Raw genomic sequence first — 230,686 nt, 5'->3', positions numbered from 1 at the left:
CTCTTTCTTATGCCTACATGATAGCTCATAAAATATATTTTTAGCACAAACTAATCACTTATGAGATTCATAATTAAGTTTATCATTAGCTCTTTTTGTTTAGGATCGCTTTCAGCAATAAGTAACGCCATTGAGATCATAGTATTAACCCCAACATTTTTTGTGCCAATTTTGGCTTTAGTAAGATAAATTAAAAAAAGTAGGCATCCTATTCGTTTATTGCCATCGTTAAACGGATGATCTTTTATTATGAAATATAATAAATGAGCTGCTTTCTCTTCTGCAGAATTATATAAAGATTTACCATCAAAAGTTTGGTCAATATTACCTAAAATTGCTTTTAAGCTACTACCTCTTTCAGCTCCAAATAAGTTACTTATCTCTGAATCCATTTGTTTGCTTAATTCTTGCTTTAACTTCATAATTGCTTCTAAAGATTCTTGATAGGTCAATAATTCATTACTTTCTGATTGTAATTTGATTGGTGGATTTAGCTTGTCTTCGTCATATTTAATTAATATATCCCAAGTTTTAGAATAATTTTTAATAAGATTAATTAACTCTTGTCCTGTACTATTTACTAAATTCTGATTTATTAAAGTATTTGTTAGAAGTTCTACCGTTTGATGTAGTTGATTTAATCTTTTTTGAGTGATTTTATCATGATTAATATTATAGCCTTTAATCAGATATTCTTTAAGCAAGTTAGTAGCCCATTTTCTAAAAGCTATACCTCTCTTAGAATTTACCCGATACCCTACTGATATTATCATGTCTAAATTATAATATTTGGTATTATATATTTTATCATCTAAAGCAGTATGTGCAAAATTTGCACATACTGTATTATCTAATTCTCTATCACTGAGAATTTTATTAATATGCTTTGTGATAACTGTTCTATCTCTATCAAAAAGTTTAGCTAATTGGTTTTGGGTTAACCAAACTGTATCATTATATAATTGTACATCAACATTAACTTCCCCATTCTCGTCTTGGTAAATTACTAACTGACTTTCTGCTGCTTTATTTATACTCATACTAGGTTCTGTAAACATTTCTCATTAATTTAATTTTAGTTCTTTGCAGCTAGCAGTTATAAGATTTTTTTGAAGTAATTACAACCTTTACTTTAATTTTTTTAAAAAATATGAATCATAAGTAGAAACATTTATAGAACTTGAGCATTCCTTACGATTGTAAGCCATTCTGCTTCATCAATAATTTTAATTCCTAGCTCTTTTGCTTTTTTGAGCTTACTACCTGCATCCTCTCCGGCTATTACTAAATCGGTATTAGAAGAAACACTAGCTGCAACTTTTGCTCCAAGTTTCTCGGCAGTTGCTTTTGCTTCAGCTCGTGACAAAGTTGGCATGCTGCCAGTAAATACTACTATTTTACCTGTTAAGCTACTTTGCTCTCTAGTCTCTTTATAATCTTCAATATTTAATACTTCACTTAAATTTTTGATAAGCTCAATATTTTCCTTAACATCAAAAAAATCAATGATATCTACTAACATTTTGTCGCCGATACCGTCAAGATTGTTTAATTTTTGATAAATTTCAGGATCGTTTTCCTTTAGTAATTCCATTTGAGCTATAAAATTTTCATAGCTACCAAATTCTCTAGCGAGTAACTTAGCGTTCTGCTCACCTATATGCCTTATACCTAAGGCATATATAAACCTAGGCAAACTAACATTTTTTGATTTTTCAATATTGTTAAAAAGATTTTCTACGGATTTTTTACCCCACCCGTCCATATTTTCAAGCTTAGTTAAGCTAGCTTCGTTTTTTTCTTTTAAAAAGAATATGTCATAAGGGTTACTAATTAAACCTTTATCGATTAAAAACTCGACTTGTTTACGCCCAAGCCCTTCAATATCCATAGCGTTTTTTGATACGAAATGACGTATACGCTCATAATTCTGAGCAGGGCAGTTAAGACCATTATCGCAACGTATTATAATATCTTCAGGAACATAATGTAATTTAGAATTGCAAGAAGGGCAAAATAAAGGAGGATCGAATATTGTGGCATCAGCAGAACGTTTAGCAAGATCAACTCCGGTAATTTGTGGGATTACATCACCTGCACGTTGCAAAAATACATAATCGCCAACCCGTACGTCTTTTCGTGCTATCTCTTGATAGTTATGTAATGTTGCTCTGCTAACTATAACTCCACCGATTTCTATAGGCTCCAGCTCTGCTACTGGTGTTAATGTGCCGGTTCTGCCTACTTGTACTGTAATAGAAAGCAGTTTAGTTTGCCCTATTATAGCGGGGAATTTGTGAGCGGTAGCAAACCTTGGGGATCTAGCAATAAAGCCCATCCTATCTTGTAAGGCGAAGTCATTTAGCTTATATACTACTCCATCAATTTCATAAGGTAAATTTTCTCTGTTAGTTTTTAAATATTCGTAAAAGCTGAATATCTCTTCTTCGGAGTTTGCAAGTTTACCTATTTCATTAACGTTAAAACCAAGCTCTTTAAATTTTGCAAGTAGCTGATCTTGAGAGTTTGCTAGCTCCTCTTTTGCAGAACCTATAGCATAAACAAAATATTTCAGTGGTCTTTTTGCAGTAACGGAAGGATCAAGCTGACGAAGCGAGCCGGCAGCCGCATTACGAGGATTAGCAAATTTATCTTTGCCTTGCTGTTCTTGCTCTTGGTTTAAACTTGTAAAGTCGTTTTTTTCAATGTAAATTTCCCCCCGTACTTCTAAAAGTTCTGGAGCATTATTAATTTTGTGAGGAAAATCTTTTATTGTTTTGATATTTGCCGTTATATCCTCACCTATATAGCCATCGCCTCTTGTTGCACCTGTTATAAGAATGCCGTTTTTATAGGTAGCAGCAAATGATAAACCATCTATTTTAGGCTCGCAAAAGATAGGAGAGAATTGATTAAGGCGTAAAAAGCTTTTAATACGGTCTAAAAAATCTTTCACATCCTCTTCATCAAATACATTACTAAGCGATAGCATCGGTACTTGATGTGTGACTTTAGCAAATTTATTTTCGATTTTAGCACCTACTTTTTTGCTAGGGCTATTTTCTAGTATGAGATGAGGAAATTTTTGCTCTAACTTTAGATTAGTGTTAAATAGCTGGTCATACTCGGCATCTGAAACTAGTGGCTTATCTTCTATATAATAAGCATGGTTATATTCTGCTATTTTATCAGCTAGCTCTTGTAATAATTTTTTTGCTTCTTCTTCAGATATTAAATCGATGTTTTGATATTTTTTGTTCATTGATTAGCTTATACTTCAAACGATCTTATAGGTATGATTCGAAAAGCCTACTCAGTGTCATCTAGTTGCTTGACCAGCGTTATTGCATGACGCCTCAATCGTCATTGCGAACGAACGAAGTGAGTGTGGCAATCCAGAAAAATAATAAAAAAATGCTAATTTATAGCATTTTTTAATTGGATTGCTTCGTCAATTACTTCGTAATTTCCTTAGCTCAGACGGAAAAATAGAGCCATGCAACAACGCCGATCCTATAGATCAATTATATCACCTGTTATTTTAGCTTTACCTTTCATTATGCCTATTATAGAGTTTTTAGATTTTTCTAAAGGTTCTAATTTTGCAATCGGTATATTTTTTTTTGTAATAATTACGGATTGATGAGTTTTGTGTAGATCTTCAATTATTTCTAAGCAATGTGATTGAAAATCGTCAATAGCCACTTTGTTAACGCCAGTTTAGGATAAGGAGGTCTGAGGATAAGCAAGTAGTGTTAGAAATTTTTTAGATTTATTGAAATTAAAAGCATTTACGCAAGAAAGTATATGAACTAAGAAATTAATAGGGGAGCGATGTCTTGAATGTTCAAGGTTCATGCTGTTTTTTAGTACATTAAATACTGATTCAATTATTGATCTGCTTTTTAAGAGTATTTTATCTTCTATATCTAATAAATGATTTTTCATATCCTTGCGAATCCCAGTAAATAACCGTAGCCCACGACTAAATAATTTAGCGGACATTTCCTTAGAAATATAAGCCTTGTCTCCAAATAATTTACCCCATAATCCTTTGGTAATTGAGTCTACAGCAGATAAATCACTAGCATTACCCTTTGTTATTTTAATTGCCATAATCTGACCTTTATTATTAATTACAATATGTAATTTAAATCCCATAAACCATCCGTAACTACTCATACCTATTTTAGCAATGCCACTAAACACTTTATTATTATTTGTACGTTTTGCATGACATATCGATAATTTGGTTGAATCAACAAAATATATACCAGTCTCATCTCCTGTAAATAATTGTAACATTATAGTTAAAGGTAATACTAATCTTGGCCACAACTGGATTATCCGACTGTAACTAGGAAGACTAAAATATCCTCTATATTTACATGATAGATGATATAAATAATAATTCTTAAAATCTTTGCATGGAGATATATAAAAATATAATACTATAGTTATATAGTTCTGAAAGCCTTAAACTCCCTGATCTCCTACGCTTCCTAACGCTGGGTATTAATTTGCTTTCTTCCCATTCTTCGTAAACTTTACAATAATTATCTATTATACAAAATAGAGTTATGATACATCTTTTCATTGTTGAGTGCATATTTTTTTGATTCAAAATCTATGTAACTCAACACTCCTCTCTTGTAAATACCCTGCTTTATTATCTTTATTCCTTACACTCTTATCCTAAACTGGCGTTATTAGTACCAGCTGGAGCAGCAAAATTAATTTCTGCAAGCGGGTTATCTGCACTACCCAAATTTGTACCAGCTACAAGATTTGTATTGTCAGCAACTACAGGTCTAAATATTATTGTACCTTGACCGCTAGCATTTGTAGTTTTGGTTATTAAATAGTTATTGTGAGCGAATAATGCTATTCCGTTATTTCCAAAAATTAAGTTACCAATAGCAGCATTACCAGCATTAAAATCAGTTGCAGATGAACCAATATTGAACTGTCCAAGTCTTACAGATGTTGAATAATTACCGATATCACCCTTAATAACTAAACCTTGTCCACCTTGCTAAACCACTCGCATCTATAGAACCTTGCTGATCATTAGTTACAGCTATATTACTATTAATTTCTATATCAGCTGCACTAGTTAGAGTCAATTGTTCATTAGCTCTAAAAGTTATAGCACTGCCATTAGCTAATAATTGAATATTATTACCGCCAAATGTTAAGTTATTATTATTTAAATCAATAGCTTTAAGATTCGTAATATTACCATTAAGAGTTACACCTTTTGCATTAAGGGTAATAGTACCATTAACACCTCCACTACTAATAAAAGTAACATCTGAAGTAAAGCCATCAGTTTCAATTGAAATATTAGAATTTGTATTGGAAAAATTTATATTTAATAAACCAGCATAATTACCAACTTCACCAGCAACAGCAAAATTTCCAGCAGCAACACCATTAGGTCCTAAAATAAGATTAGAGGCTTTCATTCATCATCATGATAGTTAATTGCTTACTACCTACAACCCCTGCAACTCCAACAGTATTACCAGCAGTAGCAGTTCCTATTTGTAAAATGGGATTAATACCATTATTATTGATAGTTACAGTATTATTAACATTACCTATTATCGTGTTGCCTGTTGCACTATATAAAAGGGAATCACCGTTCCCAACAGCAACAGCAGGAAGCCAATCTGTTCCAGTACCAAAACTTGCTGTTGGAACATTAACAGTTTTTTGAACACCAGCACCCATAGCGGAACTTGAGGTAGCCGCAATAAAAGCTGCAGTAGAAATTGTTTTTATCAACCTTTTTGAGATTAATCTTTTTAGAAAATTTGGTTTTTGAGCCATGATTTTTTCCCATTTCTTAAGTTAAAATTTAGTATTTGGAATTAAACAAAAAAGTATATTTTCTAACGCAGAAAAAACTAAAGCTTGTTAAGAAACTCCACTAAACTACCTGATTAACTATATTATAGGTAATAATCAATTACAAAGAAGCGTTATATTTTATTAATAAAGTTTTAACTAATGTAATATTTTTATCACGAAATTTAACTTAATAAATTATTAAACTTTATTGTTGTTAATAAAGCCTTCAGGGATAAAATTTATGATATTTTTTGTGGTTTTGGAGATGGGAAAAAGTTATTGCGAGAAAAATGATACTGATATATACCGCTAATAAATGCTATGCATTTTACTGGATTGCTTCGTCAGTTACTACATAACTTTCTCGCAATGACAATTCCTTTTTTAAAACTGTCCGATACTATTGATTGCCATATGGTAGACGAAGTTTAATTTGGAAAAGAGCAAGGAGTTCACAAGACGAGGAGCGAAGCATATACTTAATACGTGGCTACCTGCGTACTTGTAGAACGACGTAGCCAATTTTTCAAATTAAACGAGTATACATTTATTCTTGGCTAAATATTAATAACTTAGCCCCACTTTCCCATTTCAGCATTTCATCATATCTAGTATGCCAAACACGCATAATTTCTTTTTCATATTCTATAATTTGCTCTTCTAAACCTTTAAAGCTTTCTACCATTTGTCTAGCTCTATATAATATTGTATCATTAGCAATATCAAAAACTTTCTTCAAATGCTTATCTTGTTCTGCTTTATAATTTAGATGGGCTGCTCTACCAAGTTCGGCATCTCTATCCATTTCTTCGCTTCTTATTTGTATTTCAAATTTACGTTTAGAATATTGAAGCTGCATTATACTATGAATAGATTGATAACCATTATTTTTCGGTCTACAAATATAATCTTTGGTATGCAATAATGATAGATGCGGGGAATCCTTTATTATATCTAGAGTATTATAGCATTGATCCTTAGACTTAACAATAATTCTACATGCAATTAAATCTTTCAATTCATGAACCGCTACCTCTTTTCTTTTCATTTTTTTAAGAACAGAGTAAGGTTCTTTAAGACGCATAAATATCTTGTTCTCTATGTCGGCTTTATGCAAGTCCTCTTTAATTATATTAATTATATCGTAAATCAAGCACTTTTCTCCCACTTACTAAATAAATATACAAAAGAATTTCTTAACTTCAATTATTAGTAAATAGCTTATAATGCTTTCAAACTAAAGTTATAAGGCTATCATACCTAAATATTAAGAAAACTAATAAAATTAATTCTTTAACTAAATATTAAAAACAAGTTTTTTCAATATATTGTTTAATTAAATTTAACTTATAGATATTTTAGACACACTATCTAGTACTTCAATCATATTTTCTAACTTACCAGTACATTCTAAAACTATATCTACTCCTGCTTCTAAAGCTTTTTTAGCAATATCTTTCATGTCGCCATTTAATGCTTTCATTTCTATTGCATCGGAAATAATAAGACCTTTATAGCCGATTTTATTTCTAATATATTTAATAACTTTTGGTGATAATGTAGCAGGATTATCAGGGTCAATGCACTCATAAACTATATGTGCTGTCATAGCAAGCTTCACTTGATCAAAAGAGCTAAGTTCTTTAAACACCTTAAAGTCAGTTTTTTCTAGCTTTTCTAAACTATTACTTACTTTCGGCAATTCTTTATGGCTATCAGCTTTAGCTCTACCATGCCCCGGCAAATGTTTTATACAACCTTGCACCTTTTCTTGCTGCAAACCTTCCAAAGCTGCTATACATAAAGGCACAACTATTTCAGGTTCTACACCGAAACTTCTATTACCTATAACATCATGTGCTCCTTTATGGCTTATATCGCCTACCGGTGCAAAATCTAAATTAATACCAAGTGCTTTAAGTTCTTTACCTATATTACTGTAATTTTGTTTACATTTTTCTATTGCAATTTCTAATCCTTGATCTTTTGCTAAATCACCAAAACCTTTAGCAGGAGGTGCATTATAGAAAGTTGGTTTTGTAAGCCTTTGTACTCTACCACCCTCTTGATCTATAGCAATAATAGAATTTTCCCCTAATATTTCTTTTATATCAGTGATAAGCTGAGCAAGGGCTTCTTTATTTTGCTTTCCTTTTTCATCTGCTTTGATATTTCGTGCAAATAAAGCTATCCCTAGCGGACTATGCTCATGTAACAATGCTTTTTCTCTATCAGTTAATTTAGTATCTGATATGCCTATAATTACAGGTTTTACAGCTTTCTCTAAAGTCATAGTTGCTTAGAATATAATATTAAATTTGTAATACTATACACACGATCTAAAATCATTGGCAAGGATTTTTTTTATTTGGAGGGATAAATTATTGAAATTAATAAGCAGTATATCTATTTTATCATTAATATTAACATTTGGAAAGGAACTAGAAATATTTTGATCAATATTTAAATGATTTTGAAATAATTCAAAATCATTCGCAGTGTAATATTTTCTATTTTTTATTTTGTAATTAGATAAGCCTAGAATTTTTTTTTCTAAATACCTTAACTGGTATAAAGCAATGTTTAAAAGCTTGGTTATTTCGCTAGCTGAATAATATTTTTTAGTCATTTTCATTAATCAAAGCTTTTAACTTAGCAGAGGGGACAAAACGTAATATATTTTTCGGCTCTATAGTGATTTGAGATTTTGTATGAAAATTTATTCCGGGACGAGAATTTTTATGCTTAACTTCAAAGCTACCGAAGTTTTTTAAAGTTAATTTTTGTTTTTTTGCGATATCTAAAATATTAGTAAAAACTGCATTAATTATCTCTTCGCATAAGCTTTTTGAAAAGCCTAATTCAGCGTTTAGCATAAAAGCAATTTTTTCTTTAGTAATAGTCATAGCATACGAATCAATTATATGAGTGTAATTAACTTATAGCATGCTTAACTTATTAAAGTCAAATATATGTAATTAGCCGGTTTTTATGCCATTCCTGCGTAGAGATTATTTCTCGCTGTCACCCCGTGGTTTGCTAACTGAGTCCGGCATTGTTGCGTGGATCGAGAGTCGTCATTGCGAGGAAATTATGAAGTAATTGACGAAGCAATCCAGTAAAAAATGCTAACTTATAGCATTTTTATTATTTTTCCTGGATTGCCACGCTCCTTGCAGTCGCGTAGCTCAGACGATTTGGTATCCACGCAACAATGCCTCCCGTGGCTTGGGAACTAGGTCCAACTAGAAATACATTACTTATGATTTTGCTTTTTCTTCGTTGTGTTCGTTAATATTTTTATTTAACGCATCTAATTTATCAATAATAGCTTGACGCATTTGTTCTTGTTGTTTAGTACCAGCTTTTTTATATTCTTCGATTTTTTCATTAGCATCATCTAAAGCTTTTTGTAGCTCTTTACCTTTTTCATCTTTTATTTCTGCAATAGCTTGTGACATTTGATTATAAGTATCACTTAAAGTTTGATTAAACTTTTCACTACCATTTTTTGCTAAATCTTTTAAATTTTCTTTTAGCTCTTCTAATTTTTGAGCAATTGTTTTTGTTTGTTCCTGAGCTACTTCTTGTGCTTGTATTTCACTTTTTGTAGCATCATCAGCAAAAGCATTAGGGGTTACTAATAATGTAGCAGCAGTTGCAAATGTTACTAAAATTTTTTTCATGATATTCTCCGATCATTAATGTTATTGTTTATATTATATCATTCAAATTTCTTACTATTTTTTTAAAAATAGTTAATAAAAATTAAACCTAGATATTTTGTATTTACATAATAAATAATCCGATAAAAAAAGCAATATGATAAAAAATAATTTTAAAAACGCATATTTTAATATAAGATGATTAACTAAGTTAAGTCCTCTGAACTTAATAATTAAACATGGAAATTTTATGACATTAGAAATAGGGAAAAAAGCTCATGATTTCTCTTTACATATAGGGAAAGAGAAAGTAATTAAATTATCTGATTTAAAAGGCAAATTTGTGGTGCTATATTTTTACCCAAAAGATGACACACCAGGATGTACTTTAGAAGCACAAGATTTCAATAAGTTAAAACCAGAATTCGATAAGCTTAACGCAGTAATTATTGGAGTTTCAAAAGATAAATTCGACTCTCATGATAAGTTTAAAGAAAAATATTGCTTAGAATTCGATTTAGCTTCAGATGCAAATTCAAATTTATGCGAACAATATGGGGTATGGGTAGAAAAATCCATGTTTGGTAAAAAATATATGGGTATAGATAGAGCAACTTTCTTACTTGATAAAGAAAGTGGGGTTAGACATATTTGGTGTTCTGTCAATGCTAAAGGACATGCTCAGGAAGTATTAGACAAACTGAAATCATTGCAATAAACTAAGGTTAGTTAGCTAGACCCCGTGAATAAATCACGGGGTGACATTATAATTAATTTCACCTACTTATATTATCTCTGCGGTTCGTCTAAATGATTTTTTTCATAATTTTCATGCCGCATTTGTGCTTCAATACATAATGTAGCTATTGGTCGTGCTTCTAACCTTTTTATACCTATCGGATCGCCTGTTTCTTCACAATAACCATATTCACCCTCTTCAATACGCTTTAATGCTTGCTCTATTTTTTCGCATAACTTACGATATCTGTCTCTAGTACGAAGTTCGAAAGCAGTTTCTGTTTCAGTAGTAACACGATCATTAGGGTCTGATTCATTCCAATTTTCTTCTTTTAGATGATTTAAAGTTTCTTGAGATTCACTTAGTAAAGAATTTTTCCACTTTAAAAGTTTTTGCCTAAAATATTCTAAGTGATTTTTACACATATATTCTTCGTCTTTAGACGGCTTATATTCTTCAGGCAATGTAGTAATTTTAAACATATTCATAATCTCAATATTATCTATTTAGTACCTATACTTATAAGGTTTTAAATTAATATAATATATAACTTAAAATTAACGCAAGAAGATTGTTAATATTAAATAACATTTTATTTTTTGATTGGATGTGCGGTAACATATGCCGTTTCTAAATGCTTTATACTTGTTTTTGTATAGCTTTGTGTAGTTGATAAACTTTTATGTCCTAACAGCTCTTGAATAGAGCGTAAATCTGCCCCATTTTCTAGTAAATGCGAGGCAAAACTATGCCTAAATGAATGAGCACTTAAATGCTCAGGTAAACCATAAAACCGTTTCAACTTAATTAACTCCCGGTTAAATACAGGAGGTTGCAATTTCTTACCTTGCTTCCCTCTAAATATTGGTTCATCATCTTTCAATTCATATGGTAATTTTTCTAAATATTCTGTGATCAAATTTCTAGCAATAGCAAGCCAAGGAATTACTCTCTCTTTACCTCCTTTACCCATTATTTTTATAAATTCTAAATTTTGTAAATGAAGCTTTGTAATCGATAACGCTTCAGATATTCGTAAACCTGAAGCATATATAAGAACAAGTAATGCTTTATTTCTAATTTCTATCCACTGACTATTTCCATATTCTTCAATATGATCAAGTGATATATTTACCTCTTCTTCAGATAAGGCTTTTGGCAGTAGTTTACTTTTTTTGGGAGATTTAATAGAAAAAACCACATGATTATGTAATTCAGCCGTCTTTTCTAAAAATTTATAAAAATTCTTTATGGCAGATAAACCACGGGCAATTGATGAAGTAACAAAATTATCACATTTTCTTTTAGCAAGCCAACTTCGCATCAATCTTATATCTGCTGCCCTAATATAATCCATTGTGACGATATCCGAATTATAATAATTCATGAACTCAAGAAAATGTTTAAGATCATTATTATAGGAAATCATGGTATGATTAGAGTAATTTTTTTGCAAGCTGAGGTATTTTTGCCACTTAATTATTAATTCTTGTGTTTGTGTATCTAACATTTATAAAGCTTAATTAATTTTAATATTAACTTACCATCTAACAATTATTGACTCGTAATTTTATAAATGTTAGCATGGACTAATGGGTTAAGGGTTCTTAACAAACCCACAAAACACACAGTCACTTATATTTTACAAAGTTTAATTTATTTTTAGGAGAAAAATAATGTTAAATAATACACAATTTTTAGATTTTATGAAATCTTATATGAATCCTGAACTTTATATGAGTTCTTTAAAAAATATGCCTAATATAGATTTTTCATCTACCACCGGAACAATGCAAAGAGCTTTAAATATTTTAGTAACAACAAATCAAATAGCTACTGAAAGCATGCAAAATTTGCTTAAGAAAAACTCCGAAATGATACATTAATACCATTTTGAATTCTACTAAAGAAGCAATGGGTACTAATGATTTTAAGCAAGCTAGCGATTGTCACCAAAAATGTTTTAAATCTATTTATGAAACATCTATGAATAATGCTAAAGAGATTGCAAATATTGCCTATGAATCTTCAGCAAAAATATTAGAAGCAGTAAACAAAAATATTTCTGAAAATGTTCATCAAGCTTCTTCTAATATGCAGAATATGGCACAGCAAGCACAAAAAAACGTATTTAATAAAAAGCCTGCTTAGATTTTAAGCTACATGTCATTCCCGCGTAGACGGGAAAGCTTTATTGCGTGGATCAGTTTTTCCAGTTGTCATCCCGCGACTTTGATCGCGGGATCCAGTTAAAAATACTAATAAAATTAGTATTTTTTATTATTTTTTGGATGCCGTGGTCAAGCCACGGCATGACATCGAAAGTGCTTTTCGATCCACGCAACAATGTTATGCAGAATGACATAAAAACCATATAACAATCCTATCCATTCCTCGCTTTCCTACTGAGCCAGTTTTGTAGATAAGAATCTGCAAGCTCAGCATCTTCTATAACGATTACATTTTCTGCATTACGTTTATCAGCAGCAGCAGTAAAATTAAATGAACCGGTTATTACTTTCTTTTTATCGATAATTATAACTTTATTATGAGCAATACCCGGAACTTTATCTATACCTACCTCAATTTTTGCTCGTTGTAATTCGTGTAACTTAGAAAATTTTTGCTTTAAATTACTACGATCCAGTAAGATTTTCACTTGTACACCACGTGCTTGAGCATTAATTAAAGCGGCAGTAATCAATGAATCGCTCATGCCATATGCATGCATATAAATTGACTCTCTAGCTGTATCAATTTGATCTGCTATAAATTTAATGCAACCTGATGGGGGAGTAAAACATGTACTAACTTTACTTCTAGAAAGCTGCGAAATATTGTAATGCTTTATTTTTGGAGGCGGTGTATGCGATATTTTGAACTGATTTATTAGATCAGTTCCATAATCTGAATATCCTAAAACACCTATTGATTTGCCTAAAATAAAGGCAATAAATATTTCCGTAAATTTTTTATTTTTTCTCTTCACAAACTTTTTTATTTTTTAACGTAACTTCCTGGTGCTTCTTCAATTGCTATTAAATTTTTATAATCCAAAGATTTTACTAGTTCAGTATTATTTTTAATAAGCCAATCAAGCCAGCATTCCCACCATGAGCCTTTATATTCTGTAGCTTTCAAAAGCCATTCTCTACTATTTAAACTTAAATCATCATTAAGTCTATAATTATATTTAGTAGTTTTTGGAGGATTAACCACCCCTGCTACATGCCCTGAATCAGTTAAGCAAAAAATCTTATCACCATTTATCAATTTCATTCCATCATATATTGAACGCCAAGGTGCGATATGATCCTCCTTAGCTGCCACAAAGAAAGAATTACAATCAACTTTACCAAGATCTATCTTAGTTCCTAATATTTCTAAAGTATTAGGCTCTTTTAGTAAATTATTATAATAGGTATTTTGTAAATATTCTTGATACATTCTTGCCGGTAAATTTGTAGAATCAGCATTCCAATATAACAAATCAAAAGGCATAGGATTTTTGCCAAGTAAATAATTATTTACAAAAAATGTCCAAATTAAATCGTTAGCTCTTAGTAAACTAAAGGTATTTGATAAATATTTTCCATCAAAATATCCTTTCAAATCCATATCCTCTTTAATATACTTCATCGTATTTTCATTAAAAAATACTCCAAGCTCACCAGGACTAGTATAATCAAGCAAGGTGGTAAAGAACGTAGCACTATTAGTGCAATCTAGTTTTTTTACTTTTAAATATGCAAGAATAATGGCAAGAAACGTTCCGCCCATGCAATATCCAACGAAGTCAATTTTTTTAAAGCCAAGCTTTCTAATATATTCAATAGGTGCTAAAATCTCATATTGTAAATAATCATCAAAGCCTTTTTCTGCTAAAGACGAATCCGGATTAACCCATGAAATAAGGAAAACTTGAAAATTATTTTCCACTAAAAAAGATATTAATGAATTATGCGAGGATAAATCGAGAATATAATATTTATTTATGCAAGGGGGAATAATTAGTATCGGTATCTTATGTACTTTTTCTTTCGGCTCATAGCATATTAGCTGCATCAAATCATTTTGAAATATAACTTTTCCTTTTGTTGTTGCAATATTCTCACCAAGCTTAAAAGCTGATTTATCAGTAGTTCTAATATTTAATATATCACCTGAATTTTTTATATCTCTTAGGAAATTTTCAAGCCCTTGTACTAAATTCTGCCCCCACTTTCCAAAGTTTCACGTAAAACTTTTGGATTACAAAAAGCAAAATTTGATGGCGAAAAAGCATCAATAAAGTGCCTAGTTAAAAAATCTAAATGTTGCTTAAGGTCATCTGATAATTCATATTGATCGATATTTTTCTTAAGCCATTCAGCGGATAATAGATAATATTGTTTAACAAAATCAAAATAAGCATTCTCTTCCCATAAAGAATCTTTAAATCTTTTATCACGATTATCTGGGGAAAATATAGCTTTCGCCGGACTACCAACAAATTTCGCAAAGGCATTCGTAGTAAGCTCTCTTAGCTTTTCAATATACTGGGTATTAATACTACAAAATTTTTCAGGATTTGCCCAAAATTGTTCTACCATTAAGGTGGCGATAATTCTATTCTTATCACTATTAATTAAATTTTGTGGTATTATACTACCCTTGCCCTGCATTAAATGCATGATCAATTCTTGATATTTATCAGCTATTTCTTTAAAATTATTGATAATCGTTTCATGTGGTATGTTGTACATATTTTAGTTCCGGTGATGTTACTACGTCATTGCGAGGAGAAACTGTAAGTTTCGACAAAGCAATCTCAGGAATCTTATAACTCTATTTCATGAGATTGCCACGCTCCTTGCAGTCGCTCGCAATGACATCTATATCTCTAGACTATCCCATATACTATTTATCTTGTCGATAACTTCCTGATCCATTTCGATTTTTTTACCCCATTTTCTGTTTGTCTCAGGGTATATTTTATCTGTTGCATCTATTCCCATTTTGCTGCCAAGCCCTGACTCTGGGGATGCAAAATCTAAATAATCTATTGGGGAGTTTTCTATGAAAGTTGTATCACGCTTTGGATCAACTCTTGTTGAGATTGCCCAAATTACTTCCTGCCAGTTACGAATATCGATATCATCATCGACCACGATAATAAATTTGCTATACATAAATTGCCGTAAATAAGACCAAACACCAAGCATTATTCTTTTAGCATGACCAGGATAAGACTTTTTAATTGATACTACCGCAACCCTATATGAACAACCTTCAGGTGGCAACCAAAAATCAACAATTTCCGGAAATTGTTGTTGAATAAGAGGGATAAAAATCTCATTTAATGCTTCACCGAGTATTGATGGCTCATCTGGGGGTTTGCCTGTATAAGTACTCAAATATACAGGATTTTTTTTCATCGTTATTGCTGTTACAGTAAATACTGGGAATTCTTCAACATCATTGTAATATCCGGTATGGTCGCCAAAAGGACCTTCGGGTAAATACTCATCTAGACTAACATACCCCTCAAGCACTATTTCGCTATGTGCTGGAACTTTTAAATCAATGGTTTTACACTTTACCAATTCTACTTTTTCATTACCAAGCAACCCAGCAAAATTATATTCCGAAATATTTTCCGGTATCGGCATTACTGATGCCATAGTTATTGCCGGATTTGCCCCAATAACTATAGCAGCTGGGAAAGGTTCTCTTTTTGCTCCTTTCCAACGTTTATGATGCTCTGCACCACCTCGCAACTTAAGCCAACGCATCAATAATTTATTTTCCGAAATAACCTGCATTCTATATATACCGAGATTATAATTATCAACCTTTTCATCGGTTGGTCCTTTAGTTACAACTATAGACCAAGTAATTAAAGGTGAAACATCAAGAGACCAACATTTTTGGATTGGTAATATATTAAGATCAGGCTTGTCGATAATAATCTCATGGCAAGCGGCTTTTGAAACAGTTTTAGGCGACATAGCAAAGATACGCTTTGCTAGCGGTAACCTCGATAATGTTTCTTTAAAAGATGATGGTGGTTGCGGTTGTTTAAGAAATGCGAGTAAAACTCCAAGCTCTCTTAATTCCTGAATATTCTGAAGCTTAAGCCCCATGCAAATACGATTGATACTAGCATAAAGATTAGTTAGAACAGGTATTGTAGATTTACTGCCGTCAGATTTTATAACATTCTCAAATAGCAAAGCAGGACCATTTTGCTCCAATGCTCTTCTGCTGATTTCAGTAATTTCTAGATCGGTTTTAACTTCAACAGAAATACGCTTTAATTCACCGTTTTTTTCTAACAATTTCAAAAACTCGGGTAAATCTCTAAAGCTCATATTATTTATTAGATTTTGTGTTATTTAGCTCGTATGTAATCCTCACCGTACGTGTGCATCGGCATCATCCCGTGGTGGCATTGTTGCGTGGATCGGTTTTTCCGTCATTGCGAGGAAATTGTGAAGTAATTGACGAAGCAATCCAGCTAAAAAATACTAATATTATTAGTATTTTTTATTATTTTTTCTGGATTGCCACGCTCATTTCATTCGCGTAGCTCAGACGATTTGGTATCCACGCAATAAGGTCTCCCGTGGTTTGGGAACTAGATCCAGCATAAAGCGAGATAAATCGAGCTTTTTGTATTTTTTATTACTGGATCCCGTGGACGAGCCACGGGATGACACCGATCACGTTTTTCGATCCACGCGGGCAATGCCGTCACAGGGCGACACAACTCATTTATATAGTCTTCACTTTCATATCATTTTGCTTGATCGTATAGTTAATCAATTCATCAATGATAGAATTTTTAATAGTGTGTACTATATTTTTTTCTGAATTAGTTCTAATATTTTTAGCCACCTGCTCATCTATATTTGTAGATTTAATATGGGCAAAATATAGCTCATCGCCTACTTGAAATACAGGAGTATTAGAACCTATTTTAGTGTTAAAAATGGATAATAATATTTCAGGGGTTAACATCTGATCATTTTCCATTTCTGATCTTATATAAGTTTTGTTACGTATTTTAGCATTTGATGTGTTATCTTCTGTATCAAAATTATCTTCTTTTGCTAAATCTTTCATAATTTTTATATTAAGATCAGCAAGATATTGCTTTATCCAAGTGCTATTTATCTGTTCTTTAATACTATCAAATTCAGGTATTTTTGCTGGATTTATAGATTTTAATTCAACAAGTACTAAATAGCTTTTATCTTCTGCCTCAATCGGATAAGATAATTCCCTCTCGCTAAGCTCAAAAATACTATCGGCATTTTCGGCAATTATTTTGTCTTCGATCAAATCGGCATAACTTATATTATTAATATTGTTAATAGGCAGCTCATATTTTTCTGCGATTTCAACTAAGCTAGAAACGGCTGCGACATCATCTTCTAAGTTTTTAGCAAGCTCCATATTTAGGATATCAATTTTTTGAGATTCTATTTGTTCATATAATTGTTTTTGTACATCCTCAAAACTTTGTTCTCCAAATTCCTCTTTATTCTCATTATAAAATTCTAATAATTCTTCTTTAGTAACTTGGATTTTCTTTTGTAAGTTTTCAGTAGTAACTTTTATATATGAAAAGCTACGCTTCTCAGGTATTTCAAATGAAGATTTGTTATTCTGGTAAAAATCTTTTAATTCCTGATCAGAGGGAACTGGAATTTGTAAATCTTTTGGCTTGTTTTGTAGATTCATTTGCACTAATTCTACTTCTCTTTTTTCAGCCATATAATTTACTATATTATCAGTCATAGCTTTTGGAACATAGAAGCTATCTAAAAAAGTACCAGCAAAAATATTTTTTAAGGCTTTTTCTTTAAAATTTACTAAATATTTTTCTTCATCTGTATAAGAATTTCTAAAATAAGTTTTAAAGAGCTTTATATCGAAAATTCCTTGATCATTTTTAAAAACCGGTGATTCTTTTACTAAATTTTTTACAGTATCATCGCTTATATCAAAATCATAATAGCTAACTAGATAATCTAAGATATTCTCAAAAATAAGCCTTTTTAAGATTCTATTATCTATATTTAATTGTGCTATTTCTTCTTCCGTTAGGCTTACTCCTACTTGTTTAGATATAGCGTTAATTTCTAAAGATTTTGCCCGCAGAAAATCTTCTTGCGATATGTTTTTCGCATGAGAAAAAGTTACGATATTGCCACCACCTCTTCCATGTAATACATCTTTAATGCCAAAGCCAACAAAGGCAAAAACGATCATTGCGAATAAAACCCGCATTATAAAACTATCGGCAGTTTTTCTAATATTATTTAACATAATTTTTTATTTAAGATTCTTAATGTCATCTTGTACATTATAAAGCAAAAAAACCTACATAGTCAAACTATATAGGTTTTTTGTTACATATGTGTCATGCCGTATGGATCAATTTTCCCGTCATTGTGAGGAAATTACGAAGTAACTTGTACGTACGCAATCTTAGGATGCTTGACAAGATTGCCACGTCGATACTTTGTATCTCCTCGCAATGACGGGGAAACTGATGCACACGAACAAGCCACCACGGGATGACAAAGGAAAACTTATATACGCAAATAATACTTTTTCACAATAACGACTCTTGAGTCGCACAACAATATTTTTAGTAAGGAATAATCGAGAAATAAGGATGGTGACCCCTACGGGACTCGAACCCGTGTTCCCACCGTGAAAGGGTGGTGTCCTAACCGCTAGACGAAGGGGCCTTTAAGAAATATTATTATAATTTGTCATCCCCGCAAGGCGTTGCCTTGGTGTATTAGCCCTATCTTTGTCATCCCATGAGCTTGTAGCGGAATCCAGTTAAAAATACTAATTTTAGTATTTTTCATTATTTTTTCTGGATCCCGCAATCAAGCCGCGGGATGACAGAGGAAAAACCGATCCACTTAAGCAAGCCTTACGGAGTAACAGATAATATAACAATGCACTTTAATTACAATAACTTCAAAGGTTTTATACAATATCTTTTTAAGTATTGCAAGCAAAATTATAGATTTACTTTAAGTTTAATACTACCTTGATGGCTATGATAACGTTTATTCAAATAATAGTTATAATCCAACGAAATAATCGTATTCTTAACACTTCCTATAATACCCCCTCCTAAATTATAGGCTGTTTTTGCTTGTTTCGGTATTATATGATTTTGCGTAAATTTATTACCTTGTATTTGAATAGTTCTATTTACTCTCTGAGTTTTTTCATTGAAATTATGCTCTATGGAACTATGCAGCGTAAGCCCTAAATTATTATTTTTTAAAGGTATTTTCGTTTTAGCACCGATAATTCCTGATAATATATTATTTTCTTTCGTTGCAAGAGCTATTTCTTGAATACTAATACCTGTTTCATTATATACACCATCTCGTGATTTTCCGTATCTTAAACCGATATTTGGCGTAATGACTATATTATTTGTAGCCAGATAATTATAATTAAGTAAAGCTTCTGCGTTATAGCTATGGTTACGATGTTTTACATTACTCTTAAATTTAGTATTATTAAATAAATAAGTAGTTTTATTTTTAATAAAGTTCTTAGAAGCAGCAACTAAACCTTGCAATACAAAATTTTTCGGTAATTCTTTTTGCCCATAGATAGAAACTATATGACTTTTAATAATTTCTTTATCATTATTATTGTTATTTTTAAACTTAAATACTGAATGAACGTTACTATAAGCAATACCTATAATATTATTATCGATCTCAACGTCAAAACCAACAGTACCACCTTTATTAATACCTCTATAGCCATTAATATTATTAACTCTACCTTGGTTATTAACACCGTACATAGTACGCATCCATAGACCTCTTTTAACTGGTGACTCTTCATCACCAGCTGCTATAGCAGCATTATTATCTTCATTAATTTTAACTACTGCAATAGAATCAAGTCTAGTAAAAATAGAATCTTTCGTCACTTTCTGAACAGTTTGAATTTGTTGATTAGTAGTAGGAGCAATTGCTGCAACACTCTTTTTTACTTCTTCTACTGCTTGCGGAAGAGGGATAGTTGTAATTGCATCAATCTTTTTAAGCGGTTTACTATATTCTAAATCTTCTTCTATACCTGAATCATAATCATCATCACTATCTATTAATTTTAAAAAGCTATCTTCATCCTTTTCGCCACTCTTTAACCTTAAGAAACTACGTTTATCATCACCATCTTTTAATTTTAAAGAATCATTTTCATTTTCTCTACCATCGCTTAATGCTAAAAGACCATGCTCATCATCACTACCATCACTTAGCCCTAAGAATCTATCTTCTTCCTCTTTACCATCACTTACTCCTAACAAGTTATATTCACTTTTTCCGCCATCACTTGATTCTGATGAGCTAGGTTTATCCTCTCTACCATTACTTACTCCCAAGGAGCTATGTTCATTAGTTGATAATAATAGTTGATCCGAAGCATCTTCAGTTTTTGTACCAATATTTGCGTTAGGTTGATCGTTTAAGCCTTTCGCTGCAGTTAGTGTTTCAAGTTCTGAATTTATATCTGCAGTTATTTTTTCAAAGCCTTCTAGGACTTCTTTAAATTCTGCATCTCTATCTTCTCTATCTATCTTAGACTCATTGTTTAAGCCTTCAGCTTCAACTAATTTTTCAAATTCTACGCTTAAGTCTTCTTTACTACCAACTAGATCACTAATGCTATGAACTGAAGCATATTTCTTTAACGGTGTTGCACTATATCCTTTAGCCTTTATTTCTACATCACTATCTGATGAATTACTAGAGCTAGGAGTTGAACCTAAATCCTCTATATCTTGTTGTAACTGTGATTCTTGTTTTGATAAATTTAGAGCTTCCTGGGCTAAATCCTGAAGTGATTGTGAATTTTCAGGGTCTAATCTTTTTCGGCGTAATTCATGATATTGTGCTTCAACATTACTTTTTTTGGTGGATACTTTTTGAAGCTCTTCATCCAGCTCATCATGTTTTCGTAGTGAGGTAAATTTCTCTTCAAGTGCTAAATATTCTAAATTAGATGATGCTGGACTTTGTATACCATTACTTTTTCTACTATCTTCTTTGTAATTTTCAAATGCTTCTTCAACTAATTTTATATCATTATTATATTGTTTTAATAATGCCTCAGCTGCTTCTATTTGCCTGTTTTCATCACCATTTAAATCTTTTCTTTCTTTATTTTCTTTATATATAATAAATTGCTCCCATACTGCTTTAGCTTCGTCTTTTTTCTTATTTAAATCTTTAAGTAATCTATCAAACAATACTGGACGCTTATTACTATTAGCACTATTAATTCTATGTAATGAGTACTCAATATTTTGATGTCCTAAAAGAGCTAAATTATTTTTTGGAACAATATGCGTATCTTCTTTATTAGCTGCAATAAATCCTACATTCGTCTTTATCTTATCTTGGTATCCATTTATCCTGCTTTCAATTTGTTTTGCTTCAGCAAGTTTTTCCTCAATTCGCCTATTATAGCTTATTTCATTTTGTGGCTTGTTAACTAGCTTTAATCTTAATATATTTAATTCTTGAATTATATTTTCTAAGTTTTTTTGCTCTTTTTTTATACTTGCTAAACTTGTATCAATTAATTTTTGCTGAGAAGAACTAGGTGTTTTTTGTAGGTTTTTTATTAGTCCTCCTACTTCCATATATGTTTCAACCAATGGCAACATACGTACGTTTAAATCCGCTTGAGTAAACGTAGGATGTTGTTTTGACTGATCTTCTTTTTGAGGCTGCACATTTACAACTGGATCTGGAAATACTTCTATATAGTCCTGTACTGAGGGCGGGTTTGGTTTTAAATATCCTCCTGAATCATAATTGCTATTATCTACAATCCTTTGCACTCTAGGTGTTACAGGAATGCTTACATTATTAGTGTTATTTTTATTTCGAGCAGGTAGTTGCGGTGGAAAAGTAATTTGTCCTATTTCAGTTTTTATTTCTCCAGAAATCCTTTCTACTTTCTCATAATATTTCTTTATATCATTATGATTTGGCTTTTCCTTAGCCAGTTCTCCTATTATTTTTAGTTTTAAGTCTTCTTGCTTTTCTTGTTTTTTTTCTATTTTTAATAATTTCTTTTCTGCTACAGTTTTATCTTCGTACGATTCTATTCGTCCTATCCCTTCTCTTGTAGTCTCTAAAGATTCTGGATTTTGATTTAATATTTTTTTTATTTTTTCTAATTGGTTTAAATCATCTTGAACCTGCTGTTCACTCTCTTGGTTATTTAATAATACTCTTTTCTTTTCTATCTCCGCTCCTAATGCAACCATTAATAGATTTTTTTGTATCCGTGCCTCTCCTATATTATTTTTTTTCTTTGCTGCTGCGTATGCTTTAGCTGCCTGTTTTTTTCGTACTTCTTGTGCTTTTTTTTGTGCTTCTTTATCAACTTTAATTCTTTCATTATTATCTTGCTCTATCTGTGCTTGATATTCTGCACTTTTTCTTTTTACTTCATCCGTAGTTGCTTTATTTTTATCAGCTACACCCTGCCTAGCAGCCTTAGTTCTTTGTAATTGTTCTTGAGATTTTGTAAGCTTTGTTGGCTCTTCCGCTGATGTATTATCATCTTTTTTACCTTTACCAAAAAGACGAGAAAATACTCCACGTTTTTTAGGCGTGCTAGCCTGTGCAGGCTTAAAATCACTTTGTGAGTTTGGCTCTTGTTGTACCGGTGAGCTATTTTTATAAAAATCTTCTATATCTTGGCTTGAATCATTACTTTTAAGGCTTTCTCTTCCTTTTTTTGTTGAAGGTCTACGTTTTACACTACTAGCTCTATTTAATGCTTTCTTATACTCCATTATATCTTGGTAAGTATCTTTGCTACTTGCTACTCCTTCAAAAGGTACTGCAATTATTGCTGCTGCTGATATAGAAGCAAGTAAAGAATATTTTAAAAGTCTTAGTTTTTTTACGGAATTATTTGTGGTTATTTTACTCATATTTTGAATACCTAAAATTTAGTTATGCTTACCAAAGTCGCATATAATAGTAATGTGGTTAAAAATCAATAATATAGTTAATTTATTTTAATAATTTGATCTTGCTATTGAAAAAGGATCGCTGGGCGGGTATAATGTGTTTTTAACTTATAATTGAAAATGCTAGATTATTTAAAAGCAATTTTTGAAGCCGAATATAACCATCTTAATTTATGGTATTTCGTTAGTTTCATCTGCGGAATTATAGTTTATTTTTCTTTAAATTTTGATTTTTCATTTTCAACTATTGGGATTATTTTACTTGTACTTTTAATATTATCTACTAGCAAAAGATATAGCATCATCATCAAGTTTATTTATGGTATTATTATTGCATTTGCAATTGGTTTATTAGTCGCAAAATACCGCACGGCAAGTGTGCATGGTCAAACCATTCATAAGCCTATAATTACTCTAGTTGGCGGCAAAATAGAATCTATCAAACCAACCATCATCGGAGGACAAGTAGTATTAAGCGAAATAAAAATCGAGGAAATTAATCGTGATTTACAAAAGGTAAAAATTAGTATACCGAAAAAATATTTACAGGAAATTCGTGTAAATGACTATATAACTTTACTTGCTAAGCTTTATAAACCTCAAAATAGTATATTACCTGGTGGCTATGATTTCGGGTTTTATGCATATCTTGCTGATATAGGAGCAAATGGCTATGCGATGTCAGAACCTAAAATTTTAGCACGCAATGAAACTACTATTGATAGCTTTATTTATAAAATACGTATTTTCATTTATAATAATTTAATAAATAAGCTTGGTAGTGATAAAGGAAATTTTGCAGCTGCGATATTACTTGGTGAGACGAAAGGCTTAAACAGGCAAATCATGCAAGATATGCGACAAAGCGGTATATCACACGTATTATGCGTTTCAGGGCTACATTTGTCGCTAGTGGTAATGATTATTTTCATTACTACAAGGTTTTTGCTGAATATATCAAATTATTTGGCATATAATTACAATATAAAATTGATTTCTGCTTACTGTGCATTAATCGGCAGCTTTGGATATTTAGAGCTAAGCGGGATGCAAATCGCAGCAACCAGAGCTTTTATTACGGCAGCGATTTTTATTTATGGGATTATTATAGGAAGAGCTGGTTTTCCTATTCGTTCTCTTGCTATTGCTGCATTTATAATATTATCGCTAAATCCCGAATATATTTTTCATCCGAGTTTTCAGCTATCTTTTATTGCAGTATTATCACTTGTGGCAGGTTATGAGTTTTATCTTAAAAATTCGTGGTTACTTGGAGAGAAAAAAGGCATTTTTGGAGCAATAAAATTTTATACCATATCAAATATTTACTCTAGTTTTTTAGCAAGCATCATTACTGCCCCCGTAGTAATAAATCAGTTTTTTATATTCTCTACTTACTCAGTACCGACAAATCTTATTGCCGTGCCTATAATGTCTTTTTTTCTGATGCCTCTTGCTCTATTGTCCTTGCCTTTTACTATGATTGGGTTTGATAGTTATATTTTGGAGATTATAGGGTTTTTTATTGAAATAATAATTAAATCAGCCCACTATTTAATAATTTACCTGGCTCAGTTTGGTATTTCGGCTATATCACAAATTTTAGTATTTTACTCTTTTTATTTGGATTTTTCTGGATTTGTATATGGAAAACTACATGGCGACTATTTGGACTAGTAATTATGGTAATATCCTTTATATTTATGCTTTATTCGCCAAAACCTGAATTAATATTTGATGCAAGTAATATGGCAATTGGTATTAAGAATAAGCAAGGTAAGCTTGAAATTTATGCCGATAAGATGGCAAAATTTAATAGGATTTATTGGGCTAATTGGTTTGGACAAGAAGATAGTATATTATTGCCACTACAAGATAATCTTTTCATAACTAATTATGGGCAAAGAATTATCTTTAATAAAAATAACTATTGCAACGAAGCCGAAATTCATATCAATCTTAATCATAGAGCAAAATGCACGGGAAATCTGATGACTATTAATAGAGATTTTTTAAGCAAAAGTCCGGTTATACTTATATTTTGCAATTCTAAAAAATGTAGAATAAAATCTAGTCATGCAAACTATTAATAAAACATTAAACATTCCTTCAAAAGGATATGAAAAAATCTTGAATCTTCTTAATAAAAAAGGAGAAGCAAGATTAATTGGCGGCTCAGTTCGTGATGCTTTACTTGATAAAGAGAGCTATGATATTGATATAGCAACGAACTTACTACCAAATGAAGTAACAAGCATTTTATCCCAAGCTAAGATAAAAACTATCCCAACCGGCTTAAAATTTGGCACAATTACAGCTATTTTAGAAAAGGAACAGTTCCAAATCACCACTCTTCGGAAAGATATTGAATGTAACGGCAGACACGCTAAAGTAGTATTCACAAATGATTTTGCTGAAGATGCAGAAAGAAGAGACTTCACTATTAATGCTTTAAGCTATTGCCCTTTTAAAGGTAAAATATATGATTATTTCAATGGATTTGAAGATTTAAAGCAGCAAAAAGTAGTATTTATAAGAGCTGCTCACCAAAGAATTAAAGAAGATTATTTACGTATTTTACGATTCTTTCGTTTTTCTAGCTATTATGCAAATAGGCTTGATCCAGAAGGATTTAAAGCATGCGATGAACTAAAAAGCGGCTTAATGAGTTTATCACGAGAACGCATAAAAAGTGAATTTGATAGAATTATAGTTTCTAGTAATAGCCCTGAAGTTTTAAAAGCCATGTTTGAAATAAGGATTTTGGCATTGATATTTTCCATCCAAAATTATGAAATAAAAATTGCAGAGCAAGCCAAAAGCTTTAATCTAGAATTAAGTACTAGATATGCATTATTATTATATTATCAAAAAGATTTAAACCTAAAAAATTTTCTAGATTGGAAATTCTCAAAACATGAAACTATCCAGATATTATCTATATTAGATTTTATTCATAAAAATATAATCACTGAATTTGATATAAAAAAAATCTGGCTGGAGCATAAAAACTATAAAGAATATTTATTAGCAGCAAGTATATTAGGGAAAATAGATTATTCACAAATAACAAAATTTATAAATATATATGATTCATTAGAACGACCTAAATTCCCAATAAATGGTCATGATTTACTAAATATAAATATAGAACAAAAAGACATAGGCGAAAAACTAAATTACTTAAAAAAGATTTGGATAGATCAAGATTTTAAGTTAAGTAAGTCGGAGTTATTGGATATGATAACGTCATTCCCGCGTAGGCGGGAATCCAGTCATTAATTAGGAATCAAAACTATGAAATATAAAAATTTCTTTTTTCTGGATTCCCGCCTACGCGGGAATGACATCAGATCCATTCCACAACGCTGGACAAGCCGCGGGATGACAATAATCCTTCTCTCTTTCATATTCTTCAGCTTTACTAGCTACGCTAAACCTAAAATAGTAACGAGCATTACTCCAATTGCAAGTATAGCTGCAATGCTTGTTAAAGATAAAGCGGAGATAGAGAGTTTAGCCATAAGTAACGGCTGCCCGCATCATTATAATTTAAAACCAAGTGATCTAGCGAAAGTCAAAAACGCCAATATCGCTATTTATATAGATAAAGAATTTGATGGGTTTGCTGAGAAGTTAATTAATAATCATGCTAACACCATTATAAAAATCAGCGATATTAAAGATTTAAACATCATAAAAGGTAATTGGCATATTTGGCTTGATCTTGATAACGTAAAAGTTTTACTACAGGAATTTACTAAAATATTTAGTGAAAAATTTCCTGAATTACAACAAGATATTAATAATAATCTTGAGCTAGCAATGAAAGAATTACAAGATTTGCAAGAAGCTAAAAATAACGAGTTTGCTAATATAAAGGATGTGATTTTATTAAGCGACAGTAGCGAGTATTTTTTTGTTGATACAAATATCCGTACGACAAAATTATATAGCGACAGTCAAAAAAGCTTAAGATATTTCAGTAAATTAGACTCTTTAATTAAAGAGTCTAATAATAAATGTCTTGTTTTAAGTACTGAGCAAAATCCAAACTTATATAACAAATTAAATGTTAAAACAGTAATACTAAATAGTGAAAACTGGGATATCAAAAATATTGATTCCGAAAGCTACCGGAACCAATATCTACAGATGATTAACCAAGTTAGAGGGTGTTTGTAAATATTAAATGCGTAATATCTAAAAACAGAAAAACTAAATTTCTTGAATTTTTAATTAATTAGTGCTAAATTGAAACTGCTGAATTCAATTAGGCAATATTTAAAATGTATCAACGTTTTATACAAGGAGTTTTAGAAAAATTTTCTAAATTTTACCCAGTTTTAGGTATTACTGGACCAAGACAATCAGGGAAAACTACTCTTGCAAAAATATTATTTCCTCTGATAAAATATTAAAATAATCGTTATTACGAAAATTAATATAATCCTAATAAATATAGTACCAAATTCCTAAGATTGCCGCGTCAATGCTACGCATCTAACAAACTATATCATTTCAAATACTGCTTTAGATACCTACCGGTATGGCTTTCAGAGCAAGCAGCAATATCGGCAGGGGTGCCATGTACCACTATCTTACCACCTTTATCACCACCCTCAGGACCAACATCAATAATATAATCAGCTGTTTTTATAACATCTAGATTATGCTCGATAACTAAAACAGTATTACCCATATCAACAAGTTTATGCAGTACTTTTAACAATTTATTGATATCGTCAATATGCAGCCCTGTAGTCGGCTCATCTAGTATGTAAAGAGTTTTACCGGTTGAACGCCTTGATAGCTCTTTAGCAAGTTTAACACGCTGTGCCTCCCCTCCTGAAAGAGTAGTTGCCGATTGACCGATTTTAATGTAACCAAGCCCCACTTCATTTAAGGTAATAAGTTTTTCATAGATTAATGGGATTTTTTCAAAGAATTGCATCGCATCTTCTACCGTCATCATTAATATATCAGCAATAGATTTACCTTTATATTTTATCTCTAAAGTTTCTCTATTATATCTATGACCGTTACAAATGTCGCATTTTACATATACATCAGGCAAGAAGTGCATCTCTATCTTAATTAGCCCATCACCTTGACATGCCTCACATCTACCACCCTTAACGTTAAATGAAAACCTACCAACCTTATAACCTCTGGCTTTTGACTCAGGCAGTTCTACAAACCAGTCTCTAATATGAGTAAACGCACCGGTATAAGTTGCAGGGTTAGAACGCGGAGTTCTGCCGATTGGCGACTGATTAATATCGATAATTTTGTCTATATATTCAAGCCCTTTTAATTTTTGATATTTTCCTGGAAATACTTTTGCTGTAGGCTCTAGGTGCTTTAAAGCAGCCTTATATAGAGTATGGATCATCAAACTTGATTTTCCGCTTCCTGATACCCCTGTTATAGCAGTAAATGTACCAAGCGGAATTTTTATATCGACATTATCCAAATTATTAGAAACAGCTCCAATAAGCTCTATTGCTCTATTATCATGTCCTGTTCGTGTTTGTGTTGGCACTTTAATTGTTTGACGACCGCTTAAATATCTTCCTGTAATACTTTCTTCAAAATTCTTTATTTCTTCGGCATTACCCTCAGCAATAACCCGACCACCATGAATACCAGCACCAGGTCCTATATCGATAATATGATCAGCCTCATACATTGTTTCTTCGTCATGCTCAACCACTAAAACAGTATTACCAAGATCTCTTAGCCTTTTTAGCGTTTCAATTAATCTAGTATTATCACGTTGATGCAAGCCAATAGATGGCTCGTCAAGTACGTATAAAACACCGCTTAAGCCCGATCCTATTTGCGAAGCAAGACGAATACGCTGACTTTCACCTCCTGATAAAGTACCAGACTCTCTTGACAATGTTAGGTAATCAAGCCCGACATTCATCAAAAATTTTAGTCTTTCATTAATTTCTTTAAGGATACGTTCAGCGATAAATAATTGTTTTTTATTTAATTTTTGTTCTAGGTGAGCAAACCATTGTTGCAGTGTTGCAATACTCATATCTGCTACTTCACCTATATGAATATTTACTATTTTAACACATAAAGCTTCATCTTTTAGCCTATAGCCATTACAAGCCGTACATTTATGTTCTGACTTAAATTTAGCTAACTCTTCCTTGATTAAAACCGATTCTATAGTGCGATCTTTTTCTTGCAAACTCGGTATTATTCCAGCGAATGGCTGATGAATTACTTGTGTTTTAGAACCATCATGAAACTCAAATCTTATCGCTTCTTCTCCAGAACCTTCAAATAAAATTGTTTTAATATTATCAGATAAAGCTGAAAAAGGTGAGTCTATAGAAAATCTATAATGCTCAGCAAGTGCTTTTAATGTCTCTAGGATAAATTTTGAGGACGTACTGCCCCACGGCACTATTGCACCATCTTTAATAGATATTCTGTGATCTGGTACGATTAAATCACGATCGAAGAAAAACTCTTTACCAATTCCCTCACATTTAGGACATGCACCAAAAGGACTATTAAAGGAAAATATTCTTGGTTCAATTTCTGTAAGCTGAAATCCTGACACTGGACAAGAATATTTTTCAGAAAAAGTTATACGCTGATTTTTTTCGTATTCAGTATTAGCTACAGTTGGTAATTCTACGATTTCTAGGTAGGTAATACCATCAGCAAGATTTAATGAACTCTCTAAACTATCAGCTAGCCTATTGCCTAAATTCTCATCTAAAACTATCCTATCAACAATTACTTCAATATTATGTTTTTTATTTTTATCAAGCTTCGGCAAATCATCTATTTCACAAGTTTCCCCATTAACAATTAACTTCTGGAATCCTTGCTTTTTCAGATTCATAATCTCACGTTTGAATTCCCCTTTATGCCCTCTAACAATCGGAGCTAGTAAATATATCTTCGTTCCCGTAGGTAATTCGTTTATTATATCTACCATTTCAGAAACAGTTTGACTATGTATAGGCAGACCCGTTGCCGGAGAATAAGGAATCCCAACCCTTGCATATAATAACCTGAGATAATCGTAAATCTCGGTTATAGTTCCAACTGTAGAACGTGGATTCTTAGAAGTAGTTTTCTGATCAATCGCAATAGCTGGCGATAATCCAGAAATAGACTCGACATTCGGTTTATTTTGCAAATGCAAAAATTGTCTTGCATATGAAGATAAGCTCTCAACATATCTTCTTTGACCCTCTGCATAAATCGTATCAAACGCTAAGGAAGATTTACCCGAACCGCTAAGACCAGTTATAACGACAAATTTATTCCTTGGAATATCAACATTTATATTCTTTAGATTGTGCTCTTTAGCACCACGTACCTTGATATATTCTTGGTTCATATCACTCTTACTGAAAAATTTTAGGATATTTTAAAAAACCTGTAGTATTATAGGCTCTTTTATTTTATTATTGCAATAATAATATTTTTAAAATAGGTAATCTATGGCAGGTAGCTTAAATAAAGTGACATTAATAGGCAATTTAGGACGTGATCCTGAAATTAGAACTACGGGGGAAGGAAAGGAAATAGCGAATCTTTCTTTAGCCACCACCGACATTTGGAAAGACCGTGTTACCGGTGAAAAAAAAGAAAAGACCGAATGGCATAGAGTAGTGATATTTAACGAAGGGTTAGTATCTGTTGTAAAAAATTACGTTAAAAAAGGTAGTAAATTATATATTGAAGGCTCGTTACAAACTCGTAAATGGAATGATAGTTCAGGTGTGGAAAAATATACTACAGAAATCGTATTGCAAAATTTTAATTCACAATTAATATTGTTGGATAGCAAAAATTCTACTAGTTCTAGTCTTCAAGATTCAGGTCATAGTGAATATAAGCATTCCAAGCCTTCTTTTGATCATAGCGACTTAGATGACGAAATACCGTTCTAATTATCGTAACGTCATTGCGAGGAGTGGCAAAGCCTACGGTGTCATACCGTGGCTTGGGAACTAGATCCAGTAAAAATACTAATAATATTAGTATTTTTTGTTATTTTTTCTGGATTGCCACGCTCCTTTTATTCGCTCGCAATGACGAGGAAAATAACCATTAAATACATTATGAAAAATTTTATTTGGATAATATTTTTAGTTTCTGTTCTACTTTCCGGTTGTTCTACTACCCATGATGTGGCAAGTAGAGTGAAACATTCGCAAGACATAGCTAAACAAAATAATTTTCAGCAACAACTTGTAAAAGGTGGTGATTTTACTCTTACAACTTATCAGCGTGTTACTGATCGTAATCAGCCTTTTGTATTTTACATTGAAGGGGATGGACATCTTGCAGATGGAGGCGTTAATTCTGACAACCCTACCCCTGTTAATCCAATGTTGTTAAGACTTGCTACAATCGATAAGCGACCAAATATTGTTTATATAGCAAGACCTTGTCAATATACTCCTTTAGAGATGAACGCAAAATGTGTTAATGATTATTGGTTAGATAAAAGAATGAACTATGAAGTAGTAAATTCAATTAATGATGTTATAAATACTATTAATAACGGGCAGAAATTCAGCTTAGTCGGCTTTTCAGGTGGCGGCGGGCTTACAATATTAATCGCTAGCCAAAATAGTAATGTGAAAGATATTATAACGATTGCCGGTAATTTAGATACTGAGAAATTTGACAAGCATCATAATTATCGTGGTTATCTAACTAAATCATTAAATCCAATAAATTACGCAAAGCAAATTAGCCACATTCCTCAATTGCATCTCTCCGGAGCAGATGACAAAAGAGTTCCAACTTTTATTACAGAACTTTATATAAAAGCTAGCTCATCTAACTGTGTTAAGTATAAGGTCTTCCCTAACATTACCCATACAAAAGGCTGGGATACAGTTTGGAATAATATATTAAATATTCCACTAAACTGTAATTAATACAATTTTGTGAGATTGCCCACGTGGCTTAATTGTACCTCTGTCACCCCGTGATTTATTCACGGGGTCCAGTTAAAAATATCAATATTATTGATATTTTTAGTTATTTTACTGGATCCCGTGGACAAGCCACGGGATGACACCGAGGACGACTTTCGACCCACGCAACAATGCATACGCAGGAATGACATCGGAGCTATGCAGCAACCTAGGTATAACCGACTAGATGACACCGATGGTGCTTTTCGGTCCACGCAGTCAATGCCATAACACCACTATTTTTGCTTATAGACAGTCACCCGCATCTGGTGTATTGCCTTAAAGCCTAAATAAACTGCGATACGTTCTAGTATAATTTCTTGGTAAAAAGATATTTCTAAAGCTGTTGCATGATCTTCTGCTTGTATAAATAGCGTATTAATCTTTTGCTTTTTATTAGTATCAGCAATTATTTTTAAAGGTAATACCTTATCGCTAAATTTAAATCCGACTATTTTATTCCAATTAAACATAATTTCAGGAAGCAAAGGATGCTGCCTTGCAAATATATGCCTAACTATTTTATGAATATCATCTTTAATTAGCTTCATCTTAATAGACTTTGGACAGTTAAAGTAATTACTCCTAAAGCAAGCATTACAGATATTATAGGTGAGTATAACGATAGTACTGATAACATCATCAAAAATACATTACAAATCGCTATAATCGATACTACCCGTTTATGGGATTTGCCTTTTTTGACAGCTTTTTGGAAAAAATGCTTTAAATGAGGCTGCCAAATTTTTTCTTTATTTACTAATCTAATTAATATAGTCAGTACCGCATCAGTTAAGTAATACAAGCTAGCGATAAAACAAGCTATAAATAGGTTAATATTTGTAGTAGCAAGCATTAACAAACAAAGACCCAGTAAAAAACCAAGGCTAATGCTACCCACATCTCCTAAGAATATTTTTGCCGGCTGCCAATTAAATATTAAAAATCCAATAGAACAACCAAGTATAACAATATTCATACTAAATATAAAATATGGATTAGCAAGTACCTGAAATTGTAGTAAACATAATATAAGTATAGTACTTGATAGATGAATAGACTCTATACAACTCATGCCATCTATACCATCCATAAAATTATATATATTAATGAAGCCGCTTAAAGCTACAATTAGTATAATGAAAATAAGATATATTGGGATAGGAATATTAGCAGCAAAATCTAGAGGAATTAAAAGAGAAATAGCAAAAGCAGAACAAATTAAATGAGTTATCAAACGGATAAGTACCCGCACAGGTTTTAAATCATCTAAAAAAGAGACTGTCGCAATTACAAATAATGGCGGTAATATTTTTGCCGAGTTAGTAAGCAAACCGCTTGTTATATATTCAAAACTGCTTAAAGCAATCATTACAACAATTACGATAGCAAGACCACCACCACGTGGGGTAATCTTATTATGAGAACGACGCTGACTAGGTATATCAACTAAACCAATTGTCTTAAAATATTTGGTCAATATATATGTTAATATAGTAGTTGCTATAAAAGAAAAAATAAATAATACAATATAGCTATTTATATTCATAGTAACATGTTAGATTTAAAGCTAAAATATTTATTATTACTGATAATTACATGATCATGCACTACAATATTTATTGTTTTACACATATCTACTATTATATTTTATTATATTTGTCATATCAATATCGGCTTTTGAAGGATCAGGGCTACCACTTGGATGATTATGAACAAGTATAATATTACTCGCCTCATTAAACAACGCTCTTTTAATTATCTCTCGTGGGTATACAGCAGCCTGATCAATAGTTCCTTGGCTTAAAACTTCATCAGCAATCAAAATATTTTTTTTGTTCAAAAATAATACCCGAAATTGTTCAAGCCGCATATTACCCATATTAACTTTTAAATAATCAATCAAAGAACCCTATGAAGCAATAATATTTTTATTTATTATCTTTTGTTTTAATGCTCTATTTATTAATTCACGTACTATAGCAAAATTGATATATAAATTCTCATTAGTACCACTAATACTAAGCAATCTTTCTTTATCAATATTGATTAAATCAGTAATACTATTAAAACTTTCCAGTAATTTTTTTGCTAGAGGCTTTACATCTTTACGAGGAATAGAAGAAAATAACATCAGCTCTAAGAGTTCATAATCGGAAAAATTTGCCGCTCCTGAAGTCACAAATCGCTCTTTTACCCTTTTACGATGACCTATATAATGAGGGGTTGCCTCTTCTTTTATAGCTATATCGGGAACTATCTCAGGTTCGCTGTCAAAGAATTCCATTAGCTTATAGTTTAACATATGGAGGATGATCTAATTTTTTAGGGGATAATGTAAATATTTCAAAGCCGTCTTTAGTAACGCCTATAGTATGCTCAAATTGTGCTGATAAAGACTTGTCACGTGTGGTAACTGTCCAACCATCAAGGCTACTTAATATAGTATCATATCCGCCGGCATTTACCATTGGTTCAACAGTAAAAAACATACCTTCTTCTAGAACAAGCCCTGTTCCGCTGCGACCATAATTTAATATTGATGGCTCATCATGAAACACGCGACCGATCCCATGACCAGTATAATCACGCACCACAGAATAATTATGCTTCTCAGCATAGCTTTGAATAGCATGACCTATATCACCGAGCCTTGCTCCTGGCTTTACTACCTCAATCCCTTTCATCATTGCGTCATAAGTTACTTGAATAAGGCGTTTCGGCTTTATTGCTACATTGCCAACATAATACATACGGCTAGTGTCACCATACCAACCATCTAAAATTACTGTAACATCAATATTTATGATATCACCATTCCGTAATGGCTTATCGTTTGGAATGCCGTGACAAACTACGTGATTTATCGAGGTGCAAATAGATTTTGGAAAACCTTTATAATTTAAAGGTGCAGGAATGGCATTATTCGAAATAATAAAATTATGACAAAGATCGTTTAAACTATTTGTAGTAACGCCCGGCTTTACATGCGGTTCTATAAAATCAAGTGTTTCAGCAGCTAACCTGCCAGCTGCACGCATTTTCTCAAAATCTTTCTCGGAATGAATTTTTATGGTCATGTTATACTATGTGTTCTCTATAGAACTATATTATAACATAGTTTTTTAAAAGGTGTAAATTCTATTTACCTTATATTCTCTAGGTGGGCTTTTAAGAATTCAGGAGCAAAATCTGCTCCGTTAGACCAAGCAATAGTCTGCAATTCTTCGTCAAGGGTTACTCTAGCAAATAAATTTTTGTCCTTAAGAGGTTCAAATACTGAACCAACCAAATGCTTATATAAGTTTATATTTCCTCTAGTACCATCATCAAAAGACAATTGTAAATAATAATCATCAATATATTTTACAGATATTACATGTAACATTTTTTTACTTCAATGGATATCATCGTCATTCCCGCTTAGGCTTTTTTAAATCATAAAAATAATACATGTCCTTTTATAGAGTTTAAGTATAACATTTTTCCGCAAGGTGTAAATTTTCTTGTTTAATTTACTTCAAAATAGTATGTTATAGTAAATTTTTATCAATAACTAATGCTATACTACGTAAACAAATTTCTTTCAAATAGTAAAGTACAAGCTGTTATTTTAGGAATAATCGGTCTTGCTACTATTCTTGTGCTTATATCATATAAGCTTGATGACCCGTCTTTTAATTCGGCAACAACTGGATATACTAATAATTTATTAGGGCTTTTTGGTTCTTATTTATCTGATTTTTTATATCAATTTTTTGGGGTAGCAGCTTTTATAATACCGCTTTCTTGTTTTATTTGGGGGAAGAATTGCTGGCAACAGAAATATCGCAAATCCTTTATCCGTATATCGGTAATGCTACTTGCTCTTTTCAGCACCGCAGCTTTACTATCTAATTTTGATTTAGAATTCGTACCCTCTAATGGTGGTGGAGCAGCCGGTATAATTATTTTTCATTTTCTTAAACAATTCACAAATCAGCTTCATTTATTATTAGTATTTTTTACATTTATTATATTTGTTGTTTTATTTGAAATTAAATTTACTTCTTTAAGCAGCTTTATCATTAAATTAGGTAAATTCTTAGCATATAAAATACAAACTTTTTTCTATAATCTATTTTCACAATTAACTTTGCCAAAATTATTTTCCGGTAAAGCAAATAATAAAATAAAGATTACCCCTTCTTATACAAAACCGGTAAGCGAAAAAATAAGATTTACAGAAGAGCCAAAGCATATTATGGCTAAACCAGCACCTGTAAATCCAATAAAATTCTTTAATAAACCTGCTGCTCCTAAAATATCTCAAAATGACGCAGCAGCACTGCCGCCAATTTCGCTACTACGTAACCCTGAAAATCATCATATAAAAGGTGCTTCATCGTCAGAATTAAAGCAAAAAGCCGAAGAATTGCTAACTGTGCTAAATGATTTTGGTGTGAAAGGACAAATAATTAATATAAGCCAAGGTCCGGTAGTAACTTTATATGAGTTTGAACCGGCAGCAGGCACTAAAACCTCAAGAGTAGTAGGGTTATCTGATGATATAGCCCGCTCGCTCTCAGCCCTATCAACAAGGATTGCAGTAGTACCTGGTAAAAATGTGCTTGGTATTGAGCTACCTAATAAGCAGCGAGAATTCTTTTGCTTAAAAGAGCTTATAGAAACACCAGAATACCAAGATACATCTACTTTATTGCCTTTAGTCTTAGGTAAAGATTTAGCGGGCAAACCGCTTATTGCAGACCTTGCCAAAATGCCGCACTTACTTGTTGCAGGGACAACCGGTTCAGGTAAATCGGTGGGAATTAACGCTATGATCGTTTCGCTGTTATATCGCTATACCCCTGAAGAGTGCCGCTTTATCATGATTGACCCGAAAATGCTTGAGCTATCAGCTTATGACGGAATACCGCATTTATTAACGCCCGTGGTAACTGAACCGGCTAAAGCAGTGGTGGCACTGAAATGGGCAGTTAAAGAAATGGAAAACCGCTATAGAATGATGAGCAATATCGGTGTTAAGAATATTGCCGGCTATAATACTAAGATTCAGGAAGCAGTTAAAGAGGGAAGAATAATTGAGAAGTCAATTCAAACAGGCTTTGATCCTGAAACCGGCAGACCCATCTATGAAACCGTGGCAATGAATATGGAAAAGCTGCCGTTCATAGTGGTGATTGTTGATGAGATGGCTGATTTAATGCTGGTTGCCGGTAAAGATATCGAGATGTTGATACAGCGTTTAGCTCAAATGGCAAGAGCTGCCGGCATCCATATTATTATGGCAACCCAAAGACCATCTGTTGACGTTATTACTGGTGTGATCAAGGCTAACTTCCCAAGCCGTATCAGCTTTAAGGTTACCTCTAAAATCGACAGCCGTACAATCTTAGGCGAACAGGGTTCAGAGCAGTTACTTGGTATGGGTGACATGCTATTTATGGGTAATACCTCTAAAATTACTAGGGTACATGGACCTTTTGTTAACGAATCTGAGATCGAGCAAATTACGGAATATTTAAAAGAAACAGGCACACCAGAATATATATCTGCTGTAACAGAGCAGCCTGATGAAGATGATACTAGTATTGATATCGGTGATGGTACATCAGACGAAGTACTTTATAAAAAAGCTGTGCAGATAGTACGTGATGAACGTAAATCTTCTATTAGCTATATTCAAAGATCGCTTAGAATCGGTTATAACAAAGCTGCCAATTTAGTTGAGAAAATGGAAAAAGAAGGAATAGTCTCCGTACCAAATCATACGGGTAAAAGAGAGATATTATTACCGGAGAGGTAGAGTTTGGAATGTGTCTCCTATGCGGGAAGGCATTGCCTGTATGGATCATTCTTCCCCCTGTCATCCCGTGATTTATGAACTAGAGCCAGTTAAAAATACTAATGAAATTAGTATTTTTTATTATTTTCTGGATGCCGTGGTCAAGCCACGGCATGACACCGAAAGTACTTTTCGATCCACGCAACAATGCCACGCGGGAATGACATATAAAAATTATAGAATCAACAATTTAAAACAAAATCAATGAAATTACTAACTGCTAAGACTTACTTAATATTTCAAACAATCACTAGAATAGCTTTGTGCATATATGCATTGTTCTATAAACAAGTTTCGCTTATAGAATTGCCATTACTGTTCATTTTCGGATTAGTTAACGATCTTATTTCTACAGTTTATTTCTTGCCTATAATGTTAGTGTTAATATTGCTAGGCAATTTAGCATTATCAAGATTTAGGCTAGTCTACACGCCGCTTTGTTACTTATTTTACTGCGGTTTTATTGCCTCACTAATCTTTATTACAGCAGCTGAACTTACTTTTTGGGATGAGTTTGGTACTCGCTTTAATTTTATTGCCGTTGATTATCTAGTATATACTCATGAAATTATCGGCACAGTTAAAGAATCTATGCCCTATATAGAGATCATTAGCGGAATTCTGATAGTTAGTGCTATTACTACCTATATCTTACGAAAAGCTGTTATTGATGCAGCATATAATATAAATAGAAAATGTTGTTTAGCTACAGCAATTATTCTAGCTGCAATTAGTTTTATTGCATTTAAATTTTATAGCCCTGAAAAGCTAAATTTCCACTCTAATAAATATGCAGAAGAGCTTGCTAAAAACGGTCCTTATGAGATTTTCTCGGCTTATCTTAATAACAGCTTAAACTATAATAGCTTTTATCCCACTATAGATGATAAGCAGGCTTTAAGCATAGTACGTGATAGCTTACAAAATAATAGTGATAAATTTGTAGATAATGAATCTATCGAGCGTATTATTATCTCTAAAAATTCGAATAAGCAAAAATATAATGTAATCTTTATTACAGTAGAAAGCTTAAGTGCCAAATTCATGCAAAGCTTTGGTAATAGCGATAATATTACGCCTTACTTGGATGAATTAACAAATAAAGCTATGTTCTTCACTAATATTTATGCTACTGGTACAAGGACAGTGCGGGGACTTGAAGCTATAACTTTATCAATTCCTCCAACTCCAGGCTCGTCAATAGTGCGTAGACCTGATAACCAGAATTTATTTAATATCGGCACTGTGTTTAGAAATCAAGGATATAATACTAACTTTATATTTGGTGGTTATAGCTATTTTGATAATTTACGTAATTATTTCGGCGGTAATCACTATAATATAATAGACCGAGGTAACTTAACAGCTTCAGAGATAAGCTTTGCAAATGTATGGGGAGTAGCAGACGAGGATATTCTAAACAAGGCAATAGAGCAAGCTGATATAGATTATAAAAATGGTAAGTCATTTTTCTCGTTAATTATGACTACCTCAAACCACCGACCTTATACTTTCCCTGAGAATAGGATTGATCTACCATCAGGTGGTGGACGTAATGCAGCAGTTAAATATACCGATTATGCGATAAATAAGTTCTTAGAAACTGCTAAAACTAAAGAATGGTTTAACGATACTATCTTTGTTATTACTGCCGATCATTGTGCTTCAAGTGCCGGTAAAACGGAGCTACCTGTAGAGAAGTATCATATACCACTAATTATCTATGCACCACAAATATTAAAGCCGAAAAAAATAGATAATCTAGCAAGTCAAATAGATATAGCCCCAACAATTTTCGGCTTGCTAGGCTTTGAATATAAAAGCAAATTATGGGGACAGGATATAATAAATAATCCAGCAAATAGAGCTTTTATAAGCACTTATCAGTTACTAGGCTTTTTAAAAGATGATAAGCTAGTAATTTTAAGCCCTAAACTACACCCAAAAACCTATATATTATTAGGAGAAGAAAAAGAAGAAATCCCGAGTTCTATTAGCCTTACCGAGGAAGCAATTAGCTTTTACCAAACCGCATACGATTTTTACGTACAAGGTAAATTAGTTGAATAAAAGATAGTGGTATTAAGTTATAATTATTTTTAAGAAAATTTAAGTCCGATTATAGATACTATTAAGGTAGTAACAAAAAATAAGCGTAATATAGATACCGGTTCATTGAAAACAAGTATACCTAATATAACTGTACCTGCCGCACCTATGCCTGTCCATACGGCATATGCAGTACCCATTGGGATCTTACCCAAGGTTTTAGCAAGACAGGTAAAGCTTAAAGCTCCAAAAAAAATAAAGGCAACTGTAGGTTTTAGTTTTGTCAAACCATCTGAATATCTTAATGAAATAACAAATGCTATTTCAAATAATCCTGCTAGAATAAGAAGTAACCAATACATAAGATAATTCTATAAAAAAATTAATATATACAATAATGCTACCCACCAGAGGTTTTACTAATTAAATCATAACTTGTCTTAATATTACTAAAACCATACTAAAAAATAAATAAAATATTGAAAATTTTAATATTTTTTACTGTCTTCTATGATATTTAAGCTTAAGCACACAAGATTATATTGAGAAGATTTTTATTCTACTTATCAACATCATTTAGCCTTAGTACAATAACGTTTTTCATTGACATTATCATTAATATATTTTAATAATTACGCCCGAAATATATTAATTAATGAAAATAACTATGACTACAGCCTACTACAGACACAAATATTGCCCAGATACTAGCTATTTAAGACCAAAGCATATGCCTATTTCAAAAACTCCTATAAGAAAGTTTTTTGAATCTTTAATACCCCCCAAAATTATAGATTCTGAAAAATGGACAGATTTGCATTTAGCAGTAGGATATAAAAATATAGAGTTAGTACAGAGTGTATGTAACAAGCAAAATATTAATATTAAAGATGCCAAAGGTAGAACTGCTTTAGAACTAGCAATACTTGGCGGTAATTTAGATGTGGTACATTTTCTAGTTCAAAATGGCGGACAAATTGCTCCTAACATGCATGGTTGGTCTGCTATTCATTTAGCCATCAAAGTTGGTAATTTAGATACAGTAAAATATTTATACGAGAATACTAAATTTAATAAGTTTGATAAATATGGTTTAACCTTACAAGATTGGGCAGAAAAAATTGGTAATGAGCAGATACAAAGATTTTTCTTTGATATAAATCATAATAACAAAACGCCATTAGAGCTTGCTGTAGAATCTAAAAATATCTCATCAATTAAGACATTAATTAGCAAAGGAGCTAAATTTGACATTAAAAGTGAGCTTGGATATCAAATTTTCAATCTCGCTATTGATTCTAAAAGTGTAAGCCTTATTGAGTACTTAACTAATAAATTCTTAAACTTAAACTCTAAACAAACACTACTAGAGAAAATAGTTCAAATCCACGATAAGAAGATAAATATTACAAAGTTAGCTAAAACTTTAATTGAGAAGTCAGATTGTACTAAAATTGATAATACAATTGGGCAGAAGCTTTTAATTAAAGCCACCTATGCTAATGATCTAGATTTAGTAAAAGCATTACACGATAAAGGAGTTAAGCTTGGGACTAAAGACTTGCTTGGACGCACCTCTTTACATCATGCAATTAAAGCGGGAGCGGGGAAAGATTTAATAGAGTTCTTAATTGATAATGCTGATATTGATATTAATGCTTGTGATAAATCAGGCTCTACTCTTATGCATTGGGCTGTAAATAGTCACCATATACCTGCTATAAAATTACTACAAACCAAAAAAGCTGATTATTTTACACCCGATTATTTAGAACAAACTCCTTTAAAGCTAGCCGAATATTATGGACATGATGATGTAATAGAGTTGCTTGCAGAAAATAGTTCAGCAGGATATTACGTTTAGAATAAGTAAAGGATAAGATCTGAAAAATCTTATCCTTTATCTATTTGAGGTTAGTTTTTTAGAAGTTTAGTTTAAGTCTTAAAGTACCACTTTGTGCATGGTATTTTTTAGCAAAGTTAAGACCATAATGTACTCCATACTCCATATTACCTTTCTTAACTACTACACCTGCTCCTAGATCATATAACATTTTAGTAGCCTTAGGTGTTTGTACTGGTAATGGCTCGTTAATACCATTAAGCTCTGCAACGATTGCTGGTGTTTTAGCACTAAAGTCGTAATTAATAAACGCATGGGCTTGTGGTCTAATTATGAAATCATCCTTATAGAATGTCGTCTTAATTTCAGCACCAAGTATACCCTCAACCTTATTATATTGACGCTTCTTAATAGTTAAGTTTTGGAAAGTAGTCCCCTGCTCTTGATATCCGGAATCTTTAATTCTAGTGAATCTTAGACCTGCCATTGGTGCAAGAGAACTATCTTTCCATAAGTAGTTATAACCTCCTACTACTTGAGCACTATAAGAAGTTGAGTTGTATTTACCATACGCATTCTCAGTACCATCTTGTCATTGCTAAAGTAAAGGGGACCACTAAATTGCACGAAAAAGGGACCAGAGAATTTGGTGTAACCTAATAAGGTTATAATGTGCAATATTCACTAGATAATTAATTAAAATAAATATCTAGTGATACAATGATAAGAATAAATATGTACACAACAATTATCACCCTTTATAAGCAAGGCAACAGTCAAAGAAATATTGCCAAACTAACAAGGATAGACCGTAAAACAGTAAGAAAAATAATAAATCGTTACGTAGAGTCTGGTACAGAATATCCTGCACCCTATGAACGATCTTCAGCACTGGATTCTTGGCACGAACAAATAATTGAGTTATTAGAAAAGAATCTAAGTTACATAAGAATTTTTGAAGAGTTAAAAATTCAAGGTTATACAAAAAGTTATGGTTCGCTAACCCGTTATATCAAAAAATATAAGATTCAGAATAACAGTTGCATTCGTTTTCATACTTTAGCAGGAGAGGAAGCACAAGTAGATTTTGGTGACATAGGCTTACAGTATAATGCCCAAGGGCGTAGAGTTAAAGCATATGTGTTTAATATGCGTTTAAGCTATAGTCGCCTTGATTATTATGAAGTAGTGTTTGATCAAAGTTGTAAAACATGGATACAATGTCATATCAATGCATTTAATTATTTTGCTGGTAGTCCAAAAGTAGTTAACCACCCTGCATTGCAAATGCAGGGCTTAAGATTATGGCATCAATGCCTTAGCTATAGCTAGTTTTCAACTTGAAAGTTTCCAAACTTATCATCTCTCGATTCATGTTTATCAATATAATCCTTGATCATTTGGTCAGTCACATTGCCTGTGGTTCTGACAAAATATCCAACAGCCCATAAGTGTTTACCCCAATACTGTTTCCGTAATTCTGGAAATTCCTGCTGAATCTTCCTTGAACTCTTTCCTTTTAGATACTGTACCACCTTACTAATACTTTGATAAGGTGGCACAGATACATAGATATGTACGTGATTTGAAGCTATCTTCCCTCTTAATATCTCTACTCCATTATCCTTACATATCTCTTGGGTTAGGTCCTTGACTCTCCTACCAATATCACCAACCAATATATTATATCGATATTTAGTCACCCATACTATATGATAAGTGCAATCGTAAACTGTGTGGCTTATCTTCTTGTAATACTGCATCTCTACATTCTATATGTTAAAACGACGCACTGCAAGTGCGGGGTTTTTCTCCCAAATTTGGGACAATAAAACTTGATAATCTTAAAGCTGGGGTGGTAGATAGCAATTTCTATGAGCCTGTATATCAGAAGGAATACAAACGTTTAGCTGATCATTATGGGATTTTACTTTCTCCTTGTCGTATATATCAACCTCAAGAAAAAGGCAAAGTAGAATCAGGCATAAAGTATGTCAAAAATAATTTTTTTGCTGGACGTAAATTTCATAGATATGAAGAATTAATACACGATCTTGCAAACTGGTTAAATAAAGCAAATAACCGAATACATGGTACTACTAAAAAAATTCCTCAGGAACTATTTGAGCAAGAAGAAAGTAATAATTTAATGCCCTTACCATTAGAAACGTTTGATTTATCATCGTGGCATAATCGAAAAGTAGCAAAAGATTGTCATATCACCATAGATAATAATTATTATTCCGTACCAGCAAAATATATATACAGTGAAGTATTGGTACAATTATCACCAAACCTTGTTCAAATATTTTCTATACAAAATGATTTAATAGCAAGGCACGTTAGAGTAGATGGCAAAGGAATATTTACCACTAATCCGTCTCATTATGCCAAATATAAACGTCTATGCCCAGGTTTTATAGAATATAGCGAACATTATCAACAACAAATGCAGCAGATAGGCAATAATTGCAGTTTATTATTAGAGTTATTACAACAAACACGAGTAAATGATTGGCAACGTTGTGCCAGAGGTATTATTTCTTTACGTAAGGTTTACAATGATGAGTTAATAGATAAAGCCTGTCATAGAGCATTACATTACGGTATAAGTTCTTACTCTAAAATTAAGAATATCTTAAATAGTAATGCAGTAAACTTACCATTGCCAGAGTTTGGAGGTCAGAATGCAGAACTTGCTTAATGACCTACGTAGTTTTAGATTATCAGGTATAGTCAATAGCTTAAATGAAAGGATTATTTATGCTCAAAATAATAAACTAGGATTTAAAGAATTTCTCTCACTATTATGTGAAGATGAAAAATCTCACCGTAAGTATAATAATTACCGTCGTCGTAAAAATGCTGCTAAATTACCGGTAACTAAAAATTTAGAAGACTTTGATTTTCAGTTCCAACCAAGTATTGATACCAAAGTAATAAGTGATTTATCTACTTGTGATTATATTAATACTAAGGGCAATGTCATATTCATAGGTAATTCTGGAACTGGCAAAACTCATCTTGCTATTGGATTAGCATTAAAAGCTTTAACACGAGAATACTCTGTATATTTTACTACGGTATCGGATATGCTTTATAATTTACATATTGCAAGAGCAGATAATAGCTATCACAAAAAAGTTAAATTACTCTTATCATTTGACTTATTAATTCTTGATGAGTTAGGTTTTAAGCAATTACCAAAACATTCAGTAGATGATTTTTTTAATATTATTGCTAAACGATATGAAAATAAATCTACCATTATCACCACAAACAAGGATTTTGAAAGATGGAATGAAATATTTGCTGATGAGTTATTAACTCATGCAATTATTGATCGAGTAGTACATCATGCACATATACTAAACATCACAGGTAAAAGTTATCGTATTAATAACTATAAATCTGGAGGTAATATGACATAAAAAATTTTAAATAAAGTGGTCCCTTTTTCACGTAATTTAGTGGTCCCTTTTTATTTGACAATGACATTATGAAGCATATTCATGAACGTGATTTATTGAAAAGGTGGGAAGAAGTAGCTGATCTTTTGCCTAAATTCGCTAAAGTTGATATCGGTATTGATCATATAGAACTAATTTTATGCTACACTTTGACCAGAATTAAACAAGGTGATATAATAGAAGTAGAAAAACTACTTAAATCAAAATTAAATCCTAAAAAAAGAGGAAACGTTATGAAAAGTATAGCTCACCATTGGATGCAACAAGGAAAGGAAGAAGCAAGAGAAGAAGCAAAAGCGGAAGCAGTAAAGCTAGTTAATATTAAAATGCAAGAAGAAAAAATTACTATGGCAAAGAAAATGCTAAAAGAAGGCATACCATTAGATGCTGTTATAAAAATTATAGAATTATCTAAAGCAGATTTAGAAAGATAAAATCACTATATATTTAAGTATTTTGATAAATACTAAGAATCTCAAAATCTTGCCCTCTTAAAAAGAACTTTTCTGGCAACGTAATTTTTGCTACAAAATTTTTTACTGATTTGCTTGATAAATATATTGTAGCTGTGGTATTACTCTGCTCGTCGTTATTTATACATGCTGATAGTAGAGTAATTATTTGTTCTAATTCTTCGTCATTTTTAGGGTAGAGCTGTAAATCAAATTGCTGATTGCCAGTTGCATTTTCAATTGATGAAAAGCTTTTAGCAGTGATTTTAATACCGCCCTCATCTTTAATGATATCGCAATTAACAACTACTAGACTTTTGACGTCAAGTAGATGTACGTAATCTTTTAAAACTTCTTCGCTAAAAATACTTAACTCAAATATATTTTCAGGATCAGAAAGCACTAGGGTAACAAATCTACCTCTTGCTGACATACGAGAATCTTTCTTTTGTATTACACCAGCAATCATTACTCTATTACGGCCATCAGGCAAATTATTATGTAAGTCAGCCGAGCTTAAGATATTTAAGCGATTGAATATTTCTTTGTATTCTGTTAGCGGGTGATTTGAAATAAATAACCCCATAGCCTCAAATTCATAAAAAGTTAAAGTATTCTTATCAGCGTAATCACTTGAGACTAGGATTTCTTTACTTAAGCTGGAAACTTTAATTAAACTAAATTGATTAGATGCCTGCTCTTCATGGTAAGAAACCGAATATGCAAGAAGCTTAGAAATGCTTGAAAATAATTGCAATCTATTATCATGTAATTCATCAAAACAGCCAGCTTTAATTAGATTTTCAAGTAATTTACTGTTGATAGCTTTTGGTGGTAATCTCTCAATAAAATCAACGATCGATTTAAAAGCACCTCTTGCATTTCTTTCATCTGTTACTAGCTTACCAAAATTCGGCGTGACTCCTTTTATAGCTCCAAGTGCGAAGATTATAGAACTATCAATGTCATACCGCGGCTTGACCGCGGTATCTTTTAATTGGTCTCCATGGATACCGCGGTCAAGCCGCGGTATGACAGACTTTACACTAAAATACCCACCTGAAATATTAATATTCGGTGCAATGATTTTTATATTATTATCTTTTGCTTCTTGCAGGAATAAATTAATTTTATCGTGATTATTTAGTTCAAGATTTAAGCACGCAACTACGAATTCTGCTGGATAATTAGCTTTAAGATATGCTGTTTGATATGAGATAACCCCGTAAGCTGCGGCATGTGCCTTGTTAAAACCATAACCAGCAAATTTAGCAACAGTTGCGAAAATCGATTTAGCTTGAGCCTCAGAAATATTATTAGCTATTGCACCTTTAACAAAAATTTCTTCTTGTTGTTCCATCTCAGCTTTAATTTTCTTACCCATGGCTCTACGAAGCAAATCAGCAGCTCCTAGCGTATAACCAGCTAAAACTTGAGCAATTCTTTGGACTTGTTCTTGATATATCACTACTCCATAAGTTTCCTCTAAGATAGGCTTTAACAACTCATGCAAATAATCAGGCTGCTGTAATTTATGCTTACAAGCTATATAGGTTGGAATATTTTCCATAGGTCCAGGGCGATATAACGCACCAAGAGCTATTAAGTCATGTATGGAATCAGGTTTAAGGCGTCTAAGGGCATCTTTCATCCCAACACTTTCAAACTGGAATACGCCGACTCCTTTACCTTTACATAACATTTGATAAGTTTTTTCATCATCAAATGTCATATCGTTAAAATCTATTTCTATATTTTGCTCTTTTAACAATTTCTTACAATCGGTAATAACAGTTAAAGTTTGCAGCCCAAGAAAGTCGAACTTAATTAAACCAGCAAGCTCGCAATATTTCATGGAGTAGCCGACTACCAACATATCGGAGTTAGCATCTTTATAGACAGGTACTATATCAACTAAATCAGTACCAGCTATTATGATTCCTGCTGCATGTGTTGAGGAGTGGCGATGCAGCCCTTCAAGAATTAATGATGTATCAAGTACTAGCTTAATTAATTCTAGCTCACCCTCTAAATTATATAATCCGTTACCTTTAGCAGCATTGGCAAGCTCTGGCACTTCTCGTATTGCCTGTTCAAGCGTAACGGGGTTTATTGCACTAAACGGTACTAATTCAGTTAGATAATCTGCAAATTTATATGGCAGGCTTAGTACTCGTGCAACATCCTTAATTACAGCCTTTGCCTGCATTTTACCGAAAGTTATAATTTGTCCTACTCTATTATTACCATATTTAGAACGTACATAATTAATAACTTCTTCTCGTCTTTCCTGACAAAAATCAATATCAAAGTCAGGCATTGAAATACGATCTGGATTCAAAAATCTTTCAAATAATAGACCAAATTTAATAGGGTCAAGATCAGTAATAAGCAAGCTCCAAGCAACAACTGATCCTGCTCCTGAGCCTCTGCCTGGTCCTACTAAAATACCTTGATTTTTACTCCATTTTATAAAGTCAGATACGATCAAAAAATAACCAGCGAAATTCATACTGCATATAATATTTAGCTCATAGTCAAGACGAGCAAAATACTCAGTTTTAATATTTTCTTGATTTTCTATGGAAATATGTTCAGATTTGAATTTTGTATCAAGTCTTGCAAGTAATCCATCTTTTGCTTCTTTTCTAATTAAATCAGTTTCACTAATATCTTTAGTAGCAAAATTAGGAAGCATTGGAGGATTTGTATGGGCAGCAAAATAACAACGCTGGGTTAAATTTACTGTATTTTCGATAGCACTAGGTAGATCGGCAAAAAGCTCGATCATTTCTTTTGCTGATTTAAAATAACAATTCTCACTAACTGTTTTACGATCAGGATATTCTTTAGTAACACCGGCAGAAATACATAATAATACATCATGTGCATCATGCATGCTTTTTTTGCTGAATAGTACTTTATTGGTAGCAACAAGCGGAATATTTAATTTTGATGCTATTTTAATATAATTATCTTCAATAAGCTGCTCTTCCGGTAGATCGTGTCGCATGATTTCAAAGTAAAAACGATCTCCAAAAATTTCTTGCAAGTTTCGTACAAACATTTCAGCTTGTTCTTCTTTATTAGCAAGCAAGCATTTCCCTATAATACCCTCAGTATAACAACATAATGCTATTAATCCCTCTTGATATTCTTTTAAATCCTCAAAAGTAATATGGTTGCATATTTTACGATCATTTGTAGTAAAGGTGATACTGGATAGTTTAAGCAAATTTTTATAGCCAGTTTCATCTTTAGCTATCAATAATATTTCTGCAAAAACGTTTGCTTCATATTGTATATTTAAAATAACCCCGTGAATAGGCTGCAAACCTTTCTTTATTGCATATAAAGCAAACTCTAGCGATCCAAATAAATTCTCTTTATCTGTTAAGCAAATAGCAGGCATTTTATAAGAAGAGGCAAGCTCTACTATTTTTTCAGTAGTTAATGCACTTGCTAAGAAAGAATAGGAACTTTGAGTTCTTAAATGTATAAATTCAGTTTGCATTTTTAATTAGTGTTAAAGTGTATAAATCGTCATTGCGAGCGAGTGAAATGAGCGTGGCAATCTCATGAAATAATACGGGATAACAACTCCTGAGATTGCCGCGTCGTCTACGACTCCTCGCAATGACGTTGTTGGGGCTAAATCTTACTTCCTACTGTATAATATTTAAAGCCGATGCTCTTCATTTTATCAGCTTTTAAGATATTCCGTAGATCAATTATTATAGGTGTTTTTACCAAACTATAAATTTTCTGCCAATCAAGTGCTTGAAATTCATTCCACTCAGTGGTAATAACTATAGCATCAGCAGAATCACAAGCTTTGATTGCGGAATCTAGATATAACAAATTTTCATTTTGAAAAGTTTTTTGGGAATTTTCAAGACCCATAGGATCGAATGCCTTAACGTATGCACCTTTATCTAATAAATTTTTAATGATCTCAATTGCAGGACTTGCTCTAACATCGTCGGTACCTGCTTTGTAGGTTAAGCCTAAAACTGCTATATTTTTACTTTTCAAATTTTCATCTAATAAAGTAGCTATCTTATCTACCATAAGACTCGGACGTTCTTTATTACTTCTAATCACTGCTTCAAGAATTTTAGAATCTATGTGATTATTCTTAATGATACTATTTAATGCCAAGATATCTTTTGGAAAACATGAGCCTCCAAAGCCAGGTCCAGCATTTAGAAAGGCTGTTCCAATTCTTTTATCAAGCCCCATTCCTTTAGGTAAATTTTTAATATCAGCACCAATTTTCTCGCATAAATTAGCCATCTCATTAACAAAAGCAATTTTAGTAGCCAAAAAACTATTTGAGCCATATTTAATAAGTTCTGATGTAACTAAATCAGTTACTACTAATTCTGCTCCATTATCCGTTAAAGGCAAATAAATCTTTCGTAATATATCCTCTGATTCTTTATTATTTACACCAATCACGATACGATCAGGATATAAAAAATCTTCTACAGCATTCCCTTCACGTAAAAATTCTGGATTTGATGCAACATTAAATGAGAAGCCTTTTGCTTTTAAATAATTAATGATATTATTACAACTATTTGGTGGTACAGTTGATTTGATAACTATTAAACAATCTTTGTTTATATGTAGAGAAACTTTATCTATTGCCTCATAAACATAACTTAAATCGGCTTCGCCTGATTCTTTAGAGGGTGTACCGACTGTTATAAATACTGCTTCGGTATTTTTAAGTTCATCACTATAAAAGCTAGTAAACTTTAACCTTTCATGTTCCAAAGCTTGCGTAAAATATTTATCAAGTTTAGCTTCATAAATTGGTAATATTTTCTTATTTAACTTAGAGATTTTGGCTTCATCATTATCAAGACAAGTAACATTATGACCTAAATAGCTCATCATAACACCGGAAACTAATCCCACATAGCCGCTACCAATAAATGTAATATTCATAATTTTTGATGATTTTTTCTAGATTATACTTTATATTTAACAAATATTACAAGTCTAAAACTTGCGTTATCTTTTAATCGATTTATAAACTCGAATGAATTTTCTCAAAAAAGCTTTTATTAGTATTTTTACAACTTTTGCTGCATTGTTTCTAATTGCATATTTAATTTTTTATAGTGCAAATCATGGACATATGAATAAGCCTTTAAAAAGAGTAATTGAATTTTATTTAAGTAAAAATGATATCAAAGCTGTAATAGATGACTTAAATTTTAAAGAAAATCACTTAATAATTAATAAAATTTCTTTATATCTTATAGATAATGCTGAAGGGGAAATTAATGACCTTGATATTACTTTAAATTTCAAAAATCTATTTTCTAATTCATTAATAGAAGCATATTTTAATGTAGCTCAATTTTCGGTAATATCAAATAATAAGGAAGAAATTATAAATACTCAAATAAATGGTGATTACTCCTTAAATATATTCCAAAGAAATATTTTAACTAATATAAACCTAACTTCAATAAAAAGTGATATTTTAACAGATGAAAAAGGGGCAGGGCTGCCGCTTGGAAAAGCTGTATGTGTTTATAAAACTAGCAATACAAAAAATAACCCTAAAATAGCTGATTGTAAGCTGAATTTTGGGAACAAAGCTTCTTTATCTTTAAACAGTAAAATAACTGATAAAAACATAGATGCAAATGCCAATATAGTAAATATTCCTCTGATAATTTACCAAACAGTAGAAAAAATTATTCCTAACAATCCTGTGATATCGTATTTGCGGGAGCATATAAAACAAGGTCACATTCAAAACGGCGAATTGAGCATTAAACTAGATAGAAAATTTTTAAAAGAAAATATTTTAGAAGACGATAATTTAAAAGTAAATTTGCATATATCAAATTTTGAATATAAATATCATAAGGATTTACCTGCTTTAACTAAAGTTGATACTAATGTAGTTATTTCAGGGGCAGAGGTAAAATTTTTGATTAACGAGGCTTATAGTGGTAATAGCGTTCTATCTAATGGTATTATGACTTTTAAATGGGAAGGACCTCTTAAGTCACAATTTGTTTTTAATGCTACTGCTAAAGGTGAAATTAGTGATTTAGTTGATTTTATCCCAAATGACGCATATCAAAATATTAAAAATGAAGATATTGATTTGAAAGGAATTAAAGGAAATGCCAATTCAATAATAGAGATAATAATTCCTATCAATTCTGAAATCGATAATAGCTATAATGTTACCTCAACATTAACTGATATAAATTTTAATACTTTAAGTAATAATATATTATTACAACATGGTGAGGCAAAAGGTGTTTTTAAAGACAATCAATTAAATATTACTGGTAAGGGTAAAATCAATAATTATGTAAGTAATTTTACTTACGACCACGATATGGTAGATGAAAATAATAATTGCCTGCTTAAAATAAAAAGTAATATTACAGCAAATAATAAAAGTTTTGGCATATTAAAATTAATGTCAGGTAGTGCTGTTTTAGATTTTGAATATAAGAAACAAAATAACAATGCAACTATTGATCTTAATTCTAACCTTGATAATTTAGAGTTTTATATAGATAAAGTAGCTATCCACAAACAGTTGCGTAAAAAAGCTAATTTAAATATCCATACTAAATTAAGTGATAAGGGTTCAGATAAGAATATCGAATTTAATCTATCAGGGGATGATAGTTTAAAAATTAGTGGTAATATCTTAGCTAAGAAAGATACTTATAATATATCTTTGCTCTCCATCAATCATAAAAATACAAGATTAAGCGGAAAAATAACTATAGATAGTCATAATCTAAATACTGAAATTTATGGAAGCGTATTAGATCTTTCAAACTCTAATATGATGGAGTTTTTACAAAAAGATGGTGATTCCACACGTAATGTAATATTAAAAACTAACATATATAAAATTTTATTAAAGGATAATGTAATTTTAGATAACTTTGATTTAGCAATTAAATGTGATAAAGTACGCTGCTTCTCTGGTTTTCTAAATAGCAATATTTCTAATAATGGAAAAGTGAGGATGTCTCTTACTGCACAAGAAAGCTATGAACAATGGTTAATTGAGTCAGATAATGCCGGTGCATTACTTAAAGGGCTCGGGATGTATAGTTCTATGCAAGACGGTTATGCTAAAATTAACCTGAATACTAGAAGATATAAAGTTAAAAAAGGCGATATAATACCAATATTAGATGGTAAATTCTATATAACACGTTTTGCCTTAACCGATACTCCTTTTTTAACAAGATTAGTTTCTTTTGTTTCAATACCTGGTCTTCTTAGCTCGATAACCAATAATAAGAATATTTCATTTGAAGATATGAACGGTAATTTTAGTTATCAAGGAAACGTAATTACATTATCCGGTGCAGAAGCACACGGACCATTTTTTGACTTTACTATGAAAGGTAATATTGATACCAACCAAAAATTAATTCAAATTAAAGGTAACGTTATCCCATCATTTTTCTTCATTAGTAGTATTGTAACTAAAATACCGGTAGTAGGTAAGATATTTTCTAAGGTCGCACCTTATTCTTTAAAAATACAATATAAATAATATGTTTTTGATAAAGAAAATAAGTACAGATAAAATATATTTACTTGGGATTCTGCTCTTAGGTCTAATTTCCGGTTTCACGTTTAATTTAATTTTTTTTACCGTTCCGTACCAATTATCCGAAGCAAGATATACAACCGATATAATAGGTTTAATATCGCTTGCTGCTTTTCCTTATTGTTTAAAGGTTGTATGGTCTCCCTTTATTGATAAATATTCTATTCCTTTTTTATGTTCTAAATTTGGAGCAAGGCGTGGCTGGGCAATAGCATCACAGCTATGCCTAATTTTAGCGATGACCGGATTTTTAAGCTTTAGCCCTTGTGATAATATATATATTACAGCCACTATATTATTTATTATCTCTTTTTGTGCAGCTACTCAGGATATTGTACTTGACGCATACCGCATTGAAAGACCTACTTCAAAAAAAGAACTTTCTTTAGCATTTACCTTCGGTAGCATTGGATTCCGACTTGGTATGTTACTCGGTAGCGTCGGTGCTTTATATATATCGGTTATTTTTGATTGGAGTACTGTTTATAAATTGGCTATTTGTATTACTCTTCTTGGACCTATGATTGTTTTATGCATTAAAGAACCAAAGCCGAAACAACAATCTCATAGAACGAAAGATTTAATAAATCTGAAACAATATTTTGAAGTTATTAAAAGCAGTATTATATCCTTGAAGAACGAACAACGGCATTTATTGTTAATCATGCTGTTTGTTTTTTTATATAAAGCCGCTGATTCTATACCTATGGCTATGAGTTCACCTTTGTTATTAGATTTAACTTTTACTACTCATGAAATAGCTTTTATTTACAAGGCTTACGGATTGCTTATCATGATAGTAGGAGGAGCATTAGGCGGAATTTTATCAACAAAAATCGGTATATTACGCAGCGTTTTAATAGGCGGCATTATTCAATTACTTTCACCTCTTATGTTCATGATCCTTGCTATTGTCGGATATAACGTAAAGATATTTATAATAACTATTACTACGCAAAATTTTTGCATTGGTTTTGCTGGAACTATTATCTCTATATATTTTGCAAATCTCTGTAATAGTGAATTTATTGCTACCCAATATTCTATTATAGCATCTTTTAGCTCGGTTAGTCGTATTGTTTTAGCTGCTCTTGGTGGCATTTGTGCAAAATATCTTCCTTGGTCTTTATTCTTTTTTTGTAATACGTTATTTAGTATGTTATTTATACTGGTCTTCTTTAAAGTGTATGGTAAGAAAATGTAGAGTATCGCCAATAGCAAATTACTTAGGTAATTCGCTATTTGCGTAGAGTAAGGATAAATTTATCCCTATTCCTAATAATTAAATGTTTTCTACTTCCTGACCTAACATATTCACATTTGATTCTTGTGAGTTGTTTACAGTATAATCTATATCAAAAAAACTAATTTTATTAAATATAGCGTGCTTTATTTCGGGCGGTAAAATATATAAATCACCATATCCTTCTTTCCCTATTCCTGCTATTTTTAAAAAATTTTCATTTTTATACTCATTTATTTTTTTTAAATTCGGTATTTCTTTATTGTTATAATTCCAAAACTCTTCAAGCGTACTTTGATCATATTTTTCGTATAATTTTAAATATTTATTTAACTCTACAGCATTTTTATCTTCACTAAATAATTTTAATTGTTCCCATAAACTTTCTAATTTTGCTTTATTGTTTTTGGTTATTATATTAATTTCCTTTTCTAAATCATTATCAATAGAATTTCTAAATTTAAAATTAGTTATGAATTGGTTTTGTTTAATAGCTTCTAACAAATCTTTTTTCATTTCTGGAGTCCTTGGAAACCAATGCACGCTAGTTGTACTATATAAGGTACCAGTAATATCATAAACTGCCCCTTTTTTTAAAACCGCTATCAATGCTTTTACACCTTCAGAGTCTAAATGACTAACATCAAGACTATGTATATTGTTTTCTTCAGAGTTTGCTATTATTTCTAAAACTTTATTTATAATTTTTTGATTTACTCCCTCACCCCATCCTCCTACTAACACTTGGTTTAAGCTTTTATTTAAAGTAAATAATTCTTCTAATTTTTTTTCTAATGTTTGATTATCATTTACTTTCTCATCTAAATTAAAAGGAATGTTACCTAAATCCAAAATTTTTGCAGTAGTATTTTTTGAAATATCTTCTAATAATGAGCCTAATTCATTAAGAGTTTTATATTTGTTGGATATATCTATTTCAATTTTATTGTTTGACATATTATTCCCCTATTGTAATTTTGAAATAATATTATATTGATAATTTATTAATAAATTTACTTTTTAAAGTTAAAAAATTAATTATATTTACTAATTTAGGGCAAGTTTAGTACGCTAGGGTGTGTTAAGAAAAATAGCAATTCTTGAAAAAGAAAAAAAGAAGTATATTATATAGTTATGAAATTATATTCTTTTCAAGAACATTTATCAGAGCTTAAAGTAAGATTATCTAGAATATTTATTATTTTTATAGTTGCATTTGCTATTTGTTATTATTTTAGTGATAATATTTATAGTTTCTTATTAGAACCGCTTGCTAAACTAAGTAAGGATAATTTACGAAATATAATCTATACTGGACTTACTGAGGCATTTTTTACTTATATTAAGCTTGCAGCTTTTGCAGCTTTCGCTATTATTATACCAGTAATTGCTTTAGAATGTTACTTATTCGTTAGTCCGGGATTATATCGCCATGAAAAAAAAATTATTGCGTTTATTCTTTTTATATCGCCTATTTTATTCTGGTGTGGTAGTATTTTCGTTTTTTATTTCGTAATGCCAAAAGCTTGGAATTTTTTCCTTAGTTTTGAAAAGCGTGATTTAATAGTACCGATAGTTTTAGAAGCTAGGATTAGTGAATATTTAAATCTAGTTATTCATCTAATTATAGCTTTTGGTGTTGCCTTTCAACTTCCAGTTGTTTTAATAATATTAAATATATTAAAAATAATTACAATAGAAACACTTAAGCAAAAAAGACGTTTTGCGATAGTTATTAACTTTATTATTGCAGGAATATTAACTCCTCCAGATATATTAAGCCAGTTTGCTCTTGCAATACCGCTGCTTTTATTATATGAAATTTCAATAATAATATGTAATTATATAGAAAAAACCGAGGTCATAAATGCTAAATATTAAATGGATTAGAGAAAATCAAGAATTATTCGATGATAAGCTTAGGCAGAGATTTATTGAACCTATGGCAAAAAGAATCGAAGAGCTTGATGGAAAAAAAAGAAAAATCACTAATCTAATTCAAGAATTTCAGCACGCACGTAAAGTAAAGTCAAAAATTTTAGGTAACATAAATCCTAAAAGCGGCGAGGAATTTGAAGGATTACAAAGAGATGTCAAGGACATCAATGAAAAGCTAGAAGAACTCGAACAAGATTTAAATAATAATAATGAGCTAAATGAGCTATTAAATACTCTTCCTAATATTCCTGATGAAGAAGTGCCATATGGTATTGATGAAAGTATGAATAAATTAATTCGTACTCATGGAGAAGTAGATCTTAATGCTCAAAATAAAAAACAACATTTTGAGCTTGGTGTAAAGCTAGATCTAATGGATTTTGAGCAAACGGCAAAAATTTCAGGTGCTAGATTCGTAACATTAAAAGGTGATTTAGCAAAATTAGAGCGTGCTTTAGCCAATTTCATGCTTGATATTCATACTGGAGAGTTTGATTTCCTTGAAGTGTCGCCTCCAGTGCTAGTTCGAGATAATGCTATGTATAATGCGGGTCAGTTACCTAAATTTGCCGATGAATCTTTTGCAACCACAAACGGCTATAGGTTAATTCCAACTGCAGAAGTATCGTTAGTAAATATGGTTGCCGATACTATTATTCCTCGTGAAAAATTACCTATGAGACTTGTTGCTTATACACCATGTTTTAGGTCAGAAGCAGGTAGCAGTGGTAGAGATACTAGAGGGATGATTAGATTGCATCAATTTAGTAAAGTAGAGCTTGTATCTATTACAACACCTGAAGAGTCAAAAAACGAGCATGAATACATGACTAACGCTTCAGAAACTATCCTACAGAAACTAGGATTACCTTATCGCACTATGCTACTTTGTACAGGCGATATGGGATTTGCATCACAAAAAACTTATGATATAGAAGTTTGGCTTCCTGGACAAAAGCAGTATCGTGAAATTGCTAGCTGTTCTAATTGTGGTGATTTTCAAGCACGTAGAATGAAAGCACGATATAAGGAATTTGGTAGTCATGATACTACTTTAGTTCATACCTTAAACGCTTCTGGATTACCAATTGGTAGAACTATGGTTGCAATTTTAGAAAATTATCAAAATGAAGACGGTTCAATAACCGTACCGGATGTTCTGGTAAATTACATGGGAGGGTTACAAAAAATCACTGCATATTAAAGAATAATCATTTATTAAACGTAAATAATTAGGTAAAGTTTTGTAATAATGTTTATTACATGATAAAGTTTTGCAGTAAGTGTTTGCGATTATAGCTTGGTGTTATACTGTGACTGGATCGTTACATGGCTCGTTTTTCCCGTCATAAGCTACGCGACTAAAAGGAGCGTGGCGATCTCATGAAACAGCATATGATTTCTGAGATTGCTTCGTCGGAACTTTCAGTTTCTTCTCGCAATGATGGCTCTCAACCCATGCAACAAAGCCTTCAAGGGATGACAACAAATTAATTTAAATTAAGGTTATTTGTGTTTAGTGGTTTACGAAAGTTTGATAAGGATATATATAATTATAATGCTCCGAATTTTATACCTATAGCATGTCACTATAATGAGCATACTTTGCTTACCAAGGATGGTAAGTTACTACAAATTATTAAAGTCTATGGTATCAGTTCGGAAAAAATTAGTGATAAAATACAAAATTTACGTGAAATAATTAGAGCTTCTGTAAAAAAGCATACAAATAGTTATGATTTTGCTTTTTGGATGCATACAATAAGAGAAAGACAAAATTTAGACGATCCTACTCCGTATAAAAAATTATTACCTGCTAACATCCATGCATTATGGCAGAGAAAAAATCACTGGAATGATAAATTTGTTAATACTTTATATATTTCCATAGTACATGATTCTGCCAAGATTAAAATTAAAAATTTTGGCTCCTTGATAAATTCTTTATCAACTAAATTAATTGTAGACTTTGAAAATAAATATTTAGAATCTGCTGTTCAGAAGCTAGAAAGTCTTGCTAATAATATTTTGAATGACTTAAATGAATTTGATGCAGAAAAGCTTGGTATAACATTTGAAAATGAAAACACATTTTCTGCACCTTTATTTTTATATAACCGAATAGCTAATATTAACGATAGTGATTGTTTAGTACCTATAATAGATTTATCAAGTGCAATAGGTAGAAGTACTTATACGATTAGCGGCGATAAAATGATAGTCACGAATCAGGAGCAAAATAAAAAATTTATTTCCTTGTTATCTATCAAAGAATATCAAGAATCTCCTTCTGAAGCTCTTGACAAGTTCTTACAGCTGCCGCTTGAATTAATAATAACCGAGATATTTTACTTTGTTGATAAAAAAGTAGTGACTGCTGCTTTAAAGGGGCAGGATTATATTTTAAAAATTACTAATGATAATAACTTAATTGAGCATAAAGGGATTAATAAACTTAATGATAATAAATCTTCTTTTGAGTTTTGTAATCAACAGATTTCAATTGCTGTTATAGAAGAAGATGAAGATAAACTTACTGCTTCTGTTGCAAAAGCTGCAAGAGAGCTTTTTAAACTTGGTATTGTTCATGTAAAAGAAGACCTTAATATAGAACAAACATTTTGGGCACAATTACCGGCTAATTTTGCTTTCATACGAAGAATGTCGCCTTTATTGTCAGATCATATAGCATCTCTGGCTGCTCTGCACAACTCACCTTTAGGTAGCCAATATACTTCTTGGGGACGAGCATTAACACTACTTAGAACAGAAAGAGGTACTCCTTATTTCATGAATTTTCATGATAAAACTGGTAGGGGTAATACTTGTATTTTTGGTACAGAAAAAACTGGTAAAACAGTATTATTAAATTTTCTGGTGTCGGAATCAACTAAGTATGATCCAACAATAATTTATATCTCTAATAGCAATGATTCTAAGATTTTTATCGAAGCATTAGAGGGTACATGGTTAGAGGTTGATAAACAAATTATCAATCCATTTTTAGTAGATGATACAGAAAAATCGCAAGCTTTCATTTTAGAATTTTTAAAAATGTTAAGTGGTCATTATATTTCACCGCTTAATGAAGTAGAGCTAACTTTTTTAGAAAAACTCAGAGGTAAAATTTTGTCAATTGATAAGGAAAAGCGAATTTTTTCTGACATCTTAAAATGGGAAGATTTTAAAGAAGAGGGTGGCAGTACAATATTAGATAAATTAAAAGGTTTTACAGAGGGACAATTATATAGCGGTTTATTTGACAAATCAGTTTTTAATATTAATGAAAGCAATATTGTCGGTCTTAATTTATATAAGCTTTCAGATGAACCTTTTGCTAAGCAATTTTATCCAAGTGAAAGAAAATATTTAGAACAATTTAATAATAACTTAAAAAAACATCAAAGTGTTTGTGCTAGTGTAGTTTATGCACTTACTTACCATTTAAGCTTAGTAGGTCCTAAACCTAAAATATTTGCTGCAGATAGTTTTGATAAACTCTATAAACCTGAAATTTATAGTGATAATATAAGCTTAATTTTTAATAATTTATCTGAAAATAATGGTGTCTTTATAGGTAATTTTAATTTTATTTACCTTAAGGCATATCCGAAATATACTTTAAAAGCATGGCTTGAAATAATTAATACTAAAATTATTTTACCGTCTGATGTAAAAATCGAAGATCTAGATGAGATTTTAGGTTTAACAGACTCAGAAATACGTAAGTTATCGCAATTAATACTTACTAGTAGAATGTTTTTAATTAATAAAGATAATGAATCTATAGCTTTAGAATTAAGTATAGCAGCATTAGTCGGGGTCGTGCGTATTTTATCGAGTAAAAAGGAAGAAATGGCTATCTATAAAGAAGTGCTAGAAAAATACCAAGGACCACCAGATAATTGGATTAATTATCTATACGATGCATTAAACGTAGACTAGTCTACTCGATGAACTTCAAAAATTGGCTACGTCGTTCTATAAGTACTCCGGTACTCACGTATTAAGTATACGTTCCGTTCCTCGTCTTATGAACTTCTTGCTCTTTTTGAAGTTGATCTTCGTATACCAACTTTTCTAATAAGAATTCTTACTAGAAGTATATACGACTATTTAACAACTATTTTATAACAATTACCCAAAGTGTTGAAAAAATATTTATTATTTTTTTTATTTCTATTTTGCTCAATTAATACACATGCCAGTATTTGGGGTGATATAGGTGGTTGTATTACTGATCCTTGTAATTGTGGACAAAGTGAAAGAACAGAAACTTGGAATAAAGGTCCAAATGAAATAACAAAGACATTTAAAACAGGTGCAAATTGTCCTCCTTGGAATAAAAGTGATGGTCGTGGTACTGATAATTGTTTATTACAATTTGATTATCCTGGTAGATTTGTACCTTTTGTATTAAATAGATGTGCTCAAGCGTCACCAGACAGTACCTATTTTACTCCTAAAATAACTATTAGAATTCAAAGTTGTAATGCTGCTGCTTGTTGGTCTCAGAACGCTAATTTAAATTGGGATGGACAATGCGTATTATGGCCAACCGGTTATGGCTTACCGCTAACTAGAGTTTGTGCCAGAATTGCAGTGCCTGCAATGGCACCTCCTCCTGGAATAAATTCTGATCCTTCCCCTGCTGATCCTGGATATACTGCAGGATTTCATCTTAATAAAGTTGGTTTTACCGATAGTGACGATACTATAGTTGGGGTAGACGGACAAATACTTACTATTTCTTCCCCTAAGCTTTGTGCATATAGTGATCCAGGTCTTGTAAATCTTGTTTCAGATTCAGGAGCACATACTGACCTTGTGGACTGGAATCCTAATAGTCAACCCCTACATAAAACTACTAAGTTGAGTCCAATTGCCCAAGTATTAAAATTTTTAGTTACTACACTCGGTGGGGCAAATATACCGAGTTTACTTTCTAAACTTCTTGGTATGATAAGTCAAGATTCAGAAATAATAAAAGTACTACAAACTGTACTTAACGCTATAGGTGACCTATTTAATTTCTTCCCTAATAAGGTAATAATACCAATCATTGAAACTTTTGGGTCTTTAAACGGTTCTGTAGATGATTTTTCTTTCGGTTGTGTACAATTACCTTTAGGTCCTTACCCGCCGCCATTTTGTAAAAGTTTAAACGAGCTTAGCGTTCCTGCGGTCGTTAATAATGTATGTAGTGTTAAAAACCCTGATGGAACTTTTAATCAATCTTCCGTTGTCTTGCCTTGCGTAGTGTCAAATGTTAGAAATAATATTATTAATAATACAGTACGTGTTAGTTTTAATAATCTTATACCGATTTGTACCGGTACCAATCCTGATCTTAATACTTGTGTAGAAATAAAAGGGGTATTTACTTCAGCAAGTAGTGCTCACGTAGCCACTGCTTATACAGATTTTATTAAACCTTGTAGTAGTTCTTCAAATGGTGCTCCTTGCATTAATACAAATATAAAATTACCTTGCGATGTCACTGCTAATGGTTGTAATCAAGGTTTTAGAATAGTATATTCGCAGGTTATGGGTAGCCTTGAAACTCCTAGTGATTATTTTATAAGCGATATACCTGATTGTGGTACTGCAGAAGCAAATAACTCAACTTCTTGTCAAAAAATATGGGGAGCTAATATAGGTCAGTTTGTTGATGTAAGCGTACAATTTCCTTTAGAGCAAAAGCAAGATAAAGATAGTTTAATGCCAATACAGCAAAGCTTTACTTTAAATGATAGTAACAATAAACCTCGAAGCCTTTATGCTTCTATTAGTAATACTAAAACAGATACACAAGATCCAGCAGATATCTGTGTATTTGAATCGAGTAGTTTAGCAGGATGTGTGCCTAGAGTAAGTGATTCATATAGTTTAGCTACTTATGAATGTGAAAAACAATATTCGGGAATTATCTGCCCAAGCAATAGCTATTATACTCCACAATTTGTTGCTTCTATGCAAGTAATAGATGATAAGAGTAATATTATAGATCAAACTAGCACACTTGTAACCCCATTATCATATGCAGCACCTGACCCTAATAACCCTAATGCTACAGAAAGTATAGTAACGCTTGCTGGTTATAATTATAGTTCCTCTGTTGCATTTATCCCTAAAGATCCGCTAAAATATCCGGATGATAAATATATTGCTATGCCATTTTCAGGTCCTAATGCATTAAACCAAATAACAATTCACGGCGTATATAAAGATAATATACCGCCTTATGACAATAATGGTAATCCGAACCCAAATGCAGTCTATTTAAAATATTTGGAATATATAAATGGTAAATATGTACAAGGTGGAACGCATACCTGCTTAATGCCTAAGAATTTCCAGCATTGTAGTCCTGTACCACCACCACCATCAACAACACCTGGTAATCCTAATAATAATCAACAAATAAATTGTGTGCTTGCTAAATTAGATCAGTCAAATACTGTAGATTGTAGCGTATTTAAAAGTGAAGTTGCCAATTATGCAAATCTTAGTTTATGTGCAAGTACAAGCGGTTGTTCTCAAGTAAAAACTTTATCAGGTGCAGGAAAAGGTATTACCATTTATAGTTGTGCTAATAATACTAATTGTTATACTAATAATGATAATCCTAATACTCCTGTGTGCGTCTTAACTACAGACTATTTAAATAGGTTAGAACCTAAATCTAATTTAGGCTCTATATTAGATGCTACTCAATATTATAAAGTTACATTTTATCCTAGTGATGATCCTGCAAAACCTAATCAACCAACATATGATGTTAAGGTTTCAGATGTAAGAGATAAAACTTGGCGAGAGTTAAATCTATGTTCGCCTATTTTAGCTCCTGTTTGTTCCGCAATTACGTCTCCTCAAGCTGCTGATGGTAATGCGTTATGGGATGAAACAGATATAGGAGAGTTAAGAGTTGGTAGATGTCCACCTAATTGGGTAGAAATAGATCCATCTTTAGATCCATATCCAAATCTGGAACCAAAAGGAACAAGCCTTAAGCGTTATTGTTTATCAAATTTTGATAAAAAAACTATTGAATTTGAGCCTTTAGGACAAAATATTGGCTGTAGAGAATCAAAAGGTTTACCAGTAGTAATCGGTGATAATAATTTTCCGCCTTCAACAATAAGACCTACTACCCCTTATGATCCTAATACTAAGACGGGTGATTTTTACTTAAATGTACCGCCTATACAAAGTTCATGGAATCCGAATGATATGGCTTTCAATCCGAATGATGGGTCAAAAATAGATGCAACTAATGAGCCAGATCAGACTAAATTATTTACTATAACTTTTAAAGTAACTTTAGATGCAATTATGTCAGATATTGACTATTTTAGAATAGAAAACTTATGGTATGATGATTGCACGCTTGTATATGTTAATGATACAAAAGTTCTTAGTGCACCTATATCATCTGTTGATTCCTTAGATAATAAAAACCAATGTAACAATGGTAATGATCAGGGTAAAGCACTACAGGCTAGTAATTTACCTATTGATATCAAGTCTTATTTAAAACAAGGAGAAAATACTATAAAATTCCAGTTAAGAGTTATGGGTGGTGGTGGATTATATTTCCATATGCAATATAGAATGTTGAGATAAGTTATGAGTTGGGTTATTTTTTACACCATAATTTTTGCTTTACTAGCTCTTGATTTAGGAATTATTCATAGAAAGAACGAAGTAATGAGTTTTAAACAAAGCTTACTCTTTAGCCTTTTCTATTTTACAATATCCTGCTTATTTGGCATTTATATTTATTATAATATGGGAGCAGATAGCACACGTGAATATTATACTTGTTTTCTAATTGAAAAGGCTATGTCGCTTGATAATATCTTTGTTATCTCAATTATCTTCCAATTTTTTAAGATTCCGCAAAAATATCAACATCGTGTTTTATTCTTTGGCATAATTGGCGTAATAGCTTTTAGGGCTGTAATGATTTATGGCGGGATTATGCTTATAAATAAATTCGCCTGGTTATTATATATTTTTGCCGTGATACTTATTGTTACGGGCGTAAAAACTTTTTATGTATCTCATAAAACCTTTGATATACAAAATTCTTATCTTTATAAGTCAATAATAAAATATCTAAATGTTACGTCTAACTTGGAGGGGGATAAATTCTTTGTTACACGTAATAAAAAACTATATATTACTCCTCTTTTTATCTCTTTGGTATTAATAGAGGCAATAGATTTAGTCTTTGCCATAGACAGTATACCCGCTATATTTGCTATTACTAATGATGCCTATATTATTTATACCTCAAATATTTTTGCTATTTTAGGGCTTAGAGCTTTATTCTTCTGTCTTGCAGAAATTGTTGAACGATTCAGCTATATCAAATACTCCTTAGCATTAATTTTAATATTTATTGGAATTAAAATATTTATTCATCATTATATAGCCATTCCGGCTTATATTTCTTTAACTGTTACTATTACTTTATTGCTATTGGGCATATTTGCTTCTGTAATTAGAAAAAATATAGTTGACCGCCAATAGGCTAAAGATATAATATCCTTAAAAATTTTTCCAAGATAAATATAATGATCAAATTACTACAATTATTTACTGTTGCTTTATCCATTTTTATTACTAATGCTGTTTTTGCCGAAGAAAATATAAACGAGCAAACCGGCTTTTATATAGGAGGAGAAGGCGGCGTAGTTGAACCTGTTATTAGTAAATTTCGCCATAAACATTCTAATACCGAAATTATTTTAAAAAGGGCAGGTATGTATAGCGGAAAAATAGGTTATACGATTTATCCGCAAATATCTGTTGAATTCTCGGCAACTTATCAACCTAAATATCGTCTGCATTACGTATTACCACCACAAAATTTAAGCAATGGTTTAACTATACCTAAAACTCCTGGGAATACTAAAGTATTTTCGAACATATATATGTTAAATCTTATTTATGACTTAGAAGAGATGAATGGTATTACTCCTTTCATAATAATAGGTGGTGGTATAGCTCAGGTAAAAGTTAAGCCTACCTCTTCAAAATGGGATGTTATAAATAGCGATTATTTTAAAGTAAGAAAAACACATAAAAATTGTGTTGCTTGGCAAGCAGGACTCGGAGTTTCAAAATCTCTTTCTTCAAATTTTAGTGTAGATCTAACTGCAAAATTACAAACAGTATATCGGGTGAGAATTAATTATGACACACTTGATATGAAAACAGGACAATTTTTACCCGCAAAACCTATTAAAAAAACTATAGGTGTTGGAGAATTTGGTATAGGATTTACTTATAGATTGCCATTTTAAAGATTCTGTGAAATATTTATATGGTAGCTTTGTCATTGTGAGGAGGTATTGTCGGCGTATATGGATAAATGATTTATGCAACAAAGCTTCGCTCCTCGTAATGACGCTAATTATCGCAACTGTACTAATTAATCTAACTTATAAGGAAAAAATATGTCTTCAAAAGCTAGTAATTCTTCAAATCTTCCTAATGGTCACGATAAAACAACGAAAGAAAAACATAATACGCAACCTGTTATTAATGGGGCAATAAAGCATAATACTTATGACGAAGTGCCGTATGAAAGCTATCCATACTCCTTTACTAATCCTTTTCATTTAAGCACTCTTGCGACTCTTTTCGGTGTAGATGCCCCTAATGTGGAAACCGCAAAAATATTAGAATTAGGTTGTGCTGCTGGTGGTAATTTAATTCCTCATGCTGTTCTTTATCCAAAAGCTCATTTTGTTGGTATTGATTTATCTAAAGTACAAATTGACGAAGCAAATAAAACTGTAAAAGAACTCGGACTGAAAAATATAGAATTTCATCATTGTTCTATCCTTGATATTAATGATTCTTTAAATAAGTTTGATTATATAATTTGTCATGGTGTAATGTCTTGGGTATCAAAAAACGTTAGAGATAAAATTTTTGATGTATGTAATAAAAACCTAAGCAAAAACGGTATAGCATATATCAGTTATAATACTCTACCTGGCTGGAATATGGTTCGTACAGTTAGAGATATGATGCTTTATCATTCTAATTCATTTGCAAATGTACGTGATAAAATAGCTCAATCTAGATTATTATTAGATTTTGTTAAAGATAGCTTAGAGAATTCAAAAACACCTTATGCTGAAGTATTAAAAACCGAAGCTGGATTATTATCGAAACAAACAGATCATTATTTACGTCATGATCATTTAGAAGAAGAAAATGCTCAGTTTTACTTCCATGAATTTATGGATGAAGCTAGAAAGCATAATTTACAATATTTAGCTGATTGTAACCTTTCTACTATGTATTTAGGTAATATGCCACAAAAAGTGGTAGAGCAGTTAAAAGTCGTAAATGATATAGTTAGAACTGAACAATATATGGATTTCATTACAAATCGTCGTTTTAGAGCTACTTTATTATGTCATAGTGATGTAAAAATCAACAGAAATATTAATAACGAAGACATAATGAAATTTAATATGATCTTCAATGTCGTTCCTGAAAAATCGCTTAAAGAAGTTGATCTTAATAATGCTTCTGAAAGCTTAGCATTCTTTTTGAACGGCAATAAAGATAGTAATTTAACAACTGCTTCACCCTACATGAAAGCTATTTTATATACTTTTAGTGAGCATCTTAATAACCCTCTAAGTTTTGAGAAAATAACCGAGGAAGCTAATAAAAAGCTACATGGTACTAAATTAAATGAAATAAAAGCTGAGCTTTTGGAAAACGCAATGAAGTTAGTATTACAAGGTTACATTAATATCACTACTCAGAAACATAGAGAGACACCTGAGCTTGATAAGCCTAAAACTACGAAGCTTGTGATACATCAAGCAAGCCATACTCCTTATATGTGGGTTACAAATTTAAAACATGAGCCAGTAGGGGTTAATTTCTTTGAAAAACTTGCTATTAGATATATGGATGGTAAGCATGATAAGAAAGCTATTATTGACGCAGTGATGGGTCATGTAGTAAAAGGTGAAATAAATTTAAGCAAAGACGGACAAAAGATAGAAGATCAAGAAGTAATACGTAAACAACTCGAGGTCTTATTTATGCCAATGATTGACAAGTTTGCCGCTAACGCTTTATTGGTTTAATATACAACCCGTCATTGCGAGGAGCGTAGAGAGCGACGAAGCAATCTCAGGAGTCTTTACGAGATTGCCTCCGTCATCTGCCATGCATATCTCCTCTCAATGACGAGGAAACACAATATAATAACTCATGCCTATATTTTTTTATTTATTTACAATATTAATCATAATTAGCAGTCTATGCGTTGTTTTGAGCAAAAATTCCGTATACTCAGTATTATGGTTAATTTTTGCCTTTATTAACGGCTCTGGACTTATGATATTGCTTGGTGCAGAATTTTTAGCAATGATGCTAATAGTCATATATGTCGGAGCAGTAGCAGTATTATTTTTATTTGTGATAATGATGCTGGATATGCATTTTAATAAGGCTATAATGCAGCTAAAGGAAAAGCCTATCTTAAGCATTTTTGTATCTTTGATTATGTTTGCTGATTTAGTAGTAATTATTTTACTTGGTACTAAAAATATTCATTTTAGTTCTGATTTATCGTTTGCCATAGCAAGTGATGTATCAAATACTAAAGCAATAGGAAAAATATTATATACTGATTTTATGATACCTTTCCAAATTGCGGGACTTATTTTATTTGTTGCTATGATTGGTTGTATTACGTTAACTCTTAGAAAACGTGACGGAGTAAAGCGGCAAAATATCGCAAAACAACTTTCACATAATAAAGAAAATGCTATATTAATGACAAAACCTTTTATAAACAAAGGAATTGAGAATATCAAATATGAATGAATATATAGGGCTTAACCACTATTTAATTTTGAGCAGTTTAGTTTTTACTATAGGGATGCTTGGATTATTTATGCATCGCAAAAATATTATCAATATATTAATGTCAATTGAACTAATGCTGCTTGCAGTTAATATAAATTTTGTTGCTTTCTCGGTATATATGCAAGAATTATCGGGGCAGATTTTCAGCATCATAATTCTAACTATAGCTGCTGCTGAAACTTCTATTGGTCTTGCAATATTACTAATATATTTCCGTAATAAAGGCTCGATTGAAGTCACAGATATCAATCAGATGAGGGGATAAAGATGTATCAAAGCATTGCTATAATGATTATTGTATTACCTCTTGCTTCCGCTTTAATAAACGGATTATTTGTAAGAAGAATAGATAAAAAACTAGCGTCTATAGTTGCCACATCGTTTTTATCTTTATCAGCATTATTTGCATTAATAATATTTTATCACACAGGGTTAAACGGGCATATAATCCATATAAAATTATTGTCATGGATTGAAATTAGCCAATTTAAGGTAGATTGGTCGATCTATATAGACCAGCTAACAAGCATAATGTTTATAGCTGTTACATGGGTATCTAGCGTTGTGCATATTTATTCTCTTGGTTATATGGCGGAAGATAAGGGAATAGTACGCTTCTTATCGTTCCTATCGCTGTTTACTTTCTTTATGCTAATGCTAGTATCGGCGGATAATTTCTTACAATTATTTTTTGGTTGGGAGGGAGTTGGCGTCTGCTCGTATTTACTAATTGGTTTTTGGTACTCAAAAGAATCGGCAAATAAAGCAGCTATTAAAGCTTTTATAGCAAATAGAGTCGGAGATTTTGCCTTTATTTTAGGCGTAATAACGATTATTTTTTATTGTCATTCAGCAAATTATGAGGATGTATTTTTGCTTGCTCCGAAATTAGCTAATACAAAAATATTACTAGCTAATTTTGAAATTTCTATCCTTGATATTGCCTGCTTATTGTTGTTCATCGGCTGCATGGGAAAATCGGCACAGATAGGCTTACATGTATGGCTTCCTGATGCAATGGAAGGACCTACTCCCGTATCTGCTCTTATTCACGCAGCAACTATGGTAACGGCAGGAGTGTTTTTAGTAGCACGCTGTTCATATTTGTTTGAATACAGCCCTATGGTGCTACAATTCATCACGATCATCGGCGGTATTACTTGCCTTTTTGCTGCAAGCATTGCCATTATGCAAAACGATATTAAAAAAATTATCGCCTATTCAACTTGTAGCCAGCTTGGTTATATGTTTATGGCTTGCGGAGTATCAGCATATAATAGCGGTATATTTCATTTAGTAACGCATGCCTTTTTTAAAGCCTTACTATTTTTATCAGCTGGCAGCGTTATACATGCTGTTCATGAGCAGGATATATTTAAAATGGGTGAGCTGCGAAATAAGATGCCTATAACTTATGGAAATTTTTTAATCGGTTCGCTTGCGTTAATAGGGATCTATCCGCTTGCAGGGTTTTATTCAAAAGATTCGATCTTAGAAGCGGTTTATAGCAGCGGATCATTTATGTTTATATTTGGTATATTAGCTGCAATACTTACCGCTATTTACTCAATGAAAATTATTATGTTGGTATTCCATGGCAAAACTAGACTAGAAAAAGATGTTTTCGAACACGCTCATGAACCGCCTAAAGTAATGAATAATCCCCTTACCTTATTAGTCGCAGGAAGCTTTTTCAGTGGGATGATTGGTTATTATCTGCTTTCAATGGATAAACCGAATGGTTATTTCCATGATAGTTTACTTAATTTACAAGTCTATAAGCTATTAGTTACTCATCCACCTTTGCATATTAAATTATTACCAATGATAGTGGGAATAATAGGGATTGTTATCGGCACTGTCATTCCGTGGGTTGCTAACTCCATCCAGAAAAAAAATAAAAAAGTCTGGATCCCGTGGACAAGCCACGGGATGACAACCATATCTAAAATATTAATCAATAAATACTATTTTGATGAGCTATATAATTTCTTAATAGTAAAACCTATTAACTGCTTGGCTTGTTTATTTTATTCTGGTGATCAAAAAATAATTGATCGTTTTGGTCCTAATGGCTTTGCAAGGAGTGTTAATTGTTTTAGTATTTTAACCGGTAAAACCCAAACTGGATATATTTTTAATTATACTTTATATGTAGTGTTGTTTGTTGTTGTAACAATTAGTTACTTTGTTTGGTTAGTTGCCGTGTAGTGTCATTCCCGCTTAAGGTTTGCCCACGTGGATCATTTTCCCCTGTCATCCCGTGATTTATTCACGGGATCCAGTTAAAAATACTAATAAAAAATGCTATGCATTTTACTGGATTGCTTCGTCGAAACTTTCAGTTTCTTCTCGCAATGACGAAAAACTTATAAAATCTTAAAAAAATGTTAGAATTACCAATCATATCAATTACTATTTTCTTGCCGCTAATAAGTGTGCTATATATTTTGCTATTCATTAGTCAAAGCAAAAAGCCCGACAAACAAATACATACAATGTATGTTGCGGTGCTGAGTAGTGTTTTAACATTCATCTCAACTATATATATATTAATAGAATTTGATTCTTCAAACCCTGCTTATCAATTTGTTGAACGATATAGCTGGCTTGATAAAATTGGGCTTGAATTTCATGTAGGTATTGATGGTATATCAATATTTTTCGTAAGCTTAACTTCCTTTCTTACTCTTATTTGCATTATTGGGAGCTTATTTACTGTTAAAAAATATATCAAAGAATATTTGGTATGTTTTTTATTAATGGAATCCTTTTGTATAGGGGCATTTACCTCAATAAATTTATTATTATTCTACTTATTTTTCGAAGTAATATTAGTACCAATGTATATTATTATCGGAGTATGGGGCGGTGAGAATAGAATATATGCGGCTGTTAAATTCTTCTTATATACTTTCTTTGGTTCGGTATTTTTCTTATTATCGATAATATATATTTATAGTAAGATTCACAGCTTTGATTTAAGCAATATTGGCGAATTTACTAATAATTTCCCTTTGCATGTGCAGCAAATTTTATGGTGGGCTATTTTTATTGCCTTTGCCATCAAAATTCCTATGATTACGTTTCACACATGGTTACCGGATGCTCACGTACAAGCACCTACTAGCGGTTCGGTTATTCTTGCTGGTATCTTACTAAAACTTGGTGGCTATGGTTTTTTAAGGGTATTACTGCCACTTCTACCTAATGCATCGCAAGAATTTGCGATTTACGTAATTTGGCTTAGTGTTATTGCTATAATATATGCCTCCCTTGTCGCCTTAGCTCAAAAAGATATGAAGAAAATGATTGCCTATTCGTCTATTGCCCATATGGGTTATGTTACTATAGGTATTTTTAGCTTCACTGATAGCGGAGTTAGCGGGGCATTATTCCAAATGTTAAGCCATGGTATAATTTCTTCCTGCTTATTCCTAATAGTCGGCACTTTATATGAAAGGTTACATACTAAAGAGATAGCTAAATATGGTGGTGTTGCAAGTAAAATGCCGGTGCTTGCAACGTTTTTTATGATTGCAATGCTTGGCTCTGTCGGTTTGCCAGGAACTAGCGGATTTATTGGTGAATTTTTAAGCCTGCTTGGAATTTATAAGGCAAGTGTGATGGCAACTTTCCTAGCAGCTCTCGGTATAATTCTTGGTGCTGTTTACATGCTGAAGCTATATAAAGAAGTTATGCTAGGCGAAATTACTAATAAAGAAATCATTAATTTCAGAGATTTATATAGTTACGAAATAATCTCAATTGCCCCTTTAATAGTACTAATTATTTATTTCGGTCTAATGCCAAGTTCTATTTTAAATGTATTTCATTTGTCAGTAGAGAATTTGTTAGTTAAATTTTTCTAGTTGATTATAAAAGATTCAAGTGTTACTCTAATTATAGAACTTAAAATTGAGGTCTATATGAAAAACAGAATAAAAAAAACAGTTAAAGACGTAAATGAGAAGCTAGATGATGCAAGTAGAGCAGTTGGTCAAGAGGTCAATAAAGCAACAGGGATAGATGTAAGCCATGTTGTCAATCCTGAAGCATCGGACCATAAAGAAGCTTTAAGAAATGCTCGTGAAAAATTAGGAATGGGTAACAACCAAGAAAATCAGGATAATACAGAACTTGCTGGGGCTGATGCTGAACTAAACTCATGAAATTAAAATCTGGTATATTATCTACAATTTTCTCTAAATTATTTACAGGAGAAGAAATGGCAAATGAAAAATTGCCATCTTCTGCTGATAATGTAACTGATATAAATGTTGGAAGCCAAGCTTTAGAAACTAAGTTAGATGACAACCCTAATCATGATATAGTATTATTAGAGCTATACTAAAATGCTATCATTTCACCAATTAAAATTTAATATATATCAAAAACAATTATTTGATAATTTAAGTATTACTTTTTTAGATTCTGCTATTACTTATATAAAAGGAGCTAATGGTTGTGGTAAAACTTCGCTATTACGTATGGTAGCGGGCATTATGCAGCCAAGTAACGGTAATATTTTCTATAGAAATCTTAATATTAACAATATTTCTAAACCTTACTGTACTTATATTGGTCATAATTTAGGTCTAAAGCTTGAGATGACTGTTTTTGAAAATCTAAAATTTTGGTCAGAGATTTATAATTCAGTAGAAACTCTAGATGCTGCTATTCATTATTTTAAATTATATGATTTATTAGATGAAAAATGCTATACTTTATCCAGTGGATTGCAGAAAGTTGTAGCTTTAGCAAGGCTTATTGCTTGCCAGTCGGATCTATGGTTGCTTGATGAAGTTGAAACCAATTTAAGTAAAGAAAATAGAGATTTACTAAATAACTTAATTGTCATGAAAGCAAATAGTGGTGGTATTGTACTTCTATCCTCTCACACCGAAAATCATATTAAATCAGCACAAATATTACAACTTACTTGAAGTATTAAATGAAATACTATAAAGTCAAAAAGTTCATAACTTCTTATTTATAGGAGTATACTCGTTTTATTTGAAAAATTGGCGGCGTTACTTTTTGCTTATAATCCTCACGTACTAGTATGTACGCTGCGGTTATAAGCTTCAAAGTGCCTTGCTCTTTTCCAAATAAAACTTCATCTACTAATTATTCATTTATTAGAGGTATATATTATGCAAGTAATAAAAGCTTTAGAACAGGTTTTAGCAGATAGCTATGCCTTATATTTCAAAACACAAAATTATCATTGGAATGTTAAAGGGGCTGAATTTAGAAGCCTGCATTTATTATTCAAAGGGCAATATGAAGATTTGGCAGAAAGTCTAGATGAGTTAGCTGAACGAATAAGAACTTTAGATGCTAAAGTTCCGGCATTATCAAACTTAATAAAACTAGCATCTATAAGTGAGCCAAACCCTAATGCTTCTGCAAATGAAATGCTAAAAAGCCTTGTAAAAGATCAAGATATTATAATAGATACTTTATATAAAGGTTTAAAAATCGCACAAGCAGAAGGTGATGAAGGGACCGCCGATATGATTATTGGACGGATTAAAGTGCACGAGAAAAATAGATGGTTCTTAAAAAGTAGTATAGCCTAATGTCATCCCTATTTCCGTCATTGCGAGCCACTGAAAGTGGCGTGGCAATCTCAGGAATATAGTACTGTTTTATGAGATTGCCACGTCGAGGCTTTGCCTCTCCTCGCAATGACGTTAATGCCTGTGACACCAAGTAACCAAAATAAACCAACCAACAAAATAAGAACAACATGGAACAGTATGATATAGCCGTGATAGGTGGTGGACCTGGCGGATATGTTGCTGCAATTAGAGCAGCACAATTAAAGAAAAAAGTTGTATTAATAGAGAAAGAGCATTTAGGTGGAGTGTGTCTTAATTGGGGATGTATTCCGACAAAATACCTACTTAAATCTGCTGAAGTGTTTGAGTATATAAAACATGCTAAAGATTATGGCGTTGATGCAGGTTCTGCTAAAATTGATATTAAGAAGATCGTTGAGCGTTCTAGAGAAATCTCAAATAAGTTAGCTGGCGGCGTTAAGATGCTACTTAAGAAAAATAAAGTTACTGTTATAGATGGAGTAGCAAAGCTTGAAGCAAATAAGGTAATAAATATTAATGATAACCTTAAAATAAAAGTAGATAATATTATTATCGCTACCGGAGCAAGAGCTAGAGTTTTAAAAGGATTCGAGCCAGATGGTAAACAAATTTGGACTTCAAAGGAAGCTATGATACCGCAGCATGTGCCAAAATCTATGATTATTGTAGGTTCAGGTGTAATTGGTATAGAATTCGCCTCATTTTATAATGCTATCGGGGTGGATGTTACAGTAATTGAAGCACATAGCAAAATATTACCGGTGGAAGATATAGAGATTTCAAACCTTGCCCATAAAAGCTTTGAGAAAAAAGGTATAAAAATTATTACAAATGCTAAGCTGATTAAGCAAACAAAATCGAAAGATGGTTTAGAAGTCGAGCTAGAGATAGCTGGTAAAACACAAAAATTACAAGCTGAAATTCTGCTTATGGCAGTAGGTATTGTAGCAAATACTGAAAATCTAGGGCTAGAGAAGACAAAAGTTAAAGTAGAAAATGGTTATATAGTTGCTAATGGCTTGATGCAAACAGCAGAATCAGGGATTTACGCAATAGGTGACGTAGCAGGTGCACCTTGTTTAGCACATAAAGCAAGCCATGAGGGAATTATTGCAGCGGAAAACATTGCAGGCTTAAAGCCTCATGCTATCAATAAGCACAATATCCCTGGCTGCACTTATTCTTCACCGCAAATAGCAAGTGTCGGTTTGACGGAAGAAGCTGCAAAAGCCTTAGGCTATGAACTAAAAATCGGTAGGTTTCCTTTTATGGCGAATGGTAAAGCCCTAGTTGGCGGTGACGCTGAAGGGTTGATCAAAACTATATTTGATGCTAAGACCGGTGAGTTACTTGGGGCACATATGATAGGCTCAGAAGTTACTGAATTAATACAAGGATATGTAGTTTCAAAGAATTTAGAGGGAACAGAGCTAGATTTAATTAATACCATATTCCCGCATCCGACTTTATCGGAAATGATGCACGAATCGGTGCTAGCTGCTTACGATAGGGCAATACATATTTAATTATGCTTTATGATAATATTACCTTTACTAAGTATTTTTGGGCTAGCGGGATTTTTTGCTAATATATTTAAAACGAGATTTACGTTTTTTTGCCTATAGTAACTACTATATTGGTAGCAATCTTAACTTTATGCTCTGTAACGGGAATATTATATTATGCCACTTGCTTAATAACTATTATAGGTATAGTAGCTCTTATATATGATTTATATAAATTTGCTGAATTAAGATCAAACATTCTTCAGTATAAAATAGAGCTTTGCGTTTTAACGGCTATTACTTTTAGTTATTATCTCTTTTTGCATACTACTTATCTAAATATATGGGATGATTTGGCTTTTTGGGCAGTATACACTAAAGAATTGATAAGCTATAACGATATATTCCCACAAAATAGTTTAACCTCTATTTTACCTTCACATATACATTATCCACGGGGTCCAAGTATATTTCATTATTTTATGTTATACTTCCCCGGCTATTCCGAAAATGATTTATTGTTAAGTCATTTTATTTTACAGATGCTATTCTTAGCACCATTAATGGCAAATAAATATTTTGTATAAACTATTTTATTAGTATCACTAGTTTTACTCTTTCCTGTTCAAGAAAGTTTTGTACTGCGAGCAATTTATAATGATGGTTTAATAGCATTTATTTTTTCGTCAGTATTAGTTATTTTCATATTGGAAGATAATAAATATAAAGCATTATTAATGGTAATGCCTATTTTATTATTTATGCCGTTATTTAGAGAAGTAGGTTTATGGTTGTCGTGGTTTGCTTCTATAATGATTTTTTGTAATTTGTTAGTAGATGATAATGAAAAATTAAAGTCCTTGAGTGTAAAAATTGGGGTATTAATAATATTATTAATTTTACCATTTTTAACAAATTATCTTTGGTTTATGTATGTTGAATCTCACGTAGCTCTAGGAAGAGAGCCGCATTCTCTAGATCAATTTGTAAAATAGTTTCTTCATTATTTAATAAGGAAGCAAAAACTATTAATATAATATCCTCTTATGTTAATATTGTCTTTAAAGCATTAGGAAAAAAATCATTTTTATGTATTTATGGTATTTTGTTGTTTACTGGAATTAGCATACATAAATATAAACCTCAATATTTAAAAAGTTTCTTAATTTTAGTAATTACTGCCATTTTATGCTTTATTGTATTTTTATTTTTAGCTTGGAGACTATATTTATATATAGTAATGGCAAATATGATATACTCCACACCTAGTGGAATTGATTTAGGTTGTGTTAAAAGATATGCAAGTAGCTATGGGGTAATTTTTATGGCGATCAGCTGTGCTTATCTTAAAAAAACGTTATTTTATAAAGAGTTAAGTGCATTTAGTAGACATAAAATAACAAAAATTTTAATTACTGCTGTGGTAATAATTTTTACAGTATATGTAGTAAGTTCTTTATTAGTACTTTTGTGGAAGATGCCTAAGCTAAGTGCTCAATCTGAGAATCAATTATCATTAAAATCTCAAACTCCGATTGTTTATGAGTTATTATCAAAAGATTTTCAAGTTGATTTTGACTTTGATAATAATTATTCTACAACAGAGAAGACTTTTATATGTTATAAGTTAGCATATTTTCTTACTCCTTATTTCAATAATGAAATGCGTTCAAAATGTGTTAGCCAGCCTAAGCCGGATGCGAATTACGTAAGTGAGGTTAAGAAGAACCAAATAGAATCTAATATAGATATACAAGAGCTTTTAGAAAATTCTAAAAAATATCAATGTAATATAAAATATTATCCGATATATAATAATATAAATATAAAATGTGCAAAGTATTAAGCTATGAATAAAGATATTTTAACTCAGAATTATGCAGCTGCGTTATTTGATAATGCTAAATCTGATAATACTCAAGATAAGATACTTGAAGAAATTAATCTAGTGACTAGCATTATTGAAGATAATATAGAGGTTAAAGAGCTGTTATCTTCCCCTATAGTAAATAAAGTTGATAAAATTGGCGTGATTAATTCGCTAGTAAAAAATATTAAAATCAGCAAAATAATGCAAAATTTCTTATTATTATTGATAAAAAATTCCCGTACTTCTATCTTAGCAGATATAGCAAACACATATAGTAAATTATTATATGAAAGCAAGAATATTAAAATAGTGCAAGTAATTTCTGCAAGTAAATTGCAGCCAAAAGAACAAGAATGGGTTAAATCGAATATAGAACAAGAGTTAAAGCAAGAAGTAAAAATAAATTTTGAAATAGACTCTACCATTATGGGAGGAATCGTAATTAAATATGATAGTATATTGCAAGATTGTTCGATAAAAGGTAGTTTAGATAAGATAGCTAGGACCTTGAAAAAAGTTAAGATCGCTGCATGAATAAAAAACGTCATTGCGAGGAGATGCAACGCATCGACGTGGCAATCTCATGAAACAGTATCTGACTCCTGAGATTGCTTCGTCGAAACTTTCAGTTTCTTCTCGCAATGACGTGAATAATTAAAAAAACTTAAACCATATGAAATTAAAACCTATTGAAGTAGCTGACATATTACAAAAAGAGATAGCAAATATCAATTGTTTAAGCGAGCTTGAAGAAGTAGGGCAAGTAATAAATGTTGGTGATGGTATAGCAAAAATTTATGGTCTTGCAAATGTGCAATCCGGTGAAGTAGTGGAATTTGAATCAGGTGTTAAAGGACTGGTTTTAAATTTAGAGAATGATAGCGTTGGTGCTGTGATTATGGGTGAGGATAATCAGGTACAGCAAGGTGATAAAGTAAAAAGAACCAAAGAGGTGCTAGAAGTACCAGTAGGAACTGCTTTGCTTGGTCGTGTCGTTGATGCACTTGGTAACCCTATTGATGGTAAAGGTGATATTAAGAGCAAAGAATATCGCCATATTGAAATGAAAGCTCCTGGTATAATCGATAGAACAAGCGTTAGTGAGCCTGTACAAACCGGTATAAAGGCTATTGATTCATTAATTCCGATAGGAAGAGGACAAAGAGAATTAATAATAGGTGATAGACAAACTGGAAAAACAGCAATAGCTATCGATACTATTATTAACCAAAAGCAAGCTCATTCACTAAAAAATGAGAAAGATAAAATTTATTGTATTTATGTAGCAATAGGGCAAAAAAGATCAAGCGTTGCCCAGATAGTAAAAAAACTAGAAGATGCTGGGGCAATGGATTATACAATCATTGTTTCGGCTACTGCTTCGGAAGCTGCTGCATTACAATTTGTTGCTCCTTATGCTGCTTGTAGTATGGGTGAGTATTTCCGTGATAACGGCAAGCATGCACTTATTATTTATGATGATTTAAGTAAACATGCTGTCGCATACCGACAAATATCATTATTACTTAGAAGACCGCCCGGACGTGAAGCATATCCTGGTGACGTATTTTACTTGCATTCAAGATTACTTGAGCGTGCTGCTAAAATGTCTGAGGAGAAAGGCGGCGGTTCACTTACGGCACTTCCTATAATCGAAACCCAAGCAGGTGACGTATCTGCTTATATTCCAACAAACGTTATTTCTATTACTGACGGTCAAATTTTCTTAGAAAGCGAGCTGTTTTATAAAGGTATAAGACCGGCTGTTAATGTCGGGATTTCGGTAAGCCGTGTTGGTTCTGCTGCACAAATAAAAGCTATGAAGCAGGTTGCAGGCTTGATAAAGCTTGAATTAGCCCAGTTTAGAGAACTTGAGTCTTTTTCACAATTTGGTTCAGATTTAGATTCTGCCACTAAAACACAAATCGAACATGGTAAGAGACTCGTTGAGATATTAAAACAAGCACAATATCATCCTTTTTCAGTCGAAGAGCAGATAATAAGTATTTATGCTGGAACTAAAAAATATTTAATTAATATACCTATAGAAAGAATTAAGGAATTTGAAGAAAAAATGCTTAGTGAGATAAAGCAGAATCAAAAAGATATTTTAGAGTCAATAAAAAGTGAAAAGCGTATCACTGAAGAAAATGAACAGAAATTAAAAACATTTTTAGAGAATTTCGTTAAGGACTTTGTCAAGGTAGATTAGAGTTGTTGTTTTTGTGTAGGGGAAAAATCGTCATTGCGAGGAGCATAGCGACGTGGCAATCTTAGGAATTTTATACTACTTCATGAGATTGCTTCGTCGAAACTTACAGCTTCTCCTCGCAATGACATAAAAATATTAAAATATTTATGTCAAATTTAAAACAGCTAAGAACTAGAATAAAAAGCGTTAAATCTACGCAGAAGATTACTAAGGCAATGCAATTAGTTTCAGCTTCTAAATTGACAAAAATAAAAAATCAAATAGCTCATTCAAATTTTTATGTTGAAGCTATTAGTAAAATGATGTCTACTGTATTATCCGCTGATATTTATGACTTTCCTATAGAAGCACAAAAATTTTTCAATACAGAGACCAATAAAGCAAATTTGCTAATAGTTATGACGTCTGAGCGTGGTTTGTGCGGAACGTTTAATTATATGATAATTAAACAAGTAAAAAGTGATATTGAAAACTTAAAAAGTAAAGGCGAAAAAATCAAGCTTATTATTATCGGGAAAAAAGGTTATGAGGCATTAAAAAAGTCTTATGAAAGTTATATTGATAGTTATTTTGACTTGCCAAAAAACCATGATGAAAATCTAATGTTGCAAATAAAGCAAAAGATTATGGCATTAGTAACAAGTTTAGAAGTAAGTAATTGTACTATTTATTTCAATAAATTTAAAAATGCTATGACTCAAATAATGACGAAGCAGCAAATCTTACCAATAGAGAAATATCATGATGATTCAAAGATAGAGGGAGCTAACGATATTTATGAGTATGAGGGAGAAAATCTAATTTCCAATTTGATTAATTTATATGTTAATTCACAAATAAATTATGCACTGCTACAAAATAGAGCAAGTGAAGAAGGCTCAAGAATGACTGCTATGGAAAATGCTACAAATAACGCTCATGATATAATTAATAAATTGGTATTAAAGTTAAATAGGTCAAGACAAGCAATTATTACTACGGAATTGATAGAGATAATAGCGGGTTCCGAAGCGGTTTGACTAACTGTCACCGTCATTGCGAGCGACTGTAAGGAGCGTGGCAATCTCATGAAGTAGTATATAAAATTCCTGAGATTGCCTCCGCCCTCTGCTATGCATATCCTCGCAATGACAAAATAACAACATTATCTTAACAAAAGAAAAAATAATGAAAAAAAATATCGGGAAAATTACTCAAATTATTTCAGCGGTAGTTGACGTAAAATTTACCAATAAAGGTAAATTACCGCCGATTTTAAATGTCCTTGAGTGCTATAACGATAAGCAAAGAATAGTACTAGAGATAGCTCAGCATATAGGTGATGATACAGTGCGTTGTATCGCTATGGACTCCACGGAGGGGTTAGTGCGAGGTATGGAAGTAGTAGACACTGGTAGCCCAATTAGTATTCCGGTAGGAATCGAAACGTTAGGACGAATTATGAATGTCGTAGGCGAACCGATTGACGGCAAAGGAAAGATTAAAGGCTCAAGCATTTCGTCTATATATAAATCTGCACCAAGCTTTACTCAGCAATCAACTGATCGTAATATATTAGTAACTGGCATTAAAGTTGTTGATTTACTTGCCCCTTATACTAAAGGCGGTAAGATAGGGCTGTTTGGTGGTGCGGGGGTTGGTAAAACCGTGCTTATAATGGAACTGATTAATAATGTTGCGAAAGCACACGGTGGCTATACCGTATTTGCTGGAGTTGGTGAGAGAACTAGAGAGGGTAACGATCTTTATCATGAAATGATTGATTCAGGAGTTATTAATCTTGAAGAGCCAGAAAAATCAAAAGTAGCTTTAGTTTATGGGCAAATGAACGAACCACCAGGTGCAAGAGCAAGGGTTGCATTAACGGGGCTTACTGTTGCGGAGAGTTTTAGAGATATGAACGAGGGGCAAGATGTTCTGTTTTTCGTCGATAATATATTCCGTTTTACGCAAGCAGGTTCAGAGGTATCAGCATTACTTGGCAGAATTCCGTCAGCAGTAGGTTATCAGCCGACTCTTGCAACCGATATGGGTGAATTACAAGAGCGTATCACCTCGACTAAGAACGGCTCAATAACCTCCGTGCAAGCTATATACGTACCGGCAGACGACTTAACCGATCCTGCTCCGGCAACGTCTTTCGCACATTTAGATGCCACAACAGTACTTAGCCGTCAGATAGCAGAGCTTGGAATTTATCCGGCAGTTGACCCTCTAGATAGTACTTCGCAGGTGCTTGATCCGATGATTGTTGGGGAAGAGCATTATAATGTAGCAAGAAAGGTGCAGCAAATATTGCAAACTTATAAATCTCTACAAGATATTATCGCTATCCTAGGTATGGATGAGTTATCTGAAGAAGATAAACTAACAGTATCACGTGCAAGAAAAATACAGCGTTTCTTGTCGCAACCTTTCCATGTAGCTGAAGTATTTACTGGAGCTGAGGGGAAGTTTGTTAATTTAGCCGATACTATAGCAGGCTTTAAAGGACTCACAGAAGGTAAATATGATGATTTACCGGAAGCAGCTTTTTATATGGTTGGGACTATAGAGGAAGCAGTGGAGAAGGCTAAGACACTAAAATAAATTGTTATCCCACGTGGACCTCAAAGTATTTTCGGTGTCATCCCGTGGCGGCATTGCCAGCGTGGATCGAAAAACGCCCTAAGGTAGTCATCCCGTGGCTTGACCACGGGATCCAGAAAATAATAAAAATACTAATTTTATTAGTATTTTTAACTGGCTCTAGTTCATAAATCACGGGATGACAGGAAACAAAGTTCAGTCATAATGACGAAAAATTATATTATCATATGAGCGAAACAATTAACGTTAAAATTATTACGCCTTTAAATATCGTTTTTGAAGAGCAGGCTAAAATGGTAACGCTTCCAGGTGAAGAGGGTGAGTTTGGTGTATTGCAGGGTCATGCTCCGATGATTGTTAGCTTAAAAGCTGGATTAGTACAAGTTTACATAGATGATATGCACAAGCCGAAAATTACTTATCTTATTGCTAATGGTGTAACTGCTGAAGTAACAGGAAGTTATATTAACATAGCTACAGAAACGGCTATTAACGTTACCGGTTTAAGTGAAGCGGAAATAGAAAATAAACTCACTGCTCTTCAAAAATCTATATAAATATCTCCCACATCGGCATTAATTTGTTTTAAAAATCTACGTTTTGGGGTAAGGTTAAGTATAAGCTATCATCTAGCTAACTTGATCGCGGGATCTTAGAATACAGTCTGTGACACAAGACCCCGCAGGTACAAGCCACGAGGGGCGTTGTTGCGTAGATCGGTTTTACCCTGTCATTGCGAGGAAATTACAAAGTAATTGACGAAGCAATCCAGTTAAAAAATGCTAATTTATAGCATTTTTTATTATTTTCTCTGGATTGCCACGCTCATTTCATTCGCTCGCAATGACAACTCTCGATCTACGCAACAATGCCTCCACGGGGTGGTATCATAACGAATATCAAACGAGGAAAATATGCAAAAGATGCATAATGCAGAATATCTTAAAGAATTATCAGTTAATAATATCTCATATAAAATTTACGACATAAATAAAGCTGCAAGCGATATCGATTTGCCTTTAAAAAAACTGCCCTATAGTTTGAGAGTATTGTTTGAGAATGTGCTACGTACCGGTTCAAAACAAAACTTACTGGTATTCAAAGAATGGCTAAAGAATAAAAAATCTGATGCGGAAATAGATTTTATGCCGACAAGGGTTTTGATGCAGGATTTTACAGGTGTGCCGGCTATAGTTGATCTTGCTGCTATGCGTGATGCGATGAAGAAGATAGGTGGTGATCCGCTAAAAATCAATCCGCTTATCCCTGTTGATTTAGTTATAGATCACTCAGTTAGTGTTGATTCTTATGCGTCGGGTAGCTCATTTGACAAAAATGTAGCAATGGAAATGAAACGCAATATAGAGCGTTATCAGTTTCTGAAGTGGGGACAGCAAGCATTTAATAATTTCAAGGTAGTTCCGCCGGGTACTGGTATTTGCCATCAGGTAAATTTAGAGTATTTGGCAAAAGTCGTGTGGCATAGTAATGGTGTGGCTTATCCTGATAGTTTGGTTGGTACAGATAGCCATACAACCATGGTGAATGGGTTATCGGTACTTGGTTGGGGTGTTGGCGGTATAGAAGCAGAAGCCGCAATGCTTGGACAGCCGCTTACTATGATTCTGCCGGAAGTAATCGGCGTAAAGCTAACAGGTAAGTTAACAGGTACTGCTACTGCCACCGATTTAGTCTTAAAGATTACTGAAATGCTACGGAAGAAAAAAGTAGTAGGTAAGTTTGTTGAGTTTTATGGCGAAGGGCTTAGAGCTATGACAATTGCCGATCGTGCTACCATTTCTAATATGGCACCTGAATATGGTGCTACTTGTGGTTTTTTCCCGATTGATCAGGAAACTATCAAATATTTAGAGCTGACAGGTAGAGATAAAGAGCAAATCAAATTAGTAGAAGAATATGCCAAAGCTCAAGATTTATGGTGCAATTTTGACCATGTAGCAGAATATACTGATATTTTAGAGCTGGATTTATCTGAAGTAACAAGTTCGCTAGCAGGTCCAAGACGTCCGCAAGATCGTGTAAATTTAGGTGATGTAGCAAGTGGTTTTAAGAAAGAGTTGCCGACTTTTTCTTCAAATAATATAAGTATTGATACAAAACATGCTGTAGCAAATCAGAATTACGAAATTGGTAATGGTGATGTGGTGATTGCAGCGATTACTAGCTGTACTAATACCTCTAACCCTTCTGTGATGATTGGGGCAGCTTTGCTTGCTAAAAAAGCGATAGGGCAGGGATTAAAGGTTAAGCCTTGGGTTAAAACTTCGCTTGCTCCTGGCTCGAAAGTTGTAACAGAATATTTAAAAAGCAGCGGACTTAATCAATATTTAGATCAATTAGGATTTAATTTGGTCGGTTATGGCTGTACTACTTGCATTGGTAATTCAGGACCTTTAAACCCAGAAATAGAAGATACAATCAACAAAAACGGCTTAGTCGTTGCTTCTGTTTTATCAGGCAATAGAAATTTCGAAGGGCGAATTAACCCGCTTACTAAAGCTAGCTATCTTGCTTCGCCTATTTTAGTTGTAGCATATGCTCTTAGCGGTAGCCTTAATACTGATCTAACAAATCAACCATTAGGAAAAAATGATAAAGGCAGAGATGTTTATTTAAAGGATATTTGGCCAAGTAAAGAAGAGATAGATAAGGTCATTGCAAATTCTATTAATTCATCTATGTTTGTAGAAAAATATTCCGATATATTTAGCGGAACAAAAGAATGGCAAAGCTTAGAGATAACTAGTAGCTCTAATTATGCTTGGGATAAAAGCAGTACTTATATTAACAATCCGCCTTATTTTGAAAATATAGGCAGTAAAAATAGTATAAAAGATATTAAATCGGCACGAATTTTAGCAATTTTTGGTGATTCTATTACTACCGATCATATTTCACCTGCGGGAAGTATAAGTAAAACTAGCCCTGCTGCTAAATATTTAATGGATCATCAAATATCACCTATTGATTTTAATTCTTACGGATCACGCAGAGGAAACCATGAAGTGATGATGCGTGGTACTTTTGCCAATATTCGCATAAAAAATGAAATGTGCAAAGGAGTAGAGGGCGGTTTTACTATAAACCAGCTAAAAAATATGCAGCAAACTATTTATGATGCAGCAATGGATTATAAAGCAAATGGTGTATCTGCGGTAATTTTTGCCGGCAAAGAATATGGTAGTGGTTCATCAAGAGACTGGGCAGCAAAAGGTCCGCAGTTGCTTGGTGTTAAAGCTGTTATTGCTGAAAGTTTTGAGCGAATACATCGTTCAAATTTAGTCGGTATGGGAGTATTACCGCTAATTTTTACAAATAATATGACTCGTTTTGATTTAAAATTAGATGGATCAGAATCTATTGATATTATAGGTTTAAACGAACATATAAAACCTTATAATCCGGTTAAATGTATTATAAAAAAACAGAATGGCGAAACGCAAACTATTGATTTAATATTGCAAATATTTACAGATAATGAGATAAATTATATAAAGCATGGCAGTATTATGCATTTTGTGGTAGAGAATTTAAAGTAATATGCAAAGATATTTAGACCCAACAAATGATGTAGCTTTTAAAAAGCTGTTTACGGATAAAGCAAGGTTAATCAGCTTTCTCAATAATATTATGCGGTTGCCGGAAGAGTTAAGAATTATTGACCTTGAATATATTTCAAATGAACAAGTGCCGGATTTAGGACAGAATAAAAGGAGTATTGTTGACGTTAAAGTAAAAGATAATTCTGGCAATATTTATATTGTTGAGATGCAGAATGGTTATGCTGATGCTTTTTTAGCAAGGGTACAATTTTATGGTTGTGTAGTGTTTTCTTCACAATTAAAAATAGGAAAAGAATATGCTGACCTTGCCCCTGTAGTTATGGTAGTAATTACTTCCGGATTTCAGGCATTACCTGAAGAAAAAGAATGTATTAGTTATCATCAAACTATTTGGTAGGAATCAACTTAAATGTTTATCTTATGTATTTGTGGAGCTTGATAAGTTTACAAAAGAAGCGAACGAGCTTGAGACGATTGGCTATATATGATGGCTAAATTTGATAAAGCTAAAGAGCCGCCAAAGCATACCAAGGATGAGATAGTATTGTCAGCCTATAAGACTATTGAGCAATTTAATTGGAGTGAAGCAGAATATGACAATTATATTAAAGCGATGCTTGCTGCTCAAACAGAGGAATTAAACCAGAAAAGTAAGTTTAGAGAAGGAAAAGAAGAAGGTAAAATAGAGATAGCAAAAGAAATGTTACAAGATAATGAGCCTATAGAAAAAATCATTAAATATACTAAGCTTTCAAAAGAAGAAATAGAAAAGTTGAAATTAGAAATAGAGAAATAAAAGGTAAAAATATGGATAAACAACTTAAGGAATATACCGAAAGCGGTAAAAAAAATTTAATTGTAGTGTATATATTATATTTATGCGGAATAGTAGCACCGATATTGCCTTTAATAGGTGTGTTTTTTGCATATCTCAACAAGGATAAAGGCAATAATTTTGCCACTAGTCATTATATATTCTTATTCCGTACTTTCTGCCTTAGTGTTCTCGGATGGATCGTATGTTTTATATTTACGTTTATTGTTATTGGCGTAGTGTTATATTTTATTTTAGCTGTTTGGTATATATTGCGTGTTGCTATCGGCTTTAAATATATGATAGAAGATCAGGCATATCCAAATCCTATGACTTACTGGATAAAATAATTGTAGCGGTATTGCAACAATTTATGAAATGAACACCTCAGTAAAATTTACTAAAAAGTGGTGATTTAAAAAATTTATAATTTCAAATCAAGTGAAGAACCGCTTCAAACTTGATTTGTACAATTTTTAAAACAATAAGAATGATAAAACTTACGATAGATGGTCAAGAAATAGAAGTATCAGAAGGTACTACGGTTTATCAAGCTTGCACAAAAGCCGGTAAAGAAATCCCACATTTTTGTTATCATGAGCGTTTAAAAATTGCTGGTAATTGCCGTATGTGCTTGGTTGAAATGGAAAAATCACCAAAGCCGATAGCTTCTTGTGCAATGCCTGTAGGCAACGGTATGGTTATTCATACTGATACGCCAATGGTGAAAAAAGCCCGTGAAGGGGTGATGGAGTTTTTGCTTGTTAATCACCCTCTTGATTGTCCTATTTGTGATCAAGGCGGAGAGTGTGATCTGCAAGATCAGGCTTTTAGATATGGTAAAGGCACTAATAGATTTCACGAAAATAAACGCTCTATTAAAGATAAATATATGGGTCCGCTGATTAAAACAGCGATGACCAGATGTATACAATGTACTAGATGTATTAGATTCGCCAATGATATAGCAGGAATAGAAGAAATGGGGGCTATCCATCGTGGTGAGCATATGGAAGTTACTTCTTATTTAGAGCAAACTTTGGATTCTGAAATTTCCGGCAATATGATAGATATTTGTCCTGTCGGAGCTCTTAACTCCAAACCTTATGCCTTTAAAGCTCGTAAGTGGGAGCTAAGACATACTGCTAGTATTGGCGTGCATGATGCAGAAGGTTCGAATATCCGCATTGATAGTAGGGGTGACGAAGTGATGCGAGTATTACCAAGAGTCAATGAGGAAATTAACGAAGAATGGCTCTCAGATAAAAATCGTTTTAGCTATGATGGCTTAAAATATCAGCGTTTAGATCAGCCTTATATTAGAAAAAATGGTAAATTAGTCTCTGCAAGCTTCAATGAAGCTTTAAAAGCAATAGCTGATAAAATTAAATCTATTAAGCCAGAAAAAATTACTGTTTTCGCTGGGACTCTTGCTTCCGTTGAAGCAATGTTTATGCTTAAAACTTTCTTGCAAAAAATCGGTTGTAATAATTATAGCGTTAATCAGTTTAACTATAAATTAGATACTACGCAGCGAGGAAATTACTTATTTAATACAACTATTGCAGGGCTTGAAAAAGCCGATTTATGCTTGTTAATCGGAGCAAATCCAAGGCAGATAGCACCAGTTTTAAATAGTAGAATAGGCGGAAGAGTTCGAGTAGGTTCGTTGAAAGTAGTAAGAATAGGAGAGGGGCATAACCAAACCTATAAAATTCAGGATTTAGGAAGCGATCTCAAGATACTTGAGGAGCTAGCTTTAGATGAGCATAAATTTGCAAAAGAATTAAAAGCAGCAAAATATCCGATGATTATAGTAGGTGATGGTGTTTATGGGCGAGATGACGGATATGCTATATTATCGCTAATCCATAAAATGGTCGATAAATATAATATCACGCGGGATGATTGGAAAGGCTTTAATATACTTCATAATCACGCATCGATGGTTGGTGGGCTTGATATCGGTTTTAATACTGAATCTACTAAACTGGAAGAGATAGAACTTGCTTATTTGCTTGGAGCAGATGAAGTTAATTTTGATAAGCTTAAATCAGCTTTTATAGTGTATCAAGGGCATCATGGGGATATTGGTGCTACGAAAGCCGATGTTATTTTACCATCAGCTGCTTATACTGAGCAGAGTGGAATTTACGTAAATCTAGAGGGTAGACCGCAAATAGCAGAAAAAGCAGTATCACCTGTAGGGAAAGCTAAAGAAGATATAGCGATAATTAAGGAGCTGGCTGATTATTTGCAAGTGGATATTAGGGCAAGTAATTTACAGGAAGTACGAACAAAGCTTGCTGAAGAATATCCCGTATTTGCTGATATCGGTAAAATTATAGAGAATAAGTTTGCTAAATTTAGTTCTAAAGATAAATTATCAAAAGAGCCTATAACTTCTAGACCTATTAATTATTACATGACTGACGTTATTAGTAAGAATTCTGTAACCATGGCAAGATGCGTAAAGGCTAAGCAGAAAAGGGATGAGGAGGCAGCGTGAAGACTTGAACCGTCATTGCGAACGAGCGAAGCGAGTGTGGCAATCTCAGGAATATATACTACCTCATAAGATTGCCGCGTCGTTGCTACGCATCTCCTCGCAATGACGATTGTATGACAATTAAATAACATTATGACAGAACTCTTTTTTGAATATATTTTTCCGTTAATTATAATCGCTTTAAAGGTGGTGGCGATTACTATACCATTAATATTATGCGTTGCGTATTTAACATATGCTGAGCGTCGTGTAATCGGGCTTATGCAGCTTAGAAAGGGTCCTAATGTTGTTGGACCATTTGGGCTTTTGCAGCCTATAGCAGATGCGGTAAAGCTATTATTTAAAGAGCCGATCATTCCGACTAACGCCGATAAAATATTATTTGTCCTAGCACCGATGATAACCTTTATATTAAGCTTAATCGGTTGGGCAGTTATACCTTTTGCAAAAGGCGTAGTTCTTGCCGATATTAATGTCGGAGTCTTATATATTCTTGCTATTTCTTCCTTAAGTGTTTACGGCATTATTATTGCCGGCTGGGCTAGCAACTCAAAATATGCATTTCTTGGAGCTATACGCTCATCGGCACAAATGATTTCTTATGAAGTATCGATGGGGCTTGTTATTATTACTGTGCTACTTGCTACCGGTACTCTGAACTTAAGCCAAATTATTGAAGCACAGAGAACTATGCCGTGGTGGATTGATTTAATGCTAATGCCGATGGGGGTGGTATTTTTTATCTCAGTACTTGCTGAAACAAACAGATTGCCTTTTGATTTACCGGAAGCAGAATCAGAGCTAGTTGCCGGTTATAATGTCGAATATTCCTCTATGGGTTTTGCTTTATTTTTCCTAGGTGAGTATGCTAATATGATATTAGTTAGTGCAATGACTACCACTTTCTTTTTAGGGGGGTATTTACCGCCATTTAATATATCATGGTTAGATTGTGTCCCAGGTTTCTTTTGGTTTGTTTTTAAAGTTGGATTTTTGCTATTTTGCTTTTTATGGATTAGGGCAACGCTGCCACGATATCGTTATGATCAGTTAATGCGTTTAGGCTGGAAAGTATTTCTACCGCTAACTTTATTTTGGGTAGTGCTGGTGTCGAGTGTATTAATTTATACTGATAATTTGCCGGGTATTTAACAGTTATGGGTAAAGAACTTTTTCCTGATTTTATCAAAGAACATTATGAAATTCATGAGTGGAAACATGCTATTGCTATTTTAAAAAATGATTTTGTTGATGAGTGGAGTGATATAATACAGGTACTAAAAGACTTTCGTTTTAAGAAAAGCTGGATTACTGTAGGAGGAGGTGAAAAATCTGAAATATCGAAATCAATAGATAAATCTTTTGCAGAATTAGGTTGGAAAGAAAAAACGTTTTCAACCAAAGTTATAGTAGATGAAAATTCTTTAGACTCTCCGACCCATAAAGTTGATTGTTATAAAAATAGAATAGCATTAGAAATTGAATGGAATAATAAAGATCCTTTTTTTGATAGAGATCTAAATAATTTTAGACTTTTATTTGATTTGCGTGCAATAAGTATAGCTAACGCGACTAGCATTATTCCTTAGAATCATATAAGATAAAGCTTTTAATTATGGTAGAGATGAAAGCATACAGTCAGGATTTAAGAGATAGGGTAATCAGTCTGCACAATACTTCTAAATATAGAATAAAAGCAATATCAGACTTATTGGGTATAGAGCGTCATACGATATCAAATTGGATTAGACGTTATAAAGAAAATGGAGACTACAGCTCAAGACAACATATGCAAAGTGGACGTGATGCTAGGTTTACTAATAAGGAGCATATAATTGAATTTTTAGCAAAGAATCCTGATAGCCGAGCTATAGATATAAGAGATGCAGTAGCACCCGAGCTACCAATGAGCACATTTTATGACACGCTTCATAGAATGAAGATTACATATAAAAAAAAGAGCCAAAATACAAAGGCAGGAATGAAGAAGCCAGAAAACAATTTGTAGAATATATTGATAAAATAGCATCTGACAAACTTGTGTATTGTGATGAAATGGGGGTAAGTAATAATATAACCATGTTGTACGGATGGTCAGAGAGAGGAGCCAGATCTTACGCAGAGCAAGGAGGTTTTGCTACTGAGAGAGTAAATATAGTTGCTGGTTATAATGAGGGCACCAAAGAATTAATTGCTCCATTAGAGCATTCCGGTTATATTGATAAGCAATTATTTAATCAGTGGGTAGGTGAGCTATTATGCCCATCACTCAAACCTGGACAATTTGTAATAATGGATAATGCGAGTATTCATAAGTCACTGTTGGTAAAGGAATTAATAGAAAAAGCGGGTTGTACTCTTATTTATCTACCGGTCTATTCTCCAGATTTAAATTCTATCGAACACTGTTGGGCTAATTTTAAAAATTACCTGAGAAAAATTATTAAAAACTTTAAAGATTTTCGTGATGCAATAACAGCAGCAATGGTACAAACCTTCCCGTGTTAGCTATATAGGAATTATAATAACTAGATGTACAGAGTTACAAAAAATATTTAATTCTATCGGTAAAAGTAGCTCATATGGTGCTTCTACTACCCATATATCTAAATTACTTCCAAAAATTGAAGGTGGCGGTGGGGGAGGTTGTCCAATTTTAGTTTTTGGTATTACTAACAAATTATACATAGAGGATTAAGTCGTGAGTAATATCGTAACAGCGAAAGAAGATTTTGAAAATAATGTAAAAGGCAAATTTCATACTATCCTTGCTGATCCTCCTTGGCAATTTGAAAATAGAACAGGTAAGGTCGCCCCAGAGCATAAAAGACTAAATCGCTACTCCACATTAAAACTTGATGAAATAAAAAATATTCCTGTAGCAAATTGTATTCTTGAGCCAGCACATTTATATTTATGGGTTCCCAATGCTCTGCTTCAAGAAGGGTTGGAGGTAATGAAAGCGTGGGGCTTTACTTATAAAACAAATATAATTTGGTCTAAAATTCGCAAAGATGGCGGACCTGACGGTAGAGGGGTAGGATTTTATTTTCGCAATGTTACGGAAATAGTCTTATTTGGTGTGCGAGGAAAAACTGCTCGTACTTTAGCCCCTGCTAGAAGCCAAGTTAATTTAATAAGTAGTAGAAAGCGAGAGCATTCTAGAAAGCCTGATGAATTATATGAATTAATAGAAAAATGTAGCAAAGGACCTTATTTAGAGCTTTTTGCTAGAGGTACAAGACCGAATTGGAAACAATGGGGTAATGAAGTAGAGGATTATAATCCTAAATGGGTAACCTATTCAAATCATTCGCAAGTAACAAAACAAGAAGATATAAGTTACAGAGATAGGAGTTTGATTATTAAAAAGTCTGCTTGAAAAATAAAATATGATCAATTATTTAAAATCTTTTTTTCTATACGAGATAATAAAAGGCTTGGCTTTGACTTTAAAATATTTCTTCAAAGCTAAAGTCACTATCAATTATCCCTATGAGAAAAGCCCAGTTAGCCCAAGGTTTAAGGGTGAGCATGCTTTGCGTCGTTATGAGAATGGCGAAGAGCGTTGCATCGCTTGTAAGCTTTGCGAGGCTATTTGTCCGGCACAGGCAATAGTCATTGAAGCAGATGAGCGGGAAGATGGCAGTAGACGTACCACCCGTTATGATATAGATATGACTAAATGTATTTATTGCGGGCTATGCCAAGAAGCATGCCCTGTTGATGCAATAGTTGAAGGTCCTAATTTTGAGTTTGCCAGCCTAACCCATACTGCCCTTATTTATGATAAAGAAAGATTGCTGCAAAATGGTGATCGCTGGGAGCAAGCACTAGCTAACAAGTTACATAAGGATTATGAGTATAGGTAGACGCTGCGGTTAAAAGCTTTAAAATGCTTTACTATTTTCCAAATAGAGCTTCGTCTACTGATTTTATATTAATAATGCCAAATTAACAAAAATATATTCTTGATAAACACAAAATTATGTACTATAGTTAGTACTTAATTAAATGCTTATTATAGTTATAATTATGGAGCATATTTACGCAAATTTAACAGTTAGTATATCGGAATTTAAGAAAAGTCCTACTGCTTTACTTGATAAATCTAATGGTAAACCTGTCGCTTTACTAAATCATAATAAACCTACCGCTTACGTAATTCCTGCTAAACTATATGAACAAATAATTGAAGCTCTAGATGATCAATATTTACTAGAACTTGCTACAATTAGGTTAAAAGATAAATCAAAGGCAATCAAGGTTAATATAAATGACTTATAGTCTGGAGTTTATCCCTGTTGCTAAAAAAGAGTGGGACAAACTCGATTCTACCATAAAGGAACAATTTAAAAAGAAATTAAAGGAAAGACTTAAAACTCCTTGTATATACCTTTAATACTTCAAGATTTGGCAAGCCAAATTTCGGGATTCGTCTTTGCTCACGTAGTTTATCTACGTTCCGCAGACTCACCGCTTATTTGACTTACCAAATCTTGAAGTATTAAAGGTATACCCAAAGACGCAATAAGCGGTGGAAATAACTTATATAAAATAAAGCTAAAGTCGGTTGGTTATCGATTAGTATATGAAGTAGATGATAATCGTATCATAATACTTGTACTTGCTATTGGTAAAAGAAATCGTAACGAAGTTTATAATAAATTATCCTCTCGTCTTTAAAATTTCTAATTATATTATATGTTTTGTTACATAATTCAATATAATTTTAATTAAATAAGCGTTATTATATCTTTAATAGGTACAACAGTTATATTAATTGCTAATTGATATTTTTTTGTCCCAGGATATATAACAAATAATTCATCCAGTGCTAAATATTGTATAGCCTTATGCATAGAGGAAGTGAGAGTAGGGGCGTCGCTAAACTTAAACTCAAAGCCTAGCTTTAAACCTTTATGCTTTATGAATAAATCGAGTTCCCCTTCTTGATGTATTCCCCAATAATAGCAATCCTCGCTTCGTTTATCAAATAGCCTTATTATTTGTTCTAAAGCAAAGCCCTCAAAACTAGCTCCTAGTTTTGGATTTTTTAATAATTGTTCTTGTGAATAAATATCAATTAAATGATGAAATATGCCTGAATCAGTAAAATATATTTTAGGTCTTTTTTTCTGACGTTTAGAAATATTTTCAAACCATGGATATAATTGACGTATCATAAAAGTACCGGATAAGATATCCAGATAATTTTTTATAGTATGGTCACTGATTCCTAAGGATTTTCCAATTTCAGAAGCATTAAAAATATTTCCATGATAATGAGCAAGCATAGTCCAAAAACGGCGTAATGTAATTGGCGGAATCAAAAATCCAAGGTTTGGAATATCTCGTTCTAAAAAAGTTCTAATATATTGTTCAAGCCAATCAAATCCTGTCTCGGGATAAAGGTAGCAATTCGGAAAGCCACCAAATAAATGTAATTGTTTTATGTTATTTACTTCCAATAAAGAAAAAGGATGTACCTCAATATAGGATATTCTACCGGCAAGGGTTTCTGAGGATTGTTTAATTAAATCTCTTGAAGCACTACCTAATATTAAAAATTGTTGTTCTATATTTTTATCGGCTAGAACTCGCAGCGTAGGAAATAAATTTGGTAATCTTTGAATTTCATCAATAATAATTAAGCCTTTTTTATTTTCAAGTGCTATATAAGGATTCTCTAACGCTGCTAAATCTCTGATATCTTCTAAGTCAAAAAAATGTACGTCCTGATGCCCGTGAGCAAATTGACGGGCTAGTGTGGTTTTACCGCATTGTCTTGGACCTAGAAGTGCTACTATCTTATGACTTAAAAATTGAGTTTTGATTTTTTCTAAATATTTTGGACGTTCAACAATGGCTTTCATAAATCACAATATTTGATCTTTAAGAAAATTATATCATGAAATTTCGAACTTTGCATTCGAAATTTCATATTATTCATCAATTTTTGATAAAGATATATCTTCTCGCACTCCTCCAATTTCCTTAAATACCTCAATAGCTCTTGCTCTAGATAGCCCATAATCTACTATCGGTTCTAGGTAATGATCATACATTTTGTGGAAATTAATATTGTGGATAATATGTGGTGGGACATTTTTTAAGGCAGGTAAATATTTCTTGATATACTCAGCATCTGAGTCAAAATTTTTCCCTTGAGTATAGGGGTTAAAAATACGGAAATAAGGCTGAGCATCAGTACCACAAGAACTTGCCCATTGCCATCCGCCGACATTAGAAGCGAGTTCGTAATCCATAAGGTACTGAGCGAAAAACTCTTTACCTTTCCGCCAGTCTAAAAGCAAATTCTTGCTGAAAAAACTAGCAACGATCATCCTTGCCCTATTATGCATCCAGCCGTCACCGACAAGCTGCTTAACTGCTGCATCAATTATAGGATAACCAGTCTCGGCATTAATGAATTTATCAAAATACTCTTTCTTATTATTCCAAGGTATTTTGTTTTTATATTTTTCTAAAAATTCCTCATTAACAGTATTTGGAAAATGATATTGTCATTGTCAAATAAAAAGGGACCACTAAATTACGTAAAAAAGGGACCACTTTATTTAAAATTTTTTATGTCATATTACCTCCAGATTTATAGTTATTAATACGATAACTTTTACCTGTGATGTTTAGTATATGTGCATGATGTACTACTCGATCAATAATTGCATGAGTTAATAACTCATCAGCAAATATTTCATTCCATCTTTCAAAATCCTTGTTTGTGGTGATAATGGTAGATTTATTTTCATATCGTTTAGCAATAATATTAAAAAAATCATCTACTGAATGTTTTGGTAATTGCTTAAAACCTAACTCATCAAGAATTAATAAGTCAAATGATAAGAGTAATTTAACTTTTTTGTGATAGCTATTATCTGCTCTTGCAATATGTAAATTATAAAGCATATCCGATACCGTAGTAAAATATACAGAGTATTCTCGTGTTAAAGCTTTTAATGCTAATCCAATAGCAAGATGAGTTTTGCCAGTTCCAGAATTACCTATGAATATGACATTGCCCTTAGTATTAATATAATCACAAGTAGATAAATCACTTATTACTTTGGTATCAATACTTGGTTGGAACTGAAAATCAAAGTCTTCTAAATTTTTAGTTACCGGTAATTTAGCAGCATTTTTACGACGACGGTAATTATTATCCTTACGGTGAGATTTTTCATCTTCACATAATAGTGAGAGAAATTCTTTAAATCCTAGTTTATTATTTTGAGCATAAATAATCCTTTCATTTAAGCTATTGACTATACCTGATAATCTAAAACTACGTAGGTCATTAAGCAAGTTCTGCATTCTGACCTCCAAACTCTGGCAATGGTAAGTTTACTGCATTACTATTTAAGATATTCTTAATTTTAGAGTAAGAACTTATACCGTAATGTAATGCTCTATGACAGGCTTTATCTATTAACTCATCATTGTAAACCTTACGTAAAGAAATAATACCTCTGGCACAACGTTGCCAATCATTTACTCGTGTTTGTTGTAATAACTCTAATAATAAACTGCAATTATTGCCTATCTGCTGCATTTGTTGTTGATAATGTTCGCTATATTCTATAAAACCTGGGCATAGACGTTTATATTTGGCATAATGAGACGGATTAGTGGTAAATATTCCTTTGCCATCTACTCTAACGTGCCTTGCTATTAAATCATTTTGTATAGAAAATATTTGAACAAGGTTTGGTGATAATTGTACCAATACTTCACTGTATATATATTTTGCTGGTACGGAATAATAATTATTATCTATGGTGATATGACAATCTTTTGCTACTTTTCGATTATGCCACGATGATAAATCAAACGTTTCTAATGGTAAGGGCATTAAATTATTACTTTCTTCTTGCTCAAATAGTTCCTGAGGAATTTTTTTAGTAGTACCATGTATTCGGTTATTTGCTTTATTTAACCAGTTTGCAAGATCGTGTATTAATTCTTCATATCTATGAAATTTACGTCCAGCAAAAAAATTATTTTTGACATACTTTATGCCTGATTCTACTTTGCCTTTTTCTTGAGGTTGATATATACGACAAGGAGAAAGTAAAATCCCATAATGATCAGCTAAACGTTTGTATTCCTTCTGATATACAGGCTCATAGAAATTGCTATCTACCACCCCAGCTTTAAGATTATCAAGTTTTATTACTTTTGGACTACCAGCAAAATAATTAAATGCATTGATATGACATTGTATCCATGTTTTACAACTTTGATCAAACACTACTTCATAATAATCAAGGCGACTATAGCTTAAACGCATATTAAACACATATGCTTTAACTCTACGCCCTTGGGCATTATACTGTAAGCCTATGTCACCAAAATCTACTTGTGCTTCCTCTCCTGCTAAAGTATGAAAACGAATGCAACTGTTATTCTGAATCTTATATTTTTTGATATAACGGGTTAGCGAACCATAACTTTTTGTATAACCTTGAATTTTTAACTCTTCAAAAATTCTTATGTAACTTAGATTCTTTTCTAATAACTCAATTATTTGTTCGTGCCAAGAATCCAGTGCTGAAGATCGTTCATAGGGTGCAGGATATTCTGTACCAGACTCTACGTAACGATTTATTATTTTTCTTACTGTTTTACGGTCTATCCTTGTTAGTTTGGCAATATTTCTTTGACTGTTGCCTTGCTTATAAAGGGTGATAATTGTTGTGTACATATTTATTCTTATCATTGTATCACTAGATATTTATTTTAATTAATTATCTAGTGAATATTGCACATTATAACCTTATTAGGTTACACCAAATTCTCTGGTCCCTTTTTCGTGCAATTTAGTGGTCCCCTTTACTTTAGCAATGACAATGATATAGAATAGTTGCGTAAAACTCTCCCCAAATTAGTTCATTAATCCACGTTATACTACCCGGGTTTGAGGTAGCGTTAAAAGCCTTACGATAACATTCTCTTATCGATACAAGCCCAAACCTTAAATAAGGTGAGATGGTACTTGTGCCGTTAAGATATAAAAAATCCCGATCGATTTTGTAACGATTTATTCTTCTCATGATGAATTTATCTAAAACATTCTGAGCATTTTTAGGCTGCCAAGCTCATCTTCTTTATAGACGTAACCGATTTGTTTTAATGCTTCAGATTCCCCTACATTTAGGTCAATAGTTTTCAGCTCTATACTTTTGGGTGTATATAATTTATCCTCTAAATTATAGCTATAATTTGTTAGTAGCTTATTATGTGATATACTTCCATTATCCGCTATAAATTTACGAAAAGCCTGCATATAAGGAGTATATACTTTATAAGGCTTATTATCTTTCGTTAAAACTCTATCAGGCTTTATAAGTAAATGATCACAATATAAATTAAGCGTGCAATCATTACCTAACAACTCCTGAACTTTTTTATCACGTTCTATATTGTTTGGCTCATAATCTTCATCAGCATAAATATTTTCAATTTTTAAGGTAGCTGCGAGTTTTGGAATGATATCTAAAGGGTTGCTGTGAAATACTAACAGCTTCCCTTTTAGCTTTTTAAGTTCATCATTAATTAAACAAAGTGTGTTTGCTAAAAAGGAAAGCCGTCTGTCATATGGATTTTTAAACCTTTCTAAAATAGTGGTATCGAAAATAAAAATTGGTAGGATTTTATCAGAATTACGAAGTGCTGCTGCGAATGATTTATTATCATGCAGCCGCAAATTACGCCGTAACCAAACTATAGAAGTTTTGTTCATATATGCTCGATTGTTGTAGTTTTTCCGTCATGAGCTACGCGACTAAAAGAAGTGTGGCAATTTCGTGAAAATGTCCTGAGATTGCAACAGAGCTTCGCTCCTCGCAATGACGTTTTTTGAGCCACGGGATGACACAGCTAAAATTATTTCAGTTCTTTGCTTATTAATCCTTTTAGCTTCTCTTTTGCAGCCTCTCTAGAGAGAAAACTTGCATAAGAATCGTGATGTTCTTTATCTTCAATAAAGTGTACAAAGAAAACTTTGCGGTTATCTTTTTGTAACCATCCTATAAACCAACCTATTTGACGATCTTTTAACTTTATAGTTCTGTCTTCATTAAGACGATTTCCGCTCCCTGTTTTAGCATAAAGCTTCCATCCATCTGCAAAATCTTCGATAAACATAATATTTATTGGTCATTTCCTGAGCTTTAAGGCTTACAGGTAATTGAGCTGCTGCAAGTTTTTGTAGGAAAGCAATCTGTTCTTCAGGTGAAATTTCTAAAGAGCTAGAAAGCCACGCATTAGTTAAACCATTGTTCTTTCCTTTATCTCCTGAAGTATCTTGGTTACCATAATTAAATTTTGTTACGTAATTATGGAACTTTTCATAACCTAATTCTTTAGTAATAAGACGTGAATACCAAAGACAGCTATTTTTCATCCAGTCTTTAGGTGTATGTGGCTGTTTCCAAACTTCAAGATAATCGTCATAACCATCTTTAAAAGGTAATTTTGGATGAGTTTCATCAATTAAAAATCCGTTATCATAACCCATTAAACTTAAAACAATTTTAAAGGTAGAACATGGAGCATAGCGTGATTTGCAATCACCATCTTGTTTAATAAGCTTATCATTTTCCTTAACTAAAAAGCAATCTGCTTTAGCTGCAAAAGATGCAGTAAATGATATTAACGCAGTTAAGTATAAAGTAATTTTTTTCATTAGTTTTAACTTTTTTAGGTTTAGTATATTTCCTGAGATTGATCTTTTTCGCTAGGCACGTAATCAAAAACGTCATTATTATAATTGTTGTCTATAATTTCGCTGTCATCTTCAATTATCAGGATGTTATTGATCTTAAATGCTTCCATAATAGAACCACCAGGCGTGATTTGACCAGTTGCTCTATCTACAGCTTGTAATCTTATTGAATCAGGTACTTTAAAAGGCAATGATGGCTCATTTTTATAAGCATTACTCATAAAATCAACAAAAATAGGCAGTACTACGCTTGATCCTGTTGCTCTTCTTCCTAAAGTTCTTGGCGTATCATACCCAACATAACTACCCACAACTATTTTAGGCGTGAAGCCTATAAACCATGTATCTTTACTATCGTTACTAGTACCGGTTTTTCCGCCGATAATTTTCCCTAATTTCTTTGCGGAGTAAGCAGTCCCTCTATCTACTACACCTGTTAAAAGTGAGGTAATTTGATAGTCACTTGCTGCATCCGTGACCATATAAATATTTTCTGCCGGAATTTCTAATATAGCGTTATCTAAATCATTATCTGAAACGTTACAAGTTGTACATTCTCTATCATCTCTGCGATAAATAACTTTGCCGTTACGATCTTTGATTAATTCAACAAAATGCGGCTTTATTCTTTTACCACCATTAGCAATAATGCCATAAGCATTAGTTATTCTCTCAAGCGTTGTTTCAATAGAACCAAGTACCATAGAATAGACTTTTTGCGGATTATCATTAATTCCGAATCGCTTAATTATATCAACGATTTTGGTGAGTCCCACCGCAGTTGCTACTCTAACTGTTACAAGATTACGGGATTTTTCAAGTCCGGTACGCATAGTAATCGGTCCTAGAAACTTACCCTCATAATTTTTAGGTCGCCAGCTAGGCATGCCTGGACCTTGCGAAATCTCAATAGGACCGTCATTAAAAATCTGATTTGGTTTAACGCCATTTTCAAGGGCTGCTAGATAAACAAAAGTTTTACTTAAAGAACCAGGTTGACGAAGTGCCTGTGTTACCCTGTCAAATTTACTAGCAAAGAAATCATATCCGCCGACGCTTGCAAGTACCTGTCCAGTATTTGGATTCATGACCATAATAGCACCGTTTACTTCTGGAATTTGCCGTAAGGCATAATAATCTTTTACAGGTTCTACAACTATTACATCACCCTTTGTTAGTAGCTTTTTAGCTGATTTAAGCTCACTTTTTGCCCATTTCATTTCAGAAATAGGGATTTTAGATTTAGCTCCGCTTGCAAACCCGATCTCAGCTTGAGTATCAGTAACTTCTAAAACTACAGCGATTTTATATTCTAGAAGCGATGGTGTGGTTGGTAATTTTTTTAGTTCTTCTTGCCAGTTATTAAGTGAAATAGTAGCTATAGCTTTTCTGAAACCACGTTTTCTATCAAAATCTCTAAGACCTTTTCGTAGTGACTCTTCAGCAAATTTTTGCATTTTAGCATCTAAAGAAGTAATAATAGTAAGACCGCTAGTATAAAATTCATCTTTACTACCTAGCATTTTAATTACTTCATCCCTAACTTGCTCAGCATAATAATCGGCCGTAACAGTTTCATCCTGATCTCGTTTTCGTAGCGTAATTGGACTATCTACTGCCTCTTTTGCTGCATCGCTTGTGATATAACCATCTTCTAGCATTCGCATTATTACATAATCACGACGAGCTTTAACCCTAGCATAATTTTTCTCAGGATTAAGTTCAGAAGGTGCTTTAGGTAATGCTGCAATAAAAGCTGACTCTGCAATAGTTAGCTCCTCTACTGATTTGTTAAAATAATTTTGTGCGGCGGTAGCAACCCCATACGCACCACGCCCAAAAAATGTTTGATTGAGATATAATTCTAAAATCTGATCTTTGGTAAATACTCTTGAGATCATATAAGATAAAATTGCTTCTTTGATCTTACGCTGAAACGATACTTCATTGGTAAGTAGAAAATTCTTTACTACCTGCTGAGTAATAGTAGAAGCACCCTCCATACGCCTATGATGAAGAAAATTTGATATGTTAAGAAACGCTGCCCTAACTATTCCAAATAAATCAACCCCTTGGTGGTTATAGAAATTTTTATCCTCTGCAGCAATAAAGCTTTCTTTTAATGAGGTAGGAATACTGTTAATTGGGATAAATACACGCCGCTCGAAAGCATATTCCTCCATTAATTTTCCATCACGAGAATAAATACGGGTTACCGAGGGAGGATAATATCTTGCTAGCTGTCTATAATCAGGTAAATCACGGGAATAGTAATATATTATATAAGAGACAATTCCGCAGCCTATTAAAAAAAGCAAAGCAAGAATTTTTAAACAAAAAAATAGAGATTTATACATTTTAGTTTTATTATTTTATGGGTTGCCACGCTCCTTACAATGACGATCTTAAATTATATCTCCACTTAAACTATTAAGTGCTGCTTTAGTAATTTTTACCTCAATAATTTTACCAAGTAAATCTTTATTAGGGTTTTTGATATATACGGACTGCATATAAGGTGTTTTGCCTATGATTTGATCATCAAATTTACCATTACGATCAAATAAAACTTTCATAATACTTCCTACACAGCTTTCATTAAAGGCTAGCTGTTGATTTGATAATTCTTGCTGTAAGATAGTTAATCTTTCTGATTTAATATGTTCAGGCACTTGATCGTTTCTTGTCGCCCCTGGGGTACCAGGACGTGGGCTATATTTAAATGAATAGCACTGACCATATTTTACTTTACGGACTAAATCTAAAGTATCGGCAAAATCTTCATCTGTTTCGCCAGGAAATCCAACAATAAAATCAGAAGATAAAACTATATCAGGTCTTGCTTTTCTTAAGCGATCAATTATATCAAAGTAATAATCCCGATCATGTTTGCGGTTCATTGCCTTGAGTATTTTATTTGAACCTGATTGCACTGGAAGATGTAAAAACGGCATTAATTTAGGCTCTAAGCCGTGCAAGCTTATTAAATCATCTGTCATATCTATCGGATGTGACGTGGTATAACGTAATCTCTCTAAATTTGGAATTTTTGCTAAATGCCTTATCAAATCAGCAAGAGTAAATACTTTATCGTCTGATGTTTTGCCGTGATAGGCATTAACATTCTGTCCAAGCAGCATGATTTCTTTAGCACCGCTGCTAACTACCTTTAAAGCTTCTCTATAAACTTGCTCTACATTTCTTGAAAATTCAGCACCTCTAGTATAAGGTACTACGCAAAAAGTACAAAACTTATCGCACCCCTCTTGCACTGATATAAAGCTACTAGCTCCTTGCGGATATAACTGCTCAGGTAATTGGTCAAATTTTGCTTCTTCAACAAAATCAAGATTGATTAAGTGTTTTTCGTGTCTAACAACTTTAGAAATTAATTCGGGTAAGTTATAATAAGATTGAGGACCAACTACGATATCAACATAAGGAGTTCTGGTAAAAATTTCTTCGCCCTCAGCTTGTGCAACACAGCCAGCTACTACTATTATTGCTGAATTTAAACCTTGTTTTTTTCGTGCATCTTGTAATTTTTTAATGCGACCAAGTTCCGAATAGGTTTTTTCTGCGGCTTTTTCTCTGATATGGCAAGTATTTAAAATAATGACATCTGCTTCCTCGATATTTTCTGTAGGCTCATAGCCGTAAGGATATAGCAAGTCCTGCATCTTAACGGAGTCATACACATTTATCTGACATCCGTAAGTTTTAATATAAAGCTTCTTACTCATATATAATGTTTTGTAATACCTTAAAAGGTCTACATTATAATATATTTAAATAACTTTATCAAATTTTAAATAATATTCGAGGGAAGTATTGTTTAGGTTCTATGCATTTTTAAAAAATGCATAGAATTTAGAATTTGTGTAAATTCTAGATAGGTTATATGAAAATAAAAAGAAAGATAATTATATTATTTCACATTTAGAGTGATGTTTAGTACCTCCTAGTTTTTTAACGTTATTATCTTGTTCTTGCTGCAAATCTCCATGATGAAATGGTGTAGTAACCATTCCTGCTAGATTTTTGGAATCTTGCTGTGTTTGTTGTACAAAAGCTTTGTTTGCTTCAGGGTTATAAGTTTTTTGGAATTCTTTAAATAATTCTTCTGCAGTTTTTTTTTCTTTAGACATAATTTTCTCCTTTTTTAGTTTTGTGATTGATTATTTTATAGACGAATGAATTATATCTCCCTACCTATTTTTTTTTTGATTATTAATTTGTGGTTGTACATTTTGCGATATAGTTTTTTTAGGTTCTGAATTAGTTAAAGAATCCTTTATTTTATCGCATTGATGCTGAGTTTTTACATTTTGACGTATTTTTTTATCTTTTTCATCTAGCTCTTTATTATTTGTTATTGCATCATGTTGATTGTAAAGTAAAACATGTTTTTGCTTTAATTGTTCATGTTTATCAGGGCTTCTAGTATGTTCTGTTTTTTCTATAGCATCTTTAAATTGTTTTATGTGTATGTGATCTTTTTCATGCGATGATTTTAATTTATCGAGATCACTCTTTATGTTTTGTCTTATTTCTCGAACTTTTTCTAATAATTCCTTATTCGCTGCTAGCTTGTCATGATTAGTTTTTAATTTATTTATTTGCTCTGGGGTTAAATGTTGTTTTTTTATTTGCGATAAGCTGTTAATTTCTTTTTCTAGCTCTTCCTTTTCTTGCTGAGCTTTCTCAAATACTTCATTTATTCCTTTCTCTTGTTCTTTAAGCCCTGCAAATTTTTGTCTACGCTCTTCTACTTCTTGATGAGTTAGTATATTTTTATCTACAGCTTTTTCATCAATTGTTATCTCCCCTTTAGAATCTTTTTTTACCATTTCTTCTAGTGGGGTATATAATTTTTTATACTCTTCTAGATTTTCCTTAAATTTATCGTGTTTAGTATTAAGCTCTCTAATTTGTTCTGTTACTTTTGCTTTATATTTTTGTATTTCTTCTTGTTGTAGTTGCTGTTGTAATTTTTCTAAGTCTCTTGCATAAGTTTCAGAATTAGATTGTATTTCAGAAGTTTCTTGCTTTTTTATTATAGTGTTTTGAATTTCATCAATTATATTATTAAGATAACTATTATCAGATTTTAGCGATCGTATTTGACTTGCTAATCTACTTAACTCTGTAGGATTATTAGTAGCACTTACTTGAGAAAGGATAGATTTAATCTCATTAGAAATTTGAAGATCATCTATCTGTTTCTTGCTTATATTTTCTTTATTACTCACAATAACCTTTTATATCTATTGCTCTCATTACAAAAAAACGTTAGCAAATAGTAAAATTTAAGTCAAGTATTTATTAACAAAAATTAACTTTATATTGTAAGCCACTGATTTAATAACTCATCAAGTTTCTTTTTATCATTAACTAGTTGAGTACTGATTTGATTATATTTTTGCGGGTTTGCAAGGTATAGATTGCTATCCTCAAGTTGCTTTTCTAAAGCCTTAATTGAAGCTTCTAATTTTTCAATTTCATTTGGTAATGTTTCAAGCAAACGTTGATATTTGTAAGATATTAACCCACCAATTAAATACCTGACTTAAGAGGCATATTTAACATCATCGGCTTGGAACAATTTTTGTATATGTTTAGGATTGTTCTGTAAGCAACGTAAATAAGATTTAAGATTGTATTTTAACTCATCTTTTGTAAGAGGTATATGTTTTCTATTTACATTTCTTTTTAAGTCATTATTTAAGTATTCATCTGGATTATGTTGTGGAGTATAAGGAGGCAAAAAAAACAAAGAAATTTTATCTTTATGCTTATTTGTCCAGCTGTATACTTTTTTACTATGATGTACTTTTAAATTGTCTAATATTAAAAAGATCTTCCTTCTTGCAGATTTCACTAATCTTCTTAGAAATTCTATAAATATATCTGTTTTTAGTGTATCTTCATATAACATGAACCTTAGTTTACCATTGTTCGTAACAGTTGATATCATATTTATAGTAAATCGTTTTGATTTATGAATAACTACGGGTGTTTTGCCTTTTAAAGAATAGCTCTGTAACACCTGACATTCTGATTTTATACCCACTTCATCACACCAGTGTATTTCAGCTTGTTCCATTTGTGCTTGTTTTACTATTGCGGGATATTCTTCATCTAGCCATACTTGAACTTGTTTTGGCTGTTGCTCATAAGCTAATTTCTTTGGTTTTTGTGCAGTATATCCCCATCTTCTTAAATATTCTCCAATCGTACTTAATGGCAAAAAGAAACCACAGCATTTTTTAATCAGGGCATTAATAGCTTTTCTTGACCATAGTGCAGATTTGATATTGTGATCTTCTGGTCTAGAGTGATTTATATAATCTTGTATTTTTTTACCCAGCATTTCATTTATTATTCTTTTCTCTCCTGTCTTTCTTCCTCTAGACTTGCCAGTTATTGCATATTTATCACCTCTTCTTCTTTTGTTAACCCAGTTACTAATAGTCTGACGTGTTACTCCTATAAGATTTGATACATCTGATTGTTTTTCTCCTTTATCAATTGCTCTTAATGCAACTTTTCTTAAAGCTGCTTGTGCACTCGTTGATAATGTCCTAAAATCTTCTTTTTTTAGCATTATTTCATTCTAACATTATATTTTAGTATTTGCAACTATTATGTCAGGTATTTAATTGGTGGGTTAATAGCTTTTTATTTTGTGGTTCTTTAGGACTAGAAATAGGAGTTATAGGCTTTGAGATTTTTTTAGTTATGGGGCTTACAGTAAAATATTGCTTGTAATCTTCATATCCGCCAGTTAAATCATAAATTTTACCTTGAGCAAAAACTAAGGTTCGTGTAACTAATCTATCTAAGAAATCACGATCATGACTAACTACTATTAAAGTGCCGGAATAATCTGCAAGTATGTCTAGTAAAATCTCTAAACTATCCATATCTAAATCGTTGGTTGGTTCATCTAGGATGAGCAAATTGCCAGGGTTAATTAAAATTTTTGCAAGTAATAGCCTGTTAGCCTCACCTCCTGATAGAATAGCAGTTTTAGCATTTAGTAGCTTAGGATCGAACATGAATTGCTTCAGATAGCCAGCAACATGCATAGTTTTATCATTGGGCAAAAATACCTGATCTCCGCCGGTAGGGCATAAAGTTTGCTGCAAAGTATGATTATGGTTTAGTTTTTCTCGATGTTGATCAAAATATGAGATATCTAAATTACCACCATATATAATTTTGCCGATTTCAGGAGTAAGTTGTTTGGTTAGTAATTTGATAAAAGTAGATTTTCCTGAACCATTCGCTCCAATTATGCCGATCTTTTCGCCTTTTTTAACTCGGAAACTAAAATTATCGATAATTTTAGTATTTTTATAGCTAAAACTAACGTTATCAGCTTCGATAATAAACTTACTTTTAGCTATATTTTCTTCAAGTTCAGCTTGTACTCTTTGTTTTGAACGAGCTAGCTTTGCTGCGTGTTCTCTTGCTATTTCCCTTAAAGTTTTTAGCTGGGCAAGCCTTTTCTGGTTACGCTTACGTCTAGCTGTGACACCTGCATTTAACCATTCATTTTCTTGAGCTAATTTTTTATTTAATTTCCGCAGGGCTGCTTCTTCTTGCTCTATAATAATATTTTGCCATTCATCAAAATACTTAAATCCTTTATCGGATTTACGTAAATGTCCACGATCAAGCCACCAAATCTTATTAGTCACATTTGATAAGAAAGTTCTATCGTGACTAACGCAAATAATCGCACCATTATATGATTTAACGTATCCTTCCAACCATTCAATTGTTTCAATATCTAAATGGTTAGTCGGTTCATCAAGCAATAATATTTCTGGCTCTAATATTAAGGCTTTAGCAAGGCTGGCTCTTCTAAGCTGTCCGCCTGAGTAGGTGGATAAATTATCTGTGCCATTGATTTGTAGCTTTTCTAGTATTATATCTATTTCATTTTTACTGTTCTGATCTAGAATGAAATCATAAACATTAGAATTAAGTTTGATCGCAATGTCTTGCTTTAAATATCCAGTTGTGATTGCAGGGTCTTTAAATAACTCTCCGTTATCTAATTCATAATCTTCCGATATTACTTTCATTAGGCTTGATTTACCACAGCCATTACGACCTATCAGACAAATCTTATCGCCTTTGTATAAATAAAGCTCTAAATCAGATAAAATTATTTTATCAGCAAAACTTAAATTACCATCTTTAATGTAATAGATTGGGGTCATAGGGTTATGTCATCTAGTTGCTTGGGAACTAGAGCCAGTTAAAAATACTAATAAAATTAGTATTTTTTATTATTTTCTGGATCTAGTTCCCAAGCAACTAGATGACATAGTGACTCCTGAGATTGCTTCGTCGAAACTTTCAGTTTCTTCTCGAAATGATGTTAAATCTTTTTAATTATTAAACTAGTGTTAGTGCCGCCAAAGCCAAAAGAGTTGGAAAGTACGTAGTTTATTTTAGCCTCTTTAGCTTTAAGTGCAACTAAGTCTAACTTAACTTCGTCCATTGGATTTTCTAAATTTAGGGTAGGTGGTGCAATCTGATCTCTAATTGCAAGCGTACCAAAGATAAATTCAACACTTCCGGCAGCACCAAGCAAATGCCCTATTGAAGATTTAGTAGAAGACATTAAAACTTTAGGGTTAGCTTCTAAAAATAATCTCTGAACTGCATTTAATTCGATCGCATCGCCTATATCAGTAGAAGTACCATGTGCGTTAATATAGCCAATGGCATCAGGGGTTATACCAGCATCTTGCAGTGCTTCATGCATTGCTCGATAAGCTCCTCTCCCTTCAGGATGTGGAGCTGTCATATGGTACGCATCACCAGTAGAGCCGTATCCTACGACCTCACCATAAATTTTAGCACCACGACGCATAGCATGTTCGTATTCTTCTAAGACTAGAACGCCAGCTCCTTCGCCCATAACAAAACCACCTCGATCCTTATCCCAAGGTCTCGATGCTTTTTCAGGCTCATCATTATATTTAGTACATAAGGCTCTTGCTGCTACAAAACCTGCAACTCCAACAGGTGTTACCGGTGCTTCCGCACCGCCTGCGATCATAACATCAGCATAGCCATGCTTTATCATACGCATAGCATCGCCTATAGCATGTGCTCCAGTAGAGCAAGCCGTTACTGCAGCTTGGTTTGGACCACTAAAGCCATATTTTATTGAAACAAGACCTGATAAAAGATTAATTAAGGAAGCTGGAATAAAGAACGGGCTAACTTTACCATTATTTTCTTGATGAAGCTTTACAGAAGTATCTTCGATCATTTTAAGACCGCCAATTCCTGAACCTAATATTAAACCGGTTCTGTCACGTGATTCTTGATCCTCTGGTAACCATCCACTATCTTCAATTGCTTCAGTTGCAGCTGCAACGCCATAATGGATAAATTTATCCATTTTACTCAATCTATTTACATCTTCAGCTTTTGTAAAATTTTCAAGTTTGAAGCCATTCTCTTCAGAATGGTTTAATAGCCCTGCAATTTTGCATGCAAGTTTGGAAGTGTCAAATGCTGTAATAGTTTTTATACCGCTTACTCCTTGGACTATATTATCCCAAGATGACTTAACGTTAAGCCCAACTGGGGTAATCAGTCCAAGACCAGTAATAACTACTCTTTTATTCATGGTTTGATTTAACATCCTTAATTATTTTTTATTAGGTCTTAATTTGACACAGATTAAGATTTATGTTCTTTTATATAGTTAACAACATCTGCTACTTTTTTTATCTTAGTTGCTTCTTCATCAGGAACATCAACACCAAATTCTTTCTCTATTTCCATCATTATTTCTACTGTAGATAGGCTATCTACTCCTAAATCTTCTGCAAATCGCGAGTCCACGCTGATTTCTTCAATTTTTTTTCCTTGATTATCAGCAATAATTTTGATAACTTTCTGCTCGATATTATCCACTTTACTCATAATTTTGAACTCCATAAATCATTTTTATTAGTTTGTATATTTATAAACATAAGTTTAATATTTTAAAATAGCTATGAATACTTATTATTCATAGCTATTTTAGCTTTAAAAGAACTTCTAGCACAAAAAATTGTTTTATGCCAGCATAAAATTTTATACCATTAACATTCCACCATTTACATGTAGGGTTTGACCAGTAATATATGATGATTGATTGCTTGCTAAGAATGCAACTGCATTTGCTATATCTTCAGGCATACCATATGTTCCTTTCGGGATTTTTCGTGTTATAGCTTCTTTTTGTTCATCATTTAACTTATCAGTCATATCAGATTTAATAAAACCTGGAGCTACTGCATTAACTGTAATTCCTCTGGTTGCAACTTCATAAGCAAGTGATTTTGTCATACCGATTAAACCTGCTTTAGAAGCACAATAATTAGCTTGCCCAGGGTTACCTGAAACTCCTACTATTGAGGCTATGTTAATGATGCGTCCGTATCTATTAGTCATCATCTTTTTTATTGCTTCACGATTTAAGATGAAATTTGCTTTTAAATTAATATCAATAACTTGGTCAAAATCTTCATTTTTCATTCTGATTGCTAGCGTATCTTTGGTAATACCGGCATTACAGACTAAAATATCTAATTTTTCTATTTGAGCTACTAAATTGCCGCATTCTTCAGTATTTGTAAGATTACAAACTTTAATAGTGTAATTATCTTTTAAATCATCGCCAAGAGCTTTTAATTTTTCCTCATTACTCCCGCTTATAATTACATGACTTCCAAGCTTATGAAGCTGCCTTGCAATAGCACCTCCTATACCTCCTGAAGCTCCGGTAATTAATGCTGTTTGACCGCTTAAATCAATCATTTACTTCCTCCTCTTGTTCAAAATTTATATTATTGACTTTAGATGATTTTTCTCGTACAAGCTTCTCAATTTCATTAGAGATTTGTGGATTATCTTTCAAATATTGTTTAACATTTTCACGTCCTTGACCGATACGTACGCTATTATAAGAAAACCAAGAGCCGGATTTTTCTATTATGTCAAGCTTTACTCCAAGGTCGATTATTTCACCTTCTTTTGAGATACCTGAGCCATACATTATATCAAAATCTGCTGTTTTAAATGGAGGTGATACTTTGTTTTTTACTACTTTTACTTTGGTTTGGCTGCCTATTACTTCTTCTTTATCCTTAATAGAACCTATTCTTCTGATATCTATTCTAACTGAAGCATAGAATTTTAAAGCATTACCGCCGGTTGTAGTTTCAGGACTACCAAACATTACACCTATTTTCATTCTAATTTGGTTGATGAAAACAGTAATACAGTTAGTACGATTAATTGAGGCAGTAAGTTTACGCAAAGCCTGACTCATTAATCTTGCTTGAGAAGCCATTTGTGCATCGCCCATCTCGCCTTCAATTTCTGATTTCGGTACTAGAGCGGCAACACTATCTATGATTATCATGTCAATACCGCCGGAGCGAATTAAAGTATCAGCAATTTCCAAAGCTTGCTCTCCTGTATCAGGCTGAGATATGATAAGCTCGTCAATATTGACTCCAAGCTTTTTAGCATAAGCTGGATCTAAAGCATGCTCAGCATCAATAAATGCACATGTCCCGCCTTTCTTCTGGGCTTCGGCAATTAAATGTAATGTGAGAGTAGTTTTACCCGAGCTTTCAGGACCGAATATTTCTATTATTCTACCTTTAGGAACTCCGCCAATTCCAAGAGCTATATCAAGTCCAAGCGAACCGGTTGATACAGCTTCTATATCAACATTAGGACGCTGACCAAGTTTCATAACCGAGCCTTTACCATAGCTTTTTTCAATCTGTGCGAGAGCTGCAGCAACAGCTTTTTCTTTATCTATATTTGACATAAGCTTCCATACTTAACTAATTCTTAATTAAATTAAAATATAGGCTTAATTCTAAAAAATCAAATTTTATTTTTTAAAGTTAAAATAAAACTTTTAGTATTGAAAATTTTATAAAAATACACTAAAAGTAGCAAAACATAATATATAGAAAAATCCATGAGTGAAATAACAACAAATACTAATGAACTAATAAATGATATTAGCGTTCTTATTAATAATGCTAAAGTGAGAGTTGCCATTAAAGCTAACGCTGAAATGACAATGTTATATACCTTTGATATTCCAATATTTGGTAAGCCAAATTTCAGGATTCGCCTTTGCTCACGTACTATTTGTACGCTCCGCAGGCTCACCGCTTATTTGACTTCCAAATCTTAAAATATCTGCGGTATACTGGCATAGAGATCCTTAAAAGTACAAGAGCGGAATACGGACAGGAGGTTATTAAGACTTTAGCTAAAGGTCTTTCTTCATTATATGGGCAAGGCTTTTCTCGTACAGCTCTAATTCGCATGAATCAATTTTATCAATCTTTTAAAGAGCAACAAATTAGTGCGACACTGTCGCACCAATTAAGTTGGAGTCATAATAATAGAGTTATTACCTCTAAAAGAACAGAATCAGAAAGATTTTTATGCCTATATGTCTATACAAGAAAATTGGAGCGTTAGACAGTTACGTAGTAATATTGATAAAATGTTATATGAAAGAACGAAGTTATCTAATAGATCTGAAGAGCAAGTAATATCATTATTTAAAACAGATTCTAGGTTAGAGCCTGATTTAATTCTTAAAGACCCTTACATACTTGATTTTTTAGAACTTCCAGATGAACATTATGAAAATGATTTGGAAAATGCGATATTACAGCGTATTGAACAATTTATTTTAGAACTAGGTACCGGCTTTTCATTTGTAGCAAGACAAAAACGTATGACTATAGACAATGAACATTTCTATTTAGATTTATTATTTTTCAATAGAAAGTTAGAAAGATTAGTAGCAATTGAATTAAAAACAGGAAAATTTAAGGCAGAGTATAAAGGTCAAATGGAGCTATATTTAAATTGGCTAAAAAAGAACGAATGTTTTGAAAATGAAAAACCTCCGATAGGTATTATATTATGTTCTGAAAAATCTGACGCCCAAGTAGAATTGTTAGAAATGTCGGCAAGCGGCATTCACGTTGCACAATATTGGACAGAATTACCTCCTATAGAGATTTTGCAGAAAAAAATCGGAGAAATAGTATTGCAGACAAAAAGAATTTATGAAAATAGACCTATTGCAAACGCATATGAATAAAGATAATTTGTATATCCTTGATACTTCAAGATTTGCCTGTGGTGATGAATAGTACCGGACAGTTATTATTCTATGTCGTTTTTAGCAACGGCGGGAATCCAGCGTAAAGCGAGATGAATCGAGCTTTTAATTTTAAAAACTTGCTGCTTTTATGTTTACTTTTCTGGATTCCCGCTTCTGCGGGAAAGCATTATTGCGTGGATCGAGAGTCGTCATTGCGAGGAAATTACGAACGCCAGTTTAGGATAAGGAGGTCTGAGGATAAGCAAGTAGTGTTAGAAATTTTTTAGATTTATTGAAATTAAAAGCATTTACGCAAGAAAGTATATGAACTAAGAAATTAATAGGGGAGCGATGTCTTGAATGTTCAAGGTTCATGCTGTTTTTTAGTACATTAAATACTGATTCAATTATTGATCTGCTTTTTAAGAGTATTTTATCTTCTATATCTAATAAATGATTTTTCATATCCTTGCGAATCCCAGTAAATAACCGTAGCCCACGACTAAATAATTTAGCGGACATTTCCTTAGAAATATAAGCCTTGTCTCCAAATAATTTACCCCATAATCCTTTGGTAATTGAGTCTACAGCAGATAAATCACTAGCATTACCCTTTGTTATTTTAATTGCCATAATCTGACCTTTATTATTAATTACAATATGTAATTTAAATCCCATAAACCATCCGTAACTACTCATACCTATTTTAGCAATGCCACTAAACACTTTATTATTATTTGTACGTTTTGCATGACATATCGATAATTTGGTTGAATCAACAAAATATATACCAGTCTCATCTCCTGTAAATAATTGTAACATTATAGTTAAAGGTAATACTAATCTTGGCCACAACTGGATTATCCGACTGTAACTAGGAAGACTAAAATATCCTCTATATTTACATGATAGATGATATAAATAATAATTCTTAAAATCTTTGCATGGAGATATATAAAAATATAATACTATAGTTATATAGTTCTGAAAGCCTTAAACTCCCTGATCTCCTACGCTTCCTAACGCTGGGTATTAATTTGCTTTCTTCCCATTCTTCGTAAACTTTACAATAATTATCTATTATACAAAATAGAGTTATGATACATCTTTTCATTGTTGAGTGCATATTTTTTTGATTCAAAATCTATGTAACTCAACACTCCTCTCTTGTAAATACCCTGCTTTATTATCTTTATTCCTTACACTCTTATCCTAAACTGGCGTTACGAAGTAATTGCCACGCGGTCTACGACCGCTCGCAATGACGGTTTTAATAATACTCCAATTTTCTCCGGACACTACTGCGCCTACGCGGGAATGACATAGAATAATAACTGTCCGGTACTATAAGACAAGCAACTAGATGACACCGATCACGTTTTTCGATGTAGGCAATGCCGTTATAAGGTAATATAGGAAACTAGTCCACACAAGCAATACTTACTTCTTTGCATATAATAAGTACTAATTATGCATTAACTAAGATAGATGTTTGGTGATTATTATCTTATCTATCCCGTAATTAAGTTGCGGGATAAGTTAACCACCCTGCATTGCAAATGCAGGGCTTAAGATTATGGCATCAATGCCTTAGCTATAGCTAGTTTTCAACTTGAAAGTTTCCAAACTTATCATCTCTCGATTCATGTTTATCAATATAATCCTTGATCATTTGGTCAGTCACATTGCCTGTGGTTCTGACAAAATATCCAACAGCCCATAAGTGTTTACCCCAATACTGTTTCCGTAATTCTGGAAATTCCTGCTGAATCTTCCTTGAACTCTTTCCTTTTAGATACTGTACCACCTTACTAATACTTTGATAAGGTGGCACAGATACATAGATATGTACGTGATTTGAAGCTATCTTCCCTCTTAATATCTCTACTCCATTATCCTTACATATCTCTTGGGTTAGGTCCTTGACTCTCCTACCAATATCACCAACCAATATATTATATCGATATTTAGTCACCCATACTATATGATAAGTGCAATCGTAAACTGTGTGGCTTATCTTCTTGTAATACTGCATCTCTACATTCTATATGTTAAAACGACGCACTGCAAGTGCGGGGTTTTTCTCCCAAATTTGGGACAATAAAGCATTTGAATAAAGACAAATCAAATTGTAGAATGATAAAGCTAGTCTTATGCTGACTCAGCTAAAGGCTCTGTTGTAGATTCTTCAGTTTTTTGTTCACGTAAATAGTCTTGTACTTCTGATTCTGATCTTGCAACAATCACTGTAACATCTGTACTAAGCTCAGCATGCAATCTTACTTCAACCTTGTAAATCCCTGTAGATTTGATTTGAGTATCAAGAATTATATTTAAATGAGAAATAGGGTAAGATACAGTTTGAGATAATTTTTCGGCTATTTCCTTATTATTTACTGAACCAAATAATTTACCATCATCTGAGGTCTGACGAACAAAAATTAATTTTTGATCTTTAATAAGATCATTAATTTTTGTTATTTCTTCTTTTACTTGTTTATCTTTTTCTTCTAATTCATGCTTCTGCTTAACAATTAACTCTTTATTAAGCTCAGTAGCTCTAATAGCTAATTTTTGTGGTAAAAGATAATTACGACCAAATCCGTCGGCTACTTTATGTATTTCCCCTATCTTACCTAATTTTCTTACCGGTTTAATTAAAATAACTTCCATGGTATTATACGTCCTTTACTTAGCTTGAAATACAAAAGGTAACAATGCTAAAATTCTTGCAATTTTAATAGCATTATTTAGCTTTCTTTGTTTTTTTGCACAAACATTTGTGATTCTACTTGGTAGCATTCTACCACCTTCGGAAACAAATTTTATTAAAAGCTCTGGATTTTTATAATCAATAACCGGTGCATTAGGCACGGAAAGAGGGCAACCTTTACGTCTTCTAAAGAACACTTTTTTAGAAGCTCTTTCCATTGGTTTTCGGGTTGTTGTTTCACTAGTATTATTTTTCGACATTCTTTACCTTAATTCCTGCAAATTTAGATTTGATTATTTTAATTAGCCGTTACATCAATTATTGGAGTATTTTCTGTACTTTGATTTTTTAATATCGGTGAAGGCTCATTACTAATTGAATCTACTTTCTGTGTAAGAAATCTTATGATATTTTCATTAAGTTTCATTTTTCTTTCTAGCTCTTGCTTTACAGCTGGAGTAGTATCAAGACCTAAAAGGTAATAATGTCCTTTTTTGTGATTACCGATTTTATAAGCTAAAGCTCTTAATCCCCAGTATTCTTTTTTTACAATAGCACCGTTATTATCTTTAATGATTTTACTAAAATCATCAACAATTTTATCTATATCATTTAATGATACGTCTTGACGCACAATAAAAACTGACTCGTAAAAACTCATAATTATAAGAATCCCAACAAAAACTTTAAAATAAAGCTATTTATAGCAACTGAAACTATTAAATTCAAGTATTATTTTTAAAAAATTATTATTTCTTTGTTTATTTTTAAAAAAAGTTTGCTATAATCCCTAGTAAATCTGAAGATTATTAACAAAAATTTTCAATTATTTACTAAATATTAACAGAGGTTAATTTAGTGTTAGACAAACTCTTACCACAACTTCTAATCATAGAAGAAGAAAATAAAAAAAGCATTAATATTTCTTTATGTAACGATATAGAAAGAGCAGGCTTTAACATAACAAGGATTATAAACATAGAAAAAATATTAAATTATTTCTTCCATGAACCCCTTGCTATCATAGTTACTAATGCAGAACTACAGGAAAATCCTATGGTTACTGTATCTAAGTATTAGGAAAATTGATAAGCTTTCTAATACCCCGATAATTTTTCTGTCCTCAACTAAACAGTTAAATTTAATGGAGATCGATGATTTGATATCATTTTTCTATAAACCTTTCTTATCTGATCAGATCATCCATTTTCTGAAAAACTTGTTGAGACGCTCTAAAACAATTTTACAGGATAATATTATCAAATTTAAAAATATAAGCATTGATTTAAATGCTGAAAGGGTTTATAAGGGCAAGGAAACTATTCGTTTAGGTCCCACAGAATTTAAAATTCTGCGACTTTTTCTTCAATCGCCCGATAGTGTATATTCACGCCGAGAAATAATGCGATATTTATGGGAAGATGACGAAAGTTTTAACCAGCGTCTGATTGATGTGCATATAAATAGAATTAGAGATGCTTTAGGAAAAGATAGTCCAATTATTAAAACAGTCCGTTTTATTGGTTATTCTCTTAATAAAGATATAGTAGAATCAGATACTTAATGATAACAATTAAAAATTTCTTTGTATTTATATATTAATTGTGTTAATATTTCTTATCGATGCTAGTTAGGTTCATTGTTACAATTAAAAATCGGTTAAACTTTATGCTAAGTAAAATAAATAAGCCTGCATTTTTTGCACTAATAATTTATCCTCTTATCCTAATATCGCTTTTAGTTAAATATGTATCCAATTATGGAATAGGTTGGACTGAAATTATTTTTCTGATTAGCAGTTATTATGTTAATAATATTACGGTTGGAATTGGATTGCATAGATTATGGTCTCATCATTCTTATAAGATAAATAAATATGCTGAGTTTGTTTTAGTTGTACTATCTGCTGGAACTTTGCAAGGACCTGCTTTATCTTGGGCTTCAAACCACTATAAGCACCATGCTAAAACAGATACAGATCAAGATCCGCATAGTCCTTTAAAATTTGAAAATAGGGTTTTAGGTTTTATTTGGTCTCATATAGGCTGGATGTTAGTTGGGCAAGGCAGCTATAAATCTATCGATCGTATTACTTGGGTTAAGCTTGGTAAAAACAGTTTATTAAAGTGGCAGCTAAGATATTATTGGCAGATAGCAGTCTTTATGAATGTAGCTGTACCATTAATTATAGGCTATCTAGTTGGCGGTACTCTACATTCGGCATATATGGGATTTTTATTCATGGGGCTTGGTAGATTCTTGCAACAACAAGCAACTTTTTGTGTAAATTCTTTATGTCACTTTGTCGGTAGTAAAAAATATTACAAAGGAACTGCTGGAGATATTTGGTGGATGGCTTTATTTTTACTTGGAGAAAATTGGCATAATTATCACCATGCTTTCCCTTCAGACTATCGTAATGGTGCAAAATGGTATCATTTTGATGTCCACAAATGGATAATATTCTTGATGAGTAAGGTTGGGCTTGCTTCAGAACTTGATCGTATTACAAAGGTAAGAATTCAAGCAAAAATGCAAGAAACATTAAGTTATCTTAGTGAAAAAGAGAAGCAAAAATTAAACTTAATGCAAGCTAAGGTAGAGCAGCTTTTAGAAAATTTATGTTTAAAAATAAAAGAGCTTGAAGAATCATCTACTACGATTAAAGAGCAATTTAGAAGATCCTTTATAGAAATACAAGAATCTCTTAAAAATTTAGCAGAACAAATAAGCTCTGCTGCACAAATAACTGAAGAGCCTTCAAAAAAATTATTGAAAGTAGTTAATAGAAAAATTAACGATGCTGAACAGTCTATTTACAAACTATATAATAAATTAAATGTAGTAAAAGTTTCTAATTAATTGCTTTATTTTCATTATTATCTAACAATTCTCTTCATTTACTAGTGGTTTATGCTGCTAATAAATGAAGAGTTGGCATATCCTTATCTAACTTTGTGCCAATTTTTCAAATTCTATTCAATTATAGAATCTCACACATCAATTCCACTTAATAAAACTATCAATTCAAGAATTATTTTATTTAATTTTTTTATATGATTCGAGCGGTTAAAAATTTTAATAATTTTTAATGCATACCGTAGATACTTCAAAGGTTAGAAATCAAGTGAGTGGTGAGTTAAGCTAGGCGTATAAAAATACGTGAGCAAACACGAATCCCAAATTGATTTAATAAATTTTGCAGTATCAAAGGTATAAATATATCAATGAAAAATATTATTAAACTATGAAACGAAAATTAACTGAAGAACATATCCGCAAATTAAAAAGAATCATGAGAGATCCAATATCATGTTTCAACGAATCAGATGAAGAAATACTGGCACAAGAGTTACCTAAAACATTAGAAGAAAGAAATAGACTTTCAGATGAAATAAACAAACATATTCCATTTCAAATATTTAATTCCACTGAAGAAATAATCTTTAACTACGGCACTATAGGAAATAAATTACTTAACCAAGGTAATATTCAAGAAGCAATGGCTGCTTATAAATTAGCTATAGAATACGGCAAAAGATAGTTAACCACCCTGCATTGCAAATGCAGGGCTTAAGATTATGGCATCAATGCCTTAGCTATAGCTAGTTTTCAACTTGAAAGTTTCCAAACTTATCATCTCTCGATTCATGTTTATCAATATAATCCTTGATCATTTGGTCAGTCACATTGCCTGTGGTTCTGACAAAATATCCAACAGCCCATAAGTGTTTACCCCAATACTGTTTCCGTAATTCTGGAAATTCCTGCTGAATCTTCCTTGAACTCTTTCCTTTTAGATACTGTACCACCTTACTAATACTTTGATAAGGTGGCACAGATACATAGATATGTACGTGATTTGAAGCTATCTTCCCTCTTAATATCTCTACTCCATTATCCTTACATATCTCTTGGGTTAGGTCCTTGACTCTCCTACCAATATCACCAACCAATATATTATATCGATATTTAGTCACCCATACTATATGATAAGTGCAATCGTAAACTGTGTGGCTTATCTTCTTGTAATACTGCATCTCTACATTCTATATGTTAAAACGACGCACTGCAAGTGCGGGGTTTTTCTCCCAAATTTGGGACAATAAATTTTTTATAGATAATTATTATCCTATTCCTTACCTAGGATTAGGGCTTATTTTTGAAAATGAACAATCTGAAAAAGCACTAGCATTTTTTAACAAAGCTATAAATATGGCAAGTAATTTTTATATAGATACTAAAAATATCTATTATGAAGAAGAAATTAATAATTATAATGATGGACTTGCTAAAGCCTATCTGTATAAAGCGTATTTATTAGAAAAATTAAAACAATTTGATGAAGCTGCAATCAATTATGGTGAGGCTACTATTTACAATAAATATATGTATTCCGCTTATTTTGGTAAAGCAGCTTGTTTGGGAAAGTTAGGAAAGGCTGAAGAAGCTATTATGATTTATGATAAGCTTTTAACGCTTAATCCTCATCATTCACAAGATGAACATTGTATTTATGCTTATTATAAGAAAGCCCATCTTTTTAATACTCTCCAAAAATATGAAGAAGAAATAAACGCTTTAGATAAATTCATTAATTATAAAAATAAGTATGAAAAAAATGGTGAGCGGTTTATTAATATTAGCTTCGAAGAGAGTTATTTAGCTAAAGCAGCAGCTTTAAGCAAACTAAATAAAAATCAAGAATCTGATTATTGCAAAGGGCTAGCTGCATATTTTGCAGGAAAAAATGAAAAGGCTGTAGATTTTTTTGATCAAGCTTTAGAGCAAAATAGTAAAAATTCTAACCCCGATATTATTGCTGCCTGTTATTTCTACAAAGGATGTTCCTTAATTAGATTAAATGAACAAATAAAAGAAAATAATCTTAAAGCCATAGAATGTTTCAATAAGGCTTATGAAAATGTTAATTATCTTAGAGTAAAAGTATTTTTATTTGGATTTGTAAAAATTAACAAGGAAGTTGTAGAAGAAAAACATAGCCATGATCTAATAGTGGATAGAGATAATTTAATCAAAAAATTTATTAGCAATATAATGCTAGATGTCACTAGCTCAGATTCTAAAATTATCGGTAATCTCAATACACTAGTAAGCATTATTAAACAAACAGATATTATTACAGAGCAAAATAATGTTATAATTTCCGGTGAAGTTTCTGAAAATACATGACAGCGATAGCTTGTAGTGCGTTTCATATCTTATTCCCGCTTGCCTAGCGTGGATTAGTTTCCCGTCATTGCGAGCGAATGAAATGAGCGAGGCAATCCAGAAATAATAATAAAAAATGCTATAAGTTAGCATTTTTTAGCTGGATTGCGTACGTACAATTACTTCATAATTTCCTCGCAATGACGATTTGGTATCCACTCGGGCAAAGCCTACGGCATTGTTGCGTAGATCGAAAAACGTCCTCAGTGTCATCTAGTTACTTGACCACGGTAGTAAGTAAAAATAACTTTTAATACTAATAATTTTATTATTAAAAGCTGGATCACGTGAATAAATCACGGGATGATAACTGGAAAACTGATCTACGCAACAATGCCAGCTCATGACGACTTGGTATCCACGCAAGGCAAGCCTTACGCAGGATAACAGTACAACAACTTATTTCTTTTTCTTGCTTTTATTTTTATTCTTATTTCCGCCAGTAGTTTTATTAAATCTACCTAGGTTTTTAACGAATTTTTGTAAGCCATTAAGTTCAGTGCCGTATGTTTTCGTATATTCACTGATCGTTTCTATATCATGTCTATGTGAATCATCAATTACAACAACCTCTTGCATTAAATTATGGCTATCAAAGGTAATTTTTACTATTCTCTGTTTTACGATTTTAGGATTAAGCCAAGCTCTTTGTGACATCACTCGCTCAACATAATACCATGTATCTTGAGAATATTCTGGGATCATGGTAGGAGTGCCAATCAGCTCTACCACTTCTGTTTTACTTAGTTTTTTTGCTTCTAATTTTGTAAGTGCTGAGTCATCTATAGATTGCCCTCTATTTTCAATAGTTTGGCAACCGCTTAAGGAAAAAATGACGAATATACTGGAGACGAATATTAAGAAAAATTTCATAAGTTTAATTTTATCTAGATTTTATTATAAGATTATAATATACTGCTTCACTAATTTGACAAATACTTTTTAATAAAAGAGGTAAATAATGGCAGTTCCAAAGAAGAAAACATCAAAATCAAGACGTAATATGAGACGTTCACATTTAGCACTTGGTAAAGTTAATGTAATAGTTGACTCTCAAACTGGTGAATATAAACTTCCGCATCACGTTTCTTTAGTTGATGGTACTTATAATAATCGTCAAGTAGTAACGAAAAAAATCGAAGCTGAAGAAGAAGTAGCTTAAATCTAAATTTTTATGACCTGTAAAATTATTGGCTGCGGCGGGTATCTTCCGTCAAAAATTGTTAGCAATGATGAGCTTGCAAAATTTGTTGACACTAACGATGAATGGATTAGAACAAGAACCGGTATCTCACAACGTCATATAGCAGGTGATACTGAATATACTTCTCATATTGCTTTAAAAGCCGCTGAAAAGGCTATAGCAGATGCTGGCATTTCAGTAAATGAGATTGATTTAATTATTACATGCACTACTACTCCTGATAATAGCTTCCCATCAGTTGCAACTAAACTACAAGGTTATCTTGGTTTAACTAACGTTCCATCATTTGATTTACAAGCCGTATGTGCCGGTTTTGTTTATGGCGTGCAAGTAGCAAACTCTCTTATTTCTTCCGGTAAATATAAAACTATTTTACTGATAGGTGCTGAAAAAATGACATCTTTATTAGATTGGGAAGATAGAGCTACTTGTGTTTTATTTGGCGATGGAGCAGGCAGTGTAATCCTACAACGTAGCGATGATAACTCCGGTGTAATAGACAGTAATATTTTCTCAAGCGGTGCAGATTACGAAATACTATATACCAACGGCGGCGTAAGTATGAATGGCAGCAGCGGTAAAATAATTATGCAGGGGCAGAAACTATTCCGTCTTGCAGTAGAGAAAATGCACCAATCTATAGAGGAATTATTACGCAATAATAATTTCACTGTAAACGATATTAACTATTTTATCCCCCATCAAGCAAATGTACGTATCATTAATAAGCTTGCCGAGCTATTAAATGTCGAAGATCATAAAGTAGTAAAAACTGTAGAAAAACACGCTAATTGTTCAGCTGCTTCTATTCCACTTGCTTTAAGTACTCTCAAAGCTTCAAATAAAATTAAAAAAGGTAATATTATTTTATTCTCAGCTATTGGTGCCGGTCTTACTTGGGGTAGTGCTTTACTAAGATGGTGATATACTCGATGAATTTCAAAAATTGGCGTTGTCATTCTATAAGAGCTGTGATACTCACGTATTAACTATACGCTCCGTTCCTCGCCTTATGAACTCCTAGCTCTTTTGAAGTTGATCTTCGTCTATCTACTATAATTTAACATCCTTAAATATTGCTAATTCAAACCTATTATGACTTCTTTAAAGGGAGTTTTGGGGAAAGGTCAATGATATTTTTACCACATTTATATAGTACTATTTGTATTTTATAGTATTTTAGCCTTTAAACTCATAAAATAATCATATATACTAACCTCATAGTTTTAGTTAGTTTAAACTTGTTATCTAACTGAATAATTTAAATTTTAATAAATTATAACCTCAAGGAGTTTAATTATGAAAATAACAAAAATAACATTAGCTTTTCTTGCATTATTTGTGCTTGCAGGGTGTAATAAAACCAAAAGAGCGTCACATGGTTGTGGAATGAATCAATCAGAAGAAACATCTATAATGAAAGATTTTGAAAAGCAAGCAGGTAATGCTGTATGGTTTGCTTTCGATAGTTCTGCTTTATCTGAAAAAGCTAAAGAAGAATTACAAAGACAAGCTTGCTGGTTATCAAGACATCCTCATGTAAAAGCTACTGTCGAAGGACATTGTGATGAAAGAGGTACTAGAGAGTATAACTTAGCTTTAGGTGAAAGAAGAGCACAAAAAGCTGCGGAATTCCTAAAACATAAAGGAATCGAGCATCATAGAGTAAGCACAATATCTTATGGTAAAGATAGACCTGCTATGATGGGTAACACTGAAGAAGCTTTTGCTTACAATCGTAGAGCTGTAACAGTTGTACATCACTAAAAATCTTCTAAATCATTAGATTTAGTATTTATAGGAAAGGTCAAGTAATTATTACTCGACCTTTTTTATTTGTATACTCTTCTGCTTTGAAGAATTGGAGCTCTGCAAAACTTTTGGAAACTCACATGCTCACCTATTAAGTTAGGCTCTGCGTGTTCGCCTCTTATTTTATATTTCAATTTTCCAAATCATTTGAGTATACTACTAATAAATGAAGAGTTGGATAGACGAAGTTTTATTTGGAAAAGAGCAAGGAGTCCATAAGACGAGGAGCGGAGCGTATACTTAATACGTGAGCACCACAGTACTTATAGGACGACGTAGCCAATTTTTCAAATAAAACGAGTATATATCTATAGATAAATGAAAGCTAGTTTACTCGTAGCAAAAAATAGCTAAATTTAAAATATATATTAAAAAAATATAAAAATTTTGCTGGACTTATAGCCATAATAATTATATAAAATTCAAATGAACATGGGGCTGTAGCTCAGTTGGTTAGAGCACGTCGCTCATAACGGTGTGGTCGTAGGTTCAAGTCCTACCAGCCCCACCACACAAATTTATATGTGTCATCATAGTGGCTTAATCGCAGAACGGCTTTGTTGAGTATGTCAATTTTCTTGTCATTGAAGGAAATTACGAAGTAATTGACGAAGCAAGGAAATATAAAAAATGCCAACTTATAGTATTTTCTGGATTGCCACGCTCATTTCATTCGCTCGCAATGACGAGTTATATAAAAAATCATTATTAAATTGAATTTAAATGATTAATTTAAAAACACTTTCTTGGTATCTTGCTAAATTATATTTCAAGTGTTTTTTTATTATATTATCTATTTTAATTGGATTATTAATCATATCCAATCTCTTTGATCTCTTACAAAAATTCAAAAACATGTATGTGCCTTTTGATTTTTTTTGGCGATTTATATTATATAAAGTTCCATATCTTTTGAATCAAGTTTCTGCTTTAATCAGCTTTACTTCTATGCTTTTTTTCCTTAGAAACTTAACAAAAAATAATGAGTTAACTGCTATATTATCTAGCGGTATTCATATTTGGCAGGTATTGATAATTCCGTGTATCGTAACTTTAATTTTAGGTATAGTTTTTACGACTATATTAAATCCTATCGGGGCTTTAGGCTTACAAAAATATGATTTACTAGAAGCAAAGCTTACTAAAAAAACACATAATGAAGCAGTAATATCTAAATCAGGTTTACTATTTTTTGAAGCTTTAAATGGGAAAAATCAAATAATTCAAACGCAATTTATTAATATTTCTGAGAAAAAATTAAACAATATTACAGTTTTATTTATTGATAATAACAATAATTTTCTAAAAAGAATTGATGCATTATATGGCATCATTGAAAATAAATCACTGCATTTAAACAGGGTCAAAGTTTTTACAAAAGACAGTACCGAAGCACATAACAACTTAACTATACCAACTAATTTATCTGTTAACAGCTTGGTCAATAAGTTTACTCATCCTGAAATGGTTTCCATTTGGAATCTACCTAAATTAATCGATGAATTATTAAATTCAGGTCTACCTATTACTAATTACCAAGTTTATTATTATAAGCAACTATTTAAACCTGCAATGATGATAGCGACTATAATTTTAGCAAGCTGTTTTATTAGCCTAAAACAACGTGATAACTCGCAAGAAAAAATATTAATATTGGGATTATTTTCAGGTTTTATAGTATATTCATTATCAGAAATATTGCTTAAAGTACTGACCTATAATAATCTATCTTTAATTGCTGCTATTTTGTTACCAAGTATGTTAATATTTTTTATTAGTAACTTTATTATTTTACATTATAAAGAAATTTAAATTATACTCGTTTTATTTGAAAAATTGGCGGCGTTGTTTCATATTTTTTAATCCTCACGTATTAAGTATACGCTGCGGTCAAAAAATATGAAACGCCTTGCTCTTTTCCAAATAAAACTTCGTCTATAATTAATTTAGCATAGAAGAATTTTTAGAATTTAGAGAGAAAAAGAAAAATGATAATGAAATTTTTGGAAGGGTTTTCTTCCGGTATGGCTATTGATCTTGGTACGGCAAATACTATCGTATATCAAAAAGGACGCGGTATTGTTCTTCGTGAACCTTCAGTAGTTGCATTAATAAAAAAAGATGGCTCTTTTGTGCCTTATGCTTTTGGTCATGAAGCAAAAATGATGCTTGGTCGTACTCCAACTGATATTGAAGCTAAAAGACCTTTGAAAGACGGCGTGATTGCCGATTTTAAAGGTGCAGAAGAAATGATTAAGTACTTTATTAAAATGGTACATAATCGTCGTTCTTTTTTTGGTCCAACGATTGTTGTTTGTGTACCGTCAGGCTCTACCCCTGTTGAACGCCGTGCTATTCAAGAAGCAGCAGAAAGTGCGGGTGGTAAGGACGTATATTTAATTGAAGAGCCTATGGCGGCAGCAATTGGTGCAGGGCTTCCTGTAACAGAAGCAACTGGCTCAATGATTGTTGACATTGGCGGTGGTACTACAGAAGTTGCAGTTTTGTCACTAGGTGGCATAGTATATGCAAGGTCCGTAAGAGTCGGTGGCGACAAGATGGACGAGGCTATTATTTCATATATAAGAAGGCATTATAACCTGCTAATTGGTGAGGCTACAGCCGAAAAGATAAAGCAAGAAATAGGTACTGCTTATGTAGATCAAAATGCAGAACCAAGGGTTATGGAAATAAAAGGTCGTGATTTAATTTATGGTATTCCAAAAGAAATGGTATTGAATGAAAGGCAAATTGCTGATAGTCTAATAGAACCAGTAAGTCAAATTGTTGAGGCGGTAAAAGTAGCATTAGAGGCGACGCCTCCCGAATTATCTTCTGATATAGTGGATAAAGGAATAGTGCTAACAGGTGGTGGTTCATTACTTCGAAATCTTGATTTTGTTCTTAGTGAGGCAACAAAATTACCTGTGATAATTGCAGATGATGCACTATCATGTGTAGCACTCGGCACAGGAAAAGCACTTGAAGATTTTACAAAGCTAAAACATGTACTATTTAAACAGGATTAAAGATGGCGATACTTGCGAATAGAGTAAAAAATTCTTCAAGTTCCTTGGAGCTAGTAAGAACTATAATAGTTACTCTTAAACGCTTTTTTGTCATATTTTTTCTTGGATTATCTTTATATTTATTTCTTGTTTCACCTAAAAAAATATCCAATGTATCTATTGAAATAACAGGCAGCGTATTATCAGCTGGATTAGTATTTTATGAAAATATATTTGAAAGTGTAAATTCTATAAAACAAAAATTCGTTTATTTTCAAGATCTAGAAAAACGAAATATAGAGCTTGAGCTTGAAGTAGCAAGGCTCAAACATCTTCAGAGCGAAGTAGAATCAGTAAGGGCTGAAAATATTGCTCTGAAAGATCTCTTAACAGTTACCGAGGAAGAAGAATTTAAATATGTTACTGCTAAGTTATTAAGTGTGTCTTTTAGTCCTTTTTCTAAAACAGCATTAATTTCTGCTGGTAGAAAACACGGAGTTGAACCTGATCAAATTGTTACGACCAATTCACAAGGATTAGTCGGCAAAGTAATAGAAGTAAGTAATAATTATGCTAAAGTGATGCTAATTAGTGATGTTAACTCTAGAATACCCATTAAAACAAGTTCCTCGAGAGAACAAGGCATTTTAGCAGGTAATAATAACAATAGTAAAATTTTATACTTACCTAATAATCATTTAGTGCAGAAAGATGAAGAGATAATAACTTCTGGTCATGGCAGTACTTACCCAGCAGGTATCTTAGTTGGTTATGTCACTAAAGTTACAGAAAATGATGTTATAGTTAACATCGCTGCCGATCTATCTAAAACTGAGTTTGTGCAAGTATTATTGCCTAAAGAATAATGTATACTCGATGAACTTGAAAAATTGGCTACGTCGCCTTATAAGATCTGCGGTTCTCACGTATTATTATACGCTGCGATCCTTGACTTATAGTCTCCTTGCTCTTTTTAAAGTTGATCTTCGTCTACATACTGTAAATAATATTAAGAAAAAATATCTTGGTATTATCGCCGAATATATCTGTATAATAATCTATAAAATAAAATTTTATCAAATTCTTCATCATAGAAAACGTTATTATGTCGGTGAAATAGATATCATCGCATTGCGTAATAAAGAAATTGTTTTTATTGAAGTAAAAGCAAGAAGTTCTAACATTGATGATAGATTTGTATCTTTTAATCAGCAAAAAAGAATTAAGCGAGCAGCTGAAATGTTCTTAAGCAGCAATAGTAAATATAATAATTATAATATTCGCTTTGATTTAGTTATTGTCAGTCCGTATAAATTTCCTATAATTATAAAGAACTGCTGGTAAATGGCTCATATGTCATCCCGTGGCGGCATTGTTGTGTGGATCATTCTCCCCCTGTCATCCCGTGATTTGTTCACGGGATCCAGTTAAAAATACTAATAAAATTAGTATTTTTAACTGGCTCTAGTTCCCAAGCCACGGTATGACACCGAGGGCGTTTTTCGATCCACGCAACAATACTACGCGGGGATGACACCAAAAGTGTTTTTCATCGTGATACAAATATTTAATCCAACTATTTGGAGCATAACAATATGGCACTTGCTACTAAAGTAAAAGAATTTTTAGAAGAAAAGTTAAAACAAGAAAAAATAGACCGTAAATATCTCGCTGAGGTTACCGATGTCCCTTACACTACCATTAGCAGAATTATGAGAGCGGAAGTAAATCGTGAATTTAATCCTGAAATAGATACAATTTTAAAAATAGCAAAATATTTTAGTTGTACTACTGATGAGGTAATAAAGAGAACTGTACCTAATACGAATAGTTAGTAAATATGACAAAAAATAAAGGGTTGATCATAATTTTATCTTCCCCATCTGGTGCAGGTAAATCAAGCTTAGCAAAGGCATTATTAGAAATCGATAATAATCTACGCTTATCAATTTCGGCAACTACTAGAAAACCACGACCAAATGAGCAAGACGGGGTGAATTATTATTTTAAAACTAAATCTGAATTTGAAGAATTAGTTAAACAAAATCAATTTCTTGAACATGCTAAAATATATAATCTATATTATGGTACCCCTAAAAAACATGTCGAAAATTTGCTAAATCAAGGGCTAGATGTTTTATTCGATATTGATTGGCAAGGTGCAAGGAGTATAAAGCAAAATGCAGTTAATGCCGTTTCTATATTTATTTTACCTCCTAACCTTGAAATACTGGAGCAACGTTTAAGAAATAGAGCTGCTGATAATGAAGAAGCAATACAACTACGCATAGCTTCAGCACAAGCGGAAATATCACATTCTAACGAATATGATCATATAATTACTAACGATGATTTTAACGATACTCTTCAACAAATACATGCAATTATTTTACAAGAACGAAAGAAGCGGAATTAAATTGCCATTCGCTTTAAAGCTGTCATCCAGTTGATTGTCCAAGGTATTTTAGGAGCAAACCACTGGGGGCGTTGTTGCACGGATCAGTTTTTCCGTCTGAGCTAAGGAAATTACGAAGTAACTGACGAAGCAAGGAAGTATAAAAAATGCTAATTTATAGCATTTTTTATTATTTTTCTGGATTGCCACGCTCATTTTATTCGCGTAGCTCAGACGACTCTCAATCCACGTGGGCAATGCTGCTACGGGGTGACAACTAAGAAAGCATATTATATATTTCCTGCATATATTTATGTTTCAGCCAAAGCTCCGCATTACCGATAACATAGAGATTATTTTTAGCCCTACTAATACCGACGTTTAAGACATTCGGCTTGCTTGTCATGATGCTCCTTGCTCCCTCCTAGCATCATAATTACCGTATCGTTTTCTTTGCCCTGAAAAGCATGTATCGTGCCGATATTGTTATTTCCAAATTCTTTAATTATTTTCTCAAATTTTGAATCCTCATATATTTCGCTCAATTTTCTACGGACAGATTCGCTGTAATCCTTATACATAGTTATAATGTAAATTTGTTTCAGTAAATTAGTCCAGTCTTTTTCTGCTAAAATCTGCATCAATATATGCAATAATTTTTGAAATTCGGCTTCTGATTCATATTTATAACGTTGGATTTTATTGTCCTTTACATCTATCCATTTTGAAACACCTAAAATATTTCTAATGTCGGATTTACAGTTAGAAGTTGCAAAAATCATCTTATTGCCGTAAGCTATTTTATTACATATGCTGAACATCGGATTTTGACATCTTCTATGTACTAATAAAGGAAAGCCAACAGTTGTATCATCTATTTTGGTTTGATATAAAGAATTTCGATCGGCTAAATTTTGTAGCGAAACTTCTGACGGAGACCAATCATAATATGAAACTTTAAAATTTTCACATAATTTTTTGATTAAATCTTGTTTTAATATAGAAATAGGCTCTGTTTGTAGCGGATCACCAACCACTATAACTTTGTTTGATTTATAAATAGCACTAGCTGCATATTGCGGAGGTATCTGTCCTGCTTCGTCAATAAATAGCCACGGAACTTCGTTATGATCAGCAGTAGCAAACATTCTATCGAACGAGTGGAAAGTTGTAGACACAACAGGAATAACCATAAAAAAGTTTTGCCAAGCAATCTTGTTCATTTCAGGCTTACCTGAAGAATGTATAGCTACATCAAAAAAATATTTTAGACTATGCCAAAAAATATCAGCATTAGCATTAATAAATATCTCATGTAATTTAACGGCACTAATAAATAAATTTGATCTTAATATTTCAAACATGGGATTAAAATAAGGAGTGATTTTATTTAAATCGTTAAAATTTTCTTGCCAATTTTGCCAAAACCAATCTTCTTCAAAATTTTTGATATCAAAACCCTCTTCTTCTAAAAAATTATATGATACTGCTAAAGTTCCACATATAATTATCAATCTTTTGAAATCATCAATTTTTGTTATAATTGCTTTCTCGTGATTTATTTTTTCTTCTTGTTGATGCAACAAACTACTATAAGCAAGGTATTTCTCTGTTTTGAATAATTTATAAAAAACTTTGAAATAATCAAGATTATAATCATTAATTTTTGCCGTATTTATCATTATCTCGTTTCTTGTATGAGTTAAGATAGATTCTAAATAGGCTTTTTCGTCTTCGTACTCTTTTATATTATTTTTGTTAACAATATTGTGTTTTTTTAATATATCGTGCTTTTCCTTGTTAAGCTCAATAGCTGATGAAATATTATTGTAAATTTTGTAAATTTCATCATGTAGTTTTTTAAAGTAAGTGCAAGCTTCAGTCCATGCCTTATTTAGCTCTTCCGAAGAATTACAATATTTGGGTTTAAAATGTGCAGGTGCTTTATCCTTACAGCCATTATTATTTAGCAAGTTAAGATATTGCAGCATTGTGTAATCTTCATCTTTGCCGTTTTCTTCATCCTTATACTTCCAAAACTTTTCTACGAATCTTTTTTTATTTCTAAGATTACCTAAAGGCGTAGCAAACAAGCCCCAAATTTTTTTTTTATCATCACCGCACACAAGTTTTTTAAAATAACTTAAATCTTCATGATATAATTCATATATTTTACTATATAGCGATATTTCATTAGAGATATTTTCAACAGCATTATTATTTGAAGATGCTACAACCATACCGTAATTCTGTAACTCCGGTATTAAAGAACTAATATGATAATCAAACTCCGGAGTACTAAGAGAAGTTTTTCCTTTTTGAAATCCACTTTTAGGATCTTTTAGACTTATTAAATTTAAAGCACGATCTACATAGATATTTGCTATAATATCAAAAAGTATGGTAGTTTTACCTGTCCCGGGTGGACCGTTAACGGCAAAAAGCTTTTCTGAAGTAGGAGACAATACTTCATTGATTGCAGCAGCTTGTAAAGCAGCAAGAGAGTTTTTAGGTGATGAACACCAACGTGTCGGCTGCATCTTAAGAGGCGATAATAGCTTTTGCAAAGCTTCTTTCTGCTTCAAAACATCTATAGAAGTAGGCTTATCTTCCTTTCCAAGATATTTTGCCGCTGCTGACTCTGGTTTGATATTTGTGTTATTAGTCCGGATAAAATCTAACGGCTTTAGAAAAAAACTATTAAACATTTCCAATGAGGGAGGAGTAAAATTATAAACTACCGGTTTATCTTTTTTCTTTTTATGCGAGGTAACTCTTCTTATGCATATTTCAGAGCGATTAAATAAATATTTTTCATTAATTTCTAACTTCTGTACTAAAAGGTCAATCATCAAATTAATCATTTCTAAATCTAGAGTTCTAACTAAGGAATCTTGCTTTTTATCCTTAAAATATATTTTCTCACTTTCAGAAAATACTTGATCTATTAAACTGTTATTATTATCTATAAAATTTGCTAAATCTTTTAACTCTTTTTCTTGAAAATCATCTTTCATGATTCTACCGAGAGCATAAGCAGCAGTGGAAATAACCATCGAACGTTCAACATATTTGCCGTTTTCATCAATAGTTAAGCCGGCAATAGGCGTGATAGTCGGTTGCTCTTGATATCCCTTAAAATTATTGTAATCATTTAAAAATTCTTGATCTAGCTTATTCATATTTTGAATTTTCTTTAAAATATCAATTTCTGCTTCCGACCATTTTAGATATCCTAAATAAATATGCCAATGAACAGCTACCTCGTATTTCTCAAGTTCAAACCCAAGTTTATTTTTGTCTAACTTTTCAAATGGTGCATCTTTTAAGAAAAAAAGAGTCTCTTTTTTATCAAGTTTGCAACTAAAACTACCTTTTTGGTCTGTATGCTCTCTGATAATCTCAAAATATCTATTTAAATTTTCATTTTTATTGGGAGTTAATACTTCAATAACTTTCCATACATCTAGAACATTTTTAACTTGCTCGTCCGATTGATTATACATAGACAAAATTTTATACTTAAAATAGAAAATATCCTAAGTATGAAAAGATAGGTTGTAAACAACTTTTTTATATTGCTATTTATAGTTCTAAAATTTGTGTATAATTCACACGCTTATCACTAAACTCTTAATAATTCTCAATAAATCTTTTTGTATTTTTCATAGATTCATTCAATATATTTCTTTTAATTTATTAAAAGGAGCAAATGTAATGGATAATAATAGGGAAGTCATTAAATATATAGCCTCTAGTGTCTGGTCTTCTTGGAATCCTATAAACTGGTCACCAACCATGCAATTAGCTGCCGTAAGTTATATATTTTCTTGTTTAATTGATGATACTAATGCATATCTGGTCAAGGATACGCACGAGCTGAGTAATAGTCAAAATTTTACTTTTCATAGCACAAAATATCCTGCTTCTCGTTATGTAGAGCTTGCTAAGGAAATACCTGTATGCTTAAAAATATTAAAAATATTTCATAAATTTGATCCTGAATATGTACCGGATAAATCACTAACTTCTCATAGATTCATCGATAACTTTTCTAATTTATTAGAGCATTTTAAGCTAACTTCTATTAAAGATTCTACTGATTCTAATCCTAACTATCTTATAGCGTGGAACTGGGCAAAAAATTTAGGAAATATTTTTGAGCATTTTGGTCAGAAGCTAAAGCGTGCTTGTAATAAAGTAGAAACAGCGGAAAATTATTGGGAGAATTACGAACCGGAAGCATTTTCTGATTTTTCTATATTTCGTGAGTCCATAAACATAATGACACACTGCGAGGATGCATTATTAGGTTGTAGAGATATTATATCAGATATATATTAAGATAGTTTATAGTCAATTACTGTTGAGTGTTGCTTATGTAGATTAGTTTTCCCATCATTGTGAGGAGATGCATAGCAGAGGGCGGAGGCAATCTCATAAAACAGTACAACACTCATGAGATTGTCACGCAGTCTCCAACCGTTTGCAAGGTTTGTTCGTGGATCGGAAAACGCCCTCGGTGTCATACCGTGGCGGCGTTGTTGCGTAGATCATTTTTTCCGTCATTGCCACGCGGGTCTACGACCGCTCGCAATGACGACTTGGTATCCACACAACAGCGTCTCCCGTGGCTTGGGAACTAGATCCAGAAAATAATAAAAAATACTAATTTTATTAGTATTTTTTAGCTGGACCACGTGGACAAGCCACGGGGTGACAGGGGAAAATGATCCACGCAACAATGTCTGCTCGCAATGACGATACTGAACATCTAAAATGCTGATGCATCAAATATTATTTTCTACTTCTTGCTTCTTCTATGAAATATTCTTGAAGTTTATCAGCTATAAAATCATCTACCATAGAAATTTTTTTATTTTCACTTGGTTGATTTTTTATAAAAATTTTATGCATTTCATCAATCACATTATCAACATTTATGATACTAGTTTTCTTTTTATCAGTTTTCATATCCATATTTCAAGTAAATAAGTTTAGTATACGAAGATCAACTTGGAAAAGAACAAGGAGTCTATAAGCCGAGGAGCGGAGCGTGTACTTAATACGTGAGCACCGGAGGACTTACAAAGACGACGCCGCCAATTTTTCAAGTTCATCGAGTATACGCTTCAACGCACATAGCCATACCCATACCGCCACCGATACATAAGGTAACTAAGCCCTTTTTAGCCTTATTTCTTCTTAATCCATGTATTAAAGTAATAAGAACACGACCGCCACTAGCACCGATTGGATGACCGATTGCTATTGCTCCGCCATTCACATTAACCTTGCTCATATCCCATTTCATTTCACGATTAACATAAATACTTTGAGCGGCAAAAGCTTCATTAACCTCGATAAGATCTAAATCATTAACACTCCAGCCGGCTTTGCTTAAAGCTTTTTGAGAGGCAGGAACGGGAGCAGTCCCCATAATACTTGGATCAACACCGGCAGAAGCATAAGAGACAATACGAGCAAGCGGCGTTAGATTATGCTTTTTTAATGCTTCTTCGGATACTGCCATAAGACATGCAGCACCATCATTAATTGAGGAAGCATTACCGGCAGTAACTGTACCGTTTTTATCGAAAGCAGGGCGTAATTTACCTAAAATCTCAAGGCTGGTATCAGGTCTTACTGTCTCATCATGATCAAATAAGCTAGCAGTTTTTTTAATCGTCACTTCAATAGGTAAGATCTCATCTTTAAATATTCCGGCTTTTTGGGCTTTCGCAGCTTTTTGATGTGAGCTTAGGGCAAATTCATCTTGCTGCTCTCTAGTAATATTAAACTGCTTTGAAATATTTTCAGCAGTAATACCCATAAATACCCCTGAAAATACATCGGTTAGCCCGTCATACTGCATGAGATCAACCATTTTAATATCACCAAATTTAGCTCCTGCTCTTATATATTAACCCACCAATTAAATACCTGACATAATAGTTGCAAATACTAAAATATAATGTTAGAATGAAATAATGCTAAAAAAAGAAGATTTTAGGACATTATCAACGAGTGCACAAGCAGCTTTAAGAAAAGTTGCATTAAGAGCAATTGATAAAGGAGAAAAACAATCAGATGTATCAAATCTTATAGGAGTAACACGTCAGACTATTAGTAACTGGGTTAACAAAAGAAGAAGAGGTGATAAATATGCAATAACTGGCAAGTCTAGAGGAAGAAAGACAGGAGAGAAAAGAATAATAAATGAAATGCTGGGTAAAAAAATACAAGATTATATAAATCACTCTAGACCAGAAGATCACAATATCAAATCTGCACTATGGTCAAGAAAAGCTATTAATGCCCTGATTAAAAAATGCTGTGGTTTCTTTTTGCCATTAAGTACGATTGGAGAATATTTAAGAAGATGGGGATATACTGCACAAAAACCAAAGAAATTAGCTTATGAGCAACAGCCAAAACAAGTTCAAGTATGGCTAGATGAAGAATATCCCGCAATAGTAAAACAAGCACAAATGGAACAAGCTGAAATACACTGGTGTGATGAAGTGGGTATAAAATCAGAATGTCAGGTGTTACAGAGCTATTCTTTAAAAGGCAAAACACCCGTAGTTATTCATAAATCAAAACGATTTACTATAAATATGATATCAACTGTTACGAACAATGGTAAACTAAGGTTCATGTTATATGAAGATACACTAAAAACAGATATATTTATAGAATTTCTAAGAAGATTAGTGAAATCTGCAAGAAGGAAGATCTTTTTAATATTAGACAATTTAAAAGTACATCATAGTAAAAAAGTATACAGCTGGACAAATAAGCATAAAGATAAAATTTCTTTGTTTTTTTTGCCTCCTTATACTCCACAACATAATCCAGATGAATACTTAAATAATGACTTAAAAAGAAATGTAAATAGAAAACATATACCTCTTACAAAAGATGAGTTAAAATACAATCTTAAATCTTATTTACGTTGCTTACAGAACAATCCTAAACATATACAAAAATTGTTCCAAGCCGATGATGTTAAATATGCCTCTTAAGTCAGGTATTTAATTGGTGGGTTAATAGCTCCATATTTACCGGTTTTAGTTAAATTATTAAATAATTCTTGAATATCTGTTTTTTGAATAGAATAGTAGATATTTTTCTAGGATATAAATGTTTTGCATATCTATCTACAGAAGCGGCATAATCTTTCCATCTTTTATTATTAATTTTACTATATTCATTAAGGTATTTATCATAAAGCTCCTTAAAGGTCAGTTCTTTTGATAATCTAGCTTTTTCTTCTACAGGATTATATCCTTTGGCGATCTCACCTTTTAATTCAGATGCTTTGGCTCTAGCATCAATAATTGATAGATCAGGGAACACACCTATTTTAATTCTATGATATTTCTTATCAAGTACTGTGCCCAAATAAAATATTTTACTACCACCATATGATACAATTAGCAATAATCCTTTTTCTTTGGTATCTTTATATACATCTCGTTTTGCCTGTGGAGCTTTAATTTCATGTAATGCTTCTTTAGTAAACAATAGTGATTTAACTGACATAAATCCTCCCACAGCTTAATTCATATATAATTAAACTGTAGTATGCTTTACTCAGAAAAACAAATCTTATGTTAAATAGAATTATACTTTAAAAAATGATGATTTATCCTAACTACATACAATTAAATAACCAATAGTTGTTATAATCTCTTATCAAATTCAAAAGGTCTAAATATAATTATAAGATAAAAATTAGCCATTAGTTTGAACTAATTATATGCTCATCATATCCACATGTTATTTTTAGATTTGTACTATTTTTTTAATATTGACAAATAATTGCAACTCTACTACAGTTAAGCCTATAATTTTGGTAATTAAGGAAAACCCATTAAATACTAGGATTATGAGCTACAAATTAGTATATGAGAAAAAAGCAGAAAAGTGTGGTAAAAGAGGCTTTTAGGTTGACATCGTAAAGGTCGGGGGTTCAAATCCCCCATCGCCCACCACCTTACCTCCTAGCTTTTCACAGTTTAGTATTGTTATCAAAAAATTTATATGCTCCTTATATTCTCCTTTGAGATTGCATTATAAGCACTATAGTTGCTTTCAAATCTCTTCTATAACTGATATTCAGGAGAAATATTATGCATAATATCTTCTCCTCTTTTTCCACCTCTAACTCTAATAATAAGTTAAATATTAACAATAGTGATAATAGCTCTGTTATATTCTACAATTTTGTCGGTAATTTTATTCCACCTGAATGGAGTACTCTTTCCTCTCGTAATGGTAAAATTTTAAGTAAAACCTCAAGACAACTCCTATCTCTTATAGTCTTCCGCTTGCAAATCTACTATAACAACAGTATTGACGAACTTCAGGAAACTTATCATTTCTTTGAACAACACTTGAGTGTTTGTCAACGAAGAGTAAGACAATGTTTACTCGAATTGGAACAAGCTAGGTTTATCAATCTTTCTACCACAACAATAATTAAATATGGTATCAAATGTCGTAATACTCCTTGTGTAAAATTAGCAAAAGATTTCCAGCCTTATAATCATAAATCTTCAGCTGAAAACGAAAAAAATTTCAGCACTACACGAAAAATTTTTCGCTCCAACCCGAAAGAAATTTCAGCTCAACCTGAAAAAAATTTCGCCAACTACTTATATATAGATAATAATAAAAATATATCTAATAAATCTAGATCTAGCGAATCTACAATTTTTCAAAATGAAAAAAATATATTTAATCATAATAACCAAACTCAGTTACAAGAACAACAACTTGAAACAAATTTACAATTCAAAACAACAAGCTCAACCAATGATCAACAACAAGCTGATAATACTAATTTCTCTAGTGCTAATATCACAACAGGTGCTACACATATTAATACTACATTACAAGCAGTTATTGATAAAATTTCTAAAAAACATAATTCTACAGTATCAAATAGCAATAATGTAGCAATGAATGCCGTTAATCATAAAGGCTGGTTCAAAAGAAAGAAATTAGCAGATTTTTACCCTTTAAGCCAAGAAGATGCTGATTTACTGCGAGTAAAATCAAATCGTGAATTTAATCTGGAATTTATTAATAAATTACTCTTAAAGCTTGCAGGAGAATATTCCAATCACCATTTTGGCCATAAGAAAGTGTTACTAAACTATATGGCTAAAGCTTTAGCTCATGAGTTACGTGAAACTACTAAAGCTAATAATGCTACATTTCAGTTTAAATCTAGCGACTTAAACAACGCTAAAGAGCAATACCTAGATAAGATAGAAAGTAGCCTTGATACTAGCTTGCAAGCTCAGCTAAAACGTAAAATTGTTGGTAGTTTTAATCCTGATTCAGCTTATGAATTACTAAGCTCCTGCTTATTTATTGGGGTAGTAGGTAATAGCTATCAAATAAAATTGCTTAAAAATATGCTTCTTTCAGAACATAGCCAAGATAAAATATTGCAGCAAGTACAAATGATCTATGGCAGTAGTATTGAGAAGTTGAAAATCATACAATTTTCTGAGCTTGAATCGAAGCAGAATAATACTGAAGATGAAAAACAAGATTATCTATTGCAGCTAAGCAAACAATTAAATCCTGATTCAATATGGTATAAAGTAAGGAAATTCCTCATTGAACGTTATAACAAATATATTGATTTTGCTGTATTAACTAAATTAGTAGTTGTAGAGGAAGATATAGTCAACAACAAGGTAATCCTTAAATCAACAACGGCTTTTAATGATTACTATGTTAGAAATCGTCATATGCAAGATCTAGAAGAAGCTTTTAAGACTCAAGATTATTGCTTTGAATTAATCAAGTTTGAATATAACTAAATTATTGTGGTAATTGATAATTTGTAATAACTACTTCATCAGATATTTTATTATGTTCAGGCATGGAATATTTAACCTTAATAATACTAATATTAAAATTTTTGTATAAGTTTCTAATAAAGGGAGTATTACTATTAGAAACCATTATTTTAACATTTTTATCATTGAGTTCTGTAGCAAAATCTTTAAGTCTCGTTTGATCATTTTCATCAAAGGGTAATCTGGTATAAAATTTCTCACCTGATTTATGATAAGGAGGATCAAAATAAACAAAATCACCTTTTTGTGGTTCAATGAAAGAAAAATCCATAGCACAAATAGATGTGCCAGCTAAAAGCTGACTGCACTGTTTTAATCTAAAGGCAAGATCAGATTTACTATAATTCCTACCAGAGAAAGTTTGAGCTGGTTTGCCATCAATATTAATTCGGTAAATACCTTTAAATGAATATCTATTAAGATAGATAAATCTTGCAGTAATCTTCGCTGGGTCATTACTGTCATTATTACTTCTAACTTGATAATAATGTTCTTTGGAGTGTTTTTCTTTATGGGAGTCTAATAGTTTACTAACCTTATCTGGATTCTTCTTAACCGCATTATAGGACGTCACTAGCTCTAGATTAATATCAGATAGGAAGCAATGTTTAAATTTATCTCTAACTTGAAAGAATAAAGCACCACCACCAAGGAATGGTTCATAGTAGTTATTCAGTGTTGATGGAAAAAACTTAATTAATTGATCGGCAATTTTTCTTTTACCACCCACCCATTGTAAGAATGGTTGCGGTTTATCTAAGTTCTTTACTGACATAATTTGTTATTTATCTTTATTTTCTACTAAAGATTATATCAGAAAATAGGCTTAAATGCGAGAAAAACAGCATATTCAAAGGGATTTTAGTATTTATTATAGCATCACTTAGTGTTATTTTTATCTATGTATAATTGATAAAGAATAGGGCTAACAAATATTATATTTTAAGTCTGTCTCATTTATGCAGCTGTTTGCCCAATTGTATAAAAATCTGTCAAAAAAGCTCTTAAATCCTCTGTACTTCGCAGAATTGTGGTGATATCTGTCCTTACCATGAGCTGCATGGTGCAGTTCTGGTTCAGAGGTTAAATTCAAGACTTCAACATTCTAACACTTTAACCTCTGAGCTGTTTTCTTAACTTTAACAGCAAGGAGATGCTATGATAATTAATAACACAAATCAACAACAAGATCACAATAAAGTTAAAAATATGGTGCAGCAAGCTTGGATATTGCAATTATCTCCTATATCTGTCACATTAATGCCATCTGACCCAGAATATAGTTTTACAGATAAGCATCAAGAATTAGAGCAAGAATTACAAAAGGCAAAGCATGAACTAAAAGAATCTAATATATTTAAGATAGATTTAATTAAAAATATTAGTAATAAATTAGATATATCATGTAATGAAATGCTCTTACAGCTGCTGACACTTTATGGAGCAGAAACAGATTCTAACAAGAAGAACTCCTTATCTAATATTGTCATAGATTGTGCTAAGGGACTATTAGATTATGCTCATAATCTGGTTAATTTGCTGCATAAAGATGCTAAATTAGTTCCCATAGATCTACAAGCTTTTGATCTAGAGCAATTAGTAAATGATACTGTTAATAAAATTATACCAGAAGCTAAGGATAAAGGTTTAGATCTTTTTTGTAATTTTCAGTACGATATAGCCAAGATTATTATTGGCGATAGTTACTGGATAAAGGCAATATTAGAATAATTAGTAGCTAATGCAGTTAAATTTACTGAAGAAGGCAAAGTTATTGTGACAATCAATCTATTTCCTACTACTATAGAAGAAGATAATAAGGAGATGGTGCTACAACTTATCATCCATGATACAGGTATTGGCATGTCTGAAGAAATACAGCAATATATTAGAGGTAAGAATATTGAATTTGATTCTGCAACTGGGTATAAAGGATTAAAATTAGGACTTACCTTTGTTAAAAGACTTATCCATGAAATGCGTGGAGATATTAACGTCGAAAGCGAAGAAGGTAAGAGTACAACTGTTACATGTAATATACCAGTAAAATTACCTATATCTATTTATTAACAATCAATAAACAGTAAAGTCTTGTAAAGTAAAATTTACAAGACTTTACTTCAATATCTATAAAAGTAATCTACTATAGTAAAAATATTATTGACAGTTCAGTTAACTAAACTAAACTGAATAGATGAGTACAGCATGACAAAATATGGTTAAAAATCAAATTAATTGTAAGTATGAGGAGTCTTTAAATTGTTGTTATAGTAAAAGATTATTAAAAAAACTTTTACTACTAAATAAATATGCAACAAATAAGATAAATCTTAATCAAGTTACTAAGGCTATTTACTATGCCAAAAAATATCATGGTGGGCAAAAACGCAAAACTGGAGAATTATTTTACACTCATACTTTAGAAGTGGCATATATGATTTCTGATTACTCATTTAAAACTGATCTTATTGTTACTGCCATATTACATGATGCGATTGAGGATACAGAGTTGACTCAAGAAATGATAGCAGAAGCATTTAGTGATAAGATAGCAAGTTATGTTGAAGATTTAACTAGAATTAAAAAAGATCATAAGATTAGTGCTGTAGAAATGGTTAAGATGTTATATATACAAAAGAAGGATGATTTATTACTAATTAAGCTGTTTGATAGATTACATAATATACAAACGGTTAGAGCGAAGTCTCTTGACAAGATCTGGCAAACAACATCTGAAACTCTGCAAATATTTTTAGCATTAGCTGCTTACTTAAAAATACCTGAGATTGCGGGGCAATTAGAAAAACACTGCCTAAATGTAATCTTCAATTATGAAATCTTACCAAGCAGGATGTTAGCAAATAATTAAAACAGTGAAGATTATCAGATAATTCTGTAAATAAACTTATTACACAAGAACTATTAAAATGTTGATAATATACACCTCTAATAATAGATAAATTAAAATTGTATTCAAGGTGGAAACCTCTTTTCACCTTGGATACTCATTATTTAAAACTTCTTTGAAAAGGAGTATACTTTTACATATAAAAATAATATAGTTAGTAACTTATTGTTAATCAAAGATTTTTGTTATATAATTATAGGGTAGTTACAGTAAATAGTATCATAGGATAAGTTAAGAGAGTATAAAATTTATGGCTTTATCAAGATTTCTTGATCCAAAAAATGATGTGGCGTTTAAAAAGATTTTTGGTTCTGAAAAAAATAAGGATATCTTAATACATTTCTTAAATGATATGTTATTGTTTAAAGGTAATAATCAAATAACAGAGATAGAATTTTTAAATACCATTCAAGATCCTGATATAGCATCTAAGAAACAATCAATAGTGGATGTTTTATGTAAAGATAAGAGCGGGGTGCAGTATATTATAGAAATGCAGGTAGATCCTTCTATTGGTTTTGAGAAAAGAGCCCAATATTATGCAGCAAAGGCATATTGTCGACAGACTAATAGGGGGAGAGAAGAAGATGGGAAATATTCTAATCTCAAAGAAATCATCTTTATAGCAATAGCAGGATGCATATTATTTCCACAGAAGAGAGAATATATATCACGTCATGTAATATTAGATAAGAATAGTTATGAGCATGATTTAAAGGATTTTTCTTTTACCTTTATAGAATTACCAAAATTTAAGAAAGATAAGGTAGAAGAACTAAATAATATAACAGAGAAATGGTGTTATTTTTTCAAGCATGCAAAAGAGACGACAGAAGAAGAGTTACAAAAGATAATAGGTACAGACCTAGTTATAAGAAGAGCATATGAAGCACTTGATCAATTTAATTGGAGTGAAGAGGAGTTAATAAGCTATGAACAAGAGCTAAAGCGTATCTGGGATAATAGGGCTGTAGAAGAATATAAACTGCAGCATGCTAAAGAAGAAGGAATCCAGATCGGAAAAACTGAAGGAAAAGCTGAGGGAGAATATAGCAAAACCGTTGAAATAGCAAAAAAAATGTTATCTGAGGATTGTAATATTTCTTTAATTGCTGCCATCACCGGTCTTGATGAACCCTTTATCCTTTCTCTTAAAAAGTAACAGTAGGATTTCAATTTTTGCTTGAATTTTTGACTATCAGTTACCAAGCTTTTCCCTTATCCAATCAAGCCAACATCCGGCTGACAGTTAGTAGTTACATTAGCATAATTTTCTATCTCGGCAATATTATACACTATATCTGTGTTTTCTATCTTTGATTGATTATTGAATTGATTATTTTGCCTATTGTCAATTAATGGCTCATTTGCTAACAACATATCTTGTTGTTTTTTTAGCATTACTGTGATTTTATCTTGCAAGTGGTTTTTTAGTTCAGTAGCCTTAGTAGCTAGCTGAGTTTTTTCTAAAGATTTAGATAATATTTCCACTATATTACTATGATTACCATTGACTATTTCGCTGATTAATTGCGTTTGTAGAGTTATAGGGTCAAATTCTAATTCTGCCATTAAGATATCTTTTTCTTGGGCATATTCCTCTAATATTTCCTCAAATCCTGCTATAATATTAAGGACATGAGCTTGTACTTCTAATAAATTAAGCGGTTCTTCTTTTGTAATATAAGGTTTTACTTTTGTAATTTTTCTTATTATTAAATCAGCTAATGTTAAACTATCATTAAGATTAAATTGTGAATAATCTACTACATTAATTGATGCTGAATTCTTAGTGGTACTATTTGTACTACTATCAGCTGTCTGTTCTGCATCTATAGATGCAGTCTTAATATTTTTTGCAGTAAACCAGTTTATTTTATTAATTGGATTTAGCACGCTTAATAATATCCCAGTGCTTTTACTTTTTAGCCAATTAATCATATTATTTATTGGTGATAACATACTACTAGCGGCATTACTTATTACATGATCACTGATATTTTCTGTTTCGTTTCCCTCAGCAATCTCACGACGATAACGATCATATATTACACTGTTTTCTGTGCTAAAATTAGATACATAATCTATAATGCTATTTTGAGCAGTCTGTAGCATGGTCCACTGCATTTTCCATTCTATCTCCTTTTCTGTAATAATAATAACATTCTTATTAGCATTCATAATCAAAGGCACTTGAACAAAAAATAGTCCTTCGCTATTATAACTGATCCTTATAGCTATATCATTTAAATATATTTCCAATCTCTTATACCAATCTTGGTTTAATGCTTCTTTTAATTTTATTGTTGCTATATAGTTTTTATCTGGTGGAAAAAGATATATTTCTCCATTTGTAAGTGGAGATACTTTATAATAGAATAATTTCATTAATATATCATTACCAGACTCCACAATCTCAGATTGTAATTCTTTATATAAACTTTCTTTTATTTGTTTTGATAAAGAACGTAAATCTATAATAGTATTATCCTCAACTTTATTAATCGTAATGTTATAACCATCTCTATTTTTTACATATTCGACTGGATTCTGAACATGATTGATTGTTTTCATTATTCTATTAACAACGTTATCAGGAAAAAGTTGCTGATTTATTATATTACTATATTGTGTTGTCTTATCTAAAGAATAGTTTTGTAATTGTACGTTATATAATAATTTATCTTGATATTTAGACAATAAACTATTATTAATATGACTTTTTAATCTAGTAAATTCTTTAAAATCACAATCTTCAATAAAATTAATCTCATCTTGCACTGAAGTAAAGCCTAGGATCGCGTAAGCTTCGGTGATATCGAAGCTATTAATTGACATTACACATCTTAAAACATGTTCTATATCATAATCTATCACAGATTCTAGTTCTTTATTTAATTTATATAATTGCGAAGCGTTAGAAATGTTATTCTCTAAATACGAGGTAGAACAGTTGTTTTTATCTAACCTTTGAATTTTTATTGGATCTAAACCTAAATCAAATTCTAGTGTAGATATTCTATAATTTTCATTAATACACCAATTTTTTATTTTAATAAAATTATTAGAATTTTTATCAGTAAATATTAAATCTTGATCTATAATATGAACTTTAATTTGTTCAGGTAGCACATTTTTTAATAACATCACCCCTATACGTTGTGCATCTGATTCTATAGAAATTAAGGTGTTATTTACTAATTTCTGATTATGATTAATTTCAAGGGATTTACCAAAATCTACAACATATTCTTTTACAATTTTTTCATAATTATATTTTTTATAATCTAAAGCTTTAGGGTATTCTTGTAATAAATTAGTACTATATTTATAATTTATACTACCATTGCTATATGAATATAGTTTAAAATCTTGCCATTTAAGAGTATCAGAATAAAAATCTTTAAGTATTACAACCAAAGGATTAGGATTTTCACCTATGTCTTTTTCTAATAATAATAGATCATTATTATTTCTGCAGAATTCTATATTTTCTAAATTACTATCCACTACAACTTGCTTAATACTGACTGGCAGTATAAATACATTTCTATTACTGCTAGCATGATAAAAAGGTACCAATCTAACATCCTCATCAAAAGGTATAAAAGAATTTTTACTTTGATCCACTAATATTAAATGTTTATACTCATTACCTAAAAAGTAATTCTCTATTATAATATTATCTCTTTCAGTAGTAGTATGATTAACTTTTTTCTCAATTAATAAACTTAAATTATCATCTTTTTGTTCTAATGAAACATCATCAATAGATTGTACACTTAAAATATCGAGTTTTTTATCTTCTGATCTATTATCAATATTTACTGCAGTTTCACCTGGTGCATTACTGGCTATATACACATCCTGTCCTTCTCCACCTTCAGCAAATACAGTTTGTTTATCAAGATTAATAACATCAACTCCAGAAGAACCAATAACCATCTTATAGGATACTTTATGATCATTTTCTAATGCACTACTAATAACACCGAAAATTTTATAATCTTTTTCTGTATATGAAATGTTTCTATAGTAATCTTTAGCAATGCTTAAATTATCAAGAGAGTGTCCTGCATGCAGTTCAAATTTACTAACAATAGTAGAATTACTATCTAGCTTAGGAACAATATTACTACCATGCTTATCTATCAATACAAAGTTAGTATTGTTGTTCCTATCAAGATAGTTTTTAACGTCAAGAGTGAATGTACCATTTTGACTCAACGGTATCCTGAAGGATATGGTATTATTTATTGGAGAATAAGTTATTTGATCACAATCTTTTAACAAACTAATTTTGGAAAAAATGATAGTACCGTTTCCATGTACATTAATTGTTGAACTTGAAACCTGGTTTTCATATCCCTGAGTCTTGACAAAAAAGGTATAAGTACTATAATAACCTGCAACCTTAGTATATGGATAAATATTTACTTTATTACAACCAGTGATTAAATCTTCTTTGCCATGACTATAACCTCCACCACTATCTATAAAAATATGAGGAGCAGGTATATGATATTCTCCTGAATAATGAATGTTTGTAAGATGAAATGGTTCACAAACAATATTATCTACTTTATTTTTTCTTCCAATATAGTGAAGTCTAGCATCATCATATCTAAAATAGTGTACTGCAAAACTACGACCATTTAATATTACTTGTGAGAATCCTGTATTCGATAAGTAACTATTAGTAATCTTAAAATCCATAACCTCATTTATTAGTTGTTTTGTGCTAAGTATATTAGTAGAATTGCTACCCAAAGAAATCGAACCTAAAAATTTATCACTTGTAAAAATAAACTGGCTAGTTGTATCATTTCCGCCAAGTATTTTTGTATTCCCCTCAGAAAGCAAAAAAACATTGTGTAATTTATTACTTCCAATTATTGTGCCTGTATTTATATATCTTAGATCATAGATAATCCATTGATCATTATTTTTTGATGATTCCCTCTGATTATGAATCATAACTACCGCATTATCACAATAATGTACAGCTGTCGGAACTGATTTTGTAATACCTTTCTCATAATCTGCATCAGTAATTTCTGGTAAACAAATCATTGTAGAATTCTGTATAGAGTGAGGTAAGACACGCGAAAGATGTTTTGTATTAGCGTTTTTCTCATGCATATGAATAGTTGCAGAACTACCACTAATAATAGGTATATAATCACAGGAAACTGTTGTATCGCATAAGTCTGTAAATGGATAACATGTTATTTTATTCCTGCAGTTTTTAGGTTGATATTCTATCTTTCCTAATCCTATAGCATAAGCAACCACATCATTAGGACTAGCTGCTAAAGTTTTCCAAGCATTTTGAACTATATTGTTGACTGCTTCTGTTCTAAATTGCAAATTTTTTATATCTTGTGCCATATCTTGCAATAATATAGTACGCCAAAAGATACTCCAATTCTCCGAATGTGTAGTATCATACTTTTCTTCATATTCTATAATATTACTAACGCCACTATATATGCCATAACCTACCATTAATCCAAAACCAACTCCTATAGCTAATGGTCCAGCAGCAGCTAACGGTACAGTACCTACAGCACCCGCAACAGTTAATCCAATACCAGAAACAAAAGAAACACTAGAAAAAGTTATAGATGCTATGTTATCTCTCATGTCTTTATCACTACACGGATCATTACTGCCTTTTTTATTAGCACATTGTACTAAAGTATTGGATGATATTGCTATATCAATAATATCAAATACTCCTGCTAATGCTCCTGCTGTACCTTTTGCTATTTTTGCACCATATTTCATTCCTCCTATTTGGATAACGAACTTTGTATTATAACCTAAAACACGTGGTACAAACTTGCCAGCAGTATTTGCAGCTGTATTGACAATTTTAGGCGTAATCTTTACTATTATATTCTCAATTGGTTGTGATAGAAAAGAATAACCAAGCCCGCTTACACTTAATGCACAATATCCTTCACTTCCATCTTGACAAGTAGTAATAACACTATGTATTCCTCTTATTAATTGAATTTTACCTGCAGCATTTAATAGCCCTTGCTTTAATTTAGGATTGATTTTTGGAGCATCACTCTTTGAAAAATCATGTGATAAATCTTTAATGCACTTATTTTGAATATAACTATTATATCCTCCATCTTGAATAACATCATTCAATAAATACTTGTACTCACCAATAATATTAATATTGTTATCACCTGCTGCAATTCTTTCTTTAGCTAATTCTAATAGTTGAGAATTTTTATTATTATCTTGAATACTCTTGGTATACTCCAGAAATTTCTTACTATCAATCATAATCTGATCTAAATCTCTTGGTGCTTTTTTGTTTACATTAAAATTATCTACATCATCCCATGAATACAAACAATCATTAATACTCCTTTTTGTTCTTCCAGCACCTAAACATAGTTTTGACAGCCCAGCTACTACATTAGGATCAACAACAGTAGTAGAACTATGCACTACTATAGCAGAAGTAAATGAATCACTTGTTAATAACAAAGAATCAGCATTCCTAGCTTGAGCATTAAACACAGCTCCCATTATAACTATTTTATCACTATCTGTTATCGCCTTTAAAGCTGCTCCTTGGGAGTATCTGTTGACTTGTTCGTCAACTAAGTTTTTTACTACTTTTTTTCCTTTATCATTTAGAAATTCTTGTTCTTTTTGTATTTTTTCTGCTATATCTGTTATTTTTAATAGATTATTTTCCTGTGTTTGAGTTAGTTTAATTGAGTCATCATATTTTAATTCTAGTCCTACAGGCGTATATTCTTTAGTACCTTGAATAGAAGCTCCAATACCCTGAATTAACATGTCTATTCTACCACCGGCCCCTGTTTGAAATTCTGTTAGTACTAACTCTCTGATTTTTTCTTCTTCTGCTAATTTTACATCACTATAATGACTAAATGCTCCATGTAATATTGCTTGAAAATGTGCTTCTTTACTAATTAATGATTTAATAGGATTAATCCCTTCCCCAATTTCCTTTAATAAATTATTATATTTATCTGGTAAAATATCAGCCTGTAACTGAGAATTTAGAGCATCATCAAACTTTTCTTTTAGCTTATCAGGGTAAGTAATTTTTGTGAAATCTCCCTTAGATTCTTCATTATAAGCATCATTATATGATTTCAGAGAAGGATAAAGATCAATTATTTTTATATTACAATATTCTTCAAATTGTTTTTGATCTATTCTAAAATGTAAATCCAGTTGAATAATTTTCCTATCACCTATCAATGCTTGATTTAATGGAATCTTTTTTAGCTGCACATCTCTATTAGTTTCTATAATATTTAATAAAATAACAGAGTCTTTTTGACTAGATGGTATAAACAACACTGTTGTAATAGCATGACTCTTATCTATTTTGAGATCAGTTTGACTATCTTTAGTCTTATCTTTTGCTATACGTCCAGGTTGTACTCTTGTTGCCTGAGAATCCAACACTTTTAGTTCTTCAGTTGCTACAATATCATCCTTATTATAGATAAAAACATGTTTTGTATATTTATCGTCTTCTAATAATATCGATTGTCCAAGTAAAAACCTACTAAAGTAATGATGCTCACTTTTCTCTCCTGTACCTGGAAATGTATGATAAGTATTTTCTAAGTACTTTTTGATTATATCTTGAAAAATGCTCTTATCTTTTTCTCGAGTAAGTTGGTTCCTAATTTCCCATTTTCGTGTAGAATCTAGTATTCCCTGTACTAAAGGAGTTATTTCTATATCACGTTTTACAAATTCCATTTGCATAAATGATGAGGCTGTACTATCCAAGTTCATACCAACACAAAGAATATTATCTGGAATAGTTAGAATCCTCATAGTATTAGGTTGGAATCCCTTAGTGTAATCTTTTGCTTGTTTAAGAGCATCACTATATCCTATTTGTCCTGTAATTCCTGCCTTAAGTTCAATAATGATAGGAATAGAATTTGTTGCTCGATCAGGACCACGAACTAACAAAATAATATCGGCATATCCTCTACCTGCAAATTGTTCTAAATAGATACGGGTATTTTCGCGATACCTAAAATTATCAAATACACCAGCTACAAACCCATGATGATCAGCTTCACGTGCTTGACTCCCATAAACATCTTTTGACAAATTTAAAGCAGTGTGGGTATCTTTAATGTGGGTTAAGATTTTTTCAAAGATATTTCTTACTTGTTTTGCATCTGAACTAGCAAGCTTAGCTATATCATTTTCTAGATAATCGTCTCCTGCTCTTTGCTTAGTTATTTTTTGAAATGGAAACTTAACAGGAGCAGGGCCTGCATCATGTTTTATTGGTATATTATTATCTATTTCAACTGTGATTTTGTTTTCTCCTGTAGATTTGTTAATCTTTATTAATTGAATTTTAATGTCTTTTTCTTTTAGTTTACTTTGTTTATTGTTTGCTCTTAAATTATTTATCTCGTCTAATTCATCTGTAGTAAATTCAAGTTTCCGTGTACGTAATTGTTCAGATGTATATTTTTTGTTGCCTTCTTCAGTAAAGATAAAAACATTTACTTTTTTTTCTATTTCTACCACTACCTTTAAAGTTTTTGCACTATCAAAACGGAAATAAAGACTTGTTATTCCAATTTTTTGTACACCAAGTCTAGTATCTAATAATGTAGAAAAACTTCCTAAGAAAAAATGAGGGAAAAAACCTTCTTTTATACTAGAATGTAAGTAAGAAGGAATCTGATTTATAAATGACTGGAATCTTGCTTGAAAAGAATAATCAAGTGGTGGATTTTGAGGTATACTACTTTTAGCAATATCTGGAAAAAGTAGTTCTATTAACTCAAATTCTTGTGGTTTTTTCTTTAAAGGATTTATATTAGGCATAATAAACCTCATAAATACTTATTACATAAACTTCTTTGTTGATTAACTAAAAATTCCTTTTACTATATTAACTCACCTATTCTCCTGCTCCATGCTCATCTAATAATGTAGATATGCTAGTAGAGTTAGCCCCTAATACCGCAACATCTCCTACACCTTCTAATGAAGCAGCTTCTTGTTGCTCAGAATTCACTATATTAAGACTACTATTAAATAGATTATTTTTTACAAAAGCATCATAAATCCATTGGTGTTTTTTAAGATTTTGTACTTGTTCTAAGTTAAGAGAGCCAACTATTTCTGATAATATCTCTGAGTATTTATCTGCTGTAATGAGTTTTACTATACTACCTGCAGCAACAAAACTATAACTTAGTTCATGTAAAAACTTTTGTTTATGCTCTTCAAATCCTGGCATATTCCACATAACACTCAGCATATCATAGCCAGCTTTTACAAAACTACTATCAGGTGCTGAAGAGATTTCGGTTAATGATATGGATACTAATGTACTATATTGATCATTGGGTAAATCTTCTGGTTTTAAATATGTAAATAATTTTTGAGCACGGTCAAAATAATAATCACCTACAAGTTCTGTAAAAATAAAATGATGACCATTCTTTTCAATGTCTCTTTTTAACAACTCAGGATATTTACCGACATCAAGACGATGCAGACAAAAATCAATCATATCTACATTAGCTCTGCCACTAAATAGCTCATAGTAAATAGCTGTGTTTATTAATAGCTCTTCTTTTTTCTCTGCAGATAATATCGGTTGTAATTTATTCCAAAAAAACTCTAATGCTTGTACATGTTTTCCCATCATTGCACATTCATAACCATGCATATCTAAATTATCTCCTGCAAGTTTTAACTTATTTTTAAACTTGTCTGTATAACCAGTAATAAAATGTGACCAAAAGGATACTAACCCTCCCGCACGTGAATATGTACTATCTAGTATAGATTCTATAGATGCCGGCCAAGCACGATCAGATTGAGCCTCATCAAATAACTTGCGAATATCATCTTCAAAACAGCACCAGCAGGCTACCCTATATTTTTGAAAATTATCAAAAGGGTTTTCTTTACCATCTGGAGTCTTTTCTGCAAGTAATCTCCTACCTACTTCATTTCTATTGAGTTTTACTTGTTCTAAACTATCTACTTTTTCCCAACAAGCATCATCATTAATTACTTGGGCAATAAAATCTAACTCATCTGGAAAACTTGTCTTCAGTAAAGGAGCACCATATAAATGACACCAATGCTCTATTTGTAGCTGTTTAGACCCTTTATAAGGATCATTTGGATTAACAGAAGCCACTAACCCTTCTTTAACTTGATCAGAACGCATAAAATTTTCTCCTATTCATTTTTTTGATCATAAAACTACATGACATCTTATGGATTTTTGTATTAGCTTACAGTAAATACAAAAGCCTCTATTATTACTTTAGTTATTCTTAAACTTTAACACAATGACTTTTTTTATTTATTTTTTCTGTAGTTTTTAAAACCTACTCAATTACTATACTATACTTATTTAGTATTATCATTAATTTCATAGTTAGTAAATTAAGAATCTTCACTATTAATTATATAAACACCCTAACACCATTAATCTTTATAAATATTCTGAATTTAATGCTACGTTAAGTAAATTTAGAATTATTCCAAAAAGCAATAAATACAATAAAGATTTTATCAACACAAATTTTGCAATTATAATTTTAGCATCTTATTAGCAAACAGATTACTAAATTTTTCCCTATTTCTTTAGTGAAATGAGCAAAGATTAAGGCATTTGGTTATCAAAAACATTTTTGCCATGTATGGACCTCCCCAATAATGCAAGAAAAAAATAACACTTAATAGTAAAAAAGCAAATGCAGCCATGTATCCGACTTATAATTGATAAATTACTTTAAATTTATCCTATAGCCCTTGTATCTTGATATTGTCTTTAGTGAATAACTGGAGGATACTTGGGGGTACCCAAGTAGAAGGTTGGTATACTGTTGTAGCCCTTAGGACTATGATCCTGCCCATCAGATAAGTAACCAGCCTTCACATACTCACAAAAGATCGGACGGTATCTTAGGCCTTGAAGATTATCAGTGAGCCTGTATGTACAAGGTTGATCTGTGAGTATTCTACTAATTATTAACACAAAAGGTCACTTATGAATAGCGTAATTTTAGGCGTAGATATTTCTAAAAGAACATTTGATGTAGCACTGCTTATTAATAGTAAAGTAAAAACTAAAAAATTTGATAATAATTCAAAAGGATTTTCTAGTTTAAAGGAATGGTTAAAAGGCAAAGAAGCCCTTACTGCTCATGTTTGTATGGAGGCCACTGGTTGCTATGGAACAAAATTAGCTCAATATCTTTATGATAATAATTTCAAAGTTAGTGTAGTAAATCCAGCAAGGATAAAAGGCTTTTCCATGAGTCAACTCTCTCGTGTTAAAACTGATAAGGCTGACTGTCAGTTAATCGCTCAATTTTGCCAGGCAATGCAACCTGATCTTTGGCAACAAAAACCAATACATATACAAAAATTGCAGCAATGGGTAAATCGTTTAGATACTCTAATTACCAACAAACTACAAGAGAGCAACAGGCTTGGAGACATAGATCCAGAAATAGCTGCAGACATACAATTTCACATTGATTTTATAAACGAACGTATCAAAGAGGTAGAAAAACTGATTGCTGACCATATTACGCAACATGAGGACTTAAATGATAAAAGACAGCTACTTGCTTCAATTCCTGGAATAGGAGAAAAAACAATAGCTGTAGTACTTGCTTTTCTAAGTGTAGAAAATTTTGATTCTGCAAAACAAGTAGCTGCTTTTGTTGGTCTTAATCCAAAGCCAAAACAATCTGGCTCTTCTGTACGTGGAGTTGGTAGAATATCAAAAACAGGAGATGCAGATTTACGTAAAGCTTTTTATATGCCAGCTGTAGTTTCTATCAGATTTAATCCGATTATTAAAGATTTCAGCCAACGTTTGGCTGATACAGGAAAACCCAAAATGGTGATAGTGATAGCTGTGATGCGTAAGCTGCTACACATTATTTACGGAGTACTTAAAACTAAAACTCTTTTTAATGCAAATATTTAATTAACGCGAGTTTCGTATTCAAAAAGTCGCTGTATAGCTGATAAACAGTGGGTTACGGGGATATTGATAATACTGTTTTTGTTATAAAGTGAGTACAAAATACAAATTGCTAATTAAAATATGGTATTTAATAGTATTAGAAAAAAGTTTATAGGTTATTGAAAAAACTTTAAGAGCAATAACCTATGATAATGGATTTTACAGAAATATTTTGTTACGTCGATGATTTTTTTCAAGAATTAGAAAAGCATACAAATTCAATTACTAACCATAACAACAAATCTGGTCCTAAAAGTCGACTTAACAGAAGTGAGGTAATAACAATTATAATAGGCTACTGGCAGTCATCTTATGATTGTTTTAAGAATTATTATCTGAAGCAAATATGGATTCATCATCAAAGAGATTTTCAATTAGTAAGCTATAGTCAATTTATGAAAATAATAGGTCCACATTTACCACTATTAGTACTAATATTCAATTCTATTTTGGATCAGTGTGACGGCTTTTCTTTTGTAGATTCAAGTAGTATAGAGGTATGTAAGAGATATCGTATTTCAATGAATAAAGTGTTCGCCGGCATAGCAGCACGCAGTAAGACAACAAAAGGTTGGTTCTATGAACTTAAACTACATCTAATAATTAATAGGGTCGGTGGTATAGTTAAAGCATCTTTTAGCCCTAGCAATAAGGATGATAGAAAACAGCTGGAACTGATGATCAAAAATCTTTTTGGTAAAGTATTCGGAGATCGTGGTTATATTTCACAACAATTATTTCAACAACTTTTAGAGCAAGGAATTTTTATGGTCACTAGGGTAAAGAAAAATATGAAAAATAAACTTATGTCTATGTTGGATAAAATATTATTGGAGGGTGTCAGAAAGTTTGTGTAAGTTGTAAAAACAGTTAAGAATAAAATTAATTAAAACAACTTACATGAGGCTAATATGAAAAATAAGAGCAAAGTATCAAATCCGACTATAGAAAAAGTAGTATCAGAAATACTATCACAAAGTGATCCAACTGAGATATTTGGGAAGGAAGGGATATTTCAGGAATTTAAAAAGCAGATAGTAAATAAGATTCTAGAGAAAGAAATGGAAGCTCATATAGGTTATGAGAAGCATTCTAAGAATACCAAGGATTCAGATAATAGACGTAATGGCAATTATGAAAAGACTTTAATAGATCCAGAAGGTCGTAAATTGACAGTAGAAGTGCCAAGGGATCGGGAAGGAGAATTTGAACCTCAACTAATTCCAAAAGGAGTACGAAAATTTGAAGGATTTGATGATAAAGTAATATCGTTATATGCTAGGGGAATGACTATTCGAGAAATACAATGGCACTTAGAAGAACTATATGCCACCAAGGTATCATCTGAGTTAATATCAAAGATAACTGATGGCATTTTAGAGGAAGTTACTGTTTGGCAGAATAGAGCACTTGATAGTATATATCCTATAGTGTACTTAGATTGTATTCATGTTAAATCCAGGGATAATCATGTAATAATAAATAAAGCAGTATATCTGGCTATAGGAGTTAATATGGAAGGCAAGAAAGAGCTATTAGGTATTTGGATAGGCAAGAATGAAGGTTCTAAGTTTTGGATGCAGGTAGTAACAGAACTGAAGAATCGTGGTGTAGAACAAATATATGTTGCATGTGTTGATGGTCTTAAGGGTTTTCCGGAGGCGATAAATAGCATTTTTCCAAAAACCATAGTGCAGTTGTGTATTGTTCATATGGTAAGAAATTCTGTAAAATACGTATCATACAAAGATTTAAAATCGGTAACAGCTGATTTAAAGGCAGTTTATTCTGCAATAAATGAAGCCGAGGGATTAAGAGAATTACAAAACTTTGCCAAAAAATGGGATGACAAATATCCAGTTATTTTTGATATATGGCAACGAAATTGGTCTGGCATAGCTCCATTTTTTAGCTTTCCAGAAGACATTAGAAAGGCGATTTACACTACTAATGCTATTGAATCCACTAACCGTCAAATTCGTAAAATTATTAAAAATAAGGGAGTATTTCCAGATGATAAATCGATTCAGAAAATAATCTTTTTGGCATTGACAAATGCCTCTAAAAAATGGACAATGCCTATTAAGAATTGGGCGATGGCTTTAAATCAATTTGCAATTCTTTGTGATACTAATTTACAAAATTGGGCAAATGGAGAAATTGTACTTACACAAAGAATCTGACAGAACCTATTATTGCTTAAAAGAGCATTAATAGAATCTGTGTTTAGTAAAATTAAACTATTGGGGAAGTTTGAACATTCAAGGCATAGATCAGTTACAAATGCCTTTGTGCATATGCTTGCAGCACTGATAAATTATCAAATGTCTGATAATAAACCTTCTATTACATCTCTCTTGATATGCTAAATCCTATGCTATATTAATTCGAAACTCGCGTTAATTAGAAAATTAGATAAGATTTATATGAAAAATTTGAAAAAAGTTATTGACACCCAAGACGGTATCTGATGGAATTCGCTGGCTTACAAACTATATACTTATCAGTCCATCGGCTTCTAAAAGAGCCACTGAAAAACGCAGTTTTTTTGTAAGCTAAGGTTTGTCTTATTTACCATCAATATTAATTATCTCAAGCATATTTCGGGTTGGAATCTCTTACATATTGTTTTGCTTTTACCTATTCATTATATAAATCACCATTTATTTTACTTATAAGTGCTGTGCTACACACTCTTTAGCTACAAACTTTACTCTCTACATAATCATCTCCTGATCTGAGTACAGCAAACACCACTCTTGCCAACTTATTAGCTATGGCAACTGTTGTTTTATTATGGCTACTTCGCTCAGATAAATTAAACATCCATTTCGTAAATTTGCTAAAATCTTTTTTAGATTTCTGTTCTTCCGATGTAAATCTTATCTTGGCATTTAGTACAGCTCTAGCCCCTTGAATTAATAAAGTGCGTAAGTATACATCACCTCGCTTGCTAATTCCCAGCAGCTTATCCTTCCCACCACTTGAATGTTGTCTTGGCACTAATCCTAGCCATGCCGATAATTGCCTGCCATTCTCAAAACTTGTAGCATTACCTATTGATGCTATTAAAGCAGTAGCAGTAATTAAACCAAGACCAGGTATAGCTCTTAATCGTTGATATTGAGTTAGGTTACTTGCTATCATTGTTAATCGTTTTTCTATCTCTTTTATTTTTCTGTCATTATCTAAGAATTCTTCTTTTAGTTCACTAAATGTTTGATAACTTAACTGGCTTAATTTTCCTTCATCTAAAATCTCAATTAATTTTGTGATAACCTTATTGATGCCTTGAGGGACAATAAAACCAAACTCATGTAGTAGCCCCCTAATTTCATTAGCAAGTGCTGTACGATTTTTTACCAATCTCTCTCTTACCATATGTATTGATAAAATTTCTTGTTGCTCTATAGTTTTAATTGCAACAAATCTCATATTAGGTCTTGTCACGGCTTCACATATCGCTTCAGCATCTGCTTGATCATTTTTATTAGTTTTAACATATGGTTTGACAAATTGTGGTGCCATTAGTTTTACTTAATGCCCTAATTTAGTTATTTCTCTTGCCCAATAACTAGACCCACCGCAAGCTTCCATCCCTACTAAACATTTTGGTAAATTAGCCATAAATGTCAAAACCTGATCTCTCATCAATTTTTTCTTTAATACTGTCTTGCCATTTTTATCTACACCATGAATTTGAAAAATTCTTTTTGCAATATCTATACCAATTGTAGTAACCTCCATATGGACCTCCTTGATTGTTGTTTTAATATATTAAATATTAACCCTAGAAGATTAGCAACTGCTTTTCATCCTCTATATCAGGAGGGCCATACCATTAGTCCATTATATCTTACATGAATCTCATAACTTAACCAACCTACCGGCCCTCAGCCGGTAGTAGTTGATTAAAAAGTATTACATCCAATAGGATCGTTTTCTTTTTGAGCACTATAATAGTTTTTAACACTATGGCTTATTTGCTTAGAATAATCAAAATTAAACGTTCCATTATTAAATGATTGTTCGTTTAGATTTCTAAACCAATATTTTATTTCTGCTTCTGTTGCATTTGCTGGTGGTACTGATGGAGATTTTTCAGGATATTGTGCTGTACTATGGCATGATAGGCATGAAGAGTTTTTATTATCTATGGGGCCATTAAGTCTACCTAAATATCCTAAAGAGTTTGTAGATACATTAGGATTGATCCAACACTCTGATAGTTTTTTTCTATTCTCGTAACTTGATGTAAAATAATTAGGATCATTACCCCACGTAATACCTACTAATTTCATATTAAACCATGGGTTTTCATTATTCATAGTATTATCATAAATAAATGTACCTGCAACCCATCCTGTTTCCTTTGAACGCCTATCTTTAACTAAAAAGTCAATTTGAAATAATCTCAGTTGTTTAAATACTTTTGGCGTACCTTTGTTATTCTGATTAATATAACCAGTCCAGGTAATACTGTTTTTAAGAGTTGGGATATCTTCTGGTGTGGCCTCTGTAAATACTAATTTTGCACTAACTGTACCATCTAGGAATATACCTTTGGTAATATCGGGTTTGTTGATATCTCGCCATACCTGTCCATATGTGTAAGCTCCTTGTTCATTAATAATAGAGATTGCCCAATTTTGTATTATAGATTTTTGCTTACTATGTAACTCACCGGGTTTAAATGATCTCTCTCTGGTTAAACCGTGTACAAATTCTCTACCAGTAACCCCATAATGCATCCATGGTGCATGATACCAATTAGCAATCTTATTACAGTGCAAATCAAAATCACAGTTAATATTGCCATTATATATATATTTTAACACTGTATAGCCATATTTTGATGGCTCCTCTTTAAATGATATGTGTTGCCATGGTTTTTCTGTATTATGAATTTTAGTTGGATAGTTAACCTTAATTTGAAAGATCCTATCGTTATAACCTAAAGGTATTTTATCACATGAAGATATCACTGTTGAATTAGCATGTGCAATAATATTATCAAATATAAAAAGTAATAGTATTATTATATAATAACCTTTGGTTCTATTATTACCTTTAAATTGTAATAATCTTTTCTTATAACTCATCACTATTAAGAAATACGTATTCATAATACTAAATCTAGGTTTTTGTTTAGGTAATTTCTACTTCCCCTAATAAATCAATGATGTCTTGAGCATCATCAACTTCTGGATGATTAGCATAATAGGATATTATTTTTTCTTTTATATCAGGCTCAATTTGCTCATTATATAAAGGCATGTTATATTTATTTAGCATCTTGTACATATATGGATGTAATATACATTGTTTTTCATCAATCAAATAAATCGGTCTATGATATAACAAACTTTCGACAGTACTACTTAATTCCATATCTTCACATTTTTTTAGAATATTTATTTTAGTATTTATATCTGCCTCTAATTTAGTATTAAACACAGCAAATTCATCTGAAATGCTTTTTATAAATTTTACTATTTGTTCTCGTGTATATGTTATACTATTATCGTTAATAATATGAGAAACCATATCAGGAGTACAGTTTATAAAGAAGATGCACTGATCTGTATATTGTTCTAAACTTAGATCATTTATTATAGTAGAAAATGCTAATAAATTGTTATTATCTTCAAACACCACATTTTTAAATATATGAGTTAAATGTTTTGCATTTATCCAATTTTGATATAAAACATTCCTTAGCTCCCAGTAAGTATTTAATCCTATATATTCAAAATTAATATCAAGACATGCTATATGCGAATCTTGAAAATCTTTAATCATAGAATTCATGCCATCTTTTCCTAAATGCTGGGAAGTGAGAATAAGGTTTATCACTTGCGTGTTTTTGAGACCTGTAGCTAAAGCTTGTACTCCATCTTTTCCTATACTTTTTTCATTCAAAACAAGATGTATGATTTGAGTGTCTTTCAGACATGCAGCTAGTGTTCGTATTCCTTCACTACCTATATTATTATAACTAAGATTAAGATATGCAATCTGAGTATCTTTTAAGCAGTTAGCTAAAATTTCTGCTCCTTTGTCTTTTATACTATTACCACCTAGATTAAGATCTATAATTTTACTATCTTTAAGAGATTCACCCAGAGTATGCACTTCTATATCGTCTACATCATTAGAACTAAGATCAAGGTCTATAACTTTGCTACCTTTTAAACCTTGAACAAAGATTTGTATTCTTTGGTCTTTTTTATAACTTCTGAAGGTAGCATAGAGGTGAAGGTGAGTAATTTGTGTATTTTTCAATCCTTTAGCTAAAGCCATTGCTCCTGCTTGATCTATACTGTTTAAACCTAGATTAAGATTAGTAATCTGAGTATTTTCTAAAGATTCCGCCAAAGCTCTTATTCCTTCGTCTCCTATTAAACTTTTGTACAAGTTAAGATATTTAATTTTGGTATTTGGTAATACTACAGCTAATGCTTTAGCACCGTCATCCTCCATTCTACTCTTGCGAAGATTAAGAGACATAATATTAGTTCTATCCAAAACATTTGCTAAAGCCTTAGTTCCTTCTATCCCTATTCTATTATAACTAAGATCAAGGTTTGTAATTTGAGTATCTTTTAATCCTTCGGACAAAGCTATTGCTCCTTCTTCTCCCATCCTATTGTTATAAAAATTAAGTTCTGTAATTTTTGTATTCTTCAAGTCTTTAGCCAAAAATTTCATATCTTTGCTTGTAATACTTCTATTACAACTAAGATCAAGGTTTATAATTTGAGTACCTACTAGGTTTTCAGATATAACTTTTAATACTCCTCTACCAATAGAGCCTGCAAGACTAAGATGTGTAATATGAGTATGTTTTAAACTTCTAGCTAAGGTTTCAGATTCTTCATACCATATGTGATTGGAACTAAGCTTAAGATTTATAATTTTAGTATCCTGTATACCATGAATTAATGCTTGTACCCCATCATTTCCTATATCATTATAATGAAGACCTAAATAGGTAAGTTGTGTACCTTTTAAATTTTGAGCCAAAATATGTATTCCGTGATCTCCTATGCGGTTACCACCAAGCTCAAGATTTGTAATTTGACTATTTTTCAAAGAATTAGCTAAGGTTATTGCTCCTGTTTGTCCTATTTTATTAGCACACAGATTCAGAATTGTAATTTCTGTATCCTTTAAAGAATTTGCTAAACTCTGCACTCCTTTTTGTTCTATATCATTAGATGTTAAATTAAGACTTATAATCTTACTACCCTTAAGACCAGAAGCTAACGCAACTGTTCCTGAATCTCCTATATGGTTATTGGACAAATCTAAGTGAGTAATTTGAGTATCTTTTAAAATTTGTGCTAAAAAAGGCATAATTTCTTTTTTCATTTTATAAGCATGCAAACTAAGATGTGTAATCTTAGTATTTTTTAATTTTTCAACTAGTGTAATTACTGCATCCCCTATATTATCAAAGCCAAGATTCATATTAAGATGTGTAATTTTTGTATCCTTTAAACCTTCAGCAAATGCTATAATGGTACCCAAAAACTGGACTACTAAAATGCTAGAATGAGATATAATTTTCAGATACAAAAGAGAAATTATATGTCCAAAAAAGCAAAACAATATAGTGCAGCAGAAAAAACAAAGATAGTTTTAGAAACAATAAAAGCTGAAATGACAATAGCTCAAATTAGTAGCAAATATGGAGTTCATCCGACACAAATACAAGCATGGAAGAAAAGAGGTATAGAAAATTTAATTAGTAGTTTTCAAATTAAGCCACAATCTAAGGATCCAGATCATCAGGATTTAATAAAACAATTGTATGAACAAATAGGCCAGTTAACTGTTGAACGTGACTGGTTGAAAAAAAAATCTACATTGTTTGGACTTGGCAATTAGAAAAAATATGGTAGATAAAGAGTGTAGTAATCTAAGTATCGCTAGGCAATGTACTCTACTGTTTATTAACAAATCTAGCTATTATTACAAGCCACAAGGCTTAACCCAAAAAGACTTAAAAATAATGCAAGTGATTGATGAAATATACACACAGCATCCTTACTTTGGAGCAAGAAGAATGTCTGAGCACCTTGTACCATTGGGCATCACAATTGGTCGCAAGGCAGTAAGTCGTTATTATAGAATAATGGCTATTGAAGCTATCTATCCTAAAATGAACTTAAGTAAGCGCAATCAAGCTCATAAAATATATCCATATCTTTTAAAAGGAGTTGAAATTATTAAAGTAAATCAGGTATGGAGTACAGATATCACTTATATTAGAATGGCACAAGGATTTGTATATTTGGTAGCAATTATTGATTGGTTTAGTCGTTATATTGTGAGCTGGAAGGTGTCTATTAGTTTAGAAAGTGACTTTTGTATTGATGCACTTGAAGAAGCAATAATAAAATATGGTCAGCCTGAAATCTTTAATACAGATCAAGGTTCTCAATTTACATCAAAAGATTTTACAGATAAACTAATTAAACGTGAAATCAAAATCAGTATGGATGGTAAAGGCAGAGCCCTAGATAATGTATTTATAGAAAGATTTTGGCGTTCATTAAAACAAGAAAAAATATATTTGATGGTTTTAAATACTGTCAAGGAGGCAAAAAATGCTATAACTGATTACATAAATTTTTATAATAGAAAAAGAATGCACCAGTCATTAGAATATCTCACTCCAGAACAGGTGTATTCTACAAAAATTATTGAGTAAAATTATAATACAATTTATATCTCATAAATCTTAATTTTTAGTCTAGACAAATTGGGCCACCTCACTTCACCAGTGTATTTCAGCTTGTTCCATTTGTGCTTGTTTTACTATTGCGGGATATTCTTCATCTAGCCATACTTGAACTTGTTTTGGCTGTTGCTCATAAGCTAATTTCTTTGGTTTTTGTGCAGTATATCCCCATCTTCTTAAATATTCTCCAATCGTACTTAATGGCAAAAAGAAACCACAGCATTTTTTAATCAGGGCATTAATAGCTTTTCTTGACCATAGTGCAGATTTGATATTGTGATCTTCTGGTCTAGAGTGATTTATATAATCTTGTATTTTTTTACCCAGCATTTCATTTATTATTCTTTTCTCTCCTGTCTTTCTTCCTCTAGACTTGCCAGTTATTGCATATTTATCACCTCTTCTTCTTTTGTTAACCCAGTTACTAATAGTCTGACGTGTTACTCCTATAAGATTTGATACATCTGATTGTTTTTCTCCTTTATCAATTGCTCTTAATGCAACTTTTCTTAAAGCTGCTTGTGCACTCGTTGATAATGTCCTAAAATCTTCTTTTTTTAGCATTATTTCATTCTAACATTATATTTTAGTATTTGCAACTATTATGTCAGGTATTTAATTGGTGGGTTAATAAATCAAACAAGGCACAACCATTCTTACAATGGGTCGGAGGTAAAAGAAAAATTACCGATCAATTAATTAAGTTTCTTCCGTCCACACTAAATAATTACTATGAACCATTCCTTGGTGGTGGGGCTTTATTTTTTCAAGTTAGAGATAAATTTAAACATTGCTTCCTATCTGATATTAATCTAGAGCTAGTGACGTCCTATAATGCGGTTAAGAAGAATCCAGATAAGGTTAGTAAACTATTAGACTCCCATAAAGAAAAACACTCCAAAGAACATTATTATCAAGTTAGAAGTAATAATGACAGTAATGATCCAGCAAAAATTACTGCAAGGTTTATCTATCTTAATAGATATTCATTTAAAGGCATTTACCGGATTAATATTGATGGCAAACCAGCTCAAACTTTCTCTGGTAGAAATTATAGTAAATCTGATATTGCCTTTAGATTAAAAACGCCAGTTTAGGATAAGGAGGTCTGAGGATAAGCAAGTAGTGTTAGAAATTTTTTAGATTTATTGAAATTAAAAGCATTTACGCAAGAAAGTATATGAACTAAGAAATTAATAGGGGAGCGATGTCTTGAATGTTCAAGGTTCATGCTGTTTTTTAGTACATTAAATACTGATTCAATTATTGATCTGCTTTTTAAGAGTATTTTATCTTCTATATCTAATAAATGATTTTTCATATCCTTGCGAATCCCAGTAAATAACCGTAGCCCACGACTAAATAATTTAGCGGACATTTCCTTAGAAATATAAGCCTTGTCTCCAAATAATTTACCCCATAATCCTTTGGTAATTGAGTCTACAGCAGATAAATCACTAGCATTACCCTTTGTTATTTTAATTGCCATAATCTGACCTTTATTATTAATTACAATATGTAATTTAAATCCCATAAACCATCCGTAACTACTCATACCTATTTTAGCAATGCCACTAAACACTTTATTATTATTTGTACGTTTTGCATGACATATCGATAATTTGGTTGAATCAACAAAATATATACCAGTCTCATCTCCTGTAAATAATTGTAACATTATAGTTAAAGGTAATACTAATCTTGGCCACAACTGGATTATCCGACTGTAACTAGGAAGACTAAAATATCCTCTATATTTACATGATAGATGATATAAATAATAATTCTTAAAATCTTTGCATGGAGATATATAAAAATATAATACTATAGTTATATAGTTCTGAAAGCCTTAAACTCCCTGATCTCCTACGCTTCCTAACGCTGGGTATTAATTTGCTTTCTTCCCATTCTTCGTAAACTTTACAATAATTATCTATTATACAAAATAGAGTTATGATACATCTTTTCATTGTTGAGTGCATATTTTTTTGATTCAAAATCTATGTAACTCAACACTCCTCTCTTGTAAATACCCTGCTTTATTATCTTTATTCCTTACACTCTTATCCTAAACTGGCGTTACTATGATTGAGGGGAATAGGCTTGATGCAGATCAGATTAAAAACATAGTTCAACATCAAGAGCATTTTCCAGGAAGAGAACGAGATGAGCATGAAGTTAAAGGTTACTATGCAGCTTTAATGCAAGTAGAAAAATGGGTAGCCCAAAATATAAAAATTACAGAGAGTATAATACAAATTATTCATGCTTTAGTTATGTCTAATGGCAAAACTAATGTTAAGCCTACAAAATATCGTGATGGACAAAATGTCATTAAAGATAGCGGGACAAAAAAAATTATTTATATGCCTCCGGAAGCAAAAGACGTAAAAAATCTTATGCACAATATGGTATTATGGATTAATAATAATGAGCTGCCTTTTCCTGTTATTGCAGCAATAGTTCATTATCAATTTGCAACTATACACCCTTATTATGACGGTAACGGTAGAACTGCAAGACTACTTACAACCTTAATACTTCATTTAGGAGGTTACGATCTTAAAGGCTTGTATTCTCTTGAAGAGTACTATGCTAAAAACCTAGGAGCTTATTATGAGGCTATTAGCATAGGACATCATAATTACTATATGGGGCATGCTGAAGCAGATATAACAGGCTGGGTAGAGTATTTTATAAATGGTATGGCTATATCTTTTGAAAAAGTACTTAATCAAATGCAAGAGGTAAGTAATAAAGAGCTTCCTGACATGAGTGCATTACTTAGAAAGCTTGATCCTAAACAGAGAAAAGTTTTAGAGCTTTTTAAGCAATTTGAAGTTGTAACTAGTAGTCAAATTGGTAAAGTTTTTGGTTTTAAACCTCGAACAAGTGCTAAGCTTTGTGCCGATTGGGTAGATCAGGGGTTTTTGAAAATAGTAGATTCTTCTAATAAAGGGAGAAAGTACGGTTTAGATGATAAATATAGTAAGTTAGTTTAGTATCTTTTCTAAAACTACTATATCACTAAAGCCACCGTTAGATTTCTTTTTTTGTTTAGTATATCTTTTAGTTTATAGTTATTAATATTACAAATTGTTTCAAGCACTTCTAATATGTCGGCAATTTCTTCGATACGTTCATCTTCTAAAAATTCTTCTATTTCCTCTAGTAGTTTATTTTTCAATAGTTTTTTATATTCATATGATTCTGCAATATAGGTAATCGGTATTCTGCCTGATTTTAAGATGGCTTGCGGAACTAAATCTCTAACTAGCTTTGTCATTTTATTTTATCGATATGGATTTAAGCGTGTACATGTATTTTTCTTTTTGAGCTTAAGAAATTACGAAGTAATTGTACGTACGCAATTCAGTAAAAAAAATGCTATAAATTAGTATTTTTTATTATTTTTGTAATTCCCTACGACTTTCGGTCGTTTGCAATGATACGACAATTTATTCACGATGGCAAAGTATTATTCATTGGTATACTTATCCAAATTTCTTATCATTTCTAAGTAATTAACCTTACCATTTGCAAGTAGCGGTATCTCAGGTAAAGTAATAACTATTTTCGGTATATAGAGTAAAGAAACTTGTGCTTTGCGTACGTTATTTGTAAAATTTTCTCTATTTATAATAGTACTGGTAGTAAATAAAATAATCTTTTCCCCTTGCGTTTCATCTTGTGTAGAAATTGCAGCATGCAAGGAGCTAGGATCAATCTCACTTGCAAGCTCCTCGACTTTTGTAAGCGAAATCATCTCGCCAGCTATTTTAGCAAATCTTTTTAAACGTCCTAAAATGGTTATGTAGCCTTCTCCATCGATCTTAACTATATCACCCGTATCGTACCATTCTTTATAAATATAGTTACCATTTTCGTCTAAATAACCAAGCATGACGTTAGGACCACGAATTAGTAAACGTCCACCTTCATCTATCCCTTCAACTTTTTCAAGTTTATATTCAATCTTTGACAACAACCTCCCAACAGTACCAGCTTTACTATGCATAGGAGTATTGCAAGCAATGATAGGTGAGCTTTCCGTTATACCATATCCTTCAAAAATACGTATGCCATATTTATTAAGCCAAAATTGTCTGGTAGTTTCTTTTAGTTTTTCACTACCTGCAAATATATAACGCAATGAATAAAAATCATATGGATGAGCATAATTGGCATAGCCATTTAAAAATGTATCAGTTGAAATTAATATGGTTGCTCCAACATCATATATCATTTCTGGTATGCTGCGGTAATTTAAAGGTGAGGGGTATAAAAATAGCTTAATGCCGTTTAAAGTTGTAATAATCGCTCCGCCAAGCCCAAAGCAGTGGAATAATGGCAGTGAGTTAAATACTATATCGTCAGGGCTAAAAGGTATTTTAGCAGTTGCTTGATATCTATTAGCTTGCAGATTTCTATGAGATAACATTACAGCTTTAGGCTCCCCTTCAGTGCCTGAAGTAAAAATTATTACTGCTGGCTTTTCATCATCACGATTACGACAAAAATACTTATAATAAGTTTTAGAAAAACGGATGCCCATTGAGGCTTTTAATTTTAGAGCTAGATTGATTTGGTTTTTAAAATCTTCTAAATATATTACTTTAATACCAAAATCTAATAAATTAGTTATTAATTCGTGTAGCTCTGCTTTTTCTATAAATTGCTTTGAGGTATAAATTACTTTTAGCTGTGCAGTTTTACATGAGTTAATAATAGTATTTATCCCGCTGCTCCAATTAATTATAGCTGGAACAAACCCGCTAAATTGCATGGCATAAAAGGTAATTAGGGTATTTGTCGTGTTAGGTAGCATTAAACCTAGATGCTTGCCAAAAATATTATTTCTTTTGATTAAATCACCAAGAATAAAAGATTTGAGTATTAAATCACGATAAGTAGCTTTGTTATTTTCAAAATCATTAACTATTCTTTTCTTAAACCCATGAATTTTGGCAGCTTCTATCAGCGATGCAAATAAAGTATTCTTATAGTCTGAACTCTCAAACATCATATCAGCCATGATATCATATAGAGTTCTTGCTATATATTTGCGTCTTTCTTGACCGGATGTAGCACCAATATCAGCAAATTTTACTGGCGGTAGAACAGTAACAGTAATTTTAGGAAATATTTTTCTCTTTAATATATTTTGTAGCTTTGAGAAATGAGTAAATTGTGTGCCATCTATTCTAACCGGTAAAATAGTTGCATTTGCTTTATCGGCAATCATCCCAGGACCCTCATAAATCTTCATTAAAGAGCCGGTAACACTTATTCTGCCCTCCGGAAAAATAGCTATTTTTCGGTCATTTTGTACTTCTTTTACTAAAGTCTTAATTGCCATTGGGTTGTTTGGATCAACAGGCAAAGTATTAGCCATACGCAAGAATGGTCTAATCCACCATATTTTGCGTATATCAGGGCTTATTGCAAAGGTCATTTCCTCTTTTAGATAGGTTGCAATTAAAGGTGGATCAAGATATGAAATATGATTGGCAATTACTACTACTTTGCTACCTGCTTTCTGTAAGTTCTCAAGTCCTTTAACTTCAACCTTATACATTAAATCAAACCAAAATTGGAATATTCTACGCAAGACAGGGTAAGGAATAATTTTAACTTCAGGGATTAGGCGATAAATATAGATAGTAACGATGATATTAGATAGGCTGATAAATAATATTATCCAAGGTATCGTAAAATTTAAATAAAATAATAATGATAGGATAATAGTTGATCCCACCATAAAGATAGAATTAATTAGGTTATTTACGGCAATAATACGGCTGCGGTGAGCGGGATTTGCGTAATGCTGTAATATAGCAAAAAGAGGCACAATATATAATCCACCAATTGCTGCTAAAAAGAATAGATCAATAACTATTCGCCAATTATGCCTTTTTGATAAAAATACAAAGATACTTTTTAGTTGAGCTGGTTCATAAGCAACTGCACTAATTCTACTAGCAAAAAATAAATCGATGCCAAAAATACTAATGCCAAGTGCTGAAATAAAGAGGTATTTAACAGTGATTTCATCTTCAAATATTTTACTACATAAAAATGAGCCGACACCAACGCCAAGCGAGAAAACCGCTAAAAATAAATTAGCAACATTCTCATCAGCTTTAAACGTTATTTTAGCAAGCAAAGGTATCTGAGAAATTATAGCAGCTCCAATAAACCAAAACCATGAAATGCCTAGTATTGCTAAGTATATTTGCTTTTTGGTTTGAGCATATCTTATCATATTTAGGCTTTCGTTTATGATATTAAAATTTATCTTAATATCACGATTTGCGTTATTTGATTTTGGTGTAGTAAGGCTTGAAATAAAGCCAATAGCTGCAATTGTAATTAAGGAATAAATTATGAAATTATTACTGATTGTGTAATAACTGCCGATTATAGTACCAATAAAAATGGCAATGAAAGTTCCGGCTTCAACAAAGCCGTTAGCTCCAAGCAATTCCTCTTTACTCAAATGATCAGGAAGAACGCTATATTTAATTGGACCAAAGAAAGTGGAATGAATACCCATTAGGCAAATAGAGCAGAGCAGTACTATAATATTATTATGATGAAAGCCGTAAATAGCAAAAGCAATTATAGCAATCTCGCAAGCTTTTATTATTTTAATTAGGGTAGAGCGTTCATATTTATCAGCGATTTGCCCGGCTATACTTGCAAATATTATAAAAGGTAAGACAAAAATAGCATTGGTAACTAAAACAAGTAAGTTATTATATTTGCTTAGAGAACCAACAACTCCATAAGTAATTAGAATTACAAGAGCATTTTTCAAGATGTTATCGTTAAGACAACCACATAATTGTACTATAAAATTCGGTAAGAATCGCCTATCCTTAAAGAGATATAATTTATTTGAATCCATAGTATATAGTAGTTTATTAGTTTTGCTTCTAATTCCTGCGTAAGGTTGGCGAGGTTTTGTAGTTAGGAAAATGCGTCCGATGTGTCATCCCGTGGCTTGTCCACGGGATGACAGAGGATACATGATTTTAATCATTACCCTAGGTTTGAATTATTGTCAAATTGTATGGCTTTTTCGTGATTTTGGTTTATTTGTTATATTAGGTTTTTGTAATAACATTTTTTCTTTTTCTGATAAATTTGGCATTTTAGACAATTTATTCAAAATTTCATCTACATCGCCTTTAATTACTGGTGATATTTGTGGCTTTCTATTTATATTAGATTTATTTTTAGCGATTCCTATTTTTTCTGGTACTTTGTTAATTATTGTCAATAAATTTTCTTCATTAAAATTTTTGAATTTGTTAAATATATTAAGCTTATTTATTTTAATTTTTTCCAATCCTTTAGTAATTATATCTACTATTTTTTTGCTATTTATAACTAACGTCGGATAAAAATTCTTCTCTAGCTTATTGAGTAAACTATCGTTTAGTTGATCGGTTAATATTTTCGTTACGTTTGTTTTAGTTGAATTATCTAAATTTAATTTGTTGTTATTTTCATATTGTTCTATGGCACTTAATACTATTTTTTCTGTAGTTATACCTAAATTATTACCGTAAATAGTAATAATATTATTAACTTTATCATCTGAAGATATATTTTTTTGTGGGTCTGAGTTGAATTTTACTTGTTTATGATTGATTGCATGTTGTGCAATATTAGAGTCACTTAACTGCTTAATATACTGACCTTTCATATCTTGCAATGCTATTTCAGTACTCATTTTAGTCTCATCGCTCCAATCTTGGTAAGTTTTTGTAGCTCTTAAAAGAGAAGGATATAAAAGAAAGTTTATGCTTTGAGATACTAAACTATTGATATCATAATTAGATTTATTATTCTCTCTTACCTTAGTATCATTATAGAAATGTTTTTGTAATGTATTATAATGAGCTAAAATAGCGTCAGGAATGTCTAGAGGCTTTAGAGGTTGTGCGTTATTATTATTGTCAAATTTTATTTGCATACCACTACGTTTAGCTTCCATTACTAGTAAGTCAGCAGAAACTTTCTCTTCTTGCGTCCTACATAAAAGATTCGGTGCGTCACTTAAAATGTTAGCATGCTTCATTACTGCGGAGTTTAATGCATGTAAATCCTGATCTGTTAAAATTTCATCTAATACGGCAAGAAAAGCTTTGCGTCCAGGGATATCGTTACCAAAAGCACTTTTTAGTGTTACGACATCATCTTTTGTAACTTGTTGTGTTGCTATTCTATTTATTATTTCATGCGTTATAATCATATTCGTTTCCTCCTCATTAGTAATTTGCCGTGCATTATTATACTTTATTTTAATATATTACAAGCTAAATTATTTGCTAACGGTAAAGAAATCTTAACTTCTGAAATATTTTTATAAGAAGTTACATCTTTTCATCTTTTTCTAGTTTGTTCTTTGCTATCTTTGGTAGATGACATAAATTATATTATTCATTCTCAGCTTCTAGAAGTCTTGATTTTATTAATTCATCCGCCAAAGAAATTTTCTTTCCTTTAGAATCTGTATAATTTTTTATCTTTTCTTGTAGTTCAGATAAGGTTTGATTTCGAATAGTAATATAATTTATATTTTCTTCAATAATATTTGTTTTTTATTATTACTTTAAGCTTGAGATAGCGTCAACTTAAATTATATTTAGTCCTTTTAATAAGGGTTGCCTAAATCTTCATAATAATCACGGGTGGCTTCTCTATTAGCCGGAATATCATTACTAGATTTTTCTATATTTTGTTCAGGAATAAATAAAGAGAAAAAATTACCAATTTTAATCATTAATGTATATAAATTCATACTTTACCTTTTTAAAATATTTAATTGTTAGGTTTTTCTTCCTTAGCTTTTTTTCGTCTCTGTAAATTCTTTTTTAGAGCAGATGATAAATTGCTAAAATTAGGCTTTATTTTAGTTTTTCTAGTTTGTTCTTTGCTATCTTTGGTAGATGACATAAATAATTATCTTTTCACGCTAACATTATTATATTATACTACGGATATTTTGAAAAATAAAATTATAAATATCTATGAATCAAAGTAATATAATCTCTGCGGAGTTACTTGACGAAAAAAAAAATATTGCGAGGCAAGGGGGTGGTGAAGATAGAATTAATACCCAGCATAAGAAAGGTAAGTTAACAGCACGTGAGCGAATAGAGGTATTATTAGATCCTAATAGTTTCACCGAAACAGGAATGTTTGTAGCTCATAGATGTGAAAATTTTGGGATGGATGATAAGAAGTTTTTAGGTGATGGTGTTGTAACGGGTCATGGCACAATAAATGGTAGATTAGTTTTTATTTATAGCCAAGATTTTACAGTGCTTGGCGGTTCACTTGGTGAGTATCATGCTAAAAAGATCTGCGATATTCTAGATCAAGCTATAGCAACTGGTGCTCCCGTAATCGGCATTAATGATTCAGGTGGTGCAAGAATTCAGGAGGGTGTGGATGCTCTTGCTGGATATGGTGAGCTATTCCAGCGTAATGTTTTAGCATCAGGTGTTATTCCTCAGATTACCTTAATTATGGGTCCTTGTGCGGGCGGTGCTGTTTATTCGCCTGCTTTAACCGATTTTATATTCATGGTTAAAAATAGTTCCTATATGTTTGTAACCGGTCCTGATGTAGTAAAAACCGTTACTGGTGAGGAAGTAAGCCAAGAGAAACTTGGTGGTGCACGTATGCACACTACCAAAAGCGGTGTGGCTGATCTTGCATTTAATAATGACATAGAGGTATTGTTGGAAATTCGTAGGTTCTTTAATTTTCTGCCATCATCTAATCGTAGTCCTCTTCCTATTCGTCCTACTGTTGACCCTGCTGATAGGGTTGATATGTCTCTAAGTACTCTAATCCCTAATACTCCCAATAAACCTTATGATATGAAAGAACTTGTCGAACGTATTGTAGATGAAGGAGAGTTTTTTGAATTACAACCGGATTTTGCTAAGAATATCATCATTGGTTTTGGCTATATGGAAGGATATCCAGTAGGGTTTGTTGCGAATCAACCATTGCATTTAGCGGGGTGTTTAGATATTAATGCTTCAAGAAAGGCAGCAAGATTCATTAGATTTTGTGATGCTTTCAATATTCCTATAGTAAGTCTTGTTGACGTGCCAGGGTTTTTGCCAGGTACTTCTCAAGAGCATGATGGTATTATCAAGCACGGTGCTAAACTTTTATATGCTTATGCTGAAGCAACAGTCCCTAAGATTACTGTAATTACTCGTAAAGCTTATGGCGGAGCTTATATAGTGATGAACTCTAAACATCTTAGAGGTGATATAAATTATGCTTGGTTTAATTCCGAAATCGCAGTTATGGGAGCAGAGGGAGCAGCTGAAATAATATTTAGAGAAGAATGCAAAGATCCAGAGGCTAAAAAACAAAAAATCGATGAATATAAAAAAGTAGTAACATCACCTTTTGTTGCAGCATCTAGAGGCTATTTAGATGATATAATAAGACCACAAAATACAAGATGGCGAATATGTAAAGCCCTAAATTTCTTACGTACTAAAAAGGTAGAATTGCCTTGGAAGAAACATGATAATTTGCCGTTATAGCTGTCATCCTTGCGTAGGTAAGACGCATTTGATGTCATCCCGTGGCTTGACCACGGGATCCAGTTAAAAATACTAATAAAATTTAGTATTTTTAATTGTTTTATAGATGCCGTGGTCAAGCCACGGCATGACACCGAGGGTGCTTTTCGATCCACGTGGGGCAAGCCTTAAGCGGGAATGACATATGTTCTACGCAATAACGCCAACCCTATGAAAGAATGACATTATTAAAGTTCATAATAATATAAACAAAAAACTATGACTAAACCTTTATTTGATAAAATTTTAATCGCTAATCGTAGCGAAATTGCTGTTAGAATAATCCGTACTTTAAAAAAAATGGGGATAGGGTCGGTTACTGTATATTCTGAAGCCGATACAAACTCAATGTATGTTCAGCATGCAGATGAAGCTTATTATATAGGTGATTCACCGGCAACCGAAAGCTATCTATCTATTAAAAATCTTGTTTCGGCAATTCGTGAAAGCGGTGCAAATGCCGTACATCCTGGCTATGGCTTTTTATCTGAAAACCCTAATTTTGCCAATGTTCTTAAAAGAGAGGGAGTAGTTTTAATAGGTCCTAATGCTGCTACTATAAAGAAAATGGGCGATAAAATTGAAGCAAAAAAGATAGCAATAGAAGCAGGAGTTAGTACTGTTCCTGGCTATATGGGAACTATAAATGATGTTAAGCAAGCAATAGATATTGCAAAAGAAATAGGTTTTCCGGTCATTGTAAAAGCGGCTGCCGGTGGTGGCGGGCGTGGTATGAGAGTGGTAAATAACCCTTCTGAAATGGCAAATGCTTTTGAATCTGCAAAGCTTGAAGCCGGTAATAGTTTTAGTGATGATAGGTTGTTTATTGAAAAATTGATCCAAAGACCTCGTCATATCGAAATTCAATTGCTTGCTGATCAGTATGGCAATAGCGTATGTCTTGGGGAACGTGAGTGTTCAATACAGCGTCACCATCAAAAAGTAATTGAAGAGGCACCAAGCTCATTCATTACCGAAGAAATAAGGCAAGAAATGTATAGGCAAGTAATATCTTTATCCAAAAAGGTAGGATATTATTCAGCAGGTACTGTTGAGTTTATAGTAGATAGTGAGAAAAATTTCTATTTCTTAGAAATGAATACGAGATTGCAGGTAGAACACCCTGTTACTGAATTAATAACTGGTATAGATATTGTTGAAGAAATGATAAAAATTGCTGCCGGTAAAAAATTATCATTTACGCAAGATGATGTAAAATTAAAAGGTTGGGCGTTTGAGTCACGAATTTGTGCAGAAAATCCAAGTCGTGGTTTCCTGCCTTCTAGTGGTAGGATTACGGCGTATTCTGAACCTGTAAAAAGTCCAAATATTCGTATAGATACCGGTATTGGACTTGGCGGTGAAGTTAGCATGTTCTATGATTCGATGATTGCAAAATTATGTACTTACGGCGAAACAAGAGAGCAGGCAATTGAGGTAATGCGTTCTGCCTTAAGCTCTTATATTATTAATGGTATTTCTCATAATATTAGTTTCTTAGAAGCAGTGATGCTTCATCCTCGTTTTGTTAGCGGTGATATTTCTACTGCTTTTATTCAAGAAGAATATCCAGATGGATTTTCTGGTGCAAGTCTAACCTCAGAAGTAACGGGAGTATTTTTAGCAACCGCTATTTTTATTTATATATCTGAGCAAAGACGTGCTTCTTTAATTTCTGGAAATATCAATAACCAAGCTAATAAAATCGGTACTAGATGGGTGGTAACGATTGACGATAAATTATTCCCCGTTCTAATTACGCCTGTTGAAAATGGCTATAATATACGCCATGAAAGTGACCGAATATATATTCGTAGTAACTGGAATTTAGGTAATGAGCTTTTTGTAGCTATAATTAATGGCAAAAAGACAAATATTAAAATTGAAAATATCAGAACTGGTTATTTACTATCACATGCTGGTATTAGCGTAAAAGCCTTCGTTCGTTCTCCTCGTATTTCAGAACTTGAAGGGTTAATGGTTTCGAAAGTAGTAACAGAAGAAAATTCTGAACTGCAAGCTCCTCTTAACGGTCAAATTGCATCAATTAAAGTGAAAGAAGGACAAGAAGTAACAATAGGGCAGGAAATTATGATCTTAACCGCTATGAAAATGGAAAATATCATCTTAGCCGAACGTGACGGGAAAATAGCTAAAATTTTCGTAAGTGAAAAGGATAATGTGGTCAAAGGTCAGATGCTGCTTGAATTTAATTAAATTACCATCTTCATTTATTAGAAAGCATAAAAGCTAGAAATAGTGGTATTTCTAGCTTTTTTTGTTATTATAGTCAATGTTATTCCTGCGTGAGACTTGCTTGCGTGGATGGATAGTCGTCATTGCGAGGAAGAGGCGAAGCCTCGACGTGGCAATCTTAGGAGTTCTACTTCATGAGATTGCCACGCTTCCTTTGGTCGCTCGCAATGACAATTTACGAGCCATGCAACACGTTAAAATAACAAACGAATTAAGATTTTAAGATAGCAAGATGCCGAAATTAAAAATATTTTTATTTAAATATCTCTATAGTAAAAGATTTATAGGTATTTTAGTCGCAATAGCTATTATTTTCTCTTATTTCACTTATTACACAATATCTATCGGCACAAAAAATGGTGCAGTTAATTCTAGTAAAGTGATTTGGTTTTTACTAATTGATTTAATAATTTTCTTAATCCTTGGCATATTATTAACTCGCAGATTTTTCCAAAGTTTTTTCTTTAAAAATAGCGATCAAAATACTTCTAAGTTACAAAATCGTATAGTAGTTGCATTTAGTCTAGCTGCTGCTATTCCCACTATAATCGTTTCAATATCTTCTGCTTATTTTTTAAACCTTAGTATTCAGGCTTGGTTTGATCGAAAAATTTCTGTTGTACTTGATCAATCTATAATGGTTGCTGATTCTTATATTGCTGAACATAAAGTGCTGTTACGAGAGACAGCACTTGCTGTTGCTGAGGATTTAAGTGATATGTATTACGATTTAATTCATAATCCCGCTTTATTTACTAAAACATTAAACACCGAAGCAGAAATGAGATCGCTTGATGAAGCAATAGTGTTAAATAAGTCGACTAATACAATAATTGCTAATAGCTATTTAAGTTTTTCTCTATCATTTGCAACTATTCCTGCCCATCTAATTAAAAAGGCAGATTCGTGTGAGCCTGTAGAAGTAAAATCTGATCCAACTAAAATAAGAATGTTAATTAAGTTAAAAGAATATAATGATGTGTATTTACTAGTTGGTAGGTCAATTGATAATAAAATTATTGATCATATAGATGCAACTAATGGAGCGGCAGCAGAGTATCATCGTCTTAAAAACCAGATAGGGAATATACAAATAAAATTCTCAATTATTTTTATCTTTATAGCCTTATTACTTCTTTTAATAGCGATAAGTTTTGGTGTTATAGTTACTGCTAAAATAGTAAATCCCATTAAGAAGTTAGTTATTGCAACCGATAAAGTAAAAAGCGGTGATCTAACAGTGCAAGTCCCAGAGAATGAAGTAGATAAAGACGAAATAGGAACGCTTTATGCGGCATTTAATAGAATGATTAAGCAGCTTTCACGCCAACAAAGGGATTTAGTGATAGCACAACGGGCATTAGCTTGGTCGGATGTAGCAAAAAAAGTAGCACATGAGATTAAAAATCCGTTAACACCTATTTTGCTTGCTTCTGAAAGATTGCTTAAAAAATTTAGTCCTGAAATTAAAGAAAGGGCAGAGTTTGAGAATTATTTAAAAATGATTATTCGCCATACTAATGATATTAAAAATATTGTATCTGAATTTGTTCTTTTTGCTCGTCTTCCTGCACCTAAATTTACCAATTGTGATTTGATTTATGTAATTAATAATATTGTAGAAGCACGTAAATTACTTAATGATAATATTTCCTATAGTTTTGAAACTAATATCGATCAATTTAATTTTACGTGTGATACTACTCAAATAAATCAAGTGATGATAAATTTGCTTAAAAATGCTGAAGAATCATTAGAGGGAAGTAATCAAGCAGCAATAAAAATTAATGTAAATGCGAGTGAGCAATTTATTAATATTGCAGTCATAGATAACGGCAGAGGGTTCCCGCCTGAGCTAATAGGTAAGGCTACTGAAAGCTATGTAACCACTAGAAGTAAAGGTATGGGAGTAGGGCTTGCTATAGTCAAAAGAATAGTCGGAGAACATTGCGGTGTTTTAGATATTGCAAATAGAGAGACAGGTGGAGCTGCGATTGATATTAGATTTAACCTTGAGGAGCTTAAGCTCAAGGTTAAACGTCATGAAATAGGTGTAATTAGTTAGGCTTTCTAAAACTCCAGAAAGCCTATAATTTAAGGCTCAACACTAGTGTAAGTGTCACTATAAATATTTCCTTCAGTATTTACATAGTTCCGAATTATTATTAAATGGCTGCATTCCATCGGAAAAACTATTAGAGGATTTACTGAATAAATAATTTTATTTACAACAATCATTTAAAATAATTGTCAAAAAATTAATATTTATTAGCTTAGGTTAAGATTTTATATTTATACTTATTAAGTATTATATAATTTTTTAACATAAATAAGTTAGTATATGTCTAAAGACTTTGAATCCAAAACAAAAACACAGAAAGAAGCAAAAAAAGTACAAGAAGCACCACCTGTATCGGGGCTAAAGGGACGCATGGCATTAGGCTTTGAGTCTGAAATAAAAAAAGCAAAAGAAGCAAAAAAGATGCAACAAAATTCTATTAAACCTTTAATAGATATTATAGATAACGCAAATTTACAAAATCCTAATCAGGTAGAAGAACTAAAAAAGGTTCAAACACAACTAGCAAATTGCTTTAAAGAAAATAAATTAGCTACTCATAATAAAGTAGATCAGTACTTAGAAAGCAAAGCTTCTCAAGATCGTCAAGAAGTTATGAAGGATGCTAAATTACCATTTGAAAGATAAAATATATAAACTTATTGGAAAAATGTCAGGTGCTTTAGGTATATCTTCATTAAAAAATTATTGTCAAAAGAAACTTGATGAGCATGCTGTCCAAAGGCAAGAAAAGAAAAAAATGACAGATAAAAAAAGTCATGTGGAGAGATTAAAAGAATCAACAGTAAAACGTGGCAATAAAGTAAATGAAAGATAATTATATCTGTGAATTTTTGAGTTTTGTTATAATTAAAGCAAAATAATTATAATTTTTAAAATAAATTTTAATACGTAATTAAATATAAAAAACCTTTAAGAATCAGCTCTTAAGGCTTTTGAAATTAAATATTTATACTGGGTAGTAATAAGTTATAAAATAAAAATAAAAATAATTTCAAAATTGTAGTTGACAGGTTCGATTATATTGCTTATAACTACACCTATCGAGAGCGACAAATGAAAAAAATCGCAGCTGTTTTTAAAAGTAAATAATTAGATATAGATAGTGACAGTAAACATGTACATATCACAAAAGTGATAATTAAACCTGTCAATTTTTTAAAGTAAAACTGACAGAATCAAACTTGAGAGTTTGATCCTGGCTCAGAACGAACGCTATCGGTATGCTTAACACATGCAAGTCGAACGGACTAATTGGGGCTTGCTCCAATTAGTTAGTGGCAGACGGGTGAGTAACACGTGGGAATCTGCCCATCAGTACGGAATAACTTTTAGAAATAAAAGCTAATACCGTATATTCTCTACGGAGGAAAGATTTATCGCTGATGGATGAGCCCGCGTCAGATTAGGTAGTTGGTGAGGTAATGGCTCACCAAGCCTACGATCTGTAGCTGGTCTGAGAGGATGATCAGCCACACTGGGACTGAGACACGGCCCAGACTCCTACGGGAGGCAGCAGTGGGGAATATTGGACAATGGGCGAAAGCCTGATCCAGCAATACCGAGTGAGTGATGAAGGCCCTAGGGTTGTAAAACTCTTTTAGCAAGGAAGATAATGACGTTACTTGCAGAAAAAGCCCCGGCTAACTCCGTGCCAGCAGCCGCGGTAAGACGGAGGGGGCTAGCGTTGTTCGGAATTACTGGGCGTAAAGAGTGCGTAGGCGGTTTAGTAAGTTGGAAGTGAAAGCCCGGGGCTTAACCTCGGAATTGCTTTCAAAACTACTAATCTAGAGTGTAGTAGGGGATGATGGAATTCCTAGTGTAGAGGTGAAATTCTTAGATATTAGGAGGAACACCGGTGGCGAAGGCGGTCATCTGGGCTACAACTGACGCTGATGCACGAAAGCGTGGGGAGCAAACAGGATTAGATACCCTGGTAGTCCACGCCGTAAACGATGAGTGCTAGATATTGGGAGATTTTCTCTCGGTTTCGCAGCTAACGCATTAAGCACTCCGCCTGGGGAGTACGGTCGCAAGATTAAAACTCAAAGGAATTGACGGGGGCTCGCACAAGCGGTGGAGCATGCGGTTTAATTCGATGTTACGCGAAAAACCTTACCAACCCTTGACATGGTGGTCGCGGATCGCAGAGATGCTTTCCTTCAGTTCGGCTGGACCACACACAGGTGTTGCATGGCTGTCGTCAGCTCGTGTCGTGAGATGTTGGGTTAAGTCCCGCAACGAGCGCAACCCTCATTCTTATTTGCCAGCGGGTAATGCCGGGAACTATAAGAAAACTGCCGGTGATAAGCCGGAGGAAGGTGGGGACGACGTCAAGTCATCATGGCCCTTACGGGTTGGGCTACACGCGTGCTACAATGGTGTTTACAGAGGGAAGCAAGACGGCGACGTGGAGCAAATCCCTAAAAGACATCTCAGTTCGGATTGTTCTCTGCAACTCGAGAGCATGAAGTTGGAATCGCTAGTAATCGCGGATCAGCATGCCGCGGTGAATACGTTCTCGGGCCTTGTACACACTGCCCGTCACGCCATGGGAGTTGGTTTTACCTGAAGGTGGTGAGCTAACGCAAGAGGCAGCCAACCACGGTAAAATTAGCGACTGGGGTGAAGTCGTAACAAGGTAGCCGTAGGGGAACCTGCGGCTGGATTACCTCCTTAAAGACTAAATTTAAGTACATTACTTTAATAGTAATTACTTCAGTCCAAATATTTACTGTCACTATCTTTAACTAATTGTTTGCTTTTCAAAAAACTTTTCTCATCCTCACATTTATCTATCTTATTTATTACCAACCTACATAATATTAAATAGCCTTATTTTTCTGTCATTGCGAGGAGCATAGCGACGAAGCAATCTAGTAAAAAAATGCTATAAATTAACATTTTTTATTATTTTTTCTGGGTTACAGCAAAGTTTCGCTCCTTGCAATGACGATTTTAATAATATTACAATTTTCCCTGGACACTACTGTGCAGTAACAGTGGGAATCCTATGACACCACCACAGTTGCTTGTAATGATGATATTTATGCTTAATTAACAATGCCATTTCCTACTATTTAAATAAGCAGTTTTTTTGATATTATTATTTTTCCAATTTTGCAATGAAGGATCAGAAATATTATATAATCTAAAATTTTCTTTTGCTTGATTTAGGCTTGTATCGTTTGTTCCTCCCTCAAAATCAGGATCGTAGAATTGGACCTCATCATATTCCCACGCACATATATAATGTGATCCGGGAAAGTCATTTGCTGGAAATGAAAAACTTTTACAAACAGGACATTCTATAGTTTTATTTTGTAACATTTCTTTAAAATATTTTCTTAAGTAATCTTCGTAATTATCAACTTCTTTTAATATAAAGTGATAATGCGAATCGGCTTCTTTAGTAAAATGAATAATCTCAACTTCTCCGAAAAAACCATATATATTATCTATAAAATCATTATCTACTTCGTCTAAAGCAGTAAGGTTTCCGCTTACATTTGATACCATATCGTTAGCACTTATTTGCCCTAAACGAAATCCTTTTGAAAGTGCTCAGTACCCTATTTAAGGGCCTTATATTGTTTGAGTTATTCATACTTAGTTATTGATTTTGTTTGTCTACCGGCTTTTCTTCTATTAACAGTTAACAAAATTCCTTTAAAATAGTGATATAAGCATTCTATTTAAATGATAATAAGTAGTTTTTTAACAATAATAAATAAATTAATTGTTCTAATTTAATAAAATTCCTTAATTAAATGTAATTAATATAGCATAATAATATTAATTAATATTAAAGGAATAATATATGCATTATTTAGGATATGGTGGTATTTCTCTTGGATCGATCCTCGCAATAGTAATATCATTTAACGTAAACCATTCAATATTATGGGCTATTATTCACGGATTTTTTGGTTGGTTTTATATTGCGTATTATTTATTGTTCAGAAAATAAGTTAGGTTCTTGGCATTTTGGTTAAAGAATCATCACCTGCTAATGAAATATCTATATTACTTTAATTTTCTAACTCAAATGGTGTTTGAAATAAAGTAACACCTAATTGATTATTGATTGCATGGTGGTTAGCTAATTCTGAAGCAACCAAAATCTTTCCATTATTTAATTCAAATTCCCAATATACTGGGGTATGCCAGTGTTTACCATTCGCTTTTAAATTAGCAAAATCTTTTTTAAAGGTTGCTGAAGAAAAAGTTTTAGCAATTAAACGTCCATTATCAAAAGTTCCAACTGATTCAACAATTTGAGTTATATCAGGGAAACTTTTACGAAAATCGATAAGACCATAATGCAAATCATAAATAGTCTCGATATTGAGTATCGGATGTATAAATTTCCCTTTACCCTCAACATATTGTGCTACTTTATCCCATGGGCTATCTGGCTCAAAAAGTGCGTTAATAAAATTAGTTATCATTTTTTTTTCTGGATGCATAATAATTATTGATTTTTAAATTAATATTTGATATCACTTTTTAAATTTATTAGATACTACAAAATTTGGAGAATGGCAAGGTGATTAATATTGAAAGCTTATATAAAAAACCTTATGCATTAATTCCTTTTTCGGTTAAAAAAGCTCAAATAGAAGAAGCTATAGATTCTTTTTTTGAATTCCTAAAACTTCCTGAGAATATAAAGCAGTATATAGATTTAAAAATTTCCCCTTTACATCGGAGAGGTGATATCGGTTTTAAGCATCGTAACCCTGAGGATGATATTTATAATGATAGTAAAGATTTTTTTCATTATCATCCAATTATTGAAAAACACTATTCTGAATTTATTAAAAAGCATGAAACGCTCAGAATATTTTTAAAAAACGCTGCTCTATTATGGGATATTGTTTATTATACTATTAAAGATATATTAGCTAATTTTGAAAAAGACTATCCAAAATATTTGATACTGATACACCGCACATATTATTAAGGTTTCTCAAATATGATTATTCAGTATCGGGTCAGTATCTTGCAAAGCCTCACTTCGATTCAGGATCATTTACTATCGCAATAGCAGAAAGTAGTCCTGGTCTTCGAATTGGAACAAATCCTGAAGATTTGGAAGTTGTCAGACATGAAGAAAATAAAGCTATTTTCTTTATTTCTAGTAATTTTAGAAAAATAATTGATAATGAGCTACTAAAACCTGCATGGCATGACGTAATTCAATTAGATAAATCTGAGATTGGCAAGTCTTTTTCAAGATGGGCGATTGTGGCGTTTATTGATGGGCATTCAGTTGAAGCTTTACCAAGAAGTAAAACCCATAAATTTTTTGTAAATATATAACTTTTATGAATCGCATTTTAATTGATTTACCGGAAGTAATTGAAACATCAAAACTAAAGTTACAAATGCCTAAAGCCGGGTACGGAAAAGGCTTGTATCAAGCGATGATGGATGGTTATGAGGATTGTGTAAAATGGCTTAATTGGTCTTCGACTCCTCCAACTTTAGAATCGGTTGAAGAGGAATGTAGGAAGCATCATGCTGAGTTTATATTACGTAATTGCATTCGTTATCTTATCATCGATAAAGCAACTAATAATATTGTTGGCAGATGTGCATTCCCGCCTATTCAATCAGGTTGGTCAGTGCCGCAATTTGGTATTGCATATTTCATAAGAAAAAGTCAAAGATCTAAAGGTTATGCTACTACTGCAACTCATATAATGGCTTTACTAGCTTTTAGAAGTCTGAAGGCTAAGAAAGTTGAGATCCATTGTGATGCAGAAAATTTACCAAGTATGCAAATTCCTTTAAAGCTTGGATTTAAGCTAGAATATTCCCAAAAAGGTGGATGGTTAAGGCAGGATAATACACTAGCCGAATTAAAGACTTTCTCTATATTTTCTGAAGATGAGCTTCCGCATTTAGAGATTGATTTATTTTAATTAAAAATCTCTTCTTTTTTCTGTACAAAAGGACGAGCATCATAAAATAATTCTATACGAGAAATAAGCCCGTCATTAAAAGATAATAGTGAAGCACCTCGAAAAATACCGATAGGTGCAGGGCAATCAAATTCAAGTGCCAGCATAACTTTATCATTAGAAGAAAAATTTTCACTAATTGTAAGATTCTTAAAGAACATAGCAAAGTTTTTCGCTGCCTCGACAACTGATTCTTTACCATCCATAACTGATAACAGTCCTATAAAATGAATATCAGAATGTAAGCAGGAAGCCATTTCCTCAAATTTCTTGTTATTCATGGAAGTATAGTAAGTTATTGCTATATTCAGATTCTTATCAGTCATATTATAATTTTCTATTAGTTTTTATACCTACAATATATTATTTAAAATATATTTAAAGAGAAAAATATGCTTACTGATATTATTTTCTAAAAAATATAAATGAGTCAATATACCGAAGCAGTAGAGCTTTTAGTGTTGTTCAATTAGTTCTTTTGCTAGTCCTGATAATTCTTGATTAATTTGATCAAAGCAGCTTAGCCAAGGAAAGTGTCCCGTATTACGTAATTCGACTATTTTTATATTAGGACGAGACCATTCTTTATCTTTCAAAAATAGTTCAATAGGCAGCGATCTATCATCATGACTTCCAATAATTAAGGTCGGTAATTTACTAGGTATCCAGCTATATTTATAAGAGTTATAAAAATTTTGACTAGCCCATATTCTTGTTTTTATGTTATATGAACAAAGCTCTAATAGCTCCTTTCCTGCAGGGATCTCATGTTCGCAAAATATATATGGAATATTTGCATAAATAAATGCCTTTAACTGATCATCTGTTGGGTTTGTATATAGCTCATTTATATCATTGGTTAAATCTGGTAAATTATATTTAGTAGCAGTTTTTTGTAATAATTCCATCCATGAACTATTAGGGGCACTATTCATTATAACTAAACCGGTTAATAAATTTTCTAAATTATCTATAGTTAATGCAAACATACCACTAAAAGAATGGGTAACAAGTATGCAGGGTGCTAATTCAGTTACTACTTCTATTAAACCCTCTTTCCAATCTTCATATTAACCCACCAATTAAATACCTGACATAATAGTTGCAAATACTAAAATATAATGTTAGAATGAAATAATGCTAAAAAAAGAAGATTTTAGGACATTATCAACGAGTGCACAAGCAGCTTTAAGAAAAGTTGCATTAAGAGCAATTGATAAAGGAGAAAAACAATCAGATGTATCAAATCTTATAGGAGTAACACGTCAGACTATTAGTAACTGGGTTAACAAAAGAAGAAGAGGTGATAAATATGCAATAACTGGCAAGTCTAGAGGAAGAAAGACAGGAGAGAAAAGAATAATAAATGAAATGCTGGGTAAAAAAATACAAGATTATATAAATCACTCTAGACCAGAAGATCACAATATCAAATCTGCACTATGGTCAAGAAAAGCTATTAATGCCCTGATTAAAAAATGCTGTGGTTTCTTTTTGCCATTAAGTACGATTGGAGAATATTTAAGAAGATGGGGATATACTGCACAAAAACCAAAGAAATTAGCTTATGAGCAACAGCCAAAACAAGTTCAAGTATGGCTAGATGAAGAATATCCCGCAATAGTAAAACAAGCACAAATGGAACAAGCTGAAATACACTGGTGTGATGAAGTGGGTATAAAATCAGAATGTCAGGTGTTACAGAGCTATTCTTTAAAAGGCAAAACACCCGTAGTTATTCATAAATCAAAACGATTTACTATAAATATGATATCAACTGTTACGAACAATGGTAAACTAAGGTTCATGTTATATGAAGATACACTAAAAACAGATATATTTATAGAATTTCTAAGAAGATTAGTGAAATCTGCAAGAAGGAAGATCTTTTTAATATTAGACAATTTAAAAGTACATCATAGTAAAAAAGTATACAGCTGGACAAATAAGCATAAAGATAAAATTTCTTTGTTTTTTTTGCCTCCTTATACTCCACAACATAATCCAGATGAATACTTAAATAATGACTTAAAAAGAAATGTAAATAGAAAACATATACCTCTTACAAAAGATGAGTTAAAATACAATCTTAAATCTTATTTACGTTGCTTACAGAACAATCCTAAACATATACAAAAATTGTTCCAAGCCGATGATGTTAAATATGCCTCTTAAGTCAGGTATTTAATTGGTGGGTTAATATATTCAATATGGGGGAGACGCTGCAACAAATCTAATTGGAATAATCCGTAAGGGTTAATATGTTCATATATTAGTGGAGTAATTGCTCTTTTATCTTCAGGTGATAATGCATTAATTAAGTTGTTTTCATAGATAATCTGTTGAATCATCATGGTATTAACATATACCATTGATAATTGTAACAGGTGTAATGATAAAACTGATAATTCTTGAGATCTTTCTCTATTTGTAGAGATTTCTCCTGCCCTGCCATAAAAAATAAATTTACTAACACCATTCCATAGCTCAACAACATTTAACCCTTCATGAATTTCTTGTCTTAATGACTCATTCATCAAATAGTGACAAATAAAGATTGTTTTTATTACTTTTCCTAGTGTCATTGCTAAAGTAAAGGGGACCACTAAATTGCACGAAAAAGGGACCAGAGAATTTGGTGTAACCTAATAAGGTTATAATGTGCAATATTCACTAGATAATTAATTAAAATAAATATCTAGTGATACAATGATAAGAATAAATATGTACACAACAATTATCACCCTTTATAAGCAAGGCAACAGTCAAAGAAATATTGCCAAACTAACAAGGATAGACCGTAAAACAGTAAGAAAAATAATAAATCGTTACGTAGAGTCTGGTACAGAATATCCTGCACCCTATGAACGATCTTCAGCACTGGATTCTTGGCACGAACAAATAATTGAGTTATTAGAAAAGAATCTAAGTTACATAAGAATTTTTGAAGAGTTAAAAATTCAAGGTTATACAAAAAGTTATGGTTCGCTAACCCGTTATATCAAAAAATATAAGATTCAGAATAACAGTTGCATTCGTTTTCATACTTTAGCAGGAGAGGAAGCACAAGTAGATTTTGGTGACATAGGCTTACAGTATAATGCCCAAGGGCGTAGAGTTAAAGCATATGTGTTTAATATGCGTTTAAGCTATAGTCGCCTTGATTATTATGAAGTAGTGTTTGATCAAAGTTGTAAAACATGGATACAATGTCATATCAATGCATTTAATTATTTTGCTGGTAGTCCAAAAGTAATAAAACTTGATAATCTTAAAGCTGGGGTGGTAGATAGCAATTTCTATGAGCCTGTATATCAGAAGGAATACAAACGTTTAGCTGATCATTATGGGATTTTACTTTCTCCTTGTCGTATATATCAACCTCAAGAAAAAGGCAAAGTAGAATCAGGCATAAAGTATGTCAAAAATAATTTTTTTGCTGGACGTAAATTTCATAGATATGAAGAATTAATACACGATCTTGCAAACTGGTTAAATAAAGCAAATAACCGAATACATGGTACTACTAAAAAAATTCCTCAGGAACTATTTGAGCAAGAAGAAAGTAATAATTTAATGCCCTTACCATTAGAAACGTTTGATTTATCATCGTGGCATAATCGAAAAGTAGCAAAAGATTGTCATATCACCATAGATAATAATTATTATTCCGTACCAGCAAAATATATATACAGTGAAGTATTGGTACAATTATCACCAAACCTTGTTCAAATATTTTCTATACAAAATGATTTAATAGCAAGGCACGTTAGAGTAGATGGCAAAGGAATATTTACCACTAATCCGTCTCATTATGCCAAATATAAACGTCTATGCCCAGGTTTTATAGAATATAGCGAACATTATCAACAACAAATGCAGCAGATAGGCAATAATTGCAGTTTATTATTAGAGTTATTACAACAAACACGAGTAAATGATTGGCAACGTTGTGCCAGAGGTATTATTTCTTTACGTAAGGTTTACAATGATGAGTTAATAGATAAAGCCTGTCATAGAGCATTACATTACGGTATAAGTTCTTACTCTAAAATTAAGAATATCTTAAATAGTAATGCAGTAAACTTACCATTGCCAGAGTTTGGAGGTCAGAATGCAGAACTTGCTTAATGACCTACGTAGTTTTAGATTATCAGGTATAGTCAATAGCTTAAATGAAAGGATTATTTATGCTCAAAATAATAAACTAGGATTTAAAGAATTTCTCTCACTATTATGTGAAGATGAAAAATCTCACCGTAAGTATAATAATTACCGTCGTCGTAAAAATGCTGCTAAATTACCGGTAACTAAAAATTTAGAAGACTTTGATTTTCAGTTCCAACCAAGTATTGATACCAAAGTAATAAGTGATTTATCTACTTGTGATTATATTAATACTAAGGGCAATGTCATATTCATAGGTAATTCTGGAACTGGCAAAACTCATCTTGCTATTGGATTAGCATTAAAAGCTTTAACACGAGAATACTCTGTATATTTTACTACGGTATCGGATATGCTTTATAATTTACATATTGCAAGAGCAGATAATAGCTATCACAAAAAAGTTAAATTACTCTTATCATTTGACTTATTAATTCTTGATGAGTTAGGTTTTAAGCAATTACCAAAACATTCAGTAGATGATTTTTTTAATATTATTGCTAAACGATATGAAAATAAATCTACCATTATCACCACAAACAAGGATTTTGAAAGATGGAATGAAATATTTGCTGATGAGTTATTAACTCATGCAATTATTGATCGAGTAGTACATCATGCACATATACTAAACATCACAGGTAAAAGTTATCGTATTAATAACTATAAATCTGGAGGTAATATGACATAAAAAATTTTAAATAAAGTGGTCCCTTTTTTACGTAATTTAGTGGTCCCTTTTTATTTGACAATGACATCCTAGCTGGGACAAAGCTGAATATATAGGATGAGTTAAATTATTTTTGGTAAATCTTCGTAGTATAGATTCAGGATTAGCGTATCCTTCTCTCATAGCTACTGAATATTTAACCATCTCATGGTAGTAATCCTGAATTGATTCCCACCTGATTGTATCAGTTAATATTGGCTGTAAATTACTGTATTTTTTATAATCACCATGAGTACATTGATAAAGTTTTTGTTTGTTAAGATTTGCTAAACGTGGCATTAATTTAAAACCCAACAAATGAGAAAATGCGAACCCTATTTCGCTCTGACCATGGGTATCCACATAACTCTTTTGTACTGACATTTCTGTACAGTGATTTAAAATACCATTAATCATTGAAGCAATTTCAGAGCTAGAAACGCTCTTTAGTTGGGAATGAATACAAGTAGCTTTTTTCTCAACGTGCCAATAAATCATTACACCACGCCCTCCATATCTATTATGGTATTCAGAGGTCATATTCTGAAAGTAGGCTGAAAATTGAGTAGAATCAGAGGCAATAGCAATAGGCATTTCTCCCCATATTCTTTTATCCCTAGCTATAAATAATGCGTTTGCTGTCTTATTTATAGCATTCTTAAGATTATTGGTACTTAAAAAATAGTTTTTTATATGACGTAATTGATTATATGTTATATGTTGGTTACCTGAGCAAATATGTTTTAATCCAACATTAGTGCCAAAACCATAAATAGCTAATAATATCCTTTCCGATATCTCTTGTGGAGTAAGATATATCTTTTCACCATAAGATACGAAGTCATTTGTGAAATTAATATTTAATTGGACTTCTTTCAATGTATCTATTAGATTAATAGTTTGCCATTTATCTTGTAAAGATTTTTTAATCACCGAGATAAGGGGGGCTTCTGGTTGAGGCTGTAAAGGTATCAGTTTAATCCTTCCACCATTCTTATTAGAGATTTTAACCTTTTGATTATTAATAATAGTGGTATTTAACTCTGTTAAAGCTTCTTGCATTTGTTGTTTTAAAGAGGTAACGAAATCTTCAGCTTCCAAAGGTAGTCCTAAATTAGAAAAATATATCGCTTTCTTATCATCAAAATCATTTGGTAAATCTTTATCCGGGTTACAATGTTTCCGAGAATGCTCAACCCATATTTCTCGACATTTTATACTGTTTGCTAATGCTTTTAATAAATATACTTCATAACAAATTCTTTTTACTTTGCCTTCTGAATCAACTATGTGTTTTCTCCATTTTTTGGGAATACAATCCATAGGAACTTGCTCATTTTCTGGAAAATATTTCTTTCCACTATCGAAATATTTTGTTACTAACCTAAGAGCATTAAGTATTGGTTGATATTCGGTATTATTACATTTAAATGTTATGTTGTCTAATAGAGGTTGCACCATACGTCTATAGTGCCTAGCATAGGATCCTCTAATATGATTATGTATGATATTTTGATATGTTACACCACTCTTTTTATATTCGTTAACGATATTTTGAAGTTTTTGTTCTCCTACAACAGGATATATTTTTTTACGAATAGTTTCATCTGGGTCTGATAAACAAGTTTCTGCTATACTAAATATTAACCCACCAATTAAATACCTGACTTAAGAGGCATATTTAACATCATCGGCTTGGAACAATTTTTGTATATGTTTAGGATTGTTCTGTAAGCAACGTAAATAAGATTTAAGATTGTATTTTAACTCATCTTTTGTAAGAGGTATATGTTTTCTATTTACATTTCTTTTTAAGTCATTATTTAAGTATTCATCTGGATTATGTTGTGGAGTATAAGGAGGCAAAAAAAACAAAGAAATTTTATCTTTATGCTTATTTGTCCAGCTGTATACTTTTTTACTATGATGTACTTTTAAATTGTCTAATATTAAAAAGATCTTCCTTCTTGCAGATTTCACTAATCTTCTTAGAAATTCTATAAATATATCTGTTTTTAGTGTATCTTCATATAACATGAACCTTAGTTTACCATTGTTCGTAACAGTTGATATCATATTTATAGTAAATCGTTTTGATTTATGAATAACTACGGGTGTTTTGCCTTTTAAAGAATAGCTCTGTAACACCTGACATTCTGATTTTATACCCACTTCATCACACCAGTGTATTTCAGCTTGTTCCATTTGTGCTTGTTTTACTATTGCGGGATATTCTTCATCTAGCCATACTTGAACTTGTTTTGGCTGTTGCTCATAAGCTAATTTCTTTGGTTTTTGTGCAGTATATCCCCATCTTCTTAAATATTCTCCAATCGTACTTAATGGCAAAAAGAAACCACAGCATTTTTTAATCAGGGCATTAATAGCTTTTCTTGACCATAGTGCAGATTTGATATTGTGATCTTCTGGTCTAGAGTGATTTATATAATCTTGTATTTTTTTACCCAGCATTTCATTTATTATTCTTTTCTCTCCTGTCTTTCTTCCTCTAGACTTGCCAGTTATTGCATATTTATCACCTCTTCTTCTTTTGTTAACCCAGTTACTAATAGTCTGACGTGTTACTCCTATAAGATTTGATACATCTGATTGTTTTTCTCCTTTATCAATTGCTCTTAATGCAACTTTTCTTAAAGCTGCTTGTGCACTCGTTGATAATGTCCTAAAATCTTCTTTTTTTAGCATTATTTCATTCTAACATTATATTTTAGTATTTGCAACTATTATGTCAGGTATTTAATTGGTGGGTTAATAGTAAATTTATAAAATTAGCAAACTTAACCTTGGTAAAATTTTCTTTTGCAAAATAAAAACCTATTCCGCACATAAAATCAAAAGTTCTAAAAACCGGATTAGCGTATATGTAATCAGATTTGTTTATATATGCATTATAACTTATAAGTACAAGCATAATAGCAACAATAACTAATATAGTTTTTTTACCTTTTTCACCGGCAAAAATTAGCATTAAAAAAGGAAATAGAAAATATAAGAACATTTCAACTGTTAAAGACCAAGTTCCACCATTTATGCCTAATGGAAACATACTAGGAAAAAAGCTTTGTATCAAGAACATGTCATTAATTAAGCTTCATATAAGCTGATTGAAAGTAAGATTATTTAAAAATATAAAATATATAATTGTTACAAATAGATATGTAGGATAGATTTTAGCAAAACGTTTTAAATAAAAATTAAGGATATTTTCTCTTTTTGTAAAATCTGTTTTATTATAAACATGAGCCATAATAAAGCCAGATAACACAAAAAACCCTGTCATAAAAGTAGCACCATTAAGAAAAAAGGTATCAATAAACTCTAGACCTAATTTCCAATCAAAATGAATTCTACAATGAAATAAAAAAATAATAAAAGCTATTATAAAACGAAAAGATGTTAAGCTTTTAATCATTAAACTTTATATTTATATATAACAAGCTTTTTTAACGGCTTCTATTACATCCCCCTCACTAGGTAAAGCTAATTTTTCTAGATTTACTGCATAAGGAAGCGGGACGTCTTTACCGCTTACGATCTCTACCGGTGCATCCAAATAATCAAATGCTTCTTTCATAACGATGGATGCGATAGTTGCACCGATACCGGCAAAAAACCATCCTTCTTCAACTACAACTAAACGACCGGTTTTTTTTACCGACTCTATTATAGTATCTATATCAAGCGGTTTGATGGTACGTAAATCAATGACCTCACAATTAATATTATCGCTTTGTAAAATATTTGCAGCATCTAATGCAAGTTTCACCTGAATCGAGAATGTCACTATAGTAACACTATCGCCCTCTTTTAAGATTTTTGCCTTACCAAAAGGGATAGGCTCAACATTTTCAGAAATATCGAAACTGTGACCATATAAAATCTCATTTTCTAAGAAAATAACCGGATTATCGTCTCTAATAGCTGTAATCATTAGCCCTTTATGATCTTCAGCACTATATGGGGCTACTACTTTCAGCCCAGGTATATGAGCATAACAAGCTGCGTAGTTCTGGCTATGTTGTGCTGCTACTCTACTTGCTGCTCCGTTTGGACCTCTAAATACTATTGGGCATCTGACCTGACCACCTGACATGTAATGCGTTTTAGCAGCCGAGTTAACTATATGATCCATCGCTTGCATAGCAAAGTTAAAGGTCATAAACTCAACGATTGGACGAAGCCCTGCAAAGGCTGCTCCAACGGCAAGCCCAGCAAAACCATACTCCGTTATTGGTGTATCGATTACCCTTTTAGGACCAAACTGCTCAAGCAATCCTTGCGTTACTTTGTAAGCTCCTTGATACTCAGCGACTTCTTCACCCATGACAAAAACTTTGTCATCTCTTATCATCTCTTCTTGCATCGCATCACGCAATGCTTCCCGTACAGTTATTTGCATCTTTCTTTTTAGTTAAATTGAATATTCTTGCGTCATTGCGAGGAGTCGTAGACGACGCGGCAATCTCATGAAAAATCCTGAGATTGCTTCGTCGAAACTTGCAGTTTCTCCTCGCAATGACGACACTCAAACATAAATTTGTGTATATAGCTCTTCTTCATTAGGCAGTGGTGAGTTTTCTGAAAACTCCACAGCTTCCTTAATAATCTCTTTAACTGACTGCTCTATTTCTTTTAAATCAGCTTCACCTGCATAGTTATTTTCTAATATTATCTTCCGTATTTCAGTAATAGGATCACGTTCTTTATATGTCTCTACTTCTTCTTTACTACGATATTTTGCCGGATCGGACATTGAATGCCCACGATAGCGGTAAGTTTTTACCTCTAATATCAGAGGCATACTATTTTCTCTAACATATTCCGCTGCTTGTTTAGCACCATTATACATTTCCTCAAAACCCATGCCATTTAGCTGGAATCCTTTAATCCCAAACGACTCACCTTTTTTATAAAGATCACGCATAAAGGTAGAACGAGCAACCGAAGTACCCATAGAATACTCATTATTTTCGATAATATAAACTACCGGTAAACCCCATAAAGCAGCCATGTTAAAGGCTTCATATACTTGACCTTGATTAACAGCTCCATCCCCTAAAAAAGTAAAACAAATATTGTTCGTGCCATTATATTTCTCAGCAAAAGCAAGCCCTGTACCTATTGGCACTTGAGCTCCTACAATACCATGTCCACCATAAAACTTATTCGGCACATCAAACAAATGCATCGAGCCACCCTTACCTTTTGAACAGCCTGTAGCACGCCCCATAAGCTCCGCAAGCACATATTTAGGCTCTGTACCTGCTAAAATAATATGAGCATGATCACGATAGCTGGTAACCATACTATCTTCTTTTTGTTTAACCATATCTACAGCAGAAATTACTGCTTCCTGTCCGATATATAAATGACAAAAACCCCCTATTTCACCCATACCATATAACTGCCCACATTTTTCTTCAAAACGCCTAAGCAATAACATATCTTTGAAGCTCTTTACGTATTCTTCTTTTACCGGTTTATATTTTCCTAATTTAATATCCACTAATTACTCCTTATAATCTTAAACGTCATTGCGAGGAGGCGAAGCCGACGCGGCAATCTCATGAAAAATCCTGAGGTTGCTTCGTCGAAACTGATAGTTTCTCCTCGCAATGACGGGACACTACAATTTTTTCAAACTTATAAAATACGGCACATGATCAGAAGGTGGCCTCCAATCTCTTGCTTCTGATAATAAATGTATAGAAAATAACTCATCTTTTAAATTATTACTAACCCAAATATGATCAAGCCGTCTACCTCTGTTAGATTTTTTCCAATCTACGTTTCTATAACTCCACCAAGTATAAAATTTTTCATCAAGTGGCACAAAATGCCTACTACTATCAATAAACTCTAACGAGTTTTGCAATTCTACCAATAAAGAACGCTCAATATCAGTATGGCTAATAACATTTCGCAGCTGCTTGCTAGACCATACATCATGCGGGTGCGGTGCAATATTTAAATCACCTGCAATTATAATCTTATCATCTCTGGTGCGGTTATTAGTCAGCCATTCTTGCATCAACCTTATATATTCTAGCTTATGCTTAAACTTCGAATTTAGCTCTATGTCAGGTATATCACCACCGGCAGGAACATAAAAATTATGTATCTCAATATTATTAACAGTAGCTGCTATATGCCTTTTATCACCGTTATATAGCTCAAGCGAAAAAACATTTTGCAGTGGAAGTTTTGAGATAATAGCAACGCCGTTATATGATTTCTGCCCCGAATATATTACATGTTCATAGCCTATATTTTTAATTACTTCAAGAGGAAATAAAGGATCATCTACTTTTGTCTCTTGTAATAAAATAATATCAGGCTGATGTTCATATGCCAATCTTTTTAATAAATCAATACGTAAACGTAGCGAATTAATATTCCACGTAACTATCTTCATTTAGGTTTTATCATCTTTTATAGCTGCATTTACTATTGCGTCTCTGAAATAAATTATTCCAATTTGGTTTAGAGGATTTTTTAGATCAATTTTATCTTGCATTTCCTCAGGAATTTTTACCATAGTATTACTTAGTATAGCAAAATAAAGATTATTAGGCAAAATATATCCCATTTCACTCTGCACTACTAAAGCTTTACCAGAAAAATGAATCATTGTATGTTTAAAATCAAGGTCAGTAATATAGATACCATAGCCCATGTAAGTTTTACGCCCATCTATTTCTTTTGCAGGAAAATACTTAGTAGTCATAAGCTTATAGGACTTTGTAGAAAGAATTTTGCCACTATTTAACGCTCTATACCATTTAATAAGGTCGCTTGGAGTTGATATAATCCCGCCATCAGCACAAGGAAGTGCTACAAAATCAGCAGTTGCAGGAGTAAATATAGGTTTATTACTATTATTTGGCGTTATAAAATATCTTACTGGGTAATTAGAACTAACCACATTTCTTTGAATTCTAGCCGCTTCACTATATGAAGCAAAACTAGTAGATTTCATATTTAATGGTTTAAAAAATTCATCTTGAAAAAAATTACATAAATCTTTTTTAGTTACTTTTTCAATAATCATACCAAGTATAACGAAATTAGTATTACTATATTTAAACTTTTTCCCTATAGGTACTTCTAAAGGCTTAGACGCAACATATTGTAATATTTTTTTACGGGCATCTTTTCTAGTCATATTTAAATCAAGTTTTACAAAACTAAAATATTCAGCAATACCACTACTATGAGTTAATAAATTATGAATTGATATTTTATATGCCCAATCCGGTACTTTACCTTGCCACATTTCTAAATCAATATATTTATATATCTTATCATTAACGTTTAATAATTTTTGCTCTTGTAACCTTAAAATTCCTGCCGCAGTTATGGGTTTCGTAGCAGAAGCAATAGGCATCATTTCATTTGCTTTTAACTGCTCCCCGTTTAAAGCAAAAATTCCTTTAGCTCCGGTTAATAGCTGCTTATAGTCATCGGCAAACATAAAAACAGCATTTACAAACCTATTGCTTATATATTCTTTTTCTGCTTCACTAATTCTTTGCTGAATATCTGCAAAACTATCAACACAATTAATGACTAAAAGCACCAACAAAAAAATATAACTACGGAACATAATAACTTTAACTCTATACCAACTAAAACTTAAACTTTATTAAAATAAGAAGGCAATTTTGCTTCTAAATTAACTTCTTTGCCAAAAACTTTTTTAGACAATACTATATTACTAGCATGCAAAAACATATATTTACTATACGGCATTAATTTGTCATTGCCATATTTATTATCACCAAATATTGGACAACCTAGTAATTTAGCATGCAATCTTAATTGATGCATTCTACCCGTAATCGGAATAAATTCAACCAAAAACAAGTTATTGGTAAGTGATTTAAGTAATTTATAATAAGTAATGGCAAGTTTACCATTATTCGTTGAAATATCAGTAATTTTAGGTATACTCCCCTTACTTTTTTCTATGTTAGTTTTGACCTCTCCTTGATCTTTAATTGGTTTTCCATAGGTTACAGCGAGATAGGTCTTTTCAACCAATTTTTCTTTAAAAGCATCATGAAGTTTTACACTACTTACATAATTTTTAGCAATTAAAAGTAAACCGCTTGTTTCTTTATCGAGTCTATGTACTAACTTAAAATCAGCTCCTTGGCTGTTTAAATATTTTAATGCAGAATCGACCGATAAATTAATTTTACTACCGCCTTGCGTTGCAAGACCCGCAGGTTTATTAATCGCTATTATATTATCATCCTCATATATTAAATATTCAGTGGTAATTTTCTTTGCTAATGTAATTTCAGCATCAGTAAAAACTAGTTTAGTTGGTTGAGCTATAGGTAAATTAAACTTATCATGAATAAAAATTTCATCACCTTCCACCACTCTTAAACTTGCTTCTGCTTTTTTAGAATTAACGATTATTTGCTTTTGACGTAATGCTTTCTCTATCACTCCTTGGGTCAAAAGAGGATATAAACGCCTTAAATATTTATCTAACCTTGAGGCGATAGGGCTGTTTACAGTGATGATCATTAAGAATTTTTTATTAGAGAATAGCACCAAATTACTACAGATAAAAGCACTATAGCAAAAAATTGATGCATAGAAGCTGCTATTATAGGAACGTAATATAAAAGAGTAATTATGCCGGTGGATAATTGTATTAATAAAGCAATAGCCAAATAAAATGCTACTTTATTTAATTTTGGATTTTTAACTTTTAACAAAGAAATAATCAAAGCTATGATGATTATAGACAAACTATAAGCACCTAGACGGTGTATAAACTGGACAAAAACCGGATCAGACCAATTTTTGAAGCTAATGAAATTATCTTTTATTTCTATAGGAATAAAATTGCCACCCATCAATGGAAAGCTATTATATACTAGCCCTGCATCAAGCCCTGCCACTAAAGCACCTAAAAAAATCTGTACGTATATCATAGCAATAGCAGCAACAGAAAATATTAGCGGTAATTTTAAATTTATTTGTGATGGAATTAGTAAAATATCACAACAATTTTTGAATAGCTTGTAAAAAAGCAAATGATAAATAATTACGGCAATAATTAGATGAAAAGCTAGACGAAAATGGCTAACAGATGGGTGGTTAACTAAACCGCTTTTTACCATATACCACCCCATAAAGCCTTGCATGCAGAATAACAGCAAAACAATTATATAGGATAATATATCACGATTTTTTATGATCCCTTTAAAATAAAAATATATTAAAGGTAATACATATATCAAACCTGTAGCCCTACCAAGCAAGCGATGCACAAACTCTAATAAATAGATGAATTTAAACTCTGATAAAGTCATCCCGTAATTAACTGCATTATATTCCGGAAATGCTTTATATTTAGCGAATTCAGCTTGCCAAGTATCATAACTAAAAGGGGGCAAAATACCCGTTACCGGACGCCACTCAACTATCGACAAACCGGAATCCGTAAGCCTTGTTATCCCGCCTACAATAATCATCGCCACGACCATTATACAACAAGTAAATAGCCATTTTGTGACTCTTTCAGTGTCATTCCTGCGTAGGTGAGAGTCTAGAAACAAATTTGAGAACATAAAACAATAGAGATTTTTTTATAATTAATCGTCATAAGCTACACGATCAAAGATAGCGTTCGATGTTATCCCGTGGTGGCGTTGTTGCGTAGATCGGTTTTTCCGTCATTGCGAGAAAATTACGAAGTAATTGACGAAGCAATCCAGCTAAAAAATACTAATATTATTAGTATTTTTTATTATTTTTTCTGGATTGCCACGCTCATTTCATTCGCTCGCAATGACGATTTGGTATCCACGCAACAACGCCACCACGGGATGACACGCTACCTACTAATCCTTGCTATACAAATCCTTTCAGTAATTTCTTTTAATTTTTCTATTCGCTCAATAAGATAAAGCAGTTGTTCTTTCGTAATCTTATAATTTTTATCATATCTTGCATCAACATAAGCTTTTTTTAACAACTCGAAACATTCTTTTTGTTCAGGCGTTGCAATAGGAAAAACTTGCAATAACTCACTGCTATAATTTTCTGCCATACTACTTAGTTTTTCTAAATCATGTAACTTCGGCTTATAATTAGAAAAAACTAATAAAATAGCATTATAGAAACTTTCGGTAGCTTGATGAAGATAAAAAGCACTTATATTGAGATGGTTTCTCTCAATTGGGTATTTACAATCAATAAAAAAACCGCATCCTTTTTCAAACCAATAATCATAATCATCTTGAGCTATTTCTTTCATCTCGCTCCAAGGCAGCTCTTTAGCCTCACTTAAAACATACTCTCCACTATCATACAAAAGAATGCCTTCTTTTTTAAGATCGGTATAGAAATAACGTCCTTTTTCTAACTGTCTATTTATTTCTTCTATTGATTCAAGAATTATAGATATCCGTGAATCATACGGAATAATTTGTTTAGGGTTTATTACTCCTGTCTTTATTAATCTTTTATATATATTATCTTCTAAATTTAAAGTAGCATGACCTTTATACTTACCTTTTTTCAAAATAATCAAAATATCTGTATCGCTATGATAGCCGTTAGGTAGATCACGTACCCAATCACCTCTAGCAAAAGAGCCATATAAGATAATCATAGCAATTTTATCTTGAGCAAGTTCTAAAATTTGTTGCACTATAAAATTTAGCCTGCCCCTAATATGTAAAGAGCGTTCAGGTAGTTCGGTTTTCATTGAAATATTTATTTTCTATAGCCAAGGTGGTGTTACCTACTTCTTATGTCATTCCTACATAGGCACATGTGTGTCAATTTAAGGATCGGTGTCACCCCCCGTGGCGGCATTGTTGCGTGGATACCAAATCGTCATTGCGAGCGACTGTAAGGAGCGTGGCAATGACGGAAAAACTGATCCACGCAACAATACCCTACAGGCTTACTACCTTAGGATGATACACATCTCCTCGCAATGACCTATATTACCCCTCACCGCCCCCGCTATTTTCTGCAACAGAATTCTCTTTATTTTCTGAAGTACGTTTTTTATTCGATTTTTTATTACGATATCTGCGTTTTGTCTTTTTTGGTAGCGGTTTCTCTTCTACTACTACACCATCATCCGTAATCTCTACTTCTTCCTTTACAACACTTACTACCTGATCTTTTACCTCTTTTACTTCAGGCGTTTTTTTCTTTTCTTCACTAACAACATTGTTATTATTGCCTGTTTTCCATTTATGCTTATTCTTACGCAGCTGCTCTTTTTTAGGCTCTTCTTCGGTATAATCAGCACTATGATTTTGAATCACCGGCTTACCAGTATTGAGATTATTATTATTTTTCTTTAATAATTTTACTTTCTCGATTGAATAGCTATCAGATGTAGCGTTAGGATCAGAATAAAAATTAAGCCTTATATTATATTTTTCTTCAATAAATTTTATCTCATTACGTTTATTGTTAAGTAGATAAATAACCGAAGAAACATTAGCAAAAACATTTATTATATCAATTCTATCTTCGAAAATTTCATTTTCAATAGTACGCAAGATTAGCATAGCATTCGACTCATCTGCTCTAACAACGCCTTTGCCATTACAATGAGAACAAATTGAGGAGTTAGTTTCTAGGAAAGAAGAACGTAACCTCTGCCTTGAAAATTCAAGCAATCCAAACTGGCTAATATTACCGGTTTGTATACGTGCCCGATCACGACTTAAGAATTCTTTAAAAGATCTCTCGATAATTTTACGATTTTTTGTCTCATCCATATCAATGAAATCAACGACTATTAAACCTGATAAATCTCTAAGCTTAACTTGTCTTGCTATTTCTTTTGCTGCTTCTAAATTAGTTTTTAAGGCTGTTTCTTCAATATTTTTTTCTGAAGTTGATCTACCGGAATTCACATCTATAGAAATAAGAGCTTCAGTTGGATTAATAACAATATATCCTCCTGAAGGTAAAGTTACCACAGGCTGGTATAGTTTAATTAACTGTTCCTCTACTTGAAACTTAGTAAATATAGGCGTTTTACTTTTATGCTCTTTAAGTTTTGTCATCTCTGAAGGTAACAAATCTTGCATAAATTTTGCCGCATCTTCATATGCTTCTTGCCCATGAATTATGACCTCTTTAACATTATGGTCACACATATCACGTATAGTTTTACGTATTATGCTATCTTCTTCATGAATAAAACAAGGAGCTGAAAATTTAATAGTACTTTTACGGATTTTATTCCATAACCTTGATAAATAGCTATAATCTTTTTTCAGGTCCAAAGTACTGCAACCTCTACCTGCTGTCCTGATAATTACGCTATAAGGGCTTTTATCGCCGTTTACTACCTTATTTAAAATATTCTTAAGCCTTTTTCTTTCATCACCATTTGATATTTTTCGAGATATACCGTTTTGTGCTGCTTTATTAGGCATTAAGACACAATATTTACCCGCTAAAGATACATAAGTAGTGAAAGCTGCACATTTATTTCCTCTTTCTTCCTTAGTAACCTGAACTAATAATATTTGGTTTTTTCTTATTACGTCTTGTACTTTATATTGCTTATATTGAGGAATATTTTCTTCCTTATCGCTTTGGATAATTTCAATATCATCTGCTGCTTCTAAATTAAGCTCTGACTGAAATTTACTCTCTACTAAATCCTCTATAGCCTTTAGATCAATTTCTTCACCATCGATTAAGGGGTCATATGAAGTAGCTGCCCGCACCTCATCCTCATCATCAAGAATGATATTAGGCGGTACTATCTCAGGAAATGCATTAATTGGAAAATTTTTCTCTGACGCAGGTAAATTATAATAATTGGGATGTATTTCGCTAAAAGGCAAAAAGCCGCTTTTATCCATACCATATTCTATGAACACAGCTTGTAAAGATGGCTCTATTCTTGTTACTTTTGCTAAATAAATATTACCTTTATTTTGTTGTTTTCTTGTTGTTTGGAATTCAATATCTTCTATATTATTGCTTTGTCCCAATAAAACCACTCTTGTTTCATTTGAGAAATTAGCATCAATTATTATCTTTTTATTCATTAATCTCGCTCACTAACTCGAAGAATAAATAATTAATATAACACCTTAAGCATATCTTGTATTAATCTATTTAAATAAATACCTATCTTTCTTTGGATTCTGTGCATAACCATAGGTAAATTAAGTAGCGAATTATATTATTATTTTTCTTACATTAAATTATTTATCATATATAAAAACTACATTAGATATTTATTTTATATATCTAATGCTATATAAGCTCATCATACTAAAATATTAACTATAAATATCTTAATGAAATTACAAATCTCTTTAATTATTTAGAATAACTATTTATACTAAACTCTGTATATCTAAAATAGTTTTAACCTTTGTATCGTATCTTGATACAGTAAACTTATTAACTATGAGTTATATACCATGTATGTATGTTTAGCAAACACTTAATTTATGACTTTAAAAAACGATTATAAGACAATTTTATTTTCACTTTTGGGAATATTTATTTTTTCTTGTATTAATGCTACAAATTTTTATACTTCTAAAATTTTCTTACTTATAAATAAAGGTTTAGGTGGAGAAGAGATAAATAATATCAATCAAACTAAATTCCTAGGCTCAATAATTGCTGCTTTCGCTTTAACCCAGCTAATCAATAAATTAAGTAATAAAGTAATTATTATTACTAGTTTAATATTACTTATTCTTTGTACTATTAACTTAGTTTTGCTAGATGATTTTACTTTCATTAAAATTAATTTTATTATAATCAACGCAGGAATATTTGCATATTTCACCTCAACAGTACTAGAAATTATTGAAACTTCCGGCGAGAAAAAATATTTTTTCTTAGCTTGTATAATATTATTGTGGGCATGCGGCAATTTAATAATAAACTTAACAAGTCAATTCATTAACCCAACAAATAATACCATAATAATTTGTGCTTTATTATACTGTATTAATATTTTAACTAAGTTTCTACATTCTAACCCTACTATTCACACTTTGAAATTAGATTCAAAGTTTTCATCTTTGATAAAAAATGTAGAGTTACAGATATTAACGGGATTTGTAGTATCTTATGTTACCTTAGATATATTTTGGTATTATGAAGCATTTGCGTTAAAAAAAGAATTAGCATTAATTAATCTATCACTAATATTAAAATATATTTTTACAGGAATATTTTTTTCCATAATACCTATTTGTTATTTAATAAATAAAGCAAATAAATATTTAGCTAATTTTATATTAACTTTAATCCTACTAATATGCTTTATCTTATTATCGCTACATGGTGGTAATAAAAACTTAAATATATTATATGTTATATTGATCGGAAGTTGCTTAGGATCGATTTTTATCTGCAATATTTTAATACTGATTGATAAATTTAAAGGGTATGAATTTAGAACGGCATTATTTTCATACTTTTCTATGTGCAGTGTAGGTATTTATGCTGGTGCTTTATCTTCTAGCGTTCCGTATGGCACAGTTAATGGCAGTGATTTCCTATTTTCTATTTCTGCTGTAGTTGGTAGCTTCGTCGTTTATCATCTATGGTATCTTATTAGCTATAGATTATATAATATGCCTACAAAATGAAAAACTCCTTAAATAAAATAGACATCTCAATATTAATCGGTAATGCGTTAGACCATTTTGATACTGCACTTTATGGGTTTCTTGCTCCGCTGCTTGCTGGCATTTTTTTCCCGAATCACGATAAAATAGTAGCGTTAATTTTAACTTATAGCGTTCTTGCTACTTCCCTATTTACTCGTCCTATAGGCTCTTACTTTTTTGGAGTAATTGCTAAAAAATACGGAGGGGTTTTTGCATTATCTCACTCTTTAATTGGCGTTGCTTTAACCACTGCTTTGATAGGCTTAATACCCTCGCATGCCCAAATAGGATGGCTTGCACCGCTATTATTAGTCGTAATTAGGACTATGCAGGGTATATATTCTGAAGGAGAATGTGCTATTGCTAAGTTATTTATTTTAGAGAATAAAGAAGAAAAAAAAGCCTTTAAAGCTTCTTATCTTTATAATACCTCTACCATGTTTGGGATTATTTTTGCATCCTTTATCAGTACTATAGTTTTAAATACTGATTATAATGATTACTGGCGGATATGCTTTATATTTGGCGGGCTTATTGCACTTGTCGGTTATTTTTTAAGGAAGAGTTCCTCACCTTTGTCATCCCGTGGCTTGTCCACGGGATCCAGAAAACCAGCTACCGCATTACCATATGCTAATTTACTGGATCCCGTGGACAAGCCACGGGATGACACTAGGGTAACGCCTATTTTTCATCGCAATGACATAATAAATGACCTACTCACAATATGGAATAATAAACTAAATATCATACGAATCAGCTTTGCCATAGGCTTTTCATATATGACTTACATAGTGCCGTTCGTCTTTATGAATAGCTTTATTCCTCTAATTACTGGTATTTCTTTAGAAACAATGATGAAGTTTAATACGGAATTTCTGATTTTTGACATGATTATGATTCCGGTAATCGGGAATCTAACCAAAAAATTTCATTATCTTAAAATATTAAGAGGCACTCTTATATTAATGATTTTAAGCTTAATTCCTCTATGGTGGTTTTTAAACAACTCATCAATATGGTATGTTAATTTTGTTCGTATATTTATTATATTAGCTGGAGTTAGCTTTCTTGCCCCATTAAATTGCTGGCTAAATGATCTGTTTAAAACTGCCGATAAATATATGCTAGTTGGTATCGGCAGCAGCATCGGCTCTTCACTAATCGGACGGCTTACCCCGTCTACCTCCTTAATGCTTTGGCATATCACAAATAGCAGTATATCGATTGCCATTTATATAACCATGATATCACTAGTAGCTTTATGGTGTGTTAAGCCTAAAGTGAATTGAGATACTCCTCAGGTGTCATACCTATAATTTTCGTTAGTTCCTGATAACAATCATCATGGACAAGATTGCTGAATTTAGTTTTGTCATGATCGATTAACGGAGCATATAAACGCCAGTTTAGGATAAGAGTGTAAGGAATAAAGATAATAAAGCAGGGTATTTACAAGAGAGGAGTGTTGAGTTACATAGATTTTGAATCAAAAAAATATGCACTCAACAATGAAAAGATGTATCATAACTCTATTTTGTATAATAGATAATTATTGTAAAGTTTACGAAGAATGGGAAGAAAGCAAATTAATACCCAGCGTTAGGAAGCGTAGGAGATCAGGGAGTTTAAGGCTTTCAGAACTATATAACTATAGTATTATATTTTTATATATCTCCATGCAAAGATTTTAAGAATTATTATTTATATCATCTATCATGTAAATATAGAGGATATTTTAGTCTTCCTAGTTACAGTCGGATAATCCAGTTGTGGCCAAGATTAGTATTACCTTTAACTATAATGTTACAATTATTTACAGGAGATGAGACTGGTATATATTTTGTTGATTCAACCAAATTATCGATATGTCATGCAAAACGTACAAATAATAATAAAGTGTTTAGTGGCATTGCTAAAATAGGTATGAGTAGTTACGGATGGTTTATGGGATTTAAATTACATATTGTAATTAATAATAAAGGTCAGATTATGGCAATTAAAATAACAAAGGGTAATGCTAGTGATTTATCTGCTGTAGACTCAATTACCAAAGGATTATGGGGTAAATTATTTGGAGACAAGGCTTATATTTCTAAGGAAATGTCCGCTAAATTATTTAGTCGTGGGCTACGGTTATTTACTGGGATTCGCAAGGATATGAAAAATCATTTATTAGATATAGAAGATAAAATACTCTTAAAAAGCAGATCAATAATTGAATCAGTATTTAATGTACTAAAAAACAGCATGAACCTTGAACATTCAAGACATCGCTCCCCTATTAATTTCTTAGTTCATATACTTTCTTGCGTAAATGCTTTTAATTTCAATAAATCTAAAAAATTTCTAACACTACTTGCTTATCCTCAGACCTCCTTATCCTAAACTGGCGTTATAATAATATAAAGTATAATTGTTACGTTCTTGGTGACGTGGAACTTGAATATTTTCAACAGCTTTTACTATATCGACACCATTTATTACTTCTGTTCTAATATCTTCTTTCAAATTTTTTAGTAATACTTCTTTTTCTTTTTCACGAAGTTGATCAAGTGTTAAGTCCTTATCTCTAAATGCTCTAATCCCCTGTAGTTCAAAAGTTCTTCCTGCTTCAATAAGTTTATCAGTAACATCTATTTCTTTAATTATATTATCTCTTACATGAAAATATTTTATTTTATAATTATCACCTACAGTAAAGCTACTTTTATATCCAATTGTAGGATTAACATTAATTGGTTTTACTTGAACTGGTGGAAGAACTTTATTAGGGTTTACCGGGATATTGATTATATCATCTTTATTATAGTGCCAGTCATTTGCCTTTATTGTTTCAAGTATTTGTACTTTTCGAGCTAATGTTAATGGTGAATTATTTTCTTTTACTTTATTTAAGGTTCTTTCTATTTCTTTTCTTATATTTTCATTCGGAGCTTCTCTTAATATAGGTTTAAAGAAGCGAATACCATCAAAATTATCATTAGCTCCTGTAATTTCTGGGTTTATTGCTACATGCGGTACAAATCCTCCTATTTTAATAGTATTCATAATTATATTTCTTGCAGCTCTTTCTGCTTCTCTTTCAGCTGCAGACCTTAATACGTTCTGACCTTTTGCAGCTTCATTTCGAGCATTTAGCTTTGCCTCCACTACTTTTTCATCAATTATCTTTCCTTGTTCATCTCTTAAAATAGGTTTTAAATTTTTTCTTCCTTTTAATGCTGCATTAGTACCGACTGCTGCCATATTATTAAAAGCTTCAACGTCCATACCTTTTTTAATAACACGCTTACGAGCTTTTTTAATATCCGCCTCTGCTATAGCTTGAGCTTCTAGATTTATACCGGTTAATATAGTAGTTGCAGCACAAATTAAAATTAATTTAGAAAAGTTTTTTGATTTTGTATTAGACATAATATTCAGCACCCCTTGATAAATAATTATTAATTATAATTTAAAATATTAGTATTTTAGTTACTATTAATGGAAATTATACACGAAAAAAATATTATATCAAAAAATTTTTATTGAAATTATATAAGATAATATGTAGGGTATTTGTACCTTTAATATTTCAAGCTTTGGAAGTTGTAGTAAAATGATTTGAACGCATGTAGCAAATTATTCGTTGTCTCGTCTATTGTTATAGGTTCTATCCTCACGCCTGTCATAAAATTTAACTAAGTTTACTATACATTTCGGGATTCGCCTGTGTTCAACTATTCTTGTATACCTAGCTGGCATTGCCCACGTGGGGCTTTGTTGCATAGATCACTTCCCCCTGTCACCCCGTGGCTTGTCCACGGGGTCCAGAAAACAACTTTTAATACTAGTAATTTTAGTATTTTAAGCTGAATCCCGCTACAAGTGAGCTAGATGACACAAGGGAAAAATCGATCCACGCGGGCAATGTCTCCTCGTAATGACGAAAAAATCAAACTATGCAACAACTGCCTCTATAGAATATTAACTATCCTCGCAATGTGGTGTTTTACCAAGTTTGTCTACCTCATCTATTTTATTTTCTACTGATGATGTTATATATGAACTTATAGTTGAACAAATTAAATCCACTGGAGTATAATCATCATTATTTTTTATACATATTTTTATTCCTGGACATTTTAGCAATATCTTTATTATATCTAGGTTTCTTTTTTCATAAGCATAATGCAGTGCTGTTTTACCATAGATGTCTTGTTCGTTTACATCGCATTTTTTATGTAAATATATCCTTATATTTGAGACATTACCGTCCAAAACTGCTTTATGTAGTGGCGGTAATTGCTTAAATTTATCTATCTTAATTCTTGCTTTATTTTCAAAAAAGTCCCACATAATATGCTGCTATAGGTTGTATGTGCGTCTTATAGCATATTATGTTTAGTAAAGCAACTACTAATTGAATAAATTTTTAGTTATTTCATACCAACAGTTTTCGGGGATATTTGATTTGTTACTAAAACCACATATAATTAAATGATCTTTAGCCCTAGTCATTGCAACGTAGAGCAGCCTTATATATTCTTGTAGATCTTTTAGCTTTTCTGCATCTTTCATTTTTTGTAGAAATTCAGGAGTGTCAGCAGCATTAGCAGAAAAGAACATTCGACCACTTGTATAACTTGCTTCTAAAGGTAATTTATGCGTCAATCCGGTACTCGCATCCTCACGTACTAAAGTATATGCTGCGGTGCTGCGTTCCGTGTTTCCTATAAATTCCTCTTTATTAGCTGCGTTCTCCAAATGGTCTATTCCCCCATTATCATGCCAAATAAATTTACTACTGCTGATAGGTAGGGTGGTGGAGTCGCATAATATAACAATTGGTGCTTCCAAGCCTTTAGAACCGTGTACGGTCATCACTCTTATTTTATCGGAATGCTCCATATCACGCTTAATCCAAATATCGTTATTCTCAAACCAAGCTACAAAACCTTGCAGAGAATTATCCATATCATTTGCGTAATTACTGCTTAGTGTTAGCAGCTCATTTACCATATCATCGATATGTAAATTTAGAGTATTCGCGACTAAGATAAAGAAATTATCAAGAGTAGAATTTTGATAAAGTTCAATAAAAGAAGTAAGTTTATTATATATATCCGTATATGAGGACAGATTTTCCCACAAACTTTCATCATTTTTATTCATTAGAAGTTCGTATAATTGTTGCTCGCTAATACCGATAATCGGTGATTTAAGTAAGGCTGCAAGGTTTAAATCGTCGTAAGGTAAAAGTACGAATTTAGCTACCGAAATTAAATCCATCATCGATAAATGCTCTTTAAGGTTTACTTTATCGCTTGCCTCGACTTTAAGGTTAGCTTTGTTAAGCTCTTTTATAAGATTATTGCTAAATTCATCTCGCTTTCTTACCAAAATCATAAAATCTTTTTCGGATATAGGATTACCGGTTGCTGGTAGAATTTCTTTGCTGGCTATTTTTTCCTTTATGAAGCTAATAATTTTTTCTATAAGTAAATCAGCTGATGAAAGAGCATTGGCATAATCTTGTGGCAATGCCCAAAAAAGTTCCTCCTGCTTTTCGCTTGTTACCAAAGACCAAACTGTTACAGAACCGGTATGTGTACGAAATGCAGAAATTACCGGATTATCGGATAGGAAAAGAGTAGGGTAATGAGCTTTTATATATTTAAAAACCTGATGAGTAAATTGTAAAATTTCGCCGCATGATCTATAAGAATATTCAAGTGTAATTTTCTTAAATTTTTTATTTGCTTTAGCGAGATTCGTTTGTAATTTCTCATTCACTAAATTAAAATTCGCAAGATCAGCACCTTGAAAACTATAAATAGATTGCTTATCATCACCAACTATAAAGATGCTACTATCAGGTCTATTAAACTCGGTTATTAGAGTGGTGATTATGTTCCACTGATTACGGCTTGTATCTTGTGCCTCGTCGACAAGTATGTGATTAATCTCACTTTCAAGCTTATGCGATAACCACTCATGTATAGCTTTATTCTCAAATAATTTTTCGGTATAATAAATTAAATCATCATAATCAAGCAAGTTATTTTCTTCTTTAAATTTCTCATATTTCTCTAGCAAAATATAAGCAAGTTTACAAAGTAAATTAGTATGATATTCTAGCTCTTCTATGCGATATTCTTCATCTAATTTATAAATCTGAGATGTTAGCTTCTCTAACTCTAACAGTAATTTAGGATATTTTTGGGTTAGCTCTTTCGATAAAAGGCTTTTACGTTTTTTTCCGTCTTTGGTAAAAAATAACTCTTTCGGCTCTATTTCTAAATCATAATCTGCAAATAAATTTTTTACCTTATCATAGATATTATTTAGCTCGGATAGTGCTAATCTCTTATTGTGTATTTCTGCCGGAATAGTTTTATAAGTGAATAATTTTTTGAATTTAATTTTTTGGTCAATAATCTCGCTGAAAATATCCTGCAAAGTTATTTCATGAAAACGATTTAGTAAAGTTTTAATTAAATCATTATGTTCATCGCTTAAATAAATCTCATTTCGTATTTTTAGAAAGATATCTTGTAATTGAGTCTCTTCAAGAATCTGAAACTCGGGTGTTATGCCGGCTTCTACGGGAAAAGTTTTAAGGATTTTTTGGCAAAAAGCATGGATCGTATAAATGTTTAAAGGTTCATTATTATCAAGCAATTTACTATATAGATTTTTTGCATTTTCAAGCTCTAAAGCAAGCGGCTTTTGACCACTCATTAAGAAAAGCTCTTGTTCTAGTTGTTTGGGATCACAAAGAGAGAAAGTTTTGAGTTTGTTACTAATTCTTAGCTGCATTTCTACGCTAGCTGCGTTAGTAAAAGTAAGGCATAATATATTTTGAAAATTTACTCCTTTGATTAATAGGCGTAAAAACCGATCAGTTAGAATTTTGGTTTTACCAGTACCAGCAGACGCCGACACCCAAACGGAATAATCAGGATCAGAAGCTTGTTGTTGTAAATTGTTCATTAGTTATAATTTTAAATATATGTAAAAAATAATATTAAAATTATAACGCTAACTAAAGATTATACAATATCTTCATCTGAATTATATTCTACTCCCATAAGAGCTAAATCATTTTCTGCGTATGGTTCTAGAGCTTTCATTTGTTTTTTTTAAGGTTTAGTATGTAATTTATTATGTGATGTTTTTTTGTGAGTGCTGTAGCATGCTTATCTATAATTATCTTTAAAGTAGCATCAATTGTTTGAGGATAATTATTAGTACTTGAGTATTTAGATTTAGCGTAATTATAGTATGATAGAGCTTTTTCGTACTCTCCTAATTCCATATAATCATCAGCAATGTTTAAGTAATTTTGATATGTTTTTTCTTGTAATAAAAGCTTTCTATGTGTCATTGCTAAAGTAAAGGGGACCACTAAATTGCACGAAAAAGGGACCAGAGAATTTGGTGTAACCTAATAAGGTTATAATGTGCAATATTCACTAGATAATTAATTAAAATAAATATCTAGTGATACAATGATAAGAATAAATATGTACACAACAATTATCACCCTTTATAAGCAAGGCAACAGTCAAAGAAATATTGCCAAACTAACAAGGATAGACCGTAAAACAGTAAGAAAAATAATAAATCGTTACGTAGAGTCTGGTACAGAATATCCTGCACCCTATGAACGATCTTCAGCACTGGATTCTTGGCACGAACAAATAATTGAGTTATTAGAAAAGAATCTAAGTTACATAAGAATTTTTGAAGAGTTAAAAATTCAAGGTTATACAAAAAGTTATGGTTCGCTAACCCGTTATATCAAAAAATATAAGATTCAGAATAACAGTTGCATTCGTTTTCATACTTTAGCAGGAGAGGAAGCACAAGTAGATTTTGGTGACATAGGCTTACAGTATAATGCCCAAGGGCGTAGAGTTAAAGCATATGTGTTTAATATGCGTTTAAGCTATAGTCGCCTTGATTATTATGAAGTAGTGTTTGATCAAAGTTGTAAAACATGGATACAATGTCATATCAATGCATTTAATTATTTTGCTGGTAGTCCAAAAGTAATAAAACTTGATAATCTTAAAGCTGGGGTGGTAGATAGCAATTTCTATGAGCCTGTATATCAGAAGGAATACAAACGTTTAGCTGATCATTATGGGATTTTACTTTCTCCTTGTCGTATATATCAACCTCAAGAAAAAGGCAAAGTAGAATCAGGCATAAAGTATGTCAAAAATAATTTTTTTGCTGGACGTAAATTTCATAGATATGAAGAATTAATACACGATCTTGCAAACTGGTTAAATAAAGCAAATAACCGAATACATGGTACTACTAAAAAAATTCCTCAGGAACTATTTGAGCAAGAAGAAAGTAATAATTTAATGCCCTTACCATTAGAAACGTTTGATTTATCATCGTGGCATAATCGAAAAGTAGCAAAAGATTGTCATATCACCATAGATAATAATTATTATTCCGTACCAGCAAAATATATATACAGTGAAGTATTGGTACAATTATCACCAAACCTTGTTCAAATATTTTCTATACAAAATGATTTAATAGCAAGGCACGTTAGAGTAGATGGCAAAGGAATATTTACCACTAATCCGTCTCATTATGCCAAATATAAACGTCTATGCCCAGGTTTTATAGAATATAGCGAACATTATCAACAACAAATGCAGCAGATAGGCAATAATTGCAGTTTATTATTAGAGTTATTACAACAAACACGAGTAAATGATTGGCAACGTTGTGCCAGAGGTATTATTTCTTTACGTAAGGTTTACAATGATGAGTTAATAGATAAAGCCTGTCATAGAGCATTACATTACGGTATAAGTTCTTACTCTAAAATTAAGAATATCTTAAATAGTAATGCAGTAAACTTACCATTGCCAGAGTTTGGAGGTCAGAATGCAGAACTTGCTTAATGACCTACGTAGTTTTAGATTATCAGGTATAGTCAATAGCTTAAATGAAAGGATTATTTATGCTCAAAATAATAAACTAGGATTTAAAGAATTTCTCTCACTATTATGTGAAGATGAAAAATCTCACCGTAAGGATAATAATTACCGTCGTCGTAAAAATGCTGCTAAATTACCGGTAACTAAAAATTTAGAAGACTTTGATTTTCAGTTCCAACCAAGTATTGATACCAAAGTAATAAGTGATTTATCTACTTGTGATTATATTAATACTAAGGGCAATGTCATATTCATAGGTAATTCTGGAACTGGCAAAACTCATCTTGCTATTGGATTAGCATTAAAAGCTTTAACACGAGAATACTCTGTATATTTTACTACGGTATCGGATATGCTTTATAATTTACATATTGCAAGAGCAGATAATAGCTATCACAAAAAAGTTAAATTACTCTTATCATTTGACTTATTAATTCTTGATGAGTTAGGTTTTAAGCAATTACCAAAACATTCAGTAGATGATTTTTTTAATATTATTGCTAAACGATATGAAAATAAATCTACCATTATCACCACAAACAAGGATTTTGAAAGATGGAATGAAATATTTGCTGATGAGTTATTAACTCATGCAATTATTGATCGAGTAGTACATCATGCACATATACTAAACATCACAGGTAAAAGTTATCGTATTAATAACTATAAATCTGGAGGTAATATGACATAAAAAATTTTAAATAAAGTGGTCCCTTTTTTACGTAATTTAGTGGTCCCTTTTTATTTGACAATGACACTTATTACAAGAGCAGATAATTTTGTAAATAATAATTTCTTCAAACTAGCAAGAATAGCGGATAGTCTAGAGGGGAGTAATTTTGAGTTATTAGGTAAAACTAATAACCCAATCGAAGATAGTAGTGTTAAAATAGCTGGTAGCAACATTGATCATCATTAAAATCTGACATATACCCTTAATACCAAAAATTATATTGAGTTCTACTAATAATTTTATATGTATAGAAATTGACTACATTATATATAATATGCTAGTATGTCAGAGACATTAAAATTTATTAGGTAATTTATGGCTTCATTTGATATATCAGATCTAGAATCAAGATTAAGAAAATTACAAGATAGAGATAATATTCCATCATTGGAAGAATTAGAAGCAAGACTTGCTAAGTTGCAAGATAAGCCTTACGTGCCATCCAAAAAGCCTAGCAGTGAAGCAGAGAAGTTAATAGAGCAAATAGAATCTGAAATTAAATTAGAGAAGAAAAGTAAAGAGCTTAATGATAGACCTAATCAAGAATTGGGTGATAGGCTGAAAAGATTAAAAGAAGACAGACCTAAGAAGCCTGTAATAAATAAACCAAAAAATTTAACTTTTCGTCAGACTAAATCAATTATTGCTGATAGTTTAGATACGCAAGCTAAAATGGCTAGTAAAGCAGTTAAACAAATAAATGAAAAGGAAGCAAAAATACCTTTAATGGATTTTACTACTAAACTATACGATATGAGAGATATAATAGCAAATACACCTGATATATCTAAAGAACAAGAACCAAAATTATTAGACATTATCGCTAATACTTTAAGTAAAATTTATGATGGAATAAAGAAAATAACAACACCCGCTATTAATACTCTTAAAAAGATAGGTAATATTTTTACCGATTCTATCAAATCGCTTTCTAAAAAATCCTCTGATAAGCAAATGGCAGAATCTAAAGCACAATTGAAAGAATTATATAAATCATATGTTGATTTAAAGGGTGTTGATGAAAAGGTAAAAAAAGAATTTCTTAAAAATCATTATAGTCAAATTGATCAGTTACAAACTCCACAACAAATCTTCTTAGAAACTGCTAAAGTTACTAGATCAATAGCAGCTGCCGGAGCAAAAAAAGTACAACAGCATAGCCAAGCTATCAATAGACTTGGCAATTTGCAACCGTCTAACACCCCTAATAATAGAACAAAAACATCAAAGAACAGACAAAGGTAATCAAGCAATTTTATTGCAAAATTCTTGATTAATAATTAGTACCGTACAATTTAAAAAAACACATCATGGGTTATGCGGTTGAAGAGAGCTTGGCAATCCAGAAAAAATAATAAAAAATGCTATATTTTATTCAGGGGTAGGTGACCTTATATGTCATTCTTAGCTAGAAGCGGGAATCCAGAAAAATAAACATAAAAGCAGCAAGTTTTTAAAATTAAAAGCTTAGGTATCTAGCTTTATGCTGGATTCTCGCTTCCGCGGGAAAGCATTGTTGCGTAGATCGAAAAACATGATCGGTGTCATCTAGTTGCTTGGGAACTAGATCCAGAAAATAATAAGAAATACTAATTTTATTAGTATTTTTAACTAGCTCTAGTTCATAAATCACGGGATTACAAGGGAAAATGATCCACGCGGGCAAAGCCTTCGCGGGAATGACCTCTAAGTCATCAATAAAGCCTCAGGCAGGAATGACTATTAAGATTAAACAGCCTCAGCTACTTTAGCTTTAGGCTTTTTAGCAATATGCATATGTCTTTCTTTGATTCTTGCCGATTTACCGCTTCTTTCTCTTAAATAGTAAAGTTTAGCACGACGAACTACACCATATTTTACTACATCAATAGCATGTACTACTGGTGAATAAGTCATGAAGCGTCTCTCAACACCTTCACCATGGCTAATTTTACGCACTAAAAACGAAGAGGTAATGCCACGATTTCTTTTAGCAATAACCACACCTTCATAAGCTTGGAATCTTTCAGTCAGCTTTTCTTTACCATCTTTCTCAACTGATCTATCAACTATTTTTACGGTAACTTTAACTGTATCACCAGCTTTAAAATCAGGAATTTTTTTATTTTCAATAAGCTTTGAAATGTTTTCCTGTTCAAAGCGATCAATAATATTCATTTGTTAACTCCTTTCCTTGTCTCTTAAATCTTTTAATAATTCCGGACGACGTAATTTTGTAATCATAAGCGACTGTTCTTTTTTCCATTCATTAATCAATTTATGATTACCGGATAATAAAACACTCGGTACTTTTCGGTTACGCCAAACTTCAGGTCTTGTATATAAGCCGCATTCAAGCCCTCCCTCAAATTCTCCATCTTTCTCAAAAGACTCAGAAGAAAGGGTATTCTGGTTCATTAAAACCCCAGGCAGTAGCCTAATTAAGCAATCAAGAATGGTGAGAGTGGGTATTTCCCCGCCGGATAAAATGTAGTCGCCTACACTAATTTCGGTTATATTATACTCTTCAATTACACGTTCGTCAATCCCTTCGTAACGTCCACACAAGAATATAATATTTGTATCCTGTAACATCTTTTTAGCAAAGCCTTGTGTAAAGACTTTACCGCGAGGTGAGGGGTAATAAATTTTAGCTCCTGGATTTAAAGATAAGGCATGATCTATGGCATCACCCAGCACATCAGGACGCATTATTAGCCCATCGCCGCCGCCATAAGCTTCATCATCAACATTTTTATGCTTGGTTAAACCGAAATCACGGATATTGATAACGTCATACGACCAAATATTTTTTTGCAGAGCTTGCCCAGCCAAAGAATGCCCTAAAGTACCAGGAAACATTTCAGGAAAAACAGTTAAGATAGTAGAGTGTAATATAGACATTGGTAATTAGTTTAGTCTATAGTGCTAACAAATGCAAATGAATTATGCTTTATCTTCCACGATAATCGTCTCTTCTCTGCTTTTGAGCAGCTGCTGTTTTTCCACTAACAAAATCCTTATGGGCTTGCTGATTTTTTGCATAAGCTTGATCGCTTTGATGCTTATTAAAATTATCTTTTTTGGTAGCTTGTGTATATCGATCTTTTATTTTTGCATCTTTGTCTAGTTTAACACCAGCGTCTTTTGCCTTTGCTTCTATTTTTAATGCTTGTTCATAACCTTTTTTTGCTTTGTTCTTAAGTGCATTTGGTATTGTAGATTTTTGTTCTGAAGATGTGTATGTTTTACTACCTGTTGTTTTATTAAAAAATGGATTTACCTTTTCATTTTTAATATTTTTTATTATTTTTCCGGCTTTTTTTGCATCAAATTTTTCTACCATAACTTCCTCCAAAAATATAAGTTGAAATATACCTATAGTTGCATATCTTAGATTTTAAAGAAAGTTAATAGTTATGATATATTACAAAAAAGTTAAAAAATTTATATAATGTACTATAAAAATCTCATTACTTCTTCTGCGATGATCAATTCTTCATTTGTAGGTAAGGCGAAAACTTTAACCTTACTGTTTTCTGTACTTATTATATACTCGTTTTTTTGATTTTTTGCATCATCTATTTTAATACCGAGCCATAAAAGTTTATCGCTAATCATGTCACGTATTATAGCGGAATTCTGACCGACACCGGCAGTAAAGATTAAGCAATCAAGCCCCTCTAGAGCAGCCGCAAACTTAACATCAGGATTATTACTTGTAAGCAAAGTACGCATATCGGAACTTTCGCCCGATATGCCGAGCAATCCAGATTTTTTATATAGTAAATCGGTTATTTCTGCGGTGGTCATTTTTTCATGATCCAAAAGATATAGCACAACTCCAGGATCAAGGCTACCTGTTCTAGTTCCCATCATCACTCCATCAAGTACGCTAAAACCCATAGAACTAGCTAGACTTATACCATTTTTGATTGCACATAAACTACTACCGCTTCCTAAATGAGCTATGATAGTTTTTTCAGGTAAATCTTTTTGGGTCATTTCTTTAAAATGGCTGCTAACATATTTATATGATAAGCCGTGGAAGCCATAACGAATAACCCCTTTATCATAATATTTTTTTGGTAAGCCGAAAGCTTTTGCGATTGGTGGGTTGGTAAAGTGAAATGATGTATCAAAACAAGCTATATGATGGACTGCTTTGTATTTTTGGAGGAATAAATCTAATACTTTTAAATTATATGGTTGATGCAAAGGGCTTAAAGGGATTAACGCTTTTAAATCTTCACTAATTTTATGATCAATAAGAACGGGTTTATTGAAATTTTTTCCTCCATGGACAATTCTATGACCGGTAGCAATCAAATGTAAATCTTTCTGATTTCTCCACCAACTTTCAAAAAGCTCAATCATCGCTGAAATAGCATCGCCATTAATTTCAGTAATAGATTCCTGCTTCTTATTTATATGAAATACTATTTTAGTATCATTTTTTTCTAAAAAAATATTATAAATTTTATCTTTTATTTTCGTATCTTTAGTTTCAAAAACGGAAATTTTTAGACTAGACGAACCGGCATTAGCTATTAAAATAACATCTTTCATGCTAACTACCTTTCATTTGTACATGCAACTTAGCTTTAGAATGGTTATAAATAAACGAAGCAAGTACACAAAAAATCACACGCATATCCATAGGGTCGGATCTGCTGGTTAAAATAATCGGCACTTTAGCTCTAAGTACGATACCAGCCATAACTGCTTGACCTAAATATTTAAGCTGCTTTGCAAGCATATTACCCGACTCAAGATCCGGTACCACTAATATATCAGCATTCCCTGAAACAGATGAGCTAATACCTTTCGCCTCTGCTGCAAATAAAGATATAGCATTGTCAAAAGCAAGAGGACCATCCACTATAGCATTGGTGATTTGTCCACGATCTGCCATCTTAGATAGGCTAGCTGCATCAAGAGTAGTGGGGATTGCGGAAGTAACAGTCTCAACAGCCGATAATACTGCAACTCTAACCTGCTTATCTTCTTTTAGGATATGCATTAAATCTATAGCATTCTGCACTATATCACGCTTGTCCTCTAAGGTAGGGCGGATATTAATAGCAGCATCGGTAATGATAAAAGGTTTAGGGAAAGTTGCCACTGCCATTAAGAAAGCATGGCTTATTCGGCGTTCGGTACGTAAGCCGTTTTCTTTATGAACTACCGCTGACATAAGCTCGTCAGTATGTAGCGATCCTTTCATAATGGCAGCAACTTCTCTTTTCTTTGCAAGCTCTACAGCTTTTTTTGCTGCATCGTGACTATGCTCAACATTAATAACCTGATAATTAGCAAGGTCGACATTATTAAACGCCAGTTTAGGATAAGAGTGTAAGGAATAAAGATAATAAAGCAGGGTATTTACAAGAGAGGAGTGTTGAGTTACATAGATTTTGAATCAAAAAAATATGCACTCAACAATGAAAAGATGTATCATAACTCTATTTTGTATAATAGATAATTATTGTAAAGTTTACGAAGAATGGGAAGAAAGCAAATTAATACCCAGCGTTAGGAAGCGTAGGAGATCAGGGAGTTTAAGGCTTTCAGAACTATATAACTATAGTATTATATTTTTATATATCTCCATGCAAAGATTTTAAGAATTATTATTTATATCATCTATCATGTAAATATAGAGGATATTTTAGTCTTCCTAGTTACAGTCGGATAATCCAGTTGTGGCCAAGATTAGTATTACCTTTAACTATAATGTTACAATTATTTACAGGAGATGAGACTGGTATATATTTTGTTGATTCAACCAAATTATCGATATGTCATGCAAAACGTACAAATAATAATAAAGTGTTTAGTGGCATTGCTAAAATAGGTATGAGTAGTTACGGATGGTTTATGGGATTTAAATTACATATTGTAATTAATAATAAAGGTCAGATTATGGCAATTAAAATAACAAAGGGTAATGCTAGTGATTTATCTGCTGTAGACTCAATTACCAAAGGATTATGGGGTAAATTATTTGGAGACAAGGCTTATATTTCTAAGGAAATGTCCGCTAAATTATTTAGTCGTGGGCTACGGTTATTTACTGGGATTCGCAAGGATATGAAAAATCATTTATTATTAACCCACCAATTAAATACCTGACTTAAGAGGCATATTTAACATCATCGGCTTGGAACAATTTTTGTATATGTTTAGGATTGTTCTGTAAGCAACGTAAATAAGATTTAAGATTGTATTTTAACTCATCTTTTGTAAGAGGTATATGTTTTCTATTTACATTTCTTTTTAAGTCATTATTTAAGTATTCATCTGGATTATGTTGTGGAGTATAAGGAGGCAAAAAAAACAAAGAAATTTTATCTTTATGCTTATTTGTCCAGCTGTATACTTTTTTACTATGATGTACTTTTAAATTGTCTAATATTAAAAAGATCTTCCTTCTTGCAGATTTCACTAATCTTCTTAGAAATTCTATAAATATATCTGTTTTTAGTGTATCTTCATATAACATGAACCTTAGTTTACCATTGTTCGTAACAGTTGATATCATATTTATAGTAAATCGTTTTGATTTATGAATAACTACGGGTGTTTTGCCTTTTAAAGAATAGCTCTGTAACACCTGACATTCTGATTTTATACCCACTTCATCACACCAGTGTATTTCAGCTTGTTCCATTTGTGCTTGTTTTACTATTGCGGGATATTCTTCATCTAGCCATACTTGAACTTGTTTTGGCTGTTGCTCATAAGCTAATTTCTTTGGTTTTTGTGCAGTATATCCCCATCTTCTTAAATATTCTCCAATCGTACTTAATGGCAAAAAGAAACCACAGCATTTTTTAATCAGGGCATTAATAGCTTTTCTTGACCATAGTGCAGATTTGATATTGTGATCTTCTGGTCTAGAGTGATTTATATAATCTTGTATTTTTTTACCCAGCATTTCATTTATTATTCTTTTCTCTCCTGTCTTTCTTCCTCTAGACTTGCCAGTTATTGCATATTTATCACCTCTTCTTCTTTTGTTAACCCAGTTACTAATAGTCTGACGTGTTACTCCTATAAGATTTGATACATCTGATTGTTTTTCTCCTTTATCAATTGCTCTTAATGCAACTTTTCTTAAAGCTGCTTGTGCACTCGTTGATAATGTCCTAAAATCTTCTTTTTTTAGCATTATTTCATTCTAACATTATATTTTAGTATTTGCAACTATTATGTCAGGTATTTAATTGGTGGGTTAATATTTAATATTATATCGAGATTATTAATATAAATTATTGAAACTTTTTAATAGTAATTTATTCTTATAAATAGGATAAAAGTTGTTTTTATGCTTAAGTAACATTATAGTCTTGTACGAATATATATAGGAATATATAATTATTAATTAAGATATTTTAGTATTAAATTTTATGCTAGCAGAACAACAAACTGAGTGGATTATCAGTAACAACCTAGTAAATAAAGGTTGGCATATAGATAATGATGTTAAAAAAAATGTTTATTTTCAAAAGCCTAAATTAAAAACAGAACAAACTAAGTTAAAAGGAAAGCGACCAGATTATATTTTATATGAAAGTAACACTGATAGACCTATCGCAATAATAGAAGAAAAGAAAGCAGGTAAGGGTTTAACTCAAGCTTTAGAGCAAGCAGCAGAATATGCAAAATTGCTTGATATCCCTATAGTATTCGCAATGAACGGAGCTTATTGTGAAGCTCGTTTTGTCGCTAACAATAAAGAGCTTATATTAAACGGCGATGAAGTAAAAGAATTACTGCGTGAAAAAGAATTATTAGCTTTTATAGACGTAAATAGCCACGAAGCTTGGACTATACCTAAAGAGGTCAAAGTCTCACGTGAGGAGTTAATATCCGTATTTAAAAACTTAAATAACCTTTTAAGAAGCGAGGGGCTTCGAGCAGGGATAGAAAGATTTAGCGAATTTGCAAATATATTATTCTTGAAATTACTAAGTGAGAATAATGAAAAATCTTGGTGGAATAGCATCAAGGCTCAATCAGATGACGATATTATCGGTTACATTAACGGACATGTTATAGAACAAATTAAGAATAAATATGGTGGCGATGTTTTTACCCCTATTTCTCTAAGTAATTCTAGTACTCTACGCCATATTATCAACATAATTGATCCTCTTATTTTATCTTCAACAAATATAAAAGATAATGCGTTTGAGTATTTTTTAGAAAAAACTAGATCAACCTGTGATTATTTGGGTGAATATTTCACTCCTAAAAATATAATAAAGCTTACGATCAATTATGTAGACCCTAAATTTGGTGAAACAGTATATGATCCTTTTTGTGGCAGTGGAGGGTTTTTAACAGAAGCTTTTAAATATATCAAAGAAAATAATATAATTAATACCGATGAAGATTTAGAAAAACTAAAGCATAATACGTTATATGGGCGAGAAATAACTAAAACTGCTAGAATTGCAAAAATGAATACTGTTTTACAAGGTGACGATGGATATAGTGAAATCAAACAAGTAGATAGTCTAAGAAGTCCTTGCTACATCAGCTCCAAGACAAACCAACAATTAAAATTTGACGTAGTTGTTACTAATATGCCATATTTTAGCATGAGTAGTGATAATGACATTACACCTCTTTATTATAACAATATTGCTAAAAATAACGGTACTGCCGCTTGTGCCCTGCATTGTCTTCAAAATTTAAAAGAAGGCGGTAGAATGGCTTTGGTAGTACCTGAAGGTTTTTTATTTAGAAAAGATATTTCTGGCGTTCGTCAATTTTTATTGTCAAAAGCAAGATTACAAGCCGTTATTCTACTACCATATTTTTTACCTTATACAAGAGTAAAACCTTCCATACTTTATTTCACTGACGCACATAAACCTAATTACCAAAGATACTATTGGTTTTATGAAAAAAAAATACTAGTACCACCTCAAACAACAAAAAAAAGAAAAAATAATTCTTCCAATTTCAAAAAAGTCGTTGAAAATTCAAAAATTGATATGTTTGAATTTAGTTTTGAGAGGATAGACTTAAAAGAAGTAAAGAATAATAATTATAATTTAGTTGGCTCTGCATATAGAGATACTAAAAATATTATTCCTACTAACCAAAAAGATTGTTATAGAAAAAATCACACTACTTGGTAAAAAGATTTTAGCAACAACTAGATAGTCAAAAATAACTCTAATGCACACTACCTACCTAAAAAACTTAATTAGTTTTGAATCTCTAACTCCCCAAAGTAACGGAGCTATTGAATATATTGACAATTTGCTTAAAGAACATGGCTTTAAGACCGAGGTGAAAATTTTTGGTGAGACCGAGCAAGTTACTAATCTTTATGCTGTTTATGGCAATAGTAAACCTAATATTTGCTTTGTTGGGCATGTTGATGTAGTTCCTGCTGGTGATCCTAACCTTTGGTATAATTCTAATCCTTTCAAAGCTCATAAGCAGGACGGAAAAATATACGGCAGAGGGGCAGTTGATATGAAAGGGTCAATTGCATGTTTTCTAGCAGCTAGCTTAGACTTCATAAAAAATAATACCGATTTTGTAGGTTCGATTAGCTTTTTACTTACTAGCGATGAGGAAGGGAAAGCAAAGCACGGCACTAAGGAGATGCTACAATATATATATAATCAAGGACACGAAATTGATTTTGCTATTGTCGGCGAACCTACTTGTGAAAAAGAGATAGGGGATACGATTAAAATTGGCAGAAGAGGAAGTATTAATTTTAAGTTGGCTGTAAAAGGCTTAGGTGGGCATGTAGCTTATCCGCAAAAAGCAAATAATCCATTACCTTGCTTAATAAAAGTATTAAACGAGCTAACAAATATTAAGCTTGATAAAGGTACTGAATTTTTTCAAAGTTCAAACCTCGAAGTAACAAATATTGACGTTGGTAATAATACTACAAATGTGATTCCCGAAACAGCAATTGCACATTTTAATATACGTTTTAATAACTTGCATAGTGCAGAAACTCTAGCAAAACAGGTAGAAGAAATTATTAAACAACACTGCCAAAAGTATAAATTAGATTATACGCTAGAATATAATAGCTCTGCCGATAGTTTTATTCAAAATCCTAATGATAAGATAAAAGAATTTGCTACAATAGTAGAAAAAACTCTTAATATAAAACCAAATTTTTCTACAAGCGGCGGTACATCCGATGCAAGATTTGTTAAAAATTATTGCCCCTTAGTAGAATTCGGTTTATTATCAGACGCTGCACATAAAATAAACGAATATACCAAAATTAGCGATTTACAAAAATTATACGATGTGTATTATAATTTTTTAATGGAAACATTAAATGTTACTGGATCCCCGCCTATGCGGGAATGACATTAAAGTAAAATTGAACGATACAGCCAATTTTTCAAATACTATAAAAAATAATAGACGAAGTTTTATTTGGAAAAGAGCATGGAGTCTGATACTTTCGGAGCGGAGCGTACAATAGTACGTGAGCATCTGAGGATTTACAAAGACGACATAGCCAATTTTTCAAATAAAACAAGTATATGCGGATGTGATGGAACTGGTAGACATGCAAGATTTAGGTTCTTGTGCCGCAAGGCGTGGGGGTTCAAGTCCCTTCATCCGTACCACTTAAATTTTTTCTCATAAGAATAGTATTAAGGTTTTTATGCAGCAATTTAGTATTTATCAAACAAGTGATGAATTACTGCTGAAAGCAATTTTTCTTTTGATAGAGAAGTGTTATTATTCTGATCTTAAGAGCGTTGTACTTACTGTTGATACAGAGCAGCAAGAAATGCTAAATAAAAATCTTTGGACTTATTCCCGCAAACAATTTATCCCTCACGGCAGTAAAGTTGACCCGCAACCTGAAAAACAGCCTATTTACATTACTGATACACTACAAAATCCCAATAACGCTAGTGTGCTTATTATTATCTCACCGACTAACATAGAGAAAATTTTACAAGCTAAAGAGTATGTCAGCGATTTTAAAAGAATAATTATAATAACTGATTTACCGGAAGATTTAAAAAAGCTGAATTTAAAAATAAGCCAAATTACTAAACAGGAAAACACTATAGACTGTTTTACTCAAGATCAACGTGGTTCGTGGAATAAAATATGACATATTTAATTACTGATGAAGATATACAAGAAACAATATTTGTAGCTTCTAACAAAGAATTAAGCGATTCGATCATTGAAGGATTAAACACTCCTATAGAAAAATGCATCCCTATTAAGTTAACATAAAAAATATACTATCCAGCATATGATAGACTAATGCTTATGATCGTGGTGGTGAGTATAAAAGCCTAGAGATGAAAGGGCATTTGAGAAATCAGAGTTTGGAGCTATAGCATTTGGAGTTCCGGTGCAACATATATGACCATTCAAGCATATTACTTGGTCAGAATTTTTAATTACTGTAAATAAATCATGTGAAATCATGAAAACAGTAATATCTAGCTTCTTACGGATTAAACTAATAAGCTGATAAAATTCTTGCTGGCTTGTGACATCTAAAGATTGTAGTGGCTCATCTAAAATAATTAGATCTGGTTTGCTAAGCAAAGAAGATGCGAGAACTATCTTTTGAAACTGTCCGCCTGAAAGCGTAGAAATTTCTTGATCTTTTAAACGCTCCAAATCGATGAATGTGTGAATTTCTTTAATATCATTAGCAAGATTATTTGGTGCTAGTAAATCTAAGAACTTCTTTACTGTAATTGGCAAATCAGAACTTAAGTTAAATTTTTGCGGCACATAACCGATCTTTAATCTAGGATCAATTATAATCTCGCCACTTGTTGGTTTTTCAAGCCCAAGCATTAGCCTAACTATAGTAGTTTTACCTGCCCCGTTTGGTCCTATTAAAGTGGTAATATTATTTTTTTTAACAGTGAAACTAACGTTATTTATCGGTAACTTATTACCGAATTTTTTAGATACGTTATGAAATTCTATTATGGACTGCATGGACTAGTTTACTTCTGTTATCCCGTGGCTTCGATGTCATTCCCAGCAACAGCGGGAATCTAGTCAATTATCATTGTCATCCCGTGACTTGATCACGGGATCTTGTGCCATAGAATATGTCCTGAGATACCGCGGTCAAGCCGCGGTATGACAGACTTTTTTCTGGATTCCCGCCTTCGCGGGAATGACATAGAGAATTATTTACGTCGAGTAAATACCTATCAGCTCCGCCTGACCTAATAAATGCTTTGCAAAGCTAGTACTAAATCCTGCTTGCTAGCATTTTCTTCAAGTTCAAGATAATCATTTAAAGCATATAGCTTGAAAAAATACCGATGAGGCTTACCTGCTGGCGGGCATGGACCACCATATTTCTTTTCTTTCCAACCATTATTTAAAACTTTAATATCGTCATTTACTTCTCCTTCTTGGAGCTGCGTTATAGAAGCCGGAATATTGTAGATTATCCAATGATCCCATATGCCGTGCGGCGGTGCTAATTCTACCGAAGCATCTGGGTCATCCATAATTAAAACAAAAGATTTAGTATTTGAAGGGAAGCCGCTCCACTCTAAATGCGGAGAAATATTCTGACCTTTACAAGTAAATTTATCAGGAATACGCTCGTTATGCTTAAACGCCGTACTTGTTATTTCAAAAGTCATTGAAAACTCTTTTTGTTTATAACGTCATTGCGAGGAGAGGCAAAGCCTCGACGCGGCAATCTCGTAAAGTCTCCTGAGATTGCCACGCTCCTTGCAGTCGCTCGCAATGACGCTTCAATAATCAATTAACAACTTGCCATTGTCCATCAGGTTGACGGCAGGCAGTGCCATAAGCTTTTTGTTGTTTTCCGCCTACTACAACTGTTTGGGTATATTCACGGCAATATTGACCGGTATTGTTTTTATAAGCTTTGCTTGGTGTTACAGTACCATAATTACCATTATCAGGATTACGCCATTGTACACTGCTACCACTTGGTGCAGCTTCTAAAGCTCTTTGGGAGGTAAGCTCTGCAAGTTTTCTATCTTGTTCATCCATACCTGCACCAATTTGGTTACCAAGGATTGCACCAAGTAATGCACCTGCTCCTACTGCAGTAAGTCGTCCTGTACCACCGCCAAATTGAGAACCTAGTAATGCACCGGCTGTTCCACCGATTAGCGTACCACTACCTTGCTTATTCATGCCGCCCGGACCTTGGCATGCTTGCAACATTGAAGCTGCAAGTAATATAACAATAATTTTAGATATTATTTTCATATGATTTCTCATTTTAAAGTACTATATATAACTAATTATACGGTTTTTGGAATTTTGTAAAGTATAAACCTAATTCTAATTGAATTTTATATTTTCTTTGTTAAACTACTAAAAGGAATTGGAAATATTATTTATGGATATTAATAGTCGTAATTTATTAATAAAATCGGCATCTTACTTATCAGTTACTACGGCATTAATTATTCTAAGCGTAAAAATATATGCTTGGTTTGTGACTGATTCGCAATCAATACTTGTTTCTTTGATTGACTCAATGCTTGATATAACTTCTTCTTTTATAAATTTAATAGCTTTAAGATTTGCATTGCAACCACCAGATTATCATCACAGATTTGGGCATGAAAAAATGCAAGATTTAACACTTTTCTCTCAATCAATATTTTTCTTTGCATCAGCTTTTTTTGTCGGTTTTTCCTCTATCAAATCCTTGTTTGAAAAAACTAAACCAGAAAATATTAGCGATGGTACGATGATAATGTACATATGTATATTTTTAACAATTATCTTAGTGCTTTATCAAACCTATGTAATAAAAAAAACTAAATCAGATATAATTAAAGCTGATAAGCTACATTATTTTACCGATTTACTTACTAATGTTATAGTAATTATCTCTTTAAATTTAAGTGATCGTTTTTGGTTTGTTGATCCTTTATTTGGAGTGGTTATTGCATTATATATATTTCATACTTCTTATTCCTTATTTAAAAAAGCTTTTAAAAATTTAGTTGATCATGAATTACCAGAACAAGACAGACAAAAAATTATTGCAATAATTAATAAGCATCGTGGCGTGAAAGGTGTGCATGAAATGAAAACTAGATATGCCGCCCAAAAAGCTTTTATACAATGCCACTTGGAAATGGATGGCAATATGTCGCTTTATAATGCTCATGAAATTAGCGATGAAATTGCTTTTGATATATTACAAGAATTCCCTGACTCTGAAATAATAATCCATCAAGACCCTTATGGGGTGGAAGAGCATGTCAATTATCGTGAATATATTGTCAGATGAATTTTGATAATTTTTTTATGCGAGAAGCTTTAAAACAAGCAGAACTTGCTTTTAGTAAAAACGAAGTGCCGGTTGGAGCAGTTATTGTTGATAGAGAAAATCAGAAAATTATAGCTAAAAGTTATAACAACACAGAAGAAAAAAATAATGCTCTTTATCATGCTGAAATTATTGCAATTAATGAAGCATGTAAAATTATATCTTCTAAAAATTTAAGCAATTACGATATATACGTTACTTTAGAGCCTTGTGCTATGTGTGCTACAGCTATCGCTCATAGCAGATTGAAACGTTTATTTTATGGTGCTTCTGATTCAAAACACGGAGCAGTTGAGAGCAATTTGAGATATTTTAACAGCAAAGCCTGCTTTCACCGACCGGAGATATATAGTGGAATTTTTGCTGAAGATTCTGCCTTATTAATGAAAGAATTTTTTAAAAAGATAATAGACTAAGAAAACAACGTGCTACATGCGTTCAAATCAGTTTACTATTACTATATCAGTCAAAAGGTTTTACTATAACCATAATAACCGCAACAATCATGCAAATGGCAGGAATTTCATTTACTATGCGGTAAAATTTTTCTGAATGAACATTCTTGCCAATGGCAAAATCTTTTCGCCATCTTGCAAGTAAGCCATGAAATATTACTAAAATTAATACTGCAAACATCTTAACATGAAACCAAGCATCAAGGGCAGCAAATCCATAAATATAAGCATTTATTAAACCAAATATAAAGGTGCTAATCATTGCGGGATTCATGATGAATCTAAGGAGCTTTAATTCCATTATTTGGAAAGTTTTATCTGTTTCACTACCTACTTTGACCTTAGTATGATAAACATATATCCGTGGTAAATATAACAATCCTGCCATCCAGCATATCGCAGAAATTAAATGAATTGATTTAAACCATAGGTAGTAATTTGCCATTTTCTATCCTTGTTTTTATAATTTTTTATTTACTGGATTCCCGCATAGGCGGGAATGAGGTAAAGCACAAACATTTACTAAATTTATCAGGACATATTCTTTCACTATTACTACTAGCTACTAAAAAATCACCCTCTTTTTTATTAATAAATTTTAATAAAGTACTTGTCAAACTTTTAATAAAAATTTTATTTGTGCTAAGCGTCGCGATTCTATTATATTTTATTTTATACTTATCTGCAATTAACTTATATTCAATATCGAGCTCAACTAGTGTTTCTACGTGTTCAGAAACGAAAGCTATAGGCACAATTATTATATTTTTATTTTGCTTCCCTGCTATTTCTATTTCATCTTCTGTATTTGGCTTTAACCATTCTACAGGTCCTACTCTACTTTGATAAGTTACTTTATAATCTAGATCTTTTATATTTAACTCTTTAACTACTGCTTTTACTGTTTCTTCTACTTGAAAACTATATGGATCTCCTGCATCTATTATTTTTTGAGGCAAACCATGAGCTGAAAATAATATTCGAAAATTTTTATCAAATATTTTTTCTTTTATTAAAGCAGTATGAGCTTTTACAAAATTTTCTTCTACTGGATAACAACAAACAACTTTAACCGGAATATTAAAATCAAAGTTACTTAAAAAATTCTTTACCGATGAACCTGTAGTTGTTGTTGAGAATTGTGGATATAGGGGTAATAATATCACCTCTGTAGGATTATATTCTTTTATTTGCTTTATGGTTTCTTCTATTTTTGGTGAGGCATAACGCATATTTATAAAGATATTAAAATCTTCATTGGTAGCTTGTTTTAAATTTTCTGCCAATGCTAGTTTTTGTTTCTCTGTTTCTTCAAGTAAAGGCGATTTACCCCCTATTAGAGAATATATTTTTTGAGATTTCCTTTCTCTCGTTGTAGATATTAATTTAGTACTAATATAACGTAACGGGTTAGGTAGATTAATAATAGCTTTATCATAAAACAAATTAAATAAGAATGGCTTCACTGATTTAAGACTATCTGGACCACCTAGATTAAAAAGCACTATTGCTATTTTTTTTTTATTTATATTCATATTCCCTAATGCATTTTACTAAAAATTCTACATTTTCTGGCGGTGTTTCCGGTAAAATACCATGTCCTAAATTAAAAATAAAATTCTTATTTTCCATTATTGATAAAATTTTATGGATTTTTTCTTTTATTATTTTTTTATTAGTAAGCAATATTACCGGATCTAAATTACCCTGCACTATTACTTTATTACTCCACAATTTCATTTTCTCAAGCGGTATTAATGGATCAATAGCTAAAATATCTGTTGGTACTTCTTCTAAAAATTTTTCATATAAAAGCCCTGCACCTTTAGGAAAAGTAATAATAGGAATATTTGGAAAAGCTTCTTTTATATTCTTTATTATTTTCTTCGTTGGTCTTATCACAAAATCATCAAATTCTTCTTCCGGTAAAATACCAGCCCATGAATCAAAGATTTTTACTATATTTGCACCTGATTTTATTTGATTTATAAGATGATGAATTGTTTTTTCTGTAATAAACTCAAGTAATTCTTTTGCTAATTCTTCATTTTCATAAATAAATTTTTTGCTAACTCTAAAGTCTTGTTTACCTTTTCCTTCTAACATATAAGTCATTACTGTCCAAGGACTACCAGCAAAACCTATTAGAGAAGTAGATTTAGGTAATTCTTTCCTTACTTTTTTTACTATTTCATATACTTTTTCTAATTTATCACTTGAATTACTTTGTAAATATTTAAAATCTTCTTTTGATTTAAATTGCTTTAGTACTGGACCTATGTTTTCTTTAAAATCTACTTCCCAACCGAGAGCGTGCGGCAGTACAAGTATATCAGAGAAAATTATTGCTGCATCAAAACCAAAACGCTTTATTGGTTGTAGTGTTACTTTTGTTGCTTTATCTACATCATAACAAAATTCTAAAAAATTTTTTACCTCTTTTCTTACTGCCATATATTCAGGCAAATATCTACCAGCTTGTCGCATTAGCCAAATTGGTGGTTTATTATCTAATATTTTAATAGGATTGGAAATCAATGTCA

At 32.0% G+C, this 230,686-nt stretch carries 204 protein-coding genes, 3 tRNA genes, 1 rRNA gene and 17 pseudogenes; 115 read left to right on the top strand and 110 right to left on the bottom strand.

Going from position 1 to position 230,686, the window contains the following annotated elements; translation table 11 throughout:
- Nucleotides 1–50: 50 nt before the first annotated feature.
- The 12 genes from AAGD54_RS01145 to AAGD54_RS01090 form a co-directional block, all read right to left on the bottom strand.
- The gene (locus AAGD54_RS01145) at nucleotides 51–1,058 is read right to left on the bottom strand and encodes a virulence protein RhuM/Fic/DOC family protein (RefSeq protein ID WP_341788755.1); all 1,008 of its coding nucleotides are present in this window, start codon (nucleotides 1,056–1,058) and stop codon (nucleotides 51–53) included.
- 113 nt (nucleotides 1,059–1,171) lie between these two features.
- A complete protein-coding gene (ligA, locus tag AAGD54_RS01140) occupies nucleotides 1,172–3,262 on the bottom strand; it encodes an NAD-dependent DNA ligase LigA (RefSeq protein WP_341794795.1) in 2,091 nt (696 codons plus the stop codon).
- Between the two features lie 251 nt (nucleotides 3,263–3,513).
- Nucleotides 3,514–3,705, bottom strand: a complete 192-nt coding sequence (locus AAGD54_RS01135; RefSeq protein ID WP_341794794.1) for a type II toxin-antitoxin system Phd/YefM family antitoxin — start codon at nucleotides 3,703–3,705, stop codon at nucleotides 3,514–3,516.
- Between the two features lie 15 nt (nucleotides 3,706–3,720).
- Nucleotides 3,721–4,437 carry an IS982 family transposase gene (locus AAGD54_RS01130; protein WP_341795139.1) on the bottom strand — a complete coding sequence of 239 codons (717 nt, stop codon included), beginning with the start codon at nucleotides 4,435–4,437 and terminating at the stop codon, nucleotides 3,721–3,723.
- A gap of 253 nt (nucleotides 4,438–4,690) precedes the next feature.
- The gene (locus tag AAGD54_RS01125; protein WP_341795148.1) at nucleotides 4,691–5,002 is read right to left on the bottom strand and encodes a hypothetical protein; all 312 of its coding nucleotides are present in this window, start codon (nucleotides 5,000–5,002) and stop codon (nucleotides 4,691–4,693) included.
- 7 nt (nucleotides 5,003–5,009) lie between these two features.
- Nucleotides 5,010–5,468 (bottom strand): hypothetical protein, encoded by a 459-nt coding sequence (locus AAGD54_RS01120; protein ID WP_341794793.1) that lies wholly within the window; start codon nucleotides 5,466–5,468, stop codon nucleotides 5,010–5,012.
- Nucleotides 5,455–5,835 (bottom strand): hypothetical protein, encoded by a 381-nt coding sequence (locus AAGD54_RS01115; RefSeq protein ID WP_341794792.1) that lies wholly within the window; start codon nucleotides 5,833–5,835, stop codon nucleotides 5,455–5,457. Before AAGD54_RS01115 ends, AAGD54_RS01120 begins: the two co-directional genes overlap by 14 nt.
- 568 nt (nucleotides 5,836–6,403) lie before the next feature.
- Complete coding sequence (locus AAGD54_RS01110) at nucleotides 6,404–7,009, bottom strand: bifunctional (p)ppGpp synthetase/guanosine-3',5'-bis(diphosphate) 3'-pyrophosphohydrolase (RefSeq protein WP_341794791.1); 606 nt, start codon at nucleotides 7,007–7,009, stop codon at nucleotides 6,404–6,406.
- A 189-nt stretch (nucleotides 7,010–7,198) separates the two neighbouring features.
- Nucleotides 7,199–8,149 carry a beta-N-acetylhexosaminidase gene (gene nagZ, locus AAGD54_RS01105; protein ID WP_341794790.1) on the bottom strand — a complete coding sequence of 317 codons (951 nt, stop codon included), beginning with the start codon at nucleotides 8,147–8,149 and terminating at the stop codon, nucleotides 7,199–7,201.
- A gap of 33 nt (nucleotides 8,150–8,182) precedes the next feature.
- The gene (locus tag AAGD54_RS01100; RefSeq protein ID WP_341794789.1) at nucleotides 8,183–8,491 is read right to left on the bottom strand and encodes a hypothetical protein; all 309 of its coding nucleotides are present in this window, start codon (nucleotides 8,489–8,491) and stop codon (nucleotides 8,183–8,185) included.
- Nucleotides 8,478–8,762, bottom strand: coding sequence for an HU family DNA-binding protein (locus AAGD54_RS01095; RefSeq protein ID WP_341788744.1), 285 nt, complete (start codon nucleotides 8,760–8,762; stop codon nucleotides 8,478–8,480). Before AAGD54_RS01095 ends, AAGD54_RS01100 begins: the two co-directional genes overlap by 14 nt.
- Before the next feature lie 354 nt (nucleotides 8,763–9,116).
- Nucleotides 9,117–9,542 (bottom strand): hypothetical protein, encoded by a 426-nt coding sequence (locus tag AAGD54_RS01090; protein WP_341794788.1) that lies wholly within the window; start codon nucleotides 9,540–9,542, stop codon nucleotides 9,117–9,119.
- Between the two features lie 229 nt (nucleotides 9,543–9,771).
- On the opposite strand from AAGD54_RS01090, the gene bcp reads away from it, so the two are divergent.
- On the top strand, nucleotides 9,772–10,239 hold the full coding sequence (gene bcp / locus AAGD54_RS01085) for a thioredoxin-dependent thiol peroxidase (protein WP_341794787.1): 468 nt from the start codon (nucleotides 9,772–9,774) through the stop codon (nucleotides 10,237–10,239).
- A 71-nt stretch (nucleotides 10,240–10,310) separates the two neighbouring features.
- On the opposite strand, the gene dksA is transcribed toward bcp, so the two are convergent.
- Both dksA and AAGD54_RS01075 read right to left on the bottom strand, forming a co-directional pair.
- Nucleotides 10,311–10,742 (bottom strand): RNA polymerase-binding protein DksA, encoded by a 432-nt coding sequence (gene dksA / locus AAGD54_RS01080; protein WP_341794786.1) that lies wholly within the window; start codon nucleotides 10,740–10,742, stop codon nucleotides 10,311–10,313.
- Nucleotides 10,743–10,852: 110 nt separating this feature from the next.
- Nucleotides 10,853–11,770: a tyrosine recombinase XerC gene (locus AAGD54_RS01075; RefSeq protein ID WP_341794785.1), complete on the bottom strand. Its 918-nt coding sequence runs from the start codon at nucleotides 11,768–11,770 to the stop codon at nucleotides 10,853–10,855.
- A gap of 166 nt (nucleotides 11,771–11,936) precedes the next feature.
- Here AAGD54_RS01075 and AAGD54_RS01070 point away from each other — a divergent pair.
- Nucleotides 11,937–12,411, top strand: a pseudogene (locus AAGD54_RS01070) (phasin family protein).
- Between the two features lie 232 nt (nucleotides 12,412–12,643).
- On the opposite strand, the gene AAGD54_RS01065 reads toward AAGD54_RS01070, so the two are convergent.
- From AAGD54_RS01065 to AAGD54_RS01030, 7 genes and pseudogenes are all read right to left on the bottom strand, one after another.
- A complete protein-coding gene (locus AAGD54_RS01065; RefSeq protein WP_341794784.1) occupies nucleotides 12,644–13,249 on the bottom strand; it encodes a phospholipase D family protein in 606 nt (201 codons plus the stop codon).
- A gap of 8 nt (nucleotides 13,250–13,257) precedes the next feature.
- Nucleotides 13,258–14,241, bottom strand: a complete 984-nt coding sequence (locus AAGD54_RS01060) for an alpha/beta hydrolase (RefSeq protein WP_341795147.1) — start codon at nucleotides 14,239–14,241, stop codon at nucleotides 13,258–13,260.
- A gap of 18 nt (nucleotides 14,242–14,259) precedes the next feature.
- Nucleotides 14,260–14,852, bottom strand: a pseudogene (locus AAGD54_RS01055) (poly(3-hydroxyalkanoate) synthetase); the annotation flags it as partial.
- 282 nt (nucleotides 14,853–15,134) lie between these two features.
- Nucleotides 15,135–16,613, bottom strand: coding sequence for a UbiD family decarboxylase (locus tag AAGD54_RS01050; protein ID WP_341794783.1), 1,479 nt, complete (start codon nucleotides 16,611–16,613; stop codon nucleotides 15,135–15,137).
- Nucleotides 16,614–17,016: 403 nt separating this feature from the next.
- On the bottom strand, nucleotides 17,017–18,576 hold the full coding sequence (locus AAGD54_RS01040; RefSeq protein WP_341794781.1) for a SurA N-terminal domain-containing protein: 1,560 nt from the start codon (nucleotides 18,574–18,576) through the stop codon (nucleotides 17,017–17,019).
- A gap of 353 nt (nucleotides 18,577–18,929) precedes the next feature.
- Nucleotides 18,930–19,004, bottom strand: a tRNA-Glu gene (locus AAGD54_RS01035).
- Between the two features lie 284 nt (nucleotides 19,005–19,288).
- Entirely contained in the window at nucleotides 19,289–23,254 is a 3,966-nt protein-coding gene (locus tag AAGD54_RS01030; protein WP_341794780.1) for an autotransporter domain-containing protein, read from the bottom strand.
- 159 nt (nucleotides 23,255–23,413) lie between these two features.
- On the opposite strand from AAGD54_RS01030, the gene AAGD54_RS09420 reads away from it, so the two are divergent.
- The 4 genes from AAGD54_RS09420 to AAGD54_RS01005 all read left to right on the top strand — a co-directional run bounded on the left by AAGD54_RS09420 (nucleotide 23,414) and on the right by AAGD54_RS01005 (nucleotide 27,478).
- Nucleotides 23,414–24,970, top strand: coding sequence for a ComEC/Rec2 family competence protein (locus AAGD54_RS09420; RefSeq protein WP_410526050.1), 1,557 nt, complete (start codon nucleotides 23,414–23,416; stop codon nucleotides 24,968–24,970).
- 5 nt (nucleotides 24,971–24,975) lie between these two features.
- The gene (locus AAGD54_RS01015; RefSeq protein ID WP_341794779.1) at nucleotides 24,976–25,383 is read left to right on the top strand and encodes a hypothetical protein; all 408 of its coding nucleotides are present in this window, start codon (nucleotides 24,976–24,978) and stop codon (nucleotides 25,381–25,383) included.
- The gene (locus AAGD54_RS01010) at nucleotides 25,370–26,575 is read left to right on the top strand and encodes a CCA tRNA nucleotidyltransferase (RefSeq protein WP_341788736.1); all 1,206 of its coding nucleotides are present in this window, start codon (nucleotides 25,370–25,372) and stop codon (nucleotides 26,573–26,575) included. The genes AAGD54_RS01015 and AAGD54_RS01010 overlap by 14 nt, the downstream gene beginning before the upstream one ends.
- Before the next feature lie 102 nt (nucleotides 26,576–26,677).
- Nucleotides 26,678–27,478, top strand: coding sequence for a metal ABC transporter substrate-binding protein (locus tag AAGD54_RS01005; protein WP_341789256.1), 801 nt, complete (start codon nucleotides 26,678–26,680; stop codon nucleotides 27,476–27,478).
- A 331-nt stretch (nucleotides 27,479–27,809) separates the two neighbouring features.
- Here AAGD54_RS01005 and uvrA read toward each other — a convergent pair whose 3' ends face one another.
- Nucleotides 27,810–30,671 (bottom strand): excinuclease ABC subunit UvrA, encoded by a 2,862-nt coding sequence (gene uvrA, locus AAGD54_RS01000; protein ID WP_341788734.1) that lies wholly within the window; start codon nucleotides 30,669–30,671, stop codon nucleotides 27,810–27,812.
- Between the two features lie 103 nt (nucleotides 30,672–30,774).
- Here uvrA and ssb point away from each other — a divergent pair, with 103 nt between their 5' ends.
- Together ssb and AAGD54_RS00990 are read left to right on the top strand one after the other, a co-directional pair.
- Nucleotides 30,775–31,227: a single-stranded DNA-binding protein gene (gene ssb, locus AAGD54_RS00995; protein ID WP_011476856.1), complete on the top strand. Its 453-nt coding sequence runs from the start codon at nucleotides 30,775–30,777 to the stop codon at nucleotides 31,225–31,227.
- A gap of 171 nt (nucleotides 31,228–31,398) precedes the next feature.
- Nucleotides 31,399–32,226, top strand: a complete 828-nt coding sequence (locus AAGD54_RS00990) for an alpha/beta hydrolase (RefSeq protein ID WP_341794778.1) — start codon at nucleotides 31,399–31,401, stop codon at nucleotides 32,224–32,226.
- 275 nt (nucleotides 32,227–32,501) lie between these two features.
- Here the strand turns inward: AAGD54_RS00990 and AAGD54_RS00985 are convergent, their stop codons facing one another.
- The 6 genes and pseudogenes from AAGD54_RS00985 to AAGD54_RS00960 all read right to left on the bottom strand — a co-directional run bounded on the left by AAGD54_RS00985 (nucleotide 32,502) and on the right by AAGD54_RS00960 (nucleotide 35,653).
- Nucleotides 32,502–32,816 carry a DUF721 domain-containing protein gene (locus AAGD54_RS00985; RefSeq protein WP_016948096.1) on the bottom strand — a complete coding sequence of 105 codons (315 nt, stop codon included), beginning with the start codon at nucleotides 32,814–32,816 and terminating at the stop codon, nucleotides 32,502–32,504.
- Entirely contained in the window at nucleotides 32,813–33,814 is a 1,002-nt protein-coding gene (locus AAGD54_RS00980; RefSeq protein WP_341794777.1) for a glycosyltransferase family 4 protein, read from the bottom strand. Before AAGD54_RS00980 ends, AAGD54_RS00985 begins: the two co-directional genes overlap by 4 nt.
- Nucleotides 33,811–34,171 (bottom strand): annotated as a pseudogene (locus AAGD54_RS00975) (JAB domain-containing protein). The gene AAGD54_RS00980 and the pseudogene AAGD54_RS00975 overlap by 4 nt, the downstream one beginning before the upstream one ends.
- Before the next feature lie 6 nt (nucleotides 34,172–34,177).
- Nucleotides 34,178–34,570: a UPF0758 domain-containing protein gene (locus AAGD54_RS00970; RefSeq protein ID WP_341794776.1), complete on the bottom strand. Its 393-nt coding sequence runs from the start codon at nucleotides 34,568–34,570 to the stop codon at nucleotides 34,178–34,180.
- Nucleotides 34,557–35,345 carry a type I methionyl aminopeptidase gene (map, locus tag AAGD54_RS00965; RefSeq protein WP_341788729.1) on the bottom strand — a complete coding sequence of 263 codons (789 nt, stop codon included), beginning with the start codon at nucleotides 35,343–35,345 and terminating at the stop codon, nucleotides 34,557–34,559. The genes AAGD54_RS00970 and map overlap by 14 nt, the downstream gene beginning before the upstream one ends.
- 65 nt (nucleotides 35,346–35,410) lie before the next feature.
- A complete protein-coding gene (locus AAGD54_RS00960; RefSeq protein WP_341788728.1) occupies nucleotides 35,411–35,653 on the bottom strand; it encodes a DUF2442 domain-containing protein in 243 nt (80 codons plus the stop codon).
- 171 nt (nucleotides 35,654–35,824) lie between these two features.
- On the opposite strand from AAGD54_RS00960, the gene AAGD54_RS00955 reads away from it, so the two are divergent.
- Both AAGD54_RS00955 and AAGD54_RS00950 read left to right on the top strand, forming a co-directional pair.
- Nucleotides 35,825–38,074, top strand: a complete 2,250-nt coding sequence (locus AAGD54_RS00955; protein ID WP_341794775.1) for a DNA translocase FtsK — start codon at nucleotides 35,825–35,827, stop codon at nucleotides 38,072–38,074.
- Between the two features lie 243 nt (nucleotides 38,075–38,317).
- Nucleotides 38,318–40,183: an LTA synthase family protein gene (locus tag AAGD54_RS00950; RefSeq protein ID WP_341794774.1), complete on the top strand. Its 1,866-nt coding sequence runs from the start codon at nucleotides 38,318–38,320 to the stop codon at nucleotides 40,181–40,183.
- A 29-nt stretch (nucleotides 40,184–40,212) separates the two neighbouring features.
- Here the strand turns inward: AAGD54_RS00950 and AAGD54_RS00945 are convergent, their stop codons facing one another.
- Entirely contained in the window at nucleotides 40,213–40,524 is a 312-nt protein-coding gene (locus AAGD54_RS00945; protein WP_011476848.1) for a DMT family transporter, read from the bottom strand.
- Nucleotides 40,525–40,817: 293 nt separating this feature from the next.
- Here AAGD54_RS00945 and AAGD54_RS00940 point away from each other — a divergent pair.
- Nucleotides 40,818–41,360 (top strand): annotated as a pseudogene (locus tag AAGD54_RS00940) (ankyrin repeat domain-containing protein); the annotation flags it as partial.
- Nucleotides 41,361–41,453: 93 nt separating this feature from the next.
- On the top strand, nucleotides 41,454–42,026 hold the full coding sequence (locus AAGD54_RS00935; protein WP_341795145.1) for an ankyrin repeat domain-containing protein: 573 nt from the start codon (nucleotides 41,454–41,456) through the stop codon (nucleotides 42,024–42,026).
- Nucleotides 42,027–42,084: 58 nt separating this feature from the next.
- Here the strand turns inward: AAGD54_RS00935 and AAGD54_RS00930 are convergent.
- A pseudogene (locus AAGD54_RS00930) lies at nucleotides 42,085–42,528 on the bottom strand (autotransporter domain-containing protein); the annotation flags it as partial.
- A gap of 212 nt (nucleotides 42,529–42,740) precedes the next feature.
- Here AAGD54_RS00930 and AAGD54_RS00925 point away from each other — a divergent pair.
- Nucleotides 42,741–43,337 (top strand): helix-turn-helix domain-containing protein, encoded by a 597-nt coding sequence (locus AAGD54_RS00925; protein WP_341794773.1) that lies wholly within the window; start codon nucleotides 42,741–42,743, stop codon nucleotides 43,335–43,337.
- Here AAGD54_RS00925 and tnpA (AAGD54_RS00920) read toward each other — a convergent pair.
- Nucleotides 43,334–43,768 (bottom strand): IS200/IS605 family transposase, encoded by a 435-nt coding sequence (gene tnpA, locus AAGD54_RS00920; RefSeq protein WP_341794258.1) that lies wholly within the window; start codon nucleotides 43,766–43,768, stop codon nucleotides 43,334–43,336. The genes AAGD54_RS00925 and tnpA (AAGD54_RS00920) overlap by 4 nt on opposite strands.
- Before the next feature lie 35 nt (nucleotides 43,769–43,803).
- Here tnpA (AAGD54_RS00920) and AAGD54_RS00915 point away from each other — a divergent pair, with 35 nt between their 5' ends.
- From AAGD54_RS00915 to AAGD54_RS00905, 3 genes are all read left to right on the top strand, one after another.
- Entirely contained in the window at nucleotides 43,804–44,709 is a 906-nt protein-coding gene (locus AAGD54_RS00915) for a Mu transposase domain-containing protein (RefSeq protein WP_341794772.1), read from the top strand.
- Nucleotides 44,693–45,436, top strand: a complete 744-nt coding sequence (gene istB / locus AAGD54_RS00910; protein WP_341794375.1) for an IS21-like element helper ATPase IstB — start codon at nucleotides 44,693–44,695, stop codon at nucleotides 45,434–45,436. Before AAGD54_RS00915 ends, istB (AAGD54_RS00910) begins: the two co-directional genes overlap by 17 nt.
- A gap of 68 nt (nucleotides 45,437–45,504) precedes the next feature.
- Entirely contained in the window at nucleotides 45,505–45,909 is a 405-nt protein-coding gene (locus AAGD54_RS00905; RefSeq protein WP_341794771.1) for a transposase, read from the top strand.
- 13 nt (nucleotides 45,910–45,922) lie between these two features.
- Here the strand turns inward: AAGD54_RS00905 and dnaE are convergent, their stop codons facing one another.
- Nucleotides 45,923–49,441 (bottom strand): DNA polymerase III subunit alpha, encoded by a 3,519-nt coding sequence (dnaE, locus tag AAGD54_RS00900; RefSeq protein ID WP_341794770.1) that lies wholly within the window; start codon nucleotides 49,439–49,441, stop codon nucleotides 45,923–45,925.
- Between the two features lie 137 nt (nucleotides 49,442–49,578).
- Nucleotides 49,579–50,883 carry a UDP-glucose/GDP-mannose dehydrogenase family protein gene (locus AAGD54_RS00895; RefSeq protein ID WP_341794769.1) on the bottom strand — a complete coding sequence of 435 codons (1,305 nt, stop codon included), beginning with the start codon at nucleotides 50,881–50,883 and terminating at the stop codon, nucleotides 49,579–49,581.
- Nucleotides 50,884–50,977: 94 nt separating this feature from the next.
- Here AAGD54_RS00895 and AAGD54_RS00890 point away from each other — a divergent pair, with 94 nt between their 5' ends.
- Complete coding sequence (locus AAGD54_RS00890; RefSeq protein ID WP_341794768.1) at nucleotides 50,978–53,491, top strand: AsmA-like C-terminal region-containing protein; 2,514 nt, start codon at nucleotides 50,978–50,980, stop codon at nucleotides 53,489–53,491.
- A 1-nt stretch (nucleotide 53,492) separates the two neighbouring features.
- Entirely contained in the window at nucleotides 53,493–54,752 is a 1,260-nt protein-coding gene (locus AAGD54_RS00885) for an AmpG family muropeptide MFS transporter (RefSeq protein ID WP_341788652.1), read from the top strand.
- 78 nt (nucleotides 54,753–54,830) lie between these two features.
- On the opposite strand, the gene AAGD54_RS00880 is transcribed toward AAGD54_RS00885, so the two are convergent.
- The gene (locus AAGD54_RS00880; RefSeq protein ID WP_341794767.1) at nucleotides 54,831–55,748 is read right to left on the bottom strand and encodes a hypothetical protein; all 918 of its coding nucleotides are present in this window, start codon (nucleotides 55,746–55,748) and stop codon (nucleotides 54,831–54,833) included.
- Between the two features lie 177 nt (nucleotides 55,749–55,925).
- Between AAGD54_RS00880 and tatC the strand changes: the two genes are divergently transcribed.
- The 37 genes from tatC (at nucleotide 55,926) to AAGD54_RS00695 (ending at nucleotide 93,624) form a co-directional block, all read left to right on the top strand.
- On the top strand, nucleotides 55,926–56,672 hold the full coding sequence (gene tatC, locus AAGD54_RS00875) for a twin-arginine translocase subunit TatC (RefSeq protein WP_341794766.1): 747 nt from the start codon (nucleotides 55,926–55,928) through the stop codon (nucleotides 56,670–56,672).
- Nucleotides 56,659–57,933: a serine--tRNA ligase gene (gene serS, locus AAGD54_RS00870; RefSeq protein WP_341794765.1), complete on the top strand. Its 1,275-nt coding sequence runs from the start codon at nucleotides 56,659–56,661 to the stop codon at nucleotides 57,931–57,933. Before tatC ends, serS begins: the two co-directional genes overlap by 14 nt.
- Before the next feature lie 308 nt (nucleotides 57,934–58,241).
- Nucleotides 58,242–60,674: a VirB4 family type IV secretion/conjugal transfer ATPase gene (locus tag AAGD54_RS00865; RefSeq protein ID WP_341794764.1), complete on the top strand. Its 2,433-nt coding sequence runs from the start codon at nucleotides 58,242–58,244 to the stop codon at nucleotides 60,672–60,674.
- A gap of 201 nt (nucleotides 60,675–60,875) precedes the next feature.
- Nucleotides 60,876–64,355, top strand: coding sequence for a hypothetical protein (locus AAGD54_RS00860; protein WP_341794763.1), 3,480 nt, complete (start codon nucleotides 60,876–60,878; stop codon nucleotides 64,353–64,355).
- 3 nt (nucleotides 64,356–64,358) lie between these two features.
- The gene (locus AAGD54_RS00855) at nucleotides 64,359–65,267 is read left to right on the top strand and encodes a TerC/Alx family metal homeostasis membrane protein (protein WP_341788658.1); all 909 of its coding nucleotides are present in this window, start codon (nucleotides 64,359–64,361) and stop codon (nucleotides 65,265–65,267) included.
- A 44-nt stretch (nucleotides 65,268–65,311) separates the two neighbouring features.
- Nucleotides 65,312–66,043 (top strand): porin family protein, encoded by a 732-nt coding sequence (locus AAGD54_RS00850; protein ID WP_341794762.1) that lies wholly within the window; start codon nucleotides 65,312–65,314, stop codon nucleotides 66,041–66,043.
- A gap of 153 nt (nucleotides 66,044–66,196) precedes the next feature.
- Nucleotides 66,197–67,858, top strand: a complete 1,662-nt coding sequence (locus tag AAGD54_RS00845) for a class I SAM-dependent methyltransferase (protein ID WP_341794761.1) — start codon at nucleotides 66,197–66,199, stop codon at nucleotides 67,856–67,858.
- 127 nt (nucleotides 67,859–67,985) lie between these two features.
- Nucleotides 67,986–68,603, top strand: coding sequence for an NADH-quinone oxidoreductase subunit J (locus AAGD54_RS00840; RefSeq protein WP_341788661.1), 618 nt, complete (start codon nucleotides 67,986–67,988; stop codon nucleotides 68,601–68,603).
- The gene (nuoK, locus tag AAGD54_RS00835) at nucleotides 68,596–68,910 is read left to right on the top strand and encodes an NADH-quinone oxidoreductase subunit NuoK (protein WP_016948103.1); all 315 of its coding nucleotides are present in this window, start codon (nucleotides 68,596–68,598) and stop codon (nucleotides 68,908–68,910) included. The genes AAGD54_RS00840 and nuoK overlap by 8 nt, the downstream gene beginning before the upstream one ends.
- A gap of 2 nt (nucleotides 68,911–68,912) precedes the next feature.
- On the top strand, nucleotides 68,913–70,856 hold the full coding sequence (gene nuoL / locus AAGD54_RS00830; protein WP_341794760.1) for an NADH-quinone oxidoreductase subunit L: 1,944 nt from the start codon (nucleotides 68,913–68,915) through the stop codon (nucleotides 70,854–70,856).
- A gap of 176 nt (nucleotides 70,857–71,032) precedes the next feature.
- The gene (locus tag AAGD54_RS00825; RefSeq protein ID WP_341794759.1) at nucleotides 71,033–72,517 is read left to right on the top strand and encodes an NADH-quinone oxidoreductase subunit M; all 1,485 of its coding nucleotides are present in this window, start codon (nucleotides 71,033–71,035) and stop codon (nucleotides 72,515–72,517) included.
- A gap of 57 nt (nucleotides 72,518–72,574) precedes the next feature.
- Nucleotides 72,575–72,817 carry a hypothetical protein gene (locus tag AAGD54_RS00820; RefSeq protein ID WP_341788664.1) on the top strand — a complete coding sequence of 81 codons (243 nt, stop codon included), beginning with the start codon at nucleotides 72,575–72,577 and terminating at the stop codon, nucleotides 72,815–72,817.
- The gene (locus AAGD54_RS00815; RefSeq protein ID WP_341794758.1) at nucleotides 72,814–72,999 is read left to right on the top strand and encodes a hypothetical protein; all 186 of its coding nucleotides are present in this window, start codon (nucleotides 72,814–72,816) and stop codon (nucleotides 72,997–72,999) included. The genes AAGD54_RS00820 and AAGD54_RS00815 overlap by 4 nt, the downstream gene beginning before the upstream one ends.
- 1 nt (nucleotide 73,000) lies before the next feature.
- Entirely contained in the window at nucleotides 73,001–73,591 is a 591-nt protein-coding gene (gene ccmA, locus AAGD54_RS00810; RefSeq protein ID WP_341788666.1) for a heme ABC exporter ATP-binding protein CcmA, read from the top strand.
- Between the two features lie 210 nt (nucleotides 73,592–73,801).
- Nucleotides 73,802–74,230: a Dps family protein gene (locus AAGD54_RS00805; RefSeq protein ID WP_341794757.1), complete on the top strand. Its 429-nt coding sequence runs from the start codon at nucleotides 73,802–73,804 to the stop codon at nucleotides 74,228–74,230.
- Nucleotides 74,231–74,400: 170 nt separating this feature from the next.
- Nucleotides 74,401–75,780, top strand: coding sequence for a dihydrolipoyl dehydrogenase (gene lpdA / locus AAGD54_RS00800; RefSeq protein ID WP_341794756.1), 1,380 nt, complete (start codon nucleotides 74,401–74,403; stop codon nucleotides 75,778–75,780).
- An 89-nt stretch (nucleotides 75,781–75,869) separates the two neighbouring features.
- Nucleotides 75,870–76,346: a hypothetical protein gene (locus AAGD54_RS00795; protein WP_341794755.1), complete on the top strand. Its 477-nt coding sequence runs from the start codon at nucleotides 75,870–75,872 to the stop codon at nucleotides 76,344–76,346.
- A gap of 120 nt (nucleotides 76,347–76,466) precedes the next feature.
- Nucleotides 76,467–76,754: a hypothetical protein gene (locus AAGD54_RS00790; RefSeq protein ID WP_341794754.1), complete on the top strand. Its 288-nt coding sequence runs from the start codon at nucleotides 76,467–76,469 to the stop codon at nucleotides 76,752–76,754.
- 254 nt (nucleotides 76,755–77,008) lie between these two features.
- On the top strand, nucleotides 77,009–77,605 hold the full coding sequence (locus AAGD54_RS00785) for a hypothetical protein (RefSeq protein WP_341794753.1): 597 nt from the start codon (nucleotides 77,009–77,011) through the stop codon (nucleotides 77,603–77,605).
- Between the two features lie 3 nt (nucleotides 77,606–77,608).
- Complete coding sequence (gene atpH, locus AAGD54_RS00780; protein ID WP_341788671.1) at nucleotides 77,609–78,163, top strand: ATP synthase F1 subunit delta; 555 nt, start codon at nucleotides 77,609–77,611, stop codon at nucleotides 78,161–78,163.
- 139 nt (nucleotides 78,164–78,302) lie between these two features.
- Nucleotides 78,303–79,841 (top strand): F0F1 ATP synthase subunit alpha, encoded by a 1,539-nt coding sequence (gene atpA, locus AAGD54_RS00775; protein WP_341794752.1) that lies wholly within the window; start codon nucleotides 78,303–78,305, stop codon nucleotides 79,839–79,841.
- A 146-nt stretch (nucleotides 79,842–79,987) separates the two neighbouring features.
- Nucleotides 79,988–80,860: an ATP synthase F1 subunit gamma gene (gene atpG, locus AAGD54_RS00770; RefSeq protein ID WP_341788673.1), complete on the top strand. Its 873-nt coding sequence runs from the start codon at nucleotides 79,988–79,990 to the stop codon at nucleotides 80,858–80,860.
- A gap of 148 nt (nucleotides 80,861–81,008) precedes the next feature.
- Entirely contained in the window at nucleotides 81,009–82,430 is a 1,422-nt protein-coding gene (gene atpD / locus AAGD54_RS00765) for a F0F1 ATP synthase subunit beta (RefSeq protein ID WP_341788674.1), read from the top strand.
- Between the two features lie 227 nt (nucleotides 82,431–82,657).
- Entirely contained in the window at nucleotides 82,658–82,987 is a 330-nt protein-coding gene (locus AAGD54_RS00760; RefSeq protein WP_341788675.1) for a F0F1 ATP synthase subunit epsilon, read from the top strand.
- A gap of 357 nt (nucleotides 82,988–83,344) precedes the next feature.
- Nucleotides 83,345–85,990 carry an aconitate hydratase AcnA gene (gene acnA / locus AAGD54_RS00755; RefSeq protein ID WP_341794751.1) on the top strand — a complete coding sequence of 882 codons (2,646 nt, stop codon included), beginning with the start codon at nucleotides 83,345–83,347 and terminating at the stop codon, nucleotides 85,988–85,990.
- A 1-nt stretch (nucleotide 85,991) separates the two neighbouring features.
- Entirely contained in the window at nucleotides 85,992–86,411 is a 420-nt protein-coding gene (locus AAGD54_RS00750) for an Rpn family recombination-promoting nuclease/putative transposase (protein WP_341794750.1), read from the top strand.
- 87 nt (nucleotides 86,412–86,498) lie between these two features.
- A complete protein-coding gene (locus AAGD54_RS00745; protein ID WP_341794749.1) occupies nucleotides 86,499–86,810 on the top strand; it encodes a hypothetical protein in 312 nt (103 codons plus the stop codon).
- An 11-nt stretch (nucleotides 86,811–86,821) separates the two neighbouring features.
- Entirely contained in the window at nucleotides 86,822–87,178 is a 357-nt protein-coding gene (locus AAGD54_RS00740; RefSeq protein WP_011476796.1) for a DUF4870 family protein, read from the top strand.
- Between the two features lie 140 nt (nucleotides 87,179–87,318).
- Entirely contained in the window at nucleotides 87,319–89,337 is a 2,019-nt protein-coding gene (gene nuoG / locus AAGD54_RS00735) for an NADH-quinone oxidoreductase subunit NuoG (protein WP_341794748.1), read from the top strand.
- Between the two features lie 132 nt (nucleotides 89,338–89,469).
- The gene (gene nuoH / locus AAGD54_RS00730; protein WP_341788679.1) at nucleotides 89,470–90,489 is read left to right on the top strand and encodes an NADH-quinone oxidoreductase subunit NuoH; all 1,020 of its coding nucleotides are present in this window, start codon (nucleotides 89,470–89,472) and stop codon (nucleotides 90,487–90,489) included.
- Nucleotides 90,490–90,494: 5 nt separating this feature from the next.
- On the top strand, nucleotides 90,495–90,926 hold the full coding sequence (locus tag AAGD54_RS00725) for a BglII/BstYI family type II restriction endonuclease (protein WP_341794747.1): 432 nt from the start codon (nucleotides 90,495–90,497) through the stop codon (nucleotides 90,924–90,926).
- A 26-nt stretch (nucleotides 90,927–90,952) separates the two neighbouring features.
- Entirely contained in the window at nucleotides 90,953–91,345 is a 393-nt protein-coding gene (locus AAGD54_RS00720; protein ID WP_341794304.1) for an IS630 transposase-related protein, read from the top strand.
- 5 nt (nucleotides 91,346–91,350) lie between these two features.
- Nucleotides 91,351–91,845 carry an IS630 family transposase gene (locus AAGD54_RS00715; RefSeq protein WP_341795144.1) on the top strand — a complete coding sequence of 165 codons (495 nt, stop codon included), beginning with the start codon at nucleotides 91,351–91,353 and terminating at the stop codon, nucleotides 91,843–91,845.
- A 4-nt stretch (nucleotides 91,846–91,849) separates the two neighbouring features.
- Nucleotides 91,850–92,035 carry a BglII/BstYI family type II restriction endonuclease gene (locus tag AAGD54_RS00710; RefSeq protein WP_341795143.1) on the top strand — a complete coding sequence of 62 codons (186 nt, stop codon included), beginning with the start codon at nucleotides 91,850–91,852 and terminating at the stop codon, nucleotides 92,033–92,035.
- Between the two features lie 3 nt (nucleotides 92,036–92,038).
- Nucleotides 92,039–92,719: an MT-A70 family methyltransferase gene (locus tag AAGD54_RS00705; RefSeq protein WP_341794746.1), complete on the top strand. Its 681-nt coding sequence runs from the start codon at nucleotides 92,039–92,041 to the stop codon at nucleotides 92,717–92,719.
- A 10-nt stretch (nucleotides 92,720–92,729) separates the two neighbouring features.
- Nucleotides 92,730–93,209, top strand: a complete 480-nt coding sequence (gene nuoI / locus AAGD54_RS00700) for an NADH-quinone oxidoreductase subunit NuoI (protein WP_341788682.1) — start codon at nucleotides 92,730–92,732, stop codon at nucleotides 93,207–93,209.
- A gap of 163 nt (nucleotides 93,210–93,372) precedes the next feature.
- Nucleotides 93,373–93,624 (top strand): type II toxin-antitoxin system prevent-host-death family antitoxin, encoded by a 252-nt coding sequence (locus AAGD54_RS00695; protein ID WP_341788683.1) that lies wholly within the window; start codon nucleotides 93,373–93,375, stop codon nucleotides 93,622–93,624.
- A gap of 103 nt (nucleotides 93,625–93,727) precedes the next feature.
- Here the strand turns inward: AAGD54_RS00695 and AAGD54_RS09415 are convergent.
- Nucleotides 93,728–93,827 (bottom strand): annotated as a pseudogene (locus tag AAGD54_RS09415) (diaminopimelate epimerase); the annotation flags it as partial.
- Nucleotides 93,828–93,843: 16 nt separating this feature from the next.
- Between AAGD54_RS09415 and AAGD54_RS00690 the strand changes: the two are divergent.
- Nucleotides 93,844–94,023 (top strand): type II toxin-antitoxin system RelE family toxin, encoded by a 180-nt coding sequence (locus AAGD54_RS00690; protein ID WP_341795142.1) that lies wholly within the window; start codon nucleotides 93,844–93,846, stop codon nucleotides 94,021–94,023.
- Between the two features lie 50 nt (nucleotides 94,024–94,073).
- Here AAGD54_RS00690 and AAGD54_RS00685 read toward each other — a convergent pair whose 3' ends face one another.
- From AAGD54_RS00685 to recA, 18 genes and pseudogenes are all read right to left on the bottom strand, one after another.
- A complete protein-coding gene (locus AAGD54_RS00685) occupies nucleotides 94,074–95,213 on the bottom strand; it encodes an ATP-binding protein (RefSeq protein ID WP_341788684.1) in 1,140 nt (379 codons plus the stop codon).
- Between the two features lie 69 nt (nucleotides 95,214–95,282).
- Nucleotides 95,283–95,807 carry an FAD-binding domain-containing protein gene (locus AAGD54_RS00680; RefSeq protein WP_341795141.1) on the bottom strand — a complete coding sequence of 175 codons (525 nt, stop codon included), beginning with the start codon at nucleotides 95,805–95,807 and terminating at the stop codon, nucleotides 95,283–95,285.
- A gap of 121 nt (nucleotides 95,808–95,928) precedes the next feature.
- Nucleotides 95,929–96,672: an IS21-like element helper ATPase IstB gene (gene istB, locus AAGD54_RS00675; RefSeq protein WP_341794290.1), complete on the bottom strand. Its 744-nt coding sequence runs from the start codon at nucleotides 96,670–96,672 to the stop codon at nucleotides 95,929–95,931.
- On the bottom strand, nucleotides 96,656–98,062 hold the full coding sequence (gene istA, locus AAGD54_RS00670; RefSeq protein ID WP_341794291.1) for an IS21 family transposase: 1,407 nt from the start codon (nucleotides 98,060–98,062) through the stop codon (nucleotides 96,656–96,658). Before istA (AAGD54_RS00670) ends, istB (AAGD54_RS00675) begins: the two co-directional genes overlap by 17 nt.
- 360 nt (nucleotides 98,063–98,422) lie before the next feature.
- A complete protein-coding gene (locus AAGD54_RS00665; protein ID WP_341794745.1) occupies nucleotides 98,423–99,100 on the bottom strand; it encodes a deoxyribodipyrimidine photo-lyase in 678 nt (225 codons plus the stop codon).
- Nucleotides 99,101–99,243: 143 nt separating this feature from the next.
- Nucleotides 99,244–99,520 (bottom strand): annotated as a pseudogene (locus AAGD54_RS00660) (penicillin-binding transpeptidase domain-containing protein).
- Between the two features lie 93 nt (nucleotides 99,521–99,613).
- A pseudogene (locus AAGD54_RS00655) lies at nucleotides 99,614–99,877 on the bottom strand (penicillin-binding transpeptidase domain-containing protein); the annotation flags it as partial.
- 188 nt (nucleotides 99,878–100,065) lie between these two features.
- Nucleotides 100,066–102,441, bottom strand: coding sequence for a penicillin-binding protein 1A (locus AAGD54_RS00650; protein WP_341794744.1), 2,376 nt, complete (start codon nucleotides 102,439–102,441; stop codon nucleotides 100,066–100,068).
- A gap of 48 nt (nucleotides 102,442–102,489) precedes the next feature.
- The gene (miaB, locus tag AAGD54_RS00645; protein WP_341794743.1) at nucleotides 102,490–103,827 is read right to left on the bottom strand and encodes a tRNA (N6-isopentenyl adenosine(37)-C2)-methylthiotransferase MiaB; all 1,338 of its coding nucleotides are present in this window, start codon (nucleotides 103,825–103,827) and stop codon (nucleotides 102,490–102,492) included.
- 180 nt (nucleotides 103,828–104,007) lie between these two features.
- Nucleotides 104,008–104,232: a hypothetical protein gene (locus AAGD54_RS00640; protein ID WP_341788689.1), complete on the bottom strand. Its 225-nt coding sequence runs from the start codon at nucleotides 104,230–104,232 to the stop codon at nucleotides 104,008–104,010.
- A gap of 60 nt (nucleotides 104,233–104,292) precedes the next feature.
- Nucleotides 104,293–105,336, bottom strand: coding sequence for a hypothetical protein (locus AAGD54_RS00635; protein WP_341794742.1), 1,044 nt, complete (start codon nucleotides 105,334–105,336; stop codon nucleotides 104,293–104,295).
- Between the two features lie 89 nt (nucleotides 105,337–105,425).
- Nucleotides 105,426–105,629: pseudogene (locus AAGD54_RS00630) on the bottom strand (ABC transporter C-terminal domain-containing protein); the annotation flags it as partial.
- 24 nt (nucleotides 105,630–105,653) lie between these two features.
- Complete coding sequence (locus tag AAGD54_RS00625) at nucleotides 105,654–106,691, bottom strand: IS630 family transposase (RefSeq protein WP_341794233.1); 1,038 nt, start codon at nucleotides 106,689–106,691, stop codon at nucleotides 105,654–105,656.
- Nucleotides 106,692–106,758: 67 nt separating this feature from the next.
- Nucleotides 106,759–108,318 (bottom strand): annotated as a pseudogene (locus AAGD54_RS00620) (ABC-F family ATP-binding cassette domain-containing protein); the annotation flags it as partial.
- 161 nt (nucleotides 108,319–108,479) lie between these two features.
- Entirely contained in the window at nucleotides 108,480–109,760 is a 1,281-nt protein-coding gene (gene fabF / locus AAGD54_RS00615; RefSeq protein ID WP_341794741.1) for a beta-ketoacyl-ACP synthase II, read from the bottom strand.
- 38 nt (nucleotides 109,761–109,798) lie between these two features.
- A complete protein-coding gene (gene acpP, locus AAGD54_RS00610; RefSeq protein ID WP_095568289.1) occupies nucleotides 109,799–110,059 on the bottom strand; it encodes an acyl carrier protein in 261 nt (86 codons plus the stop codon).
- Nucleotides 110,060–110,197: 138 nt separating this feature from the next.
- Nucleotides 110,198–110,923: a 3-oxoacyl-ACP reductase FabG gene (gene fabG, locus AAGD54_RS00605; RefSeq protein WP_341788694.1), complete on the bottom strand. Its 726-nt coding sequence runs from the start codon at nucleotides 110,921–110,923 to the stop codon at nucleotides 110,198–110,200.
- Nucleotides 110,916–111,947 carry a recombinase RecA gene (gene recA, locus AAGD54_RS00600; protein WP_341788695.1) on the bottom strand — a complete coding sequence of 344 codons (1,032 nt, stop codon included), beginning with the start codon at nucleotides 111,945–111,947 and terminating at the stop codon, nucleotides 110,916–110,918. Before recA ends, fabG begins: the two co-directional genes overlap by 8 nt.
- 156 nt (nucleotides 111,948–112,103) lie before the next feature.
- Between recA and AAGD54_RS00595 the strand changes: the two genes are divergently transcribed.
- From AAGD54_RS00595 to AAGD54_RS00585, 3 genes are read left to right on the top strand one after another with little or no spacing between them, the layout of a single operon-like run.
- A complete protein-coding gene (locus AAGD54_RS00595) occupies nucleotides 112,104–112,325 on the top strand; it encodes a hypothetical protein (protein WP_341795224.1) in 222 nt (73 codons plus the stop codon).
- Nucleotides 112,265–112,618 (top strand): DUF1016 N-terminal domain-containing protein, encoded by a 354-nt coding sequence (locus AAGD54_RS00590; protein ID WP_341794740.1) that lies wholly within the window; start codon nucleotides 112,265–112,267, stop codon nucleotides 112,616–112,618. Before AAGD54_RS00595 ends, AAGD54_RS00590 begins: the two co-directional genes overlap by 61 nt.
- Nucleotides 112,590–113,252, top strand: coding sequence for a PDDEXK nuclease domain-containing protein (locus tag AAGD54_RS00585; RefSeq protein WP_341794739.1), 663 nt, complete (start codon nucleotides 112,590–112,592; stop codon nucleotides 113,250–113,252). Before AAGD54_RS00590 ends, AAGD54_RS00585 begins: the two co-directional genes overlap by 29 nt.
- A gap of 240 nt (nucleotides 113,253–113,492) precedes the next feature.
- On the opposite strand, the gene AAGD54_RS00580 is transcribed toward AAGD54_RS00585, so the two are convergent.
- From AAGD54_RS00580 to rpsF, 5 genes are all read right to left on the bottom strand, one after another.
- Nucleotides 113,493–114,209 carry an IS982 family transposase gene (locus AAGD54_RS00580; RefSeq protein ID WP_341795139.1) on the bottom strand — a complete coding sequence of 239 codons (717 nt, stop codon included), beginning with the start codon at nucleotides 114,207–114,209 and terminating at the stop codon, nucleotides 113,493–113,495.
- A 646-nt stretch (nucleotides 114,210–114,855) separates the two neighbouring features.
- Complete coding sequence (gene tnpA, locus AAGD54_RS00575; RefSeq protein WP_341794258.1) at nucleotides 114,856–115,290, bottom strand: IS200/IS605 family transposase; 435 nt, start codon at nucleotides 115,288–115,290, stop codon at nucleotides 114,856–114,858.
- Nucleotides 115,291–115,406: 116 nt separating this feature from the next.
- Nucleotides 115,407–115,928 (bottom strand): 50S ribosomal protein L9, encoded by a 522-nt coding sequence (gene rplI, locus AAGD54_RS00570; protein ID WP_341794738.1) that lies wholly within the window; start codon nucleotides 115,926–115,928, stop codon nucleotides 115,407–115,409.
- Between the two features lie 15 nt (nucleotides 115,929–115,943).
- Entirely contained in the window at nucleotides 115,944–116,228 is a 285-nt protein-coding gene (rpsR, locus tag AAGD54_RS00565) for a 30S ribosomal protein S18 (RefSeq protein WP_341788698.1), read from the bottom strand.
- A 38-nt stretch (nucleotides 116,229–116,266) separates the two neighbouring features.
- Nucleotides 116,267–116,629: a 30S ribosomal protein S6 gene (gene rpsF, locus AAGD54_RS00560; protein ID WP_341794737.1), complete on the bottom strand. Its 363-nt coding sequence runs from the start codon at nucleotides 116,627–116,629 to the stop codon at nucleotides 116,267–116,269.
- Nucleotides 116,630–116,826: 197 nt separating this feature from the next.
- Between rpsF and AAGD54_RS00555 the strand changes: the two genes are divergently transcribed.
- The 4 genes from AAGD54_RS00555 (at nucleotide 116,827) to AAGD54_RS00540 (ending at nucleotide 119,512) form a co-directional block, all read left to right on the top strand.
- Nucleotides 116,827–117,048 carry a hypothetical protein gene (locus AAGD54_RS00555; RefSeq protein ID WP_341788699.1) on the top strand — a complete coding sequence of 74 codons (222 nt, stop codon included), beginning with the start codon at nucleotides 116,827–116,829 and terminating at the stop codon, nucleotides 117,046–117,048.
- A gap of 64 nt (nucleotides 117,049–117,112) precedes the next feature.
- Nucleotides 117,113–117,532, top strand: coding sequence for a winged helix-turn-helix domain-containing protein (locus AAGD54_RS00550; protein WP_231289257.1), 420 nt, complete (start codon nucleotides 117,113–117,115; stop codon nucleotides 117,530–117,532).
- 104 nt (nucleotides 117,533–117,636) lie between these two features.
- Nucleotides 117,637–118,830: a fatty acid desaturase gene (locus tag AAGD54_RS00545; RefSeq protein WP_341794736.1), complete on the top strand. Its 1,194-nt coding sequence runs from the start codon at nucleotides 117,637–117,639 to the stop codon at nucleotides 118,828–118,830.
- 433 nt (nucleotides 118,831–119,263) lie between these two features.
- Nucleotides 119,264–119,512, top strand: coding sequence for a hypothetical protein (locus AAGD54_RS00540; RefSeq protein ID WP_341794735.1), 249 nt, complete (start codon nucleotides 119,264–119,266; stop codon nucleotides 119,510–119,512).
- 61 nt (nucleotides 119,513–119,573) lie between these two features.
- Here AAGD54_RS00540 and tnpA (AAGD54_RS00535) read toward each other — a convergent pair whose 3' ends face one another.
- The gene (gene tnpA / locus AAGD54_RS00535) at nucleotides 119,574–120,008 is read right to left on the bottom strand and encodes an IS200/IS605 family transposase (protein WP_341794258.1); all 435 of its coding nucleotides are present in this window, start codon (nucleotides 120,006–120,008) and stop codon (nucleotides 119,574–119,576) included.
- Between the two features lie 13 nt (nucleotides 120,009–120,021).
- On the opposite strand from tnpA (AAGD54_RS00535), the gene AAGD54_RS00530 reads away from it, so the two are divergent.
- Nucleotides 120,022–121,161: a tetratricopeptide repeat protein gene (locus tag AAGD54_RS00530; protein WP_341794734.1), complete on the top strand. Its 1,140-nt coding sequence runs from the start codon at nucleotides 120,022–120,024 to the stop codon at nucleotides 121,159–121,161.
- Between the two features lie 438 nt (nucleotides 121,162–121,599).
- Here the strand turns inward: AAGD54_RS00530 and AAGD54_RS00525 are convergent, their stop codons facing one another.
- Complete coding sequence (locus AAGD54_RS00525; protein ID WP_341788704.1) at nucleotides 121,600–122,073, bottom strand: outer membrane protein assembly factor BamE; 474 nt, start codon at nucleotides 122,071–122,073, stop codon at nucleotides 121,600–121,602.
- Between the two features lie 88 nt (nucleotides 122,074–122,161).
- Here AAGD54_RS00525 and rpmF point away from each other — a divergent pair, with 88 nt between their 5' ends.
- The 10 genes from rpmF to gmk all read left to right on the top strand — a co-directional run bounded on the left by rpmF (nucleotide 122,162) and on the right by gmk (nucleotide 129,640).
- Nucleotides 122,162–122,362, top strand: a complete 201-nt coding sequence (gene rpmF / locus AAGD54_RS00520; RefSeq protein WP_341788705.1) for a 50S ribosomal protein L32 — start codon at nucleotides 122,162–122,164, stop codon at nucleotides 122,360–122,362.
- Between the two features lie 12 nt (nucleotides 122,363–122,374).
- A complete protein-coding gene (locus AAGD54_RS00515) occupies nucleotides 122,375–123,328 on the top strand; it encodes a beta-ketoacyl-ACP synthase III (protein ID WP_341794733.1) in 954 nt (317 codons plus the stop codon).
- A gap of 375 nt (nucleotides 123,329–123,703) precedes the next feature.
- Nucleotides 123,704–124,171 carry a peptidoglycan-associated lipoprotein Pal gene (gene pal, locus AAGD54_RS00510; RefSeq protein WP_016948649.1) on the top strand — a complete coding sequence of 156 codons (468 nt, stop codon included), beginning with the start codon at nucleotides 123,704–123,706 and terminating at the stop codon, nucleotides 124,169–124,171.
- Between the two features lie 479 nt (nucleotides 124,172–124,650).
- A tRNA-Ile gene (locus AAGD54_RS00505) sits at nucleotides 124,651–124,727 on the top strand.
- Nucleotides 124,728–124,939: 212 nt separating this feature from the next.
- Nucleotides 124,940–126,028: an LptF/LptG family permease gene (locus AAGD54_RS00500; RefSeq protein WP_341794732.1), complete on the top strand. Its 1,089-nt coding sequence runs from the start codon at nucleotides 124,940–124,942 to the stop codon at nucleotides 126,026–126,028.
- Between the two features lie 176 nt (nucleotides 126,029–126,204).
- The gene (locus tag AAGD54_RS00495) at nucleotides 126,205–127,245 is read left to right on the top strand and encodes a rod shape-determining protein (protein WP_341788708.1); all 1,041 of its coding nucleotides are present in this window, start codon (nucleotides 126,205–126,207) and stop codon (nucleotides 127,243–127,245) included.
- A gap of 2 nt (nucleotides 127,246–127,247) precedes the next feature.
- The gene (gene mreC, locus AAGD54_RS00490) at nucleotides 127,248–128,090 is read left to right on the top strand and encodes a rod shape-determining protein MreC (protein WP_341794731.1); all 843 of its coding nucleotides are present in this window, start codon (nucleotides 127,248–127,250) and stop codon (nucleotides 128,088–128,090) included.
- An 82-nt stretch (nucleotides 128,091–128,172) separates the two neighbouring features.
- Entirely contained in the window at nucleotides 128,173–128,568 is a 396-nt protein-coding gene (locus AAGD54_RS00480; RefSeq protein WP_341788710.1) for a YraN family protein, read from the top strand.
- A 251-nt stretch (nucleotides 128,569–128,819) separates the two neighbouring features.
- A complete protein-coding gene (locus tag AAGD54_RS00475) occupies nucleotides 128,820–129,059 on the top strand; it encodes a helix-turn-helix transcriptional regulator (protein WP_012152230.1) in 240 nt (79 codons plus the stop codon).
- 5 nt (nucleotides 129,060–129,064) lie between these two features.
- Nucleotides 129,065–129,640 carry a guanylate kinase gene (gene gmk / locus AAGD54_RS00470; RefSeq protein WP_341794730.1) on the top strand — a complete coding sequence of 192 codons (576 nt, stop codon included), beginning with the start codon at nucleotides 129,065–129,067 and terminating at the stop codon, nucleotides 129,638–129,640.
- A 347-nt stretch (nucleotides 129,641–129,987) separates the two neighbouring features.
- On the opposite strand, the gene AAGD54_RS00465 is transcribed toward gmk, so the two are convergent.
- A complete protein-coding gene (locus tag AAGD54_RS00465) occupies nucleotides 129,988–133,125 on the bottom strand; it encodes a DEAD/DEAH box helicase (protein WP_341794729.1) in 3,138 nt (1,045 codons plus the stop codon).
- A 211-nt stretch (nucleotides 133,126–133,336) separates the two neighbouring features.
- Between AAGD54_RS00465 and AAGD54_RS00460 the strand changes: the two genes are divergently transcribed.
- On the top strand, nucleotides 133,337–133,963 hold the full coding sequence (locus AAGD54_RS00460; RefSeq protein ID WP_341794728.1) for a hypothetical protein: 627 nt from the start codon (nucleotides 133,337–133,339) through the stop codon (nucleotides 133,961–133,963).
- 453 nt (nucleotides 133,964–134,416) lie between these two features.
- Here AAGD54_RS00460 and AAGD54_RS00455 read toward each other — a convergent pair whose 3' ends face one another.
- Nucleotides 134,417–134,593 carry an AbrB/MazE/SpoVT family DNA-binding domain-containing protein gene (locus AAGD54_RS00455; protein WP_341788714.1) on the bottom strand — a complete coding sequence of 59 codons (177 nt, stop codon included), beginning with the start codon at nucleotides 134,591–134,593 and terminating at the stop codon, nucleotides 134,417–134,419.
- A 142-nt stretch (nucleotides 134,594–134,735) separates the two neighbouring features.
- A pseudogene (locus AAGD54_RS00440) lies at nucleotides 134,736–135,542 on the bottom strand (acetyl-CoA C-acyltransferase); the annotation flags it as partial.
- A gap of 67 nt (nucleotides 135,543–135,609) precedes the next feature.
- Here AAGD54_RS00440 and AAGD54_RS00435 point away from each other — a divergent pair.
- On the top strand, nucleotides 135,610–136,647 hold the full coding sequence (locus AAGD54_RS00435; RefSeq protein ID WP_341794233.1) for an IS630 family transposase: 1,038 nt from the start codon (nucleotides 135,610–135,612) through the stop codon (nucleotides 136,645–136,647).
- A 26-nt stretch (nucleotides 136,648–136,673) separates the two neighbouring features.
- Here AAGD54_RS00435 and AAGD54_RS00430 read toward each other — a convergent pair.
- Nucleotides 136,674–137,167 (bottom strand): annotated as a pseudogene (locus AAGD54_RS00430) (Arm DNA-binding domain-containing protein); the annotation flags it as partial.
- Between the two features lie 590 nt (nucleotides 137,168–137,757).
- Here AAGD54_RS00430 and AAGD54_RS00425 point away from each other — a divergent pair.
- Complete coding sequence (locus AAGD54_RS00425; RefSeq protein ID WP_341794726.1) at nucleotides 137,758–139,464, top strand: hypothetical protein; 1,707 nt, start codon at nucleotides 137,758–137,760, stop codon at nucleotides 139,462–139,464.
- A 1-nt stretch (nucleotide 139,465) separates the two neighbouring features.
- Here AAGD54_RS00425 and AAGD54_RS00420 read toward each other — a convergent pair whose 3' ends face one another.
- Entirely contained in the window at nucleotides 139,466–140,278 is an 813-nt protein-coding gene (locus tag AAGD54_RS00420; protein ID WP_341794725.1) for a Dam family site-specific DNA-(adenine-N6)-methyltransferase, read from the bottom strand.
- Between the two features lie 383 nt (nucleotides 140,279–140,661).
- Here AAGD54_RS00420 and AAGD54_RS00415 point away from each other — a divergent pair, with 383 nt between their 5' ends.
- From AAGD54_RS00415 to AAGD54_RS00400, 4 genes are all read left to right on the top strand, one after another.
- Nucleotides 140,662–141,234 (top strand): hypothetical protein, encoded by a 573-nt coding sequence (locus tag AAGD54_RS00415; protein WP_341794724.1) that lies wholly within the window; start codon nucleotides 140,662–140,664, stop codon nucleotides 141,232–141,234.
- Between the two features lie 45 nt (nucleotides 141,235–141,279).
- Nucleotides 141,280–141,573: a sensor histidine kinase gene (locus AAGD54_RS00410; protein WP_341794723.1), complete on the top strand. Its 294-nt coding sequence runs from the start codon at nucleotides 141,280–141,282 to the stop codon at nucleotides 141,571–141,573.
- Between the two features lie 145 nt (nucleotides 141,574–141,718).
- The gene (locus AAGD54_RS00405) at nucleotides 141,719–142,372 is read left to right on the top strand and encodes an HD domain-containing protein (protein ID WP_341794722.1); all 654 of its coding nucleotides are present in this window, start codon (nucleotides 141,719–141,721) and stop codon (nucleotides 142,370–142,372) included.
- Nucleotides 142,373–142,661: 289 nt separating this feature from the next.
- Nucleotides 142,662–143,573, top strand: a complete 912-nt coding sequence (locus AAGD54_RS00400) for an Rpn family recombination-promoting nuclease/putative transposase (RefSeq protein ID WP_341793895.1) — start codon at nucleotides 142,662–142,664, stop codon at nucleotides 143,571–143,573.
- A gap of 56 nt (nucleotides 143,574–143,629) precedes the next feature.
- On the opposite strand, the gene AAGD54_RS00395 is transcribed toward AAGD54_RS00400, so the two are convergent.
- Nucleotides 143,630–151,285: a hypothetical protein gene (locus AAGD54_RS00395; RefSeq protein ID WP_341794721.1), complete on the bottom strand. Its 7,656-nt coding sequence runs from the start codon at nucleotides 151,283–151,285 to the stop codon at nucleotides 143,630–143,632.
- Nucleotides 151,286–151,361: 76 nt separating this feature from the next.
- Entirely contained in the window at nucleotides 151,362–152,648 is a 1,287-nt protein-coding gene (locus AAGD54_RS00390) for a hypothetical protein (protein WP_341794720.1), read from the bottom strand.
- An 828-nt stretch (nucleotides 152,649–153,476) separates the two neighbouring features.
- Between AAGD54_RS00390 and AAGD54_RS00385 the strand changes: the two genes are divergently transcribed.
- The 3 genes from AAGD54_RS00385 (at nucleotide 153,477) to AAGD54_RS00375 (ending at nucleotide 156,649) form a co-directional block, all read left to right on the top strand.
- A complete protein-coding gene (locus tag AAGD54_RS00385; RefSeq protein WP_012152859.1) occupies nucleotides 153,477–154,427 on the top strand; it encodes an IS110 family transposase in 951 nt (316 codons plus the stop codon).
- Between the two features lie 191 nt (nucleotides 154,428–154,618).
- Entirely contained in the window at nucleotides 154,619–155,323 is a 705-nt protein-coding gene (locus tag AAGD54_RS00380) for an IS982 family transposase (RefSeq protein WP_341794248.1), read from the top strand.
- 54 nt (nucleotides 155,324–155,377) lie between these two features.
- On the top strand, nucleotides 155,378–156,649 hold the full coding sequence (locus AAGD54_RS00375; protein WP_341794247.1) for an IS256 family transposase: 1,272 nt from the start codon (nucleotides 155,378–155,380) through the stop codon (nucleotides 156,647–156,649).
- 514 nt (nucleotides 156,650–157,163) lie between these two features.
- Here the strand turns inward: AAGD54_RS00375 and AAGD54_RS00370 are convergent.
- From AAGD54_RS00370 to AAGD54_RS00360, 3 genes and pseudogenes are all read right to left on the bottom strand, one after another.
- A pseudogene (locus AAGD54_RS00370) lies at nucleotides 157,164–158,213 on the bottom strand (IS110 family transposase).
- A gap of 164 nt (nucleotides 158,214–158,377) precedes the next feature.
- Complete coding sequence (locus AAGD54_RS00365; protein WP_341794719.1) at nucleotides 158,378–159,592, bottom strand: hypothetical protein; 1,215 nt, start codon at nucleotides 159,590–159,592, stop codon at nucleotides 158,378–158,380.
- 22 nt (nucleotides 159,593–159,614) lie between these two features.
- Complete coding sequence (locus tag AAGD54_RS00360; protein WP_341794718.1) at nucleotides 159,615–161,999, bottom strand: hypothetical protein; 2,385 nt, start codon at nucleotides 161,997–161,999, stop codon at nucleotides 159,615–159,617.
- A gap of 60 nt (nucleotides 162,000–162,059) precedes the next feature.
- On the opposite strand from AAGD54_RS00360, the gene AAGD54_RS00355 reads away from it, so the two are divergent.
- Together AAGD54_RS00355 and AAGD54_RS00350 are read left to right on the top strand one after the other, a co-directional pair.
- A complete protein-coding gene (locus AAGD54_RS00355) occupies nucleotides 162,060–162,359 on the top strand; it encodes a transposase (protein ID WP_341794552.1) in 300 nt (99 codons plus the stop codon).
- A 7-nt stretch (nucleotides 162,360–162,366) separates the two neighbouring features.
- On the top strand, nucleotides 162,367–163,185 hold the full coding sequence (locus tag AAGD54_RS00350; protein WP_341794310.1) for an IS3 family transposase: 819 nt from the start codon (nucleotides 162,367–162,369) through the stop codon (nucleotides 163,183–163,185).
- Nucleotides 163,186–163,251: 66 nt separating this feature from the next.
- Here AAGD54_RS00350 and AAGD54_RS00345 read toward each other — a convergent pair whose 3' ends face one another.
- Nucleotides 163,252–163,779 carry a helix-turn-helix domain-containing protein gene (locus tag AAGD54_RS00345; protein ID WP_341794717.1) on the bottom strand — a complete coding sequence of 176 codons (528 nt, stop codon included), beginning with the start codon at nucleotides 163,777–163,779 and terminating at the stop codon, nucleotides 163,252–163,254.
- 29 nt (nucleotides 163,780–163,808) lie between these two features.
- Here AAGD54_RS00345 and AAGD54_RS00340 point away from each other — a divergent pair.
- Nucleotides 163,809–164,300 (top strand): annotated as a pseudogene (locus tag AAGD54_RS00340) (DNA adenine methylase); the annotation flags it as partial.
- 8 nt (nucleotides 164,301–164,308) lie between these two features.
- On the opposite strand, the gene AAGD54_RS00335 reads toward AAGD54_RS00340, so the two are convergent.
- Nucleotides 164,309–165,025 carry an IS982 family transposase gene (locus tag AAGD54_RS00335; RefSeq protein ID WP_341795139.1) on the bottom strand — a complete coding sequence of 239 codons (717 nt, stop codon included), beginning with the start codon at nucleotides 165,023–165,025 and terminating at the stop codon, nucleotides 164,309–164,311.
- 274 nt (nucleotides 165,026–165,299) lie between these two features.
- Here AAGD54_RS00335 and AAGD54_RS00330 point away from each other — a divergent pair, with 274 nt between their 5' ends.
- Nucleotides 165,300–166,217 (top strand): Fic family protein, encoded by a 918-nt coding sequence (locus AAGD54_RS00330; protein WP_341794716.1) that lies wholly within the window; start codon nucleotides 165,300–165,302, stop codon nucleotides 166,215–166,217.
- A gap of 17 nt (nucleotides 166,218–166,234) precedes the next feature.
- On the opposite strand, the gene AAGD54_RS00325 is transcribed toward AAGD54_RS00330, so the two are convergent.
- The 5 genes from AAGD54_RS00325 to AAGD54_RS00305 all read right to left on the bottom strand — a co-directional run bounded on the left by AAGD54_RS00325 (nucleotide 166,235) and on the right by AAGD54_RS00305 (nucleotide 172,182).
- Nucleotides 166,235–166,501 (bottom strand): hypothetical protein, encoded by a 267-nt coding sequence (locus AAGD54_RS00325; RefSeq protein ID WP_341789269.1) that lies wholly within the window; start codon nucleotides 166,499–166,501, stop codon nucleotides 166,235–166,237.
- Nucleotides 166,502–166,693: 192 nt separating this feature from the next.
- Entirely contained in the window at nucleotides 166,694–170,125 is a 3,432-nt protein-coding gene (locus AAGD54_RS00320) for an acyl-[ACP]--phospholipid O-acyltransferase (protein WP_341794715.1), read from the bottom strand.
- Between the two features lie 156 nt (nucleotides 170,126–170,281).
- Nucleotides 170,282–171,478: a DUF5410 family protein gene (locus tag AAGD54_RS00315; protein WP_341794714.1), complete on the bottom strand. Its 1,197-nt coding sequence runs from the start codon at nucleotides 171,476–171,478 to the stop codon at nucleotides 170,282–170,284.
- Between the two features lie 402 nt (nucleotides 171,479–171,880).
- A complete protein-coding gene (locus AAGD54_RS00310) occupies nucleotides 171,881–172,027 on the bottom strand; it encodes a hypothetical protein (RefSeq protein ID WP_012152024.1) in 147 nt (48 codons plus the stop codon).
- A 20-nt stretch (nucleotides 172,028–172,047) separates the two neighbouring features.
- Nucleotides 172,048–172,182 (bottom strand): hypothetical protein, encoded by a 135-nt coding sequence (locus tag AAGD54_RS00305; protein WP_341788997.1) that lies wholly within the window; start codon nucleotides 172,180–172,182, stop codon nucleotides 172,048–172,050.
- 74 nt (nucleotides 172,183–172,256) lie between these two features.
- Between AAGD54_RS00305 and AAGD54_RS00300 the strand changes: the two genes are divergently transcribed.
- The 6 genes from AAGD54_RS00300 (at nucleotide 172,257) to AAGD54_RS00275 (ending at nucleotide 180,855) form a co-directional block, all read left to right on the top strand.
- Entirely contained in the window at nucleotides 172,257–173,801 is a 1,545-nt protein-coding gene (locus tag AAGD54_RS00300; RefSeq protein ID WP_341794713.1) for an acyl-CoA carboxylase subunit beta, read from the top strand.
- Nucleotides 173,802–174,059: 258 nt separating this feature from the next.
- On the top strand, nucleotides 174,060–176,057 hold the full coding sequence (locus AAGD54_RS00295) for an acetyl/propionyl/methylcrotonyl-CoA carboxylase subunit alpha (protein WP_341794712.1): 1,998 nt from the start codon (nucleotides 174,060–174,062) through the stop codon (nucleotides 176,055–176,057).
- Nucleotides 176,058–176,328: 271 nt separating this feature from the next.
- Nucleotides 176,329–178,161 carry a PAS domain-containing sensor histidine kinase gene (locus tag AAGD54_RS00290; protein WP_341794711.1) on the top strand — a complete coding sequence of 611 codons (1,833 nt, stop codon included), beginning with the start codon at nucleotides 176,329–176,331 and terminating at the stop codon, nucleotides 178,159–178,161.
- Between the two features lie 276 nt (nucleotides 178,162–178,437).
- On the top strand, nucleotides 178,438–178,803 hold the full coding sequence (locus AAGD54_RS00285) for a hypothetical protein (protein ID WP_341794710.1): 366 nt from the start codon (nucleotides 178,438–178,440) through the stop codon (nucleotides 178,801–178,803).
- Nucleotides 178,793–178,993, top strand: coding sequence for a hypothetical protein (locus tag AAGD54_RS00280; RefSeq protein WP_341794709.1), 201 nt, complete (start codon nucleotides 178,793–178,795; stop codon nucleotides 178,991–178,993). The genes AAGD54_RS00285 and AAGD54_RS00280 overlap by 11 nt, the downstream gene beginning before the upstream one ends.
- A gap of 363 nt (nucleotides 178,994–179,356) precedes the next feature.
- Nucleotides 179,357–180,855: ribosomal RNA gene (locus tag AAGD54_RS00275) — 16S ribosomal RNA — on the top strand.
- A 378-nt stretch (nucleotides 180,856–181,233) separates the two neighbouring features.
- Here AAGD54_RS00275 and AAGD54_RS00270 read toward each other — a convergent pair.
- Entirely contained in the window at nucleotides 181,234–181,695 is a 462-nt protein-coding gene (locus AAGD54_RS00270; RefSeq protein ID WP_341789002.1) for a CPCC family cysteine-rich protein, read from the bottom strand.
- Nucleotides 181,696–182,207: 512 nt separating this feature from the next.
- The gene (locus AAGD54_RS00265) at nucleotides 182,208–182,645 is read right to left on the bottom strand and encodes a hypothetical protein (protein ID WP_341794708.1); all 438 of its coding nucleotides are present in this window, start codon (nucleotides 182,643–182,645) and stop codon (nucleotides 182,208–182,210) included.
- An 80-nt stretch (nucleotides 182,646–182,725) separates the two neighbouring features.
- Between AAGD54_RS00265 and AAGD54_RS00260 the strand changes: the two genes are divergently transcribed.
- From AAGD54_RS00260 to AAGD54_RS00250, 3 genes are all read left to right on the top strand, one after another.
- Nucleotides 182,726–183,142, top strand: a complete 417-nt coding sequence (locus AAGD54_RS00260) for a hypothetical protein (RefSeq protein ID WP_341794707.1) — start codon at nucleotides 182,726–182,728, stop codon at nucleotides 183,140–183,142.
- Between the two features lie 128 nt (nucleotides 183,143–183,270).
- On the top strand, nucleotides 183,271–183,501 hold the full coding sequence (locus AAGD54_RS00255) for a hypothetical protein (protein ID WP_341794706.1): 231 nt from the start codon (nucleotides 183,271–183,273) through the stop codon (nucleotides 183,499–183,501).
- Between the two features lie 5 nt (nucleotides 183,502–183,506).
- Nucleotides 183,507–184,106, top strand: a complete 600-nt coding sequence (locus AAGD54_RS00250; protein ID WP_341794705.1) for a GNAT family N-acetyltransferase — start codon at nucleotides 183,507–183,509, stop codon at nucleotides 184,104–184,106.
- Here the strand turns inward: AAGD54_RS00250 and AAGD54_RS00245 are convergent.
- Both AAGD54_RS00245 and AAGD54_RS00240 read right to left on the bottom strand, forming a co-directional pair.
- The gene (locus AAGD54_RS00245; RefSeq protein WP_341794704.1) at nucleotides 184,103–184,471 is read right to left on the bottom strand and encodes a nuclear transport factor 2 family protein; all 369 of its coding nucleotides are present in this window, start codon (nucleotides 184,469–184,471) and stop codon (nucleotides 184,103–184,105) included. The two genes, AAGD54_RS00250 and AAGD54_RS00245, sit on opposite strands and share 4 nt — an antisense overlap.
- A 129-nt stretch (nucleotides 184,472–184,600) precedes the next feature.
- Nucleotides 184,601–185,134 (bottom strand): alpha/beta hydrolase, encoded by a 534-nt coding sequence (locus AAGD54_RS00240; RefSeq protein WP_341794703.1) that lies wholly within the window; start codon nucleotides 185,132–185,134, stop codon nucleotides 184,601–184,603.
- Nucleotides 185,135–185,282: 148 nt separating this feature from the next.
- Here AAGD54_RS00240 and AAGD54_RS00235 point away from each other — a divergent pair, with 148 nt between their 5' ends.
- The gene (locus AAGD54_RS00235; protein ID WP_341794233.1) at nucleotides 185,283–186,320 is read left to right on the top strand and encodes an IS630 family transposase; all 1,038 of its coding nucleotides are present in this window, start codon (nucleotides 185,283–185,285) and stop codon (nucleotides 186,318–186,320) included.
- Here the strand turns inward: AAGD54_RS00235 and AAGD54_RS00230 are convergent.
- The gene (locus AAGD54_RS00230; RefSeq protein WP_341794702.1) at nucleotides 186,317–186,751 is read right to left on the bottom strand and encodes a Tn3 family transposase; all 435 of its coding nucleotides are present in this window, start codon (nucleotides 186,749–186,751) and stop codon (nucleotides 186,317–186,319) included. The genes AAGD54_RS00235 and AAGD54_RS00230 overlap by 4 nt on opposite strands.
- A gap of 118 nt (nucleotides 186,752–186,869) precedes the next feature.
- On the opposite strand from AAGD54_RS00230, the gene istA (AAGD54_RS00225) reads away from it, so the two are divergent.
- The gene (istA, locus tag AAGD54_RS00225; RefSeq protein ID WP_341794291.1) at nucleotides 186,870–188,276 is read left to right on the top strand and encodes an IS21 family transposase; all 1,407 of its coding nucleotides are present in this window, start codon (nucleotides 186,870–186,872) and stop codon (nucleotides 188,274–188,276) included.
- Nucleotides 188,260–189,003: an IS21-like element helper ATPase IstB gene (gene istB, locus AAGD54_RS00220; RefSeq protein WP_341794375.1), complete on the top strand. Its 744-nt coding sequence runs from the start codon at nucleotides 188,260–188,262 to the stop codon at nucleotides 189,001–189,003. The genes istA (AAGD54_RS00225) and istB (AAGD54_RS00220) overlap by 17 nt, the downstream gene beginning before the upstream one ends.
- A gap of 36 nt (nucleotides 189,004–189,039) precedes the next feature.
- Here the strand turns inward: istB (AAGD54_RS00220) and AAGD54_RS00215 are convergent, their stop codons facing one another.
- The 12 genes from AAGD54_RS00215 to AAGD54_RS00160 form a co-directional block, all read right to left on the bottom strand.
- Nucleotides 189,040–190,482, bottom strand: coding sequence for a Tn3 family transposase (locus AAGD54_RS00215; protein WP_341794701.1), 1,443 nt, complete (start codon nucleotides 190,480–190,482; stop codon nucleotides 189,040–189,042).
- 207 nt (nucleotides 190,483–190,689) lie between these two features.
- Nucleotides 190,690–191,727, bottom strand: a complete 1,038-nt coding sequence (locus tag AAGD54_RS00210) for an IS630 family transposase (protein WP_341794233.1) — start codon at nucleotides 191,725–191,727, stop codon at nucleotides 190,690–190,692.
- A 43-nt stretch (nucleotides 191,728–191,770) separates the two neighbouring features.
- Nucleotides 191,771–192,088 carry a hypothetical protein gene (locus tag AAGD54_RS00205; RefSeq protein ID WP_341794700.1) on the bottom strand — a complete coding sequence of 106 codons (318 nt, stop codon included), beginning with the start codon at nucleotides 192,086–192,088 and terminating at the stop codon, nucleotides 191,771–191,773.
- A 45-nt stretch (nucleotides 192,089–192,133) separates the two neighbouring features.
- Nucleotides 192,134–192,454: an acyltransferase family protein gene (locus AAGD54_RS00200; protein ID WP_341794699.1), complete on the bottom strand. Its 321-nt coding sequence runs from the start codon at nucleotides 192,452–192,454 to the stop codon at nucleotides 192,134–192,136.
- Nucleotides 192,455–192,466: 12 nt separating this feature from the next.
- Entirely contained in the window at nucleotides 192,467–193,441 is a 975-nt protein-coding gene (locus AAGD54_RS00195; protein WP_341794698.1) for a pyruvate dehydrogenase complex E1 component subunit beta, read from the bottom strand.
- A gap of 126 nt (nucleotides 193,442–193,567) precedes the next feature.
- Nucleotides 193,568–194,548, bottom strand: a complete 981-nt coding sequence (gene pdhA, locus AAGD54_RS00190) for a pyruvate dehydrogenase (acetyl-transferring) E1 component subunit alpha (protein ID WP_341794697.1) — start codon at nucleotides 194,546–194,548, stop codon at nucleotides 193,568–193,570.
- Between the two features lie 120 nt (nucleotides 194,549–194,668).
- A complete protein-coding gene (gene xth, locus AAGD54_RS00185) occupies nucleotides 194,669–195,457 on the bottom strand; it encodes an exodeoxyribonuclease III (protein ID WP_341794696.1) in 789 nt (262 codons plus the stop codon).
- Entirely contained in the window at nucleotides 195,458–196,648 is a 1,191-nt protein-coding gene (locus AAGD54_RS00180; RefSeq protein WP_341794695.1) for a serine hydrolase, read from the bottom strand. It lies immediately after the preceding gene.
- Nucleotides 196,649–196,677: 29 nt separating this feature from the next.
- Nucleotides 196,678–197,583, bottom strand: a complete 906-nt coding sequence (locus AAGD54_RS00175; RefSeq protein WP_341788808.1) for an RluA family pseudouridine synthase — start codon at nucleotides 197,581–197,583, stop codon at nucleotides 196,678–196,680.
- The gene (locus tag AAGD54_RS00170; RefSeq protein ID WP_341794694.1) at nucleotides 197,583–198,635 is read right to left on the bottom strand and encodes a COX15/CtaA family protein; all 1,053 of its coding nucleotides are present in this window, start codon (nucleotides 198,633–198,635) and stop codon (nucleotides 197,583–197,585) included. The genes AAGD54_RS00175 and AAGD54_RS00170 overlap by 1 nt, the downstream gene beginning before the upstream one ends.
- Before the next feature lie 266 nt (nucleotides 198,636–198,901).
- Nucleotides 198,902–199,777 carry a HEPN domain-containing protein gene (locus tag AAGD54_RS00165; RefSeq protein ID WP_341788806.1) on the bottom strand — a complete coding sequence of 292 codons (876 nt, stop codon included), beginning with the start codon at nucleotides 199,775–199,777 and terminating at the stop codon, nucleotides 198,902–198,904.
- Between the two features lie 244 nt (nucleotides 199,778–200,021).
- Nucleotides 200,022–202,103: an Rne/Rng family ribonuclease gene (locus tag AAGD54_RS00160; RefSeq protein WP_341794693.1), complete on the bottom strand. Its 2,082-nt coding sequence runs from the start codon at nucleotides 202,101–202,103 to the stop codon at nucleotides 200,022–200,024.
- A gap of 411 nt (nucleotides 202,104–202,514) precedes the next feature.
- On the opposite strand from AAGD54_RS00160, the gene AAGD54_RS00155 reads away from it, so the two are divergent.
- From AAGD54_RS00155 to AAGD54_RS00145, 3 genes are all read left to right on the top strand, one after another.
- Nucleotides 202,515–203,672: a hypothetical protein gene (locus AAGD54_RS00155; RefSeq protein WP_341788804.1), complete on the top strand. Its 1,158-nt coding sequence runs from the start codon at nucleotides 202,515–202,517 to the stop codon at nucleotides 203,670–203,672.
- Nucleotides 203,669–204,985 carry an MFS transporter gene (locus AAGD54_RS00150; RefSeq protein ID WP_341794692.1) on the top strand — a complete coding sequence of 439 codons (1,317 nt, stop codon included), beginning with the start codon at nucleotides 203,669–203,671 and terminating at the stop codon, nucleotides 204,983–204,985. Before AAGD54_RS00155 ends, AAGD54_RS00150 begins: the two co-directional genes overlap by 4 nt.
- A 355-nt stretch (nucleotides 204,986–205,340) precedes the next feature.
- On the top strand, nucleotides 205,341–206,081 hold the full coding sequence (locus AAGD54_RS00145) for an IS982 family transposase (protein ID WP_341795150.1): 741 nt from the start codon (nucleotides 205,341–205,343) through the stop codon (nucleotides 206,079–206,081).
- Here the strand turns inward: AAGD54_RS00145 and AAGD54_RS00140 are convergent.
- The 4 genes from AAGD54_RS00140 to AAGD54_RS00125 all read right to left on the bottom strand — a co-directional run bounded on the left by AAGD54_RS00140 (nucleotide 206,073) and on the right by AAGD54_RS00125 (nucleotide 211,086).
- Nucleotides 206,073–207,110 (bottom strand): hypothetical protein, encoded by a 1,038-nt coding sequence (locus AAGD54_RS00140; protein ID WP_341794691.1) that lies wholly within the window; start codon nucleotides 207,108–207,110, stop codon nucleotides 206,073–206,075. The two genes, AAGD54_RS00145 and AAGD54_RS00140, sit on opposite strands and share 9 nt — an antisense overlap.
- Nucleotides 207,111–207,662: 552 nt before the next feature.
- A complete protein-coding gene (locus AAGD54_RS00135; RefSeq protein ID WP_341788885.1) occupies nucleotides 207,663–208,034 on the bottom strand; it encodes an ankyrin repeat domain-containing protein in 372 nt (123 codons plus the stop codon).
- 60 nt (nucleotides 208,035–208,094) lie between these two features.
- Nucleotides 208,095–210,671, bottom strand: coding sequence for a UvrD-helicase domain-containing protein (locus AAGD54_RS00130; RefSeq protein ID WP_341788886.1), 2,577 nt, complete (start codon nucleotides 210,669–210,671; stop codon nucleotides 208,095–208,097).
- A gap of 136 nt (nucleotides 210,672–210,807) precedes the next feature.
- The gene (locus tag AAGD54_RS00125) at nucleotides 210,808–211,086 is read right to left on the bottom strand and encodes a hypothetical protein (protein ID WP_341794690.1); all 279 of its coding nucleotides are present in this window, start codon (nucleotides 211,084–211,086) and stop codon (nucleotides 210,808–210,810) included.
- A gap of 118 nt (nucleotides 211,087–211,204) precedes the next feature.
- On the opposite strand from AAGD54_RS00125, the gene istA (AAGD54_RS00120) reads away from it, so the two are divergent.
- The 4 genes from istA (AAGD54_RS00120) (at nucleotide 211,205) to AAGD54_RS00105 (ending at nucleotide 214,625) form a co-directional block, all read left to right on the top strand.
- Nucleotides 211,205–212,611 (top strand): IS21 family transposase, encoded by a 1,407-nt coding sequence (gene istA / locus AAGD54_RS00120; RefSeq protein ID WP_341794291.1) that lies wholly within the window; start codon nucleotides 211,205–211,207, stop codon nucleotides 212,609–212,611.
- Nucleotides 212,595–213,338, top strand: coding sequence for an IS21-like element helper ATPase IstB (istB, locus tag AAGD54_RS00115; protein ID WP_341794290.1), 744 nt, complete (start codon nucleotides 212,595–212,597; stop codon nucleotides 213,336–213,338). Before istA (AAGD54_RS00120) ends, istB (AAGD54_RS00115) begins: the two co-directional genes overlap by 17 nt.
- 60 nt (nucleotides 213,339–213,398) lie before the next feature.
- The gene (locus tag AAGD54_RS00110; RefSeq protein WP_341794689.1) at nucleotides 213,399–213,566 is read left to right on the top strand and encodes a hypothetical protein; all 168 of its coding nucleotides are present in this window, start codon (nucleotides 213,399–213,401) and stop codon (nucleotides 213,564–213,566) included.
- Between the two features lie 129 nt (nucleotides 213,567–213,695).
- A complete protein-coding gene (locus tag AAGD54_RS00105; protein WP_341788432.1) occupies nucleotides 213,696–214,625 on the top strand; it encodes a hypothetical protein in 930 nt (309 codons plus the stop codon).
- Between the two features lie 483 nt (nucleotides 214,626–215,108).
- Here the strand turns inward: AAGD54_RS00105 and rplS are convergent, their stop codons facing one another.
- The 5 genes and pseudogenes from rplS to AAGD54_RS00080 all read right to left on the bottom strand — a co-directional run.
- Nucleotides 215,109–215,537 (bottom strand): 50S ribosomal protein L19, encoded by a 429-nt coding sequence (gene rplS / locus AAGD54_RS00100; protein ID WP_011477875.1) that lies wholly within the window; start codon nucleotides 215,535–215,537, stop codon nucleotides 215,109–215,111.
- Between the two features lie 3 nt (nucleotides 215,538–215,540).
- Complete coding sequence (gene trmD, locus AAGD54_RS00095; protein ID WP_341788433.1) at nucleotides 215,541–216,263, bottom strand: tRNA (guanosine(37)-N1)-methyltransferase TrmD; 723 nt, start codon at nucleotides 216,261–216,263, stop codon at nucleotides 215,541–215,543.
- Between the two features lie 49 nt (nucleotides 216,264–216,312).
- Nucleotides 216,313–216,705, bottom strand: a complete 393-nt coding sequence (locus AAGD54_RS00090; protein WP_341794688.1) for a hypothetical protein — start codon at nucleotides 216,703–216,705, stop codon at nucleotides 216,313–216,315.
- A gap of 113 nt (nucleotides 216,706–216,818) precedes the next feature.
- Nucleotides 216,819–217,928, bottom strand: a complete 1,110-nt coding sequence (locus tag AAGD54_RS00085; RefSeq protein WP_341794687.1) for an acetate/propionate family kinase — start codon at nucleotides 217,926–217,928, stop codon at nucleotides 216,819–216,821.
- A gap of 1 nt (nucleotide 217,929) precedes the next feature.
- Nucleotides 217,930–218,691: pseudogene (locus AAGD54_RS00080) on the bottom strand (phosphate acetyltransferase); the annotation flags it as partial.
- Nucleotides 218,692–218,939: 248 nt separating this feature from the next.
- Between AAGD54_RS00080 and AAGD54_RS00075 the strand changes: the two are divergent.
- Entirely contained in the window at nucleotides 218,940–219,494 is a 555-nt protein-coding gene (locus tag AAGD54_RS00075) for an IS982 family transposase (protein WP_341795220.1), read from the top strand.
- 1 nt (nucleotide 219,495) lies between these two features.
- Here AAGD54_RS00075 and AAGD54_RS00070 read toward each other — a convergent pair whose 3' ends face one another.
- On the bottom strand, nucleotides 219,496–220,533 hold the full coding sequence (locus AAGD54_RS00070; protein WP_341794233.1) for an IS630 family transposase: 1,038 nt from the start codon (nucleotides 220,531–220,533) through the stop codon (nucleotides 219,496–219,498).
- Between the two features lie 238 nt (nucleotides 220,534–220,771).
- Between AAGD54_RS00070 and AAGD54_RS00065 the strand changes: the two genes are divergently transcribed.
- From AAGD54_RS00065 to AAGD54_RS00045, 5 genes are all read left to right on the top strand, one after another.
- A complete protein-coding gene (locus AAGD54_RS00065; protein WP_341794686.1) occupies nucleotides 220,772–222,514 on the top strand; it encodes a class I SAM-dependent DNA methyltransferase in 1,743 nt (580 codons plus the stop codon).
- Between the two features lie 40 nt (nucleotides 222,515–222,554).
- Nucleotides 222,555–223,724, top strand: a complete 1,170-nt coding sequence (dapE, locus tag AAGD54_RS00060; protein ID WP_341794685.1) for a succinyl-diaminopimelate desuccinylase — start codon at nucleotides 222,555–222,557, stop codon at nucleotides 223,722–223,724.
- A 181-nt stretch (nucleotides 223,725–223,905) separates the two neighbouring features.
- A tRNA-Leu gene (locus AAGD54_RS00055) sits at nucleotides 223,906–223,990 on the top strand.
- A 38-nt stretch (nucleotides 223,991–224,028) separates the two neighbouring features.
- Nucleotides 224,029–224,490 (top strand): DNA polymerase III subunit chi, encoded by a 462-nt coding sequence (locus tag AAGD54_RS00050; RefSeq protein WP_341788610.1) that lies wholly within the window; start codon nucleotides 224,029–224,031, stop codon nucleotides 224,488–224,490.
- Complete coding sequence (locus tag AAGD54_RS00045; protein ID WP_012152315.1) at nucleotides 224,487–224,618, top strand: hypothetical protein; 132 nt, start codon at nucleotides 224,487–224,489, stop codon at nucleotides 224,616–224,618. Before AAGD54_RS00050 ends, AAGD54_RS00045 begins: the two co-directional genes overlap by 4 nt.
- Before the next feature lie 27 nt (nucleotides 224,619–224,645).
- Here the strand turns inward: AAGD54_RS00045 and AAGD54_RS00040 are convergent, their stop codons facing one another.
- The 3 genes and pseudogenes from AAGD54_RS00040 to AAGD54_RS00030 all read right to left on the bottom strand — a co-directional run bounded on the left by AAGD54_RS00040 (nucleotide 224,646) and on the right by AAGD54_RS00030 (nucleotide 226,610).
- On the bottom strand, nucleotides 224,646–225,344 hold the full coding sequence (locus AAGD54_RS00040; RefSeq protein WP_341794684.1) for a metal ABC transporter ATP-binding protein: 699 nt from the start codon (nucleotides 225,342–225,344) through the stop codon (nucleotides 224,646–224,648).
- A gap of 201 nt (nucleotides 225,345–225,545) precedes the next feature.
- A pseudogene (locus AAGD54_RS00035) lies at nucleotides 225,546–226,009 on the bottom strand (YbhB/YbcL family Raf kinase inhibitor-like protein).
- Nucleotides 226,010–226,130: 121 nt separating this feature from the next.
- Nucleotides 226,131–226,610 carry an RT0821/Lpp0805 family surface protein gene (locus AAGD54_RS00030; RefSeq protein WP_341794683.1) on the bottom strand — a complete coding sequence of 160 codons (480 nt, stop codon included), beginning with the start codon at nucleotides 226,608–226,610 and terminating at the stop codon, nucleotides 226,131–226,133.
- 133 nt (nucleotides 226,611–226,743) lie between these two features.
- On the opposite strand from AAGD54_RS00030, the gene AAGD54_RS00025 reads away from it, so the two are divergent.
- Nucleotides 226,744–227,649 carry a cation diffusion facilitator family transporter gene (locus AAGD54_RS00025; RefSeq protein WP_341795219.1) on the top strand — a complete coding sequence of 302 codons (906 nt, stop codon included), beginning with the start codon at nucleotides 226,744–226,746 and terminating at the stop codon, nucleotides 227,647–227,649.
- Nucleotides 227,646–228,104 carry a nucleoside deaminase gene (locus AAGD54_RS00020; protein ID WP_341794682.1) on the top strand — a complete coding sequence of 153 codons (459 nt, stop codon included), beginning with the start codon at nucleotides 227,646–227,648 and terminating at the stop codon, nucleotides 228,102–228,104. Before AAGD54_RS00025 ends, AAGD54_RS00020 begins: the two co-directional genes overlap by 4 nt.
- 46 nt (nucleotides 228,105–228,150) lie before the next feature.
- Here the strand turns inward: AAGD54_RS00020 and hemJ are convergent, their stop codons facing one another.
- The 3 genes and pseudogenes from hemJ to hemE all read right to left on the bottom strand — a co-directional run.
- Entirely contained in the window at nucleotides 228,151–228,588 is a 438-nt protein-coding gene (gene hemJ, locus AAGD54_RS00015) for a protoporphyrinogen oxidase HemJ (protein WP_341788605.1), read from the bottom strand.
- A 25-nt stretch (nucleotides 228,589–228,613) separates the two neighbouring features.
- Nucleotides 228,614–229,678: a ferrochelatase gene (gene hemH / locus AAGD54_RS00010; protein WP_341794681.1), complete on the bottom strand. Its 1,065-nt coding sequence runs from the start codon at nucleotides 229,676–229,678 to the stop codon at nucleotides 228,614–228,616.
- 30 nt (nucleotides 229,679–229,708) lie between these two features.
- Nucleotides 229,709–230,650: pseudogene (gene hemE, locus AAGD54_RS00005) on the bottom strand (uroporphyrinogen decarboxylase); the annotation flags it as partial.
- Nucleotides 230,651–230,686: the final 36 nt, after the last annotated feature.

The organism is Rickettsia endosymbiont of Rhinocyllus conicus (assembly GCF_964026465.1).
Lineage (GTDB): Bacteria > Pseudomonadota > Alphaproteobacteria > Rickettsiales > Rickettsiaceae > Rickettsia.
This window is presented reverse-complemented; position numbering and strand designations above follow the sequence as displayed.

Excerpts from the sequence above, each read along its gene's own strand:
- AAGD54_RS01145 (WP_341788755.1), bottom strand. The coding sequence starts at position 1,058 with ATGTTTACAGAACCTAGTATGAGTATAAATAAAGCAGCAGAAAGTCAG.
- ligA (WP_341794795.1), bottom strand. The coding sequence starts at position 3,262 with ATGAACAAAAAATATCAAAACATCGATTTAATATCTGAAGAAGAAGCA.
- AAGD54_RS01120 (WP_341794793.1), bottom strand. The coding sequence starts at position 5,468 with ATGAAAGCCTCTAATCTTATTTTAGGACCTAATGGTGTTGCTGCTGGA.
- AAGD54_RS01115 (WP_341794792.1), bottom strand. The coding sequence starts at position 5,835 with ATGGCTCAAAAACCAAATTTTCTAAAAAGATTAATCTCAAAAAGGTTG.
- nagZ (WP_341794790.1), bottom strand. The coding sequence starts at position 8,149 with ATGACTTTAGAGAAAGCTGTAAAACCTGTAATTATAGGCATATCAGAT.
- AAGD54_RS01100 (WP_341794789.1), bottom strand. The coding sequence starts at position 8,491 with ATGAAAATGACTAAAAAATATTATTCAGCTAGCGAAATAACCAAGCTT.
- AAGD54_RS01095 (WP_341788744.1), bottom strand. The coding sequence starts at position 8,762 with ATGACTATTACTAAAGAAAAAATTGCTTTTATGCTAAACGCTGAATTA.
- AAGD54_RS01090 (WP_341794788.1), bottom strand. The coding sequence starts at position 9,542 with ATGAAAAAAATTTTAGTAACATTTGCAACTGCTGCTACATTATTAGTA.
- bcp (WP_341794787.1), top strand. The coding sequence starts at position 9,772 with ATGACATTAGAAATAGGGAAAAAAGCTCATGATTTCTCTTTACATATA.
- dksA (WP_341794786.1), bottom strand. The coding sequence starts at position 10,742 with ATGTTTAAAATTACTACATTGCCTGAAGAATATAAGCCGTCTAAAGAC.
- AAGD54_RS01075 (WP_341794785.1), bottom strand. The coding sequence starts at position 11,770 with ATGTTAGATACACAAACACAAGAATTAATAATTAAGTGGCAAAAATAC.
- AAGD54_RS01050 (WP_341794783.1), bottom strand. The coding sequence starts at position 16,613 with ATGAGCTTTAGAGATTTACCCGAGTTTTTGAAATTGTTAGAAAAAAAC.
- AAGD54_RS01040 (WP_341794781.1), bottom strand. The coding sequence starts at position 18,576 with ATGTTAAATAATATTAGAAAAACTGCCGATAGTTTTATAATGCGGGTT.
- AAGD54_RS01030 (WP_341794780.1), bottom strand. The coding sequence starts at position 23,254 with ATGAGTAAAATAACCACAAATAATTCCGTAAAAAAACTAAGACTTTTA.
- AAGD54_RS09420 (WP_410526050.1), top strand. The coding sequence starts at position 23,414 with ATGCTAGATTATTTAAAAGCAATTTTTGAAGCCGAATATAACCATCTT.
- AAGD54_RS01015 (WP_341794779.1), top strand. The coding sequence starts at position 24,976 with ATGGTAATATCCTTTATATTTATGCTTTATTCGCCAAAACCTGAATTA.
- AAGD54_RS01010 (WP_341788736.1), top strand. The coding sequence starts at position 25,370 with ATGCAAACTATTAATAAAACATTAAACATTCCTTCAAAAGGATATGAA.
- AAGD54_RS01005 (WP_341789256.1), top strand. The coding sequence starts at position 26,678 with ATGACAATAATCCTTCTCTCTTTCATATTCTTCAGCTTTACTAGCTAC.
- uvrA (WP_341788734.1), bottom strand. The coding sequence starts at position 30,671 with ATGAACCAAGAATATATCAAGGTACGTGGTGCTAAAGAGCACAATCTA.
- ssb (WP_011476856.1), top strand. The coding sequence starts at position 30,775 with ATGGCAGGTAGCTTAAATAAAGTGACATTAATAGGCAATTTAGGACGT.
- AAGD54_RS00990 (WP_341794778.1), top strand. The coding sequence starts at position 31,399 with ATGAAAAATTTTATTTGGATAATATTTTTAGTTTCTGTTCTACTTTCC.
- AAGD54_RS00985 (WP_016948096.1), bottom strand. The coding sequence starts at position 32,816 with ATGAAGCTAATTAAAGATGATATTCATAAAATAGTTAGGCATATATTT.
- AAGD54_RS00980 (WP_341794777.1), bottom strand. The coding sequence starts at position 33,814 with ATGAATATAAATAGCTATATTGTATTATTTATTTTTTCTTTTATAGCA.
- AAGD54_RS00970 (WP_341794776.1), bottom strand. The coding sequence starts at position 34,570 with ATGTTAAACTATAAGCTAATGGAATTCTTTGACAGCGAACCTGAGATA.
- map (WP_341788729.1), bottom strand. The coding sequence starts at position 35,345 with ATGACCATAAAAATTCATTCCGAGAAAGATTTTGAGAAAATGCGTGCA.
- AAGD54_RS00960 (WP_341788728.1), bottom strand. The coding sequence starts at position 35,653 with ATGTTACATGTAATATCTGTAAAATATATTGATGATTATTATTTACAA.
- AAGD54_RS00955 (WP_341794775.1), top strand. The coding sequence starts at position 35,825 with ATGCTATACTACGTAAACAAATTTCTTTCAAATAGTAAAGTACAAGCT.
- AAGD54_RS00950 (WP_341794774.1), top strand. The coding sequence starts at position 38,318 with ATGAAATTACTAACTGCTAAGACTTACTTAATATTTCAAACAATCACT.
- AAGD54_RS00945 (WP_011476848.1), bottom strand. The coding sequence starts at position 40,524 with ATGTATTGGTTACTTCTTATTCTAGCAGGATTATTTGAAATAGCATTT.
- AAGD54_RS00925 (WP_341794773.1), top strand. The coding sequence starts at position 42,741 with ATGTACACAACAATTATCACCCTTTATAAGCAAGGCAACAGTCAAAGA.
- tnpA (WP_341794258.1), bottom strand. The coding sequence starts at position 43,768 with ATGCAGTATTACAAGAAGATAAGCCACACAGTTTACGATTGCACTTAT.
- istB (WP_341794375.1), top strand. The coding sequence starts at position 44,693 with ATGCAGAACTTGCTTAATGACCTACGTAGTTTTAGATTATCAGGTATA.
- AAGD54_RS00905 (WP_341794771.1), top strand. The coding sequence starts at position 45,505 with ATGAAGCATATTCATGAACGTGATTTATTGAAAAGGTGGGAAGAAGTA.
- dnaE (WP_341794770.1), bottom strand. The coding sequence starts at position 49,441 with ATGCAAACTGAATTTATACATTTAAGAACTCAAAGTTCCTATTCTTTC.
- AAGD54_RS00895 (WP_341794769.1), bottom strand. The coding sequence starts at position 50,883 with ATGAATATTACATTTATTGGTAGCGGCTATGTGGGATTAGTTTCCGGT.
- AAGD54_RS00890 (WP_341794768.1), top strand. The coding sequence starts at position 50,978 with ATGAATTTTCTCAAAAAAGCTTTTATTAGTATTTTTACAACTTTTGCT.
- AAGD54_RS00885 (WP_341788652.1), top strand. The coding sequence starts at position 53,493 with ATGTTTTTGATAAAGAAAATAAGTACAGATAAAATATATTTACTTGGG.
- AAGD54_RS00880 (WP_341794767.1), bottom strand. The coding sequence starts at position 55,748 with ATGTCAAACAATAAAATTGAAATAGATATATCCAACAAATATAAAACT.
- tatC (WP_341794766.1), top strand. The coding sequence starts at position 55,926 with ATGAAATTATATTCTTTTCAAGAACATTTATCAGAGCTTAAAGTAAGA.
- serS (WP_341794765.1), top strand. The coding sequence starts at position 56,659 with ATGCTAAATATTAAATGGATTAGAGAAAATCAAGAATTATTCGATGAT.
- AAGD54_RS00855 (WP_341788658.1), top strand. The coding sequence starts at position 64,359 with ATGAGTTGGGTTATTTTTTACACCATAATTTTTGCTTTACTAGCTCTT.
- AAGD54_RS00850 (WP_341794762.1), top strand. The coding sequence starts at position 65,312 with ATGATCAAATTACTACAATTATTTACTGTTGCTTTATCCATTTTTATT.
- AAGD54_RS00845 (WP_341794761.1), top strand. The coding sequence starts at position 66,197 with ATGTCTTCAAAAGCTAGTAATTCTTCAAATCTTCCTAATGGTCACGAT.
- AAGD54_RS00840 (WP_341788661.1), top strand. The coding sequence starts at position 67,986 with ATGCCTATATTTTTTTATTTATTTACAATATTAATCATAATTAGCAGT.
- nuoK (WP_016948103.1), top strand. The coding sequence starts at position 68,596 with ATGAATGAATATATAGGGCTTAACCACTATTTAATTTTGAGCAGTTTA.
- nuoL (WP_341794760.1), top strand. The coding sequence starts at position 68,913 with ATGTATCAAAGCATTGCTATAATGATTATTGTATTACCTCTTGCTTCC.
- AAGD54_RS00825 (WP_341794759.1), top strand. The coding sequence starts at position 71,033 with ATGTTAGAATTACCAATCATATCAATTACTATTTTCTTGCCGCTAATA.
- AAGD54_RS00820 (WP_341788664.1), top strand. The coding sequence starts at position 72,575 with ATGAAAAACAGAATAAAAAAAACAGTTAAAGACGTAAATGAGAAGCTA.
- AAGD54_RS00815 (WP_341794758.1), top strand. The coding sequence starts at position 72,814 with ATGAAATTAAAATCTGGTATATTATCTACAATTTTCTCTAAATTATTT.
- ccmA (WP_341788666.1), top strand. The coding sequence starts at position 73,001 with ATGCTATCATTTCACCAATTAAAATTTAATATATATCAAAAACAATTA.
- AAGD54_RS00805 (WP_341794757.1), top strand. The coding sequence starts at position 73,802 with ATGCAAGTAATAAAAGCTTTAGAACAGGTTTTAGCAGATAGCTATGCC.
- lpdA (WP_341794756.1), top strand. The coding sequence starts at position 74,401 with ATGGAACAGTATGATATAGCCGTGATAGGTGGTGGACCTGGCGGATAT.
- AAGD54_RS00785 (WP_341794753.1), top strand. The coding sequence starts at position 77,009 with ATGATATACTCCACACCTAGTGGAATTGATTTAGGTTGTGTTAAAAGA.
- atpH (WP_341788671.1), top strand. The coding sequence starts at position 77,609 with ATGAATAAAGATATTTTAACTCAGAATTATGCAGCTGCGTTATTTGAT.
- atpA (WP_341794752.1), top strand. The coding sequence starts at position 78,303 with ATGAAATTAAAACCTATTGAAGTAGCTGACATATTACAAAAAGAGATA.
- atpG (WP_341788673.1), top strand. The coding sequence starts at position 79,988 with ATGTCAAATTTAAAACAGCTAAGAACTAGAATAAAAAGCGTTAAATCT.
- atpD (WP_341788674.1), top strand. The coding sequence starts at position 81,009 with ATGAAAAAAAATATCGGGAAAATTACTCAAATTATTTCAGCGGTAGTT.
- AAGD54_RS00760 (WP_341788675.1), top strand. The coding sequence starts at position 82,658 with ATGAGCGAAACAATTAACGTTAAAATTATTACGCCTTTAAATATCGTT.
- acnA (WP_341794751.1), top strand. The coding sequence starts at position 83,345 with ATGCAAAAGATGCATAATGCAGAATATCTTAAAGAATTATCAGTTAAT.
- AAGD54_RS00750 (WP_341794750.1), top strand. The coding sequence starts at position 85,992 with ATGCAAAGATATTTAGACCCAACAAATGATGTAGCTTTTAAAAAGCTG.
- AAGD54_RS00745 (WP_341794749.1), top strand. The coding sequence starts at position 86,499 with ATGATGGCTAAATTTGATAAAGCTAAAGAGCCGCCAAAGCATACCAAG.
- AAGD54_RS00740 (WP_011476796.1), top strand. The coding sequence starts at position 86,822 with ATGGATAAACAACTTAAGGAATATACCGAAAGCGGTAAAAAAAATTTA.
- nuoG (WP_341794748.1), top strand. The coding sequence starts at position 87,319 with ATGATAAAACTTACGATAGATGGTCAAGAAATAGAAGTATCAGAAGGT.
- nuoH (WP_341788679.1), top strand. The coding sequence starts at position 89,470 with ATGACAGAACTCTTTTTTGAATATATTTTTCCGTTAATTATAATCGCT.
- AAGD54_RS00725 (WP_341794747.1), top strand. The coding sequence starts at position 90,495 with ATGGGTAAAGAACTTTTTCCTGATTTTATCAAAGAACATTATGAAATT.
- AAGD54_RS00720 (WP_341794304.1), top strand. The coding sequence starts at position 90,953 with ATGGTAGAGATGAAAGCATACAGTCAGGATTTAAGAGATAGGGTAATC.
- nuoI (WP_341788682.1), top strand. The coding sequence starts at position 92,730 with ATGATCAATTATTTAAAATCTTTTTTTCTATACGAGATAATAAAAGGC.
- AAGD54_RS00695 (WP_341788683.1), top strand. The coding sequence starts at position 93,373 with ATGGAGCATATTTACGCAAATTTAACAGTTAGTATATCGGAATTTAAG.
- AAGD54_RS00685 (WP_341788684.1), bottom strand. The coding sequence starts at position 95,213 with ATGAAAGCCATTGTTGAACGTCCAAAATATTTAGAAAAAATCAAAACT.
- istB (WP_341794290.1), bottom strand. The coding sequence starts at position 96,672 with ATGCAGAACTTGCTTAATGACCTACGTAGTTTTAGATTATCAGGTATA.
- istA (WP_341794291.1), bottom strand. The coding sequence starts at position 98,062 with ATGTACACAACAATTATCACCCTTTATAAGCAAGGCAACAGTCAAAGA.
- AAGD54_RS00665 (WP_341794745.1), bottom strand. The coding sequence starts at position 99,100 with ATGAACAAAACTTCTATAGTTTGGTTACGGCGTAATTTGCGGCTGCAT.
- AAGD54_RS00650 (WP_341794744.1), bottom strand. The coding sequence starts at position 102,441 with ATGTATAAATCTCTATTTTTTTGTTTAAAAATTCTTGCTTTGCTTTTT.
- miaB (WP_341794743.1), bottom strand. The coding sequence starts at position 103,827 with ATGAGTAAGAAGCTTTATATTAAAACTTACGGATGTCAGATAAATGTG.
- AAGD54_RS00640 (WP_341788689.1), bottom strand. The coding sequence starts at position 104,232 with ATGTCTAAAGAAAAAAAAACTGCAGAAGAATTATTTAAAGAATTCCAA.
- AAGD54_RS00625 (WP_341794233.1), bottom strand. The coding sequence starts at position 106,691 with ATGCTAAAAAAAGAAGATTTTAGGACATTATCAACGAGTGCACAAGCA.
- fabF (WP_341794741.1), bottom strand. The coding sequence starts at position 109,760 with ATGTTAAATCAAACCATGAATAAAAGAGTAGTTATTACTGGTCTTGGA.
- acpP (WP_095568289.1), bottom strand. The coding sequence starts at position 110,059 with ATGGAGTTCAAAATTATGAGTAAAGTGGATAATATCGAGCAGAAAGTT.
- fabG (WP_341788694.1), bottom strand. The coding sequence starts at position 110,923 with ATGATTGATTTAAGCGGTCAAACAGCATTAATTACCGGAGCTTCAGGA.
- recA (WP_341788695.1), bottom strand. The coding sequence starts at position 111,947 with ATGTCAAATATAGATAAAGAAAAAGCTGTTGCTGCAGCTCTCGCACAG.
- AAGD54_RS00595 (WP_341795224.1), top strand. The coding sequence starts at position 112,104 with ATGAGTGAAATAACAACAAATACTAATGAACTAATAAATGATATTAGC.
- AAGD54_RS00585 (WP_341794739.1), top strand. The coding sequence starts at position 112,590 with ATGTCTATACAAGAAAATTGGAGCGTTAGACAGTTACGTAGTAATATT.
- tnpA (WP_341794258.1), bottom strand. The coding sequence starts at position 115,290 with ATGCAGTATTACAAGAAGATAAGCCACACAGTTTACGATTGCACTTAT.
- rplI (WP_341794738.1), bottom strand. The coding sequence starts at position 115,928 with ATGGAAGTTATTTTAATTAAACCGGTAAGAAAATTAGGTAAGATAGGG.
- rpsR (WP_341788698.1), bottom strand. The coding sequence starts at position 116,228 with ATGTCGAAAAATAATACTAGTGAAACAACAACCCGAAAACCAATGGAA.
- rpsF (WP_341794737.1), bottom strand. The coding sequence starts at position 116,629 with ATGAGTTTTTACGAGTCAGTTTTTATTGTGCGTCAAGACGTATCATTA.
- AAGD54_RS00550 (WP_231289257.1), top strand. The coding sequence starts at position 117,113 with ATGGAGATCGATGATTTGATATCATTTTTCTATAAACCTTTCTTATCT.
- AAGD54_RS00545 (WP_341794736.1), top strand. The coding sequence starts at position 117,637 with ATGCTAAGTAAAATAAATAAGCCTGCATTTTTTGCACTAATAATTTAT.
- AAGD54_RS00540 (WP_341794735.1), top strand. The coding sequence starts at position 119,264 with ATGAGAGATCCAATATCATGTTTCAACGAATCAGATGAAGAAATACTG.
- tnpA (WP_341794258.1), bottom strand. The coding sequence starts at position 120,008 with ATGCAGTATTACAAGAAGATAAGCCACACAGTTTACGATTGCACTTAT.
- AAGD54_RS00530 (WP_341794734.1), top strand. The coding sequence starts at position 120,022 with ATGTTAAAACGACGCACTGCAAGTGCGGGGTTTTTCTCCCAAATTTGG.
- AAGD54_RS00525 (WP_341788704.1), bottom strand. The coding sequence starts at position 122,073 with ATGAAATTTTTCTTAATATTCGTCTCCAGTATATTCGTCATTTTTTCC.
- rpmF (WP_341788705.1), top strand. The coding sequence starts at position 122,162 with ATGGCAGTTCCAAAGAAGAAAACATCAAAATCAAGACGTAATATGAGA.
- AAGD54_RS00515 (WP_341794733.1), top strand. The coding sequence starts at position 122,375 with ATGACCTGTAAAATTATTGGCTGCGGCGGGTATCTTCCGTCAAAAATT.
- pal (WP_016948649.1), top strand. The coding sequence starts at position 123,704 with ATGAAAATAACAAAAATAACATTAGCTTTTCTTGCATTATTTGTGCTT.
- AAGD54_RS00500 (WP_341794732.1), top strand. The coding sequence starts at position 124,940 with ATGATTAATTTAAAAACACTTTCTTGGTATCTTGCTAAATTATATTTC.
- AAGD54_RS00495 (WP_341788708.1), top strand. The coding sequence starts at position 126,205 with ATGATAATGAAATTTTTGGAAGGGTTTTCTTCCGGTATGGCTATTGAT.
- mreC (WP_341794731.1), top strand. The coding sequence starts at position 127,248 with ATGGCGATACTTGCGAATAGAGTAAAAAATTCTTCAAGTTCCTTGGAG.
- AAGD54_RS00475 (WP_012152230.1), top strand. The coding sequence starts at position 128,820 with ATGGCACTTGCTACTAAAGTAAAAGAATTTTTAGAAGAAAAGTTAAAA.
- gmk (WP_341794730.1), top strand. The coding sequence starts at position 129,065 with ATGACAAAAAATAAAGGGTTGATCATAATTTTATCTTCCCCATCTGGT.
- AAGD54_RS00465 (WP_341794729.1), bottom strand. The coding sequence starts at position 133,125 with ATGTATAATCAATCGGACGAGCAAGTTAAAAATGTTCTAGATGTATGG.
- AAGD54_RS00460 (WP_341794728.1), top strand. The coding sequence starts at position 133,337 with ATGGATAATAATAGGGAAGTCATTAAATATATAGCCTCTAGTGTCTGG.
- AAGD54_RS00455 (WP_341788714.1), bottom strand. The coding sequence starts at position 134,593 with ATGAAAACTGATAAAAAGAAAACTAGTATCATAAATGTTGATAATGTG.
- AAGD54_RS00435 (WP_341794233.1), top strand. The coding sequence starts at position 135,610 with ATGCTAAAAAAAGAAGATTTTAGGACATTATCAACGAGTGCACAAGCA.
- AAGD54_RS00425 (WP_341794726.1), top strand. The coding sequence starts at position 137,758 with ATGCATAATATCTTCTCCTCTTTTTCCACCTCTAACTCTAATAATAAG.
- AAGD54_RS00420 (WP_341794725.1), bottom strand. The coding sequence starts at position 140,278 with ATGTCAGTAAAGAACTTAGATAAACCGCAACCATTCTTACAATGGGTG.
- AAGD54_RS00415 (WP_341794724.1), top strand. The coding sequence starts at position 140,662 with ATGATAATTAATAACACAAATCAACAACAAGATCACAATAAAGTTAAA.
- AAGD54_RS00405 (WP_341794722.1), top strand. The coding sequence starts at position 141,719 with ATGGTTAAAAATCAAATTAATTGTAAGTATGAGGAGTCTTTAAATTGT.
- AAGD54_RS00400 (WP_341793895.1), top strand. The coding sequence starts at position 142,662 with ATGGCTTTATCAAGATTTCTTGATCCAAAAAATGATGTGGCGTTTAAA.
- AAGD54_RS00395 (WP_341794721.1), bottom strand. The coding sequence starts at position 151,285 with ATGCCTAATATAAATCCTTTAAAGAAAAAACCACAAGAATTTGAGTTA.
- AAGD54_RS00390 (WP_341794720.1), bottom strand. The coding sequence starts at position 152,648 with ATGCGTTCTGATCAAGTTAAAGAAGGGTTAGTGGCTTCTGTTAATCCA.
- AAGD54_RS00385 (WP_012152859.1), top strand. The coding sequence starts at position 153,477 with ATGAATAGCGTAATTTTAGGCGTAGATATTTCTAAAAGAACATTTGAT.
- AAGD54_RS00380 (WP_341794248.1), top strand. The coding sequence starts at position 154,619 with ATGGATTTTACAGAAATATTTTGTTACGTCGATGATTTTTTTCAAGAA.
- AAGD54_RS00375 (WP_341794247.1), top strand. The coding sequence starts at position 155,378 with ATGAAAAATAAGAGCAAAGTATCAAATCCGACTATAGAAAAAGTAGTA.
- AAGD54_RS00365 (WP_341794719.1), bottom strand. The coding sequence starts at position 159,592 with ATGAATACGTATTTCTTAATAGTGATGAGTTATAAGAAAAGATTATTA.
- AAGD54_RS00355 (WP_341794552.1), top strand. The coding sequence starts at position 162,060 with ATGTCCAAAAAAGCAAAACAATATAGTGCAGCAGAAAAAACAAAGATA.
- AAGD54_RS00350 (WP_341794310.1), top strand. The coding sequence starts at position 162,367 with ATGGTAGATAAAGAGTGTAGTAATCTAAGTATCGCTAGGCAATGTACT.
- AAGD54_RS00345 (WP_341794717.1), bottom strand. The coding sequence starts at position 163,779 with ATGCTAAAAAAAGAAGATTTTAGGACATTATCAACGAGTGCACAAGCA.
- AAGD54_RS00330 (WP_341794716.1), top strand. The coding sequence starts at position 165,300 with ATGATTGAGGGGAATAGGCTTGATGCAGATCAGATTAAAAACATAGTT.
- AAGD54_RS00325 (WP_341789269.1), bottom strand. The coding sequence starts at position 166,501 with ATGACAAAGCTAGTTAGAGATTTAGTTCCGCAAGCCATCTTAAAATCA.
- AAGD54_RS00320 (WP_341794715.1), bottom strand. The coding sequence starts at position 170,125 with ATGGATTCAAATAAATTATATCTCTTTAAGGATAGGCGATTCTTACCG.
- AAGD54_RS00315 (WP_341794714.1), bottom strand. The coding sequence starts at position 171,478 with ATGATTATAACGCATGAAATAATAAATAGAATAGCAACACAACAAGTT.
- AAGD54_RS00310 (WP_012152024.1), bottom strand. The coding sequence starts at position 172,027 with ATGAATTTATATACATTAATGATTAAAATTGGTAATTTTTTCTCTTTA.
- AAGD54_RS00305 (WP_341788997.1), bottom strand. The coding sequence starts at position 172,182 with ATGTCATCTACCAAAGATAGCAAAGAACAAACTAGAAAAACTAAAATA.
- AAGD54_RS00300 (WP_341794713.1), top strand. The coding sequence starts at position 172,257 with ATGAATCAAAGTAATATAATCTCTGCGGAGTTACTTGACGAAAAAAAA.
- AAGD54_RS00295 (WP_341794712.1), top strand. The coding sequence starts at position 174,060 with ATGACTAAACCTTTATTTGATAAAATTTTAATCGCTAATCGTAGCGAA.
- AAGD54_RS00290 (WP_341794711.1), top strand. The coding sequence starts at position 176,329 with ATGCCGAAATTAAAAATATTTTTATTTAAATATCTCTATAGTAAAAGA.
- AAGD54_RS00285 (WP_341794710.1), top strand. The coding sequence starts at position 178,438 with ATGTCTAAAGACTTTGAATCCAAAACAAAAACACAGAAAGAAGCAAAA.
- AAGD54_RS00270 (WP_341789002.1), bottom strand. The coding sequence starts at position 181,695 with ATGGTATCAAATGTAAGCGGAAACCTTACTGCTTTAGACGAAGTAGAT.
- AAGD54_RS00265 (WP_341794708.1), bottom strand. The coding sequence starts at position 182,645 with ATGCATCCAGAAAAAAAAATGATAACTAATTTTATTAACGCACTTTTT.
- AAGD54_RS00250 (WP_341794705.1), top strand. The coding sequence starts at position 183,507 with ATGAATCGCATTTTAATTGATTTACCGGAAGTAATTGAAACATCAAAA.
- AAGD54_RS00245 (WP_341794704.1), bottom strand. The coding sequence starts at position 184,471 with ATGACTGATAAGAATCTGAATATAGCAATAACTTACTATACTTCCATG.
- AAGD54_RS00240 (WP_341794703.1), bottom strand. The coding sequence starts at position 185,134 with ATGTTTGCATTAACTATAGATAATTTAGAAAATTTATTAACCGGTTTA.
- AAGD54_RS00235 (WP_341794233.1), top strand. The coding sequence starts at position 185,283 with ATGCTAAAAAAAGAAGATTTTAGGACATTATCAACGAGTGCACAAGCA.
- istA (WP_341794291.1), top strand. The coding sequence starts at position 186,870 with ATGTACACAACAATTATCACCCTTTATAAGCAAGGCAACAGTCAAAGA.
- istB (WP_341794375.1), top strand. The coding sequence starts at position 188,260 with ATGCAGAACTTGCTTAATGACCTACGTAGTTTTAGATTATCAGGTATA.
- AAGD54_RS00215 (WP_341794701.1), bottom strand. The coding sequence starts at position 190,482 with ATGGTGCAACCTCTATTAGACAACATAACATTTAAATGTAATAATACC.
- AAGD54_RS00210 (WP_341794233.1), bottom strand. The coding sequence starts at position 191,727 with ATGCTAAAAAAAGAAGATTTTAGGACATTATCAACGAGTGCACAAGCA.
- AAGD54_RS00205 (WP_341794700.1), bottom strand. The coding sequence starts at position 192,088 with ATGTTTCCATTAGGCATAAATGGTGGAACTTGGTCTTTAACAGTTGAA.
- AAGD54_RS00200 (WP_341794699.1), bottom strand. The coding sequence starts at position 192,454 with ATGATTAAAAGCTTAACATCTTTTCGTTTTATAATAGCTTTTATTATT.
- AAGD54_RS00195 (WP_341794698.1), bottom strand. The coding sequence starts at position 193,441 with ATGCAAATAACTGTACGGGAAGCATTGCGTGATGCGATGCAAGAAGAG.
- xth (WP_341794696.1), bottom strand. The coding sequence starts at position 195,457 with ATGAAGATAGTTACGTGGAATATTAATTCGCTACGTTTACGTATTGAT.
- AAGD54_RS00180 (WP_341794695.1), bottom strand. The coding sequence starts at position 196,648 with ATGTTCCGTAGTTATATTTTTTTGTTGGTGCTTTTAGTCATTAATTGT.
- AAGD54_RS00175 (WP_341788808.1), bottom strand. The coding sequence starts at position 197,583 with ATGATCATCACTGTAAACAGCCCTATCGCCTCAAGGTTAGATAAATAT.
- AAGD54_RS00170 (WP_341794694.1), bottom strand. The coding sequence starts at position 198,635 with ATGTTCTCAAATTTGTTTCTAGACTCTCACCTACGCAGGAATGACACT.
- AAGD54_RS00165 (WP_341788806.1), bottom strand. The coding sequence starts at position 199,777 with ATGAAAACCGAACTACCTGAACGCTCTTTACATATTAGGGGCAGGCTA.
- AAGD54_RS00160 (WP_341794693.1), bottom strand. The coding sequence starts at position 202,103 with ATGAATAAAAAGATAATAATTGATGCTAATTTCTCAAATGAAACAAGA.
- AAGD54_RS00155 (WP_341788804.1), top strand. The coding sequence starts at position 202,515 with ATGACTTTAAAAAACGATTATAAGACAATTTTATTTTCACTTTTGGGA.
- AAGD54_RS00150 (WP_341794692.1), top strand. The coding sequence starts at position 203,669 with ATGAAAAACTCCTTAAATAAAATAGACATCTCAATATTAATCGGTAAT.
- AAGD54_RS00140 (WP_341794691.1), bottom strand. The coding sequence starts at position 207,110 with ATGTCTAATACAAAATCAAAAAACTTTTCTAAATTAATTTTAATTTGT.
- AAGD54_RS00135 (WP_341788885.1), bottom strand. The coding sequence starts at position 208,034 with ATGTGGGACTTTTTTGAAAATAAAGCAAGAATTAAGATAGATAAATTT.
- AAGD54_RS00130 (WP_341788886.1), bottom strand. The coding sequence starts at position 210,671 with ATGAACAATTTACAACAACAAGCTTCTGATCCTGATTATTCCGTTTGG.
- istA (WP_341794291.1), top strand. The coding sequence starts at position 211,205 with ATGTACACAACAATTATCACCCTTTATAAGCAAGGCAACAGTCAAAGA.
- istB (WP_341794290.1), top strand. The coding sequence starts at position 212,595 with ATGCAGAACTTGCTTAATGACCTACGTAGTTTTAGATTATCAGGTATA.
- AAGD54_RS00110 (WP_341794689.1), top strand. The coding sequence starts at position 213,399 with ATGACACTTATTACAAGAGCAGATAATTTTGTAAATAATAATTTCTTC.
- AAGD54_RS00105 (WP_341788432.1), top strand. The coding sequence starts at position 213,696 with ATGGCTTCATTTGATATATCAGATCTAGAATCAAGATTAAGAAAATTA.
- rplS (WP_011477875.1), bottom strand. The coding sequence starts at position 215,537 with ATGAATATTATTGATCGCTTTGAACAGGAAAACATTTCAAAGCTTATT.
- trmD (WP_341788433.1), bottom strand. The coding sequence starts at position 216,263 with ATGTCTATATTACACTCTACTATCTTAACTGTTTTTCCTGAAATGTTT.
- AAGD54_RS00090 (WP_341794688.1), bottom strand. The coding sequence starts at position 216,705 with ATGGTAGAAAAATTTGATGCAAAAAAAGCCGGAAAAATAATAAAAAAT.
- AAGD54_RS00085 (WP_341794687.1), bottom strand. The coding sequence starts at position 217,928 with ATGAAAGATGTTATTTTAATAGCTAATGCCGGTTCGTCTAGTCTAAAA.
- AAGD54_RS00070 (WP_341794233.1), bottom strand. The coding sequence starts at position 220,533 with ATGCTAAAAAAAGAAGATTTTAGGACATTATCAACGAGTGCACAAGCA.
- AAGD54_RS00065 (WP_341794686.1), top strand. The coding sequence starts at position 220,772 with ATGCTAGCAGAACAACAAACTGAGTGGATTATCAGTAACAACCTAGTA.
- dapE (WP_341794685.1), top strand. The coding sequence starts at position 222,555 with ATGCACACTACCTACCTAAAAAACTTAATTAGTTTTGAATCTCTAACT.
- AAGD54_RS00050 (WP_341788610.1), top strand. The coding sequence starts at position 224,029 with ATGCAGCAATTTAGTATTTATCAAACAAGTGATGAATTACTGCTGAAA.
- AAGD54_RS00045 (WP_012152315.1), top strand. The coding sequence starts at position 224,487 with ATGACATATTTAATTACTGATGAAGATATACAAGAAACAATATTTGTA.
- AAGD54_RS00040 (WP_341794684.1), bottom strand. The coding sequence starts at position 225,344 with ATGCAGTCCATAATAGAATTTCATAACGTATCTAAAAAATTCGGTAAT.
- AAGD54_RS00030 (WP_341794683.1), bottom strand. The coding sequence starts at position 226,610 with ATGAAAATAATATCTAAAATTATTGTTATATTACTTGCAGCTTCAATG.
- AAGD54_RS00025 (WP_341795219.1), top strand. The coding sequence starts at position 226,744 with ATGGATATTAATAGTCGTAATTTATTAATAAAATCGGCATCTTACTTA.
- AAGD54_RS00020 (WP_341794682.1), top strand. The coding sequence starts at position 227,646 with ATGAATTTTGATAATTTTTTTATGCGAGAAGCTTTAAAACAAGCAGAA.
- hemJ (WP_341788605.1), bottom strand. The coding sequence starts at position 228,588 with ATGGCAAATTACTACCTATGGTTTAAATCAATTCATTTAATTTCTGCG.
- hemH (WP_341794681.1), bottom strand. The coding sequence starts at position 229,678 with ATGAATATAAATAAAAAAAAAATAGCAATAGTGCTTTTTAATCTAGGT.